The sequence below is a fragment of the Herbaspirillum aquaticum genome, from assembly GCF_002213425.1.
Taxonomy (GTDB): domain Bacteria; phylum Pseudomonadota; class Gammaproteobacteria; order Burkholderiales; family Burkholderiaceae_D; genus Herbaspirillum; species Herbaspirillum aquaticum.
The window spans coordinates 284929-485606 of sequence record NZ_NJGV01000002.1; the positions used below are offsets into that span (position 1 = coordinate 284929).

A 200678-nucleotide genomic window follows, 5' to 3' on the forward strand; every position below is an offset into this window, starting at 1 on the left:
GTCTTCGCGGCGGTCGGTGAGGATGTGCAGGCGGATGCGGATGTCCTTGAAGGCGCGTTCCTTCTGGCGCAACTGGCGCGCCTCGGTGGAGGTCAGCATGCCGTGTTCGGCCAGCTCGCCCCAGGAGTTGCCCAGGCCCGCCGCCTTGGCCACCCACAGGATCACCTGCAGGTCGCGCAGGCCGCCGGGGCTTTCCTTGCAGTTGGGTTCGAGGCTGTAGGGCGTGTCTTCATATTTGATGTGGCGCTGGCGCATTTCCAGGGTCTTGGCCTGGAAGAAGGCCAGCGGGTCCAGCGCCGCATGGTAGCGCTCCTGCAATTTCTTGAAGAGCGCGCGGTTGCCGGTCACCAGGCGGGCTTCCAGGAGGCTGGTCTGCACCGTGATGTCGGCGGCGGATTCATCCAGGCACTCGTCGATGGTGCGGATGCTGTGGCCGATTTCCAGTCCGATGTCCCAGAACAGCTGCACCAGGGATTCCAGCTTTTCCTTCTTGGCCGCATCCGGGGCCTGGTCCAGCAGGATCAGCACGTCCACATCCGAGTGCGGGAACAGCTCGCCGCGGCCATATCCACCCACGGCCACCAGGGCGGCATTGCCGGACATGCCCAGTTCTTCCCAGGCAGTAGTGAGGGCTTCGTCCACGTTGCGGCGCAACTGGGCCAGCAACTGCTCGGTCTTGTGGTTGGACTGGAACACCTCGATGGCTTGCTGGCGCGCGGCCTTGAGCTGTTTCTTGAGCGTGATGGCGAGTGTGGGCATCGTGGTAGGCAATCAGGGCAAGCAGGGCGGCGGGGCGGCGCCTATATGAACAAAGCCGCATCCCCATGCGGCTTTGCGCCCCAAGCAGGTTTCGTGCCGGAAACTGTGTGCAGGCGGGATGGGCACATGGTTCCGGCGGCCAGGATCACGCCGGGGAGGCGACCTGGTTCTGGATGAAGGCCGGCGGTGCCGGCATGCCGGGCGAGACCGTCAGCACTTCGAAGCCGGTCTCGGTCACCAGCACGGTGTGTTCCCATTGGGCCGAGAGGCTGCGGTCCTTGGTCTTGATGGTCCAGCCATCGCCCATTTCGCGGATTTCGCGGCGGCCGGCGTTGATCATCGGTTCCACCGTGAAGATCATGCCGGCTTCCAGCTTCTCCAGCGTGCCGGGGCGGCCGTAGTGCAGGACCTGCGGTTCTTCATGGAAGACCTTGCCGATGCCGTGGCCGCAGAACTCGCGCACCACGCTGTAACCGGCCTTTTCGGCGTGCTGCTGGATGACGTGGCCGATATCGCCCAGGTGTGCGCCCGGCTTGATCTTGGAGATGCCCAGCCACATGCATTCGTAAGTGATCTCGGTCAGGCGGCGCGCCAGGATGGACGGTTCGCCCAGGAAGAACATGCGGCTGGTGTCGCCGTGGTAGCCATTCTTGATGATGGTGACGTCGATGTTGAGGACGTCGCCGTTCTTCATCACCTTGTCGCCGGGGATGCCGTGGCAGATCACGTCGTTGAGGGAGGTGCAGATGGCCTTGGGGTAGGGCGTGTAACCCGGCGGGCAGTAGTTCAGCGGGGCCGGGATGCTGCCTTGTACGTTGGTCATGTACTCGTGGCAGAGGCGGTCGATCTCGCCGGTGCTTACGCCCGGTTTCACGAAGGGGGTGATGTAGTCCAGCACCTCGGCGGCCAGGCGGCCGGCCACGCGCATGCCTTCGATGTCTTCGGCGGTCTTGATGGTGATGTTGCCCATGATGAATCGCAATTCGCTAGAAAATCGTCAAGACGGGATTATAGACGACAGGGGTGGTTTCTGTTTTGCCCGCTCCGGGCGGGATGGCGCGGAGCGGTAATGGCTGTCCAGTCCGGTTTGATGTGCTACTTGAACAAAAGTGTAGGGTCGAGTAGAATGCCGGGCTGATCTGAAAACCACAGATTGGTTGTCGAATGCGGTGTGCGGAATGATTCTTCATGTCTGTTTGGCAATAAGTGTTGTAATTTATTTTTTGAAACGCGAATCCGTTCGCTAAAAGGGTGTCCGGCTGCATGAGCCGGATGACCGAGCGGATTCCAGACCTAACCCTGGAGAAATTCATGTCCGTTACCATGCGCGAAATGCTGGAAGCCGGTGTCCACTTCGGTCACCAAACCCGCTTCTGGAACCCCAAGATGGCCCCCTTCATTTTCGGCCATCGCAACAAGATTCACATCGTCAATCTGGAAAAGACCCTGGGCATGTACCAGGAAGCCGTCAAGTACGTGCGCCAGCTGTCGGCCAACCGCGGCACCATCCTGTTCGTCGGTACCAAGCGTCAAGCCCGCGAAATCCTGGCCACCGAAGCGCAGCGCGCTGGCGTGCCCTACGTTGACCAGCGCTGGCTGGGCGGCATGCTGACCAACTTCAAGACCATCAAGACCTCCATCAAGCGCCTGAAGGACATGGAAGCTGCCCTGGAAGACGGTTCGGTCGAGAAGCTGTCCAAGAAGGAAGCCCTGCTGTTCAGCCGCGAGCAAGAAAAGCTGCAGAAGGCCATCGGCGGCATCAAGGACATGGGCGGCATTCCTGACGCCATCTTCGTCATCGACGTCGGCTACCACAAGGGCGCCATCACCGAAGCTGCCAAGCTGGGCATCCCGGTCATCGGCGTGGTCGATACCAACCACTCGCCCGAAGGCGTCACCTACGTGATCCCGGGTAACGACGACTCCGCCAAGGCGATCGCACTGTACGCTCGCGGCATGGCTGACGCCGTGCTGGAAGGCCGCGCTAACGCCGTCAACGACGTCGTTGAAGCAGTCAAGGGCGATGAATTCGTCGAGGTCGAGCAGGCTTGATTCTGCTCTTCCGGTAGTACGGTAGTCCAAAAAGGGGTGACAGCGGGTAGTGACGCAGTGGCCCCTTTTTTTTGATTCAATTTTCGAGTTTCAGGCATGCCGCATGCGCGGGATGCCTCCAAGTCAGGAGAAAAGTATGGCGGCAATTACCGCAGCAATGGTGGGCGATCTGCGCGCGAAGACCGACGCGCCGATGATGGAATGCAAGAAGGCGCTGACCGAAGCCGATGGCGACATGGCCAAGGCCGAAGAAATCCTGCGCGTCAAGCTGGGCAGCAAGGCTTCCAAGGCCTCTTCCCGCATCACCGCAGAAGGCGTCATCTCGACCTACATCGCTGGCAACGTCGGCGCCCTGGTCGAAGTGAACTGCGAAACCGACTTCGTGACCAAGAACGACGAGTTCATCGGTCTGGTCGAAGCCGCTGCCAAGCTGGTGGTCGAACAGAACCCGGCTGACGTGGCTGCCCTGGGCGCCTGCAAGCTGCCCGACGGCAAGACCCTGGAAGAACTGCGCACCGAACTGATCGGCCGCATCGGCGAGAACATGTCGTTCCGTCGCTTCCAGCGTTTCGAAACCACCGGCAAGCTGGCTTCCTACCTGCACGGCACCCGCATCGGCGTGATCGTCGAGTTCGACGGCGCCGAAGAGCAGGTCGGCAAGGATGTGGCCATGCACATCGCCGCCATGAAGCCGGTCGCCCTGTCGGCCGAGCAAGTGCCGGCCGACCTGATCGAGAAGGAACGCTCGGTCGCGGCCCTGAAGGCTGCCGAATCCGGCAAGCCGGCTGAGATCGTCGCCAAGATGGTCGACGGTTCGGTGCAGAAGTACCTGAAGGAAGTGTCCCTGTTCAACCAGGCTTTCGTGAAGAACGACAAGCAAAGCGTCGAACAGATGCTCAAGGCGGCCAATACCACCGTCAAGTCGTTCGCCATGTACGTGGTTGGCGAAGGCATCGAGAAGAAGCAGGACGACTTCGCAGCTGAAGTGGCAGCGCAAGTGGCTGCAGCGAAACAAGCTCAGTAAGCGTCGCAGGAAAAACGGGCCGAGAGGCCCGTTTTTTTAAGCCGGGCTCCGGAACTTTCGGGGCCGCCTGCATCTACAGTCAGGATCATCCGTCGGATGAATGCTGACATGCAGCGGCAGGCCCGGCAGCAGTAGCCGGCAGGCAGCAAGCAGCAAAGCGTGCAGTAGCAGCAAGACGAAACAGGGCGCAGCAGCACAATCCCCTCATGCGTTCGGACGCCTCCTGATGACGAAACAGCGCCATTTCGTCGGGTGATGGCCAGTGCCGGCGCGTCAATACGTAATTCAACCTCGGACAGAACACGGAGCCCTGCAATGACAACACCAGCGTACAAGCGCGTACTCCTCAAACTCTCCGGCGAAGCACTGATGGGCGACGACGCCTACGGTATCAATCGCGCGACCATCGAACGCATGGTCGCGGATGTAGCAGAAATCAGCAAACTGGGTGTGGAGCTGGCCATCGTGATCGGTGGCGGCAACATTTTCCGCGGCGTGGCGCCGGGTGCCCAGGGCATGGATCGGGCGACCGCCGACTACATGGGCATGCTGGCCACCGTCATGAACTCGCTGGCCCTGGCCGATGCGATGCGCCAGGCTGGCCTGACGGCCCGCGTGATGTCGGCCATCGGCATCGAGCAGGTGGTCGAGCCCTATGTGCGCCCCAAGGCGCTGCAATACCTGGAAGAAGGCAAGATCGTGGTCTTCGCCGCCGGTACCGGCAACCCCTTCTTCACCACCGATACTGCCGCCGCCCTGCGTGGCTCGGAAATCGGTGCGCAGATCGTGTTGAAGGCGACCAAGGTCGACGGCGTCTACACGGCTGACCCGAAGAAGGACCCGGCGGCCACCCGCTACCAGTCGATTTCCTTCGATGAAGCCATCGCCAAGCACCTGCAGGTGATGGATGCAACCGCCTTTGCCCTGTGCCGCGACCAGAAACTGCCGATCAAGGTGTTTTCCATCGTCAAGCCGGGCGCATTGAAGAGCGTGGTCATGGGTGCCGACGAAGGGACCCTGGTCCACGTCTGAAGCACCGCGCAACGATATTGCAGATCAGAAACCGGCCGCAGGCCGGGATTCCCGTTTACAATGCCCGTCTTTCAGGCATTTGCCATCAAGACAAGCCAAGTTATTGCACCAAAGTTAGGAGAGCAGCATGAGTGTCGCTGACGTCAAGAAAAATACCGAACAGAAGATGGCCAAGTCCATCGAAACCCTGAAGGCCAACCTGGCCAAGGTCCGTACCGGCCGTGCCCACACCGGCCTGCTGGACCAGGTCATGGTCGAATACTATGGTTCGCCCACCGGCCTGTCGCAGGTCGCCAACCTGACCCTGATCGACGCCCGCACCATCGGTGTGCAGCCTTTCGAGAAGAAAATGGCGGCCGTCATCGAAAAGGCCATCCGTGAAGCCGACCTGGGCCTGAACCCGGCCACCCACGGCGACCTGATCCGCGTGCCGATGCCCGCGCTGACCGAAGAACGCCGCAAGGAAATGGTCAAGCTGGTCAAGAGCGAAGCCGAAGATGCCAAGATCGCCGTGCGCAACATCCGCCGCGAAGGCAATGAAGGCCTCAAGAAGCTGGTCAAGGACAAGATCGCCTCGGAAGACGAAGAGCGCCGTGGCCAGGACGAGATCCAGAAGCTGACCGACAAGTTCGTGGCCGACATCGACAAGATGGTCACGGAGAAGGAAAAGGAAGTGATGACGGTGTAAGCCGTCCTGCAGGGCCCAAGCGCGGCTGCCATGGCGGCCGCGCTGCACGAACAAGTCCAAGACAGCAAAAGTGCAGGCGGGGAGCGGGAGAGACGATGGAGATGAAGGCGGGCCGGTTTGTCAAAGCGGCTGCGGCCCGTTACCATGTTGCGCTTCGCTGTCCGTGCACGGAAAAGTAATAAATCATTTACATGAAGCACCAAAGCTCAACTCTGGCGGTTCCGGAGACTTCCGCGGTTCCGCGCCATGTTGCCATCATCATGGACGGCAACGGTCGTTGGGCGACCAAACGTTTCCTGCCGCGCGTGGCGGGGCATGCCAAGGGCGTGGATGCGGTGCGCTCCATCGTCGAGGCCAGCGCTGAACGCGGCATCGAATTCCTGACGCTGTTTGCCTTCAGTTCCGAGAACTGGCGCCGCCCGCCCGACGAGGTGTCGGTCCTGATGCGCCTGTTCATGACGGTGCTCGAACGCGAAGTCGGCAAGATGGCCAACAACGGCATCCGCCTGCGCATCGTCGGCGACATGAGCCGCTTCGATCCCAAACTGCAGGAAATGGCCACCAAGGCCGAAGAGCAGACTGCCGGCAACAGTCGCCTGACGCTGACCGTCTGCGCCAACTATGGCGGCCGCTGGGATGTCATGCAGGCCGTCTCCCGGATGGTCAAGGACAAGCCGGGCGCGACCGACTACACCGAAGAAGAGCTGGCCCCGTACCTGGCCATGGCCTATGCCCCCGAGCCCGACCTCTTCATCCGCACCGGCGGCGAGCAACGCATCTCCAATTTCCTGTTGTGGCAGCTGGCTTACAGCGAGCTGTATTTCACCGAGACCTTCTGGCCTGATTTCGACGCCAAGGCGCTGGACCAGGCCATCGGCTCCTACCAACAACGCGAGCGCCGCTTCGGGCGCACCAGCGCCCAGGTGCTGGACCAGAAAAAGGCTTCCTGATGCTCAAGACGCGTGTCATCACGGCGTTGATCCTCCTGGCAATCCTGCTGCCCATCCTGTATTTCGGTTATTTCCCTGCCTTCGCCATGGCGGTGCTGGTGTTCTTTGCAGCTGGTGCGTGGGAATGCTTCCGCCTCTTCAAGAGCCCGCGTCCTACGGTGTGGGCGCTGGTTTGGACGCTGGTGTTCAGTGTGATCCTGTTCTTCTCCGGCCTGCCCAGCGTGCGTGCGCTGTACGTGCTGTGCGTGCTGCTGTGGGCGCTGCGCTTCGTGCCGGCGCTCGGGCTGGGCCTGCCCAGGATCGAGGCCTTTGGCAATCGCCTGCTCAACGGCACCTACATGCTCTCCATCCTCGGTTGCTTCGTGGCCATCGTGGACCTGTTCCAGCATTCGCCGCTGTACCTGCTCTCGGTGATGGCCGTGGTGTGGGTGGCTGATATCGGTGCCTACTTCTCCGGCAAGGGTTTCGGCCGCCACAAGCTGGCGCCGACCATTTCCCCGGGCAAGTCCTGGGAGGGCGCCATTGGCGGCTGGCTGGCCGTGCTGGTGATTTCGGCGGCGGTCGCCATGTCGATGAGCGGCGGCGAGACCTTCCAGTATCACCTGTTCAATCGCTGGGGCTGGGGCGGCTTTGTCGGTATCCTCAGCCTGATGGTGGTAGCCAGCGTCGTCGGCGACCTCTTCGAGTCGCAACTGAAGCGCCGCGCCGGCATGAAGGACAGCAGCAACCTCTTGCCCGGCCATGGCGGCGTGCTCGATCGTATCGATGCGCTCATCCCGGTGCTGCCGCTGGCAGCACTGGTCGACCTCTGGCTGGCGGCTTCCTGAGCCGCCGCTTTCGTCCTGGAAATTCCATGCAGTCCATCAGCATTCTTGGCTCCACCGGCTCCATCGGCGTGTCCACGCTGGATGTGGTGGCCCGCCACCCCGATCGTTATCGCGTTTTCGCGTTGAGCGCCCATGCCCGGGTGGCTGAACTGGCCGAGCAATGCCAGCGTTTCCGCCCGCAAGTGGCGGTGGTGGGCTCGGCCGACGCGGCGGCGCAATTGCAGGCCCTGCTGCGCGCAGCCAAGCTGTCCACCGAAGTGGCCTATGGCCCGCAAGCCTTGTGCGACATCGCCTCGGCCGACGGCTGCGACATGGTCATGGCGGCCATCGTCGGCGCCGCCGGGCTGGCCTCCACCCTGGCCGCAGCGCGTGCCGGCAAGAAGATCCTGCTGGCCAACAAGGAGGCACTGGTCATCTCCGGCCAGTTGCTCATGGATGCGGTGCAGGCGCACGGCGCCAGCCTGCTGCCAATCGACAGCGAACACAACGCCATCTTCCAGTGCCTGCCGGCCGGCTATAGCCGCTCGATGGCGGCCCATGGTGTCGAAAAGATCCTGCTGACGGCTTCGGGTGGCCCGTTCCTCAACCGCGATGTGAATACCCTTGAGGAGGTCACGGTGGAAGAGGCCGTGGCCCATCCCAAGTGGGTGATGGGGCGCAAGATCTCGGTGGATTCGGCCACCATGATGAACAAGGGCCTGGAAGTGATCGAGGCCCACTGGCTCTTCGGTGCGCCGGCCGACAAGATCGAGGTGGTGATCCATCCGCAGAGCGTGATCCACTCCATGGTTTCCTATGCCGATGGCTCGGTGCTGGCGCAGCTGGGCAACCCTGACATGCGTACGCCCATTGCCAATGCACTGGCCTATCCGGAGCGCATCGCCTCGGGCGTGGCGCCGCTGGACCTGGCGCAGATTGCCCAGCTGTCCTTCTTCCCGCCCGATTACCAGCGCTTCCCCTGCCTGAAACTGGCGTATGATGCCCTGCGAGCCGGCGGGACGCTGGCGGCCATCCTCAATGCCGCCAATGAAGTCGCCGTGCAAGCCTTCCTGGATCGCCGCATCGGCTTCGGGAAGATCGCTCCCCTGATCCAAGCGGTCATGTCCGCCATCCCCAACCGGCAAGCCGATGACATCACGGCCCTGCTGGAGCAGGACCGGCAGGCGCGTGATCATGCCGAGGCCCTGATTTCACGATGAACCTGCTGCATACCCTGATCGCTTTCTTCGTCGCCCTGGGCAGCCTGGTGGTTGTCCATGAGCTGGGGCATTACCTGGTGGCGCGCTGGTGCGGCGTGAAGGTATTGCGTTTCTCGGTGGGCATGGGCCGGGTGATCTGGTCGCGCCGTTTCGGCCGGGATCAGACCGAATGGGCGCTTTCGGTCTTGCCGCTGGGCGGCTACGTGAAGATGCTGGACGCCCGCGAACAGCCTCTGGAAGACATCCCGGAAGCGGATCTCAAGCGCGAATTCACCCGTCAATCCGTCTGGCGTCGCATCGCCATCGTGGCCGCCGGCCCGATCGCCAATTTCCTGCTGGCCATCGTGCTGTTTGCCGGTCTCTACATGCACGGCGTGCCCGAGCCGGTGCCCGTACTGCGCGCCGCGGCCGAACAGACGGCCGCCTACCAGGCCGGCCTGCGGGCGGGCGACCGCATCACGGCCATCAATGGCGCGCCGGTGCAGGTCTGGTCGGAAGTGCGCTGGAAGCTGATGCAGCTGGTGCTGGAAAAGGCGGACGCCCGCATCGATGTCGAGCGCCCCAATCCCAATGGCAGCGGCAAGCTGCTCAATACCGTCACCTTGCGCCTGGGCGGCATCGACAGCAATGAACTGGAAGGCGACTTCCTGGCCAAGCTGGGCTTGTCCCTGGCGCGTCCGCCGGCCGTGCTGGGCAAGATCATGGACGGCCCGGCCAAGACCGCGGGCCTGCAGAGCGGCGACCGCATCACCGCCATCGATGGCGTGCCGGTGCAGGATGGCCTGGCCTTTGTCGAGAAGGTGCGGGAGTCGGCTGGCAAGCCCTTGTTGCTGCAAGCCGTACGCGGCAGCACGCCGCTGGAAGTGCGCGTGACGCCCGATACGGTGGAAGAGGGCGAGAGTGGCAAACGCATCGGCCGCATCAAGGTCGAAGTGCCGCTGGCACCCGAGATGGCCACCGTCAGCGACGATCCCCTGACGGCCGTGGCCAAGGGCGCGCAGCGCACCTGGGATACCAGCGTGATGACCATCAAGATGATCGGCAAGATGATCGTCGGGCAGGTCTCGTTGAAGAACATCACCGGTCCCATCACCATCGCCGACTATGCCGGACAGACTGCCCGCGTGGGCTTGGTGAGCTACCTCAGCTTCCTGGCCTTCATCAGTATCAGCTTGGGTGTGATGAATCTGTTGCCAATCCCGGTTTTAGACGGCGGTCATTTGCTGTATTATGCGCTGGAGATTTTGACAGGACGGCCCGTTTCCGAGCGGTTTGGGGAAATCGCGCAGCGTGCCGGCCTGGGTTTACTGATGGCGCTGATGCTCGTTGCTGCATTCAACGATATCGTGCGACTGATGTTCCAAGGATGAATCCGGCCTGATGCCATCCCCGTCTTGCACGCGAGCAGCGGCGAGGATGGCGAGAAAGACCGGATTTTTTACATTTGCCGGCCACCCCCGATGGCAGTTGTTAAGCAATTGGCAATGGATCAGGAATCCGTTTTCAATTGCTTACCAGCATCATGTCAGGCAGTGCCGCAGCGAAAAACTGTTGATGAACGATAGATGAAATTACACCCTGCGCAACATCCCATTCCGACTCTCTCCCGTCGCCTGATTGCCGCTGCCGCCTTTGCCCTGTGCTCCAGCCAGGCCATGGCGATCACGCCGTTCGTGGTCAAGGACATCCGCGTCGAAGGCATCCAGCGTACTGAAGCCGGTACCGTCTTCAGCTACCTGCCGATGCGCGTGGGCGACACCTTCAACGACGAAAAGGCGACCGCCGCGATCAAGGCGCTGTATGCCACCGGTTTCTTCCGTGACGTGCGCATCGAAGCCGAAGGCGACGTGCTGGTGGTGCAGGTGGTCGAGCGCCCGGCCATTGCCAGCGTCGACTTCTCCGGCATCAAGGAGTTCGACAAGGAACAGCTGACCAAGGCCTTGAAGGAAATCGGCGTGGCGGAGTCGCGCATCTTCGACCGTTCGCAGGTCGATCGTGCCGAACAGGAATTGAAGCGCCAATACCTCTCGCGCGGCCTCTATGGCGCCAAGGTGACCACCACCGTCACCCCGGTGGAGCGCAATCGCGTGGCCATTACCTTTGGCGTGGATGAAGGTGAAGTCTCGCGCATCAAGCAGATCAACTTCGTCGGCAACAAGGTCTTCTCCGACAGCACCCTGCGTGACCAGATCAAGCTGACCACCCCTGGCTGGTTCACCTGGTACACCAAGGCCGACCAGTATTCCAAGGAAAAGCTGCAGGGCGACATCGAAACCCTGCGTTCCTACTACCTGGATCGCGGCTACCTGGAAATGCAGGTCGAGTCGACCCAGGTGTCGATCACGCCCGACAAGAAAGACATCTACATCACCGTCAACATCAAGGAAGGTGAGAAGTACACCGTCTCCGACATCAAGCTGGAAGGCGAGATGTTCGGCATGGAGCCGGAACTGGCCAAGCTGGTGCAACTGAAGAAGGGCGACGTCTATTCTGGCGCCAAACTGACCGACAGCACCAAGAAGATCGGCGAACGCCTGGGCAACTTCGGCTACGCCTTCGCCAACGTCAACGCCAACCCCAACGTGGACCGCGAGAAGAAGGAAGTCGCCTTCACCATCATGGTCGACCCGGGCAAGCGCGTCTACGTGCGTCACGTCAACATCGCCGGCAATACCAAGACCCGCGATGAGGTGATCCGCCGCGAATTCCGCCAGTTCGAGGATTCCTGGTACGACGGCGAAAAGATCAAGCTCTCGCGCGACCGCGTGGACCGCCTGGGCTACTTCAAGGAAGTCACGGTTGATACCCCCGAAGTGCCGGGCACCAGCGATCAGGTCGACGTGAACATGAAGGTCGAAGAAAAGCCGACCGGCAACATCATGGTCGGTGCCGGCTTCTCGCAGTCGGACAAGCTCAGCCTGACCGGCTCGATCTCGCAGGAAAACGCCTTCGGCAGCGGTAACACGGTTGGTATCGACATCAACACCAGCTCGCGCTATCGCACGATTTCGGTCTCGACCACCAACCCGTACTTCACCGATGACGGCATCAGCCGCACCTATGAAGTCTACCTGCGCACCGTTCGTCCGTCGGTCTACACGACCGGTGACTACCGCGTCAAGACGCTGGGCGGCAGCATCAAGTTCGGCGTGCCGTTCTCGGAACTGGACCGCGTGTTCTTCGGTATCGGGGTGGAAAATACCGATGTCAGCACCGATAACACCAGCCCCACGCTGTACCGTCAATACGTGCGCGACTTCGGTGGCGCCGGCGGTGCCGGTTGCGATGTGACGGACGTTTCCTCGACCGCGACTTGCGGCATCGGCAGCGCCCGTACCACCAGCATCCCGCTGACCATCGCATGGCAGCGTGACGGTCGTGACTCGGCCCTGGTGCCGACCACCGGCCGCTACCAGCGCGCCAACTTCGAGGTTTCCTACGTGGGTACCCTGAAGTACTACCGTGCCAGCTACCAGCACCAGTATTTCCAGCCCTTCTTCAGCAAGGCCGTGACCCTGGCCCTGAATGGTGAAGTGGATTATGGCCGCGGCATCGGCAGCAAGCCCTATCCGGTGTTCAAGAACTACTATGCCGGCGGTATCGGCACCGTGCGTGGCTATGAAGCCTCCTCGCTGGGCAGCCTGAAGGACCAGTACGGCGACTCCATGGGCGGCGCTTCGCGTCTGTACGGCAATGCCGAACTGCAGTTCCCGTTCCCGGGTTCGGGCCAGGACCGCACGCTGCGCTGGTTCACCTTCTTTGACGGCGGCAACGTCTTCGCCGATGGCCAGAACATCAAGTTGAACGACCTGCGCTATTCAGCCGGTGTGGGTATCAGCTGGGTGTCGCCGATTGGCCCGTTGAAGCTCAGCTTCGGCAAGCCATTGAACCTGAAGACGGGTGACAAGTCTCAAACCTTCCAGTTCCAACTGGGTACCGGCTTCTAAAGCGGTCATCATTGATTCGTAATACGGAGAGTAATCTTGAAGTTCATGACCAAATCGTTCCTGTCCCTGCAGACCGTCGTGATGGCTGCCTGCCTGTTGAGCTTTGCCCCTGCCCATGCGCAGGAAAGCTCGAAAATCGCCTTCGTGAGCACCGAGCGCATCTTCCGCGAAGCGGCGCCTGCCAAGGCTGCCCAAACCAAGCTGGAAGCCGAGTTCGCCAAGCGTGACCGTGACCTGCAAGACATGGCTGCACGTCTGAAGGCCCAGTCCGACAAGCTGGACAAGGATGCCGCCGTGCTGTCGGATTCCGACCGCGCCAAGCGCCAGCGTGACCTGTCCGACCTGGACAAGGAATTCCAGCGCAAGCAGCGCGAATTCCGTGAAGACCTGAACCAGCGCCGCAACGAGGAACTGTCCGTGGTCCTGGAACGCACCAACAAGGTGATCCGCCAGATCGCCGAAGCCGAGAAATACGACATCGTCTTCCAGGAAGCCGTCTACGCTTCCAAGCGCATCGACATCACCGACAAGGTGTTGAAGGAACTGGCCAAGTAATTGCTGCCTCAACCATGCGGGCGCAGGGCGGAAACGTCCCTGCGCCCGCATGTCGCTTCAGAGGCTGCCGTCAGGGCAGCCTTTGTTCTACCGTAAGCCAAGCAACGCCTATCATTCGGAAAAGCCAAGATGAGTATTCGACTGCAGCAACTGGTCGAGCGCCTGGGCGGACAGTTGAAGGGTGATGCGACCATCGCCGTCGAGGGCATCGCCCCGCTGGACGCCGCGGGTGCCAGCCACATCACCTTCCTCTCCAACCCCAAGTTCCGTGCGCAAGCCGACCAGACCCAGGCGGCCGCATTGATCCTGTCCGAGGCGGACGACCCCCAGGTGCAAGGCTATGCCGGAGCCCGTATCGTCACGCGCAACCCCTACGCCTATTTCGCCCGGGCGGCCCAGCTGTTCCAGGCCGAAGCCGAGGTGCGCCCGGCCGCCGGCATCCACGCCAGCGCCGTAGTCGATCCGTCGGCCCAGGTCGCGCCGGACGCCGTGATCGGCCCGCTGGTGGTGATCGAAGCCGGTGCCGTCATCGGCGCGCGTGCGCGTATCGATGCCGGCAGCTTCATCGGCCATCACGCCAAGGTCGGAGCGGACACCCATTTCCATGCCCGCGCCACCTTGCATCACGCCTGCGAGATCGGCGCGCGCGGCATCGTCCATTCGGGCGCCGTGATCGGGGCCGATGGCTTCGGTTTCGCCAATGAAGCCGGACAATGGATCAAGATCCCGCAAGTCGGCCGCGTCATGATCGGTGATGACGTCGAAATCGGCGCCAATACCACCATCGACCGTGGTGCCCTGGCCGATACCGTGATCGAGGAGGGCGTCAAGCTCGACAACCAGATCCAGATCGCCCACAACTGCCACATTGGCGCCCATACTGCCATTGCCGCCTGTGCCGGCATCGCCGGCAGCGCCAAGATCGGCAAATACTGCTCCATCGGCGGCGCGGCCATGATCCACGGCCACATCACCATCGTGGACAAGGTGCACGTCTCGGCCGGTACGCTGGCCCTGCGCTCCATCCTTGAGCCAGGGCAATACACCGGCTTCTATCCCATCACCGAACACCGCGACTGGGAAAAATCCGCTGCATTGGTGCGCAATCTGGGCACGATGCGTGAGAAAATCCGGGCGTTGGAAAAATCGCTTAAAACGTTGACACAAGAACAAGCAGGCCAAGCCCCGCTTTCAGAGAATCAAGAAGAGAATGAATAGCCTCGACATCAATCAAATCAAACAGTACCTGCCGCACCGTTATCCGCTGCTGCTGGTTGATCGCGTGCTGAACTGGGAGAGCGGCAAGACCATCACCGCGATCAAGAACGTGACCGTGAATGAAGAATTCTTCAACGGCCACTTCCCGCACAAGCCGGTGATGCCGGGCGTGCTGATGATCGAGGCGCTGGCCCAGACGGCGGCCCTGCTTTCCTTCCTGACCGAAGGCCGCAAGCCCGATGAAAACACCGTGGTCTACTTCGTCGGCATCGACAATGCCCGCTTCAAGCGTCCGGTGGAGCCGGGCGACCAGCTGAAGATGGAAGTGGAAATCACCCGCCGTGCCCGTGGCATCTGGAAGTACCGTGCCGTGGCCACCGTGGATGGCCAGGTGGCCGTGGAAGGCGACCTGATGTGCACCATGCGCAGCGCCGCCGACGCCAGCCAGAGCGCCTGAGTCCAGGCCTGCCTGCAGGCTTGACGCATCAAGCCAGGCCCGGCGGTGATCGGCAAGATCGCGCCGGGCCTGATTCATTGTGCAGATTGCTTCATTGCAAAATGCGCAACAAGTGAACCCATCGAAGCACAGGACATGTCCAAGATCCATCCCAGCGCAGTGATCGCCTCCGGCGCGCAGATCGACGAATCGGTCGAGATCGGTGCCTACGCCGTCATCGGTCCTGACGTGCGCATCGGCGCGGGCACCCGCATCGGTCCCCACGTGGTGATCGAAGGCCACACCACCATTGGCCGTGACAACGAGATTTTCCAGTTCGCCTCCATCGGCGCGGCGCCGCAGGACAAGAAGTACGCGGGCGAGCCGACCACCATGGAGATCGGCGACCGCAACACCATCCGCGAATTCGTCACCTTCAACCGGGGCACCGTCCAGGACGGCGGCGCGACCCGTATCGGCAACGACAACTGGATCATGGCCTACGTCCACCTGGCGCACGACTGCCAGCTGGGCAGCCACATCATCCTGGCCAACAATGCCACGCTGGCCGGCCACGTGCACCTGGGTGACCACGTGTTCCTGGGCGGTTTCACCACGGTGCACCAGTTCTGCCATATCGGTGCCCATGCCATGACCGCCTTTACGGCGGCCGTGAGCCAGGACGTGCCGCCCTTCGTGACGGCCGCCGGCAACCGTGCGGTGCCGGCCGGCATCAACAGCGAGGGCCTGAAGCGCCGCGGCTTCACCAGCGAGCAGATCATGGAGATCAAGCGCGCCTACAAGGTGATCTACCGCGCCGGGCTGCCGCTGGAAGAAGCCAAGCAGCAACTGGCGGACATGGAAGCCAAGTCGGCCCACAGCCCCGAACATATCCGCCTGCTGCGCGAATTCATCGAGGCTTCGGCCCGTGGCATCATCCGCTGACATCACGCGCCGCCAGTCGATTGCACTGGTGGCCGGCGAAAGCTCGGGCGACCTGCTGGGCAGCCGCCTGCTGGCCGGCGTGCGCGAGCGCCTGCCGGAAGTACGTCTGTACGGCATTGGCGGCGAGCACATGATGGCCCAGGGTTTTGCCAGCGACTGGCCGATGGACAAGCTGACCGTGCGGGGCCTGTTCGAAGTGATTCCGCGTTACCGCGAGATCAAGGGCATCCAGGAGGCGCTGCGCGACAAACTGCTGGCGGACCGGCCGGATGTCTTCGTAGGCGTGGACTATCCCGGCTTCAACCTGGGCCTGGAAGAACAGCTCAAGAAGGCCGGCATCCCGACCATCCACTTCATCGGCCCGCAGATCTGGGCGTGGCGCGGCTGGCGCATCAAGAAGATCCAGCGTGCGGTGTCGCACATGCTGGTGATCTTTCCCTTCGAGGAAAACCTGTATCGCCAGGCGGGCGTCCCCGTGACCTACGTCGGCCATCCGCTGGCGGAGGTGATCCCGCTGCAGCCGGATACCGCAGGCGCACGCCAGCGCCTCGGACTGACCGGGCCGGGCAGGGTGGTGGCCATCCTTCCGGGTAGCCGCATGAGCGAGCTGAAGCAGAATGGCGAAGGCTTCCTGGCGGCGGCGCGTCTGTTGCGGCAGCGTGATGCGCAATTGCAGTTCGTCACGCCCATGGCGGGCGAGCGCCAGATGGCCTTTTTTGAAGAGCAGATTCGCCAGGGCGGATATGAAGATCTTGGCATCAGTGTCATTCGCGGCCAGTCGCACAGTGCGATGGAGGCCTCGGATGCGGTGCTGGTAGCTTCCGGAACGGCCTCGCTGGAAGTGGCGCTGTACAAGAAGCCGATGGTGATCTCCTACAAGGTCAATTGGGCCTCCTACCAGATCATGCGGCACATGGCCTACCAGCCCTGGGTGGGCCTGCCCAATATCCTGGCGCGCGACTTCCTGGTGCCGGAGCTGCTGCAGCACCAGGCCACGCCCCAGGCCCTGGCCGATGCCATGTGGCACCAGCTGGAAGACCATGCGCACCAGCAGCGTCTGGTGCGGCGCTTTGCCGACATGCACCAGTCCCTGCTGCGCGATACCAGCCGGGAGAGCGCCAACGCGGTCTGTGAAGTCATTGGTGCGCGCCGTCGCTGACGGGCCGAAAGAAGGATCGCTGTGGCGATCCGTTTGAGAGTTTGATGAAGGAAATTGCTATGCCCAAGGCGGCCCCCCAGACCCTGGCGTTGTTTGACGACCATTCCGGCGAGATCATCTGCGGCGTCGATGAGGCCGGCCGTGGTCCGCTGGCCGGTCCGGTGTTCGCCGCCGCCGTGATCCTTGATCCGGCGCGTCCGGTCAAGGGCCTGCGCGACTCCAAGAAGCTCTCCGAAGCCGCGCGCGACAGCCTGGCGCTGGAGATCAAGGAATCGGCCCTGGCCTGGGCCATTGCGTCCTGCAACGAGCAGGAGATCGACGAACTCAACATCCTGCACGCCAGCATGCTGGCCATGCGCCGCGCGGTGGAAGCGCTCTCGACGCTGCCCACCCTGGCCTTGATCGATGGCAACCGCTGCCCGGTCATGAGCATCCGCTCCGAAGCCATCGTCAAGGGCGACGACAAGGTGCCGGCCATCTCGGCCGCCTCCATCCTCGCCAAGACCGCGCGCGATGCGGCGCTGCTGGTCTTGCACGACACCTATCCGCACTACGGTTTCGACCGCCACAAGGGCTATCCGACCCCCTTGCACCTGGAAATGCTGCGCCTGCATGGGGTCTCGCCGGTGCATCGGCGCTCCTATGCGCCGGTCAAGGCCTTGCTGTCCGGCCAGACGGTGGTGATGGCATGAGCGAGACAGGCATGAAACTGATCACCTCCAAGGACAACCCGGTCTTCAAGGACCTGAAGCAACTGGCCACCAGCAGCCAGTCCCGCCGCCGCGCCGGCCAGAGCCTGCTGGATGGCGTGCACCTGGCGCAGGCCTGGCTGCAGCATCGCGGCGCGCCGCAGGTGTGCGTGGTGGCGGAAAGTGCCCAGTATCACCCTGAAGTAGCGCCCATCCTGGCGCAATGTGAAGCTTTGCACGCGCAATGCCTGGTGCTGGCCGACAAGCTGTATGACACCATCAGCACCGTGGAAAACGGCGTAGGCCTGCTGTTGCTGGTGAGTACGCCCGCGCCGGTGGCCCCGGCGGCGTTGAAGGAATCGGCCGTGCTGCTCGATGGCCTGCAGGACCCTGGCAATCTCGGTTCCATCCTGCGCAGCGCCGCAGCGGCGGGCTTGAAGCAGGTGTTCTGTTCGCCCGGCACGGCGGCGGCCTGGTCGCCCAAGGTGCTGCGGGCCGGCATGGGCGCGCATTTCGTGCTGGACATCTTCGAGAACGCCGACCTGGTCGCCCTGTGCGCCGCCAGCCGCATCCCCTTGCTGGCCACCAGTTCGCACGCGGCCCAGACCATTTATGATTGCGACCTCTCCGGTCCGGTGGCCTGGCTGCTGGGGCATGAAGGGCAGGGCGTGTCGCCGGCCTTGCAGGATGCGGCCACCCATGAAGTGGTGATTCCGCACCTGGGTGAGATGGAGTCGCTCAACGTGGCGGCCGCAGCGGCAGTCTGCCTGTTCGAACAACTGCGCCAGCGTACCGTCGGGCGCTGAGGACGGCGCGCATCATGGCTGCCTTTGTTCCCGCCGATCTGGCCGCCATGGCCGATTGCTTCCTCGGGGAATGGACCTTCAGCCGCACGATCTGGGAAGGCAGCGCAAGCCCGCAAGCGACGGCCACAGGTGAACTAAGTTTCACTACAGGCCAGATACCGGGTCAGCTGGTCTACCGCGAGCAGGGCCAACTGCGCATGGCCGCCGCGCCTGCGCGCTTGATTCCGTTTTCCCGTGTCTTCGACTATCGCTTTGGCGCGGATCGCCTGTGCGTGCTGTTCGCCGACGGCGAGCGCGTCGGCCAGCCTTATCAGGACTATCTGTTGCGTGGGCATGAACTGATACCGGCCGCCGATCACCTGTGCGGCCCGGACTGCTACAGCGCAGTGTATGAAGTCCATAGTGAAGACTCCTTCACGATGGAAACCACCATCAACGGCCCGAAGAAGCGCACTCGCGTGCGCACTGAATTTTCACGCCGACAGTCGGTCAGCGCGTCTCCAGCTTGATCTCCTGCAGGATGGTGGCGGCGATCTCTTCGATGGACTTGGTGGTCGACGACATCCAGCGGATTCCTTCGCGCCGCATCATCTTCTCGGCCTCATTGATTTCATAGCGGCAATTTTCCAGCGCGGCGTACTTGCTGCCGGGACGGCGTTCGTTGCGCACTTCCGAGAGGCGTTCGGCGGCGATGGTCAGTCCGAAGATCTTCTTCTTGTGCAGCACCAGCCCGCTGGGCAGCTTTTCGCGTTCGAAATCCTCGGGGATCAGCGGATAGTTGGCGCACTTGATGCCGAACTGCATGGCCAGGTACAGGCTGGTCGGGGTCTTGCCCGAGCGCGACACGCCCACCAGGATCACGTCGGCTTCCGACAGGTTCTTGTTGGACTGGCCGTCATCGTGTGCCAGCGAGAAATTGATGGCCTCGATGCGGTTGCGATATTCCTCGGAATCGGTGGTGTTGTGGCTGCGGCCGATGGTGTGGGTGGACTTCATCTCCAGTTCCTGCTCCAGCGGCTCCACGAAGGTCTGGAACAGGTCCATGTGCATGGCCTTGGCGCGGCGGATCACCGAGGACAGTTCCGACTTCACCAGCGTAGAGAAAACGATGGGCAGCTTGCCATCCACCGCATAGGCCTCATTGATCTTGCGGGTGGCATCGTGGGCCTTTTCCAGGGTATCGATGAAGGGCAGGCGGATCTGCTTGAAACGCAGCTCGAACTGGCTCAGCACCGAATGCCCGAAGGTCTCCGCAGTGATGCCGGTACCGTCGGAGACGAAGAACACGGTGCGGTTGGCGGCCACGACGGGGGAAGGGTGCGGGATCGGCATGGGGTCGAGCATTTAGTTGTCTTTTGGAAAATAGAAAAAGTATTAGGTGCTACGAACAAAAATGATTTCACGCGGTACAATGCTTGGCAACAATTTCGAGAAGCCCATCTTGATGACCGTCATGTCGCTGCGCAATTTGCCCGAATTCCTGATGATGTTTGCACTGGCGAACGTCCTCGGTGTGGCTGCGCGCCTGATGCTGTCCCTGGGCTGGTCCTCGAAGCCGCACCTGCTGCCGCAACCGTCGCAGAATAACAAAAATAAACCGACCCATGCCGCGCCCGCGAAGATTTCTTATCATCAAGCTAGGGGTTGTCATGTCCAACGCAGTAAACACCCAGGGGGCAGTATACGTAGCCTCCTTTGAAACTCTTCGCATGACGGACGTCGAGTCCGTCGGTGGCAAAAACGCATCGCTGGGAGAAATGATTTCCCAGTTGGCCGGCGCCGGTGTCCGCGTGCCGGGCGGTTTCGCCACGACTGCGCAAGCTTTCCGTGATTTCCTGGAGCACTCCGCCGATGGCGGCCCGACCCTGGCCGCCCGCATTGCCCAGCGCCTCGAGGGCCTGGACATTGATGACGTGCGTTCGCTGGCGCAAGCCGGTGCGGAGATCCGTCAATGGATCATCGAGACCCCGTTCCAGCCCCGCCTGGACCAGGAGATCCGTGCCTTCTACGACAAGCTGGTGGCCGATTCGACCGCCGAGATGTCCTTCGCCGTGCGTTCGTCCGCCACCGCAGAAGACCTGCCTGACGCGTCCTTCGCCGGCCAGCAGGAAACCTTCCTGAACGTGGTCGGCATCGACAACGTGCTCGAAGCCATGAAGCACGTCTTCGCCTCGCTCTACAACGACCGCGCGATCTCTTATCGCGTCCACAAGGGCTTCACCCACGCGGAAGTGGCCCTGTCGGCCGGCGTGCAGCGCATGGTCCGTTCGGACGTGGGCGCGGCTGGCGTGATGTTCACCATCGACACCGAATCCGGCTTCAAGGATGTGGTCTTCATCACCTCCAGCTATGGCCTGGGTGAAACCGTGGTGCAGGGCGCCGTCAACCCGGACGAATACTACGTCCACAAGCCCATGCTGGAACTGGGCAAGCAGCCGGTGATCCGCCGCAACCTGGGTTCCAAGCTGATCAAGATGGAATTCACCGGCGAAGCCAAGGCCGGCCGCTCGGTCAAGACCGTGGATGTGCCGGTGGAACTGCGCAACCGCTATTCCCTGACCGACGCCGAAGTGGTGGAACTGGCCAAGTACGCCACCATCATCGAGAAGCACTACCAGCGTCCGATGGACATCGAATGGGGCAAGGACGGCCGCGACGGCAAGCTCTACATCCTGCAGGCCCGTCCGGAAACGGTGAAGTCGCAGCAGAAGGCCACCGATGCGCAACAGCGCTTCAAGCTCAAGAGCTCGGGCACCGTGCTGGCCACCGGCCGTGCCATCGGCCAGAAGATCGGCGCCGGTCCGGTGCGCGTCATCAACGATCCGGCTGAAATGGAACGCGTGCAGCCCGGCGACGTGCTGGTGGCCGACATGACCGACCCCAACTGGGAACCGGTCATGAAGCGTGCCTCGGCCATCGTCACCAACCGTGGCGGCCGTACCTGCCACGCCGCCATCATCGCGCGTGAGTTGGGCGTGCCGGCCGTGGTCGGCTGTGGCGACGCCACCGACGTGCTGAAGGATGGCACCCTGGTGACGGTCTCCTGCGCCGAAGGCGACGAAGGCAAGATCTATGACGGCCTGCTGGAAACCGAAGTGACCGAAGTGGCCCGTGGCGAACTGCCCCCGATCCCGCTGAAGGTGATGATGAACGTGGGCAATCCGCAGCTGGCCTTCGACTTCCAGTCGATCCCCAACGGCGGTGTCGGCCTGGCGCGTCTGGAATTCATCATCAACAACAACATCGGTGTGCACCCCAAGGCCATCCTGGAATACCCGAACATCGACGCCGACCTGAAGAAGGCCGTCGAATCGGTAGCCCGCGGCCATGCTTCGCCCAAGGCCTTCTACGTCGACAAGCTGGCTGAAGGCATCGCCACCATCGCTGCGGCCTTCTGGCCCAAGCCGGTGATCGTGCGCCTGTCGGACTTCAAGTCCAACGAGTACAAGAAGCTGATCGGTGGTTCGCGCTACGAGCCGGACGAAGAAAACCCGATGCTGGGCTTCCGTGGCGCCGCGCGTTACCTGGCCGACGACTTTGCCGAAGCCTTCCAGATGGAATGCCAGGCCATGAAGCGCGTGCGCGAAGACATGGGCCTGACCAACGTCGAGGTGATGGTGCCCTTCGTGCGTACCCTGGGCCAGGCCGAGAAGGTCATTGGTCTGTTGGGCAAGTATGGCCTCAAGCGTGGCGAGAACGGCCTGCGCGTCATCATGATGTGCGAAGTCCCGTCCAATGCCATCCTGGCCGAGCAGTTCCTGGAGCACTTCGACGGCTTCTCCATCGGTTCCAACGACCTGACCCAGCTGACCCTGGGCCTGGACCGCGATTCCGGCATGGAACTGCTGGCCGCCGACTTCGACGAGCGCGATCCGGCCGTGCAGGCCTTGCTGACCAAGGTCATCGCGACTTGCCGTGCAAAGGGCAAGTACGTCGGCATCTGCGGCCAGGGCCCCTCGGACCATCCGGACTTCGCCGAATGGCTGATGGACCAGGGCATCGAGTCCATCTCGCTGAACCCGGATACCGTCATCGACACCTGGCAGCAACTGGCCAAGAAGTGATGAAGCTTTAAGCGTCACTCACGACGGACTTCGAAAGAAGTAAAAGGCGCGGGCAGAAATGTCCGCGCCTTTGTTTTATTTTCTCAAGCTGCAGTAGACTGCGGGTGTTTGCAGTTTTCTTCATGGGGATTCGATGATGACGGACTGGTCACTCTGGCTGGTGCTGGCCGGCGCGCTGCTGGGTGCAGAACTCTTCACAGGCACCTTTTACCTGCTCATGATCGCGCTGGGCCTGGTGGCCGGTGCCGTGGCCGCCTGGTGCGGCTTGATGCCGGAGTGGCAGTTGCTGGTGGCCGCCGTGGTCGGCGTGGCGGCGGTGCTCGGTCTGCGCCGCAGTCCTTATGGCCGTCTGCGCCGCAGCAGCGCCAACGATGATCCCAACCTGCTGCTGGATATCGGGCAGAGCGTCGAGGTTGCGGCCTGGCAGGTGCACGGCAACCAGTTCATGGCGCGCGTGCCTTATCGCGGCGCGCAGTGGGATGTGGAGCTGCTGCCCGGCCATCATGCCAGCCCCGGCAGCTTCGTCATCCGCGAAATCCGTGGCAGCCGCTTGCTGGTGGCGCCGCGTTGATCGGCATCTTCATTTCTTCCCCCCTCTCGTTTTCAGGAGAATTCCATGCTGGGTAGCGTTACTCTGGTCATTTTCTTCCTTGCCATCGTCTTCGTCGTGCAGACGGTCAAGGTGGTCCCGCAGCAGCACGCCTGGGTGGTCGAACGTCTTGGCAAATACCACGCCACGCTGGCCCCGGGCCTGAACATCGTGGTCCCCTTCATCGATCGCGTGGCCTACAAGCACATCCTCAAGGAAATCCCGCTGGATGTGCCGCCGCAGGTCTGCATCACCAAGGACAACACCCAATTGCAGGTCGACGGCATCCTGTATTTCCAGATCACCGATCCGATGCGCGCCTCCTATGGTTCCTCCAACTACATCGCCGCCATCACGCAGCTGGCGCAGACCACGCTGCGCTCGGTGATCGGCAAGATGGAACTGGATAAAACCTTCGAGGAACGCGACCACATCAACACCGCCATTGTCAGCGCCATCGATGAATCGGCCGAGAACTGGGGCGTGAAGGTGCTGCGCTATGAGATCAAGGACCTGACCCCGCCCAAGGAAATCCTCCACGCCATGCAGGCCCAGATCACGGCTGAACGCGAGAAGCGCGCCCTGATCGCCGCCTCCGAAGGTCGCAAGCAGGAACAGATCAACATTGCCACCGGTGAGCGCGAAGCCGCGATTGCCCGTTCCGAAGGCGAGAAGCAGGCGTCGATCAATCGCGCCGAAGGCCAGGCCGCCGCCATTCTCGCCATCGCCGAGGCCAGCGCTGAAGCGATCCGCAAGACCGCCGCCGCCATCGAGCAGCCGGGTGGTTCCGATGCGGTCAACCTGAAGGTCGCCGAGCAGTACGTGGATGCCTTCGGCAAGCTGGCCAAGACCAATAACTCCATCATCGTGCCGGCCAACCTGGCGGACATGAGCGGGCTGATCGCCTCGGCCCTGCAAGTCGTCAAGCAGCAGAAGTAAGCCATGCGTCCACGTTTCATTTCGGTGTTGTCTTCCAAGCCGTGGGCGGCGCTGATGGCGGCCGGCTTGCTGTCGGCCTGCATTTCCACGCAGGCCCAGGAAACCGCCGACACCGCCGCTCTGGCCGAACGGGTCGACCAGCAGATGACGCAATTGCTGGGCCGATATCCGGTGCCCGGCGCCAGCATCGCCATCGCCTACCAGGGCAAGCTGGTTTACCAGCGCGGCTACGGCATGGCGGTGACGGAATCCAATACGCCGGTCACGCCGCTGACGCGTTTTCGTATCGGCAGCGTCTCCAAGCCGGTGACGGCGGTGGCGGTGCTCAAGCTCTTCGAGAAGGAGTTGCCGCAGGTGCTGGATCGGCCCGTGTTCGGCCCGGATGGTTTGTTGCCCGATGCTGCCTATCCGGACTTTGCCGGTCCACTGGACCGCCGTGTGCTCAAGATCACCTTGCGTGATCTCCTGCAGCACACCAGCGGCTGGGGAGGCAGTGACTACGATCCGCAATATGACCTGGTCAATATTGCCAAGGCGCGCCAGGTGGCCGCGCCGGCCTCGGCCCGCGACGTGATCGCCTACGTGCTCAAGCAGCGCCTGCTGGATGCGGCGCCCGGTACGGAGTACTTCTACAGCAATTTCGCCTACAACGTTCTCGGACGCCTGGTCGAGCAGAAGTCCGGCATGTCCTATGAAGAGGCCGTGCAAGCGCTGGTCTTCAAGCCTGCTGCCGTGGAGGATGCCGCCATTGCCGGCGACCGCCGCATCGAGCGCGCCGCCAACGAGACCGTCTACTACGATGACCCGCGCTGGCCCGCCGTGGCCGATCGCGATGGCAGTGGGGCCACCGGTCCGGAGTCCTATTCGGCCCTGCATTTCAAGTCCATGGATGCGACCGCCGGCTGGATTGCCACGGCTGCCGACCTGGTGCACTTTGCCGATGCGACCCAGGGACGCGGTGGCCCCGCCTTGCTGCAGCCGCAGGCGCTGGCGCTGATGAAACAACGCAATCCCGCGCAGGCAGAGAACAACTATGGCCTGGGCTGGGTGGTGACCCGCAGCAATGGCGTGGAGATACTCTCCCACAGCGGCGCGCTCACCACCGGTACTTACGCCTACCTGCAATCGCGCGCTGATGGCTGGACCTGGGCCGTGCTGATGAACCGCCTGCCGATTCCTTATCCGCCGGAGCAGGGCGTGGGCGAGTTGCAGGCCTTCCAGGTGGCGGTGCAGCGCGGACTGATGAATGCCATCGTCAATCCGGCGGCTGTGCCTTCTCCTGCACGATGATTCACTGAGCAAACATGCATTGAAAAGCCCCGTCCGGCGCGAAACCGGACGGGGCTTTGTTCTGGTGTATCTCCTTCATATCCTTCATATCGTGCGTATCGCGCACATCTCCATCGCCAGCGAGGCGGCAATCAGATCGCGGCAGTCGCTCCCCGCGCCGGCTCATCGGCCATGAAGGGCAGGGTGATGTCCACGCGCAGTCCGCCATCGGGCCGGTTGGCGGCGCGGATGAAGCCTTGATGCGCCTCCACGATGCGCCTGGCGATCGACAGCCCCAGGCCATGTCCGGCACTGTTGCTCTTGGTGCGGCTGCTGCGGAAGAACAGTTCGAAGATGCTGTCCATCTCCTCCTCCGGCACGCCCGGTCCGCGATCGAGGATGGACAGGTGCAACAGCTTGTTGACCTCGTCGAGTTCGGCCACGAACTGCACCGCCGTGTCGGGCGCGGTGTGCTTGATGGCATTGCGCAGCACGTTTTCGATGGCGCGATACAGCAGCTCAGGATTGCCCTTGACCTGCACCCGGCCTTCGATGCGGCTTTCCACCCGCTTGCCCAGGGCTTCGGCTTCGAAGCTGGCGTCATTGGTCATGTCGGCCAGCATGGCCTCGATGGCAATGGCTTCTTCCATCGAACCGGGGACGTTGGCTTCCAGCCGCGAGAGGGTCAGCAATTCGCCCACCAGCTTGTCCATGCGCACACTTTCGCGTTCGATGCGTTCCAGGGTCAGTTCCAGCTTGTCCTTGTCCTGCACGCGCGCCAGGCCGATAGCCATCTGCAGGCGCGCAATGGGCGAGCGCAGCTCGTGCGAGACGTCGTGCAGCAGGCGGCGCTGGCTTTCCATCAAGGTGCGCAGCTTGGCCGTCATGGCGTCGAAATCGCGGCCCAGGTCGGCCAGCTCATCGTTGCGCGCACTCATGACCGGTTCCAGTTCCTGGTCCAGGTTGCCGTTGGCAGCCTGGTTGAAGGCATTCTTGAGGTGCCGGATCGGGTGCGAGAAATACCAGGCCAGCAGCAGCGCAAACACCAGGCTGGCCACCAGTGCCACGGCAATGGGCATGGTGGGGAAGAACAGCGGCTTGGGTCCGCCGCGATCCTTCATGTAGCGCGGTTCGCGGCCCGGCATGCCGCCCGGGGGCGGGCCGAACTCGTCATTGGGCGTGGGGATGAACATCAGGTAGCTGTGGCCGTTGGCCGCCTTGACCAGTTCCACCACGCGGCGCTCGCGTTCGCTGGCCAGTACGCGGCGCGCTTGCTCCACCAGGTGCGGCGAGACCTCGCGGCCCATCAGGTCCTGGTTGTCTTCGTCCACCGCGTAGAGCTGCAGGCGATGCGGCCGGCCCTCGTTGATCAGGCTGCGCAAGGCTTCCGGGCCACCGAACTGCAGGGTGGCGGCGGCCGCGCGGATCATGAAGGAGGCCGGCGGACTGAGGTCGATCTCCGAATTGCGGTTGCTGCGTTCCAGGTTCTCGATCCAGAACAGCACGCCCACGCCGAAGGTGGCGGTGATCTGGGCGATCGCGATGAAGAAGAAGAACTTCCAGAAAAGCCGGCCCACTTTATTCCTTGATGAACTGGTAGCCCAGGCGGTAGACGGTCTGGATGCAGCTCTTGTCGCTGCCCAGCGCGGCGATCTTCTGGCGGATGCTGGAGAGGTGCACGTCGATGTTGCGGTCGAAGCGCGCCAGCGGACGACCCAGGCCCTGTTCGGACAAGGTTTGCTTGCTGACCGGCTTGCCGGCATTGCGGGCCAGCACTTCGAGCAGGTTGAATTCGCTGCTGGTCAGTTCCAGCGGACGGCCGTTCCAGGTGGCGCGGCGTTGTTCCGGCCACATCGACAGGGCGCCCACGGCCAGCGGCGAATAGGGCGCCTGCTCGCTGCTTTCGGCCGAGGCGCGGCGCAGGATGGCGCGGATGCGCGCGGCAATCTCGCGCGGCGTGCAGGGCTTGGGGACGTAGTCGTCAGCGCCCAGCTCCAGGCCGATGATGCGGTCGGTGTCATCGCCCTTGGCAGTCAGCATCACGACGGGCATGTTGCTCTTGGCGCGGATGCGGCGCAGGGTATCGACGCCGTTCAGGCGCGGCATCATCACGTCCAGCACGGCGATGGCGTATTGGCCGGTGAGCGCCTCGGCGGCGCCGGCTTCACCATCGTGGGCGACGTTGACTTCGAATTTTTCCTGCTCCAGGTATTCCTTGAGCATTTCGACGAGCTCCACGTCATCGTCGATCAAAAGCACTTTAGACATTGCTGCATTCCATTCTCGAATTGCCCTGCCTCCAGGCCGCAGGGCGTCGGCAGCCCGTAATATGCCGTAAAAGGTTTTGCAGAAGTGTTTCCAGCCTTCTTTACAATTGCATCTTTACATTCATTTACCGTGCTTGGCGGTGTGTCCGGACGCCGCTTGAACTCGCATTCCGGGGCCGGGAAGTTCACAAGTGCCTGCCGGCAACCCGCGCCCGGCCTGGCCCGCGCCGCAGCGCTGCCCACGCGGGCTTAACAAGACTTTACCCGGCTTTACGCAGCAGGCGTGAACTTAACACGCCTTGATGACCGATACTTTTGGCATGTACAAGGGAGCGATGCATGGGGCATCGCGCACAATAAGAAGGAGTCCGTCATGGCCATCAGCAGCGTGTCGTCCAGCAATTTCAGTCTTGCCGATCTGTCGGGGTTGTCCGGGACCAGCGGTTTTTCCACCAGCGCCAGCCCGCGTATGGATGCGCCGCCACCGCCGCCGCGCGGTGACAAGGGCGGGGGCCTGATCGGCGCGCTCAAGGATATCCTGTCCGCGCTGGGCGTGGATCTCGACAGTTCCGCCACCAGTGCCACCTCGGTGACGTCGGCGACCTCCACTTCCTCCAGCAGCAGCATCTCCTCAGCCAACGTCGATTCCAAGCTCGATGCCTTCCTGCAGGAATTGATGGCCGCCCTGAAGGGGCAGAACAATCCGCCACCGGGGCCGCCGCCGGCCAGCTCCACGTCTTCCTCGGACAGCAGCTCCAGCAGCGTGTCGGCCACCAGTGATACGAGCAGCACGAGCAGTACGAGCAGTACCGCCAGTTCAACCAGTACCGACACCACCGCACGCGCCTACACGCCGGGCGGTCGTCCGCCGCCACCGGGAGGCGGACTGGAGGCGGATCTCCAGAGTCTCATCTCCAGCCTCTCCGGCGACAGCAATGGCACTGACTCAGGTTCCGGTGACGGTACGGTGTCCTCGCTGCAAAGTGCGTTCAGCAACCTCCTCGGTTCCTTGGGGGCGTCGTCGTCCACGACCTCGCTCTCCAGCTTCCTGCAAAGCCTGCAGAGCAAGCTGGCCGCAGGCAAGACCACGGGCAACCTGATCGACACCACGGCGTGACGGCAAGGGCAGTGCCGGGTCCGCAGGCCATGCTAAGCTGCCGGCCATGAATGTTCCCGACCCTGCCGCCCTGGCTGGCATCATGGGCCTGATGTGCGAGGCCATCGCGCTGCGCGGCGCCGGGCAGCCCGAGGCTGCCATCGATGCGCTGGATCAGGCCTTGATGCTCGATGCCAGTTTCCTCCCGGTGCTCATGCAGCGGGCCAGCCTGTTGCATGAGACTGGCGATCTGGCGGGCGCCGCCGCAGCCTACGAACGCTGCCTCGACCTGGTGCCCGACTATGACGAAGCCCTTGCGGCCCATCGTGCCGTGCTGCAGCAGTGGACCAGTGCACTTGCAGATACTCCTCGGCCCGATGAGCGGGTCTTGCTGGCCCGACTGTATTACCAATTCGATCAACCGCTGCTCGCCCTGGCCGCCATCGAAGCTGCGTGCCCGCTGCCCGCGCTGGAGGGCCAGGCCCTGCATGCCGATATCCTGCTGCGGCTCAATCGCCATGAAGAGGCCTTGGCCTGCTATTGCGACGATGCCACCGACAGTGAAACGTGCGCCCTGATCGCCTTCAATCGTGCCGACATCCAGCGCCGCATGGGCCGCATCGACGCTGCGCAGGCCGGATATGAAGAAGCTTTACGCTGCCATCCTGACTTCCCTCAAGCCCGCGTGGGGCGTGCTCATATGCTGCTCACGCGCGGTGACTATGCCGAGGGCTGGCGCGAACATGAAGCGCGCTTCCAGATTCCGGAATTGGCCCGGCGCGCCATCGCCACGCCCAGCCCGCGCTGGCAGCCTGGCGAATCGCTCACCGGCAAACACGTCCTCATCTGGTCTGAACAAGGGCAGGGGGATTGCCTGCAATTTGCGCGTTACCTGCCGCTGGTGGCAGCGCAGGCGGCGCAGGTCACCCTGTGCGCACCGTCGGGCTTGCTGGCAGTGCTTGCGCCGTCTTTTCCGCAGGTGCGCTGCGTGGCCCATGTCAGCGAGGCTGGCCCGCACGATTGTCACGCTTCTCTGCTCAGTCTTCCGTATTTGCTGGATTTGCCGCATCCGGGCCAGGCGCCCTCCGCGCCTTACCTGACAGTGGATTCGGCGAGGCTGCAACAATGGCAGCAGCATCTCGCCGAGGGTGCGGATGCGGCGCCGCGCCGTCCGCGCATCGGGCTGGCCTGGGCCGGGCGTCAGTACGCCACCCCGCATCCCAGCCGCGATGTGCCGCTGGCCGAGTGGCTGCCCCTGTTTGAATTACCGGTGGAGGTGGTCAGCCTGCAGGTCGAGATCCCGTTAGCCGACCAGCGCGTGCACCAGCAATTGGCCGGGCGGCTCCGCAGCTTCCCGCTGGCGGACTGGGCCGATTCGGCAGCGCTGGCCTGCGCGCTGGAGTTGGTCATCAGCGTCGATACCGCCGTGGTGCACCTGGCCGGCGCACTGGGCTTGCCGTGCTTCCTGCCGCAGCGGCTGGAAGGCGAGTGGCGCTGGGGCGTGCAGGGCGAGCACAGTCCCTGGTATCCCTCGGTGAGGCTGTTCCGCCAGCAGCAGCGAGGGCAGTGGGGCAGCGTGGTCGAAGGGATCGTGGCCGCCTGCCGCGAACGCTTCGCCGGTTGGGACTGAGCGCGCTGCAAGCGGACAGGAAAACGGCTGCACAAGGCAGCCGTGGTCGCAGTCAGGGGATGCAGGAAGGGATCAGCGGCGATGCTGCTTCATCGCCGTCTGGATTTCGCGCTGGGTGTCGCGCTGCTTTTCGGTCTCGCGCTTGTCGTGCTGCTTCTTGCCCTTGGCCAGGCCGATGTCGCATTTGACGCGGCCTTTGCTGTAGTGCAAGTTCAGCGGCACCAGCGTGTAGCCGGAGCGTTCCACCTTGCCGATCAGCTTGCTGATCTCGGCGGCATTCAAGAGCAGCTTGCGGGTCCGGGTGGTTTCCGGATGCACGTGCGTGGAGGTGCTGGTCAGCGCACTGATGTGGCAGCCGAACAGGTAGACCTCGCCATTGCGCACGATCACGTAGGCTTCCTTGAGTTGCACGCGGCCGGCGCGGATCGATTTGACTTCCCAACCTTGCAAGACGAGGCCTGCTTCGAATCGCTCTTCGATGAAGTAATCGAAAAAGGCCTTTTTGTTATCAATAATGCTCATCTAAATAAAAATTCGTCTCGTCGGTTAAAATTGTGCCTTTGCGATTTTATCAAACGGATCACCCTCGATGGCAGTCGTACACAAAACCGTCCTGATCAACTATAGCGCGGAGCAGATGTTCAACCTGGTCGACAAGGTTGAGGATTACCCTGAATTCCTGCCCTGGTGTGGCGGTGTCGAGGTTTCCGAGCGCAGTGACGAGAGCCTCACGGCCAAGATCAAGATCAATTATCACGGCCTCAAGCAATCCTTCAGCACCCAGAATACCAACGTGCGCCCGACCAGCATGACCATGCGCCTGGTGGAAGGCCCGTTCAAGCATTTCGAAGGCCGCTGGACCTTCAAGCCGCTGCGCGAGGATGCCTGCAAGATCGAATTCGACATGGAATATGAATTTTCCAGCCGCATCCTGGAAGGGGTGATCGGGCCGGTCTTCAGCATGATCGCCAACAGCTTCGTCGATTCCTTCTGCAAACGCGCCGAACAGATATATGGCTGACGATGCCTTTTTGCAAGTCCAGCTCTGCTACGCCGCGCCCGGCCTGCAGATCCTGCAGGACCTGCAGGTAGCGCCCGGCAGTACCATCCAGCAGGCCATTTTGGATAGCGGCCTGCTGCGTGAGCAGCCAGCCATCGACCTGTCGGTATGCAAGGTCGGCATCTTCGGCAAGATCAAGACCTTGGACACGGTGCTGCGCGCACGCGACCGCATCGAGATCTACCGGCCGCTGATTGCGGACCCCAAGCAGTCGCGCCGCCGCCGTGCCGCGCACCGGGAGCAAGCGGGCCGCCCTTGAGCGGCGTTGCTGCCCGGCCCAACATCCCAGCCTTCCGGCATTTTTACGACGCCCGGAGGGAGAAACGCAAGTAGAGCAAGACGCGCGTTCAGCTTTTCTGTATAATTCGCTTTTGCGCCTATAGGAAATACTATGCGTCTTCTCCAAAAAGCACTCACGTTCGATGATGTGCTGCTCGTTCCGGCCTTCTCGGACATCCTCCCCAAAGACACTTCCCTGACCACGCGCCTGACGCGCAACATCTCGCTGAACATTCCGCTGGTCTCGGCCGCGATGGACACCGTGACTGAAGCCCGCCTGGCCATTGCCATGGCGCAAGAGGGTGGCATCGGCATCATCCACAAGAACCTGACGCCCAAGGAGCAGGCGCGCGAGGTTTCCAAGGTCAAGCGTTTCGAGTCCGGCGTGGTCCGTGATCCGATCACCATCCCCCCCACCATGAAGATCCGTGACGTCATCGCGCTGTCCAAGCAGCATGGCATCTCCGGCTTCCCGGTCGTGGAAGGCAAGGCACTGGTCGGTATCATCACCAACCGCGACCTGCGTTTTGAAGAAGAACTGGACGCAGAAGTGCGCGCCAAGATGACCCCGCGCGAGAAGCTGGTCTACGTCAAGGAAAACGGCTCCAGCGCCGATCCGGAAGAAGCCAAGCGCCTGATGAACAAGCACCGCCTGGAGCGCGTGATGGTCGTCAACGATGCGTTTGAGCTGCGCGGCCTGATCACCGTCAAGGACATCGAAAAATCCACCGAACACCCCTTCGCCTGCAAGGACGAACACGGCAAGCTGCGCGTAGGTGCGGCCGTCGGCGTCGGCCCGGACAATGACGAGCGCATCGAGCTGCTGGTCGCCGCCGGCGTGGACGTGATCGTGGTCGATACTGCCCACGGCCACTCCGCAGGCGTGCTCAACCGCGTCAAGTGGGTCAAGACCCGTTACCCGCACGTGGAAGTCATCGGCGGCAACATCGCCACCGCCGCTGCCGCCAAGGCACTGGTCGAGCATGGCGCGGATGCCGTCAAGGTTGGTATCGGCCCCGGCTCCATCTGCACCACCCGTATCGTCGCCGGTGTCGGCGTGCCGCAGATCTCGGCCATCGCCAACGTGGCTGAAGCCTTGAAGGGTACCGGTGTTCCGGTCATCGCCGACGGCGGTATCCGTTTCTCGGGCGACGTCGCCAAGGCGCTGGCCGCCGGCGCTTCGGCCGTGATGATGGGCAGCATGTTCGCCGGTACCGAAGAAGCGCCGGGCGAAGTGATCCTGTACCAGGGCCGCAGCTACAAGTCGTACCGCGGCATGGGTTCGCTGGGTGCGATGGCTGACGGTTCGGCCGACCGCTACTTCCAGGATGGCGACAACACCGCCGACAAGTTCGTGCCGGAAGGTATCGAAGGCCGCGTTGCCTACAAGGGTTCCGTCGTTGCGATCCTGTACCAGCTGGTGGGCGGCGTGCGCTCCTCCATGGGTTACTGCGGTTGCGCCTCCATCGACGACTTCCGCGAGCGCGCCGAGTTCGTCGAGATCACGTCGGCCGGCATGCGTGAATCGCATGTCCACGACGTACAGATCACCAAGGAAGCCCCGAACTACCGCGCCGAGTAATTTTCGATGCGGCCACAGCCCGACAGTCCACCGGCCCCGTGCCAGGCTGTCGGGCTGTTGATCTTTTCAGAAGTCCATTTTTAACGTAGCCAGACCTCACTGCCCATGTCCACGCATTCGCATTCGAAAATCCTGATCCTCGACTTCGGTTCCCAGGTGACCCAGCTCATCGCTCGCCGCGTGCGCGAAGCCGGTGTGTTTTCCGAGGTATTCCCGCATGACGTGACCGACGAGTTCGTGCGCAACTACGGCGCGGCCGGCGTCATCCTCTCCGGCGGCCCCAACAGCGTCACCGAAGGCGACACCCCGCGTGCCCCGCAAGCGGTCTTTGAACTGGGCGTGCCGGTACTGGGCATCTGCTACGGCATGCAGACCATGGCCGAGCAACTGGGCGGCAAGGTCGAGAACGGCCACCTGCGCGAATTCGGCTACGCCGAAGTGCGCGCCCATGGCCACACCAAGCTGCTGGAGAGCATCAGCGACTTCACCAATGCGCAAGGCCACGGCATGCTGAAGGTCTGGATGAGCCACGGCGACAAGGTCAACGAAATGCCCGCCGGCTTCAAGCTCATGGCCTCCACCGGCAACTGCCCGATCGCCGGCATGGCTGACGAGGAGCGTCGTTTCTACGGCGTGCAGTTCCACCCGGAAGTGACCCACACGGTGCAAGGCAAGGCCATGCTTGGCCGCTTCGTGCACGAGATCTGCGGCTGCCAGTCGGACTGGAACATGCCGGACTACATCGCCGAAGCCGTCGAGATGATCCGCCAGCAAGTGGGCAGCGATGAAGTCATCCTGGGCCTGTCGGGCGGTGTCGACAGCAGCGTGGCGGCAGCGCTGATCCATCGCGCCATCGGCGACCAGCTGACCTGTGTGTTCGTCGACCACGGCCTGCTGCGCCTGGACGAAGGCAAGATGGTCATGGAAATGTTTGCCAAGAACCTGGGTGTGAAGGTGATCCATGTGGACGCCACTGCGCAGTTCATGGGCCACCTGGCGGGCGTGACCGATCCGGAAGCCAAGCGCAAGATCATCGGCCGCGAGTTCGTGGAAGTGTTCCAGGCCGAATCGGCCAAGCTGACCAGCGCCAAGTGGCTGGCCCAGGGCACCATCTATCCGGACGTGATCGAAAGCGCCGGCAAGGGCAAGAAGACCGCCCACACCATCAAGAGCCACCACAACGTCGGCGGCCTGCCTGAAACGCTGAACCTGAAGCTTCTGGAGCCGCTGCGCGAACTGTTCAAGGATGAAGTGCGCGAACTGGGCGTGGCGCTGGGCCTGCCGCCGGAGATGGTGTATCGCCATCCGTTCCCGGGTCCTGGCCTGGGTGTGCGTATCCTGGGTGAAGTGAAGAAAGAGTACGCGGACCTGCTGCGCCGTGCGGATGCGATCTTCATCGAAGAGCTGCGAAATACGAAGGATCAAGACGGCCAGACCTGGTACGAAAAGACCAGCCAGGCGTTTGCCGTGTTCCTGCCGGTGAAGTCGGTGGGTGTCATGGGCGATGGCCGCACCTACGAATACGTGGTGGCCTTGCGTGCGGTGCAGACGCAGGACTTCATGACGGCGCACTGGGCGCATCTGCCGCATGAGCTGCTGGGGCGAGTGTCCAATCGCATCATCAACGAGGTGCGTGGCTTGAACCGGGTGGTGTATGACATTTCGGGGAAGCCGCCGGCGACGATTGAGTGGGAGTGATTGCAGGGGTGCTCCGCCCCGGCATTACGAAAAGTGTCTGCCTCGAAAAACCCGCTTTTTAGCGGGTTTTTTCACATCAAGATGGGGGCATTACGCCGATATCGTTGGTGGCATACCCGTGAATTGGCATTGTTGGGCAAAGTCACGATCTCAATCCTTCATGCCGCCCTCTAGCGCGGATGTCTTCACGCCAAATCCACTTCCGCTGCGACGCCGCGGTGGCCCGCGAACTGGCAATGTACTTCGATACCATGGAAGGGGCGGAGTGCACCTGCGAAAGCCAGACCATCGCCAATGTGCTGGTCGCACCCAAGGTCTACCGCAAGCCATACCGTCAGCGCAAACAGCCCCTTACTGACGTCCCGGCAGGATGGTCGGCGTAGCACGCGGCAAGGTGCGCGGATAGTCCTGGCTGAAGTGCAGTCCACGGCTTTCCTTGCGCATCAGTGCGCTGGAGACGATCAGCTGCGCCACATCCACCAGGTTGCGCAGCTCCAGCAGATCGCGTGAAATGCGGAAGTTGGCGTAGTACTCGTCAATCTCTTCCTTGAGCAGGCGGATGCGGTGCTGGGCACGTTCCAGCCGCTTGTCAGTGCGCACTATACTGACGTAATTCCACATGAAGCGGCGCAGTTCGTCCCAGTTGTGGGCGATCACCACTTCCTCGTCGGCATCGCTGACACGGCTCTCATCCCATTGCGGTACTTCGGCGATGCGCCAGGTTCCCGCTGACAATTCCCGTTCAATATCCTCGGCAGCCGAGCGGCCCAGCACCAGGCATTCCAGCAGCGAATTGCTGGCCAGGCGATTGGCACCGTGCAGCCCGGTATAGGCCGTCTCGCCGACCGCATACAGGCCCGGCAGGTCGGTGCGGCCGGCCATGTCGGTCACCACGCCGCCGCAGGTGTAGTGCGCGGCCGGCACCACCGGAATAGGCTGGCGCGTAATGTCGATGCCGAACTCCAGGCAGCGCGCCTGGATGGTCGGGAAGTGTTCGGCGATGAAGGCGGGGCTTTGATGGCTGATGTCCAGGTCCACATGGTCCAGCCCGCGCTTCTTCATCTCGAAATCGATGGCGCGCGCCACGATGTCGCGCGGGGCCAGTTCGGCGCGCTCGTCATGCTCCGGCATGAAGCGCTGGCCCGCCAGGGCGCCCGCCGACGCCGGCAACTTGAGCAAGGCTCCTTCACCGCGCAAAGCCTCGCTGATGAGGAAGGATTTGGCATACGGGTGATACAGGCAGGTCGGGTGGAACTGGATGAATTCCATGTTCGCCACCCGGCAGCCTGCACGCCAGGCCATGGCGATGCCGTCGCCGGTGGCCGAATCGGGGTTGGAGGTGTACAGGTAGACCTTGCCGGCCCCACCCGTGGCCAGCACCGTGCGCCCGGCTGCAATGGCCAGCACGCGGCCGCTGGCGGTGTCCTGCACGTGCACGCCCAGGCAGCGCGGCTCGGCCTTGGGGTCGAGCTTGCGGGCGTGGATCAGGTCGATGGCGCAGTGATGTTCCAGCAGGGTGATGTTGGGATGGGCGCGTACGCGCTGTTCCAGCGTCACCTGAACCGCGTGGCCGGTGGCATCGGCGGCGTGGATGATGCGGCGTTGGCTGTGGCCGCCTTCGCGGGTGAGGTGATAGCCCAGCTCGGCGCTGTCGTCACGGGTGAAGGGCACGCCTTGGGAGATCAGCCATTCGATGGCCTCGCGGCCATGTTCGACGATATAGCGCGTGGCGCTCTCATCGCACAGCCCGGCACCGGCGACCAGGGTGTCGCCGATATGCTGGGCGTGGCTGTCGCCGGAATCGAGCACGGCAGCAATGCCGCCTTGCGCCCAGTTGCTGGCCCCGTCCAGCAGCTCGCCCTTGGAAACGACCACCACCTGGTACTTCTCTGCCAGATGGAGGGCCACGGAAAGACCGGCCAGACCGCTGCCGAGGATGGCGACATCACACTTCATGATCGTGAGCAAAGCTGCTGTTGTGGAGGGAGACGGTGATTATAGCGGCATGCCGTGGGCATATTGTTTATATCGTTTCCGGCATCAGGGTCAAGTTTCTGTCCCCTCGAAAAAAAACGGGCCCCGATCTGCATCGGGGCCCGTTCACGTCATGCGAGTGAGTGCAACGATTACTGCGGAATTACCGGTTTGACCTTGGCCGCAGCCTGCTTGGCGCGGATGCGTGCGGTTTCGACGCTGTCACCGGAGGCCAGGGCCACCCCCATGCGGCGGCGGGCGAAGGATTCCGGCTTGCCGAACAGGCGAATGTCGGCACCGGGGATACGCAGCGCCTCAGCCACGCCATCGAAGGCGATGCCACGGGCGTCATGCTGGCCGTAGATCACGGCAGAGGCACCGGGGCTCCTGAGGGCGGTATTGACCGGCAGGCCGAGGATGGCCTTGGCGTGCAGTTCGAATTCGCTCTGCACCTGGCTGACCATGGTGACCATGCCGGTGTCATGCGGACGCGGGCTGACTTCGGAGAACCAGACCATGTCGCCCTTGACGAACAGCTCCACGCCGAACAGGCCCAGGCCGCCGAGGTTCTCCGTGACCTTGCGGGCGATGTCGCGGGCCTTTTCCAGCGCGGCGCTGGGCATGGGGTGCGGCTGCCAGGACTCGACATAGTCACCCTTGACCTGCACGTGGCCGATGGGGTCGCAGAAGCTGGTGATGGTGTCGCCGTTTTCGTTCAAGGAGCGCACCGTCAGCAGGGTGATTTCATAGTCGAAGTCGATGAAGCCTTCGACGATCACGCGGCCGGAATCGACGCGGCCACCTGCTGCGGCGTAGTTCCAGGCGGCTTCGATTTCGTCGGGGCCGTCAATCTTGGATTGGCCCTTGCCGGAAGAAGACATGACCGGCTTGATCACGCAGGGGAAACCGATCTGGTCGATGGCAGCCTTGAGTTCTTCCAGGCTGTCGGCGAAGCGGTAGGGAGAAGTCGCCAGGCCCAGGGTTTCACCGGCCAGGCGGCGGATGCCTTCGCGGTTCATGGTCAGCCAGGCAGCGCGCGCGGTCGGAATCACGCGGGCGCGGCCGGCTTCTTCCAGCTTGACCAGGGTCTCGGTGGCAATGGCCTCGATCTCGGGCACGATCAGGTCGGGCTGCTCCTGCTCGATCAGTGCGGCCAGGGCGGCACCGTCGGTCATGTTGATCACGTGGGCGCGATGGGCGACCTGCTGGCCAGGTGCGTTCTCATAACGGTCAACGGCAATGACTTCCACGCCCAGGCGTTGCAGGGCGATGATGACTTCCTTGCCGAGTTCGCCGGAGCCCAGCAGCATGACTTTGGTGGCGGAAGGAGACAGCGGAGTGCCGAGTCGGATTGGTTTTTTCATATCGGGGGGAGTGTGTCAGCGGGGGGCGCTGATGCAGTGCGAGAATCAATCACGGGCGGACGATACCAAATCTTGCGGGGTTTGGACAGTCGCAATATACCTAGTTCAGGCAAGAAGTATCGGCGAAAAATTGCTTATTTTTCCTTGGGGAAATGAATTTTGGTGGCGGTCCCGAAATGGATCGAATAACGTCGCTCTTTTCCCTCTTTTTTGCATCTAATAAACGCAAATGATGTTTACTCCTGCGAGATGAGAACTTGAGGCTGTACTCGGCTCGAAGGTCAGGTCACAGTCGCTCTTATCGATGGAAAGGAGAGAGCAAATGCCTAAAATGAATGCATTGATGTCACTTCGGGGTAATGCTGTCATGGCCAACCTGACTGTCCGGAATCTTCCTGATGAAATCCACCGCGCATTGCGCGTGCGCGCTGCTCGGCACGGACGCAGTACGGAGGCGGAGATCCGCGAAATATTGACCATGGCCGTCAAGCCCGAGGGACATTTGCGACTTGGCGACGCGCTTGCCCAAATGAATCGCGAGCTTGGCCTCACGAATGAAGATGTGGCAGCGTTGGAGGAGCTTCTTGACCGCAGTCCTGCAGAGCCGATGAGGTTCGAATGATCGTGCTCGACACCAATGTCGTCTCGGAGGCCATGAAGCTTCAGATGAACCCGGCCGTGCAAGCTTGGCTCAATGCACAGGCCCCAGACACGCTCTACCTCACCAGCATCACTATCGCCGAATTGAGATTTGGTATTGCCAGCATGCCTGCCGGACGACGTCAGCCTTCCAGCTCCAAGTCCAGCATCACCCCCGACAACGCCTTCCCATGCGCATCCAGCGCCAGTGAGCGGGTAACCCCGCCGCCCAGCGCCTGCTGCATCACGAAGTTCAGCGCGCCCAGATGCGGCAGCGCGTGGCGCACCACCTCTCCATGGACCACCCCGGCAAAATGCGCGCGCACGCGTTCGGCTGTCAGGGTGCGCTCCAGCAGCGCATAGTCCTCCTGCCGATAGGCGATCACGGAGATATTCGACATGTCGCCCTTGTCCCCGGCACGTGAATGAGCAATCTCTCTGAGCAGCATCTCAGGCCTCCTCGATGAAAACGGATGGATGTACCAGCGTGCGCGGCAGCAGCAGCGACAGCACGGCAATGACTTCGCGGGCCGACTTGGTGGCACCGCCGCCACCGGCCGGGCCGTTGGTATAAAGCGTCTCGACTTCGTTGCCGATGCGAACCGCCTCTTTCATGCTGGCCGTACGTCCGGTTACGCGCAGGCGGACTTCCTGCGGCTCGGGTGCATGCGCCGACATCTGCTCACCGGCGATGGCATTGATGCCGATCAGGTCCACGCGCAGCTCTTCGGTCTGCACGCCGGTGAGCGCCAGCCGCTCGCGCACGATCTCGCCGGCCAGTTGCGCACGTGCTTGCGCGCCAGGCCCGGCATACGAGATCTGGCCTTCGCCGATGAAGCTGTCGCGGTAGCCCAGCGTGGTCTTGAGCGTCTGCGGTCGCGCACGACCACGGCCGCCGGTGACGGCCACGCGGTCCGGCCCGACTTCTTCGATGCGCACTTGCGAGAAATCGGCAATGACGTCCGGCGTGAAGTAAGCGCTCGGATCATGGATTTCATAGAGCAATTGCTCCTTGCAGGTGCATGCCGTGACCTGCCCGCCGGAACCCGCCACCTTGGTGATAACGGCACTGCCATCGGCCTTCACTTCGCCGATGGGGAAGCCCAGCCTTGCCAGGCCGGCCACATCCTTCTTGCCGGGATCGGCAAAGTAGCCGCCGGTCACCTGTCCGGCGCACTCCAGCAGGTGGCCGATGAGGGTGCCCTGGCCGAGCTTGTCCCAATCATCGGCGGCCCAGCCGAATTCGTGCACCAGCGGTGCCAGCACCAGCGCGGGATCGGCCACGCGGCCGGTGATGATGACCTGGGCACCGGCCTGCAGTGCTTCGACGATGGGGGCGATACCCAGATAGGCATTGGCCGAGATGAGGCGGCTACCCAGCGAAGCGACCGGCTGGCCATTGTCCTCGATGCGCCATTGGCCCTGCTGCACGGCTTCCAGCACGTCGTCTCCGGCCACGGCCGCCACCTTCAGCCCGCTCAAGCCCAGTTCGCGCGCGATCTCGCGCACGCGTTGCGCCGCCGCCAGCGGATTGGCCGCGCCCATATTGGTGATGATGCGGATGCCTTGCGCGGCGCAGGTCTTGAGCACCGCATGCATGCGCTCGGCCAGCAACGGGTCATAACCTTTGCTGGGGTCTGCCAGCCGGGCTTGCTGGCCGATGGCGATGGTACGCTCGGCCAGGCATTCAAAGATCAGGTAATCCAGCTGGCCATGTTCGGCCAGTTCGGCGGCCGGCTCGATACGGTCGCCCGAGTAGCCGGCACCGGCGCCGATGCGCACGGTGCGCTGTGGATCTTGGGTCATGCGCTTCTCCAAAACAGGGTGTTGCACTTCCAGTGGTCCGCGCTCAGAACAGCGGGAACAGCCCCAGTACCACGCAGGCGATGGTCATCACCACGGAAGCACCGAAGAGGAAGGGAATGGTGTATTTCTGGTGGTCCGCCAGTTCGATTCCGGCCAGGCCGCACACCAGGAAGGTGGCCGGCGTGAGCGGGCTGACCGGGAAGCCGGTCGTCATCTGGCCCAGCAGCGCGGCCTGGGCCACCTGGATGGTCGGAACGCCCAGCATGTGGCTGACCTCGGCGATCACCGGCAGCACACCGAAGTAGAAGGAATCCGGATCGAACAGCAACGACAGCGGCATCGACAGCAGCCCCAGCACTACCGGGATATGGCCAGCCATCTCGGGCGGAACGACACCGACGGCGGTCTTGGCCATGGCCGAGAGCATGCCCGACTTGGTCATGATGCCGGTGAACACACCTGCTGCAAAGAGGATGCTGGCCATTAGCAGCGCCGCCTTGGCGTGGGCGTCGATGCGCTCGCGCTGCATGGCCACATCACGGTAATTGATCATCAGCGCCAGCACCACGCCGATCATGAACATCACCACCGGATCGACCTTGCCGCTGATCATCACGCCCAGCACAAAGACCGTCAGCACGATGTTGGCCCAGAAATTCTGCGGGCGACGGATCTTCAGTTGCGCTTCGCTCAGCTCATGCTGCTGCACGAAATCGACGGTCGATCCCTTGCCCAGCCCGAGCCGGCGCTCTTCCTTCAGGCCCAGCAGATACGAGGCGATGAACACGAAGGCCAACCCCACCAGTTGCACCGGCACCAGCGGCGTGAAGATGTCCGAGACCGGGATATGCAGCGCTGCCGAGGCACGAATCATCGGCCCGGTCCACGGCAGGAAGTTCACGCCCGCCGCCATCGAGGCCACGCAGGCGAGGATGCGCTTGTCGATACCCAGCCGCGTGTACAGCGGCAGCATGGCCGGGATGGTGATCAGGAAGGTCACCGCGCCCGAGCCATCCAGGTGGATCAGCAGCGCCAGCAGCGCCGTGCCCGGCACGATGCGGGTGGGGCGGCTGCCCACGGTCTTGAGGATGCGGCTGATGATCGGGTCCAGCATGCCGGCGTCAGTCACGATGCCGAAGAACAGGATCGCAAAGACGAACATCCCTGCCACCGGCGCAATGGCGGTCACGCCCTGGACGATGAACTTGGAGGTCTGCAAGCCGAAACCGCCGACCAGCGCGGCAATGATGGGGATGGCGATCAGCGCCACCAGGGGCGACATCCTCTTGGTGAGGATGGCCGTGAACAAGGATACGATCGTGACAAAGCCGAGCAGGGCCAACATGCGTGTCTCCGGTTTTTTTGATGTGATGTTCTTGTCGTGTCAGCACATCCGGCGCCGGTTTGTCCGTTTTTCTGCTTCAGCTTCTGTACATGATTCCGTACAGGGTGCGCGGATGTGAGCAGGGCGAGTGTAGGTGGCGGCCGATTTTGTTGTAAAGTCGCTTTTTTCGATTGATTGACCGGTTTTCCAGCATAATTCAATCCCATCTTCCGCCATGCACGCCAACCTCTCCACGCGCCTGTTGCACGCCTTCCTGGCCCTGGCCGACTGCCGCCATTTCGGCCATGCTGCCGAACGCTGCCATGTGTCGCAGTCCGCTTTCAGTGCCATGATCCAGAAGCTGGAAACCGCCACCGGCGCGCGCCTGTTCGAGCGCGATACCCGCAACGTGAGCCTGACGCCCGAAGGTGAAGTATTTGTCGAAGTGGCGCGCCAGCTGGTCGCGGACATGGAGGCGGCGCTGGCGGACATGAATGATTACGTCGCGCGGCGCAAGGGCAGGGTGGCCATCGCGGCCCTGCCATCGCTGGCGGCGGGCTGGCTGCCACCGGTGCTGGCGGCTTACCGGCAGCGCCATCCGGGGGTGGCGGTGGAGCTGTTCGATGCCATATCGGACCAATGCCTGGACCTGCTGCGCCAGGGCAAGGCCGATATCGCCCTCACCGCACCGGGCCCCAACCTGATGGAGTTCAAGACCCAGCCGCTGTGCGCCGACCCGTTCTACCTGGTCTGCCGCAAGGACCATGCGCTGGCCGGCAAGCGTCGCATCAAGGTGGCCCAGTTGGCCGGGTGCGAAATGATCCACCTGGCGCGTTCGACCAGCGTGCGCCAGCATCTGGATGCCGTGCTGCGGCCGGGCACGGTGATCCACACCGGGCTGGAGGTCGAACACCTGGCCACGCTGGCGGCCTTGATCGAAAGCGGCCTGGGTGTGAGCGTGGTCCCGGAGCTGACGCTGTTCCAGTTCCGCCTGCCCAACCTGGTGTCCATCCCGGTGGATGCGCCCGAGCTGGTGCGTCCACTGCTGATCGTCACGCCCAAGGAGCGCAGCCTGTCCATTGCTGCGCAAGGCCTGCTAGATCTGGTCCAGGCCAAGGCGCGTGCTGAAGGCGGCGCACCTGCGCGACGCAGCCGCAGACCACCGGCGTCCTAGAACAATTCCATGGCCGGCAAGTCGGGTTCGCGCACCAGGTGGCGGTGCTCCTGTTCCACGTAATCGATGACCACCTGCGAGATCACCTCGGCCGCCTCATGGGCCGGCAGGATGATCGAAGTCTCGCCTGCCATCTGCGCCAGCGCGGCATTGCGGCGTACGACGGCATCCTGGATGCGGTCCACGCATTGCCTGACCACGTCCTGGAACTGCAGATGGCCCAGCATGTTGGCCGTGGTCGCCACCAGTTCCTCGCCATGCGCCATCATCTGCGCGTATTGCTGGTCACCGGTGTCGCGCACGTGCTCGAAGCTGGACCGCAGCCTGCCCACGGCCTCGGCGGTGGCGGCGATGCGATCGAGGTCCGAGGCCGATTGCGCGGTATTGCCGCCCAATTCGTCCTGCAGGGTCTTGCGCACTTCCGAGAGCGTGGTACGGATACGCGCCGCCGCCGTATGCGAATTGGCCGCCAGGTTGCGGACTTCCGAGGCGATCACCTTGAAGGCCGCGCCTTGCGGACCGGCACGGCTGGCCTCGATGGCGGTGTTGATCGACAACAGGTGCGACTGCGTGCTGATGCCTTGTACGCTCTGTGCCAGGTCCGAGAGGTTGTCGATCTCCTCGGCGATGCGGCCGATGCTCTCGACGTCGCGGCGCATGCGCTCAGGCAGGCTCTTGAGGAATTCCGTCATGGCGACCAGGGCATCGACCGTTTCCAGCATTTCGTCACGTACGCGTTCGTTTTCCTGGCTGGCACGCTGCATGCGCTCCAGCAGTTGCGCAGAGCGGTCGCACAGGGCCCGCGCTTCGCTCATGATGGCCAGCGATGAGTTTTCCGTCTGTTCGACTGCGCCCTTGAGGCGCACGGCGATTTCTTCATCGAGCTGCATGCTGGCCACCAGCGCGGCTTGGCAGTTCGGTCCCGGTTCTGCCGGCTGCTCCGGCATGGCGCGTCCCCGGGTGCGCCAGGCATGGATGATTCCCACATCAGGCTCCCGGCAAGACCTGCTTGACGATCTTGAGCAGCTCCGCGCCCGGCACCGGCTTGACCATCCAGCCGCTGGCGCCGGCACTGCGGGCTTCATCGCGCTTGGCCTGCTGGCTCTCGGTACTGAGCACCAGGATGGGCGTGAAGCGGAAGCCCGGCAGGGCGCGCGCCTTGCCGATGAATTCGATGCCGCCCATGTTGGGCATGTTGATGTCGGTGATGATGAGGTCCGGCTTGGGCGCCTGGCCCAGTCGGGTGAGGGCGGCCGCGCCGTCGTTGGCGGTGATGACCTTGAAACCGGAAATTTCGAGATTGTTTTTCAGGCTCAGGATCATGGTGCCTGAATCGTCCACTACCAGGATGGTCTTGCTCATGTGGGTACTCCTTGCGGGTTGATGCTGCTTGTCTGGTTCGTCTGGTTCGTCTTGTTCGCTTTCTGTGGACGCGGCGTAGGCGGCACAGGTGGGCTCAATGCTGCGGCAAGGCCGCCCGCAGCCATTCACCGAGTTCCGGCGCGGCCGGCCAGGCGCTGATGCTGGCGGTGCCCGCCATCAAGACCTGCAGGCAGGCCGTATGCATATGCTCGCAGGCCGAAAGGTCTACCGGGGCCGCCGGATGGCCGGCCACCAGGGCCAGCAGGCCCTCGGCATCCTCCACGGCCAGTACGCCCGCACAGTGCAGGGTGTCGTCCTTGAATTCGATCGTCATTTCAGCAGCTCCTTGGGGTTGATGACCATCAGCACCGATCCGTCGCCCAGGAGGGCCGAACCGGCGTAGGCCGTGAGGCCGGCGAGCACCCCCGAGAGGGGCTTGAGGATCACTTCCACGACCTCCCTGAAGTCATCGATCACCAGCCCCAGGTATTGCCCGTGCACGCGCAGGATCAGGGTGGCCCATTCGTCGTGCTCGTTGCAGCACTGCGGTGTGTCCAGCCCGAGCAGGCTGTTCAGTTCCAGTAGCGGCACGATGCGCCCGCGCAGGACGGCCGCATTGTGCTGCTTGATGCGATGCACGTCGGCGGCCGGCACGCGCACCGTTTCCACCACGGCGTCCATCGGCAAGCCGTACTGCACACCGCCGGACTGCACGATCATCACGTTGGTTACCGCCATCGACAGCGGCAGCGACAGTTGCAGGCGAGTGCCCTGGCCGGCCTGACTCTCCAGCTGCACGCTGCCGTGCAGGCGTTCAATGGCGGTGCGGACCGCATCCATGCCCACGCCCCGTCCGGAGAGATCGGTGACGGCCTCGGCCGTGGAGAAGCCCGGCAGGAACACCAGGTTCACGGCCTCGCGGTCGCTCATCCTTTCCAGTGCCGCTTCATCCACCAGGCCGCGTGCATAGGCTTTGCGGCGGATCACGGCGGGGTCGATGCCGCGCCCGTCGTCGGCGATCTCGATGACCACGCAATCGGCTTCCTGGCGTGCGCTCATGACCAGCTTGCCGGTGGCCGGCTTGCCGGCGGCGCGGCGTTCTTCGGGCGTTTCCATGCCGTGGTCCAGCGCATTGCGCACCAGGTGGACCAACGGATCGGCCAGGGCCTCGATGACGTTCTTGTCGGCCTCGGTGGTCTCGCCTTCGAGCAGCAGTTGCACCTCCTTGCCCAGCTTGCGTGCGATGTCGCGGACCAGGCGCGGGAAGCGCTGGAACACGAAGGACACCGGCATCATGCGCACCTGCATGATGGCATCCTGCATCTCCTCGACGATGCGGTTGATGACCGCATGCTGGGCCCGGATATCGCGCCCCAATTCGCGTTCGCCGTACTGGTTCTCGGCACGGGAGGCCAGGTAGGGCAGGCCGTTGCGGGCCACCACCATCTCGCCGATCAGATTCATCAGGCGGTCCACTTTTTCCTGTTCCACTTTCAGGACCCGCGCGCCATTGCTGTCCTCGGCGCGGCGTCCGAAGTTGGCCGGAACATCGGCGTCGACCGCAGCCGGCGGCAATGCTGCGGCCGCCGGGGCAGCGGCCACCGCGACGGGTGCGGCGATCCCTGTTGCAGTGATGTCTTCCTGCAGATCAGCCTTTCCGATCACCTCGTCCACCTCGGCGACCGCCTGCACTTGCGCATGGCGCTCGATCCAGGCCACCAGCGGCGCCACGCTCGATTGCGCCAGGGCTTCCTCGGCGCAGGCCTCCAGTGCCGGCAAGACATCCATGCGTCCGACGGCGCGCATGCAGTTGGCGATGGTCGTCACGGCAGCCTTCAGATGGCCCGGGACCCAGGGCGCTCCTTCGAGCGCCCACAGTGCATCGTTCTGGGTCTGCACGATCATGAGTGCATCGTTGGCCCGGGTCTGGTCCTTGACCTCGATGGCGGCCGCCGGCAGGGCGGTGATCCAGAACTGCCCCGGCACGTAGCGGAAATGTTCATCCAGCAGGCCGCGGTCGGCCGTGGCGACTGCCTGGAACACCAGGTTGGCGCGATAGGCATCCAGCTCGGCCAGGGCCGGCCAGGCGCTGCCGGGCAAAACGCAGCGCCACAGCACGCCCGGCATCTGCGTAGCAAGGCGCAGTGGATCCTCGCCCTTGAAGAAGCATTCAGGTTCCGGCGTGTATTCCACCCACAGCAAGGTCTCGCCGTTGCGGGCGGCGTCGGCCCAGGCCATGCGCAGGCTGGCCGGCACCCGCGCCAGTGACTCGGCCATGCGGCTGCGGGCCGCCTCTTCAGCCGCGCGCCGGGTTGCCTGGTGCGCATCCTGGCCGGCTTGGGCCAGCTGCATCCCGCAGCGCTGACGCAGGCGCGCCACCAGCTCTGCACACGGGGCCGCCTGGGCCGGGTCCGGCTGGCCGGCCAGCTCGATGTCGTCGAACTGGCGCGCCACGAAGTCCATCGCCTCCAGCAGCAGGTCGGCCATCTCGCGGTCATAGGCGGCCTGGCCGTCGCGTACCGCGCTCATCAGGTCTTCGGCCGCGTGCAGCACCCGGAACATCTCGGGAAACTCGAACAGTCCGCAGTTGCCCTTGAGCGTATGCACCACGCGGAACAGGGACTCCATCAATTCAGGGTCGTCCGGTTGCCGCTCCAGGGCCAGCAGGCGGCTGGCGATCTCCTGCAGGCCGTCGCGCGACTCCTGCATGAATTGCAGCAGCAGGGGAGAGAAGGCGGTCGTCATTGCGTTTCTCCCAGCATCAGTTTCACGTTGCGCAGCAGCGGCACGGGACGCGCCGGCTTGACGATGTAGAGGTTGGCACCCGCCTCAAAGGCCTTGCGGCGATCGCATTCCTGAGCTTCGGTGCTGACCATGATGGCCGGCGCCTGGGGAATGTCGTGCTGGCGCAGGGCGCGCAGGAAGGAGTAGCCATCCATTTGCGGCATGTTGACGTCGACCACGTACAGGTCGAAGGGATGCTGGCCTTCTGCGCAGGCGGCCAGCGCCGTTTCCAGCGCCTCCAGCCCGTTGCTGGCTTCGCGCACGGTATAGCCGGCGTCCTCGAAGATGGCCCGTTCATACAGACGGACGGTGGCAGCATCGTCCACGATGAGGATATGTTTCATGCTTGCTCCAATGGCTTCTGGTAGACGATCGCTTGTGCAAATTTGCGGATCGCAAACAGCGATGAGATGCGGCTCATCGACTCCGAGTGGCCCAGGCAGATGAAACCGCCCGGGCGTAATACGTCATAGAAGGCTTCAGCGGCACGGCGGCGCGAGGCGTCGTCGAAATAGATCAGCAGGTTGCGGCAGAACACCAGGTCGTAGTTGCGGTAGGCAGCGACTTCATTGCGTTCGTTCAGGTTGACGCGGGTGAAGGCCACCACTTCGCGCAGGCTGCGGTTGATGCGCCAGTTTTCGCCCTCGCGGGTGAAATACTTCTGCAGCCAGGCTGCCGGCAGCTGGTGCACGGCGCGCGGCGAATACAGGCCGGCCTCGGCCTGGGCCAGGATGCGGGTGTCGATGTCCGAGGAGACGATCTCCACGTCCCAGCGCGCCAGTTCCGGCCAGCGTTCCAGCAGGTACATGGCCACCGTATAGGCTTCCTCGCCGGAAGACGACGGCATGATCCAGATGCGCATCGGTTCGCCGCGCGGCTTGCGCGCCACCAGCTCGGGCAGCATCGACTGCACCATGCAGTCGAACTGGTAGTGCTCGCGCATGAAGTAGGTCTCGTTGACCGTCATCTCGTTGACCAGGCGCTGCCATTCGCGGCCCGAGGTCTCGAAGCGCAGCAGCGAGAAGTACTCGCGGAAATCGGCACAGCCGGCAGCCTGGATGCGGTCGATGAGGCGTTTGTCGACGAAGTAGCGTTTGGTCGATTCGAAGTGGATGCCGCTGCGCCGGTAAAAATATTCACGGAAGCGCTCGAAGTCTTCGGCGCTGATGCTGCTGGCGGGGGTTTCTGCAGAAACGTTCATTACGCGCCCCGTCCAAGCCGATTCAGCAGCAGGCGCCCGGCAAAGGTGATGTAGGGCTCGTCGGCAAAGCGGCGCATGAGCGTGGTCACCGGGCCGATGGCCGCCGACGTGCCGATGGTGGTCAGCACTTCCAGTGCCGCGCCACAGACGTTGACATCGGTCTCGGCATCGATCAGTTGCAGCAGCCAGTCTTCCACCCGCGCATGGCGCAGCGTGTCGAGGATGCCCACGGCCAGGATGCGGATATCGGTCTCGGGATCGATCAGCATGTGGGCGATCACCGGTGCCACCTGTTCGGGCATGCCGCGCAGCAGGTCGATGGCGGCGTTGCGCAGCCAGGCGTCTTCGCTGCGCAGGCAGCCGGCCAGGGCTTGCACGGCCTCGTCGCCGGGCGTGGCCGCCAGCGAATCGAGCAGCGCCGTGCGCACGGCCAGGCTCGATTCGCGTTCCAGGGCATCAAGGATGACCGGCACTGCCTCCGGCTGTCCGGCCAGGGTCTGGGCCGCACTGCGGCGCAGCGCCGGGTCGGCCGCCTGCAGGCTGGCCAGGGCCGTGGCGCGGGCTACCTCCGGGATACTGGCGCTGGACATTCCTGTGGACTTGTTCAAGGGCATGATGGGTTCCGTATCGACGTGATTCGTATCAGGTGAGGGGGCACAGCCACTGGATCAGCTGGCCTGCAATCCGGTCAGCCGGCAGGACGCTGCTGGCGCCGCCACGGCGGATCAGTTCGGCCGGCATGCCGAAGACCACCGCGGATTGTTCGCTTTCGGCGATGGTGCGGCCGCCGGCTTGCCGGATGTCTGCAAAGGCCTCGGCACCATCGCTGCCCATGCCGGTCAGCATGACGCCCACGATGGCCTGGGGCGCATACAGCTGCAGGGCACTGGCGCCCAGCAGCGAGACCGAGGGATGCCACAGCTGGGTTGCGTCAGGCGGGCGGCTGACCAGGGTGGGACGGCCGTTGCGGGTGGTGAAGATGCTGTCGGCGCCGCCCTTGCAGACATAGACCGTGCCCGCTGCCAGCGGCATGGGTTGCGCCGCCTCGACCACGCGCAGGGCGCAAAGCCGCCCCAGGCGCTCGGCGAAGGGCGCTGTAAAACTGGTCGGCATGTGCTGCGCCACCACCACCGGCCAGGGGAAGTGCGCCGGCAGTTGCGGCAAGATGCGCTCCAGCGTACGCGGGCCGCCAGTGGACACACCGATCACCACCACGCCTGGCTGGCGGGCATCCAGCGGCACGGTGGAGGCGCAAGCCGGTTCGGCAGGTTCGGCGGGCCGGGCGACGGTGCGCCCAGCGGTGCGCGTCGAAGTGGCCGTTGGCGCCCCATCGGGTCCCCGCACCTTGGCCTTGGCGGCGCCCCGTACTTTGGCCACCAGTTCGGCACGCAGCGCGTCGATGCCCAGGCTGATGGTGCCGCCCGGCTTGGCCACGTAATCCACCGCCCCCAGGGCCAGGGCCTCGAACGTCGCCAGCGCACCCTGGGCAGTCAGCGAGGAGAGCATGATCACCGGGACCGGACGTTGCAGCATCATCTCCGCCAGCGCCGAGAGACCATCGAGTTCGGGCATGTTGATGTCGAGGGTGACGACATCGGGCGCGAATTCCAGGTTCATGCTGACGGCTTCGCGGCCGTTGCGGGCAAAGGCCACCGCAAAGCCACCGGCCTGCTCGAAGAGCTCGCCCAGCTGCTTGCGCATGAGGGCTGAATCGTCGACGATGAGCAGCTTCATCCTTCTCTCTCCTGTCCTTTCCCGTGCGTAGATTTACGCGTCCTGTCCCATGCCGGCCAGCAGGGCCAGCTCTTCGCCTTCCACCAGGTAGCGGGGTTCCACCAGCTGGATCATGCGTTTCTGTTTCTCGATGTTGGCCATGCGCGAGAGCAGGCGCACCTGCTGGCTCGACAGCGAAGGCGCGGGCCCGATGGCGCGGCGTTCAATTTTGAGGACCTCGGCCACCGAATCGACGATGAAGCCGGTGCACACCTGGTCGATCAGGAACACCATGATGCGCTGGCGATCACTGCGCGCCACCCGCGGCAAGCCCAGCCGCATGCGCAGGTCGATCACCGGCAGCACGGCACCGCGCAGGTTGATGACGCCTTCGACGAACGCCGGGGCGCGCGGCACATGGGTCAGTTGCTCGGGCACGCGCACGATCTCCTGCACGCTGTCGATGGGCACGCCGAATTCCTCGTCGCCGAAGCGGAACACCACCACCTGTTCCTCATCGTCACTGCGGGTCTCGGGCTGCTTGTCCTGGTTCATCTCGTTGTCCTCCAGCAGGGTTTCGATGGCCGGCTGGCGCAGCAGGCTCACGGCATCGATTACCGATACCAGCCGCTTTCCGTTGTCCAGCCGGCAGATGCGGGCGATGTCGGCCATTCCCTTGTCGCGCGCCAGCAGCGTGGGTACCGCTTCCACCGTGCCAAGCGCCACCCGCAGCACTTCGTTGACGGTATCGATGACCACGCCGACGGCACCGGTCGACTCCCCGGCCGCAGGAGCGACCACCGCAATGCGGCTGCTGTGGTCCTGCTGGCGCGGCGGCAAGCCGAACAGGTGGCGCAGCGACACCAGGGGGAGCAGGCGGTTGCGCAGGGTCATGATGCCCAGCACGTGCGGTTCCGCATGCGGCACCTGCACGATGCTCTGCGGCATTTGCACGATCTCCTGCACGTCCTCGATGGCTACCGCATATTCCTGGCCGGCCACCATGAAGCTGACCAGTTGGAGTTCGTCGCCAGCCTGTGCCTGTACGTCTTCGGCGTTGCCGCCGTCGATGGGTGCCTGGCCGTTGCGGCTGCCGGCAGAGGCTTCGGCAAATTCGGCCGCCACCAGCCGGGCAAAATCCAGCACCATGATCATGGGGTGGCCGCCGACGTCCTTGATCAGCCCGGACAGCAACTCGGTGCGCACCGAGGAGGCGATGCAAGCCACGTCTTCGATCTGGCGCAGGTCCACACCGACCACGCTGGCCACGTGATCCACCACGAAGCCCAGCGGCTGGCCCAGGTCGATCACCACGGCACGGCTGGCGTCGTCGGCCGGGCGGTCCGGCAGTCCGAAGATGCGGCTCAGGCTGACGATGGGCAGCACCTTGCCGCGCAGGTTGGCCAGGCCAAGGAGAGCCTGCGGGGCCAGCGGCACGTGCACCACTTCCGGCACGCGGATGATTTCCTGTACCGGCGCCATGTCTACGCCAAAGACCTCGTCGCCGACCGTGAAGGTGACGAACTGGCGCAGTTCGGTGTCGCCGGCGGCGGGCGGGGGCAGGTCGTCGTCGGCTGCACCGCTGCAGGCCTGCGGTATCACCGCGCCGGGCGCGGGCGCGATGGCGGCCGGGGCCGCCTCGGGCTCGATGAGGGATGCGTCATTCATGGTGTGTGTGCCTTTCTCGGGTCCACGGGTTCAATGGGGCAGCGAGTCAGGTGCTTTGCAGCTCATCGGCCAGCGAGGCCACTTCCTCGACGGCGGCAGCCAGTTGCTCGGCACCCTGGGACTGCTGGCGCGCGGCGGCGGCGGCTTCGGTGGCGGCACGGTCGGCTTCCTGGGCGGCGGCGGCAATCTGCTCGGTGCCGGTGCGCACTTGCAGGATGGCTGCGGCCACCTCGGTGGCGGCTGACAGGATTTCCTGGGTACCTTGTTCGACGCTGGCGACATCGCTCTCAATGCTGACCAAAGCGCTGGTGATCGCCTTGGCTTTTTCGGCCTCGCTGATGGCGGCATCGGCAATCTCTTCCAGATCGCGCTCGACCACCGCGATCTGGTCCTGCACTGCCTTGACCAGGTCCTTGATGTTGTCGGCATTGCCGGCCGAGTCGTGGGCCAGGTTGCGGATGTCGGTGGCCACCACCACGAAGCCCTTGCCGAACTCGCCGGCGCGGGCTGCTTCGATGGAGCCGTTCACGGCCAGCATGTTGGTCTGGATGGACACCGTGGTGATGGCATCGACGATCTTGTCGATGCGGCGCGAGACCAGGGCCAGGTCCTTGATCTGGCGGATCGAGGCGCGTGAGGCGTCGACCGAACTGGCGATGCCGGCGATGAGCGAGTCGACCGCCTTCTTGTTTTCCCCCAGCAGCGCCCGGATTGCGGTGGCACGTTCGCCGCTGGTACCGGCGCGCGCCTGCGCCACCTGCAGGCCGCGCGAGATCTGTTCGATGGCCGTGGCCGATTCTTCGGTGGCCACCGACTGTACTTGCGTACCTTTGCGGATCTGCTCGATGGCCGACATGATCTGGGCGCTGGCGCGGCTGATTTCCTGTACGGCCGCCGAGAGTTCTTCGGCACTGGCGGCGACTTCCTCGGCGCTCTTGGCCACATCGGTGGAATTCTTGAGGTCTTCAGACAGTTCCGAGAGCGCTTGCGAAGTGGTCTCAGCCTCCGACAAGGCCTGGCCTTGCTCGGCCACGGTCTTGGCGGATTCGACGGCGGCGGCCGATTGCTCTTCGGCGGCAGCGGCAATTTCCTGGGCGCCGTCGAGCGCCTGTTTGGTCGCGGCCACTGACTGCTGCGCGCCCACGGCAATTTCCTGCACGCCGGTGACGATGACCTGGGCATCCCGGCGGATGTTCTCCAGCTGGGTGCTGATCATCTTGCCGCTCTCGACCTCGCCCAGGACGGTGGTGGCAGCCGCACCGATGCCTTCGACCACGGCCTTGACCTCGCGCTGGATCTGGCCGACCAGCTCCTGGATCTGCTTGGCGCTTTTCTCCGAGGTCTCGGCCAGGGTGCGCACTTCATCGGCGACGACTGCAAAGCCCTTGCCGTGTTGCCCGGCGCGGGCCGCTTCGATGGCCGCGTTCAGGGCCAGCAGGTTGGTCTGGTCGGCGATACGGGCCACCGCCTTGACGATGTCGCCGATGTTGGCGGCCTGCTTTTCCAGTTCGGCCACCATGGTCACCGAGCTGGACTGGCGCTGGGCAGCGATGCCCACATTGGCGACCAGGGTCGCGATATCGCCGCTGGTGCGGGTGACCTGGTTCTGCACGGCCAGCATGCGAGCCTGGCTTTGATCGGCATTCTGCAACTGGCGGCTGATCGCCTGCTCGACCTGGCGGAAGGCGGCCAGCGACTCCTGGGCGGCGCTGGAGGCCTGCTCGGCGCCGCGCGCGATCTGGTCGGAGGCACTCTTCAGTTCTTCGGTGGCAGCCGAGGCCTCCGAGATACCAGCGCTGAGTTCAGCCGTGGCGGCGGCGATGCGCTCGGCAGCCTGCTGCTGCTTGGCCAGGGTGCGGGCCTTCTTGCGCAGGGCATCGGCCTGGCGCGATGTCGAGGCGCCGGCACGGTGGTCGCTTGCGCTCTCATAGTTGGAGTTCTGGATAGTCTTGACGAGCGCCATGTGCGCCTCCTCGAAAAAGTTGTGCTCAAACGGACGGTCTTGCAGGTGAAATGGTAGGGCTGCCTGTTGCTGTGTGGAATCGGTTCTGGTCCTAGGAGATACATAGGAAATGTCCTAGACAAAGCGCGCAGCCCGGTTGCGCTTGCCTAGGACGTGTTGACGCCTTGGCCATGCGTGCAGGACGTCCCTTTGCGCAGGGACGGCGCAAAGGGACGTGCGCCGCCGTCAGCGGGTGCTGTTCTGGACAGGGCAATGGAGTGCAGATTGGCCGGGGTGGCGTGCCGGGGGGCGGGAGCGAGGACGGACAGGACGCGCGAAGTCGCGCACAGGGATCAGGGAGAAAACGAGGGCGGCTGCCGGAGATAGCCTCAGGTCTGCCGTTCCACCAGGTTGTGCTTGACGGCCCACAAGACCAGCCCGACCACGTCGCGCACGCCGATGCGGTCCATGATCTGGGCGCGGTGGGCGGCGATGGTCTTTTCGCTCAGGTCCAGCTCGTAGGCGATTTCCTTGGTGGTCTTGCGATGCGCAATCATGGCCAGGATCTGGTGCTGGCGCGGCGTGAGCGGATCGGGCTGGGCCTGCCGGGCGGCCCCCGTATAGAGGCAGTGGCTGATCATGGACTTGGCCACGGCCGGGGTCAGGTAGCACTCGTTGCGCGCCACCGCCTGCAGGGCGATATCGAGTTCGGCGGGACTGGATTGCTTGAGCAGGTAGGCGGCCACACCCATGCGCATTACCTCGGCCAGCAGTTCGGCATCGGGCTGGTTGCCGATGATGACCACCCGGCTGGCAGGGCATTTGCTGCAGATGTCAGCCAGCAGGGCCAGGCCCTGGCGGGTATCAGAGGAGAGATCAATGATGACCGCGTCGGGCGCTACGCTCTGGATCACATGCAGGGCCACTGGTCCGGCTTCCACTTCGCCGATCACCTGCTGGCCCGCCATTTTTTCGATCAGGCAACGCAGCCCGGCGCGCATCATGATCTGGTCGTCCACCAGGACTATGTTCATGTTCTGGATCCCCGCTTTGGAAGCTATCGTGCGGCATTCCTTGAAGCGGCTTGCAGCGGTGCAGGAGCACGCGCTTGAACCTGGAGATGCCTGTTCTCAGCAGTGAATTTACTGGATTGCGGGCAACATTTCAATCAAATATAACGAATATACGACATTTAATCAAAAATATGATTTTTGATGAAAATGATCTGGTCAATGTAATTACATTTCTCCCGAGACAGGTTCCAGCGGTCGCGTCTGCATGAAAAAAACCGGGCGCAATCAAGATTGCGCCCGGTCCGGAAAGGCTTCGTGCTGCGCCGTCCTGCCTGGGGGCCGGACGGCGGGCACGCCACTGCGGATGTCAGTCGTGGATGTTGTTGTGAACGGTTTCCTTCACGAACAGCAGGCCGATCACCACCGTGATCACCGAGATCACGATCGGATACCACAAGCCGTAGTAGATGTCGCCCTTGAAGGCCACCAGCGCGAAGGAGGTGGTGGGCAGCAGGCCGCCGAACCAGCCGTTGCCGATGTGGTACGGCATGGACATGGAGGTGTAGCGGATGCGGGTCGGGAACATTTCGACCAGGCAGGCAGCGATCGGGCCGTAGACCATGGTCACGTAGATCACCAGGATGAACAGCAGCAGCAGGACCATCGGCTTGTTGATCTGCTCCGGATCGGCCTTGGCCGGGTAGCCGGCGGCCTTGATGTCGTCAGCCAGGGCCTTGGAGAGCTCCTTGTCCTTGGCGGCGGCCTCTTCCTTGGACAGGCCGGCGGCATCATACGAGGTGATGACGCGGTCGCCGATCTTGACGGTAGCCACCGAGCCCGGGGCACCGGCCACGTTCTGGTAGTTCACCGACGCGGCCGACAGCTTGGCCTTGACGATGTCGCAGGACGAGGTGAACTTCTTGGTGCCGGTCGGGTTGAACTGGAACTGGCAGCTGGCCGGGTCGGCGGTGACGATCACCGGGGACTTTTGCAGTGCGGCTTCCAGCGCCGGGTTGGCGAAGTGGGTCAGGCCGTTGAAGATCGGGAAGTAGGTCACCGCGGCAATCAGGCAGCCACCCAGGATGATGGGCTTGCGGCCGATCTTGTCCGACAGCGAACCGAAGAACAGGAAGAAGGGCGTGGCCAGCAGCAGAGCGGCAGCGATGAGCAGGTTGGCGGTCGGGCCATCCACCTTCAGGGTCTGGGTCAGGAAGAACAGGGCGTAGAACTGGCCGGTGTACCACACCACGGCCTGGCCGGCGGTCAGCCCGACCAGCGCCAGGATGACCAGCTTCAGGTTCTTCCACTGGCCGAAGGCTTCGGTCAGCGGTGCCTTGGAGGTCTTGCCCTCAGCCTTCATCTTCAGGAAGGCCGGCGACTCGTTCATGGACATGCGGATCCACACCGAGATGGCCAGCAGCAGGATGGAGACCAGGAAGGGAATGCGCCAGCCCCAGTCGGCGAAGGCAGCTTCACCCACCGCGGTACGCACGCCCAGGATCACCAGCAGCGACAGGAACAAGCCCATCGTGGCCGTGGTCTGGATCCAGGCGGTGAAGGCGCCGCGGCGGCCTTCCGGCGCGTGCTCGGCCACGTAGGTGGCAGCACCGCCGTATTCGCCACCCAGCGCCAGGCCCTGCAGGATGCGCAGGATGATCAGGATGATCGGGGCGGTGATGCCGATGGAGTTGTAGTTGGGCAGCACGCCGACGATGAAGGTCGAGGCACCCATGATCAGGATGGTCACCAGGAAGGTGTACTTGCGGCCAACCAGGTCACCCAGGCGGCCGAACACCAGCGCACCGAAGGGACGCACGATGAAACCGGCAGCAAAGGCCAGCAGGGCGAAGATGAACGCGGTGTTGGGGTCGGTACCGGCAAAGAACTGCTTGGCGATGATCGCCGCCAGCGAGCCGTACAGGTAGAAGTCATACCATTCGAAAACGGTGCCTAGCGAAGAGGCGAAGATGACTTTCTTCTCCTCCGGGGTAATGCCGCGCGCAGTCGTGTTGACTGATGCTGTGGTCATGTTTGTCTCCTTGGTTTTAATGAATGTGCTACTGCATGGACTGCAACCAGGTACTCAGGGCAACAATGCAACAGATGGCCGAATGGGGCGTTATGCAAGAACGCACCGGAGAACAGAGCATGAAGAATCGACTCCCCTCGCTTCCCCGTCTGACACAAACCGCGATATTGGCTTCGCATTGCTTGCGTAAGGACCCACTTGTCCATGCGGCGAGTGTGCGACGCCAAACTTACGCAGGACTTGCTCCAAACTTACACAAGCTTACAGCGCAGCAAGCCCTTTCCTGGTTGCGACGCAGCAGGCAAAGACGCATCTGCCAAGGCTTTGCGGGGCATTCGTGCTTATTGCGCCGCAGCGACCGGACGCGGCAGCTCGCCTCTTGGGGAGGGCAGCCAAAAAGTTTTTTCTGTCAGGAATCAGGAAAGGCAAGTGAAGCATCTTGCCTGGCATGCGCCGCAGCGGCATGCCCATCGGGGCGGGAAGACAGCGGGGACGGCGGTGACAGGGCGGCAGTCCGCCCTGTCACCGGACAAGCTCAGTTCCTCAGCAGATCAGCGCATCAGGCCAGGGCAGTGGCCGGTGCCGGCTGCGCGGTCGGGGTCGGCAGGCTGTCGCCTTCCAGCAGCGCCTTGACGACGCGCTCGCCCAGGCCGAGTCCGACGCTCATGCCGATGCCGGTATGCATCAGCACCACCGAGGTATGGTCGTCGATGGCCAGGGCCGAGAACGGGCCCGGGCCTTTGCTGCCATAGACGCCTTGCCAGCGCTCGATCACCTGCACGCGAGAAGCCAGGGTGTGCTCGACCAGGCCGATCAGCAGCTCATCGACTTCCTCGCTGTTGAAAGGAGGTGAATCGGTACCGTAGTGGTGCGAATCGCCGACGATGAGTTCCTGATACGGGGTCGGGCTGACCAGCAGGTGAATGCCATGCTTGTTGAGCAGCGGGGCCGTGGCCTCGATCTCGGCGTGCACCGCGCGGGCGGTCGGCAGGTCCGAGAAGGCGCCATAGTGGGTGCAGGACAGGCCGGTGAGCACGGCATGGGTCAGCGGTACGGCTTCTTCGGTCTTCAGGCGCAGCATCTGCAGGCGGCACTGCTTCAGGTTCATCGGCTGCAGGCGGTCGGCGAAGAGCGTCAGGTAATCGTGGCCGGAGCACACCACCACGCGCTCGGCGCGGAATTCACCGGCGGTGGTCGAGAGGCGGCCGCCGGCGGTGCCATGCACCAGCGTATTGAAGCGGAAATGCACGCCCTGCGAGTGCAGGTAGGCCACCAAGGCCGGCATGGCTTCGCGCGAATACAGCTGCAGGTCTTCGGTGCCGTGCAGGGCCGAGCGGTGATGGCTGAAACGGCCGTTGTAGAGCGCGTTGAGCTTGTCGCCTTCGAGCAGGGAGGCGCGATAGTCGTACTGGCGCGCACGCACGGTCATGAATTCCAGCAGCACGTCGTGTTCGGCCTCGCTGCGGGCAAACAGGAGGGTACCGGCTTCGCGGGCACTGAAGTGCGCGCGCGCGGCCAGGTGCAGCCAGAGGGCGCGGCTTTCGCGGGCCAGGTCCAGCATGATGCCGGGCGGCTGGCCGGTCACCAGGCCCATGCCGAAGTTGCGCACGGAGGCGCCCAGGGGCGTACCGGTGCGTTCGAAGACGGCCACCTTGAGGCCGCGCTTGACGGCCGCGTAGGCGTGGGCCAGGCCGAGGATGCCCGAGCCGACCACGGCCAGGTCAAAGTGCTGCGGATCGTTTTCTGTGAGGGAATTGCTCATGGGAAGTGCTCCGTCGGAGTCAGTTGCGAGATGTCGTGGGGCGTCTTGTGCGGGGACGCTCTGGCGGCGTCCTGCGGTCCTCTCCGTGCGCCGTCACGCTGCGGCCCGAAGCTATCGGACCCGTGACGGCGCGGTACTGCGGGCAAGTGCTGGAATTACTGCTTCTTCTCCGACTTGCTTTCGTAACGCTTGCTCCACTCGGTCAGGATGCGGTCACGGCTGGTGCTGGCCCAGGTGAAGTCGTTCTTGATCAGGCGCTTTTCATAGTCGGCCGGCAGCAGTTCGTCCGGCTTGGCCACACCAGGAATGGCGACCACGGCGAAGTTCTTTTCATACAGGGCCATGGCTTCCTTGCTGGCGGAGAAATCGGCCAGCTTCTTGGCGGCTTCCAGGTTCTTGCTGCCCTTGACGATGGCGGTGGCTTCGATGTCCCAGCCCAGGCCTTCCGACGGCAGGATCACGTCAATGGGGGCGCCTTCCTTCTTGGTCTTCACGGCACGGTATTCGAAGGCGATACCAATGGGGAATTCACCGGTGGCGGCCTGCTTGCAGGGCTTGGAGCCGGAGTGGGTGTACTGGCCGATGTTCTTGTGCAGGGCGTCCATGTAGGCCCAGCCTTTTTCTTCACCCATCATTTGCAGCCAGGCCGAGACATCCAGGTAGCCGGTGCCGGAAGAAGCCGGATTGGGCATGACGATCTTGCCGGCATAGACCGGCTTGGTCAGGTCGGCCCAGGAGGTCGGCTTGGGCAGCCCCTGCTTTTGCGCTTCCACGGTGTTGAAGCAGATGGCCGAGGCCCACACGTCCATGCCGACCCAGGCCGGCGGATTGGCGGCGCTGCGGTACTTGGCGTCGATGGCCGACAAGCCTTGCGGAGCGTAGGGCGTCAACATGCCTTCCTTGTCCAGCAGCGCCAGGCTGGTGGCGGCCAGGCCCCAGATCACGTCAGCTTGCGGATTGGCCTTTTCGGCCAGCAGCTTGGCGGTGACGATGCCGGTGGAGTCGCGCACCCACTTGATCTCGATGTCCGGGTTGGCCTTCTGGAACGCGGCCTGGTAAGCCTTGATCTGGTCGGCTTCGAGGGCGGTGTAGACGGTCAGCGTGGTAGCGGCGTGGGCCTGGGCCGAGAACAGCATGCCGGCACCGATCACCGATGCGAACAGGGAAAACAGCTTGGTTTTTTTCATGATGGCCTTCGTCTGTGAATGGCTGGGTTGAAAACGCGTCGGGGACGCAAGGTGGAGAAATCGTAGTGCTGCCGGTCAGGCTCAATGCGCGCGTCCACGGCGCCAGGCCTGGGCCCGCGCCAGCCAGCGGCTGCCAGCCAGGTGCATGAGCAGCGAGGCCGCCGCCGACGTCAGCAGGATCAGCGTGGACATCGCTGCGGCAGGGCCGACGTCGCCGGCATCGTCCATATTGAGCACCGCCACCGAGGCCAGCACCGTATCGGGGCGATACAGGAAGATCACCGCCGACACCGTGGTCATCGAGGACACGAACAGGTAGCGGAAAATCTCCAGCATCTGTGGCAGGCACAGCGGCACCGTCACGCGCAGGAAGGTCTGCAGCAGCGGCACCTTCAGCGACAGCGAGGCGGCTTCGAATTCCGGATCGAGCTGCTTGAGCGCGGTGACGGCGGTGAGATGGGCGGTCGTGTAGAAGTGCACGATGGAGCAGAGCACCAGCAGCGTCATGGTCCCGTAGAGGAAATTGAACGGGTTGGACGGATGGTTGAAGAACAGCAGGCTTCCCAGTCCCAGCACCAGGCCGGGCACCGCCATGGGCAGGAAGCTCAGCATGCGCAGCAGGGTCGAGAGCCAGGCCTGGCCACGCGTCTTTTCCATCATCCAGGCACCGGTGAAGATGACCAGGGTGCCGGCCACGCTGGTGCCGCAGGCCAGTTTCAGGCTGTTCCAGTAGGCCAGCCAGCCGCCGCCATCCATGTTGTCGAAGTCGTAGTGCTGCAGCGTCAGTTGCAGGTTGTAGGGCCACAGCTTGACCAGGGATGCCCCCATGGCCACCACGATCATCATCAGGATGGCGGCCGCAATCAGGGCCACCGCCAGCAGGTTGATGCCATCACGGCGCCAGTCGGGGCGGGGAACGTAAGCTTCGGAGCGGCTGCTCATGGTGGCGCGCTGGCGGCGCTGCAGCCAGGCGTCGAGGGCAAAGGTCAGCAGGGCCGGCACCAGCAGCAGCAAGCCGATCAGGGCACCGCGTCCGAACTGCTGCTGGCCGACCACGGCCTTGTAGGCTTCCACGGCCAGCACGCTGTAGGCGCCGCCGGTGATCTTGGGTACGCCGAAGTCGGTGATGGTGAGCGTGAACACCAGGCACAGCGCACCGAAGATGCCGTAGCGCGTGGCCGGCAGGGTGACGGTGGTGAAGATGCGCCAGCGCGAGGCGCCCATGGCATGTGCTGCGTCGTACAGGCGGCCATCGGCCTGCGACAGGGCCGACAGCAGGATCATCATGGCGTGCGGGAAGGTGTAGAACACTTCACCCAGCAGGATGCCCCAGAAGCCGTAGATGCTGCCGTCCATCCACTCCTTGAACAGGCCCTGGTTGCCGAACAGGTAGATCAGCGCGATCCCCGGCAACAGCGACGGCGCCAGCAGCGGCAGCAGGCCGATACCGCGCCACAGGCCCTTGAAGGGAATGCAGGTGCGCTGCAGGGCGTAGGCAAACACATAGGCCAGCGGTACCGTCACCACGGCGGTGACCAGCGATACCCACAGGCTGCGCCCCAGCATGGGCAGGAAATTGATGTTGGCAAAGAGCGTCACGAAAGGCTGGCTGCCCGCCCAGTTGCCCTCGGGCGTCAGCACGGCTTGCGCCAGGATGAACAGCAGCGGTCCACCCAGGCCCAGCAGGAGCAGCGCCAGCAGCAGCCATTTCATCGCGCCGGGCAGCCATAGACTGCGGTCGGTCACGCTGTGTCGCGCCGGTGCGGCGCTGGTTGGGGTGTGGTCGCGAGCCAGGGCGGGCATGGGAGCGGTCGGCGGCAAGGAAGATTGCATCGTCATGAACGGCCCGGCTCAGGCAAAGACCTGCAGGGCCTGGCGCGGCAGGGCTACCCACAGGCCGTCGTGAGCCGGCAGGGCGGCCAGGCGCTCGTGCGACTGGTCGCTGACATCGGCCAGCAGGGTCTGGCCCGGCAGGGCATCGGCCGCCAAGGCCAGGCGATAGCGGTTGCCGAGATAGATGCGATCAACCACACGGGCCTGGAAGCGGTTGGTGCAGCTCTCGGTAGCGAACAGTTCCACCGCTTCCGGGCGGCAGAACAGGCGCCCGGTTTGCAGCTCCGCTTCTTCCGGACGGACTTCCAGACGCAAGGCACCGACCGTGACCTGTGAACCAGAGACGCGGGAAAACGGCAGCCAATTGGCTTGGCCGATGAAATCGGCCACGAAGGGCGTGGCCGGACGGCGGTAGATCTCGGCGGGCGTGCCGAATTGTTCGATGCGGCCGTGCTGCATGACGGCGATGCGGTCGGCCATGACCATGGCCTCTTCCTGATCGTGCGTGACCATCAGGGTGGTGATGCGGAACTGCTTCTGCAGCCGGCGGATTTCCAGTTGCAGGTGTTCGCGCACCTGCGCATCCAGGGCCGAGAGCGGTTCGTCGAGCAAGAGCAGCGAAGGCGAGGGGGCCAGCGCACGCGCCAGGGCCACCCGTTGCTGCTGGCCGCCGGACAGCTGGCCGGGATACTTGGCTTGGCTGCCGGCCAGGCCCACCATGGACAACATCTCGGTCACGCGTTCCTGGCGTGCCTGGCGCTTCATGTTGCGCAGGCCATAGGCGACGTTGTCGGCCACGGTCAGGTTGGGGAAGAGGGCGTAAGACTGGAACAGGATGCCGTAATCGCGCGATTGCGGCGGCAGGTCGGAAATATCGCGGCCGGCGGCGAAGAGTTGCCCGGCATCCTGGCGCTCCAGTCCGGCGATGGTGCGCAGCAAGGTCGTCTTGCCGCAGCCCGAGGGACCCAGCAGGCAGACCATCTCGCCCTGGCGCACTTCCAGCGAAACGCTGTCCAGCGCGGTGAAGGCACCGAAGCGCTTGTCGATGCTGCGCACCGACAGGAAGCGCTCGCCGGCGTCGGCTGCATCAGGCGGGCAAACCGGCATCGCGAGGGCGGCGGCGGAGGAGGATATCTGCATCATTTCGGCGGGTTTCTGGGTGGTTCGCGATGTTGCCCAAAGGCAGTCCCCATGCGGGCTTTCGCCGGATGGGCCGGCCTGTTCAGAGGCAAGCGGATGGTACGGGCCAAATATGACTGCTGGATGACACCCCCAGCTGTGATAGCAGGCCGGAATCCTTGCTATAGATTGAAGCTATGGATCGCCATCGGGGGCTCCCGCTGCAAGGGAATCCGGGCGCCGCAATGCTGTCCAAACTTGCACTTATCCTTCATTGACGCCTTGCGGCCAGTGAAGCAAGATCGCTCAGTAATGAGGAGGAGAAAATGAATAAATACGGTAGGCCCGCCCGCCGGCCGGGTGTCCGCCTGGCGATGTCGGGCGTCGGCATTGCCGCCATGCTGGCGGCCTGCTCGGCACCGGAGAGCACCCAGCAGGAGCGCGATGCCCTGGCGCGCTCCCTGATCGAGCAGAAAAAGACCACCGAGGACGCCACCTCCACCGCGACCACCGTGGACGGCTACAAGGTCGACCTGGCCAAGCGCATTTCCCAGGTCAACTTCACCAGTGTCTACGTGGAGCGCCCGCAGGCCTTGCTGCGCTCGGTCATCGTCATCAAGTACGTGGTCGATGGTGACGGCAACCTGGTCAAGAGCGAGATCCTGCGCAGCAACCGCGACAAGCATGCCGAGGCCAGCGCCCTGGGCAGCCTCAAATCGGCCGCACCCTTTCCCAAGCCGCCACCGGCGCTGCTCAAGCAGGGCCACATCGAACTGTCGGAGAGCTGGCTGTTCAACAATGACGGCCGATTCCAGCTGCGCAGCGTGGCCCTGGCCCAGATGGACCGTTAGCGGCAAGCCCTGCCAAAGATGCCGCCCGGCATTGGCATGTGTATAATGTCGCGCGAGCACGACGGTGTGCGTTGTGTCTCCCGGGCCTGACGGGCCTGCGCCGGATCAGGGCGAACGCGAGTTCGCCTTTTTTCTTATGGGCGCGCACCAGCGGCAGTCTGCGCTGAACCCCGCTGTCCTTCATTGACCAGATCGTTTATTGATTGGCTATACATGTTTGATTTCATTCGTACTCACCAGCGCCTGATGCAGTTCCTGCTGCTGCTGTTCATCTTCCCGTCGTTCGCCTTTTTCGGCCTGGAAGGCTACAGCCGCCTGACCGACGACAACGGCGTGGCCAAGGTGGCCGGCCAGACCATCACCAAGGAAGAGTGGGACGCCGCGCATCGCCAGCAGCTGGAACGCATGCGCCAGGTGTATGGCAATCAGTTCGACAGCAAGATCTTCGATAGCCCGCAGGCGCGCCGCGCCATCCTCGACAACCTGATCGCCCAGCGCGCCCTGGGTGCCGAAGTGGTGGCCAGCAAGCTGGTGGTGCCGGACCAGGCGCTGCAGCAGAGCATCCTGCAAATCCCCGGCCTGACCAAGCCGGACGGCAGCTTCGACAATGAGCAGTACCGCGTGCTGCTGGCCGCCCAGGGCATGACCCAGAAGTCCTACGAAGCCAGCCTGCGCCGCGAGATGGCCCTGCAACAGCTCAACGCCGCCATCCAGACCACCGCCTTCGCCCCCAAGACCGTGGCCGAGAACCTGTCCAGCCTGAACGACCAGGAACGCACGGTCCAGATGCTCAACTTCAAACCGGACAGCTACGCCGGCCAGGCCAAGGTGACCGATGAACTGCTCAAGGCCTACTACGACAAGAACGGTGCCCGTTTCGAGACGCCGGAACAGGCCGACATCGAGTACGTGGTGCTGGATGCTGCCGCCGTGGCCGCCCAGGCCAGCGTCACCGATGACGACATCAAGGCTTACTACGAGCAGAACCAGAAGCAGTACGCTACCGAAGAACAGCGCCGCGCCAGCCACATCCTGATCACCGTCAAGAAGGATGCGTCGGCCGCCGACAAGGCTGCCGCCAAGGCCAAGGCCGAAGGCCTGGTGGCGCAGCTGCGCAAGAATCCGGGCGACTTCGCCAAGCTGGCCAAGGCCAATTCGCAAGACCCGGGTTCGGCCGACAATGGTGGCGACCTCGGTTACTTCAACAAGGGTGCCATGGTCAAACCCTTCGCCGATGCTGCCTTCAGCCTGAAGCAGGGCGAGATCAGCGATCCGGTCGAATCCGATTTCGGTTATCACGTCATCGAAGTGACCGGCATCAAGCCGGCGTCGGTCAAGCCGCTGGAGTCGGTCAAGGCCGAGATCGGTGGCGAGATCAAGAAGCAGATCGCCGCCAAGAAGTATTCCGAGATGGCCGACCAGTTCAACAACCTGGTCTATGAAAACGGCGACAACCTCAAGGCCGTCTCCGACAAGCTCAAGCTGAAGATCCAGACCGCCTCGGGCGTGACCCGCAACCCGAATCCGGCCGCCGGCGCTGCGCCGTACAACAACGGCAAGTTCCTGACCGCCCTGTTCACCGACGACGTGATCAAGGCCAAGCACAATACCGAGGCCGTGCAGACCGCCCCCAACACCCTGGTGGCTGGCCGCATGACCAGCTACAAGCCGGTGGCCAAGCGTCCGTTCGAAGAGGTCAAGGCAGACGTGCAGAAGGCCGTGCTGTTGGCCGAAGAGCAGTCCCTGGCGGTCAAGGCCGGCCAGGAACGCCTGGCCCAGCTGCAAGCCAAGGATGATGCGACCGGCTTCAGCGAGGCCAAGGTGGTCTCGCGCGTGAAGTCCGATGGCTGGACCCAGGAGGCCTTCAACGCCGTCATGAAGGCCGATACCGCCAAGCTGCCGGCCTATGTCGGCGCCGAGACCGCGGGTATGGGCTACCAGATCTACCGCATCACCAAGGTGGAACAGCCCAAGACCGTCGATGCCGCGCGCCGCAAGGCCGAACAGGAACAGATCACGGCTGCCTTGTCGCAGCAGGAAGCCCTGGGCTACCTGGACTACCTGCGCGAGAAGGCCAAGACCAAGCTGTTGAAGGGGGCCGCCGCCGTCAGCGCGGATGACGCCGCCAAGTAAGGGCAGGGCATGGCCCGCCTTTGGGGCGATACGTTCATATGGCGCACCGGGATCGTGAATCGGCGCGCAATGGCGCCCCAAGGCGGGGAATTGTCGGCATGACTGCCACAATTTACTAAAAAATTTACACGGGCCGCTTTTCCAGCGGCCCTTTTTGTTTCATCATGGACACCGGCGCTGCATTCGAGCGGGATGCACAAGGGAGCCGGCACCGGGGAATCCGCTTCATTTCTTCCATCGTCGTTGGCGTTTCGTCAGCTTTCCACCCAGTGGGAACAGGCAGTTTTTGTGCTGCCGAGATGAAATTCCTGTCATCCGCATGTCATGTTGCGCCGTTTCGGAAACAAACGGCTGCCGTACTTGTTGTCGCTTTCTCCAGTCGACATTCGAAAAGCATCGCAGGGGGTATTTCCACGAGGAGTGCTTCCGATGCGAGTCTTGCCCTGAATACGACCACGTTTTTATGCCTGCCCCAGTCCTGATCATACAAACCGGCGATGCCAATCCCGCACTCAAGACCAACTACGGTGGTTACGCCGACCAGATAGGCTGCGCTGCCGGCCTGTGCCACACCGAGATCGAAGTGGTGACCGTCTATGAAGGCCAGCGCCCGTCCTGCCCGCGCAGCTACCGGGCGGTTTTCATCACCGGTTCACCGGCCATGGTGACCGACAAGGAAGACTGGAGCGAGCGCACCGCCGAATGGATCCGCGCCGCCGCCGAGCTCGACACCCCCATGTTCGGCATCTGCTACGGCCACCAGCTGCTCACCCACGCCTTTGGCGGCGAAGTCGGCTACAACCCGGCGGGCCGCGCGGCCGGCACCATGCATGTGAAGACGCTGGACTGCTGCCGCCAGGATGAATTGCTGGGCGTGCTTCCCCCGGAATTCCCGGCCCACATGCTGCACATGCAGTCGGTGCTGCGTCCGGCCAAGGATGCCATCGTCATGGCGCGCTCGCCGATGGACCCGCACCACGTCATCAAGCACAAGCACAACGTCTATTCGACCCAGTTCCATCCCGAGTTTTCGCCGGAGTTCGTGCGCGCGCACCTGCATTACTACACCGATATCTATCGCGGCTGCGGCATCGATGCCCAGGCGCTGTGCGAGAAGGTCTGCGAGACGCCGCAATCGACCGGACTGCTGCGGCGCTTCCTGGAGTTGTACGCGCGGCATTGAAGCGCCTGCGCCCAATGGAAAAGCCCCTGTCGCCAGCGATGGCACAGGGGCTTTGCTTTGCGTTGACGCGGGAAGGGCGCTTACTTCACCCCGACCAGCGGTTTCAGATGCGGCCAGACATTGTCCAGCAGCTTGGGCTGGGCCTGTTCATTGGGGTGGATGCGATCCGCCTGGAACAGCGAAAGATCGGCGGCAATCCCCTCGAAGAAGAATGGTACCAGCGCCACCTTGTTGCCCTTGGCCAGATCCTGGTACATCGCGGCGAAGCGGCGCGTGTAGTCCGGGCCGTAATTGGGCGGAATCTGCATGCCCACCAGGAGCACCTTGGCCTTCTGCTGGCGCGCCAGGTCGATCATGGCTTGCAGGTTGTCCTGACTGGTCTTCAGGGGCAGGCCGCGCAGGGCATCGTTGGCACCCAGTTCGATCACCAGGACCTCCGGCTTGTGCTGGGTCATCAGCGCCGGCAGGCGGTTGCGCCCGCCGATGGTGGTGTCGCCGCTGATGCTGGCGTTGACCACCTGGTAATCCGCCTTGCTCTGTTGCAGCCGCTGCTGCAGCAGGCCGGTCCAGCCGGTGCCGCGCTGCAGGCCGTATTCGGCCGAGAGGCTGTCGCCGAGCACGAGCAGGTTTTTTGGGGCAGAATAAGCGCTCGTCGCCGCTACCACCAGCGCGACGCCCGCCAGCAGGCGCACCGCCGCACCAAGCAGCGTCGTGCGCTTCGCCCCTGTCCCGGACCCTCTTGCCCGATTGCCCTGCATGCCTGCTTCCGCTCCTGCCAGTCCCGCCGTCATTGCCGCCATTGAAGTCCTTCAGTTATCCAAACACGTTGCCGATGTCTCCGCGCCTGCCGGCCGGCTGACCATCGTCAGCGACATCGATTTTACCGTGGCCGCCGGGACCACGGTGGCCATCGTCGGCGCCTCCGGCTCCGGCAAGTCGACCTTGCTGGGCCTGCTGGCTGGACTCGATACGCCCAGCGAAGGTTCCGTGCGGCTCGATGGCGAAGACATCTATGCCCTCGACGAAGACGGTCGGGCCCTGCTGAGAAAGCGCAAGCTGGGTTTCGTGTTCCAGTCCTTCCAGTTGCTCGGGCACCTCAATGCCCTGGAAAACGTGATGCTGCCGCTGGAACTGCGCGGGGACAGCCAGGCGCGGGCCAAGGCCGAACAGATGCTGGGCCGCGTGGGCCTGGGCAGCCGCCTGAAGCACTATCCCAAGTATCTTTCCGGGGGCGAGCAGCAGCGTGTGGCGCTGGCACGCGCCTTTGTGACCGAGCCGCCGCTGCTGTTTGCCGATGAACCGACCGGCAGCCTCGATGCGGCCACCGGTGAATCGGTCATCCAGCTGATGTTCGAACTGAACCGCGAGCGCGGCTCCACGCTGGTCCTGGTGACCCATGACCCCGGCATTGCGGCGCGCTGCGAGCGCACCCTGACCATTGCTGCCGGACGTCTGGTCTAGACCTAGACCGATTCCATCGGATCGGCCGGCGGCAGCGGATGCGCCCGCTTGTGCTCGATATAAGCGATGCCGATGCCGCTGGCGCAGATGATGGCAATGCCCAGCACCGTGACCTGGTCCGGGAACTGCCCGAAGACCAGCCAGCCCATGCCGCAGGCCGAGATGATCTGGGCGTAGAAGAAGGGCGTGAGCACCGAGGCTTCCGCGTGCCGGTAGGCCGAGTTCTGCAGGAAATGGCCGATGGTGCTGGTGATGCCGGTCGACACCAGGATCGCCAGTTCGACCACCGTCGGCGTGTGGCTGGTCCAGAAGAAGGGCACCAGCAGCGTAGAGACGATACTGCCCACCAGGGCGCCATAGAAGAGCGTCACCATCGGATTGTCTGCCTGGCTGGCCTTGCGGTTGAGGATGGACAGCAAGGCCTGGGTGAAGGCTGAGACCAGTCCCAGCGCTACGCCAACCGGCGGGATGTCGCCACTGGGGCGGATCACGATGAGCATGCCCGTAAAGCCGATCAGCACCGCGATCCAGCGCGACAGATAGCTGCGCTCGCCCAGCAGCCAGGGCGAGATGGCCAGCACGATCAGCGGCGCACAAAAGTTCATGGCCGTGCCTTCGGCCAGCGGCACGATCTTCAATACCGAGAAGAAAATCAGCGTCGAGGCCAGCAGCAAGGCGCCTCGGCCCAGCTGCAGCCCCAGCCGGTTCGACTTCAGGATGCTGCGCCCGTGGCGGCGCCGGTACAAGGGCGCCAATGTGGCCGCCATGAAGAACAGGTTGATGGTGTAGCGCATCCACGCAATCATCACCACGTGATACCCGGCCAAGGCCAGCAGCTTGCCGGCGGTATCGAGCAGGGACAGCGTCCACAGCCCCGAGATCAGGAAGATGATGCCCAGCTTATGGTTGTGGGCGATGCGGGTGTAGGGCAGGACGGCGCTGGACATGGTCTCGGAGGATCTGGTTGAACACGGCACGGATGGCCGGGATGAATTCGCTGGCGGTCAGGCCCACCGGCCCCTGGCCGGCTGCCACCAGCTGGTCGGCGGCGGCGCCATGGATCCAGGTGGCGGCCAATGCTGCTGCGCGGGTCGGCCAGCCCTGCGCCAGCAGCGCGCCGCACAAGCCGGAGAGCACGTCGCCCGTGCCGGCGGTGGACAGCGCCGGATTGCCGCTGGTGTTGATGGCGATCTCGCCATCGGGGAAGGCGATGACGGTCCCCGCACCCTTGAGTACGGTGATCGCATTGAACTGGCGCGCCAGCAAACGCGCTGCCTGCGGACGATCCTGCTGGATCTGCTGGGTGGTGCTGTCGAGCAGGCGCGCCGCCTCCAGCGGATGGGGCGTGATGATGCTGCAGGCCTCCTTGCTGCGCTGGCTGCGGCGATGCAGCTTGTGCTGCAGCGTGGGCTCGGCCGAGATCAGGTTCAGGGCATCGGCATCGACCACGATATCGGCTTCGCTGTCGAGCGCGCGCGCCAGGATGTCATGCGCATGGCGCGAGGTGCCCAGGCCGGGACCGACCACCAGGGCGGCGCTGGCGCCGAATTCGACGCGGTCGGCCAGGCGGAACATCAGTTCGGGGTGCTTGTCGTCATAGGCCGGGCCATCGTCGACGAAGGCCACATACACCCGTCCGGCCCCACCGAAGGCGGCGGTACGCGCCGCCAGCACGGGCGCGCCGGCCATGCCGCGCGCACCGCCGACCACGATGACGTCGCCGTAGCTGCCCTTGTGGCTGTTGTTGGCCCGTGGCTTGAGGGCGGTGGCAAAACTCTGCGGGCCATTCAGGAAAGCACGCGCCGGCGGCAGCAGGGTGGGGGCGATCTCCAGCGCATCAACCACGATCAGGCCGCTGTGGTCGCTGCCGTCACAGGTATGCAGTCCGGGCTTGTCGCCGATGAAGCTCAGCGTATGGGTGGCCTGCACCGCCACGCCCTCGCGTCCGCCCACGATGCTGCCGGTGTCGGCGTTGAGCCCACTGGGCACATCGATGGACAGTACCGGGCAACGCAGGCTGTTGACGTATTCGATGATCGCCCGCAAGGCCGGGCCGGGCGGGCGCGTCAGGCCGATGCCGAACAGTCCGTCGATCACCAGCGCCCAGGAGCGGGCCCGCAGCGGGGCGTCGCCCGTCCCCTCGATGAACTCCAGCTCGGCCTCGCGCGCCCGCGCCAGGGCACGGCGCGCATCGGCAGGCTGGCGGTCTTCATCGGCGTGCAGCTGCACGCTCACTTCGATGCCGGCTTCTTCCAGCAGGCAGGCCGCTTCCAGCGCATCACCACCATTGTTGCCGGGGCCGGCCAGGATCAGTACCGAGGGTGACGAGTCGGTGGCCGAGCACAGCAATTGCTGGGCCTGCTCGGCGATGGCGGCACCGGCGCGCTGCATGAGGGTGTAAGGGGGCAGGGCCGATAGCGCCTGTTGTTCGACGTGGCGGATCTCGGCAACGGAATGGAGCGCGCTCATGATCGTGATCGCTGTAGCCTTGGATGAGGGTGGCGGGAAGGCGGCGTGCTGCGGCGCTGGGCGGCCAGGTGCAGGAATGTTCAGCTGCGCAGGCGGCGGCAAAGCGCGTGTGTGATTTTAAGTGAATTGTCCTGCCAGCGCAGGCACATCATTGATGAAAAATCAGCGATGAAAAAAATGCGCGCGGCCAAGGCCGCGCTGCATCCCGGCGCTGCAGCCGCTCAGGCCAGCACGTCGCGCGGCTGCAAGCCGTCGATCGGGATTTCGGTGTCCTCGCCGCTGACCATGTCCGCCAGCAGCCGCGCCGAGCCCACGCTGGCCGCCCAGCCGGTGGCGCCGTGGCCGACGTTGACGAAGACGTTGCCTTGCCGGGTCGGCCCCACCACGGGCAGGCCGTGCGGCAGCAGGGCGAGGGTATTGCTCCAGAAATGCGCCTGGTTGTAATTGGCGGCATTGGGATAGTAGTCGCCGGCAATCTTGAGCAGGTTGCGCAGGGCCTTGGGCGGCAAGGTCTGGCTGGGCGGGACGAAACCCAGCAGTCCGCTGATGCGGATGCGGCTGCCCAGGCGTGTCATGGCCACCTTGTAGCTGTCGTCATAGAGCGCCATGTTGGGCGCATCGTCCGGATTCTTGACCGGCACCAGTGCCGAATAGCTCTGCAGCGCCCGCAGCGGCAGGTCCGTGTCCAGCGGTCGCAGCAGTTCGGCGCTGGCCATGCCGGCGGCGACCACCACGGCGTCCACCCGCATCTGCGGGGCCAGGTGCGGCGAGTCGACCTGCAGGGCAACGCGGCCGCCGAATTCGGCGCTGACGCTCCTGACGTGGCTCTCGAAATGAAAGCTCACCCCCAGCGCCTGGGCGGCATTGCGCATCTGCTTGGCAAAGAGCACGCAGTTGCCGGCCTGGTCATCGGGATAGTAGAGCGCCCCCGAGAGCTTGGCTTCGGAGGAGAAGGCGGGCTCCAGCGTACGGATGGCCGCCGCATCCAGCACCTGGTGCTTGAACTCGCATTGGCGGGCGGCTTCCTGCATGGCCTCCATGCGGGCGGCCTCGGCCGGCTGGCGGAAGAGGTGGAAGACGCCGCTGCCGTTTTCGTTGTCGAGGTTGTAATGCGCCTGCAGTTGCTGGGTCAGGGACTGGCCATAGGCCGACAGGCGCGACAGGCGCAACTTGTTTTCGGCAAAGTGGTGTTGCTGGGCCTGGCGCGTGGCGCCCATCCAGCGCCGGCGGCTGAAATCGGTCCCGGAGGCCAGGAGCACGCGCGGCTCGTCCTCGAAGCGGCAGGCGAAGGTCGCCAGGGCGCCCGGCAAGGTCAGCGGCATGGCCGCCCCCGGCGCCAACAGGCCCGAGTCGCCGAAGGTGGCTTCTTCGGCCACGTGCGCGCGCCGTTCGATGACGGCGACTTCATAGCCCTTGGCGGCCAGGAAGTAGGCGCTGCAAATCCCTGAAAGTCCCCCGCCGATGACGGCGATCTGTCGATGTGTGCTGTTCACTCTATTTGTCTTGGAAGCGGCAGGGCCGCTGTGGTCGTGGGCATCGGCCGTGGCTCGCCGGGCTGGCCCGGTTCCGGTGCGGGCCGAATGATACCGCGAAATTTCCTTGCAGTTTGGATATTGCCGCAGGGCTACCCGCGTCTTGCCCGAAAGGGTGGACATTTTCTGCTTCGGATGACAACGTCCGGCGACGCAGCGCGGATGACAAGGGCCTGGTGGATCAGCGTGCCGCGCGCGCGGACGCGGGCCGGCCTGACCGCTCGCTTTGCGCGGGACTTGGCGCGGTGTCCACTGTATAATGCCGGCTCTGCCAGCAAACGCGCGCACGATCCATCATTCCGCCTTCCCCCGGCCTGCACGATTTTTCACTGTGCAATGCGGCATCCGGGGCCGGCCGGTGCCGGTGGACCGGTCCCTGCCGCGATGCTGCGACGGTTTTCCCGATTCAAGCTAACTGCCTCGACCTCGCCATGCTGATCCTGCCGGGCTCCAATGCCCTTTCCGCTTTTCGTACCCAACGCCTTCTGACCCAATTGCAAGCAGTCGATGCCGCCATCACCGGCGTGTCCGGCCGCTACCTGCACTTCGTCGACGCCGGCCAGTCCCAGGCCCTGACGCGCGAGGACGAGGCACGCCTCAATGGCCTGCTGACCTATGGCGATCCCTTCAATGGCAGCGATGAGGGCGATGCCTTCGTCGTGATCCCGCGTTTCGGCACCATCTCGCCCTGGGCCAGCAAGGCCACCGACATCGTGCGCAACTGCGGCATGGGCCACATCCACCGGGTCGAGCGCGGCATCATCTTCCGTGTGCAGGTCAAGACGGGCTTGCTGGGCGGTGCCAAGAAGCTCAACGAAGCCAGCATCCCGGCCGTGGCCGCACTGTTGCACGACCGCATGACCGAAACCGTGCTGCGCGACCCGCAGGACGCCGCCGGCCTGTTCTCGGAACTGCAGGCCAAGCCGCTGGAGTCGGTAGACGTGATCGGCGGGGGCCGTGCCGCGCTGGAGCGCGCCAATACCGAGCTGGGCCTGGCCCTGTCGGATGACGAGATCGATTACCTGGTGGACGCTTTCACCAAGGCCCAGCGCAATCCGACCGACGTCGAACTGATGATGTTCGCCCAGGCCAACAGCGAACACTGCCGCCACAAGATCTTCAACGCCGACTGGACCATCGACGGCGAAAAGCAGGACAAGTCGCTCTTCGGCATGATCAAGAACACCCATCAACTGGCGCCCAAGGGCACCGTGGTGGCCTATTCGGACAACTCCTCCATCATCGAGGGCGCGACCGTCTCGCGCTTCTACCAGCGCGGTGCCACCAAGGGCAACGTGTATGAAGCCTCGGACGAGCTGACCCACATCCTGATGAAGGTGGAAACCCACAACCACCCGACTGCCATCTCCCCGTTCCCGGGCGCCTCCACCGGTGCCGGCGGCGAGATCCGCGACGAAGGTGCCACCGGCCGGGGCTCCAAGCCCAAGGCTGGCCTGACCGGCTTTACCGTCTCCAACCTGATGGTCACCCACGCCGTGCAACCCTGGGAAAACGCCCGTGACGTGGCCCAGCCGGTGGACCAGCGCGATGAACACGCGCAGGGCGGCATCTACGGCAAGCCCGAACGCATCGCTTCGCCCCTGCAGATCATGATCGACGGCCCGCTCGGTGGCGCGGCCTTCAACAACGAATTCGGCCGTCCCAACCTGGGCGGTTACTTCCGCACCTACGAGCAGAATGTGGGCGGGCAGGTCATGGGCTATCACAAGCCCATCATGATCGCCGGCGGCATGGGCAACATCTCGGCCAAGCACACCAAGAAGAACGACCTGCCGGTCGGCAGCCTGCTGATCCAGCTGGGCGGCCCCGGCATGCGCATCGGCATGGGCGGTGGCGCTGCCTCCTCGATGGCCACCGGCGTCAATACCGCCGACCTGGATTTCGACTCGGTACAGCGTGGCAACCCGGAAATGGAGCGCCGTGCCCAGGAAGTCATCAACGCCTGCTGGGCGCTGGGTGACGACAACCCCATCCAGTCCATCCACGATGTGGGTGCGGGCGGCCTGTCCAACGCCTTCCCGGAAATCACCAACGACGCCAAGCGCGGTGCAATTTTTGACCTGCGCAAGGTGCCGCTGGAAGAAAGCGGCCTGGCCCCGCGCGAGATCTGGAGCAATGAGTCCCAGGAGCGCTACGTGCTGGCCATCCTGCCGGAACACCTGGACCTGTTCAAATACCTGTGCGAGCGCGAGCGCGCACCCTTCGCCGTGGTCGGTACCGCCACCGAAGAACGCCAGCTGAAGGTGATCGACCCCGAGCACAACAACAACCCGGTCGACATGCCCATGGACGTGCTGCTGGGCAAGCCGCCCAAGATGCACCGCGATGTGCAGCACGTGCAAAAGCAGTTGCCGCCGGTCGACCTGACCGGCATGGACCTGGTGGACGTGGCCCAGCGCGTACTGCGCCTGCCGGCCGTGGCCGACAAGTCCTTCCTGATCACCATCGGTGACCGTAGCGTCGGTGCCATGACCGTGCGCGACCAGATGGTCGGTCCCTGGCAGGTGCCGGTGGCTGACGTGGCCGTGACGGCCATGGGCCTGGAAGGCTATCTGGGCGAAGCCATGGCCATGGGCGAGCGTACCCCGCTGGCCGTGATCGACGCACCGGCCTCGGGCCGCATGGCCGTCGGTGAAGCCATCACCAACATTGCTGCCGCCCCCATCGCCGAGATCGGCGACATCAAGCTCTCGGCCAACTGGATGGCCGCTTGCGGCCAGCCCGGCCAGGACGCCGCGCTGTTCGATACCGTCAAGGCCGTGGGCATGGAGCTGTGCCCGGCACTGGGCATCTCGATCCCGGTGGGCAAGGATTCGCTGTCCATGCGCAGCACCTGGAGCGATGAAGAGGGCGCCAAGTCGGTGACCTCGCCGGTCTCGCTGATCGTTTCCGGTTTCGCGCCGGTGACCGACGTGCGCCGCGTGCTGACCCCGCAACTGCGCAAGGACAAGGGCGACACCGTCCTGATCCTGATCGACCTGGGCCGTGGCAAGAACCGCATGGGTGCCTCGGCGCTCACCCAGGTGATGCAGCAGATCGGCAACGAGACCCCGGACGTGGACAGCGCCGAAGACCTCAAGGCCTTCTTCAACGCCATCCAGCAACTCAATACCGAAGACCGCCTGCTGGCCTACCACGACCGTTCCGACGGCGGCCTGTATGCCACCCTGGCCGAAATGGCCTTTGCCGGCCATACCGGCATCTCGGTCAACCTCGACATCCTGACCATGGAAGCCGAGCATGCCGCCGACTGGGGCGATTCCAAGAACTGGACCACGCAAGTGGCCGAGCGCCGCAATGAACTGACCCTGCGCGCGCTGTTCAGTGAAGAACTGGGTGCCGTGATCCAGGTCCCGGCCGAGCAGAAGTCGGAGGTCATGAACGTGCTGCGCAGCTACAACCTGGGCGCGTGCAGCCACATCATCGGCAAGCCCAACGACCGCGACGTGATCGAATTCATGCGCGATGCCAAGAACATCTACGGCCAGCCGCGCGCCGAGCTGCATCGCGTCTGGAGCGAGACCAGCTGGCGCATCGCCCGCCTGCGTGACAACCCGGCCTGCGCCGATGCCGAATACGAACGCCTGCTGGATGCAGCCGATCCCGGCATGACGCCCAAGCTGACCTTCGATCCGCAGGAAGACATCGCCGCACCCTACCTGTCGCTGGGCGCAGCGGCGCGTCCCAAGGTCGCCATCCTGCGCGAGCAGGGCGTGAACTCGCACATCGAGACTGCCTACGCCATGCACAAGGCCGGCTTCACCGCCGTGGACGTGCACATGAGCGATTTGATCGCCAATCGCGCCAAGCTGGATGACTTCAAGGGCTTCATCGCCGTGGGCGGTTTCTCCTACGGTGACGTGCTGGGCGCCGGCGAAGGCTGGGCCAAGACGATTCTCTTCAATGCGCAGCTGGCCGAGCAGTTCTCGCGCTTCTTCCAGCGCCAGGACACCTTCTCGCTGGGCATCTGCAACGGCTGCCAGATGATGAGCAACCTGAAGTCCATGATCCCGGGCGCCGAAGCCTGGCCCAAGTTCACCCGCAACAAGTCCGAGCAGTTCGAGGCGCGTTTCGTGATGGTGGAAGTGGCCGATTCGCCGTCCATCTTCATGCAGGGCATGGCCGGTACCCAGGCACCGATCGCCACCGCCCACGGTGAAGGTTTCGCCGACTTCTCGCAGACCGGCGATATCGACCGTGCCATCATCGCCATGCGCTACGTCGACCATCGCGGCGCTGCTACCGAAGCCTATCCGTTCAACCCCAACGGTTCGCCCCAGGGCATCACCTCGGTGACCACCCCGGACGGCCGCTTCACGGTCCTGATGCCGCACGCCGAACGCGTGTTCCGCACGGTGACCCAGTCCTGGCACCCGGAGTCGTGGGGCGAGGATTCGCCGTGGATGCGCATGTTCCGCAATGCCCGCAAGTGGGTGGGTTGAGCCGGAAATGGCTTGACATGAAGTTTCCTGTCCCGACTGCCCGCCGCACGGGGCATTCGGGCAGGGGATGGAAAAGCCGGATGAAAAAAAACGCAGTTCCGAAAGGAACTGCGTTTTTTGTTTCTGCTGCGCGGTTGGGTGATGACGCTGTCCCGAAGGAAAGCGCCACCCTCAAGCCGGATCAGAAGATGTGACGGATGCCAACGCCGACGGTGGTCAGGTTGTCCTTGCCAGCGGCTTGGCCGGTCAGCTCGTAGCGGGCTGCGTCCTTGGCCTTGTTGTAGTCCACGATGGTGTAGACCTGGGTGCGCTTGGACAGGGCATATTCGGCCCAGCCCACGATGGCGTAGCGCTTGCCGTCGCCAACCGTGCCCACGTTCCTGACGCTGGCGTTCTGGCTCTTGTCATAGTAGAAGGCGCCGGTCAGCGACAGGGCGGCGGTAGCTTGGTAGGACGTACCGAAGAAGTAACCCTTGTCCTTGCGCTGGACACCTTCGACACCGCCAGCCGATGCTGCGCTGTTGGTCATGGCCATGTAGGCAGCAGTGGTACCGGTGGCATCCTTGATGTTGAAGTAGCCGCCGAACAGCTTGGCGTCACCGATCTTGTAGGAAGCCGACAGGTTGTAGCTGGTGTCCTTGTTGTCGCTGTTATTGGGGCTCACAGTCTGCTGCCAGCCGCCACCGACGGAGAAGGGCCGGTGGTGTATTGCAGCGAGCTGCTGATCTGGCTGCCGCGGCGGGCCGAACCGGCTTGTTCGCCAGCCGAGTAGGACAGGCCAACGCTCACGCCGCTGAAGCTGCCGTAGTACTTGATCATGTTGCTGTTGCGCACCAGGGTGCCGGCGGCCGGCAGCCAGGAGTTGCTGTCGTAGTTGCCCACGGTCAGCGGGTCGAAGTGGTCAGCCAGCAGGTCGAACAGGGGGGTGTTCTGGCGGCCGATGGAGACCTTGCCGAAGCTGCCACCCAGGCCAACCCAGGATTGACGGTTGAAGATGGTGTTGGCGCTGCTCATGGAGCCGTTGTCACCGTTGAAGCCGTTTTCCAGCTGGAACATGGCCTTCAGGCCGCCACCCAGGTCTTCGGTACCCTTGAAGCCGATACGGCTGTTGGCGATCGCGCCGTTGTCCACGCGCACGTTGCTGTTGCCCTGGGCATTGTCGCTGCTCAGGTAACGGATGCTGGTGTCGACGATGCCGTAGATGGTCACGGTGGACTGGGCAAAGGCTGCGCCGCCCGTGGTCAGGCCGGCTGCCAGCAGCAGCATGGAACTCTTCTTCATAGGTTTCTCTCCAGAAAGCACGATGTTGTGTTGTTGATGGCGCCGCGGATCAGCCTTGTGTGCCTCTCCCCGAAACACCTCTTTTATCGCCGCGACCGCATTGAACGTGGCCGGCCGCAGCCTGTCCCTATTTGGAACTGGATCGAAGAATATCAGAACGATGGTTCGCAAAATGCGCAAAATGCTGCAGGTTAATTCCTCTTTTTTAATTATTTAGTGAATTTATATGATTATGAAAAATTTATTGGATAAATCTTTTATAAAAATAAATCTTCACTATGAAACTTGGTTTGTGTCTTCTCTGTGACAAGAAGGCCAATTTCAGCGCTTTTTTGGAGGAAATCCGGGGTTTTCGAGCGACTTTTTGATCGCAGGTGCAGAAGTTGTGCGCGCGATCGTAGCTAAAAAGCAACATGCCCGGCGAGGAGACCTGGCCGGGCATGCTGGGGGAACGATGAAGAGGAGGGCGCGCGGCCGTCCCCTTCGACGATCAGGGCGAAAGGCTTATTGCACCTTGGCCTTGGCGCGCAGTTGCTCCTGGTAAGCCTGCAGCTTCTTCTGTTGCAGGGCTTCGGCGATCTGCGGCTTGACTTCTTCCAGGGTCGGGACCTTGGCGGGGCGCACGTCTTCCAGCTTGATCACGTGCCAGCCGAACTGGGTCTGCACCGGGGTCTGGGTGATGTCACCCTTCTTCAGGGCCACCATGGCGTCGGAGAACGGCTTGACGAACGAGGCCGGGGTGGCCCAGTCCAGGTCGCCGCCGTTGGCTGCCGAACCGGTGTCCTTGGATTGCTTGGCCAGGTCTTCGAACTTGGTACCAGCCTTCAGCTTGGCGATGATGGCTTCGGCGTCTTCCTTCTTGTCCACCAGGATGTGGCGGGCGTGGTATTCCTTGTCGCCGGCCTGGGCCTTGAACTTGTCGTATTCGGCCTTGATGTCGGCATCGGAGACCGGGTTCTTCTTCAGGTAGTCGGCGATCAGGGCGCGGATGACGATGGACTGGCGGGCCAGTTCCAGCTGGTTCTTGACGTCGCTGCTGTTGGACAGGCCTTGCTTGTCGGCTTCCTGCATCAGGATTTCACGGTTGATCAGCTCTTCCTTGATGGCGCCGCGCAGTTGCGGGCTGTCAGGCTGGCCTTGCGCAGTCATCTGCTTGACCATCAGTTCGGCGCGGGAGGAGGGAATCGCCTTGCCGTTCACTACGGCCAGGTTTTGTGCGAAGGCCGGGATGGAAGCGATGGCGAACAGCAGCACCAGCAGACGAGCGGGTTTGAATGTCATTGTTGAATCCTAGAAAAGAAAGGAATGAATCAAAACGGAGAAAAAAACAGGAGGGGCTTGATAAGCAGGCGTCGGTCTTTGTTCTTGGTCTCAGTTCGTTGCCTCTGACGGCGAGAGCGCCACTATGGCCAGCGCGTGGATCTCCTGCTGCATCAGGTCGGACAGGCAATCATACACCAGCCGATGGCGGTTCAACCGATTTTTGCCCTCGAACAAGTCGGAAACCAGGCGGACCCTGTAATGTCCTCCGCCAGAGGCGGCGCCGGCATGTCCAGCATGCAGGGCCGACTCATCCTCGACCAGACAGGCCTGCGGCGTGAAAGTTGCAGTCAGGCGTTCGGTAATGCGCTGCACGCGCGTGTCAGCGGCACTCATTCGGCGTCCTTCATGTATTTGGAAAGGAACAGGCTCTGCCCGATGATGAAGGCAAACATCAGGCCCATGCTGCCGAACATCTTGAAGTTGACCCAGGTATCGAGCGAGTAATTGAAGGCGATATACAGGTTCAGCACGCCCATGACGGCGAAGAACGCGATCCAGGCCAGGTTCAGGCGCGGCCAGATCGGTTCGGGCAGGGTGACCTGCTTTTCCATCATCACGCGGATGAGATTTTTCTTCATGAACAGCTGCGACACCAGCAAGGCCAGGCCGAAGGCCCAGTACAGGATGGTCGGTTTCCACTTGATGAAGGTATCGTCACGGAAATAGATGGTGGCACCGCCAAAGACCACGATGATGGCCAGCGACACCCACAGCATGCCGTCCACCTTGCGCCGGCGCAGCAGCAGCCAGGCAATCTGGCCCAGCGAGGCGATGATGGCCACCGCCGTCGAGAGCAGGATCGGTGCCTGGGTGGCCGTGACGGCGCCGGCCGACATGGCCCCGCCCAGGTATTGCATCACGAGGTCCTGCGCGGCCGAGGGATGGCCCTCGGCCCATTTGAAGACGCCGAAAAACAGGATGACGGGGAACAGGTCGAACAGGAACTTCATCGGGTTGGCTTCTTCAGTGAGTCAATGAAACGGTGGAAGAGCGGCTTACGCGGGGTCGAAACGCAGCGAAGCCGAATTGATGCAATAGCGCAGTCCGGTCGGCGGCGGGCCGTCGGGGAAGACGTGGCCCAGGTGGGCGTCGCAGACGTTGCAGATGATCTCGGTGCGAATCATGCCATAACTGCGGTCCAGTTTCTCGCGCACGTTGGCCGGATCGATGGGTTCGAAGTAGCTGGGCCAGCCGCAGCCGGAATCGAACTTGGCATCCGAGGTAAACAGCGGCGTATCACAGCAGACGCAGGTATAGATGCCGGCTTCATGATGATCCCAGTAGCGGCCGGTGAAAGCGCGCTCGGTGGCCGCTTCGCGGGTGACCTGGTATTCCATGGGGTCCAGCTGTTCGCGCCATTGCGCTTCGGTCTTTTCTACACGTTTGTTCATGCTTGGCTCCTTGGGGATGACGGGCGACGGGCAAATGCGGGCCGCCCGGGAAGAAAGTTGCAGAGGCCGCCTCAGGAAGAGCAACTCACCTCGAGATGGCGGGCCCACTCCGGCGGCAGTGCGGCGTAGCGCTCGAATTCGGGTTGCTCGTCAAAGGGGTGTTGCAGGATCTGCTGCAGGCGCGCCACTTCACTGAAATCCTTCTCCAGCGCGCGGTCGATGGCGTCCTGGGCGAGGTAATTGCGTAGCACGTATTTGGGGTTGACCGCATGCATTGCAAGCCGGCGGGCGTCGTCGTCGCTGTCTTCGGCGCGCAGGCGGGCGCGATACTGCACGGCCCAGGCATCGAAGGCAGGACGATCAAGGATCAGGTCGCGCACGGGCTCGTCGTCAGCCACATTGCCGATGCGCAAGTTGCCCAGGCGACGGAAGAACAGGGTGAAGTCCACCCCATTGGCCTGCAGGATGGCAAACAGCGCTTCGATCAGTTGTTCATCCTCGGGCTGCTGCGTGCGCAGTCCCAGCTTGGCGTGCAGCAACTGGGCATGGCGCGCCTGGAAGATGGCTTCATAGTCGGCCAGCGCTGCTTCGGTCTGCTCCACCGAACCGATCAGCGGCAGCATGGCCTGGCCCAGTGCGAAGCAGTTCCACTGGCCGATCCTCGGTTGCATCTGGTAGCTGTAGCGGCCCTGGCTGTCGGTGTGGTTGCAGATGTGGCGGGCGTCGAAGGCTTCCATGAAGCCGAAGGGGCCGTAATCCAGGGTCAGGCCCAGGATGGACATGTTGTCGGTATTCATCACGCCATGCATGAAGCCCACCGCCTGCCATTGCGCCATCAGGGTGGCGGTGCGGCGGGTGACTTCCTTGAGCAGGGCCTGGTACGGGTTCTCTTCAGGCAGCAGTTCCGGATAGAACTGTTCCAGCACGGTATCGGCCAGGATCTTCAAGTCGTCGAAGCGCTGGTTGTAGTACCAGTGCTCGAAGGAGCCGAAGCGGATGAAACTGGGCGCCATGCGGGTGACGACGGCGGCGGTTTCCGGGGCTTCGCGCATGACACGCTGGTCCGAGCCGATCACGGTCAGGGCGCGCGTGGTCGGGATGCCGAGCGCAGCCATGGCTTCCGAGCAGAGGAATTCGCGGATCGAGGAGCGCAGCACGGCGCGGCCGTCGCCCATGCGGGAGTAGGGGGTCATGCCCGCGCCCTTGAGTTGCAGTTCGATGCGGCCCTGGCCGTCGGCGGCCGGCAGGTCGCCCAGGGTAATGGCGCGGCCATCGCCCAGCTGGCCGGCCCAGACCCCGAACTGGTGCCCGGAATAGACCGCCGACAGCGGCGTCGAGCCGGGTGCGACCTGGTTGCCGGCAAAGATGTCCAGGAAGTCGGTGTGCTCATCGGCCGGCCGCGGCAGCCCGACCGTGGCGGCGGCTGCGTCGCTGAAGCCGACCAGGTAGGGGGCGGGCAGGGGGGTGGGCTGCAGGCGGGTATAAAAAGCCGGCGGCAATTCGGCGAAACGGTTCTCGAAGGGGGGCAGCGGATAGGATTGCGTCATGGTCAGCCTGTGGCGCGCAGCCCGGACCGGGCCGCAATCCGCTATTTTGACAGAGAAGCGCGAATCCCATAGGATCGCTCCACTTTTGCGTCCTGCCGCGCCTGGCCGGGCGCGGCAAGCCCCTCAACCCCTTCGATACGGCATCTCCCCGCAAGGCTGGCAATTTGGAATTCGCGCTGATCACCTTCCTCAACGGACTGGGCTACGGCTTTTTGCTGTTCCTGCTGTCCTCGGGCCTCACGCTCATCTACAGCATGATGGGCGTGCCCAACTTCGCCCACGCCAGCTTCTACATGCTGGGCGCCTACGTCGCCTATGCCCTGGCCGGGCTGTTGGGATTCTGGTGGGCGCTGTTGCTGGCGCCCTTGATCGTGGGCGTGGCGGGCGCGCTGGTGGAGCATTACGGCCTGCGCATCGTGCATCGCTACGGGCACGTGCCTGAACTGTTGTTCACGTTCGGCCTGTCCTATCTGGTAGTGGAACTGGTGCAACTGGTCTGGGGGCGCTCGCCCGTGCCTTACCGCATCCCGCCCGAACTGGATGGCACGCTGTTTACGCTGTATTCCACCGCTTTCCCGGTCTATCGCGGCTTCATGCTGCTGGTGGCGGCCTTGATGCTGCTGGCCCTGTGGCTGCTGCTGCGCCATACCCGCATCGGACTGCTGATCCAGGCCGCGCTGACCCATCCGCAGATGGCCGAGGCACTGGGCCACAACGTGCCGCGCGTGTTCATGCTGGTGTTTGGCGGCGGCTGCGCGCTGGCAGCACTGGCCGGTGTCATCGGCGGCAATGCCTTCGTCACCGAGCCGGGGATGGCCGCCGCCGTGGGCAGCATCATCTTCGTGGTGGTGGTGGTAGGTGGCCTGGGCTCGCTGGCCGGGGCCTTCATCACCTCGCTGCTGATCGGCATGATGCAGACCTTTGCGGTGGCGCTGGATGTCTCGCTGGCCAGCCTGGGGCTGCAGGTTCCGTCCGGCAGCGCGCTGGCGCCCCTGGCGCGGCTGACATTGGCGCAGGTGGCACCGGTGTTGCCCTACCTGCTGCTGGTGGTGATGCTGGTCGTGCGTCCCAAGGGCCTCATGGGCCGGCGGGAGGGCTGAGCGATGCGGCGGATGGTCTTTCCCTGGCTGCTCTTTGCCCTGGTGCTGCTGGTCGCGCCGCTGGTATTTGCGCAGAGTGCGGCCTTGTCGCTGCTCTCGCAGATGGGCACGATGGTGCTGCTCTGCCTTTCGTACAACATGCTGCTGGGAGAGGGCGGCATGCTCTCTTTCGGGCATGCGGTGTATTCCGGGTTGGGGGCCTTCGGGGCCATCCATCTCATGAACCGCATGGCCGATGGCGTGCTGGCCTTTCCGATGACGCTGGTGCCGCTGGCGGGCGGCCTGACCGGAGCGCTCTGTGCGGTGGTGCTGGGCTATCTCACCACGCGCCGCGCCGGCACCACCTTTGCCATGATCACGCTGGGGCTGGTGGAACTGGTCTCAGCCTGCGTGCTGATGTTTCCCGAGGTCTTCGGCGGCGAGGGTGGCATTTCCGGCAACCGCGTCATCGGCGAGCCCGTGCTGGGGATCAGCTACGGGCCGCAGATCCAGGTGTATTACCTGATCGCCGGCTGGCTGCTGGTCTGCGCCATGGCCATCTGCGCGCTGCGCCACACGCCCCTGGGCCGCATCCTCAATGCCGTGCGCGACAACCCCGAACGTGCCGCCTTCATCGGCTACGACCCGCAACGGGTGCGCTACCTGGCGCTGATCCTGTCGGCCTTCTTTGCGGGGGTCTCGGGCGGGCTCTCGGCCATCAATTTCGAGATCGTCAGCGCCGAATACGTGGGCGCGCTGCGCTCGGGCGCCATCCTGCTCTTTACCTTCATCGGCGGCACCGCCTATTTCTACGGGCCCATCGTGGGCGGCGTGGTGGGCGTGCTGTTTTCTTCCTGGCTGTCGGCCTATACGCAGGCCTGGCAGTTCTACCTGGGCGCGTTCTTCATCCTCATCGTCATGACCACGCCGGGCGGACTGGCCAGCCTCATCGACCGCGCCTGGCATCTGCGCTATGGCGACATCGATGCCAGCCGCGCGCTGCGCCTGGGGCTGTGGCTGGCAGGGGCCCTGTGTGCGCTGGCCGGGCTCATCCTGGCCACCGAAATGGCCTATCAGGCCAGCCTGGGCAGCCTGGCCGAAACAGGCGCAGGTGCCGCGCCCTTGCTGTTGTGGGGCTGGCGCATCGACGTGCATGCGCCTTTTCCGTGGGTGATCGCGGTGTTGTGCATGGCGGCGGGAACAGCGATGCTCATGGCTTGGCATCGCCACGGGAGGCCGCGATGACTGCGCCGGCTCCCTTGATCCTGCAGGGTGTGTACAAGGCCTTCGACCGCAGCGAGATCCTGCGCGGCGTCGACCTGCAATTGCAGCCCGGCGAGCGCTGTGCGCTGATCGGGCCCAATGGGGCGGGCAAGTCCAGTCTCTTTCACGTCATCTCGGGCCGCTATCGTGCCGATGCCGGCCGGGTGCTGCTGCATGGGCGCGACATCACCCACGCAGCGCCGCAACAGATCAATCGCCTGGGCCTGGCGCGCAGCTTCCAGATCACCAGCCTGTTCCCGCGCCTGAGCGCCTTCGAGAACGTGCGTTGCGCGCTCCTGTGGACGCTGGGCTATCGCTATGCCTTCTGGCGCCGCATCGGCCGGTTGCGCGACGCCAGCGAGCGGGCGCTGTCGGTACTGGAGAAGGTCGGCCTGGCCGCGCGAGCGCAAGTGGTCGCGGGTGAACTGAGCTATGCCGAGCAGCGCGCCCTGGAGCTGGCCGTGACCATTGCGGCCGACGCCTCCGTGATCCTGCTCGATGAACCGACCGCCGGCATGAGCCGCGCCGAGAGTGCGGCCATGGTGGCGCTGATCCGCGAGGTCACCGCCGGCAAGACCCTGCTGATGGTGGAACACGACATGCAGGTGGTCTTCGGCCTGGCCGACCGCATCGCGGTCATGGACAACGGCCGCGTGATCGCCTGCGACAGCGCCGAGCGCATCCGCGCCAATCCGCATGTGCAGGCGCTGTACCTGGACCGGAGGCGCCATGGATAAATCCCCTGCGCTGCTGAGGGTCCATGACTTGCAGGCCTGGTATGGCCAGAGCCATGTGCTGCATGGCGTGTCGCTGGAGGTGGGGCGCGGCGAGATCGTCAGTGTCCTGGGCCGCAACGGCGCGGGACGATCAACCCTGCTCAAGGCCCTGATGGGCCAGGTGCGCAGTACCGGCGACATCGATTTTGAGGGCCGTCCCCTGGCCGGGCTGCCGACCTACACCATCGCTCAGCGTGGTATCGGCTATGTGCCGGAAAGCCGCGATGTCTTTCCCGCACTCACCGTGCAGCAAAACCTGCTGCTGGGCCGCAAGCGCGGGCCGGCGGCGGCCGAAGGCTGGCGTGAAGACGAAGTGCTCGCACTCTTCCCGGCCCTGGAACGGCGCTACAAGGTGGCCGCCGGCGCCTTGTCGGGCGGCGAACAGCAGATGCTGGCGCTGGGACGCTCGCTGATGGGCAATCCGGTCCTGCTGCTTATCGACGAACCGACCGAAGGGCTCTCGCCGCAGATGGTCGAGCAGGTGGCGCATTGCCTGGAACTGCTGCGCCAGCGCCAGGTGGCGGTGCTGCTGATCGAGCAGAAGCAGGCGCTGGCGCTGGAGATGTCGCAGCGGGTCTATGTGATGGGACGCGGCGAGATGGTCTTCGAAGGGGCGCCCGTCCAACTGGCGGCGGCCCCGGCCTTGCAGCAGGAGTGGCTGGCGCTCTGAAGACAGGGCGGATGAAAGGCGGCATTTCTCGCGCAGCCGCGATGGCTGTGCCTGCCGCGTGCGCGCACAATCGCCGCTCTAGCCGAACGCTGACCGGGAGATGTGCATGCTGCTCTGGACCCTGCTGATTTGCCTCGCCATTCTCGCCCTCTACGCCGCCGATCGCGCCTGGCTGCGCCATGTGCAGCGCGAGGACTTGCCCTTGTCCGATCCGCAGGGCTATCTGGAGATGACCGCCCGCATGACCGAACTCTGCCACGGCGACCGTGCGCGGGTAGACCAGCTCATTGCCCGCCAGCGCCAGCGTTTTCCGCAGGCGGCGCATGCCGAACTGGTGCGGCTGGCCATGCGCCAGTTGCTGGAACCGCAATCGGCCAAACACCCCTGACCCTGTCCGCAGATCAAAGATGCAAAAACGGCGGCCCTTTGCAGCGAGCCGCCGGTTGCCGTATCAGTACGAGGATTACTTGTTGACCAGCTTGGCCGGCAAGCTCAGCGTGAGCAGGCCGCCGATCACCAGCGAGGCTGCCAGCACATACATGCCGGCATTGGTGCTCTGGGTGGTGTCCTTGAGCCAGCCGACCAGGAAGGGGCTGACGAAACCGGCCAGGTTGCCCAGCGAATTGATCAGCGCGATGCCGGCCGCAGCGGCGGTGCCCGACAGGAAGGCGGTCGGCAGGCTCCAGAACAGCGGCAGGGTGGTCAGGATGCCGATGCTGGCCAGGGTCAGCGAGGCCATCGCCAGCGCCGTGTTGTTGCCGTACAGGGTCGACAGCAGCAGGCCGATGCAGCCGATGAAGGCGGGAATGGCCACGTGCCAGCGGCGTTCGCGGCGGGCGTCGGCGCTGCGGCCGATCAACACCATGGCGGCTGCGGCGAAGGCGTAGGGGATGGCGGTCAGCAGGCCCACGTTGAGCGGATCGGAGACGCCGGTGGCCTTGATGATGGTGGGCAGCCAGAAGCTCACGCCATACAGGCCCATGACGAAGCAGAAGTAGATCAGCGCACCCAGCCAGACCCGGCCGTTGGTGAACATGGCACCCAGGGACAGGTGCTCCTTCTGGCTTTCTTCGTGGCTGATGTTGGTTTCCAGCAGGCGCTTTTCGTCTTCGGTGAGCCACTCGGCATCACGGATGCGATCCTTCATATACAGGATCACCAGGGCGCCCAGGATCAGCGAAGGAATGGCTTCCAGGATGAACATCCACTGCCAGCCGGTATGACCCCACACGCCCGGCATGGCGTGCATGATCCAGCCCGACAGCGGTCCGCCGATCACGCCCGAGAGAGCGATGCCGGTCATGAACAGCGCAGTGATCTTGCCGCGGCGCGCGGCCGGATACCAGTAGGTCAGATACAGGATCACGCCCGGGAAGAAGCCGGCTTCGGCCACCCCCAGCAGGAAGCGCATGATGTAGAACATTTCCGGGGTGGTGACATAGGCCATCGCGCCCGAGATGATGCCCCAGGTGATCATGATGCGGGCGATCCAGAGCCGCGCACCGACCTTGTGCAGGATCATGTTGCTGGGCACTTCGAAGACGAAGTAACCCAGGAAGAAGATGCCCGCGCCCAGGCCATAGACGGTATCGCTGAACTTCAGGTCCTGCAGCATCTGCAGCTTGGCAAAGCCGACGTTGACCCGGTCCAGGTAGGAAGCCACATAACACAGGAACAGCAGCGGCAGCAGCCGCCAGGTGACCTTGCTGTAGGTCGCGTCTTCAAAGGATGCGCGTGCGCCGCTGGCGGCTGCGCCTGCTTGGTAGGTCATGTCTCGCTCCAGATATTGTTTGACGTGTCGTTGTTGTACGCCGACGGTTCTTTGTGACCGCTTGACGGTGCCACGCATTGTAGGCGCGGTGAGGACATTGTCAAATCAATATCCTCACCGATCGCATGAAGATTTTTGCAGTGCGGTCTTATACGCAGCGTCCGCCATCGACCTCGATGCACACTCCGGTGACGAACTGTGCCTCATCCGAGCCCAGGTACAGGCAGGCATTGGCAATGTCTTCCGGGGTGGAGAAGCGGCCCATGGGGATGGTGGCGACGAATTTCTTGCGGTTTTCCGGGGTGTCGGGCACGCCCATGAACTCCGACAGCAGGCCGGTGGCCGAGATGACCGGATTGACGCAGTTCACGCGGATATTGTCCGGGCCCAGTTCGGCCGCCATCGACTTGCTGGTGGTGATGACCGCGCCCTTGCTGCCGTTGTACCAGGTCAGGCCCGGGCGCGGGCGGATGCCGGCGGTGGAGGCGATGTTGACGAAAGCACCTCCGCCGACCTGGCGGAAGTAGGGCACGAAGGTCTTGGCCGAGAGGAAGATGCTTTTCACGTTGACTGCATAGACGCGGTCGAATTCGTCTTCTTCCACTTCCAGCATGGGACGGTTGCGGTGCGTGGTCCCGGCATTGTTGACGACGATGTCGAGCTTGCCGAAGTGTTCCAGGGCGGTCGCCAGCAGTTGGTCCATGTCGGCGCGCTTGGAGACGTCGGCCTTGGCGAAGACTGCACGGCCGCCCGCCGCCTTGATCTCTTCGACCACCCGCAGGCCGCCCGTTTCGCCGATATCGGCCACCACGACGGAAGCGCCTTCACGGGCATAGGCCTTGGCGATGCCTTCACCGAAACCCGAACCGCCACCGGTGACGATGGCTACCTTGTCTTGCAAACGCATGATGTGTCTCCTTGAAAATTGCGTGTGTTCAATGAAAGAGTTCAGCCGTGGCGGATGGCGATGGTCTTGAGGACCGTGAAGCCATAGAGCGCCTCGAATCCCTTTTCCCGCCCGTGGCCGCTGGCCTTGACGCCACCGAAGGGCAGTTCCACGCCGCCACCGGCGCCATAGTTGTTGATGAAGACCTGGCCGCTGCGAATGGCGCGCGCCAGCCGCAACTGGCGGCCGCCGTCGCGGGTCCAGACGCTGGCCACCAGGCCGTAGTCGGTGCCGTTGGCCAGGGCGATGGCCTCGGCTTCATCCTCGAAGGACATGGCCGCCAGCACCGGACCGAATACTTCTTCCTGCGCCAGCCGGTGCTGCGGCGGTACGTCGCGCAGCAGGGCCGGGGCCTGGTAGAAACCGCCGGCCGGGGCGCCGGGCGCGATCTCACCCTGTGCCACCAGGGCGATGCCGTCGCGCCGCGCATCCGAGAGGAAACCGGCCACGCGCTCCTGCTGGGTCTTGCGGATCAGCGGGCCGCAGTCCAGGTCCATCTGCGAGGACCCCACCTTGAGCTGCGAGAACAGCCCGGCAAGCCGCTCCAGCACCTGCTCGTAAGCGCCACGCTGGACCAGCAGGCGGCTACCGGCCGAGCAGGTCTGGCCGGCGTTCTGCACGATGGCATTGACCACCACCGGCAGCAGGGCGTCCATATCGGCATCCTCGAACACCACCTGCGGCGACTTGCCGCCCAGTTCGAGGGTGACGGGCGTGTGATGCTCGGCGGCCGCGCGCACCACCAGCTTGCCCACGTTGGGCGAGCCGGTGAAGGACACGTGGTCCACGTCAGGATGCTTGACCAGCAGATCGCCAGCCTCGTGCCCATACCCGGTGACGATGTTGAGCGCACCCTCGGGGAAACCCGCCTCTGCGGCCAGTTCAGCCACCCGCAGGATGGACAGGCAGGCATCCTCGGCCGGCTTGACCACGCAGGTATTGCCGGCAGCCAGGGCGCCGCCTACGCAGCGTCCAAAGATCTGCATCGGGTAGTTCCAGGGCACGATGTGGCCGGTCACGCCGTGCGGCTCGCGCAGGGTCAGCACCGTATAGCCGGCCTGGTAGGGAATGGTGTCGCCGTGCAGCTTGTCGGCGGCCCCGGCATAGAACTCGAAGTAGCGCACGATGGCCGCCGCGTCGGCACGTGCCTGCTTCATGGGTTTGCCGCAGTCGCGTCCTTCCAGCTGGGCCAGTTCTTCCTGGTGATCCTGGAGTTTGTGGGCCAGCTTCATCAACAGGCGGCTGCGTTCGGCGGCGGAAAGCTTGCCCCAGGCGCCTTCATAGGCGCGCCGTGCAGCCAGCACGGCTTGGTCGATGTCGGTGGCGTTGCCACGGGCGATGGCCTCGAAGGCCTGGCCATCGGAGGGATCGATGACGGGAATGCTTTCGCCGGAGGCGGGGGCGACCCAGCGGTTGTCGATGAAGTGCTGTTTCATGGCGATGCGGTCCTTGGAGGCGAATCAGGGAGAGGAGCAGGACAGGGAAACAGCAGGAAAGCACGCCATGCATGCGCGGGCCGGCGTCGGACGGGCAGTCCGAACGGGGGCCGGGAAGGGCTTGTCTCCTGGTGTCTTGTCATGTGCTGCTGTTTTTGTTGTGCCTGAATCTAAGCCTGTGCATGCAAGATGTCAAATGAATTTACTACTTTGCTGACTGCTTGCGCCTGATGGCTGGCGGTGAGGCCGACAAATCCGCTACCATGCGGCCCATGCTGTTCTTTTCAGTTGCTGCCCAAGTGGAGTTTGGATGCCTTCATCGAGCAAGTCCCCGCGCCCCGGCGCTTCCGGCGACATCCTGAGCCTGGCTGCTGCCGGCCTGGGTCCGGTGCGGCCGGAACGCTTCGCTGAACGCGTCTATGAAACCTTGTTCCATGCCATCGTGGAAGGGCGCATTGCGGTGGGCAGCAAGCTGCCTTCGGAAAACGACCTGGCCACGCTGTTCGAGGTGTCGCGCCCGGTGGTGCGTCAGGCGCTGGACCGCTTGCGGGAGGATCAACTGGTGGAATCCCTGCGCGGCTCCGGGACCTATGTGAAGGAAAAGGCGGGACTGGCGCCGGCCCGGCCCGATGGCGAACCCGAGACCCGCATCGGCCACATCATGAACGGCCTGGAACTGCGCCTGGTGCTGGAGCCCGAATGCGCCTACATGGCCGCCCTGCGGCGCAACAAGCAGGACCTGGAACAGATGGACGCCTTGCTGCTGGGCTTCGAGGAAGCCAATCGGGTGGGCGCCATCGCCCATCATTACGACTTCGGCTTCCATGAAGCCATCGCCCAGGCCACCGGCAACCAGCGTTTCGTGCAGGTGATGAAGACGCTGGAATACGATGTCAGCCACGCCGTGAACATGCTGCGCCACCTGATGCACATCCCGCCCTGGAAGCGCTCCCAGGATGCCATGGATGAACACCGCCAGATCTTCGAGCTGATCCGGCTGCAGGATGCGGAAGGCGCCCGGCGCGCCATGCGCGGCCATATCGAGAATGCGCGCACGCGCATGTTCAACAGCCGGCCAGGCTTGTAAGCAGCTTGTCATTGAGGCTGTCAATTTATTTAACTACTTATCGTCAAGCAGGAAGCCCACCGCATGGAATTACGCCAACTGCGCTACTTCGTGGCCATCGTCGATCACGGTTCGCTGTCGCGGGCGGCGCGTGTGCTGCACATCGCCCAGCCGGCGCTGACCCAGCAGATACGCCAGCTGGAAGACGAGATGGCGGCGCAATTGCTTCATCGTTCAGCCCAGGGGGTGATTGCCACCGATGCCGGCAAGGTTTTCTATGAGCACGCCCTGGCGATCTTGAAGCAGGTGCAGGATGCCAAGCAGGCCGTGGCGCAATCCACCGACAAACCCTCCGGGACGGTGGCGCTGGGCATTCCGCAGAGCGTCTCCAATGCACTGGCCTTGCCGCTGTTGAACGCGGTGCGCTCGATCTACCCCGAGATCACGTTGCAGCTGACCGAGGAATTGACCGGCAACCTGATCACCCAGTTGAAGTCCGGCCGCATCAACCTGGCCGTGCTGTTTGACGACGGCCAGCTGTCTTCCTTCGCGGCCACGCCCATGATCGAGGAAGAGATGATGTACATCACTCGCGCCAAGTCGCGCTATGGCGTCAAGGGCCGCAAGGGCGTGCCGCTGGCAAAGGCCATCGAGGCTCCGCTGATCCTGCCCGGGCTGGCCCATGGGGTGCGCCCGCGTATCGAGAACCTGGTACGAGCCCAAGGCATGAGCCTGGACAACGTCATCGAGATCAACTCGGTGGCCATCCTCAAATCCGCCATCCTGGCCGATATCGGCGCCACTATCCTGCCGGTGGCGCCGCTGCTGGCCGACATCGAGCGCGGCGAGATGGTCGCCCATCCCATCGCCGGAGAGCAGATCTCGCGCACCCTTGTGCTGTGCGCCTCGCGCAATATTCCGCTGACTACCGCCGCCGCCGCCGTCGAAAGGCTGGTGCTGGATGTGACGGACGAACTGTGCCGTTCAGGGCAGTGGGGGCATACGCGGGCTTTGGAACGTGAATAATTCTGAATGAGTGCCCGGTTTTCCAGCATGGAAATTCAGATTTTTTGATGAATTGCTGAAAATCACTGCTGAGCTTGCGCCATCGGTTACACTTCCGCCGATCCCGGCCGTCCTTTAGCCCACAGCCATTGAGGACGCTGCCAATGTGCTTGTGAGCGCATCTTCCGCATCGCCCGCCGCGGTGCCTTCTACACCCGTCCGCGAGGACAAGCGAACCCGCATGAATCCTTTCACCGCCAGCATTGCGCTGGCCATCGTACAGTTTTGCAGTGGCGTCATCATGACCGGGCTGTTCATCAGCACGCCGTCAGAGCGCTTCACGCGGCTGTGGGCGCTGTCGGGGGTGTTCTCGGCGCTGGGGATCTGCATCACCGTGGCGGTCTACAGTGGTCTGGAGGGCAACCTGCGTTTGCTGGGCTTGTTGCTGGGCAACACGCTGGTGTTTTCTTCCGGCATCGTGGCCTGGTGCGGCCTGCGCAGCTTCTACCAGCGCCAGTCACGGGACTGGCCGTGCATGATCATCATCGGCTATGCCGTCAGCTTTACGGGCCTGTTGGTCGGCGAGGCCGATTTCACTCAACGCGCCTTCCTGGCCGTGGGTGGGCTGCAACTGGTGTTTTGCCTGGTGCTGCTTGAGTTCTTCAAGGGCATGTCCGGGCCACTGGCCAAGCGCTACCCGCGCTGGACCTTTGGCCGCTGTACCGGCATCGGTGCCTTGCTGATCCTCAGTGCCACCCTGGTGAGCCGGTTCGTGATCTCGCTGTCGCATCCCGAACTGTTCATGCCGCCGGAGATGAGCAACCTGGGCGTGGCACTGATCTACCTCATTCCCATCAGCGGCTCCTTGCTGCTGTCGGTATCGCTGATGATGATCTACTTCGAACGCCTGCTGGCCGACAAGCAGCGCCTGGCGACCGAAGATGAACTGACGGGTACCCTCAACCGCCGCGAGCTGGTGCGCTGTGGCGAAGAAGTGCTGGCCCGGGCGGTGCAGGGCGGGCGGGTACTGACGTTGGCTTTCATCGATGTGGATCACTTCAAACACATCAACGATACCCACGGCCACCTGGTGGGCGACCGCGTGCTGGCCGACATCGGTGCCTTGCTGCGCGAGCAGTGCTGCCAGGGCGGCATGGTGGGCCGCTACGGCGGGGAGGAATTCTGCGCAGTTTTCCCGGACTGGTCCGAAGCCCAGGCACGCCAGATCGCCCAGCATCTGCTGGAGACCGTGCGCAATCACGATTTCGGGCATGGGCAGAGGGTCACCATCAGCGTCGGGCTGGCGGTATTGCAGCCGGGCCAGTCCATGAGCTGGGATGCGCTGGTTCACGAGGCCGATCTGGCCTTGTATCGTGCCAAGAGTGAAGGGCGCAATGCCTTCAGGATGGCGCTGGCGGCTTGATTACATCAGCAAAAATCTGAGCAGCGAAGACGGCGAATTGGCACGACTTGCTTGACTTGGCGCTACACATGTTGCTAGTCTCCAACTTCCCATTTTATGGGATCGGGTTTGGCGACTCGAATTTACCCAAAGCGAACATCCGCCCTACGGCGGTTTTAAGTGGCAGGTTTTTTCAAAGCGACCAAGGAGGCAACATGCCTGATACCCGTCATTCCGAAGTGTCCCCGGTACCCTTATTCCAAGCGTTTTCGTGGCACAACCCTGAAGTCCCTCCCTCCCATCACAAGAAGTTTCTTGAGTACGCACACGACGTCAGCAATGGCGTGGCGGTCCTGCTTTCCCTGATCGAGTTTGCCGAAAGTGAGAAACAAGATGAAAGGCCGCTGCTCTGCGAGCCTGACAAAGGCGCGTTGATGCGCTTGGCGATTACTGCAAGTCGGATGCTTGCCAATGTGGCTGAAAAACAGATCGACTCAGCGAATAACGCATATCCGCAGTAGCAGGCCTCTTCCTTGGGAGGTGTTACATCACCTCCCAAGTTCGATTGAGAGGCGATTCAGAAGAAATCCCGGCTGCGCGGCTGCAGCTCGCCAAGCAGATGGGTCCAGTCTTCCAGCCGTCCCGCCACCAGGTGGCGCACTTCACCATGGCACTGCCAGCTGCCATACACCCCCAGCAAGCGCGCATTCAAGACCTCGCTGCGCTGCCTCTCCAGTACCGAAGGCCAGACGATCACATTGGCCGAACCAGTCTCATCCTCCAGCGTCATGAAGATCACCCCCTTGGCCGTGCCCGGCCGCTGGCGCACCGTGACGATGCCGCAGCAGCAGGCGAACTGGCGGTTCTGCAAGGTGTTCAGGTCGGCCACGCTCATGAAGCGCCGCCGCTGCAAGGTCGGGCGCAGGAGCGCCAGCGGATGGCGCCGCAGCGTCAGATTCATGGCGCGATAGTCGTCGACGATCTGGTCGCCTTCGCCGGGCGCCTCCAGTTCTACGGTGTCATCGCCGCGCGGTGCCGTGCGTAGCAGGTCGCGGTCGGGCACTGCGCCCACCGCATGCCAGAGCGCAGCGCGCCGGTGCCCGGCCAGCTCGCGCAAGGCATCGCCCGCTGCCAGCGCCTGCAGGGCGTGGCGGTCCAGCCCGGCGCGCCGGGCCAGGTCATCGACATCGGCAAAGGGACGTTCGGCACCGGCCTGCTCAATACGCTGCGCCGCCTGTTCGGGCATGCCGCGCAGCAGGCTCATGCCCAGCCGCACGGCCGGACGCGCCTGGCCGCTCGGGTCAAGCTCCAGGATGGATTCCCAGCGGCTGCGCAAGACGTTCACCGGCAGGACCTTGACGCCATGCCGGCGCGCATCCTGGATCAATTGCGAGGGCGAATAAAAGCCCATGGGCTGGCTGTTGAGCAGCCCGCACAGGAAAGCTTCCGGCTCGTGGCACTTGAGCCAGCTGCTGAAATAGGTCAGCAGGGCAAAACTGGCGGCATGGCTTTCGGGGAAACCGTATTCGCCGAAACCTTCGATCTGGTTGAAGATGCTTTCGGCGAATTCACGTGAATAGCCATTGTCGGTCATGCCCATCACCAGCCGTTCATGGTGCGGCCCCATGCCGCCCTTGCGCTTCCAGGCGGCCATGGAGCGGCGCAGGTCATCGGCTTCGCTGGGGGAATAACCGGCGGCTTCGATGGCCACATCCATCACCTGCTCCTGGAAGATGGGGATGCCCAAGGTGCGCTCCAGCACCTTCCTGATCTTGCCGCTCTTGCTGGTGTTGTCCGGATACTCGAAGCTGCCACCGCTGCGCACCAATTCCCGCCGCCGCAGGTAGGGATGCACCATGCCGCCCTGGATCGGGCCCGGCCGCACGATGGCCACCTGCACCACCAGGTCGTACTGGGTGCGCGGCTGCATGCGCGGCAGCATGCTCATCTGGGCGCGGCTCTCGATCTGGAACACGCCAATGGTATCGGCCTTGCAGATCATCTCGAAGGTGGCCGGATCTTCACGCGGGATGTCGTACATCTGCATGACTTGGGGCAGGCCGCGCCGCAAACTCACCAGCTCCAGCGAGCGGCGCAGGGCGGTCAGCATGCCCAGCGCCAGCACGTCGACCTTGAGCAGCTTCAGCGACTCCAGGTCATCCTTGTCCCATTCGATGACGGAGCGCTCTTCCATGGCCGCATTCTGGATCGGCACCAGCCGCGACAACTGTCCGCGCGCGATCACGAAGCCCCCGGTGTGCTGCGACAGATGGCGCGGAAAGCGCAGCAGCTTGCCGGTGATGCTGGCCCATAGTCCGATCTGCGGCAGTTCCGGGTCCAGCCCGGCTTCGGCAAAGCGGGCCAGCAATTCTTCCCGGCTGTCGAACCAGTGCTGCGACTTGGCCACCGTATCGACGATGGCCGCATCCACGCCCAGCGCCTTGCCGACTTCGCGCAGGGCGCCACGCGGCCGGTAGCTGTGCACGGCGGCCGCCAGGGCAGCGCGGCGGCGGCCGTACTTGCGGTAGATGTGCTGGATCACTTCTTCGCGGCGCTGGTGCTCGAAGTCCACGTCGATGTCGGGCGGCTCTTCGCGCTTTTCGCTGATGAAGCGGGCAAACAGCAGCCGGGTTGAAGTGGGATCGACTTCGGTCACCCCCAGGCAGTAGCACACCGCCGAGTTGGCAGCCGAGCCGCGTCCCTGGCAGAGGATGCCGCGCGAACGGGCAAACTTGACCAGGTCGTAGACCGTCAGGAAATAAGCTTCATATTCCTTTTGGGCGATCAGGGACAATTCCATCTCGATCTGGGCGCGCACCTCGCCCGGCAGCCCTTGCGGATAGCGTTTGGCGGCCCCGGCCAGGGTCTCCTGGCGCAGGTAGTCGGCCGGACTCATGCCCAGCGGCACCAGTTCGTCAGGATATTCATAGCGCAATTCAGCCAGGCTGAACTGGCAACCGGCCGCCACCGCCAGGGTCTGGGCCAAGGTCGCCGGACTATGTACGAGTGACAGCCGCATGCGTGGCCGCAGGTGCTGTTCGGCATTGGGGGCCAGGGCCAGTCCGCATTCCTGCACCGGCTTGCCAAGGCGGATGGCGGTCACCACATCCTGCAGGTACTTGCGCGAACGCTGGTGCATCTGCACGTCGCCCACCGCCGCCAGCGGCAGGCCGTGCAGTCGCGCGGCAGCATCGATGGCGGCGCGGTGCAGGTCGTCCAGCGGACGGTACAGGCGCGTCATGCCCACCCACGAACGGCCGGGGGCCAGCGGGGCGAACCAGCGCAATTGCGCATCCAGGGTTTCTTCATCGGCCGGGTAGTCCGGCACCAGGATCAGCTGGCAATCGGGCAGGGCGCGCAGGTGTGACAGGGCCGGTGGCGGCTGGCTCAGGTCTTGGGGCGACAGCAGGTAGCTGCCTTTCTCGGCGCGGGTGCGCGCCAGCGTGATGAGTTCGCAGAGGTTGCCATAGCCTTCGCGGTTCCGGGCCAGCGCCACCAGGGTCATCCTGGCCAAGGGATGGGCCGGATCGTCCTTGAAGGATGTAAAACGGAAGCAACTGCCGATGAGCAGCTTGAAATCCTTGGCCTTGCCGCGATTGACCTGTTCCATCCAGGCGGCATGGGCGCGCACCACCCCGGCCATGGTGCATTCATCGGTGATGGCCAGGGCGCGATAGCCCAGTTCGATGGCGCGCTCCACCAGTTCCTGCGCATGCGATGCCCCTTGCAGGAAACTGAAGTTGGTCCGGCAATAAAGTTCGGCATAGTCGGGCAGGCCGCTCTGGGGGACGCCCAAGGGCAGGGAAGCTTGCATGCTGCGCTCCTAGCCGAACAGGCCGTGCAGGAACCACTGCGGCTCTTCATCGGACCACTCGCCGCCGCGCCACTGGCGGAAGATCCAGTAATAGGCATGGCTGGCATCGCGCGCCGTGAAGTAGTCGCGGGTCAATGGCCGGCCTTCCCACCAGCCGGCTTCGATACGTTCTGGCGGCGAGGTGAATTCCAGCACGCTGCGATAGAAGGGCTTGTGCTGCTGCATCCGCAAGGGCAAGGGTTCAGCCAGCAGCCACAGCGGACGCGGCGGCAATCGCGCCGCATCGGTAGTCAGGGCGGCCGGCAGACTGGCGGGGCTCTGCATCACGCTGCACCAGCGGTTGGCGATCTCGGGCCGGTGATCGGCGCGCGGGGCGGCCTGCTGCACCTTGTCCGCGCCCAGGCGCGCCACCAGCAGTTCCAGCAGGCGCTGGTGATCTTCGGCACTGCCGCCGGGTTCGGGGAAGAGCATCTCGCTGGCCGCCTGCTGGCTTTCCAGTTCATCGGCGGCCAGCCCCAGGGCGATGGCCGGGGCGGGCAGGGAGGAACGGGCCAGCTTTTCCTTCACCAGGGTGTGCAGATGATCTTCCTGCCAGGCCGGGACCGACAGCGCCACCTGCAGCTCGGTGGGCGCCACGGCCTGGCGTCCGCGTTCATGTTCCAGCCACAGGCGCAGCTTCTTGATGGCCAGCTGGCGCGCGGTCAGCCAGCCTGCCAGCTGGGCCAGCAAGCCCTGGGCATAGGTGGCCAGGATGTCGGTGTGGTCGATGCGATCCGGCAGCTCCACCCGGGCCTGGAAGGTCGGCGGCGCCACGATCCAGTCATGTACTTCGGGCGCGGCACCATAGGCACGGTCCAGCATGGCCAGCATCTCCTTGCCGCAGCGGCGCTGCAAGCCGGGGCGGGGCAAGCGCTGCATCTGGCCCAGCTGGCGGCAGCCCAGCCCGTGCAGCCATTCCAGATGGGCTCGCGCGGCAGTCAGCAGAACGACTGGCAAGCGGTCCAGGCGGCGCTGCAGGGAACGGTGGCTCAAGGTACGCACGTAGCCGTAGCGTGCCAGCAACCAAGATCCGGTCGCCGTGACGGCAGAGGACAGGGTGGCCGACAGACCCATGCGGGCGATGGTGCCCCGGATCTTGCGGCACAAGGCCCGGATCCCGCCGAACAGGCGCAGGCTGGCACCCACTTCGAGCAGGATGCAGGCCTCTTCGGCCAGCGTGACCTGGGGCGTGTATTGCAGCAGGGCCAGGGCGGCCTGCTGCAAGGTGGCTTGTTCCCGCAGGATGTCCCGCTCGTTCAGGTGCGCTTGCGGGGCCAGCAATTGCACGCCGCCGCGCCGCATGCCTTCGTGAACCCCGAGCGTGCGCGCGGGTGCCGTCAGGGCGGCCACGCGGTCGCGCTCGAAGACCACGGCCGGGGCCTCATCCAGCCAGTTCGGACGGAAGACTTCCAGCGGCAGCAGTGGCAGGTGTACGGCGATCCACAGGGGTGACATGGCGTTGCAAATTCGGTGAAGGCAGCAAAGGGAGAAACAGGCTTTGTTCGCGCAGCGGTCCGCGGCGCTTGAGAAAACCGATCTCCAGCCCGTCCCTCGCTGACTTGAGGGTCAGCCGCAGGGGGGCGGGTGAAGGCTCGCGGGCGCAGGACAGCGGCCGCAGCATGAAGAACAGGGTCTGCCCGGCCTGCGCCGCCACATGCAGGCGTCGCAGCAGGTCATGGTCGCCCTTGCGCAAGCGCGGCTGCCACATCAGCAGGGCCTGGCAGCTATCGGCCCGCAAGACCTGCTCGGCAGCCCAGCAGGCGTCGGCCGCATGATCGGCCTGCAACTGCAGCAGCCGCGCCGCATCCACCCCCATGTGCGCCCAGCCTGGGGCATTGACCTGGTGCGGGGCCTGCAGCAGCGCGATCCGCTCAGCCCGCGCGGGGCGCCGGGCAGTCGCGGGCGCACGCGCCAGTACCGGGCGCAACAGGCGCAGCTCGCCGATGCCGTCCTGGGGCAGCAGCAGCTCGATGAGCACCCCCGGTGGCCAGCCGCGTTCGGGCAGCTCGGCATCGAGTACCTCGAATCCGCTGGAGACACCGCGCGCACCGCCGCGCGCCAGCTGGGAGGCCAGCCAGAGCGAGGGGTGGATGATTTCCGGACGACGGACCGGAGAGCCGGGTGTCAACATGGAAAGTGAATCGAGGAGGTGAGGCAAAAGAAAATGCAGATAAAAGCAAAGACTGTATAAATATACAGTAATTGTTTTGGGGTGTGAAAAAAACTGACTGCCCGCCTGAAAGTGGGTGAAGTTTCCTTCTTGCAATGCCTGGTTGAAGTGAAATCGAGGGAATCCATACCGAAAAGCAAAGCTCATCTTCATGTCTTCCTACATGTCCGTCAGTCATTGCTGACCTTGGCTGGGGAGCTCTTCCGATAGTGAGGATCAGTGAGGCTTTTTACACTGCAAGCGTGGACAAAGGTTGGCTTGCCATCCGCGTGCTCGCGCAGGGCAGTAGGGCTGCGGGCTGGCAAATGTCTGCTCCATTCGATCATCCAAGACAAGGAGTCACACATGGCAAATTCACAGAATCCGGGGAACAGCAATCGCGGCTTTGCCGCCATGGACAGGGAGAAGCAGCGCCAGATCGCCAGCATGGGAGGCAAGGCCGCCCACGCCAAGGGTGCCGCCCATGAGTTCACCTCTGCCGAAGCCCGGGAAGCCGGACGCAAAGGTGGTCTGAACAGCCATGGCCGCAAGAATGCAGCAGCGGCTGCCGCGGCACAGAACGGCAATGGTGGCAACGGCGCCACCGCATCGGCCCAGCCGCAAATGAACCAGAGCACGCCGCAAGAGGGTAATGGCGCCCAGCAGCCGCAGCAGTCGGACAGCAATCCCCAGCAGCAAGGCTGAGCGAAAGTTTCCTCAGCGGCCACCTCAGGCCGGTTCAGCCGCCGTACCAGGACCCTGATGGCATCAGGCCGCAGTTCCAACGAAGGACCCTGCGCTCCACTGGCTTCAGGAACCGGGCGGTGCACCACACTGATAAAAATAAAACGAAAGGCGCGTTGAGCGCCTTTTTTGTTGCCTGCTGTCCGACTCCCCCGGGGGAGACTTCAATTGCGTGCCAGATCATCCATCATCGGCACCAGCGCCAGCAGGAACAGGGCGGCCGCCAGCGGCATGGTCGCCAGGAAGCCCAGCGCCTTGAAGCCGAATGCACCGGCCACGCCGCCCAGGAAGAACATCAGCAACAGCGAGGACAGCAGCATGAACTTGCGCCGCGCGCCCGGCACGGGATCTTCCCCCGCCGCCTCACCGGGCTGGCGCGGTGCCAGCGTCCAGTAGCACATCTTGCCGATCTCGATGCCGATGTCGGTAACCAAGCCCGTGACGTGGGTGGTACGGATCTCGGAACGTGAAATCTTGCTGATCATGGCGTTTTGCAGACCCATCACGAAGCACAGCAAGGCCGCCGTCACCGGCACGAACAGTAGCCGGTGATTCTCCAGGTTGCTGCCGAGGATGCCAAAACACAGCAACAGCATCGCCTCCAGCATCAGCGGCATGGCGTATTCACTGTGCAGGCCGCGCCGCCTGGCCCAGTTGATCATCACCGCCGAACAGGCCGCGCCCAGCAAAAACGACAGCAAGGCACTGGCGCCGGCTACCAGCAGCAGGGTTTCCCCCAGGACCAGGTTGTCGGCCAGCGAAGAGACGATGCCCGACATGTGCGAGGTGTACTGGCCCACGGCCAGGAAGCCCCCGGCATTGACGGCCCCCGCAATGAAGGCCAGCGAACGCCCCAGGTGGCGGTTGGAAAGGTCGGTGCGCGCCGGACTGGTGAGACGGCGCAGGTAATCGATGGGCATGACGGGTCCAGACATAGGGGCTACAACACCAGGCGGCAGCATCCCCGGCCCCCGCGTCCCCGTTGGCTGCAACCGGAACAGGCTCATCTTCGCCCCTTCCTACGCAGATCGGCGGTGGCCTCTTGCTGCCTTTGCCTTCAGTGTTTCTTATGCTGACAAGAATACTTCTTCCTGGCCCGGTGCGGGGAAGGATGCAGCAATGCCTGACATGCGTCAGGGGTGCGGGTCGCACCGGCTTGCCTGAATCGGGCCTTTCACCTTCAACAGAGGAGCACACCATGAGCATCCCCATCGATATTCCAGGCGGCGAAAAGCTGGGCGAACTGAGCGGTCCCCCGGGTGGACCGGAAGGTGGCCCCCTCATGCAGCCCGGCGTGCAACAGTCCGAGGAGGGCGGTTTCCGGGGCATCGTGCTCATTGGCGCCTCGCCCCAGGCGCCCCATGAAGCGGTCTCCACGCATGTCTGCAGCATGTTGCGTGCAACCAGTGAGCTGGCCTATGCGGATGCACTGGCTTATATTGCGGGGCGCGGCAGCTGAAAATGAGGATAAAACGAGGATGAGACGAGGATAAAAAAAAGGCCGCCTGGGGGAGGCGGCCTGAGGGGGAGGGATATAAGACGCCGAGATCGGGGGAATCGTCGGAGAATTTCTGCTTATGAAAACGACTCGTGGGGATAAACCGATGGGGGATGGACCTTATTCATGACACGACGGAGGGGGACGTTCGTATCGGAATGTGGGGTCCTCGGTTTCGAGTTCGTTGAGATGCATAGTAGCGATGCAGCGCAAAAAAGAAGATCGGACATTCTCCAATAAACGCGTAGGAAAACACCTACACCAATGCTTGCTGCATGCCCCGCAAAGCCGCGCCGGCCTTAGCTTCGGCCGATATTGACCTCGTGAATGTCACTGTTGCGCACCTCCGGCAGTTCATAGTCGCCAGAAGGCGACACCCCTTCCGTGCGACGTACCGGTGCTGCCGGCAGAGATATCTCGGCCAGCGCACCGCCGATACCGCTGTTCTGTGTCTTGGCGGCGAGGTCGCCCAGGCTCACCATGCCGACCAGGTTTTTCTCGCGGTCCATCACGGGCAGGCGGCGGATCTGGCGCTGCACCATATCATCGAGCACATCATCAACCGGCTCATCTTCATAGCACCACAACACATCGTGGCTCATCACTTCGGTCAAGGGAAGGCTGTCGGAGAGGCGATTGCGGGCCACGGCGCGCAAGACGATGTCGCGGTCGGTGACCAGCCCGACCAGGTTGTGCCCGGCGTCACAGACGGGCAGGGCACCCACGTCCAATGACTCCATGGCCTGGGCGGCATGGATGACGGAATCGTCAGGGCTCAAGGTATGGGCGCCGCGGGTCATGACGTCGGCAATGGTTCGGGTAGCGTGCATGTTGATCTCCTGGTGGGTGGATGGATTGTTGCAACTCCGGTTCCAGACTAGGCAAGTGGAGGGGATGCCGCAATGCCGCATGCGCGCTTTATCGGGTCGGCCGATTCGCGCATGGCCGTGCGAATGGTCCCACCGCGGTTTCAAGCGCGCCGGCGAAACTTCCTACAACGCCTCGCGGCACCGGCCGACTGTGGGCACCGCCGTCTTGGTCCACCATCGGCTCACCTTACCTTTCCAGGCCCCTGCGGCTCCCGTTGACCATCATGTCCGATCAGATCACCGACCTCATTGGCTGGGGCGCGACCCTCATCCTCCTGCTGACCATCTCCTCCCAGGTCTATGAACAGTGGCGCAGCCGCTCCACGCAGGGCGTCTCGCACTGGCTCTTTGCCGGGCAGCTTGCCGCATCAGCGGGCTTCGTGACCTACAGCGTGCTGCATGGAGACTGGGTATTCGTGGTGTCCAACGTATTCCTGCTCTTTACCGCCCTCCTGGGCCAGGTGCTGTACCTGCGCAACCGGCGCCGCCAGCAGTAACGCTGGAAAGCTGCGCGCAGGGCCGCGCTCATCGATTCTTACATCGGTCATTGGCGCTGTCTGATGTCGGTGGCCCGCCTTCCTCACTACAGTGAAAACATCCCGGCCCTGTGCAAGAGGGCCGCAGATCATCATCCACAAGCCCAAGGAGTTTCCATGCACATCATCCCGACCACCCAAGCTCGCCTGCAATCCACTACCGGCCGCCGCCTGATCGGCGCTGGCGTCCTGATGCTGGCGGGTGCCGCCTTGTCTTTCAATGCGGCCGCTGAATCCGTGAACAGCAAGGACAAGAGCTTCATGACCAACGCCGCCGAAGCCGGCCATGCTGAAATCGAAGCCAGCCAGATCGCGCTCGAAAAGAGCAGCAACCAGGCCGTCAAGGATTACGCCCAGAAGATGATCGACCAGCACACCAAGGTCGACGAACAACTCAAGCAACTGGCTTCCAGCAAGGATGTCACCCTGCCGACCGAACCCAGCATGGCCCAGCGCGCCAAGATCGCCATCCTGGAAAAGCTCAAGGGCAACACCTTCGACAAGCGCTATGCCAGCATGATCGGCGTATCGGCCCATGAAGATGCGGTCAAGCTGTTCCAGAAGTCTTCCAAGGAAGCGCAGGATCCGGATGTGAAGACCTTTGCCAGCAAGACCCTGCCAGGCCTGCAGGAACACCTGCAAATGGGTCGTGACCTGAAGAAAACCGTGGATGCCGCCAAGAAATAATCGTCATCCCTTCAGCCGATCAGCACTGCAAATGAAATAAAACTTCCCTTGCGGCGCTGATCGACTAAGCTGTAGTCAGCTTCACTCCCACCCCCCTGTCATGCCGTCCGCCTCACGCCCGTGTGGCCTGGAGACTTGCCATGAAACACTTCGCCCGCTCCGTTGAACTGCAGCAAGCCAGTCACTTCATGCCCCGCGTCACCAAACTGGACAAGCACAAATACGTGGCCTACATCGATACCCGTATCGATGAACTCTGGCATATGGATTTGCACGACCTGGGTGCCCAACCGGTGCGCATCTGCAAGAAGCGCAAGGCGGCCGAGAAGGCTGCCCTGGCGTTGCTGGCCGAAGCCATGCACAAGCATCAGGGGGAGCCCCGGGGGTAGGCCGCCGATGAAGGCCGGGCCATCGGTCTGGCATCCCCGGTTGTGCCAATGCCGTCCGGCGTGATCCGGACGGCATTCTTGTTTTCAGGGCTGAGGGGCTGAGGGTTTTTGGTCAATTCCTTCATGCTGCCTTCGCGCGCTTGCAAGTCCATGCTTGATCGGCCCATAAAAAATCGAGGGACAAGCCCTCGATCTTTTTCCTTCATATCGGCCTGATGACGCCTTTAGCCGTCGCTTTGCGCCGATTCGCCATGGGCGACTGCAAAGGCTTCGCTTTCATGGTTGGGGGGCGCGGCCGGGGCGCTGCCTTTGGCCGACAGTTGCGGCTTGGAGGCGCCGTCAGCAGAGGCGGGGGCATAGCCTGCAGCGTCAGCCGGTTGCCGGGTCTGTTCACGGCGCTGCTGTTCATCCAGCAGCTTCATGAATTCATTGTTGAAGGCAGGGATATCGGTGGGTTTGCGCGAGGAGACGAAGTTTTCATCACGCACCACTTCCTGGTCCACCCACTGGCTGCCCGCGTTCTTGAAGTCATCCTGAAGGCTGGGCCAGCTAGTGACGGTACGGCCCTTGGCGATGCCGGCCGAGATCAGCAGCCAGCCGCCGTGGCAGATGGAAGCGATGGGCTTTTCGGCATCATTGGCGGCGCGCACGAAATTGCGGGCCTCCGGCAGCAGGCGCATGGCGTCGCCATTGACCACGCCACCCGGCAGCAGCACGGCCGAATAATCGGCCGGATTGGCGCTATCCAGGCTGCCATCGACGCTGACCACTTCACCCTTGTCGACGTGCTTGAAACCCTGCACGCTGTCGCTCTTGTCGGAGAGGATGTGGACGGTGGCACCAGCAGCTTCCAGCGCCTTTTTCGGTTCCAGCAGTTCGGCCTGCTCGAAGCCGTCGGTCACCAGCACGGCGACCTTCAATTGGTTGTAGCGATTGCTCATCATGTTTCTCCCTTCATAAAAGAAAGGCGGCCGGCATGCACCGGCCGCCCAGGAATCGGGCGCAACGGGATCAGTTGGCCTTGGGGGTGTTTTCCTTGACCCGGTGGCTGTTCTGGTGGTCGTCCTTGGCCTTGTCCATCTCGGGCGCCTTTTCGATGCGCGTGATGTTGGAGGTGGACACCGGATCGCTGCCCGGGAAGCTCATCTCATTGGCTTCATCCAGGGCCACTTCGGACGGGGTGTCGTATTGGTTGGGACGATGGTCCTTGCCGGATTTGCTTGCGCTCATGCTGTTCTCCTTCTGGTCTGATGGAATGGGCTGGCAGCGGTGCAGCCTGTGAAATGAAGCTTACTGCGCCTGCTGCTGCAGCCCTATAAGCGGGAGGCGCAACCGCGCGTAAGAATGCGCGAGGAAGCATCTCCCTCGCACCGGCTTCAAGGCCAGGGCGCTGGCGTCACGTCCTCGAACTGCGCCTGCTGCGCGCCGCCGGCAGGTATGCCGTCGGGTTTGCGTCCAGGATGCAGCATGGTGCCGGTCAGCAGTTCCAGTTCCCGTTCGGCCGCAATGAAGGCGCTGTCCTCCAGCGGCTGTTCGGCCACTGGCCAGTGCTGGATGGCCCAGCGCTTGTACTCTTCAAAACGCGCGCGCAGTTGTTTGGCGTAGTCTTCTCGTTGCTGTTCGATGGTGTCCATGTTTCATCCTCCTTGCATGGCAATCAGGCTTTCCTTGACCTTGGCCAGGCCGAACTTCCAGATCTGCTCCATCTTGATGTGCGGCATGACAGGCAGCTCGGCCGGATCGATGAAGACATCCAGCACCGCCGGGCCAGGGGCGGCCAGGAGTTGCTGCAGGCTTTCCTGCAACTGGTCCGGTGTACGCGCCGTGAAGCCCTGGCCGCCACAGGCACGGGCGAAGGCGGCGAAGTCGGCATTGGGGAATTCCGAGCCTTCGAAGGCGGGCATGCCGGCTTCTTCCATTTCCAGATGCACCAGCCCCCATTCACGGTTGTTGAAGACAATGACCTTGACCGGCAGCTTGTGCTCCACGCTGGTCATGAATTCACCCAGCAACATGGTGAAGCCGCCGTCACCCACACCCACGATCACTTGGCGGTTGCGGTCCAGTGCCTGGATGCCATTGGCCTGGCCCAGCGAGGTGCCCACCGCCGCATTGTTGAACGAGGCCAGCAGGCGCTGCTGCCCTCGCTGGCGGATCCAGTTGCCGCACCAGAGCGTGACTACACCGGTATCGATGACGAAGCGGGCATCGTCGTCAGCAAGGTCGCTCAAGGCACGGGCCACGCTTTGTGGCTTGATCTTCTTGTGATGGCGCTTGATCTCGGCGGCGTTGTCCAGCTTGCTGTTCCAGCGTTCACGATCGGCATTGGCTTTTTGCAGGAAACTGCCGTCGGTCTTGCCCTCGACTTTTTCCAGCAGCGCTTGCACGGCCGGTCCCACAGAGCCGGTAACGCCCAGGGTGACCGGGGCGCGGCGACCGAGCACGAAACCGCGTTCGTCAACCTGGATGATCTTGGATGTGGTCGGCAGGAATTCCGAATAGGGATAATCCGAGCCCAGCATCAGCATCACCTCTGCGCCATGCAATGCATCGGTACCCGGCGCGCCGCCAATGAGCCCGACCCCGCCGATCCAGTGCGGATGGTCATAAGCCACCAGATCCTTGCCACGGAAGGTGTGCATGACCGGCGCCTGCAACTTGCTGGCCAGCGCCAGCACCTGGTCAATGGAACCCCGGCAGCCATTGCCGGCGAAGATGGTGACCGAACTGGCCGCGTTGATCAGCTCAGCGGCAGCGGCGATATCGGCGGCCGGTGGCGCCAGTTCACTTCGCTCACGCAGCGTATGAATGCTCGGGACGCTGCCGCTGACCTTGGCACCGATGATGTCCGCAGGAATGTTCAGGTGCGCTACGCCGCGCTGGGCATAGGCCTGGGCGATGGCCTGGTGGAACACGGCCGGTGCCTGTTCCGGGCTGGTGATGACCTGGCTGTAGGCGGCCACATCGCGAAAGAGCATGTCGGGTGAATTTTCCTGCAAGTAGTCGGTGCCGCGCTTGGCAGCCGGCACGCCACCCGAGATGGCCAACACGGGTGCGTGATCCTTGCGGGCTTCGTAGAGTCCGGCCACCAGGTGGTTGGCGCCGGGGCCGGTGGTGCCGCAGCATACGGCCAGGCGGCCGGTCAGCTTGGCCTGGCCGGCGGCGGCCAGGGCAGCACCTTCTTCGTGGCGCACGCCGATCCATTCGATGCGCTTGTCGCGTCGAATGGCGTCGGTCAGCGGGTTCAAGGCATCACCGACCACGCCGAAGATCTGGCGTACGCCGATCTCGTAGAGCGTGTCGATGAGGATGTCTGCAACGGTAGCGGGCATGGCGGCTCCTGGGAGGGGAAGGAAATCGCTCAAGAGTAAGTCCGGCCGTGGCTGGCCAGTATCGGCCTGTGCGGTAAATCCATGTAGGAGAAGACCGGGGAGGCCGCAACACCCGCAATGACGATCTGCCCCGGCGCATTCCTACAGGGGCTTCATCACCAGTCCGACTGCGCCGCCGGCCCGGGAATTTGATAATCGGCCCATCAGCGAACTTGCGGAGAAAGCGATGCGACGCGCACTGTGGAAGGGAGCGATCAGCTTCGGGCTGATCAATATCCCGGTCGAACTCTATACCGCCGAAAAACACGATGAGCTGGACTTCACCCTGCTGGACAAGCGCGACCTCTCCCCGGTGGGCTACAAGCGCTACAACAAGAAATCCGGGCGCGAAGTCCCTTGGGAAAACATCATCAAGGGCTACCAGTACGAGGAGGGCAAATTCGTCCTCATGTCCGATGAAGACCTGCGCCAGGCCAATGTGGAGGCCACCCAGAGCATCGATATCCAGAGTTTCGTGGAGCGCGAACAGGTCCCCATCCTCTACTACGAACAGCCGTATTTCCTGGCTCCCGCCAAGGGCGGCGACAAGGCTTATGCCTTGCTGCGCGAGACCCTGCTGGCCAGCGACAAGATGGCCATTGCCCAGATCGTCATTCGCACCCGCCAGCACCTGGCGGCTTTGATCCCCCAAGGCGACATGCTGCAACTGATCACCTTGCGCTATCCCAGCGAATTGCGCGCGCCGGATGACTTGCCGGTACCCTCGCGCAAGTCGAAGAAGTCGGCGGTGACCAAGCAGGAGGTCGAGATGGCACGGGCTTTGGTGGATCACATGTCTTCCGACTGGGAGCCCGAACAGTTCCATGACACCTATCGCGACGATGTGCTGACCCTGATCCAGAAGAAGATCAAGAGCCGTCAGACCCACGCAGTGGCCGAGCCCGACGAGGCGGCGGCCCCGGACAGCAGCGGGGCCAAGGTAGTGGACCTGATGGCTTTGCTCAAGAGCAGCCTGGAAGGCCGGGGTAAATCCAGGGCCCCCGCCAAGGAAAAGGCAGGAGGGCCCAGGCATGAGCCGCACGCCTTCAGCGCTGGAGCGCTATCACGCCAAGCGCGATTTCAGCATCACCCCAGAACCTTCAGGTCATGAAACGAAGCGGGGACGCAAAGGCGGCGAAAAGGCGACCGAGCCGCTGGAATTCTTCATACAGCGCCACCACGCGCGCCGCTTGCACTACGATTTCCGGCTGGAGCTGGACGGCGTCCTCAAGAGCTGGGCCGTACCGAAAGGACCCAGCCTCGATCCCCATGACAAGCGCCTGGCGGTGCGGGTAGAAGATCATCCCTTCGATTACGGCACCTTTGAAGGCGATATCCCGGCGCATCAATACGGTGCCGGCCATGTGGTGTTGTGGGATCGCGGGCAATGGATGCCGCATGGCGACCCGCATGCCGGCCTCAAGAAAGGACATCTCAGTTTCGCGCTCTCGGGCGAAAAACTGCAAGGTCGCTGGGCGCTGGTGCGCATGGGCAAACCGGCCGAGGATGGCAAGGAAAACTGGCTGCTCATCAAGGAAGACGATGACGCCGCACAAACCGGCCGTGCTGCCGCCATTACCGAGCTCCGTCCGGAGAGCGTCAAGGACCTGGGCGATGCTGCGCCAGCAGGCAAGCTCAACAGTGAGTCTTCCCGCGATGACGATGCAGCCAGCACGGAAAGCGACATGCCCGACAAGGTCGAGGTACAGCTGGCCACACTGGCCGACAGCGCACCGCAAGGCGAAGAATGGTTCAGCGAACTGAAGTTCGACGGCTATCGCGGCCTGTGCCGCATCGATGCTGGCCGTGCGGCCATCTACACCCGCGAGGGGCTGGACTGGAGCCATCGATGGCCTGTCCTGGTCGAGGCGTTGGCCAGGCTGCCGGTTGACCAGGCCTGGATCGATGGGGAGGTAGTGGCCCTCGATGCCGAGGGCCGCATCAGCTTCGAAGCGCTGCAAAACCTGGCCCGTGGCGACCGCCAGCAGGCCAACGGGATCCGGCTGGCGCTGTATGCCTTCGATCTGCTGTACCTCAATGGCCATGATGTGCGCCAATTGCCGCTGCATCAGCGCAAGGAACTGTTGCGCGAAGTGATTCCGGGCAGTGACGAGCAGGGCTTGCTGCTCTACAGCGAACATATCGCCGGGCACGCAGATGAAGTATTTCGCCACGCCTGCCAGCACGGTATGGAGGGCATCGTGGTCAAGCGTGCCGACGCTCCCTATAGCGGACGGCGCGATCGCAACTGGCTCAAGGTCAAATGCGAACAACGGCAGGAGTTCGTCATTGCCGGCTACACGGAACCAGCCGGGCAGCGCAGCGGCTTTGGTGCCATCCTCGTCGGCGTTCATGACGCACAGGGGCGCTTGCAATATGCCGGACGTGTGGGCACAGGCTTTGATGAGCGATTGCTGGCCAGCATGCTCAACCAGTTTCGCCAGCGGGAGCAGGATGAGCCCGCCTTCTTCAATCCGCCCACTGGCCAGCAGCGGCGTGGCGTGCACTGGCTCAAGCCCGAGCTGGTGGCTGAGGTGAAATTCGCGCAGTGGACCCAGTCCGGCATCCTGCGCCATGGCAGTTTCGTCGCCTTGCGAGAGGACAAGAAGCCGGAAGAGATCATGCGCGAAACACCCGCCGTAGCGGGCGACAAGCCTCCGCAAGAAGCCACCGCTGCAGCCACTTCGCACCGTCGCAAGCGCAGCGAACCCGTGCAGGATCTCTCCAAGCCGGTCATGGTCGCGGGCGTCAAGCTGACCCATCCCGGCAAGATTCTCTTCCCCGATACCGGCCTGACCAAGCTGGAGCTGGCGCGCTACTACCAGAGCATCGCTCCCTGGATCCTGCCCGAGCTCAAGCAGCGCCCCTTGTCGCTGGTGCGCTGCCCGGACGGTCATGCGGGCAAGTGCTTCTTCCAGAAACACACCGGCCAGGGCATGCCTGAGGCCATCGAGACCATCGAGGTCCCTGAAGGCGAGGGCAAGGCGCAGTACATGATGGTCAACGACATCGCCGGCCTGGTAGCGACAGTGCAGATGGGCGTGCTGGAGCTGCACGCCTGGGGTGCCACCGGACGGGCCTTGGACAAGCCGGACCGGGTGGTTTTCGACCTCGATCCGGCGCCGGATGTGGCCTGGTCCACGGTGGTGGAGGGGGCGCAGCTGGTACGCGGGCTGCTGCAGGAACTTGGCCTGGATTGTTTCTTGAAGACTTCCGGTGGCAAGGGCCTGCATGTGATGGTGCCGATCCGCCCGGAGCATGACTGGGACGTCGTCAAGGACTGGGCGCATCGGCTTGCCGCGCACCTGGCGCGACTGTTGCCGGACCGCTTCATCGCCCGGATGAGCAAGGCTGCGCGCGCCGGCAAGATCTTCATCGACTATCTGCGCAATGCGCCCGGGGCGACGACGGTGGTGGCCTATTCGGTGCGGGCACGGGATGGGGCACCGGTCTCCGTCCCGATAACATGGGAAGAACTGGAGCAGGGCGTTACTGCGGACCATTTTCGTGTGGCGACCATGCCCGGCAGGCTGGAAAGCCTCACCCAGGGCGACCCCTGGGCCGATTTTGGCAAGGCGCCCCAGCGCCTGACCCGGGCCATGCTGGACGCTTTCGATCCGGCTTGAACCGTTGCGCAAGCTCTGCAAGGCGGCAATGTCCTACACGATCTTCATCTTCCTGCCGACTGTGGCGCAAGAGGGCCAACTTCATAATCCACTTTAACTTGATGGTCCTGTCTTTGCGGGCCGTCTGCAACCTGACAGAGCACGCCTCGCCGTGACATGAACAACAAGAAGGATTTGGCCAGCGCCATGAATACCATCAGCCACCGCACTTCGCTGACCCAGCTGTTTACCCGCCCCCTGCAAGCCGTGATGCCCGCCCTGATGCCCCAGGCATCGGCGGCGCTGCACACGGCCCAGCCGCGCAAGTTGCCCGCGGCGCTGGTGGACCGCTTGCTGGAGCAGGAAGACCAGCGCGGCATGCGCCATGCCCAATTGCGCCGCGCCACCTTCAATGCGCCACAGCCCGCAGCGCATCGCGCCGCCACCTTCAGCTATCCGCTGCACATTGACCGCGCCAGCATCGAAGCCTTGCCGGCCGCCTGCGGCGTCTACATTTTGCGCGGAGTGAACGATCAGGCCCTTTACGTGGGCCGCAGCGTGAACCTGCGCAGCCGTGTGCTGGCCCATTTGCACAATCATGAAGAACAATTCCTGATCGGCCAGACGCGCCGTATCGAATGCCGCCGTACTGCCGGTGAACTGGGCGCGGTGTTGCTGGAGAACTGCCTGCTGCGCGACTTGCGCCCTTCGCACAACAAGAAGCAGCGCACCAAGCGCGGCCTGTTCACCCTGCGCCTGAACGCAGCTGGCCAGCCGCAAGTGGCGCAGGTCGAGGAACGTGAATTCAGCCGTGCCGAGAATCTGTTCGGTATCTACACCAGCGAGCGTGCCGCGCAGGAAGCGCTGCAAAAGATGGTGGAGCGTCACGGCCTGTGCTCCATCGCCACCGGCATGGAGCAGGCCGAGGGCTTCGGCATGGCCTGTTTCGGCCGCCAGATCCGCCGCTGCCGTGGTGCCTGCACCGGCGAGGAATCGCAAGAGCAGCACCAGCAGCGGCTGATGCAGGCCCTGGAAGACCTGCGCATCCTGCCCTGGCCTTACGCTGGCCCGATGGCGCTGGTGGAGCAGGGCGATGGCTGGCAACAGGTCCATGTGATCGATCATTGGCGCTATCTCGGTTCGCTGGACCGGGACAACCGCCAACTGGCCAGCCGCCCGGTGGCCAGCCTCAAGGGTTTCGACCTGGAAAGCTACAAGCTGCTGATCCAGCCCTATCTGCTGGGGCAACTGGAATTGCGTCCCTTGCCGGGCCTGCCGCTGGCGCAGGTCTGAACGCTGCTCTGCGGGCCGGCTTTGCCGGCCTTTGCGCTTTGGGCCTGGCCGCGAGGTCCGACTTCCTCTCCGTATCCTGCTTTTCTCCCCTTCGAACTGATGCAACGACGATTCCCTTTCCCTGTCGCCGCCATCCTGCTGGCCGCTCCCTTGACCCTGACCTTGGCCCACGCGGCCGATAGCGGCGGATTCTGCGCCACTGACCAGACCCTGGACAAGGATCAACTGGCCGCCACTCTGATCCGTACCTACCCCGTGAGCACGGCTTATCTGTCGGTAGGCAAGGAGTCTGCCCCGCTGAACTCGCCGCGTGCATTGGTGACCTGGCTGCTGCAAAAGCGTGCTGCGGAGAAGGCAGCCGGGCAGGCTTGCACAGGAGACAGCTGCAACGTCGACCACATGGCCGCCGATGTGCAATCGCTGCTGGACGGCAAGGATGGCCGCTTCCAGCCCAGTGGCCGCAGCGACGCAGTAGCCTTTTTCCGTGACAACAGCCGCGTGGCGCTGCGCTGTACCACCCCAGGTGCGGCACTAACCTTGGCCCATGCTGACGCCGCCTTGCGCATGGGCGTGGCACCGACCGCGCCCGCTACGCCAGTGGCGGGGCCGGCCACGCCCCCCGCTGCAGCAGCGACGCAGTCACAGCAGGCCAGCTGGATGGATCCGCTGCGCATTCGCGGCAATCCCGACCAGCTTTCCATCGACCATCGCGACAAGGCGGCATTCGCCTCGGTGGATCGTGCGCGTGTTGCGCTGGCCAATGACGATGTGGCACAGTCGCGCACCAATGATGTGGTGGTCTTTGCCGGGTATTCGCTGGACAAGCGGCCCATGGGCGAGCCGGGCAGTACTTATGAGGCGGTGCCTTATGTCGGTTTCAAGCAGAACCGGGTCACCAACTACGAGAGCGGCAATCCGGAGATCACCACCACGCGCACCAGCCAGGTCGGCATGCTGTCGGCCTTCCATTTCGCGCATGCGGACACGGCCAATACCGAAGACCTGACGGCGCGTCCCGATTACCTGATCAACAATACCGATGGCAGCCGGCTGCTGACGGTCAACTTCACGCTCACGCCGGTGCGGCCGGGTGTGCTCAACGATTTCCTGCGCTGGAACAACGGGCTGGCGTTCAAGCCTATCCTGATCGGCCAGAGCCGCAACGGTATCTACATCAACCGGGGCGATCCGGATGTGGTGGACCAGCATCGCGACTTCATCCGTCTGGGGGCGCAGGCGGGTTTCACGCTGTCCTCCACCAATCCGGCCTTGCCGTTTGATTTCACCACGACCTATACGGGATTGAAGGCCTTGCAGGGCAATCGCAGCATTCATTACTGGAAGTCGGTGCTGACCTACAACTTCAACCAGAACGTCGGCTTGAGCCTGGATTATTCGAATGGCTTGCTGCCCGATAGCGGGGATGCGGAGCGCAAGTGGGGGTTGGGAGTGTCCAGCAAGTTCTGACAGCGTCCGATGGTTGGCCGCGCAGGATGTGCTGCGTCGCTTGCGACGGCAAAAAACAAAGCTTCATGCCGCAATATGGCGATATGACGATATGACGGCATGAAGCTTCAACCCTATTTGCTGCTTACTGGAAGGTGCTGGCCATCTTCGCCGGCAGCGGCACATTGAGCCATTTCTGCACGATGGCATTGAGTTCGCCGCTCTTCTTGGCGGCGCTCAGCACCTCGTTGACCTTGCCCAGCAAGGCGGCCTCGCCCTTGTTGAGGCCTACATTGCAGGCCGATTCCTGGATGATGTACTTGAGCACCGGCTTGTTGTTGGGCGCCTTTTCTGCCAGGGCATAGGCCACGAAGTCGCCCGTCCCCACCAGCTGAACCTGGCCCGAGACATAGGCCGAGATCATGGCATTGTTGTCCTCATAGCGCTTGATGGTGGCGCTCTTGGGGGCCGTGTCGGTCAGCTGCAGGTCCTGGAAGGTACCGCGCGCCACGCCCACGGTCTTGCCGGCCAGATCGGCTGGCCCGCTCACTGCCACGCTCGCCACACCAAACACGCTGTTGTTGTAGGGGGCATAGGGCTGGGAAAAATCGATCACCTTTTCGCGCTCGGCATTCTTGCCCAGGGTGGAGATGACCAGGTCGGCCTTGTGGGTCTGCAGGTAAGCGATGCGGTTGGCGCTGGCCACCGGCACCAGTTGCACCTTGAGGCCCATTTTCTGGGCGATCAGCTTGGCCACATCGATATCCAGTCCCTGCAATTGCAGGTCCGTATTGACTGAGCCGAAAGGCGCAAAGTCCTGCGGTACGCCGATGCGGACCACGCCGGCCTTCTGGATGTCGGCCAGCGCATCGGCTTGTGCCGGCGCATTGGCGAGAATGCCCAGGCCGAGTGCAATCGAAAGGGCCAGCAGGCGGTGTTTGCATGTCATTGTCTTTGTCTCCTCGTATGATTATCAGCGCGCCGATGATACCCCGTATTACTTCGCGGTTCAGCCGGGCAGCGGCAAGACACAATCCTCGGCAGCCAGATAGATGCGCTGTCCCGGCAAGGCATCGACACGATAGCCGCCCGTGAACGCGCCAAATGCCGGCAGCATCGCCCAGCGTCCATCCACCACGAAGCAGGGCAGCCGCAAGCTGTCGCCCGCCGAGGACAGGCGATACACCGGATGCACATGGCCCACAATGGCAAAGGCCCCGTCCACCGTCTGCGGATGATGGCAGAACGCCAGCGGGCCGACCCGCCAGGGTTCATCGACCAGCTCCATGCCCAGTGCTTCTGGCGGATCACCCGCATGATGGTCGTGATTGCCGCGCACCAGCGTGAGCGTCAGTCCAGCGTTGCGGCTACGCCATTGCGCCAGTGCCGCGAGCGTTCCTGCAGCACGCCCGGCGCGGGCATGCAGGAAATCCCCGAGGAACACGATATGACGCACTGCATGTTGCTGTACCAGCGCATCAATGGCCTCCAGGTTGGCGCGTGTCGTACCGTGCGGCACCGGAATGCCGCCGGCCCGAAAGGCGGCCGCCTTGCCGAAATGCACATCGGCCAGGATCAGCATGCCGCGCTCGCGCCACAGCAGGGCGCGTTCGGGCAGCATGGTCAGGATGGCGCCATCGGCATCGAAGCTGGGGTATTGCATCATGCGGCAGTCTTGGGCTTGGCCTTGCGCCGGGTGGCGGGCTTGGCTTGTTCACGAGCGGGGGTCTTGTCGGCGGCACCTTCCAGATCGCGCAGCATGCGTGCGACGCGGTCCGCCAGCTTTTCGGTCGAGAGTTTTTCACGGAAGCGCTCCACCATCAGTGGCAGGGCAAACGGGGTAGGGCGCTCCAGTTGCACCAGCGTCATGGTGCGCGCACGCAGCTCGGCCAGGGTGCTGCGCAGGCGTTCCAGCTCCAGCTCCTGTTCCAGCACTTCACGCTGGGCCTGCGTGAGGAGCAGGTTGCTGGCGTCATGCTTGCGGAAGACTTCAAAGAACAGCGCCGAGGAGGCCTGCAACTGGCGCGCGCTCTTGTGCTGCCCCGGGTAGCCCTGGCTCACCAGTCCGGCAATCCTGGCGATCTCGCGGAAGCGCCGCTGCGACAGTTCAGTGGCGTTCAGGCTGGCGAGGACATCTTCCAGCAGTTGGTCTTCGCTGAAGAGCGCCTGGGCCTGTTGCGGTGCCAGTCGATGCATCTCCACTTCCTCCGCCCCCAGCAATTCGAAACCATAGTCGTTGACGGCAATCGAGAAGGTCGCCGCGCGCGTGCTGGCCAGGCGCCAGGCCAGCAGCGAGGCCAGCCCCATGTGCACCAGCCGGCCGGCGAAGGGATAGAAGAACAGGTGATGGCCTTCGCGGCTCTTGAGGGCTTCCACCACCAGGCGCTCCCCGGTCGGCAGCGCCGACCAGGCGTCCTGCAGGGCCAGCAGGGGCTGCACGGCCTGCATTTCGGGACCGTCGAAATGCTGCTGTTCGGCTTGCTGCAGCCGGTCCAGCACGGCGTGCGCCAGGGTCGAGGACAAGGGCATGCGGCCGCCCTGCCAGCGCGGGACGGCCCCGCTGCCGGCGGTGCTGCGGCGTACCCAGGCGGTCATCTCATGCACCCGGACGAACTCCAGCACGCGGCCCCCGAAGAGGAAACGGTCACCCGGACGCAGCCGCGCGATGAAGCCTTCTTCAATGGTGCCGATGCGTCCGCCCTTCATGTACTGCACGTGCAGGCTGGCGTCGGCCACGATGGTGCCGATGTTCATCCGGTGCCGCCGCGCAATGGCCGGGACTTCCACGCGGTAGACGCCGTCTTCGCCCGGGGTGACGCGGTGATATTCGGGATAGGCGGTCAGGCTCTGGCCGCCGCGCACCACGAAGTCCAGCGCCCATTGCCACTGGTCCAGGCGCAAGTCCCGGTAGGACCAGGCCTGCCTGACCTCCGCGAACAAGGCATCGGCCTGGAAGCCGCCGCCCAGTGCGATGGTCACCAGATGCTGGACCAGCACATCCAGCGGTGTTTCCGGTACCGGCCGCTGCTCCACGCGACCGGCCGCTACCGCATCCTGCGCCGCCACGGCTTCGACCAGTTCCAGGCTGTTGGTCGGCACCAGCGTGGCGCGCGAACTGCGGCCGGGCGAGTGGCCCGAGCGTCCGGCGCGTTGCAGCAGGCGGGCCACACCGCGCGGGCTGCCGATCTGCAGTACGCGTTCCACCGGTGTGAAGTCCACGCCCAAGTCCAGGCTGGAGGTACAGACCACGGCCTTCAAGCGCCCATCGCGCAAGCCGTGTTCGACCCAGTCGCGCACTTCACGGTCCAGCGAACCATGGTGTAACGCGATGATGCCGGCCCAGTCCGGCCGGGCATCCAGCAGATTCTGGTACCAAAGTTCAGCCTGCGAGCGCGTGTTGGTGAAGACCAGCGTACTGCCGCTGGCCTCGATCTCCGCGACCACCGCCGGCAGCATCTGCATGCCCAGGTGGCCGGCCCAGGCGAAGCGTGCCGGTTGCGGCGGCAAAAGGGTATCGATGACGATGCGCTTGCGCTGTTCGCCGCGCACCAGCACGCCCTGTTCGGCAGCGGTTGGGCCCAGCAGGGCTTGCAGCGATTGCTCCAGGTTGCCCAGCGTCGCCGACAGCCCCCAGACCACCATCCCCGGCCGCCAGCGCCGCAGCCGTGCCAGCGCCAGTTGCACCTGAACGCCGCGCTTGTTGCCCATCAGTTCGTGCCATTCATCGACGATCACGGCATCGAGCCTGGCAAAACGTTGTTGGGCATCGGCTTGCGAGAGCAGCAGGGAAAGGCTTTCCGGGGTGGTCACCAAGGCCTGGGGCAAGGATTTCATCTGGCGCGCACGTTCACCGGAAGCCGTATCGCCGGTGCGCATGCCGGCCTGCCACTGCGGCAGCAGCTCGGCCAGCGGGGCTTGCAGGGCGCGCAAGGTATCGGCCGCCAGGGCGCGCATCGGGGTGATCCAGAGCACCCGCAGGCCGCTGGTGCTGGCTGGCAGCTCAGGCTGGCCCAGCCGGGGCTCGGCATGGAGCAGGGCACCGAACCAGACCGCATAGGTCTTGCCCGAGCCGGTGCCGGAATGCAGCAAGCCGCTCTTGCCCTGTACGGCCGCCTGCCAGACCGCGCGCTGGAAATCGAAGACCTCCCAGCCGCGCCGGGCGAACCAGCCCTCTGTCTGGGCCAGGGCAATCTCTTGGGTGGATCGGGATTTAGTCGTCTTGCGTGGCACGGTGCAGTTCTTTCAGATGAGGGTCGGCCGGCTGGCTGGCCGAAGGCCCCAGCAGGGCACGCAGGCTGGCCAGGGTATCGGCCTCTTCGACGGTCTTGTCCAGGCGCTGGCGCAGGATGCGCGGGAAACGCACCGCGATGCCCGCCTTGTGACGCGAGGACAGCGCGATGCCCTCGAAACCGATCTCGAAGACCATGCTCGGCTTGACGCTGCGCACCGGCCCGAATTTCTCGATGGTGGTCTTGCGGATGGCCTGGTCGACTACGGCAATCTCGGCATCGGTGAGGCCCGAATAGGCTTTGGCGAAAGGCACCAGCGAGCGCTGGCCGGTCTCGTCGGGGGCATTCCACACCGCGAAGGTGTAATCGGTGTAGAGCGAAGCGCGCCGGCCGTGCCCCGCCTGGGCGTAGATCAGCACGGCGTCGATGGAGTAGGGGTCGACCTTCCACTTCCACCAGGTGCCCACATTGCGGGTGCGGCCGATGCCGTAGTGCGCCTCCCTTTGCTTCAACATCATGCCTTCCACGCCGCGCTCGCGTGAGGTGGCGCGCAATTGCGCCAAGGCATCCCAGTTGGCCGCGGCAATCTGCGGCGCCAGCATCAGCGCCGGTGCCGCACAAGACTGCAGCAGGGCTTCCAGCCGGGCGCGTCGTTCGTGCTGGGGCAGGCTGCGCAGGTCCTGGCCGTCCTGTTCCAGCAGGTCATAGGCGATCAGGCCGGCCGGGAGATCGGCCAGCAGCCGTGCCGTGAGCGTCTTGCGGCCGATGCGTTTCTGCAGGTCGGCGAAGGGGGCTACGCGGTCGGCCTGGGGGCCGGAATCGGGCAGCCGGATCACGATCTCGCCATCGATGACAGTGCCGTCCGGCAGGGCCAGTGTGGCCAATTCGGGGAAGCGGTCCGTGATCAATTCTTCGCCGCGCGACCACAGCCAGTTGCTGCCGTGGCGGCGTACCAGCTGGGCGCGGATGCCGTCGTATTTCCATTCCACCTGCCAGTCCGTGAGCGGGCCCAGTGTCTCGGGCGACTCCAGCAGGGGATGCGCGAGGAAGAAGGGATAGGGCTGGCCACCCTGCAATTGCGCATCCTGGCCCTCGGCCGGGGCAACCAGTTGCGCATAGCGCCCGGCATCGGGCCTGGCACGGCCGTCGGTCCAGCCTACCATGCGCTGCGCCACCAGCTTCGGATCCAGCTGCGCCACGGCGGCCAGGGCGCGCGTGACCAGCAGGCGCGACACGCCCACCCGGAAACCGCCGCCGATGAGCTTGGAGAGCAGGAAGCGCCCCTGCCAGTCCAACTCATCCCAGGCCGCAAACAGCGCGGCGCGGATGACCGCAGGATCGGCGCCGCGCAGGGGCGCGATGCGCTCTTCCATCCAGCGCGAAAGGCCCAAGTCGCTGCTGCCCTTGGGCGGCGGCAGCACGTGCGCGATGGTCTCGGCCAGGTCGCCCACGCTGTGATAGCACTCATCGAAAAGCCATTCGTCGATCTGCGCATAGTCCATGGCGCATTGCTTGAGCAAGCCCGTGGGGACCGCCTGGCGCGGCTTGCCACCCGCCAGGAAGTAGACCGCCCAGGCCGCGTCGGCGGCGTCGGCGCGGCCGAAGTAGTCCTGCAGTGCGGCCAGCTTGCGGGTGGTCGAGGTGGTGGCGTCGAGCTCGGTGTAGAGGCGGGAAAATTCACGCATGGCCGGGTTCCTGCTCCTTCCCGGCCGCGCCCGGGGTGGGGCTGTCGTCTTTTTCTTCATCTCCGTATTCGGTGGCGAAGGCCCCGGCATCCAAGCCGTTCTGCCGCAGCCAGCGCACCATGGTGGCCACCTGTCCGTGGGTAACGATGACACGCTCGGCCCCGGTGGCGCCGATGGCCTCATGCAATGCCGGCCAGTCCGCATGGTCGGAGAGGATGAAGCCACGATCCACGCCGCGCCGACGGCGCGTGCCGCGCAGGCGCATCCAGCCGCTGGCGAAGGCATCGCTGTAGTCGCCGAAACGGCGGATCCAGGTCGAGCCGGCAGCAGAGGGTGGCGCGATCACCAAACTGCCCGCGTAGGCAGCCGCCTTGCCGCGTTTGCCGGCCTCGGCTTCGCCGACGGTGAGGGTGTCGGGCAAGCGGATGCCGGCTTCACGGTACAGCCGATTGAGCGGTTCCACCGCGCCGTGGCAGACGATGGGCCCGATGCTGGCATCGATACCGTGCAGGATGCGCTGCGCCTTGCCGAAGGAATAGCAGAACAGCACGCTGGCCCTTCCTTCTGCGGCGTTGTCGCGCCACCACTGGTTGATCTCTTCGAAGATGTCCCGTTGCGGCTGCCAGCGGTAGATCGGCATGCCGAAGGTGGATTCCGTGATGAAGGCGTGGCAGCGCACCGGCTCGAACGGGGCGCAGGTGCCGTCAGGCTCCAGCTTGTAATCGCCCGAGGCGACCCAGATGCGGCCTTCATGTTCCATGCGCAATTGCGCCGAACCCAGTACGTGGCCGGCCGGATGCAGGGACAGTTGCACACCGTTGTGGCTGATGCGCTCACCATAAGCCAGGGCTTGCAGGTTGATATCGGCACCCAGGCGCGCGCGCAGGATGCCCGCGCCCGGCGCGGCCGCCAGATAGTGGCCATGGCCCACGCGGGCGTGGTCGGCGTGGGCATGCGTGATGACGGCGCGCGCCACCGGGCGCCAGGGATCAATGTAGAAATCACCAGGCACGCAATACAAACCTTCCTTGCGTACCACGACCATGTCTTCCATGCGGGTGGGGTCCTTGCTCTGCGTTGAAAAAACCATGCGGCACCGTTGTGCCGTGTCCGGCCGGCTTTGTCCATGCTTGGCACATTCTTGTCGCGGCTTTGCAGCGGGTTATATGAAGCCATCTGCAAAGGGGCCGACCTTTGCGACCTGCGGTCAGCTTAATGGCAAGCGCATGCGCCGGCTGTCGGACCATGTCTTGCCTTTCTGTCAGCCAGCCAGCCGGACTGCCCTGCAAAACTTGATTTCCGTTTGCATTGCCGCAACGCACAACCCCCATTATTTGGGTATGCTAGTCGTCAACTTAAAGCGGCATCTCGCCAAGCATCAACTCCAAAAGAATCACACGAATCCTCATGTCTCATTACGTCGATCCCAAGGTTTTCCGTGAATTGCAGGACTCCGAAGTCCTGCCTGCTCCATCAGGCGTGCGTCTGAAGATCATGCAGATGTGCCAGCAGGAAGACATTGCGCTGCCGGAGCTGGTGGCGCAGGTGCAGGGCGACCCCATCCTGGCGGGCCGACTGATCCAGATCGCCAACATCCCCAACATCAACAAGGGGCGCATGGTGGCGGCCGTCAATGTCGAACTGCTGCTGATGGTGGGCTTGCATGCGGTACGCCAGATGGCGCTGGCAATCTCGCTGACCGAATCGGCGCGGCGGGGAGACTGCACGGAATTCGACTACGACCTCTTCTGGAGCCGTTCGACCGCCATGGCCTGCGCCGGCCAGGCGCTGGGGGACCTGTTGCAGGTGGCCCCGCCGGCAGAAATGTTCACCATCGGCCTGCTGGCTGATATCGGCCGCCTGGGCCTGGCCTCGGCGCGTCCCAAGCGTTATGGCGAGCTGCTGCGCACGGGCGCGCAAGGCGCGCCACTGCGGCAGGAAGAAAAGGACATCTTCGGTTTCAATCATCTGGAGCTGGCTGCGGCCATGATGCAGGACTGGCACTTCCCCAAGCTCTTCTGTGAAACCGTGCTGTATCACCACGATGCCGACAATACCGGCATGGATGAGGAAGACCGCCAGCAGCGCCTGATCCGCCTGCTGGAACTGGCGGCCTGCGTGGCCGACGTCTGTGTGGCAACCGATGCCGAACGGGCCGCCTTGCTGCCGCGCCTCCTGGCACTGGGTGAGCGCTTCGAACTGCCGCTCTCCAGCCTGGAATACCTGTGTGGCCGCGTTTCCTGGGATTGGAGTGACTGGGGCGCCTTGCTCAAGGTGCCTACCCGCGTGTTGCGCGAAATCGGTGCGGAACTGGCTGAGGCCGCCGAGAAGCCGGAGTGAATGGCTTGCAAGAATCGTCAGATTTAGTCAGCAAAAATCGAAGTTTTTTGTTGCTGTTTTGTCAGGCGCCGATGTTACTATCCCCCTCGCTCTGGAAGTGAAGCACCTCTGTTGACCGTCAGGACCGCTGCAGGCCCCTCTGCGGCCATCGTTGCCCCGTCATCATCAGACCCTGCCCGGACTTCGCTTCCAGCGGCGAGCAAGGCTCGATGAACCCAGCCAGATTGATGTTCCTTCCGTAAAAGCCACGGCATTTACCGCAGCCACCAACGTGGACATATTCATCAAATGGGCCTTGCCTGCACCTCTGCTGTGCGCAATGCAAGGCGCGCACGTTTGCTAATGTGTTCCGGCATGGCAGCGGCGCGATTTCCCTTCGGTTCGCTCTGACCACATCGCTGTATTCGTCGCCTGCGACGTGCCCTGTCACGCCCGTGGCAGGTGGGGGTGTGTCATCGTGGCGGCCGGGCAAATGCCGTACCGATCAAAAAACACGAGAAAGTGGGGTCATTCCATGAATAACAAAATCATCAAGCTGTCCTGCCTGGGGGCACTGTTGCTGGCGGCCAGCCATTCTGCCTTTGCGGCCCACCCGCTGGTGACCGATGATGCGGGCGTGCAGGGAGCCGGCGGTATCCAGCTCGAAATGAATACCGACTGGAGCAAGCAGAACGGCAATGCCGGCCATGTGGGCGCGTCGACGTTCACCTACGGCGTGACCGACAAGCTGGACCTGTTCTTCAACTTGCCGCAGACGTTCCAGTCGCCGACCGGCACCGGCGTGGGAGACGTCTCGGTAGGCGCCAAGTGGCGCTTCTACGGGGCCGAGGGCCTGGCGCTGGCGCTGAAGCCAGAATTCTTCATGCCCAGCGGCGACGAGGAGAAGGGCCTGGGAACGGGCAAGAACGGCATGGGCCTGACCGGCATCGCCTCCTATGAAACCGGCCCTTGGACCTTGCACGGCAACCTGGGCCTGCGTTACAGCCGTTTCAAGCTGGAGAAAGACCAGCAAGGTCAGCGCAAGACCCTGTGGCGGGCCTCGGCGGCGGTCTGGTATGGGATCAATGAACAATGGCGCCTGGTGGCCGATACCGGCGTGGCGCAGAATCCGGATGCCAGCAGCAAGAAGCTGCCGTCGTATGCCCTGGTAGGCGCCATCTGGTCGCCCAACAAGACGGTGGACATCGATGCGGGTGCCAAATTCGGCCTGAACAAGGCTGAGGTGACACGCCAGTTCGGTGTCGGGGTGACCTTGCACTTCTGATGAGGCAGCAAGCAGCGCACAAAGCTTCATCTATGTGCGCTGCAACATGCAATGCGCTGGAAAGCCGCGCCAAATCTGCTATCGTTGACCTTGGCGCTAGGCCACGACTAAGGAGACGACATATGGATCTGGTGGCAAAATTCGATGCCAAGGGCAAGACCGGCGCACCTTACCACGTAGAGGTGTACCAGACGCAGCAGGACGAGGCCGATGAAGCGGCCCAGGCCTTCAGCCGCAGCTACAAGCTGGCCGACGGTCGCGCGCTGGATCCCCTGACCAACGAGAAATTCAGGATCGTCCAGACCGGGGAGAAAATCTACCGCGTCTGAGTCCACCCTGGACCCGCAAGCCGATCAAGCCGGCACCGCAAGGTGGCCGGCTTTTTTCATGTCTGCAGCTACCGGCCGCAGCTTCGGCTCAGAAAGCATCCCCCGGCACCCGCACCCACCCCTCCATCAACACCCGCGCACTGCGGCTCATGATGGCCTTGGTGACGACCCACTGGCCGTCTTCCAGCTTGGCCTCTGCGCCCACACGCAAGGTGCCGGACGGATGGCCGAAGCGCACACTGTTGCGTTCGCCGCCACCGGCAGCCAGGTTGACCAGCGTGCCCGGAATGGCCGCTGCCGTACCGATGGCCACGGCAGCCGTGCCCATCATGGCGTGGTGCAGCTTGCCCATGGACATGGCACGCACCAGGACATCGGTATCCTGCACGGTGACGGTCTTGCCGCTGGAAGACACATATTGCTTGGGCGGTGCGACGAAGGCCACCTTGGGGGTGTGCTGCCGGGTCGCGGCTTCTTCCACCTTGCTGATGAGCCCCATGCGGATCGCCCCATGGGCGCGGATGGTCTCGAAGCGGGCCAGTGCGGCGGGATCGCCGTTGATGGCCTCCTGCAGTTCAGTGCCGGTATAGCCGATCTCGTCGGCATTGAGGAAGATGGTCGGGATCCCGGCATTGATCATGGTGGCCTTGAAGCTGCCCACGCCAGGCACTTCCAGGGTATCGACCACATTGCCGGTGGGGAACATGGCGCCACCCGCGCCTTCTTCTTCAGCGGCCGGATCCATGAATTCCAGCTGGACTTCGGCAGCGGGGAAGGTGACGCCATCCAGTTCGAAGTCACCGGTTTCCTGTACTTGTCCGCCGCGCATGGGGACGTGGGCCACGATGGTCTTGCCGATGTTGGCCTGCCAGATGGTGATGACGGCCACGCCATCCTGCGGCAACCTGGACGGGTCCACCAGACCGGCCGAAATCGCGAAAGGACCGACAGCTGCAGACAGGTTGCCGCAATTGCCGCTCCAGTCGACGAAATCCTTGTCGATGGAGACCTGGCCGAACAGGTAGTCGACATCATGGCCGGGCCGCTCGCTGCGCGAGATGATGACCGTCTTGCTGGTGCTGGACGTTGCGCCGCCCATGCCATCGATCTGCTTGCCGTAGGGATCGGGACTGCCGATCACGCGCTGCAGCAGCTTGTCGCGCGCACGGCCCGGGACGCGGGCGGCTTCGGGCAGGTCGTCGAGCTTGAAGAAAACGCCCTTGCTGGTGCCGCCACGCAGGTAGGTGGCGGGGATGCGGATCTGGGGGACTTGGCTCATGCTTGTTCCTTGGCGTTCTGGCCGGCGTTGGCGGAGGCTTCCAGGAAATCCTGGGCAAAGCGCTGCAGCACGCCGCCGGCTTCGTAGATCGAGACTTCTTCGGCGGTATCGAGGCGGCAGGTCACCGGCACTTCCACGCGTTCGCCATTCTTGCGGTGGATCACCAGCGTCAGGTCGGCGCGCGGACGGCGCTGGCCGATGACGTCATAGGTTTCGGTACCGTCGATGCCGTAGGTATTGCGGTTTTCACCGGTCTTGAATTCCAGCGGCAGCACGCCCATGCCGATCAGGTTGGTCCGGTGGATGCGCTCGAAGCCTTCTGCCACGATCGCTTCCACACCGGCCAGGCGCACGCCCTTGGCCGCCCAGTCGCGCGAAGAACCCTGGCCGTAGTCGGCACCGGCGATGATGATCAGCGGCTGCTTGCGCTTCATGTAGGTTTCGATGGTTTCCCACATGCGCATGACACGGCCTTCCGGCTCCAGGCGCGCCAGTGAGCCTTGCTGCACGCTGCCGTCGGCCTTCCTGACCATTTCGTTGAACAGCTTGGGATTGGCGAACGTAGCGCGCTGGGCGGTCAGGTGGTCGCCGCGGTGGGTCGCGTAGGAATTGAAGTCCTCTTCCGGCAGGCCCATCTTGGCCAGGTATTCGCCGGCCGCGCTGTCGAGCAGGATGGCGTTGGAGGGCGAGAGGTGGTCGGTGGTGATGTTGTCGCCCAGCACGGCCAGGGGACGCATGCCCGAGAGCGTACGCTCACCGGCCAGCGCGCCCTCCCAATAGGGCGGGCGGCGGATGTAGGTGCTCTGGGGACGCCAGTCATAGAGCGGGCTGACCGACTGGCTGCGATCCACACGGGCGGCGAACATCGGGGTGTAGACATTGCGGAACTGCTGCGGCTTGACTGCGCTGGCGACCACGGCATCGATTTCCTCATCGCTGGGCCAGATGTCTTTCAGGCGGATTTCGCGGCCCTCGGCGGTGACGCCCAGCACGTCCTGTTCGATATCGAAGCGGATGGTGCCGGCAATGGCATAGGCCACCACCAGCGGCGGCGAAGCCAGGAAGGCCTGCTTGGCGTAAGGGTGGATGCGGCCGTCGAAGTTGCGGTTGCCGGACAGCACGGCAGTGCTGTAGAGGTCACGGTCGATGATTTCCTGCTGGATCTTCGGGTCAAGCGCGCCGGACATGCCGTTGCACGTGGTGCAGGCAAAGGCGACGATGCCAAAGCCCAGCTTTTCCAGGTCGGCGGTCAGGCCCGCTTCTTCCAGGTAGAGTTCGACCGCCTTGGAGCCAGGCGCCAGCGAACTCTTCACCCAGGGCTTGCGGGCCAGGCCGAGGCGATTGGCATTGCGCGCCAGCAGGGCCGCCGCGATCACGTTGCGGGGGTTGCTGGTATTGGTGCAGCTGGTGATGGCGGCGATGATGACGGCGCCATCGGGTATCTTGCCGGGTTCGTTCTCGACCTTGCCGGCGATGCCTTGGGCGGCCAGTTCGGACACCGGCAGGCGCTTGTGCGGATTGCTCGGGCCAGCCAGGGTACGGACCACGGTGGAGAGGTCGAAGCGCAGCACGCGCTCGTACTCGGCCTTGCTGAGGCTATCGGACCAGAGGCCGGCCTCCTTGGCATAGGTTTCCACCAGCTTGACCTGTTCATCTTCGCGGCCGGTCAGCTTCAGGTAGTCGATGGTCTGCTGGTCGATCGAGAACATGGCCGCCGTCGCACCATATTCCGGGGCCATGTTGGAGATGGTGGCGCGGTCCCCCAGCGTCAGGCTGGCTGCACCCTCGCCATAGAATTCCAGGTAGGCACCCACCACCTTCTGCTTGCGCAGGAATTCGGTCAGCGACAGCACGATATCGGTGGCGGTGATGCCGGGCTGGCGGCGGCCGGTCAGTTCCACGCCGATGATGTCGGGCAGGCGCATCCACGAGGCGCGGCCCAGCATGACGTTTTCCGCCTCCAGGCCGCCCACGCCGATGGCGATCACGCCCAGCGCGTCCACGTGCGGGGTGTGGCTGTCGGTGCCCACCAGGGTGTCCGGGAAGGCCACGCCATCCTTGGCATGGATCACCGGCGACATCTTCTCCAGGTTGATCTGGTGCATGATGCCGTTGCCGGGCGGGATCACGTCCACGTTTTCGAAGGCCAGCTTGGTCCAGTCGATGAAGTGGAAGCGGTCTTCATTGCGGCGGTCTTCGATGGCGCGATTCTTTTCGAAGGCCTGCGGGTCATCGCCGCCACATTCCACCGCCAGCGAGTGGTCCACGATCAGTTGCACCGGGACCACCGGATTGACCTTGGCCGGGTCGCCACCCATGTCGGCAATCGCGTCGCGCAAGCCGGCCAGGTCCACCAGCGCGGTCTGGCCCAGGATGTCGTGGCACACCACGCGCGCCGGGAACCACGGGAAGTCGAGTTCGCGCTTGCGTTCGATGAGCTGGCGCAACGAATCGGTGAGGGTCGCCGGATCACAGCGGCGCACCAGGTTTTCTGCCAGCACGCGAGAAGTGTAGGGCAGGGTGTCCCATGCGCCAGGACGGATCGCTTCCACGGCGGCGCGGGCATCGAAATAATCCAGTCGGGTGCCGGGCAGTTGCTTGCGGTATTGGGTATTCATGGCGGTTGGCTCGTGTCTCGTTGATGGAATGGTTGTTGTGCAGGGGATTACGTTGAGGCTTGCTCGCGCTGGCGGCCGGCGCTGCCGGGTCCGGCCTGGGCGATCTGGTGTTCGATGTTGCGGCGGGAGGCGCCGATGTGGCGCCGCATGAGCAGGTCGGCCAACTCACCGTCACCATCGGCCAGGGCATCGAGGATGCGGTGATGTTCGGCAAAGGCCTGTCGTGGCCGGTTGGGCGCGGCGGAATACTGGATGCGGTACATGCGGGCCAACTGGTACAGCTCGCCGCAGAGGATGCGCGTGAGGATCTGGTTGCCGCTGGCCTGGATGATCTTGTAATGGAAGTCGTAGTCGCCTTCCTGCTGGTAATAGCCGCGTCCGGCCTGGAAGGCCTCGTCCTTTTCGTGCGTCTCCAGCACCCGGCGCAGTTCGTCGAGTTCGGCGCGGCTCATGCGCTGGGCGGCCAGGCGGCAGGCCATGCCTTCCAGCGATTCGCGGATCTGGAACAGTTCCACCAGGCCTTCGAGGGTCAGCGACACCACCCGCGCGCCCACGTGGGGCACGCGCACCAGCAGGTTCTGGCCTTCCAGGCGGTGAATGGCTTCACGCAGGGGGCCACGGCTGATGCCATAAATGCGGGCCAGTTCTGGTTCGGAAATCTTGCTGCCGGGCGCAATCTCGCCCTGCACGATGGCGCTCTGGATCTTGCGAAAAACGTGTTCGGAGAGTGTTTCTCCGTCGCGTTCGGCACCAGGCAGTGCAATCAGCTCGCTCATGGTTTTTTTACCGTGTCGACAATCCAATGGATGTGATGCGTTTCATCATAGCACTTTGCCCAAAAAAGGGAAGAAGTGTCGACACTAGAATATTTTCGGCACTACCCAGTAAAAAAATAGCATGAGGCAATTTTCGTTACAGGTGAGAAAATTCAGCCGCCCGCTGGGAATATATGAAAAAGCGACTCAAAATTTTTCTATTTATTTCCCCATATACGGGAATCGTTCGCCCAAAGTGAGAATTTAACCTTATATTGCCGTCATGGACTCACCACAAACCTCTACCATCGTTGACCGCGTTCTCCACGTACTCGCCGGCGTGGCTCGTGCCGGCAAGCCCGTCAGTGCCAAGCAGATTGCTGCGATGGTGCAACAACCGGTCAGTACTGTTTATCGCCACCTGGCATCCCTGAAGAAGTGGGGATTGTTGCAGGAGCACATGAATTCCGGCACCTTCGAGCCGGGTCCGACCGGTGTGCAGCTGGCGTGGGGGTTCGACCAGAATTCCAACCTGATCAGCCAGAGCCGCGAGGAAATCATTTCACTGGTCCAGCGCAGCGGCGAGAGCGTGGGCCTGCTGGTGCCGATCAATGGGCAGATGGTTTGCATCGCCATGGAAGAAAGCGACCAGCCGCTGCGCTGCTCTTTCACCAAGGGCCGGGCACATCCCTTGCTTAAGGGAGCATCGGCCAAGAGCCTGCTGGCCTTCATGCCACGCAAGCTCCAGCAAAAACTGCTGGCCGACCAGCTGGGCGACAAGCCCGAGGAAGCCGCCGCATTGGAAGCGCAGCTCGATGAGATTCGCCGTCGCGGCTATTCCATCAGCGAGAGCGAAGTGGACCTGGGCGTGTGGGGCGTCTCGGTACCCATCATGACCTCCAACGGCCGCCTCGAAGGCACCATCACCCTGATGGCACCGGCCCTGCGCGTGGGCAACCGCGAACAGGAACTGGTCCGCATGACGGTGGAATCGGCCCAGCGCATTTGTAATCGTTTTTAAGCCAGTCAGGCTGCGCCGTCCGCAGAAGACGGTGCTGGCTGGACGCGGAGGGCAGGGGCCGCTTCGGCCCCGGTCCCAGGGAGTTGCTGTCCGTCGCGCCGGTTGCCCGGCGTCCAGACCATATCGTCGTTTCTACTGAGGAACCCATGATGAAGCTTTCCAAGCTGCTTTGCGCCGTCACGGCCAGCCTGGCCCTGCTGGTGGCCGCTGCACCCGCCGCGCGCGCCGATGGCAACGTGATCCGCGTCGGTACCGATGCCACCTTCCCGCCGATGGAGTTCGTCAAGGATGGCAAGCGCACCGGCTTCGATATCGAACTGATGGAAGCCCTGGCCAAGACCATGGGCAAGAAGATCCAGTGGATCGATATCGATTTCAAGGGCCTGATCCCCGGCCTCATCTCCAACCGCTTCGACATCGCGGCCTCGGCCATCTACATGACCGACGAGCGCCGCAAGGTCGTCAATTTCAGCGATCCTTATTATCGTGGCGGCCTGGCCGTACTGGTGCGTCGTGACGACACCAGCATCAAGGTGCCGGAAGACCTCAATCGCGGCAAGCGCGTCTCGGTGCAGGTCGGTACCAAGTCGGTGAGCTACCTGCGCGACAACTTCCCTGGCGTTGAACGGGTGGAGGTCGAGAAGAACCAGGCCATGTTCGACCTGCTGGCCACCGGACGCGTCAATGCCGTGGTGACCGGCCGTCCGGCTGCGGTGGAGTATGCCCGCACCCAGCCCCTGGTGCGCGTGCTGGACAAGGGCCTGACCACCGAACTGTATGGCTTCGCGCTGCGCAAGAACGATACCGCGCTGGCCGAGCAGCTCAACAAGGCCCTGCAGACCCTGCGCATGAACGGGACCTACGACGCCCTTACCGACAAGTGGTTCACCCGCAAAGACTGAGGTCCTGAGCGCCTGGCCTGGCAGGTCTGGCGGCGCTCTCATTTCCCCGTCCATGGTTGACTCGGTCCGCCCGGCGCTGACCGGGCACGCGACTCCTTTTGCCGGAGCACTTCATGAAACTGGATTTTTCGGGCGTCTGGGACAGTTGGCCCTCGCTCCTCCACGGCACCCTGGTGACCGTGGAAATCACCGCCGCCTCGCTGGTCCTGGGATGCGTGCTGGGCCTGCTGGTCGGCCTGGGGCGCTTGAATCCGCAACGCCGTACGCTCTACGCCGCCTGTACCTTCTATCTCACCTTGGTGCGCGGCACCCCCTTGCTGGTGCAACTGTTCCTGTGGTTCTTCGGATTGCCGCATGTGGGCGTGATCCTGCCGGCCTATGTCTGCGGCATCCTCGGCCTGGGCATCTACAGTGCGGCCTACGTGTCGGAAATCGTGCGCGGCGCGATCCAGTCCATCGAGCGCGGCCAGATGGAAGCGGCGCGCTCGCTGGGCTTGCCCTATCGCATGGCCATGCGCCGCGTGATCCTGCCGCAGGCCTTCGTGCGCATGATCCCGCCGCTGGGCAATGAATTCATCGCGCTGATCAAGAATTCCGCACTGGTGTCGCTGCTGACCATCGCCGACCTGATGCACGAAGGCGAGAAGATCATCAGCATCACCTATCGCTCGCTGGAAACCTACCTGGTCATCGCGCTCATCTACCTGGTGCTCACCAGCGTGACCACGCTGGTACTGCGGCGCATCGAGAAAGTCCTGCGTTCGGAAGGGAGGGTGTGATGCAACAGGCCATCGTCGACGTCAAGGGATTGAACAAGTCCTTCGGCAGCCACCTCGTCCTCAAGGACATCGACCTCACCGTAGCCCCCAGCCAGGTGGTGGTCATCATCGGTCCCAGCGGCAGCGGCAAGAGCACCTTGCTGCGCTGCTTGAACGGGCTGGAAACTGCCGAGGGCGGTACCGCAGTGGTCTGTGGCCATCTGGTGGTGGAGGCCGGGCGCATGATGCCCGAGCCCCTGCTCGACGCCCTGCGCGCCGAGGTGGGCATGGTATTCCAGTCCTTCAACCTGTTCCCGCACCTGAACGTGCTGGACAACATCACCCTGGCGCCCACCTGCCTGCGCGGCGTGCCACGCAAGACGGCGCAGGAGCAAGGCCTGCGGCTGCTCAGGAAGGTCGGGCTGGAGCACAAGGCGCGGGATTATCCCGGCACCTTGTCCGGCGGTCAGAAGCAGCGCGTGGCCATCGCCCGCGCATTGGCCATGGAGCCCAAGGTGATGCTCTTCGATGAGCCCACCTCGGCGCTGGACCCGGAGCTGGTCGGTGAAGTGCTGCAAGTGATGAAAGACCTGGCCGCCGAAGGCATGACCATGCTGATCGTGACCCATGAAATGGGCTTTGCGCGCGAGGTCGCCGATGTGGTGGTGGTGATGGATCATGGCAGCATCGTTGAATCCGGGCCGCCTTCCGGGATATTTACTTCACCCAGGGAAGCCCGTACCCGCAGTTTCTTGCAAACCATGCTGGCCCGGGAGGTGGTGCATGGCGCCTGAGGTCCATTCCGCGCCGGCCGCCGGCATGGTGGCGCGCGCCAGTGCGATCGCCTTCGTTGGCGAGCTGGGGCGCATTGCCGCCGTCCCTTGGAAAAACGAGGGCGGCCAGACCCGTGAACTCTGCGTGGAACCGCCGGAGGCCGATTTCGGCAGTTTCGTGTGGCGCGCCAGCGTGGCCGATGTGGGCGCCGATGGGGCGTTTTCCTGCTTTGCCGGTATCGATCGCACCATCGTCCTGCTCGAAGGCGGCGGCTTCACCATGCATAGCGAGGGGCGGCAGGTGCACGACCTGGCGCGGGCCTTCGTTCCGTATCCCTTCCCGGGTGAACAGGCCATCACGGTACAGCTGCACGGTGCCCCCACGCTGGATTTCAACCTGATGGTACGGCGTGAATACGCCGAGGGCAGGGTGGTGGTGCTGGCCCAGCAGCATGCGCGCAGCCTGCCCAGGCACAGTGTGCTGGTGTACGTGGCGCAAGGTGCGGCCAGCCTGTCGGATGAGTACGGCCTGCAGCAGCCCCTGCGCCGGGGCGAGTTCGCCCGCCTGCGCGAAGACCCTGCAGTGCCCTTGCCCGATCTGGTGTGTACACCGGGCTCGGTGGTACTGGTAGTCTGCATTCTTCGGACCACTGACAAGGATCCCTCATGTAAGCGTTGAAGGCGCCGACGCCACGCTGATTCCACCCGCCCACGGCGGCAGCGCGATGTCCGGCATATACCAGGAATGCATTCGCATCACGCCAACCCGTGCATGGTTTGCCTTCCACAGAACCGCCAAAGAAAAAAGGTGAGCACATGGTTTCGCTGGGCGAACGTACGCCGCAACACCTGCACCAACATCCCGCCACCGAAGCGCCGGGAGATGCGCTGTTCTGCCCCCTGGCCCTGCTGCCGGAAGGCTGGCGCAGCGATGTATTGCTGCGCTGGGATGCGGCCGGCACACTGGTCGAAGTCAAGCCGGCAAGCGCTCCCGGACAGGCCGCAAAGGCTTCCGGTCCGGTCATCGCCGGCATGCCCAACCTGCATTCGCACGCCTTCCAGCGCGCCATGGCCGGGCTGACCGAGGTCATGGGCAGTCCTGCCGATTCATTCTGGAGCTGGCGCAAGCTGATGTACCGCTTTGCCCAGCGACTGCAGCCCGAACACCAGGAAGCCATTGCGCGCCATCTCTATATCGAGATGCTCAAGGCCGGCTATACCTCGGTCTGCGAATTCCATTACCTGCATCACGCCCCCGGTGGTGCGCCCTATGCGGATCGTGCCGAACTGGCCCTGCGCCTGATGCAGGCTGCCGGGGACGCGGGCATCGGCATGACCTTGCTGCCGGTGCTGTACCAATATGCCGGCTTCGGCAGCCAGCCGGCCTCCCCGGAGCAGGCGCGCTTCATCGGTACGCCCGAAAGCCTGCTGACCCTGCGCGAGCACCTGCTGCGCGCCTTGCCGGAAAGCCCCATGCGGCGCTACGGCCTGGCACCGCATTCCCTGCGCGCGGTCTCCCCCGAGGGACTGGCGGAGATGATCAGCGGCCTGCGGCAGCAGCAGGGCGGGCAGGATGCACCGATCCACATCCACATCGCCGAGCAATGGCGCGAGATCCAGGATTGCCTGGCCTGGTGCGGCCAGCGCCCGGTGCAATTGCTGCTCTCGCTGCAGGAAGTGGATGCCCGCTGGTGCCTCATCCACGCCACCCACATGGACCTGGGGGAATACCAGGGCGTGGCGGCCAGCGGCGCGGTGGTGGGCTTGTGCCCGACCACCGAAGCCAATCTCGGCGACGGCATCATCGATGCCGCACAATTGCTGCAATCGGCGACCCCGTGGGGCATCGGTTCGGACAGCAACATCGCCATCAACCTGCGTTCGGAGCTGCGCCTGCTGGAATATGGCCAGCGCCTGCATCATCGCCGCCGCAACGTGCTGGCCTCGGAAGCGGCTCCGGCCACGGCCGACCGCCTGTTCGCGCAAGCCCTCGCGGGGGGAGCCGCTGCCAGCGGGCGCGCCGTTGCCGGACTGGCGGTGGGCCAGCGCGCCGACTTCGTGGTACTCGACGGCCAGGACGTCAACCTGGCGGACCGCAGCCCGGCGCAGTTGCTCTCGGCGCTGGTATTTTGCGAGCACGATGGCCAGCCCATCCAGGATGTCTACGTCGGCGGCCGCCAGGTCGTCAGCGCCGGACGGCATCGGCTGGAGGACAGCGCCCGCCAGGCCTATCGCCATGCCATTGCCGACTTGTTGAAGGATTGAGGAATTGAAGAGCTGAGGACTGAATGATGCATGCCACCCCGCAAGAGATCTACGAACTTCGCCAGGGCAGTTCGCCCCTGCTTATTTCCATGCCGCACGTCGGCACGCGCCTGCCCGACGACCTGATGGGCGCCTTCAGCGAGGTCGGCCTGCAGGTGGACGACACCGACTGGCACATTGCCGAACTGTATGATTTTGCGGCCGACCTGGGCGCTTCGGTGATCCGTCCTTTTCATTCACGTTACGTGATCGATCTCAACCGGCCAGCCGACGGAAAGAGCCTGTATCCGGGGCAGAACACCACCGGGCTCTGTCCGCTGACGACATTCGACAACCTGCCGCTCTACCGCAGCGGCAGTGAACCCGATGCCGATGAGATCGCGCGCCGCCTGCAGGTTTACTGGCACCCTTATCACGCTGCCCTGCAGGCTGAACTGGCCAGGCTGAAGGCCTTGCACGGCTTTGCACTGCTGTGGGACGCGCACTCCATCCGTTCGGTCATTTCCCACTTGTTCGAGGGCGAACTGCCGGTCTTCAATTTCGGCACGGCCGACGGTGCGGCCTGCGCGCCGGGCCTGGGCGAGGACTTGCTGGCGCTGGCCCGGCATCTGGCGCCGCACTATCCGGCTGTATTGAACGGCCGTTTCAAAGGCGGCTACATTACCCGCCATTACGGGCGGCCTGGCCAGCAGATCCATGCGATCCAGCTCGAACTGGCCCAGCGCAGCTACATGCTGGAGCAGGCGCCCTACGCCCTGCAGGCGTCGCTGGCGCAACAGCTCAAGCCGGTGCTGGCGCAACTGGTGGCGCGATTCTCCGCCTTTCGCCCCTGAACCGGGCTTCCGGACCGTTCCATTTGATCCAGCGCAAATGCGCGCCAGCTCTGGCGCTGCAGCCCGTGCGGCTTGATGCATGTCAAGTCTGTTCAGGTGAGCGGGGCTTAGTATGCAGTCATACCAAGTCAACGCAATCAAGTCACCTGCTGAGGTCATCATGTTCAAGAACATCCTGTTGGCAACCGATGGTTCCCGTCTGTGCAACGAATCCGTGAAGGCCGCCATCGCGCTGGCCAAGAGCTGCGGCAGCACGCTGGTCGGCTTGTCGGTGGCGGGTAACCTGCGCGCCTTGTCCATCCCTGAGGTGAGTGTCGGTGTCGATGTGGCGCGGACCGAGGAAGCCGGCCGCGAACGTGCACTGGCCAGCGTTGAAATGATCACCGCGATGGCCCGCGAAGAAGGTGTGCCGTGCACGGTGCAGGTGGCCCAGGGCGGCCGTCCTTACGAAGAAATCATGCGCGTGGCCGAGCGCGAGCACTGCGATGCCATCATCATGGCCTCCAAGGCGCGTTCCACGCTGGGTCGCCTCTTGCTGGGCAGCCAGACGCAGAAGCTGCTCGCGCACAGCAAGGTGCCTGTGCTGGTCTATCGCTGATTGAAGAACAAATGAAGCAATGCGCCCGGCAAGCGGGTGCATCGGGCGGTTGAAAGAGCCGTCATGAAGGTTTGTGGTGTGGAGGGTCGGGCCGTTCCTGTGGAGAGGGACGGCCCTTTTTTTTGCCCGCGTCCCGGGTGCGCCCGGCCGAAAGATTGGTGAAAAGCCACGGCCTTTGTTACAGTCTGCCCTTGTTTTGACGACCACACCAAGGAGCCGGCATTGACCACATCCCCTCACCAGGCCCAGGGCGGCAACGCTTTTACCCGATTCTTCGCGCATGAAGCCGCGGGCGGCATCGTGCTGGCCATCGCTGCGGTGCTGGCGCTGATCATCAGCAACAGCCGCTGGAAAGAAGCCTACGAAGCCTTCACCCGCACTCCGGGCAAGGTCGACATCGGTGGCCTGGTGGTCCTGGCCAAGCCACTGCTGCTGTGGGTCAACGACCTGTGGATGGCGGTGTTCTTCTTCCTGGTCGGGCTGGAAATCAAACGCGAATTCGTCGAAGGCGAACTGGCTTCCCGCAAGCAGGCCATCCTGCCGGCGGCTGCGGCCCTGGGTGGCATGCTGGTGCCGGCCGGCATCTATGCCCTCATCAACCTGGGAGATCCGGTGGCCCTGCGTGGCTGGGCCATTCCGGCAGCCACCGATATTGCCTTTGCCATCGGTATCGTCATGCTGCTGGGTTCGCGCGTGCCCACCTCGCTGAAGGTCTTCCTCACCGCGGTAGCCATCATCGATGACCTGGGCGCCATCGTGGTCATCGCCTTGTTCTATACCGACAATCTTTCGCTGGGCATGCTGGCCGCTGCTGCAATTGGCACGCTGCTGCTGCTGGTGCTCAATCGCAGCGGCGTGCGCCGCGCCGATGTCTACATTGTCGTGGGCCTGGTGATCTGGGTGTGCGTGCTCAAGTCGGGCATCCACGCCACGCTGGCCGGTGTGGTCACGGCCCTGGCCATCCCCATGCGCGATGCGCGGGGTGAGCCGCTGGCCGCCGCCCTGGAGCATGGCTTGCATCCCTGGGTGGCTTTCCTGGTGCTGCCCATGTTTGCCTTCGCCAATGCCGGCGTCTCGCTGCAAGGCATGTCGCTGGGCAGCCTGTTTGAACCGATTCCGCTGGGCATCGCCGCCGGACTGGTGCTGGGCAAGACCATAGGCGTGTTCGGCGCCGCCTGGCTGATGATCCGCAGCGGCCTGGCAGCCGCGCCAGCCGGTGCCAGCACCAGGCAATTCGTGGGTGTGTGCATGCTGTGCGGCATCGGCTTCACCATGAGCCTGTTCATCGGCGGACTGGCTTTCCAGGGGCTCGCCCCGGACTTCGAAGCCAAGCTCAAGCTGGGCGTGCTGGGCGGCTCCATCCTCGCGGGCCTGCTCGGGACGCTGGTGTTGTGGCGTAAAGAGATATAAGCAGCGTGAACATCACGGCCACATATCTTTCTGCGAATTCGAAACGACGTATTGATTAACAAAAACATCACAAATTCGCTTACGAGACGCGCCAAGTCGTCATTTGGCGACGTTTAACCAACTTTCGGTTTTGCATTGCAAAAAATTATATAAAAAATAAGTTATTGCACACCATTAGTGCGATTCCGAGGGGAAACGGGGGTGAAGAGGGCCTTCCGTTTCCACATCGCGAAGTGAATCCATGCGACAACGAAATGCCGGCAGCGAGCTCGGCCATGAATTGCTGCTGCGCAGAACAAGCCATTCTTTACATCACCTTTTGGCAGTAGCAAGATACTTGCACGGGCCTGTAGCGGCGCGGCGTGGAAGGGCGCCGATGCTGACACTACTGACAACAGCGCCCGCAGCAAGCAGGGGATATTGTCGTTTCGACATTTTCACCCCTTGGGACGATAAGCCTGGCGAATAACAGCCCGGCCATCAAAAGCAGAGGAGACAAGCATGAAACTGATGGAATTGCTCATGAGCTACGGTAGCCAGGCACTCGTGTGGTACGCGATGTACGTCATCGTGGGCAGCTGTGCCTTCGGTGCCTACGTCTGGCGCCGCACGCATTTCGGTCACTGATCCTCTCACATTCACCTCGACGCAGCCCGGACTGAAGTTCGACGCTGCGTGCATGACGCAAGGCGAGGGCACAGGACCAGTGCTGGCCTGAAGCATGCCGTTTCCCATCCCGCGCAAGGGCGAGGACATGGGAGCGGTGCCGTGCTGGTAACCCGTGCGCGTCGTCATTGCATGACCCCATCGACCTGCCAGAACGGCGGGAAGCGCTTGACCGGCGCTTCCCGCCGTTTGTCGTTGCGGCTTGCCTGAGCGCGTGCCCCGCACTTCCTTTTGCACACTCCCCGGATCAAAAAAAGCTGCACCGCAGCTTTATTTTCTGTTTTTGCGGTGCTATTCTCCAATCCGCGCAAACGTTTGCGCACTTATAACGGCGTCTATCTTCTAGGAAACGCCGGCAACATCAATACTGGAGACCCAGATGAACAAATTCACCCGCCGCCATTTCGCCATCGCCGCCCTGGCATGTGCAGTCCTCCCCGGTGCCGCCATGGCACAGACTCCGGCCAAGCCCAAGGTGGCCCTGGTCATGAAGTCGCTGGCCAACGAGTTCTTCCTGAACATGGAAAACGGTGCCCGCGAATACCAGAAGGCCAACGCCAGCAAGTTCGACCTGATCGCCAACGGCATCAAGGATGAGCAGGACACCGCCAACCAGATCAAGATCGTCGAGCAGATGATCGTTTCCAAGGTCAATGCCCTGGTGATCGCCCCGGCTGACTCCAAGGCCCTGGTGCCGGTGGTCAAGAAGGCCATCGATGCCGGCATCATCGTGGTCAACATCGACAACAAGCTCGATGACGCCGCCCTGAAGGAAAAGGGCATCACCGTGCCGTTCGTGGGCCCGGACAATCGCAAGGGCGCCAAGCTGGCCGGCGACTACCTGGGCAAGCAGCTGCAAAAGGGTGACAAGGTCGCCATCATCGAAGGCGTGTCCACCACCTTCAACGCACAGCAGCGCACCCTGGGCTTCCAGGATGCGATGAAGGATGTCGGTGCGAATGTCGTGACCGTGCAGTCGGGCCAGTGGGAAATCGACCAGGGCAACAAGGTCGCCGCCTCGATCCTGAACGCCCATCCTGACATCAAGGCCATCCTGGCCGGCAACGACAACATGGCGCTGGGCGCCGTGGCAGCCATCCGCGCCGCTGGCAAGACCGGCAAGGTGCAACTGGTCGGTTACGACAACATCAACGCCATCAAGCCGATGTTGAAGGATGGCCGCGTGCTGGCCACCGTCGACCAGTTCGCCCAGCAGCAAGCCGTCTTCGGCATCGAAACCGCCCTCAAGGCCGTGACCGAGAAGAAGCCGCAAAGCGCTCTGGGTGGCGTGGTCGAGACCAAGGTCTCGCTGGTCACCAAGTAATACCGGCGCCCCTGGCGTCTTCTCCGCAAGGTGCCTGCGCCCGTGACCGGGCGCGGGACTTTGCCTCTCCCTCCTTGTGCGCTACAGAACCATGCAGCCCAACGACTCTCCCTCCCAAGCTTCGCCCTTGCTGACCTTGTCCGGCATCGGCAAGAGCTATGCCGCACCGGTGCTCGATGGCATCGACCTGGACCTGCGTCCGGGCCAGGTGCTCGCCCTGACCGGCGAAAACGGCGCCGGCAAGAGCACGCTCTCCAAGATCATCTGCGGCCTGGTCGATGCCAGCGCCGGCGGCATGACGCTGGATGGCCAACCCTATGCACCGGCATCGCGCACCCAGGCGGAAGGCCTGGGCATCCGCATGGTGATGCAGGAACTGAACCTGATCCCAACGCTGTCGATTGCCGAAAACCTGTTCCTGGAAAAACTGCCGCGCCGCTTCGGCTGGATCGACCGCAAGAAGCTGGCCGAGGCCGCCCGCGCCCAGATGGAAGTGGTCGGTCTCGGTGAGCTGGACCCGTGGACCCCGGTCGGCGACCTGGGCCTGGGTCACCAGCAGATGGTCGAGATCGCCCGCAACCTGATCGGCAGCTGCCGCTGCCTGATCCTGGACGAGCCCACGGCCATGCTGACCAACCGCGAGGTGGAACTGCTGTTCTCGCGCATCGAGCGCCTGCGCGCTGAAGGCGTGGCCATCATCTACATCTCGCACCGGCTGGAAGAACTGAAGCGCATCGCCGACCGCATCGTGGTCCTGCGCGATGGCAAGCTGGTCTGCAATGACGATATCGGCCGCTATTCGACCGAGCAACTGGTGCAATTGATGGCCGGTGAATTGACCAAGGTCGACCTGGATGCCGAACATCGCCGCATCGGCGCGCCGGTGCTGCGCATCCGTGGCCTGGGACGCGCCCCCGTCGTGCAGCCGGCCAGCCTGGCGCTGCATGCCGGTGAAGTGCTGGGCATTGCCGGCCTGATCGGTTCCGGTCGCACGGAACTGCTGCGCCTGATCTTTGGCGCCGATCGCGCCGAACAAGGTGAGATCTTCATTGGCGACAGCCAGCAGCCCGCACGCATCCGTAGTCCCAAGGATGCCGTCAAGGCCGGCATCGCCATGGTCACCGAAGACCGCAAAGGACAGGGCCTGCTGCTGCCGCAAGCCATCAGCGTCAATACTTCGCTGGCCAACCTGGGCAGCGTGAGCCGCGCCGGCATGCTCGATCACGCGGCCGAGAGCAGCGTGGCGCAAGAGTATGTGAAGAAACTGCGCATACGCAGCGGCAGCGTGGCACAAGCCGCCGGCGAATTGTCGGGCGGCAACCAGCAGAAAGTGGTGATTGCCCGCTGGCTGTACCGCGATTGCCCCATCATGTTGTTCGATGAGCCCACACGCGGCATCGACATCGGCGCCAAGTCCGATATCTATCGCCTCTTCGCCGAACTGGCGGCGCAGGGCAAGGGCTTGCTGGTGGTCTCCAGCGACCTGCGCGAGCTGATGCAGATCTGTGACCGCATCGCCGTCATGAGCGCGGGCCGCATTGCTGACACCTTCAGCCGCGATGACTGGTCGCAGGAACGCATCCTGGCGGCCGCCTTCAGCGGTTACGTGGGACGCCAGGAAGCCGTTGCGGCGGCGCATGTGGCGGGCAATACCGCCTGAGCGGCCGGACCCTGCGGCCCCGACTATCAACTGCCAAGATTGAACGAGACAGATGCAAACCTCTTCCTCTACCCCCGCCGCCAGCCGGCAAGCGGCCTACCTGGCCGGTTTCAAGAACTACCTGGGCCTGATGGCCGCCTTGCTGGCGATGTGCGTGATGTTCGCCTTCCTGAGCGAGAACTTCCTCAGCGCCGCCACCTTCATCACCCTCACCAATGACATCCCGCCACTGGTGGTGATGTCGGTAGGCATGACCTTCATCCTCATCATCGGCGGCATCGACCTTTCGGTCGGTTCGGTGATGGCGCTGGCGGCCTCGATGCTGTCCATGGCCATGGTGCGCTGGGGCTGGCCGCTGTACGCTGCAGCCCCCCTGGGCGTGGTGGTGGCGGCACTGTGCGGTACGCTGACCGGCCTGGTCTCGGTGCACTGGCGCATTCCTTCCTTCATCGTCTCGCTGGGCGTGCTGGAAATCGCGCGCGGCCTGGCTTACCAGGTCACCAACTCGCGCACCGAATACATCGGCAGCGCCGTGGACGTGATCAGCTCGCCCGTGCTCTTCGGCATGTCGCCAGCCTTCCTGTCGGCCATCGCCATCGTCATCATTGCGCAACTGGTACTGACCCGCACCGTGCTGGGCCGCTACTGGATCGGCATCGGCACCAATGAAGAAGCGGTGCGCCTGTCCGGCGTGAACCCCAATCCCAGCAAGATCCTGGCCTTCGCCCTGATGGGCGCGCTGGCCGGTATCGCGGCGCTGTTCCAGGTCTCGCGCCTGGAAGCGGCCGATCCCAACGGCGGCGTGGGCATGGAACTGCAGGTCATCGCGGCGGTGGTCATCGGCGGCACCAGCCTGATGGGCGGCCGGGGCTCCATCGTGAGCACCTTCATCGGTGTGCTGATCATTTCGGTACTGGAAGCAGGCCTGGCCCAGGTCGGCGTGAGCGAGCCGATGAAGCGCATCATCACCGGCGCCGTCATCGTGGTGGCCGTGATCCTGGATACCTATCGCCGCCGCGGCCAACGCCACGCGCGCTGAACGAAGACGCCATGGCCACCATCAAGGATGTCGCCAGGCTGGCCGGGGTGTCCTACACCACGGTCTCGCATGTGCTCAACCAGACGCGTCCGGTCAGCAGCGACGCCCGCGAGCGCGTGCTGGCCGCGGTCAAGGAACTGGACTACGTGCCCAGTGCCCTGGCGCGTTCGCTGCGCAGCAAGGTCACGGGCAGTATCGGCCTCATCATTCCCAACAACACCAACCCGTATTTCTCGGAGCTGGCGCGCGGGATCGAAGACCACTGCTATGGCGCCGGGTACAGCGTCATCCTTTGCAATTCGGACGATGATCCTGACAAGCAGCGCGATTACCTGCAGGTCCTGCAGACCAAGCGCTGCGATGGCCTCATCATCGCGACCCTGAACCAGGCCGATCTCAACCCGGCGGGCAGGCTCGATATTCCGACCGTGCTGCTGGACCGAGCGCCCAAGGAACTGGACATCGACCTGGTCAGCACCGACAACGCACTCGGTGGCAGCCTGGCGGCGCGCCACCTGCTGGAGCTGCAGCGCCGCCATGTGGCCTGCATCGCCGGACCGGATGGACTGGAACTGTCGGACGAACGCGTGCAGGGATTCCGCCAGACATTGCAGGCGGGTGGCCTGGCGCTGGCCGAGGGCGACCTGCTGCATGCGGATTTCAGCGGCATCGGCGGCTATCAGGCCGCGATGCAATTGCTGCAGGGGAGGGGCGAAGGAGAACGTCCGGACGCCATCTTCTGCTGCAACGACATGATGGCCATCGGTGTGCTGCGTGCCGCCGGTGAATTGCAGATCGAGGTGCCGGGCGAATTGTCGGTGGTGGGTTTCGACGATATCGAGCTGGCGCAATTCGTTCATCCTCCGCTGACCACGGTGGCACAAAATACCCGCAAGCTGGGCAACCTGACGGCGCAGTTCCTGCTCGAACGCATCGCCGACCCCAGCCTGCCGGCGCGCCGCGAGACGGTGGCGCCGCAACTCCAGCGGCGCGGCTCGACCGCCCCGCGCCCCAAGCAGAACTGAACACGTCACAACGCAACTGAACAAAGAGAACACACATGATCGTCATCATCGGCAGCGTCAACATGGACCTGGTCTTGCGCGTACCGCGCATGCCCTTGCCGGGTGAAACCCTGGCCGGCGACAAATTCATGACCATCCCCGGCGGCAAGGGCGCCAACCAGGCCGTGGCCTGTGCCCGCCTGGCCGCGCCCGGCACCAGCGTGGCGATGGTCGCCTGCGTGGGCGACGACGCCTTCGGCGGCCAGATGCGCGACTCCATTACTGCCTGCGGCATCGATGACCGCTACATCGACGAAGTAGCGGGCGAAGCGACCGGTATCGCCTCCATCATGGTCGACGCCAACGCCCAGAACAGCATCGTCATCGCCGCCGGCGCCAATGGCCGGCTGGATGTGGAGCGAATCGAACGCGCCCGTCCGCTCATCGAGCAGGCCGCCATCGTGCTGCTGCAACTGGAAGTGCCGATGCCTACCGTCATCCACAGCATCGAACTGGCTCACGCCCTGGGCAAGACCGTGGTGCTCAATCCTGCACCGGCACAAGCCTTGCCCCGTGAACTGCTGCAGAAGATCGATTACCTGATCTTGAATGAAATCGAAGCGGCGATGCTGGCCGAGGAACAGTCCGAAGACATTCCACTTCTGGCGCGTAAGCTCCATGCACTGGGCGCTCGCAATGTGGTGGTGACGCTGGGCGAGAAGGGCGTCTATGGATCCTTCGCCGATGGCCAGCAGCGCCACCTTCCGGCACGCAAGGTGCAGGCGGTCGATACCACCGCAGCGGGCGACACTTTCATCGGCGGCTTCATTGGCGCCATTGCCCAAGGCCACGACCAGTTCGACGCCATTGCCTATGCCCAGGCCGCGGCTGCCCTGAGCGTCACGCGTGTCGGTGCCCAAACCTCCATTCCCACGCGCGACGAAGTCGTGCTCTGATTTCTTGTTCCTTCATTGCCATGAAAAAGACTGCCTTGCTCAACGCCGCCATTTCCGAGCTCATTGCCACCATGGGCCATGGCGATACCCTGGTCATCGGTGATGTCGGCTTGCCGGCGCCGGCCGGTGTTCCGGTGATCGATCTTGCCGTCACGCGGGGCGTGCCCGATTTCATGACCGTGCTCAACACGGTGCTCAGCGAATTGCAGGTTGAATTCCACATCGTCGCCGATGAAATGCAGAGCGTCAGTCCTGCATTGGCCGCGCAGGTTGCGGCGCTGGACTTGCCGCAACGCCGCAGCATGTCGCATGAGGATTTCAAGCAGGCCACCGCGCGCGCCAAGGCTTACATCCGCACTGGGGAATGCACGCCTTATGCCAACATCATCCTCGGCTCAGGCGTGGTGTTTTAAGCAAAAAGGTGTACAAAAAATACATTTACACCTCTAGTTGTGTGATGACTTTGCGACACTTCCACAAATAGTCGCTTGCCCTTGTTGTTTGGCATGCGCGGATGTCGCATCATGTTGCCTACGGAAAAGTTCGAGGGAACTGCGTTCGCGCTGTTCAATAAAAAGAAGCTGGATCTTCGAGGAAGCGGAAGAGACAGAACAATAAATGAACAGCATAGGGAACAGCATGTTTGCATATTTCGGAAACCTCAAGGTCGCAGTGCGCCTGGCGGCCGTGTTCGCCGTCGTCGTGGCCTTGCTGGCGGTGGTCAGCGTCACGGCCTTCGTCAAGATCAACAACATCAATCGCGGCATCGACCAGATCGTCAATGACCGCTACCTGAAGGTCCGCTGGGCCTTCGACCTGCGCGATGGCGTCAATGAGCAGATCAAGTACCTGCGCGGCATTGCCATCGATATCAGCAATGTGCAGGCCAACGAAAAGCGATTCGGGCAGCTCGATGTGGCGGTCAAACAGACCAAGGAAGCCCTGGACAAGATCGCCGCGCGTCAGGTCACGGAGGTCGGCAAGAAGAAGATCAAGGTGCTCGATGAAGCGCGCCAGGCCTTCGATGCCAGTGAGCGTGAGTTCCTGGCGCTCATCCGCGCCGGCAAGAGTGAGGCCGCTGACGAATACGTCCTGCGCAAGATCACCGATACCCAGAACAACTACCTGGCCTTGGCGCGTGCCTTCGCCGATTCGCAGGATAGCCAGCTCCAGGCAGAAGGTGCCAAGGCAGTGGCTGATGGCGCCCTGGCCATCCAGGTCACGCTGGCGTGCTCGGTCATGGCCGTGCTGGCGTCCATCATCCTTGGCTACCTGATGGCGCGCTCCATCGTCAAGCCGCTCAACGAGGCCGTCCGCGTGGCCGAGAACGTCGCCGCAGGCGACCTCACCACCCGCATCGAACCCCATTCCAAGGACGAAACCGGCCAGCTCATGGTGGCCTTGCGCAAGATGAACGACAACCTGGTCGACATTGTCTCCGGCGTGCGGCGCAGTACCGACTCCATCGCCACTGCCTCGGGCGAAATTGCCAGCGGCAACCTGGACCTGTCTTCCCGTACCGAGCAGCAGGCCGGATCGCTCGAAGAGACCGCATCGGCCATGGAAGAAATGACCTCTACCGTGCGCCAGAACGCCGACAACGCACGCCAGGCCAACCAGCTGGCCGCCACCGCCTCCGAGGTGGCCAAGCAGGGCGGCGAGATCGTCGGCCGCGTGGTGACCACGATGGAAGAGATCAACCAGTCCTCGCGCAAGATCGTCGACATCATCGGTGTCATCGATGGCATTGCCTTCCAGACCAACATCCTCGCCTTGAACGCGGCCGTGGAAGCGGCACGGGCGGGCGAGCAGGGACGGGGCTTTGCGGTGGTGGCCTCGGAAGTGCGCTCGCTGGCCCAGCGCTCGGCCGCTGCGGCCAAGGAAATCAAGGGCCTCATCAGCGATTCCGTAGCCAAGGTCGAGGGGGGCAGTGCCCTCGTGGCCGAAGCCGGCAACACCATGCAACAGGTAGTCAGCAGCGTGCGCAGCGTGACCGACATCGTCGGCGAGATCTCGGCTGCCAGCGTCGAGCAGAGCACCGGCATCGAGGAAATCAACCGCGCCGTCGGCCAGATGGACGAAAGCACCCAGCAAAACGCCGCCCTGGTGGAACAGGCCGCAGCGGCTGCGGGCGCCTTGCAGGAGCAGGCTGCAAGGCTGGCGACGGCCATCAGCATCTTCAAGCTGGCGCAAGGCGCGAACGCAGCGCCGGCCGCGCAGGCCAAGCCGGCCAAGCCGGCAGCAGCGGTGCGTCCAGCGCCGCTGGTCAAGCCTGCACCGGCTCCCAGCGTCTTGCGGGTGAGCGCGGCACCGACCACGGCGGCACCGGCCAGCAAGGCCGTGGCCCGCGCCGATGAAGACCTCTGGGAAACTTTCTGACCCATCGCGCTTTGCCAACCACCCCGGCGTTGCCGCTCCTCTGACAAGGATGCGGCTCGCCCTCCTATAGCGCTGGTTTGCCCCGAAGCTGATACTGTTGCGTTTGCACGGTTCATATCAGTCAGCGAAAAAGGGGAGACATGCGCGTGGGCGGGCATCCGGGAACGATAATGGCCAAGGCTTCGAAGATCCTGGCCTGGGCTGCACTGACGCTGCTCGGCTTGGTGGCCGTGCTGGCGCTGGCTATCGCGCTCTTCGACTGGAACCTGGCCAAGCCCTGGATCACCCACAAGCTTTCCACCGTGCTGGCCCGCGAGATCCGGGTGGATGGCCCCATCAGCTTGGGCTGGTCGCTGGTGCGCAATGACAAGGGCGGCGCCGAGTGGCTGCCGCAACTGCATTTCACGGCGCGCGACCTGCATATCGGCAATCCCCACTGGGCCCGCAGTACCGACCACCTGTTGCGCGCCCGTTCGCTCGACCTGCATTTTTCTCCTTTGCCGCTGCTGCGCTGGCATTGGCACATCACCGACCTGCGCGTCGACGGCCTGGACCTGGCGATGGAACGGGTCGACGACCAGCACAAGAGCTGGCGCTTTTCTGACCAGCCGCGCTCGCGCTGGAGTTTCGACATCCACCAGATCGTTTTCGAGCGCGCCCTGATCCGTTATGTGGACCAGCCGCTGGAGATGGACCTGCGTTTCGATGCGCGTCCGCTGGCCAGCCCCGCCAATCAGGCGGCGGAGGTTCGCAAGGAAGCAGGCAACGCAAGTACCGACCCCGCCAATCCCGCCGCGCTGGTCTTGCAGGCGACGGTGTCCGGCCACTTCAAGGAGGGCCGGGTGCAGGGCAGCCTGCGCGGCGGTGCCTTGCCCGACCTGCTCAACGAGAACAGCGTTTATCCGCTGCAGGCTGAGGGCGATGTCGGGGAGGTGCATACCGTCTTCTCCGGCAAACTCATCAACCCTCACCAATTGACGCGTGCCGAGATGCAGCTCCGCCTCAGCGGCGAGAGCCTGGATCGGCTCTACGCGGCCAGTGGCGTTCCGTTGCCGGCGACGCGCCCTTTCACCACCCAAGGCCAGCTCACCATCGAGCGCGTCGATCGCGAGACCCGCGCCTGGGACTGGCGCTATGAACACTTCACCGGCAAGGTGGGCGAGAGCGACTTCGCCGGTGATGCCAGCTACTATCGCGGCCCGCCCAAGAATCGCCTGACCGTCAAGGCCCAGGCCGGATTGCTGCGCTTGTCGGATTACCTGCCTTTGTCCGGCAAGAAGCAGGCCAATGATGCAGACAAGGGCAAAACGCGCGTGCTTCCCGGGGATCCGGCCAAGCCCGAACGCTGGGCCAAGCTGGATGCGGAAATTGGCTTGCATGCAAAGCGCGTTGAGTTGCATCCGGACATCGAATTGCAGGACGCTGCAACCACCTTGCGCCTGCAAGACCAGGTGCTGACCGCAGCGCCCCTGCAGTTCGCGCTGGCAGGTGGAAAGGGAGAAGGCGAGATCCGTCTAGATGGACGCCAGTCGGCTATCGGCGCGCGGCTGCAACTGCAATTGCAAGGGGTGCAGGTGCGCCAGCTGTTCCCGAAGCTGGGCCGGTTCGATGCCACCTTCGGCAAGGTTGACGGCCGGGCTACGCTGTCCGGCAGCGGCAATTCGGTGGCGGCCATGCTGGCGCACGCCAACGGCGAGATCAAGGCGGACTTGAGCGAAGGCACCATCAGCCAATTCATCCTGGAGGCGGCCGGCCTGAACCTGGCCAATGCCGTCTTCGCCAAGCTCTATCGCGACCAGCAGGTCAAGCTGCTGTGTGGTGCGGCCGATGTCAGCGTCAAGGACGGTCTGGCGCAGGTGCGCCATGGCATCCTCAACACGGAAGATGCCGCCATCGACATCCGGGGCCAGGTCGACTTGGGCAAAGAAACGCTGGCCCTGGACGTGGTCCCGCGGACCAAGCAGGTGCGCATCCTGTCGCTGCGCACGCCTTTGTATGTACGCGGCACCTTCGCCCATCCGGACATCGGCGCCAGCAAGGAAGGATTGGCCGCGCGGGCCGGTGCCGCAGCGGCCCTGGCACTGGTGGCGCCGGTGGCGGCGGTGATTCCGCTCATTACCCCGGGACAGAAGATTGCCGACGATTGCGCCCCGCATTCGACTGCGGCGCCTTCATGAGCGACGCCGTTCGCGCCCCTGTTGAGCGCCAGGTGGCCGAGCCCGGCAGGAATATTTTGCGCGGGCGGGAGCGTTTTGCAGGCAGCCGGAGTCATAAGGGCCAATCAACAAGAACGAGCAGGCCAATACCTTATACGCAGCCGGCTGCCATTTGACGGGCAGCAATAGCGGGTTGTCCCAGCGGGGGATTTGTCGCGAAACTGGCCGTACGGCCGGGGAATCCATTACCATGCCGACAAGCTCTACCGTGACGACGCAAGCGTGTTGGCGGAAGACTCAATCAGAACAGCGCGACGAGGAAGGGCGTTATCTTGGATCAGCAAGCGGCAATGGAAGGCAATTCACCCTTGAGCAAGGCGTACCGGCACGCTTTGCTGGAGGCCATCGACGATGGTTTTTGCATCATCGAATTCATCGATGGTCCGCATGGGCCGCTCAGCGACTACGTGCACATCGAAGCCAATTCCGGCTACTACCGGCACACCGGTATCGAGGGCATCGTCGGCAAGCGCCTGCGCGAGATCGAGCCGGACAACGCCCAGGTCTGGCTGGATGTCTACGGGCAGGTCCTGCTGACGGGCCAGCCGCTGCGTTTCGAACAGGAATTCCAGGCCGTGGGCCGCCACATCGAAGTGTCGGCCACGCGTGTGGGGCCGGTGGAGATGCGCCAGGTGTCGGTGCTGTTTCGCGACATCACCGCGCGCCGCCGCACCGAAGCCGCGCTGCGTGAAAACGTCCAGCGCGTGCAACTGGCCCTGGAAGCGGGTGCCATCATCGGCACCTGGATCTGGGACATCCCCGCAGATCGCCTCAACGTCGATGAAGGATTTGCGCAGGCCTTCGGTGTGGCCCCGGAGCGCGACCTGTCGCAGCTGTCCATTGCCGACGTGATGGAGGCCGTCCATCCGGATGACCGCGACATGCTCGCTGCCCGCATTCGCGAAACCCTGGCGCGTGGCGGCACTTACGCGCATCAATACCGTACCCGCCGGCGCGACGGCCGTTACTACTGGCTGGAAGCCAACGGCCGCGTGGAACTGACGCCTGATGGCATCCCCAGCACTTTTCCGGGCGTGCTGATCGACATCGAAGGCCGCCGTGCCGTGGAAGCCGAGCGTGATCGCGCGCTGGCGGCATTGCGCACCCTCAACGACACCCTCGAACAACGTGTGCAGGAGCGCACCAATGCCTTGCTGGAAGCAGAAGAGGCCCTGCGCCAGGCGCAGAAGATGGAGGCGGTGGGACAGCTCACGGGCGGGCTGGCGCATGACTTCAACAACATCCTGGCGGGCATCAGCGGCAGCCTGGAACTGATGAAGGTACGCCTGGCCCAGGGGCGCATCTCCGATATCGAACGCCATCTCAATGGCGCGCAATCGGCCGTCAAGCGCGCCGCTGCCCTGACGCAGCGGCTGCTGGCCTTCTCGCGCCGGCAGACGCTGGACCCCAAGGCGGCCGACCTGAACCGCATCGTGGCCGACATGCATGACCTGATCGGCCGTAGCGTGGGCCCGGCGATCACGGTGGAGACCATCGCTGCGGGTGGATTGTGGAACACCTTCGTGGACATCGGCCAGCTGGAGAATGCCCTGCTGAACCTGTGCATCAATGCCCGTGACGCCATGCCGCACGGCGGGCGGCTGACCATCGAGACGGCCAACCGCTGGCTGGACGACATCGCCGCCATGCAGCGCGGCGTGCAACCAGGCCAGTACGTGTCGTTGTGCGTGAGTGATACCGGCACCGGCATGTCGCCCGATGTGGTGGCGCGCGCCTTCGATCCTTTCTTCACCACCAAGCCGACCGGGCAGGGCACGGGGCTGGGACTATCCATGGTGTATGGTTTTGCCGGGCAGTCCGGCGGGGCCGTACGCATTTATTCAGAACTGGGGCAGGGGGCGACGCTCTGCATCTATCTGCCGCGTCACCTGGGTGAAGCCGGAGAAGACGATTTGCCGCAGTCCGACGAGAACATGGTCGCGACTGCGCCGGGCAGCAAGACCATCCTGGTCGTCGATGACGAGCCGCTGGTGCGCATGGTCACGGTGGAAGTATTGAGCGATCTCGGCTACCACGTGCTGGAGGCCGAAGACGGGCCTTCCGCCCTCAAGGTGCTGGCCGCCTGTCCGGAGCTGGACCTACTGGTCACCGACGTGGGCCTGCCCAACGGCATGAACGGCCGCCAGCTGGCCGATGCCATCCGCGCGCCGCGTCCGGAATTGCCGGTGCTGTTTGTCACCGGCTATGCCGAGAATGCGGTGCTCAATCATGGGCATCTTGAGCGCGGGATGCAGGTGCTGACCAAGCCGTTTGCGGCTGATGTACTGGCGCGCAGGGTCAGGGAGCTGGTGGGGGACGATAGTTCGGATCGCATCGGGTGATGGGATAGCGAGCCCGCCTCCGCAAGGCTATGTAGGCTGGCAAAATGATTTTTTCGTCCAGCAAAAAACTCGCTCAACATTTTCGATAAAGGAAGACTTGTTTTCAATCAGTGGAGACAAGCTTCCTTCGGTTGAAGAACAATCTGCGCTTTCCAGTCCTTGGAGTGCAGCATGCAAGTTCACTCGGCAGCAAGCGCGTTCACGGCCGCGCCCGTCTCCGATAACTATCCCGCTCGTTCCACATCGGCTTCTCCTCTTGTCACCTCGGTGATGTTGGGCGCAGTGCCGCTTATCCATACAAACAATTCTGATCATCCAGATTGCATGGAGGAGGGGGCATGGTCCTGATCGTGTTTGGACTGCTGGCGGTGTTGAGCATCGGGTTCGCGTCCGTGTGCTATGTCGTGATCGACAATCCCGAATTGATAGCGCCTCCGCCACCAGTGAGGACGGCCAATTCTCCGCCCGAGTATGTGATCGGGGACCTCGGTGGGATGCCAGTCAAGATTGATCACAGGATTGTCCAGTTCATCGAGTACGACGGCGATCCTGGCTGGGGCGAGAGGCGCAAAGGGCCGCGTCCTGAACGTACCTACAGCTCGCGCCTGAGCAGCTTCGCTTTCGAGGTCCGGTACCCCGATATGAAAACGCGCGCCGACAAGGATGCGCAAGCAGATTACGAAAAATATCACCCGTTGTCTTCTTCACTCAGGGCGGATCTCAGATGGGCCAATCCTTGGATTGGTGGCGGGATTGAGTCCGGTTCTCGTTATCCGGGGCACGGAGCGATGGATCGCTTGTATCAAGCAACGACTTCGCACCCCGAAACCCGGGCAATGGGTGACCAGCTCGTACCCATAGAGTCAGAGATTCCTGGGCTTGAACTGTTTGTTGATCTGGGTGCACATCCGACCACCGGCGAGTCATGGCGGTATTCCTCGATCGGGTCCGGAGATACCTACTTTCACCGTGATTCGAGCGGGAGGCCCACCACATACATCAATTGCAATTTCCGGAGCGGTACCCGGCGATATTCCCTATGTCAGCACGAGTGGAGCTTGGAATCGCTGGACCTGAATATCTGGGTCAGCACACTTTATCCTCCCGGACTTTTGCCGCACTGGCAGGACATCCAGATCAAGGTCAGTCAATTCATCTTGACCTTCCACCATGCCCAAACGACAGGGCCTGTTTCGCCTCCCGCCAATATCCATCGCTAAATCATTTAGTCAGATACCCCCGATCTCCCGCCACAATGACGATCCATTCAAACCAAATTGGGTACCGTCACTCTTGGTCTTCGCGATCAACAGAGTGCCAGAAAATTGTTTACGCGCGGTATAACAACCGAGGTCCGTGCCGGCCACCAATAACATCTGAGTGATTGCAGATTCGTTACGCGCGTCGCATCGCTGGTGCTGTTCGTAATCGTCTATGCCGAGAATTCGTTGCTCAATCTAGGGAAAGGCATCGTCAGAGCGAGATGCAGGTCTTGATCAAGCCGTTTGCGGCGGATGTGCTGGCGTGCGGGGTCAGGGAGCTGGTGGTGGGAGATGATCGTTCGGATCGCATTGCTTGATGCGACATCGGGGTATCTCCGGAGGGGGATGTCGTCTATCAAAAGGCTTTGATCATCAACCAAAAAACTCACTAAAAAATTTCTATAACTGAAGTCTTGTTTCCAATCGATGGTGACAAGCTTCCCACGCTTGAAGAACAATCTGCTCTTTCCAATCCTTGGAGTGCAGCGTGCAAGCTCAATCGGCAGGACGCGCGTCCCCGGTAACGCCAGTGCCTGATACCTATCCAGCCCCATCCCAGTCGGCGTCTCTTTTTGTCACTTCGTTGATGTTGGGCGCAGTGCCCCTCATGCGGAATACCAGCTCTCTTCGCTCCATGATGATGGTCGACTGCCGGCACCGACATCCTTGTGGGTGGCGTGGGCAGCGATTACCTCGATGGTGGCGCAGGGGCGGACACCATGGTCGGCGGCAAGGGTGACGATGTCTACATCGTCAACAGCGTCAACGATACGGTCTACGAACAAGAGGGCGAAGGCTATGACACCGTCATCACCAGCAGCAACTACCTGCTCAACGCCCACATCGAGGAGCTGCGGCTGCTGGAAGGCTACCGCATCCATGCCACCGGCAACGCGCTCGACAACACGCTCATTGGCAACAGCGCCGACAACATCCTGGATGGCGTGACCGGTGCCGACCTCATGCGCGGCGGTGCGGGCAACGATACCTACTATGTCGACAACGCCGGTGATGTGGTCAGTGAGCGTGCCGGGGAAGGCCGGGACATGGTGCAGTCCAGCGTCAGCTATCGCTTGGGCACGCAGGTGGAAGATCTCCTGCTGCTGGATTTTTCCAAGCCTGAGAAGGGCTCCGTGGATGGCAGGAACGTACTGGTCTACGGCTACCTTGACCGGCGGCGCAGGCAATGATCGCCTCGATGGTGGCAGCGGTGACGATACCTATCGCTATGCGGCTGGAGACGGTGCCGATGTGATCCAGGATGCCGACGGCAACGATACCCTGCTGCTGGGGGAGGGGATCAGCGCCGCCTCGGCACGTACCACGGTACAGTCGGAACGGCTCACGCTGCTCCTGGCGGGAGGCAGCGTGGAAATGGAAGCCAAGGCCGGCAAACTGGTCGACCGCATACAGTTCGCCGATGGCACCGTATGGCATGCGCGGGCGGATGGATCCGGCTATGTCCAGATCCTGGGCGGGCCATTGCATATCACAGGTGATCTCAAGCAAGGACAGACCGTCTCCCTTGATACTGCGCTGGCCAAGCAGGAAGGGCCGGGCAAGGTCTCCTATCGCTGGGAACGCTCCGCCAATGGCATCGACTGGACAGTCATTGCCGGTGCAACCGAAGCACTGTTGCTGCTGAGTGCTGACCTGGTCGGGCATCGCTTGCGGGCCACCATGCAGTCGCTGCTGGAAGATGGCAAGCAAGAGAGCCTGGTCAGCGCCGTCAGCGAGACGGTAGGCAGCGCCGGTCATGGGCCTGTCGAGGCCGTGCGCATCAGCGGCGAGCTGATGCCGGGGGAGCCTCTGGCCGTCAGCAATACAGCGGTGGACATGCAACCGCTGTGGTCTGCCGATGCCCTGGGGAGTGTGCTCACACCGGCACAGGCGCCTCTGGGCAAGCTGGGCATCCCATGGGACCACCCCGGGGCGCTGGGGCGCAGCATCGTCAGCAGCTCAGGCCATGATTATCTGGCTGGTACGGCCGGCGCGGATCGGCTCGTCGGATTGCAGGGCCACGATGAATATATCGTCAACCACGTTGGCGACGTGATCGTCGAGGGTCTCTTCGAGGGTATCGACAGGGTGTATGCCAGCGTCAGCCATACCCTGTCCGACAATGTGGAGAGCTTGACCCTGACGGGTACGATGGCCATTGATGGCAGCGGCAACGACGGCCCGAACTCGATCAATGGCAACCAGGGCGACAACCGGCTCAGCGGGGGCGGTGGCAACGATACCCTCCATGGTGGCGCCGGGTCCGACACCCTGGACGGCGGGCCAGATAACGACTGGCTGGACGGCGGCACGGGGAGCGATATCTACCTGTTCGGCCGTGGCAGCGGCGAAGATACGATCAATGAGGCCGACCGCAGTACCGCAGCGAGGGCATCGATGGATGTGGTGCTCCTGGGCCCTGGCATTGCCCAGGATGACCTGCACGTGTCCCGCAACCGCTGGGATGACCTGATCCTCAACGTGGTGGGCAGTCCCGACAAACTGATGCTTTCAGGCTGGTTTGCCGAGGCCGGGAGTGCCATTGACCAAATCAGGTTCCGCGACGGGTCGGTGTGGGATGCGGCGAAGCTGACCGAACGATCCGCAATGGCTACCCGGCATGACGATTATCTCGTCGGAACCGCCGGTCCCGACCGGCTCGAAGGGCTGGCTGGCGATGACACCTATGTCGTCAATCATGCCGGCGACGTCATCGTGGAGAAACGCGGCGAGGGCGTGGACAAGGTCATGAGCACCGTGAGTTTCACCCTGACGCCCGAGCTGGAACACCTTGAACTGACCGGTAACGGCAACATTAATGGCCGGGGCAATGCCGGGGCCAATCGCCTCCTTGGCAACTGGGGCCGGAACGTTCTTGATGGGGGAGCCGGCGACGATTACCTTGCCGGCGGCGGTGGTGGCGATACCTATCTCTTCGGACCAGGTTCTGGTACGGATATCATCGACATCAATGATGGAGACGGTACGGATGATGATCGCATCAGGATCGGGACGGGCGTCATCGAGCAACAGATCTGGCTGCGCCGGGTGGATGAGGATCTCGAACTGAGCCTGTTCGCATCGGGGGACAAACTCAGCTTCAAGGAATGGTTTGCCGACGATTCCAAACGCTGGGACCGCATGGAGTTGAGCAACGGCAGATGGCTGGGGGCGGCTGATGTGGATGCGCTGGTCTCTGCCATGGCCGCCTTTGCGCCGCCACTGGTCGGCCAAGCGGCCTTGACGTCCAGCTATCAGACGGCCCTGGGTGCCGTCATCGCCGCAAGCTGGCACTGAGGCTGCATTCTGCGGCACTCCATCTGCATTTCGTCGCATCCCGCTATCGACATGATTCGGGCCCCAGCACAATCGCTCCATCGATTTGCTGAAAGCCTGCCATGTCCCTCACCCCCGTCATTGCCCTGCACCTGAGCGCCGCACTTGCCGCTGTCCTTATCGGTCCCTTCGCCTTCTGGGCCCGCCTGGGCCGCACGGTACGGCCACGGTGGCACCGTGTCCTGGGCTATGGCTGGTTGACTTGCATGGTCATCACCGTCCTCTCGGCGCTCTTCATCCGTTCGTATGACCTGCCCAACATGGCGGGCTACACGCCGCTGCACCTGCTGGTGCCAGTGACGACCTTCCTGCTCTGGCGTGGCCTCTCTGCAGTGATGCGGGGCGACATCGCGCTGCACCGGCGCTTCATGCAACGGGTCTACATCGGTGCTTGCCTGGTGGCCGGTGCATTCACCTTGCTGCCTTCGCGCTATCTTGGCCAGCTGGTCTGGGGGCAATGGCTGGGTTGGCTCTGAGGCCCTAGAGCGCCGCGCCGAAGAAGGAACCGATCGCCGCCGTGCAGCCCATCGCCAGCGAGCTCCAAAGACTCACGCGCAGGGCTCCCTTCCACAAATTGGCGCCGCCCGTCTTGGCAGCGACCGCGCCCAGTACCGCCAGCGAGAGCAGGGCGGCGATCACGATGGCCGGCAACAGCGTAGCCACAGGCGCCAGCACGACCACCGCCAGCGGCAAGGCCGCACCGACCGCAAAGCTCAGGGCCGAGACCACGGCCGCCTGTACCGGCCGCGCGGCCGTGGTTTCCGAAATGCCCAGTTCATCGCGCGCATGCGCATCGAGAGCATCGTGGGCCATCAGTTGCGTGGCGACCTGGTGCGCGGTGTCCTGGTTCAGGCCGCGGCGCATGTAGATGCCCATCAGTTCGCGGTGTTCGCCTTCCGGATCCATGGCCAGCTCCTCGCGCTCCTGGCTCAGGGCAGCGTGTTCACTGTCGGCCTGTGAATGCACGGAGACGTATTCGCCGGTGGCCATCGACATGGCCCCCGCGACCAGTCCGGCCACGCCGGTCAGCAACACGTTCTCATGCGTGGCGTTGGCCGCTACCACGCCCACCAGCAGGCTGGCAGTGGAGACGATGCCGTCGTTGGCACCCAGGACGGCGGCGCGCAGCCAGGAGATGGCGTCAACCTTGTGATGTTCGAGATGGAATTTGGCCATGGCACTTCTGTTCATATGCGGGTAGCGGAATGGCGCAGATTCTAGGGCGGCGCCGGCGCAAAGGCCACGACAATTAGCGAAAATGAGGGTAATTCGCATTTGTCCGGATCCATGCGGGCGCTACCCGAGCTTGCGGCGCGACGGTACTTCATGCATTCCCACGCGGATGACAGCGGTATGGAGGGCTTGGTGCAGGCGCCGGCCTATCCCTGCACCCGGGCCCGTTTGCTAATCTCGGCAGCAGGCCGGGCCGCCATCACCGATGTGCCCCGGCCGTGTCAAGGAGACCAGTCATGTCAGATCGCAAGCCCAAGACCGCCATCGCCATCGTTGGCGGCATCGTCGTATTGGCCCTTATCGGGGGCATGCTCCTATTGGGCGTGTTTCAGGCATCAGGCCATAGCTGAATCGCAGTGGCACCGTTGCGATGTTCTGATGGCGCCACCTCGTCACCTCATACGACGTTGAGCGGAATCTTCAGATAGCGCACGCCATTGGCTTCGGCCGGCGGCATCTGGCCGGCGCGCATGTTGACCTGGACCGAGGGCAGCAGCAGGGTCGGCATGTCCAGCGTGGCATCGCGTGCGCTCCGCATGGCGACGAAGGCGTCTTCACTGATGCCTTCATGCACGTGAATGTTGTGCTGGCGCTCTTCGGCCACGGTGGTCTCGAAGCGCAGTTCACGGCCGCCCGGCTGGTAGTCGTGGCACATGTAGAGCCGGGTCTGCGCCGGCAGCGACAACACGGCGTGGATGGAGCGGAACAGCCGGCGCGCGTCGCCGCCCGGAAAGTCGCAACGTGCCGTGCCGTAGTCCGGCATGAACAGGGTGTCGCCGACGAAAGCGGCAACCTGGTCCGCCTCCTCCACGACATAGGTGACACAGGCCGGGGTATGTCCGGGCGTGTGCATCACGCGCGCCTGCAACTGGCCGATCTGGAAGCGTTCTCCCTCGGTGAAGAGGTGATCGAACTGGCTGCCGTCATGTTCAAACTCCGTGCCCGCGTTGAAGAGCTTGCCAAAGACCTGCTGCACCTGCCGGATATGTTCGCCGATGGCGATGCGGCCGCCCAGCTTCTGTTTCAGGTAGGGCGCGGCGGACAGGTGGTCGGCGTGTGCATGGGTTTCCAGGATCCATTGCACGGTAGCGCCCAGCGCCGCTACCCGCGCGATCAGATGATCGGCGCTGCCGGTGGAGGTGCGCCCGGACTTGGGATCGTAATCGAGTACGCTGTCCACCAGCGCGCAGTGCAAGGTGGCGCGGTCCAGCACGATGTAGCTGACGGTGCTGGTGGCGGGATCGAAGTGGCCTTCGATATGCAGTTTGTCCATGGGTAATCCTGGTGTTGTTTCTTCACATTCAACTGTACGGATGACGGCGCGGGCTCGCGAGGACGGGCCACGAGCTGTCTTTTCGTTCATTTCGCCTGGAAGCGCTCGATCCAGGCGAACAGCAGCATACCAGCCAGCATTGCCATCACGAACGCCAAACCCTTCAGCGACCCCATGCCCAGCAACACCAGCGCCGGTCCCGGACAGATGCCCGCCAGGCCCCAGCCGACACCAAACAGCACGCTGCCCAGCACCAGCCGCCGGTCGATACCGCGGGCGGTGGGCAATTGCATGGGCGCGCCCAGCAGCGAGCGGGACCTGCGCCGCGCCAGGGTGAAAGCAGGCATGCCGATGGCGATGGCGCCGGCCATGACCAAGGCCAGGGAGGGATCCCAATGACCGGCCAGATCGAGAAAGCCCAACACCTTGGCCGGATCGGCCATCCCCGAAACGATCAGGCCCAGGCCGAACAGCAGTCCAGCAGCCAGGGCGGCGAGCTTGCGCAGGCGGTTCATGGAAGGGCTCCTTGCAGCCCAAGCACGTGGCGCAACAGGTAGACGCTGGCGAATCCGGCCGCCATGAAGCAGGCCGTCGCCACCGCCGAGCGCAGCGACAGGCGCGACAATCCGCACACCCCATGCCCGCTGGTGCAGCCAGCGCCGTAACGCGTGCCGACGCCTACCAGCAATCCGGCCAGGACAATGAGCGGGATGCCGGTATCGATGCGAACGGCGGGCAAGGCCGCCACCAGCGCATACAGGGCAGGTGCCAGCAGCAAGCCCAGCACGAACAGCCAGCGCCAGCTGTTGTCCTCCGCGCGCAAGGAAAGCAGTCCGGCCACCATGCCGCTGATGCCGGCGATGCGGCCATTGCAGAGCACCAGCACCGACGCCGCCAATCCGATCAGCAGGCCGCCGGCCAGCGATGCGCCAGGGGTAAAGGCATTCCATGCAAACTCCATGCTCACTCCTTGGGACAATAAAGTTGATACATCAGCGCCAGCATCTCCAGCAAGCGAGGATCGCTGACCCGGTAATAGACGCGCTTGCCCTCGCGCCGGGTACTGACCACCCCCTCATTGCGCAACACGCCAAGTTGTTGCGACAGCGTGGGCTGGCGGATGTCTAGCGTCTCTTCCAGCTCACTGACGCACATCTCCGCCTGCGAGAGCTGGCACATCAGCAGCAGCCGGTCTTCATTGGCGAGCACCTTGAGCGCTGCCACCGCTTGACCGGCAGCGTGGCGCATCGGATCGGCTTGCAAAAGGGCAGGGCTGCTCATCGGGAAATATTATTCATAAATATATTATATGAAAATGTATATTAATTCCGTCGCGTGCTTGGTGCAAGCTGAATTGGCGATAAAAGGGGTACGGGGGAGAAAAACGGCGAGGAAGAGAGTGATAAGCGGCTGTGTTTCCGGCGCAAGGGCCATACCGACCTGCCGGACAGATCAGGAAGAAGCGTGCAGCAGGTCGATCATGTGGCGGCTGGCCTGTTGGGCAGCCGCCATGGCTTCCTCGGCGAAGGAAAATGGGGCATCCTCGCCGCAGAATTGCAGTTCGCCATTGATGTAGAGATCCCAGGTCCAGCCACTGCCGGTATTCCCCGGGCATTTGAGCTCTATCCTGACCAGCTCGTCGCGATACCTGAACAGTGCCTTCCTCATTGTGTCCGCCGGGTTTCTTTTGGTGTGCAGCAAGTCAGACAATGCTTGCCCCTGAGTTGCCAAAGTGTACGCTATTACCACCTTGGCAATATTGGCATTAGCTTGCATATTGTTGCGCAAACTGTCTAGTCTACCGATGAGTAGTAAAAAATGCTGATGGGTAACCGACGGGGATCATCAGGAAGGATGCGGGCCGCCCGCCAGCAGGCGATCGAGCAATTCATCGTAGTGATGCTGCGGGGTGGTGATGGCGTAGAAGCTTTCCACCAGCTCGCTGGTCTGCCCGGCCACCACCAGGGTGCCGTTGCGCAACTCATCCTGCACCACCACTTCCGGCAGGACGGTGAGCCAGCCGCTGTCGCGCGCGATCAGGCGCAGCATGGCCATGTCATCCACCTCGGCGCGCATGCGCGGGCGGACGTCGCTGGAGATGCAAAGGGCATCGAACTGCATGCGCAGTGCATGGCGCGGACCGGGCAGGGCCATGTCGATCCCTTCCAGGTCTTGCGGAATGCGCAGGCTGCGCGCTTCCCAGCGGTGCGCCGGTCCCACCACCGAGACTGCCTGGCTACCCAGGAATCGGCAGTGCAGGGGGCGATCCGGGTCGGAAGGAACGGTTTCATTGGCCAGTACGACGTCGAGCTGGTGCTGCATGAGCCGCTCCAGCAAGCCTTCCAGCAAGCCCGACTCCAGTGTCAGCGAGACCGAGGGGTCGGAGAGCATGGGGCGAATCCAGTTCTCCTGGTAATTACGCGACAGCGTGGCCACGCTGCCCACCCGCAAGCGCGTCACGCCGGCCGAACGGCCTTCCAGCCGGCCCAGCATTTCCTGGCTCAGGCCGAAGATGTTGTCGGCGTAGTTGAATACCAGCTGGCCGGTATCGGTCAAGCTCAGCCGGCGTCCCTCGCGCAGGAAGAGATCTTCATCCAGCTGCTTTTCCAGCTGACGAATCTGTGCCGATACTGCCGATTGGGAAGTATGCAACTCCTCGGCCGCCCGGGTCAGGTGGCCCAGCTTGGCGACCCGCCAGAAGTAGCGTAGATGATGAAAGTTAAGCTGTTCTAGACGCATCGTTCGTATTTATCAATGAATTCGTTCTGATAAATGTAATTTACAGAACGATCAATGGCAAGCATCATGGCCTTATTCACTATGCATGAGGTTTCTTGTCATGACGACCAATTCCCTCCTGGCTTTCAGTGCCTGGGCCACGCCGGCGCTGATGCTGGCCGCGGCCCTGGTGCTGGGCTTCTCGCGGATGACCCCGCCGCGCGTCTGGACGCTGTTCCAGTCGCTGTCCCTGCTGTCGCTGCTGATGGCCTTGCTCACGCTCGTCGCCGGACGTGATGGCGCGCCTTGGCCGGGCGTGCTGCATCTGTCCACCCTGGGCCTGGTGCTGGCGCTGCTGGTGCAAGCGCTGGGCACCGTGATCGGCAGTTTTTCCGCACGCTACCTGCAGGGCGAGCATGGCCAGCGCCAGTATGCCGCTGCGCTGGCCGTCGTGCTGACGGCCGTACACCTGCTGCTGCTGGCCGACCACTGGGTGGTGCTCATCGCCGCCTGGGCCATCGTCGGCCTGGCCCTGCAGCGGCTGCTGTGCTTCTACCCCGAGCGGCCTTTTGCACGTCTGGCTTCCTACAAGAAAAGCATCGCCGACCGCCTGGCCGATGTATTGCTGATCGTGGCTGCGGCGTTGGCCTGGCGGGAAGTGGGCAACGGTTCCTTCTCGGCGTTGTGGGCGCATGTAGCGCAGCAGGGCATGTCCACCAGCCTGCAGGTCAGCGCGCTGTGCCTGACGCTGGCGGTGATCCTGCGCACCGCGCTGCTGCCGGTGCATGGGTGGCTGATCCAGGTGATGGAGGCACCCACGCCGGTGTCGGCCCTGCTGCATGCGGGTGTGGTCAACCTGGGTGGCTTCGTGCTGGTGCGCTTTGCACCCTTGCTGGAGCAGGCTATCGCGGCGCGCGCCGTGCTGCTCATCGTCAGTGCCGGTACCGTGCTGCTGGCGGGGCTGGTGATGCTGACCCGCATCAGCATCAAGGTCAAGCTGGCCTGGTCGACCGTGGCGCAGATGGGTTTCATGCTGCTGGAATGCGCCGCGGGCCTGTACTTCTTTGCCGCCCTGCACCTGATCGGGCACTCGCTCTACAAGGCGCACGCTTTCCTGTCCGCTTCCTCGGTGGTGCGCGAGACCCGCTTGGCGGCCTTGCATAGCCCGTCCGTGCCGACGACGGCCAGCGTCATCCTGGCACCGCTGGCCAGCGTGGCGATGGTGCTGGGCCTGCACAGCCTGAGCCCGCATCCGGCCTGGCCATGGTGGTGGAGCGGCATCCTCGGCCTGGCCTGGGCACCGCTGCTGTGGCGCGCGCAGGCCGGCGGCACCGGCCGCCTGCGCAGCGGGCTGCTGGGATTGCTGGGGGCGGCCGGGCTGACGGTGGCCGCGCTGCTGGCCCACCTGCTGCCGCTGCACATTGCCGACATGCCGCGCAGCGTCTTCGGGGTCACGGCACTGCTGGCGATGCTGGCGCTGTACGTCTGCATGGGCCTGCTGCAACTGGCACCGCACGCCATGGCGGCCTGGCGCCGCCGCAGCTACGCCGGCTTCTACCTCGATGAAGCCTATACCCGCCTGGCGCTGCAGTGGTGGCCCTCGAACTGGGCGCCCAGCGCCCGGCGGGCTGCTGCAGCACAACATGTGAACAATCCCGCCAGCGATGGCCGTGGACAGGGCTGAGCCCGCCTCACCGGAGAAGAGCATGAACAATCCATTCGACCAAGACACCCAGGCGCTCGCTACCGCGCCCGCCGCCTGGAGCGCCGAGCTGGAACAGCGCTTGCAGCAAGCCTGCCAGGATGCCTGCGCTGCCATCGCCCCGGCCTGGCCACTGGACCGCGCCATCGCCGTCAATCCGCACTGGTCGCGGGTCGGCATGCCGCTGCGCCAGGTGGCGGCGCGCATGGCCTTGCTGGGCGGAATCCAGGTATTCCCGCCCAAGGAACAACTGCAACAGGCCTGGGACCAGGGCCGGGTGACCCAAGCCGACCTGGAGTACGCACTGGCCCAATCCATCGAGGCCCAGGAGCGCGGTTTCGACGTTGACCACTGCCTCGGGGTGCTGGCCGCGGCCAATACGCCGCCGCGCCTGCCGCTGCTCATCGACGTGCTGGACAACGACCCGCAGCGTCATACCCGGCTCTCCTGGCGCCAGGCCATCACGCACCAGGTCAGCCAGACCTGTGCCGCCTATTTCGACCAGCACCAGGCCGACTGGCAGCCCGAGCGTGGCCTGGGCCTGTATGCCTTCTGGCGCGAGACGCTGGAGCACGACCACGGCATCGGCCTGCTGATGGGGCTGCCGCACATCGCCGATGGCATCCGCGCGCTGCCGGCCTGCGCGCGCGAGGCCGAACGCTGGGTGATGCGGCGCATGGACTTGCCGCCGGATGTGTGGGCCGACTACCTGGAATCGGTCCTGCTGACCGTCAACGGCTGGGCCTCCTGGTGTGCCTACCTGGGCTGGGAGGCGAAACTGGCCGGCCGCAGTGATGAACACCTGCGCGAACTGCTGGCCATCCGCATGGCCTGGGGCGCCTTGCTGCTGGAGTGCAAGGACGACGAAGCCGCCAGCCACGCCTTCCATACCGTGCAGCAGGCCTGGTCCCGTTCGCAGGAGCGCCTGGAACAGGCGCGCCAGGACCTGCTGGTCGATGAACTGTGGCAGCTCGCGCTGGAGGCGGGATACCAGCGCAAGCTCGCTGCGGCCTTGCTGCAGCAGTCTGCGAAGGTGGACACCAAGGCCGAGGTGCAGGCCGCGTTCTGCATCGATGTGCGCAGTGAACCGCTGCGGCGGGCGCTGGAGGCTGTCCATCCCGGCATCCAGACCCTGGGTTTTGCCGGCTTCTTCGGGCTCCCGGTGGCCTACACGCCGTTGGCCACCGAGGCCAGCCGTCCGCAGCTGCCGGGCCTGCTGGCGCCCGCTTACCAGGTGCATGATGTGGTGGCGCCTGCCGCGGGGGCGGCCGATGGCGGCGTGCTGGCCAGTGCCGTAGCACGGGCGCGGCGCAAGACGCTGGCGTTCAAGGAGCAATGGCAGGGCAATACGCGCTGGCCGGGCTCGGCGTTTTCCTTCGTCGAGGTGGCCGGTGTCACGGCGCTGGGCGGCTTGTGGCAATGGTTGCGGCCCGGCCAGGCCGAGCGTGCGCGCGACGATCTGGCGGGATTGCCGGCGCGCTACCGCGACGTGTGCCGGCCGCAGCTGGTGGGCGTGACCCTGGCCGACAAGGTCGCCTTGGCGGCGCGGGTCCTGCACGCCATGGGGCTGGACCGGGAGGTGGCCCCGCTGGTGCTGCTGGCCGGCCATGGCAGCCAGTCCGCCAACAATGCACATGCAGCGGCACTGGATTGCGGCGCCTGCTGCGGCCAGACCGGCGAGGTCAACGCCCGGACGCTGGCACACCTGCTCAACGAAAACGAGGTGCGGCGCGGCCTGCTGGAACAGCAGATCTTCATCCCGGAAGACAGCCACTTCCTGGCCGTGCTGCACAACACGACCACCGACGAGATCGAAGCCTTCGATCTCGACCTGCTGCCAGCGGCCGCCCGTTCGCGCTGGCAAGCGCTGCAACCGGTGCTGGCCGAAGCGGGTGACCGCGTGCGGCGCGAGCGGGCGCTGCGGCTGGGCATGCAAGCAGCCCAGGCGGCCCCGGCGCTGCTCAAGCAACTGCGCCGCCGCGCCAATGATGGCGCCGAGACCCGCCCCGAATGGGGCCTGACCGGCAACGCCGCCTTCCTGATCGCGCCGCGTGCGCGCAGCCGTGGGCTGGACCTGGGCGGACGCTGCTTCCTGCACGATTACGACGCCAGCCAGGACCAGGACGGCAGCGTGCTGGAACTGCTGATGACCGCTCCCATGCTGGTGACCCACTGGATCAACTGGCAGTACCACGCCTCCACCAGCGACCCGCAGCGCCTGGGCAGCGGCAACAAGCTGCTGCACAACGTGGTGGGCGGCACCATTGGCGTGTTCGAAGGCAATGGCGGCGACCTGCGCATCGGCCTGTCGCGCCAGTCGCTGCACGACGGCCAGCAATGGGTCCATGAGCCATTGCGCCTGACGGTGGTCATCGATGCGCCGGCCGAGGCCATCGATGCCATCGTGTCGCGCCATGCCATCGTGCGCCAGTTGCTGGAACACGGCTGGCTGCACCTGTGGCGCTTTGGTCAAGCGGGGCTGGAACAGTGGCGGCGCGAGGGCTGGAAGTCAATTACGCTGTGAAACTTCTGGTGTCGTGGGCAAGATGCTGTAGCATAGCTGCCGTTTTGCAACCATGATTTACCGGAGAGAGCATGATTCCGATCATCCCAGCCTCCATTGCCAGCCCGGGAGACGCCGCCGCGAGCCGCTCCTGCGAGGGCTGCTCGGAGGAGGGCGCGCTGGATATTGAATTCGAGTATGCCTACCAGCCCATCGTGCGGCTGTCCACGCGCTCGGTGTATGCCTACGAGGCGCTGGTGCGCGGCCCGCAGGGCGAGCCCGCGTACACGGTACTGGCCCAGGTCAATGACACCAACCGCTATCGTTTTGACCAAGCCTGCCGCACCAAGGCGGTAGAGGGCGCGGCGCGCCTGGGCATGACGGAGTTCTTGTCGATCAATTTCCTGCCCAATGCGGTGTATCGGCCGGAGGTCTGCATCCAGAGTACCTTCAAGGCGGCGCGCAAGTATGACTTCCCGATCGAACGCATCATCTTCGAGGTGACCGAAGGGGAGCGCGTCGACGACCGGCCGCACCTGGTGAACATTTTCCGGGAATACAGCCGTTTCGGTTTTCGTACCGCCATTGACGATTTCGGGGCCGGCTACGCGGGCCTGAACCTGCTGGCCGAATATCAACCCGATCTGGTCAAGATCGACATGGACCTGGTCCGCAACATCGACACCGACAAGCCGCGCCAGGCCATCGTGGCCGGCATCGCCGCCATCTGCAAGGAACTGGATATCGAGATCCTGGCCGAGGGCGTCGAGACCCGTGCCGAGCGCGATCACCTGGCCACACTGGGGATCGACCTGATGCAAGGTTACTGGTTTGCCAAGCCCGCTTTCCAGGCCTTGGCCATCGTGCCTGACCAAGCCTGGGATTGAGTGGGCCGGAAATAAGCGGTGAACCAGAAAGAAAAGCGGCATCCGTGGACGCCGCTTTTTTTTCGTTCTGCTAGACCTTACTCGGGGAAGCGCGCCAGTCGCTTGAAATCCTTGGGCGCCTGGTACTGCGCGGCATTCATCTGCATGGCCAGCAGCGTGTAATAGGCATTGATGCCGGTCAGGTCGACCACGCCCTTCTTGCCGAAGCGCTTTTCGGCACGTGCAAAGGTGGGGTCGGAGACGCGTTTGTTGCGATGTAGTTCGACCGAGAAGTCATAGACGATCTGTTCATCTTCGCTGAGTCCCTCCGGACGGCGGCCATCGGCGATGGCAGCAGCCACTTCCGGCTTGATGCCAGCCTTGATGGCGATCGGGTAATGCACGTACCACTCGTAGTCCTGGGTCCATTCGCGGGCCGTGATCAGGATCACCAGTTCGCTCAGGGTGTTGCCGATGGCCGAGTTGTAACGCAGGTAGTCGCCCATGGAGCGGGCCTGGGTCATCACTTGCGGGCTGTGCATCAAGGGTTCGAAGGGGCCGAATACCGGTACTTTGCGGGCCGCCAGGAATTCTTCGGCCGCCTTTTTCTGTTCCGGCGTGTACTGATCGGGCGGAATCACCGGCAGGCGGTCCGCAGCCTGGGCTGCGGCGGCCGTGAGCAAGGTGGAGGCAAGGGCGATGCGCAGGAATCGTTTCATGAAGGTCTCTGTCTCTGGATGTTGGTCTGGTTATGGGTGCCGGCACTGGCCCGCATGCAGCAGGTAGCAGGACGGCGGCTCAAGGATAGGGGAGCCGGGAAGGATTGTCTGCCCATCTCTTCACTTGGATGCTGCTGGATGTGAATGTCATACAACATCGGCACGTCCTTGCCGATTTCACTCCCATGCGCGCACATGGTGATTGGAGGCGAGCGCGGCTACAATCTGTGCCCAGTCCACCTGCAACGAGATCTTCCTGATGAATTTTCCTGCCGCTCTCCCGTGGCTGGCGATGACGCTGGCCCTGGCCGGCTGCGCCACCGAAGCCTATCGCGCAACAGAAAGCCAGTGCGCCCCGGCGGCCTATGCCCAATACCCCATCATCCAGCAGACCCGCATGGAAATGCGTACCCGCGCCATCCAGGTCCCCACCGGGCAGACGCGCTGCAGCTCGGTGGTCAACGGCAACCGGACCGATACGGTCTGCCAGGACATTTTCCGCACCGAATACCAGCAATATCCCGTCTACGTGACGGTCGACATCAACGAATATGGCCGCAACCAGGTCATCACCGCCTGTGCGCGCAGCCAGTGCCTGCGTACGCACGGCAATCCTGACTGCGAATGAATCATCATGGCGCCAATGCGGCCGGCTTCTTCGGCAGCAGGCGCTCCAGCATGGCGCGGTGATAGGGATCCTGGGATTCCACATAGCGCGCTGCCGAATGAATGTTCTTCCATCCCACGTATTCCATCAGGGCGCGCATCTCCCAGCCATTGGCGCTGGCCCAGCTGGCAAAGCCGCGGCGCAGCGAGTGCGAGCTGTAGAGATGGGTGTCGGCGATGCCGGCCGATTGCAGGATGCGCCGCAATAGCGGAATGATGCTGGCGGCATTGACCGCCTCCTCGCTGATGCGTCCCCAGCGATCGATGCCCCTGATCACCGGGCCGCTGCTCAGGCCGCTCACCGCCAGCCAATCCAGGTAGGGGTCGCCTCAGAAAACGGAAAATAAAGCACGCTAAGGCATAGCCAGGCTTGCGCCACCTTGTAGCGACGCAATCAACGGGCAAGAAACATTTCCCTGCCGCAGGTGGCAGGCACACACGAGTTCGGACAGCACCGACTCCATACGCGCCAGGTCGGCCATCTTCTCGCGCACGTCCTTGAGCTTGTGTTCCGCCAGGCTGCTTGCTTCTTCACAGTGCGTGCCATCGTCCAGCCGCAGCAGTTCTGCGATCTCATCCAGACTGAAGCCCAGCCGCTGGGCCGATTTCACGAACCGAACCCGCGTTACATCCGCCTCGCCATACCGGCGAATGCTGCCATAGGGCTTGTCCGGCTCAGGCAGCAATCCTTTGCGCTGATAGAACCGGATGGTCTCCACATTGACCCCGGCCGCCTTGGCAAAAACGCCAATGGTCAGATTCTCAAAAATAGTTTGCATATCGCTTGACTCCGTACATGACTACGGAAGTAAGGTTACGCTATCTAATTCAGATTCGAAAAGACAAGCGCATGTCTGAACCACAAAACGGGCGCGGCGCGCTCTTCGCCGGCGGGCTGGCCGCCATCCTCGCTTCAACGTGTTGCCTTGGGCCGCTGGTCCTGGTCGCCTTGGGATTCAGCGGGGCATGGATCGGCAACCTGACGGTGTTGGAGCCGTATCGACCAATCTTTATCGGTGCTGCGCTGGTGGCGCTGTTCTTCGCCTGGCGGCGCATCTTCCGACCGGCCGCAGCCTGCAAGCCGGGCGAGGTCTGCGCAATCCCACAGGTGCGAACCACCTACCAACTCATTTTTTGGATCGTGGCCGTGCTGGTTCTGGTCGCGCTCGGATTTCCCTACGTCATGCCATTTTTCTATTAATCACAGGAGTTCACCATGAAAAAGCTATTTGCCTCCCTCGCTCTCGTCGCCGTCGTTGCCCCCGTATGGGCCGCCACCCAAACCGTCAAGCTGTCGGTGCCTGGCATGACCTGCGCCGCCTGTCCGATCACGGTCAAGAAGGCGATTTCCAAGGTCGAAGGCGTCAGCAAAGTTGACGTGACCTTCGAGACACGCGAAGCGGTTGTCACCTTCGATGATGCCAAGACCAGCGTGCAGAAGCTGACCAAGGCCACCGAAGACGCGGGCTATCCATCCAGCGTCAAGCAGTGAGCCGCTGAACCGGGAGCGACATCATGGGCTTGATGACACGCATTGCCGATAAAACCGGCGCACTCGGCAGCGTCGTTTCCGCGATGGGCTGCGCGGCCTGTTTCCCGGCCCTCGCCAGTTTCGGCGCGGCCATCGGACTAGGCTTCCTGAGCCAGTACGAGGGCCTGTTCATCAGCCGGCTGCTGCCGCTGTTCGCCGTGATCGCGTTCGTGGCGAACGCGCTTGGCTGGCTCAGTCATCGGCAATGGCACCGCAGCCTGCTCGGCATGATCGGCCCGGCCATCGTGTTCGCGGCAACGGTCTGGCTTCTCGGCAACTGGTGGACAGCGAACTTGATGTACGTCGGTCTGGCCTTGATGGTCGGGGTGTCGATCTGGGATTTTGTCTCGCCGGCACATCGCCGCTGCGGGCCGGATGGCTGCGAACTGCCAGCGCAACGTGGCTGACGGCAACGGCCGTCGCCGACCACAGAAAAGGAAAAATGCATGACCACCCTCAAAATCACCGGCATGACCTGCGACTCGTGCGCGGTGCACGTCAAGGAAGCCCTGGAGAAAGTGCCCGGCGTACAGTCGGCCGTCGTGTCTTACGCCAAGGGCGCAGCCCAGCTCGACCTTGACCCCGGCACCGCATCCGACGCGCTGACGGCCGCCGTAGCCAGACTCGGCTACCAGGCGACGCTTGCCGATGCCACGCCGACGGACAACCGCACCGGGCTGCTCGATAAGGTGCGCGGCTGGATGGGAGCCGCCGACAAGCGCAGCGACGGCGAACGCCCGTTGCATGTTGCCGTGATCGGCAGCGGCGGGTCCGCGATGGCGGCAGCACTGAAGGCCGTCGAGCAAGGTGCGCACGTCACGCTGATCGAGCGCGGCACCATCGGCGGCACCTGCGTCAACGTCGGTTGCGTGCCGTCCAAGATCATGATTCGCGCCGCTCACATCGCCCATTTACGCCGGGAAAGCCCATTCGACGGCGGTATCACCGCGACTGTGCCTGCGATTAATCGCAGCAAACTACTGGCCCAGCAGCAGGCCCGTGTCGAAGAACTCCGCCATGCCAAGTACGAAGGCATCCTGGACGGCAACCCGGCCATCACCGTTCTGCACGGTGATGCGCGTTTCAAGGATAACCAGAGTATTGCCGTCCATTTGAACGATGGCGGCGAGCGCGTGGTGGCTTTCGACCGCTGCCTGGTCGCCACGGGCGCAAGCCCGTCCGTGCCGCCGATTCCGGGCTTGAAAGAGTCCCCTTACTGGACTTCGACCGAAGCGCTGGTCAGCGACACCATTCCCGAACGTCTGGCCGTGATCGGATCGTCGGTGGTGGCGCTGGAACTGGCGCAAGCCTTCGCCCGGCTGGGTAGCCAGGTGACGATCCTGGCGCGCAGTACGCTGTTCTTCCGCGAAGACCCGGCCATCGGCGAGGCCATCACCGCGGCCTTCCGTGCCGAAGGGATCAAGGTGCTGGAACACACGCAAGCCAGCCAGGTCGCCCATGTGGACGGTGAATTCGTACTGACTACGGGGCTCGGTGAACTGCGCGCCGACAAGCTGCTGGTCGCTACCGGGCGGACACCGAACACGCGCAGCCTGGCGCTGGACGCGGCGGGGGTCGCCATCAATGCGCAGGGGGCCATCGTCATCGACAAGGGCATGCGCACCAGTACGCCACACATTTATGCGGCTGGCGACTGCACCGACCAGCCGCAGTTTGTCTATGTCGCGGCAGCGGCCGGCACCCGTGCGGCGATCAACATGACGGGCGGAGACGCGGCCATCGACCTGACCGCGATGCCGGCCGTGGTGTTCACCGATCCGCAAGTGGCGACCGTGGGCTACAGCGAAGCGGAAGCGCATCACGACGGAATCGAGACCGATAGCCGCACTTTGACCTTGGACAACGTGCCTCGTGCGCTTGCCAACTTCGACACACGCGGCTTTATCAAGCTGGTCGTCGAGGAAGGTAGCGGACGGCTTATTGGCGTGCAGGCGGTGGCCCCGGAAGCGGGCGAACTGATCCAGACGGCGGTGCTCGCCATCCGTAACCGAATGACGGTGCAGGAACTGGCCGACCAGTTGTTCCCCTACCTGACGATGGTCGAGGGATTGAAGCTCGCGGCGCAGACCTTCAGCAAGGACGTGAAGCAGCTTTCGTGCTGCGCCGGATGAGGAAAAGGAGGTGTTCAATGAACGCCTACACGGTGTCCCGGCTGGCCCTTGATGCCGGGGTGAGCGTGCATATCGTGCGCGACTATCTGCTGCGCGGATTGCTGCGCCCGGTGGCGTGCACCCCAGGCGGCTACGGCCTGTTCGACGATGCCGCCTTGCAACGGCTGTGCTTCGTGCGGGCTGCCTTCGAAGCGGGCATCGGCCTGGATGCGCTGGCGCGGCTGTGCCGGGCGCTGGATGCTGCGGACGCCGACGAAGCGGCCACGCAGCTTGCCGTGCTGCGCCAGTTCGTCGAACGTCGGCGCGAAGTGCTGGCCGATCTGGAAGTGCAGTTGGCCGCCCTGCCGAGCGCGCCGGCACAGCACGTAGCGAGTCTGCCATGAACAGCCCCGAGCGCTTGCCGACCGAGGCACACAAACCGTTCGCCGGCTACCTGTGGGGCGCGCTGGCCGTGCTTACCTGTCCCTGCCATTTGCCGATTCTCGCGGCTGTACTCGCCGGCACGACAGCCGGGGCATTCATCGGGGAGCACTGGGGCATCGCGGCCCTCGCGCTGACTGGCTTGTTTGTCCTGTCTGTGGCTCGGCTGTTGCGGGCCTTCAGAGGTCGATCATGAGCGCCTCCCAACCCAGTGAATGGACAGCGGCGCAACTGGCGCAGGCGGTCAAGCGCGGGCAGCTCGAATTGCGTTACCAGCCGATTGTCGATTTGCGCAGTGGCCAGATTGTCGGCGCGGAAGCCCTGTTGCGCTGGCGTCACCCGGCGCTCGGACTGTTGCCGCCGGGCCAGTTCCTGCCCGTAGTCGAATCGTCTGGCCTGATGCCGAAAATCGGCGCTTGGGTGCTGGGCGCAGCCTGCCGCCAGATGCGTGACTGGCTGCCGCTGCAATGGCGGCCTTTCCGCCTGGCCGTCAATGTTTCGGCGAGCCAGGTGGGGCCGGATTTCGACAAGTGGGTTAAGGGCGTGCTGGCCAATGCGCAGTTGTCCGCCGAGTATCTGGAGATTGAGCTGACCGAATCGGTCGCCTTCGGCGATCCGGCCTTGTTCGCCACCTTCGATATCTTGCGCGACATCGGCGTGCGTTTCGCCGCCGACGACTTCGGGATAGGCTATTCCTGTCTGCAACATTTGAAATGCTGCCCGATTACCACGCTCAAGATCGACCAGTCGTTCGTCGCGGGAATCGCCGATGACGCCCGTGACCGGACTATCGTGCGGACGGTGATCCAGCTCGCGCACGGGCTGGACATGGAGGTTGTGGCCGAGGGCGTGGAAACGGCGGCGAGCCTTGATCTGTTGCGGCAAGCCGGCTGCGAGGCGGTGCAGGGCTTCCTGTTTGCCAAGCCTATGCCGGCGGCGGCATTCGCCGCCTTCGTTAAGCGATGGAGGGGTGTCACCATGAACGTCAACGAACCGACTGCCACCTGCTGCGTGTGCTGCAAGGAAATTCCGCTCGATGCTGCCTTCACCCCGGAAGGCGCGGAATACGTCGAGCACTTTTGTGGACTCGATTGTTATGAACGCTTTCAGGCCCCGAGCTAAAACCGTAGCCGAACCAGTTACTACATCAGCCGCCGGCGGCCCAATTCCGTCAGGCTGAAGCATACCCTATCCTGATGTCAGGACAGGTCATATCGAAACGTCAGAATAGAGCTAATTTTTGCATTTCTTGACACCTGCGGCGAAAGGTCATAGATTTCTTCCTGACACTTTCGTGTTTGGAGGCATCATGCAGGGTCAACGCATCGGCTATGTCCGGGTCAGCAGCTTCGACCAGAACCCGGAACGGCAACTGGAGCATGTCGAAGTCGGCAGGATATTCACCGACAAGGCGTCGGGCAAGGACACCCAGCGGCCTGAACTCGATTCGTTGCTGGCCTTCGTGCGCGAAGGCGACACCGTGGTGGTTCACAGCATGGATCGGCTGGCGCGCAACCTCGATGATTTGCGCCGCCTTGTGCAAAAGCTGACCAAACGCGGCGTGCGCATCGAGTTCGTCAAGGAGAGTCTGATCTTCACCGGCGAGGATTCGCCGATGGCGAACCTGATGCTGTCGGTGATGGGGGCGTTCGCCGAATTCGAGCGGGCCTTGATCCGCGAGCGGCAGCGAGAAGGCATCGCGCTCGCTAAACAGCGCGGAGCCTATCGGGGCCGCAAAAAGGCATTGTCGCCCGAACAGGTCGCCGAGCTGCGGCAGCGGGCCGCTGCCGGCGAGCAGAAGGCGAAGCTGGCACGTGAATTTGGTGTCAGCCGGGAGACCCTGTATCAATACTTGAGATTGGATCAATAGCTATGCCTCGTCGCTCTATCCTGTCCGCCACCGAGCGGGAAAGCCTGCTTGCGTTGCCGGACACCAAGGACGACCTGATTCGACATTACACATTCAACGAAGCCGACCTCTCCATCATCCGGCAGCGGCGCGGGCCAGCCAACCGGCTGGGCTTCGCCGTGCAACTTTGCTACCTGCGCTTTCCCGGCATCATTCTTGGCGTCGATCAGCCGCCGTTCCAGCCGTTGTTGAAACTGGTCGCTGACCAACTCAAGGTCGGCGTCGAAAGCTGGGACGACTACGGGCAGCGGGAGCAGACCCGACGCGAGCACCTGATGGAGCTGCAAACGGTGTTCGGCTTCCAGCCCTTCACCATGAGCCACTACCGGCAGGCCGTACACACGCTGACCGAGTTGGCGATGCAGACCGACAAGGGCATCGTGCTGGCTAATGCCTTGATCGAACATCTGCGGCGGCAATCCATCATTCTGCCCGCGCTCAATGCCATCGAGCGCGCCAGCTCCGAGGCGATCACCCGCGCCAACCGGCGTATCTACGAAGCCCTGTCCGAACCGTTGTCGAACAGGCACCGGCATTGCCTCGACGGCCTGCTTAAACGCCGCGACAACGGCAAGACGACCTGGCTGGCCTGGTTGCGCCAGTCGCCCGCCAAACCGAACTCCCGGCACATGCTCGAACACATTGAGCGCCTCAAGGCCTGGCAGGCACTCGACCTGCCGACCGGCATCGAGCGGCTGGTGCACCAAAACCGTCTGCTCAAGATCGCCCGCGAGGGTGGTCAAATGACGCCCGCCGACCTGGCCAAGTTCGAGCCGCAGCGGCGCTACGCCACCCTTGTCGCGTTGGCCATCGAGGGCATGGCCACCGTCACCGATGAAATCATCGACCTGCACGACCGTATCCTAGGCAAGCTGTTCAACGCCGCCAAGAACAAGCATCAGCAGCAGTTCCAGGCATCCGGCAAGGCCATCAACGCCAAGGTGCGCCTGTTCGGGCGCATCGGCCAGGCGCTGATCGATGCCAAGCAGTCGGGTCGCGACCCGTTCGCGGCCATCGAGGCCGTCATGTCCTGGGACGCCTTCGCCGAGAGCGTCACGGAGGCGCAGAAGCTCGCACAGCCCGATGACTTCGACTTCCTGCACCGTATTGGCGAGAGCTACGCCACTTTGCGCCGCTACGCGCCCGAATTCCTCGACGTGCTCAAGCTGCGGGCCGCGCCGGCCGCCAAGGACGTGCTGGACGCCATTGACATACTCCGCAGCATGAATACCGATAACGCCCGCAAAGTGCCCGCCGACGCGCCGACCGATTTCATCAAGCCGCGCTGGCAGAAGCTGGTGATGACTGACACCGGCATTGACCGGCGCTACTATGAGCTGTGCGCGCTATCGGAGCTGAAGAACTCGCTGCGCTCGGGCGACATCTGGGTGCAGGGGTCGCGCCAGTTCAAGGACTTCGAGGACTACTTGGTGCCGCCCGCGAAATTTGCCAGTCTCAAGCAGTCCAGCGAATTGCCGCTGGCCGTGGCCACCGACTGCGACCAGTACCTGCACGACCGGCTGACGCTGCTGGAAGCGCAGCTTGCCACGGTCAACCGCATGGCAGCGGCGAACGACCTGCCGGATGCGATCATCACCCAGTCGGGCCTGAAGATCACGCCGCTGGATGCGGCGGTGCCCGACACCGCGCAGGCGTTGATCGACCAGACAGCCATGATCCTGCCACACGTCAAGATCACCGAACTTCTGCTCGAAGTCGATGAGTGGACGGACTTCACCCGCCATTTCACGCACCTGAAATCGGGCGACCTGTCCAAGGACAAAAACCTGCTGTTGACCACCATCCTGGCCGACGCAATCAACCTGGGCCTGACCAAGATGGCCGAGTCCTGCCCCGGCACGACCTACGCCAAGCTCGCCTGGCTGCAAGCCTGGCATACCCGCGACGAAACCTATTCGACGGCGCTGGCCGAGCTGGTGAACGCCCAGTTCCGGCATCCGTTCGCCGAGCATTGGGGCGACGGCACCACGTCATCGTCGGACGGCCAGAACTTCCGAACCGGCAGCAAGGCCGAGAGTACCGGGCACATCAACCCGAAATACGGCAGCAGCCCAGGACGGACGTTCTACACCCACATCTCCGACCAATACGCGCCGTTCCACACCAAGGTGGTCAATGTTGGCGTGCGCGACTCGACCTATGTACTCGACGGCCTGCTGTACCACGAGTCCGACCTGCGTATCGAGGAGCACTACACCGACACGGCGGGCTTCACCGATCACGTCTTTGCCCTCATGCACCTGCTGGGCTTCCGCTTTGCGCCGCGCATCCGCGACTTGGGCGACACCAAGCTATTCATTCCCAAGGGTGAAACCAGTTACGACGCACTCAAGCCGATGATTAGCAGCGACAAGTTGAATATCAAGGCTATCCGTGCCCATTGGGACGAAATCCTGCGCCTAGCCACCTCAATCAAGCAGGGCACGGTGACGGCCTCGCTGATGCTCAGGAAGCTCGGCAGTTACCCACGTCAGAACGGTCTGGCCGTGGCGCTGCGCGAGCTGGGGCGCATCGAGCGCACGCTGTTTATCCTCGACTGGCTGCAAAGCGTGGAACTGCGCCGACGTGTCCATGCCGGACTCAACAAGGGCGAGGCGCGCAACGCGCTGGCCCGCGCCGTATTCTTCAACCGGCTGGGCGAAATCCGCGACCGTAGCTTCGAGCAGCAGCGCTACCGTGCCAGTGGTCTCAACCTGGTGACGGCGGCTGTCGTGCTGTGGAACACGGTCTACCTGGAGCGCGCAGCGCATGCTTTGCGTGGCAACGGTCATGCCGTCGATGAGGCGCTGTTGCAGTACCTGTCGCCACTCGGATGGGAACACATCAACCTGACCGGCGATTACCTCTGGCGCAGCAGCGCCAAGATCGGCGCGGGCAAGTTCAGGCCGCTACGACCGTTGCAACCGGCTTAGCGTGCTTTATTTTCCGTTTTCTGAGGCGACCCCAGGTAAGCCGCCACCGGGCACAGCCGCGACAGCGCGGGCGTTTTGTAGGTGCTGCCCTTGAGGCTGCGGTCGGTCTTGGTGCGTGGCAGGTGGATGCGCATGCCTTCACCGGGCACTGCCTCGATCCGCCCGATCTCCAGCCGCGCCAGTTCATCGCTGCGAAAGCCTCGCCAAAATCCGATCAGCAGCAAGGCCTTGTCCCGTGTATGGCGCAGCAGGTCGCCAAAACGCGCCTGCTGGCGGGCCAGTTCGCGCTGCTGGTCCAGGTAAGCGACGGTTTGCTCCAGGGCTTCCAGTTGCAGCGGTTTGGCGCGCTTTTCCGCGGCGGGATGCAATTCCTGGATGCCACGCAGCATCTTGCGCACCACGGGCGCCTTGGTCGGATCGGGGAAGCCCTGGTCCACATGCCATTGGCCCAAGGCCGAAATGCGCTGCTTGAGTGTGTTGTGTGCCAGCTTGCCCGCGTGATCGGCGAGATAGCGCACCAGGCTGTCGGCCGTGGCCGGCAGGAAGCCACCCCATTCCACTTCGAAATGCCGGACCGCCGATCGATAGCTGCGGCGCGTGTTGTCACGCGTGGCGGCGTGCAGGTAGTCGTCAATTTCAAGGCGGGGCTGGTCGGGAGGCATGGGGCTATTACAGGTAGGGGAGCGGAGATTGGGGGGTGTTTGGCTGATCAGATTGGATAATCATCCAATATCCTATCTTAAAATATCGCAATCAGCTAAAAATAAATCTGTATTTATATTACGTAATTACGTATTATGTAATACATCATCAAATATCAGGTTGGAGCCATGGCACGCACCGGACTTTACAAATCGGAAGTGAAAAAAGCGCGTGATTCCCTGCTGGCAGTGGGCCGCCATCCTTCGGTGGACGCTGTTCGCGTGGAATTGGGCAATACCGGCTCCAAGACCACGATCCACAAATACCTGAAGGAACTGGAAGAAGAGGAGGGGGCTGCAGGCCAGCCGCGCAGCATCAGCGATGCCTTGCAGGACCTGGTGGCCCGTCTTGCTGCGCAGTTGCAGGAAGAGGCCGACGCCCGGGTCAGTGCCGTACGCGCCGACGCCGAGGCCGCGATCAGCCGCATGACCCAGGAGCTGGAGAACCTGAAAACCGCCCACGGCGAACAGGGCCTGCGCCTGGATCACACGCAAAAAGCCCTGATCGCAGAGCGTGCCGCGCATGAGCGGACCCGGGACGAGCGCCAGGAACAAAGCGCCATGTCACGCACGTTGGAAGTGAAGCTCAATTCCCTGCAGGAACGTCTCGACGAAAACGAACGACACCGCCAGTCCCTGGAAGAAAAACACCAGCACGCCCGCGACGCGCTGGAACACTATCGCAGTGCCGCCAAGGACCAGCGCGACCAGGACCAGCGGCGCCACGAACAGCAGCTCCAAGGGCTGCAGGCCGAGCTGCGCCAGTTGCGGCAGGAGGCTGTGATTCGCCAGGAGGACATCACCCGCCTGAACCAGGAAGGCGTACGCCTGATCGCCGAGTTGTCGCATGCGCGCCAGGCGATGGCCGAGCATCAAACGCTGGCAGCCCGTCGCGAACAGCAGATGGAAGCCTTGCAGCAGGTGGCGTCAGCCAAGCTCGTGCTGGAAGCCCAGCTGGCCGCAAGAGATGAGGCATTGGCCGCGTTGCAGTGCCAGCTCGGCAAGGCCGAAGAAGACGCCGCCACCGCGCGCCAGCAATGGCAGCAGGGTGAACGGGAACTGGCAGCGGTGCGCGCCAGGCTGGAAACGCATGAGGCGCTGCTGCAGGAGTGGCGCAGCCGGAACGAAGAGAAGCAAGAAAAAACGAATGGCGAAGGCGAGCCGGAAGCACCGGACCCTGCCCAATCCTGAGACAGGGCAGGGGAGACGCTCACCTGCCCATGACTGCGGGGCTCATGCAGCCCGCCATGCCAGCGATGAAGCTTCATGCAAAAAGCTGATAGCCTGGGCGCCGATTACTGGCTGTCCAAGCGCACCGACTTGTATGCCTTTGTTGCCAATATCCGCGCCAGCGATATGGCCAACACCGGTGGTCTGGGTGATGTGACCGGCAACGCCGTTACCGGAAATGCCGATGCAAGCCAGAACCTGGTGGCACTGGGTATCCGTCACAAGTTCTAAGCGGCGCAGACCTGCCTCTTCCGGTACATCCGGTATGAAGGCGTAGCACCACAAGGCTCGCATGCAATCCATGCGGGCCTTTTGTTCTATTGCTTCGCTCACCCCGGCACAGAGGCGACGCCATGGGCTCTCGCTGCGTCAAATACGGGCATTCTGACTTCATCATCAGACTGGCATCCTGTACACTCCAACGACCGCTGAAATCAACCAGTAGCCCCGCCCCGCAATGTCCGGCAAGCCAGAGGTCAAGATATCGCACAACGCTCAGCAATAAGGATGGACGATGAATTTTCTAATCGTCGAAGATAACAAGCGCGTCGCGCATTTCGTGAAAAAGGGGCTTAAGGAGGCAGGCCATACCTTCGAGCATGCCGACAATGGCCGCGATGGCATGCTGCTAGCTTCCAGCGGGAATTACGATGCCATCATCATGGACAGAATGTTGCCAGGCGGAATAGACGGTGTCGGCATCATCGATGCCTTACGCAAAACAGGGAACAGCGTTCCCATCCTGATCTTGAGCGCCATGGCCTCGGTTGATGATCGGATCCATGGGTTGCAAGCAGGTGGTGACGATTATCTGGTGAAACCTTTTGCACTGGGTGAATTGCTTGCACGTCTGGATGCACTAGTTCGCCGCTCGCGAGAGCGCGAGGTGCAGACCTATCTCGTCGTCGGTGATTTACAGCTCGATATTCTGGCCCGTCAGGTTTCCCGTTCAGGTCAATCTTTGTCATTGCTGCCCACCGAATTCCGGCTCCTGGAATATCTGATGCGCCATGTGAACCAGGTCGTCACGCGCGCCATGCTGCTTCAACACGTCTGGAACTACGATTTCGATCCCCAGACCAACGTAATTGATGTGCATATCAGTAAGCTGCGTCAGAAGATCGGGGACGATACCAAGCCCTCAATGCTCAAAACCATCCGGAACTCGGGCTATATGCTGACCGACGCGACCCGATGAAGAAATACCTCACGCTCTCCGCACGCACGATCGCGATCAGCTATGCAACCTTCAGCCTCCTGGTACTAGCCTGTTTTTCCTTTGCTCTGTGGTTCGCATGGCAGCAGTTCGTTGAGGAGGACTGGCACCATATTCTGCATGCAGACAGCCAGCGGCTGCAGCGCGTCTACGAAAAGCAAGGTATTGATGCCTTGGTGCGCGACATCAACATTCGTATCGGTACGAAAGCTGGCGGCGAGGAAGACCTCGTGTTGCTCACCGATTCCTCCGAGAACAAGCTGGCCGGAAATCTTCCCGACTGGCCATCCGAGATCGGTCATGCCGAGGGAAGCGGGCGCTTCGTCGTCGACGTCGATGGGCAAGAAATCCGTATTCTTGCCAATCATGTCATCCTAGATTCGCGCTACCACCTGATCGTGGCCCACAACATCGACAAATATCGGCTGCTGGAAAATATGTTTCTTTACGGCCTGTGCGGATCGGCCATATTCATTACCGCCTTGGGTATAGCCGGAGGCTTGCTGGTGCGGCGTAGCCTCCTAAACAGAGTGAATGACATCAACCGCGCCGCTGCCGCCATCATGCAGGGAGATTTTTCCCATCGCTTGCCGCACCATGGCGGCGACGATGAAATCGCCACCCTCATTGCGACGGAGAATCGGATGCTAGCTCAGATTGAGCAATTGATGGATGGCGTCAAGAACGTCTCAAATTCGATCGCACATGATCTCCGCACCCCGTTGGCTGAGCTACGCTCGCGCCTGGAGGATGTGCTGCATCACCGTCCAAGTCCGGAACAGGTATTCATCGAAGTCGATGGTGCGATTTCGGATGTGGATCGCGTTATCAATATCTTCAATGCACTGCTACGACTGGCGGAAATAGATAGCGGGGCGCGCCGCTCCGGATTCTTCATGATGGACATAACGGCAGTCGCCAATGACGTCGTTGGGTTCTATCTTCCCCTGGCACAGGCACAGGACAAGACCCTGACCATGATTTCATCTACGCCAGCCGTCATTTTGGGAGACCCGGTGCTGGTCGCGCAGGCAGTCGGAAACCTCGTCGACAATGCACTGAAATACAGTCCAACTGGAACGTCGATAGAGTTATCGTCAAGCATCCGGGATGACGGTTCGGTGATCCTCAAAGTGAAGGATAACGGTCCCGGAATGCCGGTTGGCGAAATCCCCAATGCCGCCCGACGCTTCTACCGCGGCGATGCCAGCCGTGGCACGCCAGGCGCCGGGCTCGGTCTGAGCCTGGTTGCCGCTATCGCTAAGCTGCATGACGGTAGCCTGGAGTTAGCCCCGGCTCATCCCGGACTACGCGCTACGTTGCGATTCAAGACCTCCGTCAACAATGACGCCTGATAGCCATCGGGTGACGATGCCAGCCTGTCGATTGAGCAATAGCCGCCAAACCAGACCAATGCCCGGGCGTATCCCGGGCATTTGGTAGCGACACTCGGAAAGCTATTCAGTTCACCAAAGTTGCGCGGCACCGTCTTGCTATCAAACCTGCCAGTGAACAAGGCGGCCCCGACAATCCCGATCAATGCTCCTGCGATCACCGCCGAGATGGTATGTGCGTCCAGCGCCACCCGAGCGAACATCGTCAACAAAACAATCGGCCCCAGGTAGAACAAGTGTTTCCACCCGTAACGGCGGCCTACGAAATAGGCAGCGCATGCTGCCATTGACGAGTGTCCGGATGGCATGTTGTGGCGGCCGCCGTTGGGACGTTCACCCAGTCGAGTCTCATCGACGACGACTGAATCCAATGCGCGTTTCAGTCCATGCGTCAGCGCGGTCGAGCCAAAGGCGATATAGATGTTTTGCATGACGCCGACTGGATCACGCAGGATGATCGGCAAGCCGATCTGCGCAGCGGTATTGATGAACCGCCCATACTCCTCAACGCCGATCACGATTGGATGCTCGCTGGGCGCGTCGTCCCGGTACGATTCCAGATCGGAGGGAAATGGTGCCACTAGGGCGATGCCCAACATACAGACCAGAATCAGCTTCCACGGCCGTTCAATTTGTCGCCAGGCTTTTTCTGCGATGAATTTGATGTTCACTGCTTATCTCCTTCTTGCGCGAAGACATTCAAATCCGGCTTGAACACGGGGCTGCGCATTCCGAGTGCCCCCATCACGCTGTGAAATACATTGGCTTGCGAGAAGTCCCCGCTGATATGCCGGGCGCCGCCGCTCACAGACGTTTCGGAGTTCCAGACGATGAGAGGAATCGCCTTCTGCTCTTCGGGCGCAATGGTCCAAGGGGTTCCGTGTAGATACAGCTTGTATTCGCCCAGCGACTCGCCGTGATCCGACACGTAAATCAACGACGAGGAATAACTCTTCAAACGCTTCAACATGTCGATGCTCTGAGCCACCACAAAGTCTGAATAAAGAATGCTGTTGTCATAGGCATTCACAAGCTCTTCCCGCGAGCATTGGTGCAATTGGACCGACTTGCAGACCGGCTTGAAGACCTCGAAACGTGCTGGATAGCGCGTGTTATATGCAGGTCCGTGACTACCAGCCAGGTGCAGAACAACCAGCACCTGCTTCTGCTTTGTATCAGCGATGCGCTGCTCAAGATCACGTAGCAGGCCTTCATCGAAGCCGCATTCGTCGCCGGAGCAATTCCCGGGAATCTGTTCAAGCCGCTGCAGGCTGCGGACCTGCATGGGAGGTTCGCCGCCATTGTGGGATCGCCAAATCACGTCCACACCATTTCGTTGGAGATAGCTGGTCATGGGCTCCGTTGCGTTATAAGACTTGTCCGGCGACAAGATGCATTCGATTGCAGCAGTCGTATAAGTGGCGCATGCGTAAGTCGGCTGCAGCACCGTCACTCCGGCCTGTTCCAGCTCTGGATTGGTCTTGCGGGCATATCCATAGAGCGAGAAATTTTGCGCACGTGCAGACTCACCTATCACCAGGACGACCAGCTTCGGCTTACCTCCGCTCCCACTCGCTTCTGCCGGCGGCAACAAGCGGCGTTCAGGCGGTGCCATGCCAGCCGCGAGATAGCGGCCGCCGTTGATCAGATAGGACCAGGGCATCACCAAGGCTCCCAACTGTTTGGCGTGCCTGTCGATCCATAACCAAGTCGGCGAAACAGCGTAGAGCCAGCCGACCGCACACAGGCAGACGAACAACGGAACCGCCACACGTCCGAACGCACAGACCGGGCGGATCCTGGTTCGGTGCAGTAGCCAGCATGGAAAGATGCCCAAAATCGCCACGTAGATCAGTACCATTGGGTGAAACAGTGCCAGTGCTTCGGCGGCATCGGTGTTGAAGACGTTGCCCATCATGGTCTTGTCCAGCACGATGCCGTAGGTCACCGAAAAATACAGGGCGATCGCGTTGGAAATGGCCATGGCCATGAACAATGGCTTGATCGTGCGCACAGAAATAGCGGCTAACGCACCGGCAATGGCGGCGGTCAAGCAGAACACAAACACAAACAGCGTTAATAAGGTCCACAGTGCATTGGCCGACGGCATGTCTAAGTTGTCGATGCCAAACAGGTAGAGTGGTACGTGGTAGACAAGTGCATTGACCAATGAACACGTCATGATCATGGCCGTGCTGCCAAGGCGCCAAGGCTTACGCCTCGACAGCGGCATCAGCGCGCGACTTTTTTTACGAAACATGGTGACCACGAAGTTCCCAGGAAAAGAAGCATGGCGCACCGGCAATTTGCTACGGGCTGGGCCATACAGATAATTACTCTGCTGGGACAGAACAAAGCCTGTCCCAGCAAGTCGCTTACAACACCTTCTTGAGCGATTGATACTCGCCGTTGGTCTTGATGGTCACGGTCACGTCGCTGGTCCCACGATTGCGCCAGAACCAACCATGGTTGCCGTCGAACGCTGCGACCAGTTCACCCGCGTCGCTGCCTACCTGACGCCCCTTGCCGTAGCCGTGGTAGCCGCCAGGTGCTCCGGCAACCGGGTCGCCGTGCGTATCGTGATTGACCAGGCCGCCGTTGACTTTCCAGCTATAGGTGACCTTGGCCCCCTTGTTCATTGCCATCTTCACCTCGCTGCCTTGACCGGGCTTCAGGGTTACGGTCATCTCGTCGGAGCGCATGCCTGCTGCAGACTTGGCAGTGGAAGCTACGGGGGTTTCTACGGGCGCGGGTGCCTGGACGACAGCTGGTACAGGCACAACCGGCGCCGGGACCGGCGCAGTCTGCTTTTGTGCGTCGGCAAGCTTGTCTGCCGCTGCCTCCGCTGCGAGGGAGGTCTTGATCTTGCCCATTTCCGTCAAACCGAGGCGTGCTCCTACGCCAGTGGGGTCAATGCCATATTCGGCAGGAAGGACAACGGCGACCAGCAGGGCCGCAGCCACGGCAACGGCGATGGTGGTCGAACGCAAGAGTTGCTGGGAGCTGGGGAGCTCGGCACGTTTTGGAAGATCAGAGTTGTACATTTTGGTATCCTTTAGTTGGCGAAATAACCAGTCAGTTGATAGCCGATCAACATGAAGCCGGCGGTCATCATGGCGACATTGGCGGTGTAAGCGTGGCGGAAGAAACTGGACGTACGACGCCAGTAGGTCATAACGATCAGGATGGACGCGAGTGCCAACAGTTGGCCGACTTCCACACCGATGTTGAAAGCAAGAAGATTGGGAATGAGTCCATCTCGCGAGATCTCGTATTCCTGGACCTTGGTGGCCAGACCGAATCCGTGGAACAGACCAAATATCAGGGTCGCCACTTTGGTGTTTGGCTGGAAGCCAAACCAACGCTGGAAGGCACCTACGTTGTCCAGCGCCTTATAGACCACCGACAAGCCGATGATGGCGTCAATCAGATAGCCGTCAATGCTGGTTCCGAAATACACACCCGCCAGCATCGTGGTCGAGTGGCCGACGGCAAACAGGCTGACGTACAGACCGATATCCTTGGCTTTGTAAAGGAAGAAGATGACGCCAAACAAGAATAGGATGTGGTCATAACCGGTAAACATGTGCTTCGCTCCCAAGTAGAGGAAGGACATGAAATGCACGCCGGTAATTTCCTGGATATAGCCCTTGTCGCCTTCGGCGATGCCGTGCGCGAGCGCCACACCGGTAGCCAACGCATATAGCGCACATAAGAGGAAAGCAGCAAGGACAATCCGGACGAAACGATGGCTTCTTCCGGATATTGATCGACGAGGCGAGACTACGCCTGCCGAGTGAGGCGATAAGAACACGAATTTCTCCTTTTCAGACAGTGAGCGGCCACCGTCCGGTGGCCGGACAAATCAAACTGCCAAAGGAGCTTTGGGAGGGCGTTCTAGTGGGAGTGGAGCCCGTGATCCCTGCGGAACCAAGGGCGCCATCTCCCAGAAAGGAGAGAAGGAAAAAGCTGCTACCCTCGCGGACGGCGGCAACGGGACATCGTGGCTGTGATCGGCTGGATCGTGCTGATGCGAATGTTCAGCGCCAACCTCATGCCCGGTCTCCAGCATTCCATAGTCATCGCCTGCCTCAACGTGCATGGCCGCGTCGACGACACTCGAGCCTCCTGGCAGCGTGAGCTCATGGGAGCTCGACGCAGCACCGACCAGCTGCAATCCCAGCATGCAGCACAGCACCAGTACAGCTACCAGGCGGTCAACAAAGGAGAAAAGCGCTTTGATCAATGGTTTGTATAGCTCGGTTGAACGGGAATTTCAGGTCTGCGCAAGTCTGGGCCTGCTCCGCAGCAGATCGGTCTGTATTTCAGAGCGGCGCGACCATCTCCAGACGGTGAATCTTCATTTTCATCTCGCTGCGTTCCAGGAACTTTGTTTCCGGGGATACGGAAAAAAAGCTTTCCGTCAGCTGGTATTGAATATGAGTGTCCTGACTGCCACGTACGCTGATCTGACGATCCTGAACATTCTCGGTCGCTATTGTGACCACGTGCTCCCCTCCGCCGATCTTCACTCGGGCAAAGGTCATCGGGCCCAATTCGGCGACCTGCTTGCCATCCACAAACACGCGTGATGCCACGCTGCGTTGTTGGGCATACGGCCGCGCAACATAGAGATAGGAATACCCCGCCTCAGCAGGGCTCATCATCTTGGCATCACTGCTAACGACAGCATCCGCACGGGAAACGGCAACACATTGTGCCGACTGCTGCAATATGACGCAGGGCTGTCGATTGCTTGCAGTCGAAGAACAGGCTACGCTCGCGAGACAAGCTCCCCTAATCAACAGATAATTCCTCAATCGGATCAAGACCCGACAATCAACATTCATTGTGAGCATTTTCACATCTCCTTCCTGCTAAATAGATAAACCGCAGAACCCAATTCAGGCGGAATCAGCATACCGGCCAACTCCGGAGCTTCCGTCATCTCGAAGTTCTCTTGCTCAGCATAGGCAGCCCAGTTGCCGCTGGCCACTTGATATTTGCTTCCGATCATGACGTAGAGTTGCACGCTGGAGGCCCGAAATATTTGGCGCTCGAAAGGATTTCCCGCCGGCGGCCACGAACACACCACCACCTCCGGCGCATACCTCGCAACGGCAGATGCGGCATCACACTTCAGTACGTCGGCCGGATACCTTATCCGGTGACTCCAGCTGTAGTCATCTGTGGCCGTCACCATCACTCCACATTGCGTGAGGAAACGAGCCAGAGTGCCATCTCCTGCTCCTACTTCGAGCGCCTTTCTCTGGCCGATCAGCGTTGCAAGAGCGCCAACGAATTCGCGACTGTAAAAACAGTAAATTCCTCGGGACGATACCAGCGGCATCAGGAGCTCTCTCTGGCCCAGCAAGGGCCAAACCAACCTGAACAGCCGCAGACTTACCATCTTGCGTTGCAGCCCACCGGAGAACAGTAGCCGCTGGGCAAGCCAGCCATTCCACCATCTGAAGCGCGCCTTTCCTCCTGTACTTCCACTGGCCAGCGACAAACTGTAGCCTTTCACGGCCAAGCAAATCATCTGGTATCGAACTTGCCCATATGCCGCTTGCTGCATGGCTTTTTCCATCGTCTCTTGCCGAAAGCCCTTGCGCTGCCGCGGCCACTCCGGCGGCTTTTCCGTCAACCGCTTCAAATCTTCGGGACTACCTGTCTTGATCACATCATCCAACTGGCGCTGGGCAATTTCCCATTGCTCCGGAAACTCCTCGCAGAGCTCCGTCAGTTTGGGCCTGGTCGCCAACCAACGGGCGATATCCTGTGGCGTCCTCATCATCTATAGACGTGAACATCCCTGCCTGGCCGCCTGCCAAGCATTCCGCCGATCAACAGGCGGCGTTCAGGTCAGTTCTGTTCTAGCCCCCAGATAAGATGGGAGTCGATCAATAGCTGGTAGTAGCTTTTGATCGCCGACGTCTTAGCTGCCAAAGCGCCTTGCTGGGCTGCAGCGGCTTGGCGCTGGGTAAGCAGCAAGCCTTGCAGATCACCTTCACCCAACGAATAGGCCCGTTGCATCAAGCGCGCGTTTTCACGCATGGAGTTCGCGCTCTCCTCGGCCAGTTGCATGCCGTCATAGCTGCTTTGCACGGTGACGATCGATGAATCGATTTCGGCGCCGATCTGCCTCCGGATCGCCTCCAGCTCCTGGCGCTTGGCTTCGGCCATGTGTGTCGCCTGAATGGCGCGCTCGCTTCGCGATCCGCTCGGGATGGGGATGCTGATCGATACGCCAATGAGTCGCTCCCTGCCACGCGCCTCGGATCCGCTAAAGACTCCAAAGGTCGGATCTGGCGTTCGTTCGGCCCTGCTGCGCTGGGCCTGCGCATCGGCACTGCGCCATGCGGCCTCGGCTGCCTTGAGCCGATCGCTTTGTTCACGGATGCGAACTTGCAGGTAGCCGGAATCCTGAGTCAGCGCGGAGATATTGGGGAAGCTGGCAAGCTGGCCATCAAAACCCGGGAAGCGGCTATGCAGCTGCGTCCATGCCAATGAAGCACCGAGCTTGGCCTCGTTGGCCTGCCGACGCTGCTCAGCCAGATCGGATTGCGCCAGGCTCACATCGAGCTTGGCGGCGTCGCCTGCCTTTGCACGCTTTTGCACGGCAGCCAGATTGTCGACTGCAAATTGCTGCATGCTCTTGCTGAGCTCATAGTTGGCATTTGCCTGCAACCATGCCAGCCATAGGCCGAGCAGGTCGCGCGCAGCCTCGTGCATGGCTTCGCCGTACCGCGCCTCCGCTTCGTCTACTGTCGCCTGGCCGAGCTTGCGGTCTGCCGCTGCCTTGGCGGGCAGGCGGATGGTGCGCTCCAGTGCGACGTTCCACTCGTTTGAGTTGGCCTCGTTCTCAATACGACGACGCTGACCGGTGGCACGCGCCGTCCATTCGTACGGTGAGGCATCGAGAATGTTGGATTCCCGACGCGCTGCATCCAGCGTGGCTCGGGCCCCGGCCACTGAAGGATCCTGCTCCAGCAAGGGACGAGCGATCGGCGCCGGGATAGGACCGTCCAGCATGCCTGGGGCACTCTGGGCTTGCGCCCACAACGGTAGCAGGAGCGCCGCCAATAAGGTGAGATGAAGTTTCATGCAAATTCCCCTTGCTCAGACACGGCAGTCACCCAATAGCGCAACCCCGAGCGAGAAAATGTATTTTTTAAATTGGAGAGCAAATTGTCTTTGGCTTGCTCGCTACACAAGATCTGAACTTGGGTCATGACTGCACGACCCAGTACCTGTTCGGATGCAGATAAGCGTTCCCGCGCGACACCGTGGGCTGCCACGGTCGCGCTGGTGAATACTGCGACGTCAGGTGTGACGAGCAGAGAATCCAGCAATTGCTCTTCGATATTGCGCGGGCACAGAATGGTGATAATGGAATCAGACATGCTTGATCTCCTGGCCGGATTCCTTGTCGGCGCCGGCGAACTTCAGATAGAGAATGGGTAACAGCATCAGGGTCAATGCAGTTGCGGTGATTAAGCCGCCAATGACCACGATGGCGAGTGGACGCTGGATCTCGGATCCGGGGCCGGTTGCGAACAGCAGTGGAATCAGACCGAATGCCGTGATGGACGCGGTCATCATCACCGGCCGCAGACGCCGCTTGGCGCCTGTGACCACAACTTCGCGCAGCGGCATTCCCTCATGTCGCAACTGATTGAAATAGCCCACCAGGACGACGCCGTTGAGCACCGTAATGCCGAGCAAAGCGATGAAGCCCACCGACGCAGGGACGGACAGATACTCACCGGTCAGCCACAAGGCCACGATACCGCCCACCAGTGCGAACGGAATGATGCTGAGAATCAGCAGTGCCTGTCTGATCGATCCAAAGGTGGCAAACAGCAGCACGAAGATCAATCCCAGCGCAATCGGCACCACTACGCCCAGACGGGCTGCAGCACGCTGCTGGTTTTCGAACTGGCCACCCCAGCTCATGCGATATCCGGTCGGCAATTTTAGCTGCTCCGCCACTTTGGTTTGCGCTTCCTGCACGAAGCCCACCAGGTCACGACCACTAACGTTGGCGATCACGACGCTGTACCGGCTACCCATTTCGCGGTCGATTTTGACCGGCCCTGCCGCGCGTTCCAAATTCGCGATACTGGAGAGGGGCACTGTCGTACCGTCTTTTCCTGTAATACGAACTGCGGAGAACTCTGCAGGGGACAAGCGCACCGATTCGGCAGCGCGAACCAAGATGGGAGTGCGACGATTGCCTTCGATCACGGTTCCTGCCTGCTGGCCCTCTATCTGTACCCGCAGCGCATCTTGAACATCTTCCACCGAGAGACCCAGACGACCAGCCTGCATGCGGTCGACCACTACCCGCATGTATTGCACGCCATCGTTCTGGACGGTATAGACGTCTTGATTGCCTGCGACGGTCTTGAGCACCTGCTCAACCTGGGTCGCGTATGAATTGAGCTGATCGAGGTCAGGCCCGAAGATCTTGACTGCGATGTCGCCACGTACGCCGATAATCATCTCGGACACGCGCATTCCGATAGGCTGAGTGAAACTGTAAGAGATGCCCGGCAAGGTATCTAATACCTTACGAACTTCTGCCAGCAACTCGTCCTTTGTCTTCATACGCCACTCGCTCTGCGGCTTGAGCAACAGATAAGTGTCCGTCTGATTTAAACCCATTGGATCCAGACCAATCTCGTCGGAGCCGGCGCGTGCAACCACGCCCTTTACCTCAGGGATCTCCTTCATCAGTGCCTGATGAATCTTCAGGTCAATCGCAGCGCTCTCTTCCAGGCTGACGGAAGGAAGCTTTTCGATACCTACGATCAGGCTACCTTCGTCCATGGTCGGCATGAATGTCTTGCCAACCTGCGTATAAAGCACACCTGCCAGAGCCAGCATCAGCACGGCACCGATCGACACCACACGTTGTCGCCTGAGCACCCAATCAAGCAAAGGGGAATATGCCTGCAGTAACTTGCGCGGCAGCCATGGTTCTTCATGGCTGACATTCTTGATGAGATATGAAGCGATGACGGGAATGACAGTGAAAGAAAGTAGGAGGGATCCAGCCAGCGCGAAAACGATCGCCATTGCCACCGGCGCGAAGAACTTGCCTTCCAGATCCTGCAAAGTCAGCAAGGGCAGGAACACAGTGATGATGATCAGAATCCCCGATGTCACCGGCACCGCAACTTCCTTTACCGCGCGATAAACGATGTGCAGTCTTGGAAGCTTTCCGTCACTCTTATCGTCCGCCAGCCGTTGAACGATATTTTCAGTCACGACCACGGCAGCATCCACCAACATACCGATCGCAATCGTCAAGCCTCCCAGGCTCATGAGGTTGGCCGACATGTCGAAGCTGCGCATGAGAATGAAGGTACTCAGGGCGGCGAGCGGCAATACCAATGCAACGGTCACTGCTGCCCGAATATTGCCGAGGAACAGCCCAAGCAGCACCAGAACCAGAATGGTCGCTTCCAGCAGTGCGCGCGATACCGCACCCACAGCCTTCTCAACCAACGAGGCTCGGTCATAGAAGACGTCTAGCGTCACGCCTTTTGGCAATGTCGGTTGAATCTCTTCGAGCTTCTTTTTGACCCCTTCGACCACCTTTTGCGCATTGGCGCCGGCCAGCCCCAGCACCAGGCCCTGTACGGCTTCGCCTTGCCCGCTCTTGGTCACCACACCATTACGTGTCAGCGTACCGATGCGAACTTCGGCCAACGAGCCGACGCGCACCGGAGAACGATCCTTGACAGTGACGACAACCGAGCGCAGATCGTCCAGATTCTGAATACTGCCTTCAGTTCTCACCAGCAAAACCTCGCCGCCTTCGGACAGGCGCCCGGCACCGTCATTCATGTTATTGCTGCGCAGTGCGTCTTTCAATTGCGCCATGGTGACGCCCGCGCTTGCGAGTTTGAGTGGATCGGGAATGATCTCGAACGAACGAACCATGCCTCCCAGCGAATTCACATCCGCCACACCTGGGACCGTACGCAATGCAGGACGGATTACCCAATCGAGCAGGCTGCGCTTATCTGCCAAGCTCATCCCATCTGCCTCAATGGTGAACATGAACATTTCACCCAATGGCGTCGTCACCGGTGCCATACCGCCGCTGATCCCCTGCGGGAGCAGCTCAGTGATCCCTGCGAGACGTTCATTGACTTGTTGGCGTGCCCAGTAGCGGTCGGTTCCATCTTCGAAATCGATAGTGACGTCGACCAAGCCGTACTTTGTCACCGAACGCAAGATTTTGGTCTTGGGAATGCCGAGCATTTCCACTTCAATCGGCACGGCAATACGGCTCTCGACCTCTTCGGGGGTCATGCCAGGTGCTTTCATGATCACCTTCACCTGGGTACTCGACACATCCGGGAATGCATCGATTGGCAGCTGGGTGAACGCAAACCATCCGGCTCCGGCAAGCATCAGGGCTCCGAGCAGCACAAACAGCCGCTGGGACAAGGAGAACTGGATAAGTCGGGCGAGCATTATTTCCCTCCCTTGTCATCCAGCCACGCACCCTTCAGGGCGACGATACCGCTGGTGGCAATCTGCTCATTGGCTTGCAGTTCACCCTGGATGCGCAGACGCTGTGCAGCGCTAGCCTGCACCTTGACCGGACGAGCGTCGAAGCCCTTTGCGGTACGCACGAAGACAACTGCATAGTCTCCGTCATGCGCAACGGCGGACAGCGGGACGTCCCAGCTGCCGGCGGCCTTCTCAGGCATCAGTTCCATGGTCACGAACTGGCCAGGCAACAATGCGCCTTTGCCGCCTTCGAGAGAGGCGCGCAAAGTTACGCTCTGGCTACCTGCGGCTACACCTGCGCCGACACTAAGAAGTTTGCCCTTGGCATCGATACCTTTGACCTTGACCGGTGTCCCTGCACGCCAATTGGCGGCATCCGAGACAGGAATCTGGATATCGGCGGTCAAGACATCAGCCTGCGTCAGACGCATCAGTGGGGTGCTGGCATCAACACGCTGTCCGAGTTTGGCTTCGATATCGGTCACAATGCCGCCCTTGGCAGCACGCAGGACGAAGCCATCCTCTACCTTGCCGGCTGTACCCAGCCCCTTTTGCCCCCCATCCGTAACACCGGCCATGCGCAGAGCAGCCTTGGCTTGGAACAGCGCTGCTTCACTCTCGCGCAATGCGGCTTGCGATTCTTGAACTCGACGCTGGGCAATGATTCCTTCGTCAAAAAGCGCCTTCTCGCGCTGAGCGTTTTGCGCAGCCAGGCTGTACTTCGAATTCGCCGTCATCAGCTGCATCTGCAGCTGGCTGAAGTCCGGACTCATGACGCGTAACAACGGAGCGCCTTGCTTTACCGTTTCGTTGTGACGTACGAGGATCTGCGAGACCATGCCGGCCAATGGAGAACTGATGATTTGTTCGCGATCCGGTGGAACAGTGATCTGTGCGGGATACTGCACGGCGACCGCTTCGGATTGCTGATCGAGCGACACGAGCTGAATGCCAAGCGCCTTGATCTGTTGATCAGAGACAGGGAAAGATTTTGGCCTGTCGGCAGCGTGGGCCGCCAATGCCTGGGAGATGAGAATAGCCAGAGCAAGTCGCCCGACGAAAGCACGTGTTTTCATATTGATGTCCTGAGCACCGCCCGTCCGGGCGGCACAAGGCAGCCCAGAGGCGGACGGATTAATTCACAGCGAGAAATGTTGAGACGCGATGCGGCGATGGCCTGGTCAACAAAGAGCGATCTCGCCAGACGAGTCAGTCCATGTCGCCAGGATCACTGACGCAAAAAATAGCGAAGGAATCAGATCGACGAGCGTCGAGGAGGCTTAAATGGCGCGGGGAATACCGACTCCGGAACCCGGAAAGCCAGTAGTGAAAAAATCAGGATGGTGGCCAACGCCAATACCTGCGGCGCCGCCGTCACGGAGGCGGGCAGCGGTTGGACGTGATCCGAGGCATGCAGCAACTGATGTTCAGCGCCTGTAGGCATGTCGTGGTCATCGTCGTCGGCATGATGATCCGTCGCGGAAACCAGTTCTCCATGCAGGGCATGATCCAGCTCATGATGAATCCATTGCGTGCGCATCTGAGCAATACCGATGTTCGCGATGAAAATCGCGAGCATCAGTAAGGCGACACGTTGGCAAATGGTTCTTGTCATGAAATCAGGTAACGCACATATTAGGTACTAGGTTTTTCAAATTATCCGTTAGCGGCAAACAGCTTTCAATCACCATAACGGCCAGAAAATACCCTCAATTCAGTCCATCAGGACATATTGCAGCGAAAAATATATGCCGAAGCATAGCACCAGCACAGTGGCAATATAAGCCAGGGTTTTCCTGAACCATTTCATGGACGTGGCCAGTGACGATGATAGTCATCAATAACGTAATGATGGCGATGACGCTTTCCGCCACCGGCCAGATGCTCATGCCCGTCATCCAAGTCGGCATGCACATGCTCCACCTGCTCTGGATCATCTTTGGGCCACAGTTTCGCGGCAGCAATAACAGCCACCAAAGCAATCACACCGAGCACGGCGAACGTCGCCGGCAGGCCGATACGGGCGCCGAGCCAACCCGCGACCGGATAGGTAATTAGCCAGCAAGCATGCGACAGTGCGAACTGCGCGGCGAACAAGGACGGACGGTCTTCAGCGGACGAGGACCGACGTAATAGCCTCCCTGATGGAGTTTGAGTCAGAGAGTACCCAATCCCCAGCAGCACCCAAAGCACCAGCAACCAAGCATACGAACCCACTGCACTGCCCGCGAAGAGGCCGATGACCAACGCCGACGCGCCGGACAGCATTGCTGTGCGATCAGGAATGCTCTTGAGCAGGCCAGGCAAGATGAAGGCAGCAGCCATCGAACCACCGCCGAAAGCGGCAAGCGCCCAAGCAGTTTGCGTTTGTGTCAGCCCGAATTTGGCCTGAACGTACACCACAGTATTGACAATCACCATGGCGCTTGCCGCAGCGACGGCAAGATTGAGCGCCAGAAGGCCGCGCAGGCGGGGAGTGGCCAAATATGCTTGGATCCCCTTGGTCGTGCGGTAATAGATACCGCGCGGCGGTGACAGTTTTGCCTTTGGCAACACGACGGAGACCACCAGCAAAGCCGATCCGATGAAGCCGATCGACGTCCCGGCGAACAACATGTGAAAACTGATTACGCTCACCAATGCAGCCGCCAGCATCGGGCTGACCACGCTTTCCAGGTCATAGGCGAGGCGCGATAGCGACAATGCCTTGGTGTACTCCTCTTCCTCTGGCAGCACATCCGGAATGGTTGCCTGGAAGGTCGGCGTGAAAGCCGCCGACGCCGATTGCAGCACAAAGATCAGGATGTAGATCTGCCAGATTTGCGTGACGAACGGCAGTGAAATTGCCACTGCGGCGCGGACTAAATCAAGAGAGACCAGGGTGGCGCGTCGCGGTAGGCGCTCTGCAAAGGCGGAGGCAATTGGCGCCACACCGATGTAGGCGATCATCTTAATTGCCAATGCCGTGCCGAGCACCGTTCCGGCTTTGTCTCCCGCGAGGTCGAAGGCGAGCAGGCCCAATGCGACGGTGGCAAGCCCCGTGCCCACCAGCGCAATCACTTGCGCTAGGAACAGGTGTCGGTAGCTGCGGTTGCGAAATACCGAAAACATGATGCTCCCTTGTTTAAGCCGGCAGCGCGGCCCAGCCGCTGTACAACACGTATATACCGACCAGGATGATCAGCGCACTAGAGAAATACGGTGCCTTGCGCGTGAATTCGCCAAATCCTGACCAACGTTTGGAAACATGGCGGACACTGAACGCGGCTACCACACCGGACGCAACCATGGTCAAGGCCAATCCGACGCTAAAGCACAGCACCAGCCCGGCGCCCAAAGAGAATTTCTTCAGCTGCAAGCACAGCAACAGCACGGTGATCGCTGCAGGACAAGGAATCAGGCCGCCGGTCAAGCCAAACATCACGATTTGACCAGTGCTGATGTCCCGGTTCGCAAAGCGATTGCGGATGTCATTAGCATGTGCCCGCTCATGGGCGTCTTGATAGCCGCCATCGGAGACATCAAGCCCCCCATGGTCGTGACCATGTTCGTGGGCGTCACCATGAGCATGCTCTTCGTAGGTCAGATCGTAAATGTGATAATGCGCGCCATGGGCCAAGAAGACCTGAGCTTTGAACTCATGAGGCTCAGGAATCTCATCAATGGACTCCAGAAATTGGCCCTTGTCGGCAAACTTGAATGTCTGTTCGGTGCCGTCCGGACGAACAGTGCGGATTTCCACACCTGCTGCCGGCCAGGGGCGATTGCTTTTGTCGGCGAAGATGCGGAAGCGCGGCGGCACATTCTCTTCGAAGATATCGATGCGGATCTGGCCATGGCCCGTATTGACCCACTTGGTTTCATCGTGAGCGTGATGGTGATGCGCGGCATCAGCTTGTCGGCTCTGTTCCTGCGACTGTTGCCAAGTTCTGAATGCCATCCAAAGCGCGACGCCTAGAATCAGCACGCCCGATGCCATTTGAAAATAGGGCTCGGATGATTCAGCGCTCCATTGGCTGCCGAAGTACATACCAGCCAACGCCACCAACCAGACGACGGCCGTATGCGATACCGTCGCCGACAGCCCGAGCAGCACGGCTTGCGAAACAGTACCGCGAATGGCGACGATAAACGCCGCCATCATGGTCTTGGAATGGCCCGGCTCCAGCCCATGCAAGGCGCCGAGCAGAATTGCACTGGGTATGAATATCCAGAAATTGCCCGCCCCTTGCTGGAGCAGACTTGCAATGTCTGTCATATCTGCTCCTTAGAGATATTTGGTGATTTCCTTGAATTCCCGCATGGCATCGGCGGCTTCCTTACCGTCCGACTGCATCACGTGATCCAGGCAATGATCTATGTGATCGTGTATCAGGGCGCGTTTCGCGTTGGCAACAGCACTTTCGACGGCCTGTAGCTGCTGGGAGACTTCCAGGCAGGCTCGTCCGGCCTCCATCATGGAAATAATGGTCTTCAAATGCCCTTCGGCCCGTTTCAGGCGCTTGATGATGTCTGGGTGGGAGGTGTGAATGCTCATGATCTCAGTTATCCTATCCGGGGGGATAGGATAACACGAAATAAAAAAGACGCTCCCACCACATCGCTAGCGCGCCTCAAGGGCTTAGGCGCCGTGGTAAAGCGATTGCCGGAAATCGTTGCTGGTAGCGCTTTCCAGCTCCTTCTTTACTTCCGCGCGGGACTTCGGCGTGCTGGCTTGGCGGATGATCGGGTAGTTGTTGCCGTTCGTGATGACACCATCGCTTTGAGCTTGTTTGAGCTCGGCGAGGACGTCAGCGCGGGTCATCTTGCTCTGGAACGGCACGATGGGATAGTTATTGCGGGCAGTCACGTTGGCGTTATCGCGTTGCTCAGGCGTCATCGACTGGGCGTTGACTATGGAAGCGGTGAGCAGCGTGGCGAGCAGGGCAAAAATAGCGGTAGATTTCATTAGATTCTCCAGGTCAGGGTTAAGAAGTCCGCCACAATCCAGAAAGAGGAGTTGCGCCGACATGGAGAATTCTAGAAAGGCGCCCCACACAGATGTATTGCTGAGGTATTACAAATTTGTAATGAATGACGAAGATCGAATGATTGAAAATGTAGGCACCTTTGCATGAACCTTAGGAGATAGCGATGCGCCTTCTGTTGATTGAAGATGAACCCAAGGCGGGGGACTACCTCCAACGCGGCCTGAGCGAGTCAGGCTTTGTCGTCGACTGGACGCGCAATGGCGTAGATGGCCTGCATCTGGCGACGGAAAGCCACTATCACCTGATCGTTCTGGATATCATGTTGCCGGGCATGTCAGGATGGGACGTCCTACGCACGCTGCGTCGTACTCACGACACTCCTGTGCTATTCCTGACCGCGCGTGACGAAGTCGAAGACCGCGTCAAAGGGCTGGAGCTCGGTGCCGATGATTACCTCGTCAAACCATTCGCCTATACCGAGCTTCTCGCGCGCGTGCGAACCCTGCTGCGCCGCGGTGTCTCGCGCGAGAGCGAAACGATTGTGATTGGAGATCTTCATATCGACGTCGTCCGACGCAAAGTGGTGCGCAACGGCAACCGGCTTGAACTGACGGCCAAGGAATTTGCTCTGCTCTATATGCTCGCCAAGCGCACTGGCGAAGTTCTTTCCCGGTCAGAAATCGCTTCGCAGGTATGGGATATGAATTTCGACAGCGATACCAATGTCGTCGACGTTGCAGTCCGGAGGTTGCGCGCCAAGCTTGACGATCCCGCCGAGAGAAAACTTATCCACACGGTGTGGGGCATGGGATATGTCCTGGAGGAGCGCAATTGAAACTGAACGCTCCCTTGTCCATCGTCGCCCGGTTGGTGTTGTTGTTCGCCGCCGCCTCTGTGTTCACATTGACGGCAGTCGGTGCCTATCTGTATCACTCGTTGGCCCATCAACTGGAAACGCGCGACGACGAGGAGTTGCTTGGAAAAATCCGCTCGATCGCCCACCTGGTAAAGGAAGCGGGCTCGGTCGATGCCATGCGACGGGCCCCTCATATTTTTCTAGATGCCACCCTTGGGCATGACAAGTTGCTAGTGGAGATCAAGACCACGGATAACGGGCTGTCACTGACTAATCCCGGCACCAGCCCTCTGGTCTTCCCCAAAGTCCTGACTTTGCAGGAAGAGCTCGACAAGTCCGCTATTTTCACCCTGGACATGGGCGAAGGAGAATCAGCGCGGGCGGTCGCCTGCGAACTACAAGTCGCGAAAACGGGTGAAATCGTGCAAGTCATGGTGGCCCGGTTAAGCTCGGATCGCATGGCGTTACTCGGCCAATACCGGATGGAGATATGGATTTGCGTTTGCGCGGCCATCATCCTGGCCACGGTATTGAGCTACTTCCTGGTCAAGCGCGGATTGTCACCCTTGCGGCAACTGGCGATGAGAACCCGGGAAATCACCGTACACAAGCTCGACACGCAAATCGAGCTGAGTTCCGCGCCCCCCGATTTGCAAATCATCGTCCGCGCGTTCAATGAGATGCTCAACAGATTACATTCGAGCTTTGAGAACCTCACGCAGTTTTCCGCCGATCTCGCTCATGACTTGCGTACTCCGCTCAACAATCTGATGATCCAGACTCAGGTGGCGTTAGGCCAGGTCCGCTCTGTCGATGAGTACCAGGCCTTGTTGGGGTCCAACCTGGAAGAATTCCAACGCCTGACGCGTATGACAGAGAGCATGCTTTTCATCGCGAGGGCAGAGAATGCCTCCATCGTTCTCCAGCGAGAACAATTGGATCTTCCCCGCGAATTGCAGAAGATTGCGGACTACTTTGAAGGATTGGCGGAAGAAAACAACGTCTCTATTGAAGTAACCGCCACCAGCACCTTGGCGGCAGACCCCATCTTATTGCGTCGAGCCGTCGGCAACCTCGTTGCCAATGCACTGCGCTATACCCCCAGTGGGGAGCGGATACGCATCACCGTGACACCTGATGGCGATGCCCTATCAATCTCCGTAGCCAATCCCGGCGCGGGAATCGATCCGGAACAACTCTCTCGCATCTTTGACCGTTTCTATCGAGCCGATCCGTCTCGCGTCGATTCAGCCAATTCGGCTGGACTCGGGCTGGCCATTGTCAAATCGATCATGAGCCTGCATGGCGGCACCGTTTCTGCGACATGTACCTCGGCCGGAATCACTATCTTCACGCTTAGCTTCCCTCTCTCTTCGCCGGCGTGATACGCCGGCACCTTCTCGTCCAACCTTGCTCCCGCCTGACACGACCATTCTTGCCAATTGACATGGCAAATCCGCTTTTTTCCATCACAAGGAAAAAAGAAGCGAGGGTTAAATTGACGATCCGGTTTGGAAGGATCACTCCAGACGTCATTACGAGAAACATCATTATCTTGACAGCAACATCTCCGACAGAGAGGCCTCAGAGCCGAGGTCTGCTGCTTGCCATACTTTTGCTGGCTTCTACGCCCGCAAGCGGAGAAACTCATGCGGCGGAAAAGTCGGGGGCTAGCTCCGATACGGTTACCGCACGCGGTAACGACACTGATACAGCGGAAAACAACGGAGCTGCCGGCGATTTCGACAACCTGCTGTTTGGAGATATGGGAGGGCTACGCCCCGCCCTCAAATCCCGAGGCATCACCCTGACGCTTCAGGAAACCAGCGAATATCTCGGCAACCTGAGCGGAGGCGTTCATCGTGGTTTCCAGTACAACGGACTTACTACGCTTGGGGTGCAGATCGATACGGAGAAAGCCTTCGGACTGACAGGTGGCCAGATCTACCTCAGTGGGCTGCAAATCCATGGCACAAATCTCAGCGAAGACAACTTGAAAACCCTGCAGACCGCCAGCGGGATTCACGCTGATCGCGCGACCCGCTTGTGGGAAGCCTGGTTCGAACAGCAACTGATGGATGGCGCCCTCGGCGTCAAGCTTGGCCAGCAAAGCCTGGATCAGGAATTCATGCTCAACACGAATGCGGGCTATTTCATCAACACCATGTTTGGCTGGCCAATGCTGCCAACCGCCGACCTGCCAGCTGGCGGTGCTGCCTATCCACTTGCGGCCCTGGGCCTGAGGCTGTCCGTCAAACCTATTGATGGCCTGACTTGACTCGGCGGCGTATTCAGTGCTACCCCAGTCTCCAACCCTGAGGGGGATCCACAAAAGCGCAATCGCAATGGAACGGATTTCCCGTTAGGCCGAGGCACGATGTCAATCGTGGAGATGCAGTTGTCGGCGCCCGCCGGAAAGGCGGAGAAGGCAACTCCTGATTGGACCTATCGCTTGGGTGCCTGGTACAACACGCATTCATTCGATGACCAGCGCTTTGACGAAACGGGCCGCTCCTTGTCGGATCCTTCGAGTAATGGCATTCCCCGCGAGCATAAAGGGAATTTTTCCTTCTACATTGCCGCTGATCAGGTGATCTGGCGCGATCGCTCAGCTCCAGAGCGCAGCATCTCGGTTCTAGCGAGATTCATGAAGACGCCCTTCAAGGATCGCAATCTAATCGATGCCAGTCTGAACATGGGTGTCGTTTTTCGCGGCCCAAATCGGCATCGCCCGAACGATACGCTTGCACTCGGCGCGGGCTACGCGCATGTGACCGGCCTGAAACAACTGGTCCAGACTTAATGTTAGTCTAAGCGGCAAGCCGCAGTGGTGCTGGGATTGTTGCCGGCAGTGTAGCCTGCGGTGCCGGTGGTCGGTATTTCAGTGAGCTGTGCGGCCGAACGGTATTGTACTGGTGACGCCATCGTTCGATGATGACCTGAGCCTCTCGCAGGGTGTAGAAGATTTCTCCGTTGAGCAGCTCATCCCGGAATTTGCCGTTGAAGGATTCGCAGTATCCGTTCTCCCATGGACTTCCTGGCTCGATATACAGCGTCTTTGAACCGACCGATGCAAGCCAGCGCCGAAGATTCTTGGCGACCATTTCCGGCCCATTGTCAGAGCGTAGATATGCCGGAACACCGTAGGTCACCATGGCCTCAGCCAGGATATCGATGACGTCATTACTGCGAATTTGCCTGGCCACGTGCAGCGCGAGACAGCGGCGAGTGAATTCATCGATGAGAACCAGGATTTTTAGAACACGTCCATCATGCGTTCTCTCCATGACGAAGTCCCAGCTCCAGACATGATTGGCATATTCCGGCCGCATTCGGATGCAGCTACCGTCGGCCAGCCACAGCCTTCCTCTCTTTGGCTGTTTCACTGGCACCTTCAATCCTTCTAGTTTCCAGATACGCTCTACCCGAGAGCGACTCAGCTCCCAGCCTTGAGCTTCTAGCATGGCGTGGATGCGCCGATAGCCGTAACGCCCATACTGGCTGGCCAGTTCGATGATGGCTCCAGTCAGTGGCGCCTCATCGGCGCGTGGCTGGGCAGCATAACGAACCGAGGAACGGGAGAGATGGAGCGCCCGGCAGATACGCCGTTCAGCGTGACCCAAGCTCATTCTGACATGGGCTACGGCTTGACGGCGACGCGCCGGGCTCAGAAGTTTCCCCGGCTGACCTCGCGCAGTAAAGTGGACCCATCCGTCAAGACAGCGTTTGCCAGAATTTAAGCTGCATCCATGACTTCACTTGCAGCAGAACAGCGCTGCCCTGATCCTG

The 200678-nt window shown here is 62.8% G+C and carries 180 protein-coding genes and 7 pseudogenes (1 of these 187 running past the window's edge); 103 read left to right on the forward strand and 84 right to left on the reverse strand.

Features of this window, described 5'->3' with window-relative positions; genetic code table 11:
* Together CEJ45_RS03650 and map are read right to left on the reverse strand one after the other, a co-directional pair.
* Positions 1 to 759: the 5' portion of a [protein-PII] uridylyltransferase gene (locus CEJ45_RS03650; protein WP_088753852.1), read on the reverse strand. Its footprint begins 1794 nt before the window's first position; only the first 759 of its 2553 coding nucleotides appear in the window; its start codon is at positions 757 to 759; its stop codon lies off the left edge, out of view.
* Between the two features lie 145 nt (positions 760 to 904).
* A complete protein-coding gene (map, locus tag CEJ45_RS03655; RefSeq protein ID WP_088753853.1) occupies positions 905 to 1729 on the reverse strand; it encodes a type I methionyl aminopeptidase in 825 nt (274 codons plus the stop codon).
* Between the two features lie 341 nt (positions 1730 to 2070).
* Between map and rpsB the strand changes: the two genes are divergently transcribed.
* The 17 genes from rpsB to CEJ45_RS03740 all read left to right on the forward strand — a co-directional run bounded on the left by rpsB (position 2071) and on the right by CEJ45_RS03740 (position 18795).
* Positions 2071 to 2811: a 30S ribosomal protein S2 gene (gene rpsB / locus CEJ45_RS03660; protein WP_088753854.1), complete on the forward strand. Its 741-nt coding sequence runs from the start codon at positions 2071 to 2073 to the stop codon at positions 2809 to 2811.
* A gap of 136 nt (positions 2812 to 2947) precedes the next feature.
* Positions 2948 to 3835, forward strand: a complete 888-nt coding sequence (gene tsf / locus CEJ45_RS03665; protein ID WP_088753855.1) for a translation elongation factor Ts — start codon at positions 2948 to 2950, stop codon at positions 3833 to 3835.
* 315 nt (positions 3836 to 4150) lie between these two features.
* Positions 4151 to 4867 carry a UMP kinase gene (gene pyrH, locus CEJ45_RS03670; RefSeq protein ID WP_088753856.1) on the forward strand — a complete coding sequence of 239 codons (717 nt, stop codon included), beginning with the start codon at positions 4151 to 4153 and terminating at the stop codon, positions 4865 to 4867.
* 127 nt (positions 4868 to 4994) lie between these two features.
* Positions 4995 to 5555 (forward strand): ribosome recycling factor, encoded by a 561-nt coding sequence (gene frr / locus CEJ45_RS03675; RefSeq protein WP_088753857.1) that lies wholly within the window; start codon positions 4995 to 4997, stop codon positions 5553 to 5555.
* 191 nt (positions 5556 to 5746) lie between these two features.
* Entirely contained in the window at positions 5747 to 6505 is a 759-nt protein-coding gene (gene uppS / locus CEJ45_RS03680) for a polyprenyl diphosphate synthase (protein WP_088753858.1), read from the forward strand.
* Positions 6505 to 7332 (forward strand): phosphatidate cytidylyltransferase, encoded by an 828-nt coding sequence (locus tag CEJ45_RS03685; protein WP_088753859.1) that lies wholly within the window; start codon positions 6505 to 6507, stop codon positions 7330 to 7332. The genes uppS and CEJ45_RS03685 overlap by 1 nt, the downstream gene beginning before the upstream one ends.
* A gap of 26 nt (positions 7333 to 7358) precedes the next feature.
* Positions 7359 to 8531, forward strand: coding sequence for a 1-deoxy-D-xylulose-5-phosphate reductoisomerase (ispC, locus tag CEJ45_RS03690; protein WP_088753860.1), 1173 nt, complete (start codon positions 7359 to 7361; stop codon positions 8529 to 8531).
* Complete coding sequence (rseP, locus tag CEJ45_RS03695) at positions 8528 to 9901, forward strand: RIP metalloprotease RseP (RefSeq protein WP_088753861.1); 1374 nt, start codon at positions 8528 to 8530, stop codon at positions 9899 to 9901. The genes ispC and rseP overlap by 4 nt, the downstream gene beginning before the upstream one ends.
* 195 nt (positions 9902 to 10096) lie before the next feature.
* A complete protein-coding gene (gene bamA / locus CEJ45_RS03700) occupies positions 10097 to 12478 on the forward strand; it encodes an outer membrane protein assembly factor BamA (protein ID WP_088753862.1) in 2382 nt (793 codons plus the stop codon).
* Positions 12479 to 12523: 45 nt separating this feature from the next.
* A complete protein-coding gene (locus tag CEJ45_RS03705; RefSeq protein WP_229296936.1) occupies positions 12524 to 13033 on the forward strand; it encodes an OmpH/Skp family outer membrane protein in 510 nt (169 codons plus the stop codon).
* A gap of 129 nt (positions 13034 to 13162) precedes the next feature.
* Positions 13163 to 14251 carry a UDP-3-O-(3-hydroxymyristoyl)glucosamine N-acyltransferase gene (gene lpxD, locus CEJ45_RS03710; protein WP_088753864.1) on the forward strand — a complete coding sequence of 363 codons (1089 nt, stop codon included), beginning with the start codon at positions 13163 to 13165 and terminating at the stop codon, positions 14249 to 14251.
* Positions 14244 to 14708: a 3-hydroxyacyl-ACP dehydratase FabZ gene (gene fabZ / locus CEJ45_RS03715; RefSeq protein WP_006462531.1), complete on the forward strand. Its 465-nt coding sequence runs from the start codon at positions 14244 to 14246 to the stop codon at positions 14706 to 14708. The genes lpxD and fabZ overlap by 8 nt, the downstream gene beginning before the upstream one ends.
* A 135-nt stretch (positions 14709 to 14843) precedes the next feature.
* Entirely contained in the window at positions 14844 to 15632 is a 789-nt protein-coding gene (lpxA, locus tag CEJ45_RS03720; RefSeq protein ID WP_088753865.1) for an acyl-ACP--UDP-N-acetylglucosamine O-acyltransferase, read from the forward strand.
* Entirely contained in the window at positions 15616 to 16791 is a 1176-nt protein-coding gene (gene lpxB, locus CEJ45_RS03725; protein WP_088753866.1) for a lipid-A-disaccharide synthase, read from the forward strand. Before lpxA ends, lpxB begins: the two co-directional genes overlap by 17 nt.
* Before the next feature lie 59 nt (positions 16792 to 16850).
* Complete coding sequence (rnhB, locus tag CEJ45_RS03730; protein WP_088753867.1) at positions 16851 to 17483, forward strand: ribonuclease HII; 633 nt, start codon at positions 16851 to 16853, stop codon at positions 17481 to 17483.
* A gap of 11 nt (positions 17484 to 17494) precedes the next feature.
* Entirely contained in the window at positions 17495 to 18286 is a 792-nt protein-coding gene (locus CEJ45_RS03735) for a TrmH family RNA methyltransferase (RefSeq protein ID WP_088753868.1), read from the forward strand.
* Between the two features lie 14 nt (positions 18287 to 18300).
* The gene (locus tag CEJ45_RS03740; RefSeq protein WP_088753869.1) at positions 18301 to 18795 is read left to right on the forward strand and encodes a DUF6314 family protein; all 495 of its coding nucleotides are present in this window, start codon (positions 18301 to 18303) and stop codon (positions 18793 to 18795) included.
* On the opposite strand, the gene ppsR is transcribed toward CEJ45_RS03740, so the two are convergent.
* Positions 18776 to 19630 (reverse strand): posphoenolpyruvate synthetase regulatory kinase/phosphorylase PpsR, encoded by an 855-nt coding sequence (gene ppsR, locus CEJ45_RS03745; protein ID WP_039788257.1) that lies wholly within the window; start codon positions 19628 to 19630, stop codon positions 18776 to 18778. The genes CEJ45_RS03740 and ppsR overlap by 20 nt on opposite strands.
* 49 nt (positions 19631 to 19679) lie before the next feature.
* Here ppsR and CEJ45_RS03750 point away from each other — a divergent pair, with 49 nt between their 5' ends.
* The 5 genes from CEJ45_RS03750 to CEJ45_RS03770 all read left to right on the forward strand — a co-directional run bounded on the left by CEJ45_RS03750 (position 19680) and on the right by CEJ45_RS03770 (position 25168).
* Positions 19680 to 19985, forward strand: a complete 306-nt coding sequence (locus tag CEJ45_RS03750) for a hypothetical protein (protein ID WP_088753870.1) — start codon at positions 19680 to 19682, stop codon at positions 19983 to 19985.
* Between the two features lie 10 nt (positions 19986 to 19995).
* The gene (ppsA, locus tag CEJ45_RS03755; RefSeq protein ID WP_229296935.1) at positions 19996 to 22350 is read left to right on the forward strand and encodes a phosphoenolpyruvate synthase; all 2355 of its coding nucleotides are present in this window, start codon (positions 19996 to 19998) and stop codon (positions 22348 to 22350) included.
* A gap of 136 nt (positions 22351 to 22486) precedes the next feature.
* Positions 22487 to 22921, forward strand: a complete 435-nt coding sequence (locus CEJ45_RS03760) for an NfeD family protein (protein ID WP_088754031.1) — start codon at positions 22487 to 22489, stop codon at positions 22919 to 22921.
* A 45-nt stretch (positions 22922 to 22966) separates the two neighbouring features.
* The gene (locus CEJ45_RS03765) at positions 22967 to 23878 is read left to right on the forward strand and encodes an SPFH domain-containing protein (protein WP_034336986.1); all 912 of its coding nucleotides are present in this window, start codon (positions 22967 to 22969) and stop codon (positions 23876 to 23878) included.
* A gap of 3 nt (positions 23879 to 23881) precedes the next feature.
* The gene (locus CEJ45_RS03770; protein WP_088753872.1) at positions 23882 to 25168 is read left to right on the forward strand and encodes a serine hydrolase domain-containing protein; all 1287 of its coding nucleotides are present in this window, start codon (positions 23882 to 23884) and stop codon (positions 25166 to 25168) included.
* A gap of 131 nt (positions 25169 to 25299) precedes the next feature.
* On the opposite strand, the gene CEJ45_RS03775 is transcribed toward CEJ45_RS03770, so the two are convergent.
* Both CEJ45_RS03775 and CEJ45_RS03780 read right to left on the reverse strand, forming a co-directional pair.
* Positions 25300 to 26724 (reverse strand): ATP-binding protein, encoded by a 1425-nt coding sequence (locus CEJ45_RS03775; protein ID WP_088753873.1) that lies wholly within the window; start codon positions 26722 to 26724, stop codon positions 25300 to 25302.
* A 1-nt stretch (position 26725) separates the two neighbouring features.
* Positions 26726 to 27415: a response regulator transcription factor gene (locus CEJ45_RS03780; RefSeq protein WP_039788247.1), complete on the reverse strand. Its 690-nt coding sequence runs from the start codon at positions 27413 to 27415 to the stop codon at positions 26726 to 26728.
* A 372-nt stretch (positions 27416 to 27787) separates the two neighbouring features.
* Between CEJ45_RS03780 and CEJ45_RS03785 the strand changes: the two genes are divergently transcribed.
* Together CEJ45_RS03785 and CEJ45_RS03790 are read left to right on the forward strand one after the other, a co-directional pair.
* Entirely contained in the window at positions 27788 to 28531 is a 744-nt protein-coding gene (locus CEJ45_RS03785) for a hypothetical protein (protein WP_088753874.1), read from the forward strand.
* Positions 28532 to 28577: 46 nt separating this feature from the next.
* Positions 28578 to 30140 (forward strand): tetratricopeptide repeat protein, encoded by a 1563-nt coding sequence (locus tag CEJ45_RS03790; protein WP_088753875.1) that lies wholly within the window; start codon positions 28578 to 28580, stop codon positions 30138 to 30140.
* A 72-nt stretch (positions 30141 to 30212) separates the two neighbouring features.
* Here the strand turns inward: CEJ45_RS03790 and smpB are convergent, their stop codons facing one another.
* Positions 30213 to 30662, reverse strand: coding sequence for an SsrA-binding protein SmpB (smpB, locus tag CEJ45_RS03795; RefSeq protein WP_088753876.1), 450 nt, complete (start codon positions 30660 to 30662; stop codon positions 30213 to 30215).
* Between the two features lie 67 nt (positions 30663 to 30729).
* Between smpB and CEJ45_RS03800 the strand changes: the two genes are divergently transcribed.
* The 4 genes from CEJ45_RS03800 (at position 30730) to guaA (ending at position 34759) form a co-directional block, all read left to right on the forward strand.
* On the forward strand, positions 30730 to 31161 hold the full coding sequence (locus CEJ45_RS03800) for a type II toxin-antitoxin system RatA family toxin (protein WP_013234181.1): 432 nt from the start codon (positions 30730 to 30732) through the stop codon (positions 31159 to 31161).
* On the forward strand, positions 31154 to 31459 hold the full coding sequence (locus tag CEJ45_RS03805) for an RnfH family protein (RefSeq protein WP_088753877.1): 306 nt from the start codon (positions 31154 to 31156) through the stop codon (positions 31457 to 31459). Before CEJ45_RS03800 ends, CEJ45_RS03805 begins: the two co-directional genes overlap by 8 nt.
* 132 nt (positions 31460 to 31591) lie before the next feature.
* A complete protein-coding gene (gene guaB, locus CEJ45_RS03810) occupies positions 31592 to 33061 on the forward strand; it encodes an IMP dehydrogenase (RefSeq protein ID WP_088753878.1) in 1470 nt (489 codons plus the stop codon).
* Between the two features lie 105 nt (positions 33062 to 33166).
* The gene (gene guaA / locus CEJ45_RS03815; protein ID WP_088753879.1) at positions 33167 to 34759 is read left to right on the forward strand and encodes a glutamine-hydrolyzing GMP synthase; all 1593 of its coding nucleotides are present in this window, start codon (positions 33167 to 33169) and stop codon (positions 34757 to 34759) included.
* Between the two features lie 351 nt (positions 34760 to 35110).
* Here guaA and nadB read toward each other — a convergent pair whose 3' ends face one another.
* Together nadB and purT are read right to left on the reverse strand one after the other, a co-directional pair.
* Positions 35111 to 36715 (reverse strand): L-aspartate oxidase, encoded by a 1605-nt coding sequence (nadB, locus tag CEJ45_RS03825; protein ID WP_088753881.1) that lies wholly within the window; start codon positions 36713 to 36715, stop codon positions 35111 to 35113.
* Positions 36716 to 36885: 170 nt separating this feature from the next.
* Positions 36886 to 38097, reverse strand: coding sequence for a formate-dependent phosphoribosylglycinamide formyltransferase (gene purT, locus CEJ45_RS03830; protein WP_088753882.1), 1212 nt, complete (start codon positions 38095 to 38097; stop codon positions 36886 to 36888).
* Between the two features lie 367 nt (positions 38098 to 38464).
* Between purT and CEJ45_RS03835 the strand changes: the two genes are divergently transcribed.
* Together CEJ45_RS03835 and CEJ45_RS03840 are read left to right on the forward strand one after the other, a co-directional pair.
* Entirely contained in the window at positions 38465 to 38719 is a 255-nt protein-coding gene (locus CEJ45_RS03835; protein WP_088754032.1) for a FitA-like ribbon-helix-helix domain-containing protein, read from the forward strand.
* Positions 38716 to 38883, forward strand: a pseudogene (locus tag CEJ45_RS03840) (PIN domain-containing protein); the annotation flags it as partial. The gene CEJ45_RS03835 and the pseudogene CEJ45_RS03840, both read left to right, overlap by 4 nt.
* Here the strand turns inward: CEJ45_RS03840 and CEJ45_RS03845 are convergent.
* The 3 genes from CEJ45_RS03845 to CEJ45_RS03855 are packed head-to-tail and all read right to left on the reverse strand — an operon-like array spanning position 38880 to position 41887.
* Complete coding sequence (locus CEJ45_RS03845; RefSeq protein ID WP_088753883.1) at positions 38880 to 39185, reverse strand: AtuA-related protein; 306 nt, start codon at positions 39183 to 39185, stop codon at positions 38880 to 38882. The pseudogene CEJ45_RS03840 and the gene CEJ45_RS03845 overlap by 4 nt on opposite strands.
* Position 39186: 1 nt before the next feature.
* Complete coding sequence (locus CEJ45_RS03850) at positions 39187 to 40542, reverse strand: acyclic terpene utilization AtuA family protein (RefSeq protein WP_088754033.1); 1356 nt, start codon at positions 40540 to 40542, stop codon at positions 39187 to 39189.
* A 43-nt stretch (positions 40543 to 40585) separates the two neighbouring features.
* Positions 40586 to 41887: a CitMHS family transporter gene (locus CEJ45_RS03855; RefSeq protein ID WP_088753884.1), complete on the reverse strand. Its 1302-nt coding sequence runs from the start codon at positions 41885 to 41887 to the stop codon at positions 40586 to 40588.
* A 214-nt stretch (positions 41888 to 42101) separates the two neighbouring features.
* Between CEJ45_RS03855 and CEJ45_RS03860 the strand changes: the two genes are divergently transcribed.
* Positions 42102 to 43040 (forward strand): LysR family transcriptional regulator, encoded by a 939-nt coding sequence (locus CEJ45_RS03860; RefSeq protein ID WP_088753885.1) that lies wholly within the window; start codon positions 42102 to 42104, stop codon positions 43038 to 43040.
* On the opposite strand, the gene CEJ45_RS03865 is transcribed toward CEJ45_RS03860, so the two are convergent.
* The 16 genes from CEJ45_RS03865 to CEJ45_RS03940 form a co-directional block, all read right to left on the reverse strand.
* Positions 43037 to 44026, reverse strand: a complete 990-nt coding sequence (locus CEJ45_RS03865) for a methyl-accepting chemotaxis protein (RefSeq protein WP_158214890.1) — start codon at positions 44024 to 44026, stop codon at positions 43037 to 43039. The two genes, CEJ45_RS03860 and CEJ45_RS03865, sit on opposite strands and share 4 nt — an antisense overlap.
* 1 nt (position 44027) lies before the next feature.
* Entirely contained in the window at positions 44028 to 44402 is a 375-nt protein-coding gene (locus CEJ45_RS03870; RefSeq protein ID WP_088753887.1) for a response regulator, read from the reverse strand.
* Between the two features lie 94 nt (positions 44403 to 44496).
* Positions 44497 to 44736, reverse strand: a complete 240-nt coding sequence (locus CEJ45_RS03875; RefSeq protein WP_088753888.1) for a hypothetical protein — start codon at positions 44734 to 44736, stop codon at positions 44497 to 44499.
* Positions 44733 to 47147 (reverse strand): chemotaxis protein CheA, encoded by a 2415-nt coding sequence (locus tag CEJ45_RS03880; protein WP_088753889.1) that lies wholly within the window; start codon positions 47145 to 47147, stop codon positions 44733 to 44735. Before CEJ45_RS03880 ends, CEJ45_RS03875 begins: the two co-directional genes overlap by 4 nt.
* Positions 47144 to 47530, reverse strand: coding sequence for a response regulator (locus CEJ45_RS03885; protein WP_088753890.1), 387 nt, complete (start codon positions 47528 to 47530; stop codon positions 47144 to 47146). Before CEJ45_RS03885 ends, CEJ45_RS03880 begins: the two co-directional genes overlap by 4 nt.
* The gene (locus CEJ45_RS03890) at positions 47527 to 48387 is read right to left on the reverse strand and encodes a CheR family methyltransferase (protein ID WP_088753891.1); all 861 of its coding nucleotides are present in this window, start codon (positions 48385 to 48387) and stop codon (positions 47527 to 47529) included. The genes CEJ45_RS03885 and CEJ45_RS03890 overlap by 4 nt, the downstream gene beginning before the upstream one ends.
* Positions 48387 to 49001, reverse strand: a complete 615-nt coding sequence (locus CEJ45_RS03895) for a HEAT repeat domain-containing protein (RefSeq protein WP_088753892.1) — start codon at positions 48999 to 49001, stop codon at positions 48387 to 48389. The genes CEJ45_RS03890 and CEJ45_RS03895 overlap by 1 nt, the downstream gene beginning before the upstream one ends.
* Before the next feature lie 28 nt (positions 49002 to 49029).
* Positions 49030 to 50121, reverse strand: coding sequence for a chemotaxis-specific protein-glutamate methyltransferase CheB (gene cheB, locus CEJ45_RS03900; RefSeq protein ID WP_088753893.1), 1092 nt, complete (start codon positions 50119 to 50121; stop codon positions 49030 to 49032).
* Between the two features lie 33 nt (positions 50122 to 50154).
* Positions 50155 to 51768 (reverse strand): chemotaxis protein CheW, encoded by a 1614-nt coding sequence (locus CEJ45_RS03905; protein ID WP_088753894.1) that lies wholly within the window; start codon positions 51766 to 51768, stop codon positions 50155 to 50157.
* A 46-nt stretch (positions 51769 to 51814) separates the two neighbouring features.
* A complete protein-coding gene (locus CEJ45_RS03910) occupies positions 51815 to 53731 on the reverse strand; it encodes a methyl-accepting chemotaxis protein (protein WP_088753895.1) in 1917 nt (638 codons plus the stop codon).
* A 368-nt stretch (positions 53732 to 54099) separates the two neighbouring features.
* Positions 54100 to 54744, reverse strand: a complete 645-nt coding sequence (locus CEJ45_RS03915; RefSeq protein ID WP_088753896.1) for a LuxR C-terminal-related transcriptional regulator — start codon at positions 54742 to 54744, stop codon at positions 54100 to 54102.
* Positions 54745 to 55090: 346 nt separating this feature from the next.
* The gene (locus CEJ45_RS03920) at positions 55091 to 56752 is read right to left on the reverse strand and encodes an MFS transporter (RefSeq protein ID WP_088753897.1); all 1662 of its coding nucleotides are present in this window, start codon (positions 56750 to 56752) and stop codon (positions 55091 to 55093) included.
* A gap of 559 nt (positions 56753 to 57311) precedes the next feature.
* Positions 57312 to 58514 (reverse strand): TIGR03364 family FAD-dependent oxidoreductase, encoded by a 1203-nt coding sequence (locus CEJ45_RS03925; protein ID WP_088753898.1) that lies wholly within the window; start codon positions 58512 to 58514, stop codon positions 57312 to 57314.
* A gap of 155 nt (positions 58515 to 58669) precedes the next feature.
* On the reverse strand, positions 58670 to 59650 hold the full coding sequence (locus tag CEJ45_RS03930) for a putative 2-aminoethylphosphonate ABC transporter substrate-binding protein (RefSeq protein ID WP_088754034.1): 981 nt from the start codon (positions 59648 to 59650) through the stop codon (positions 58670 to 58672).
* A 132-nt stretch (positions 59651 to 59782) separates the two neighbouring features.
* The gene (locus CEJ45_RS03935; protein WP_088753899.1) at positions 59783 to 61540 is read right to left on the reverse strand and encodes a putative 2-aminoethylphosphonate ABC transporter permease subunit; all 1758 of its coding nucleotides are present in this window, start codon (positions 61538 to 61540) and stop codon (positions 59783 to 59785) included.
* A 12-nt stretch (positions 61541 to 61552) separates the two neighbouring features.
* Positions 61553 to 62641 (reverse strand): putative 2-aminoethylphosphonate ABC transporter ATP-binding protein, encoded by a 1089-nt coding sequence (locus tag CEJ45_RS03940; protein ID WP_088753900.1) that lies wholly within the window; start codon positions 62639 to 62641, stop codon positions 61553 to 61555.
* A 338-nt stretch (positions 62642 to 62979) separates the two neighbouring features.
* On the opposite strand from CEJ45_RS03940, the gene CEJ45_RS03945 reads away from it, so the two are divergent.
* The 3 genes from CEJ45_RS03945 (at position 62980) to CEJ45_RS03955 (ending at position 66820) form a co-directional block, all read left to right on the forward strand.
* Positions 62980 to 63504, forward strand: coding sequence for a TonB C-terminal domain-containing protein (locus tag CEJ45_RS03945; protein ID WP_088753901.1), 525 nt, complete (start codon positions 62980 to 62982; stop codon positions 63502 to 63504).
* A 213-nt stretch (positions 63505 to 63717) separates the two neighbouring features.
* The gene (locus tag CEJ45_RS03950) at positions 63718 to 65637 is read left to right on the forward strand and encodes a SurA N-terminal domain-containing protein (protein WP_088753902.1); all 1920 of its coding nucleotides are present in this window, start codon (positions 63718 to 63720) and stop codon (positions 65635 to 65637) included.
* A gap of 463 nt (positions 65638 to 66100) precedes the next feature.
* Positions 66101 to 66820: a glutamine amidotransferase gene (locus CEJ45_RS03955; protein WP_088753903.1), complete on the forward strand. Its 720-nt coding sequence runs from the start codon at positions 66101 to 66103 to the stop codon at positions 66818 to 66820.
* Positions 66821 to 66900: 80 nt separating this feature from the next.
* Here CEJ45_RS03955 and CEJ45_RS03960 read toward each other — a convergent pair whose 3' ends face one another.
* Entirely contained in the window at positions 66901 to 67578 is a 678-nt protein-coding gene (locus CEJ45_RS03960; protein ID WP_420913280.1) for an arylesterase, read from the reverse strand.
* Between CEJ45_RS03960 and CEJ45_RS03965 the strand changes: the two genes are divergently transcribed.
* Positions 67577 to 68281: an ABC transporter ATP-binding protein gene (locus CEJ45_RS03965; protein WP_088753905.1), complete on the forward strand. Its 705-nt coding sequence runs from the start codon at positions 67577 to 67579 to the stop codon at positions 68279 to 68281. The genes CEJ45_RS03960 and CEJ45_RS03965 overlap by 2 nt on opposite strands.
* Positions 68282 to 68283: 2 nt before the next feature.
* Here CEJ45_RS03965 and CEJ45_RS03970 read toward each other — a convergent pair whose 3' ends face one another.
* The 3 genes from CEJ45_RS03970 to CEJ45_RS03980 all read right to left on the reverse strand — a co-directional run bounded on the left by CEJ45_RS03970 (position 68284) and on the right by CEJ45_RS03980 (position 72243).
* A complete protein-coding gene (locus CEJ45_RS03970) occupies positions 68284 to 69228 on the reverse strand; it encodes a DMT family transporter (RefSeq protein ID WP_088753906.1) in 945 nt (314 codons plus the stop codon).
* A complete protein-coding gene (locus tag CEJ45_RS03975; protein WP_088753907.1) occupies positions 69182 to 70750 on the reverse strand; it encodes an NAD(P)H-hydrate dehydratase in 1569 nt (522 codons plus the stop codon). The genes CEJ45_RS03970 and CEJ45_RS03975 overlap by 47 nt, the downstream gene beginning before the upstream one ends.
* 221 nt (positions 70751 to 70971) lie before the next feature.
* Complete coding sequence (locus CEJ45_RS03980) at positions 70972 to 72243, reverse strand: FAD-dependent oxidoreductase (RefSeq protein ID WP_088753908.1); 1272 nt, start codon at positions 72241 to 72243, stop codon at positions 70972 to 70974.
* A gap of 470 nt (positions 72244 to 72713) precedes the next feature.
* Here CEJ45_RS03980 and purL point away from each other — a divergent pair, with 470 nt between their 5' ends.
* Together purL and CEJ45_RS24785 are read left to right on the forward strand one after the other, a co-directional pair.
* Entirely contained in the window at positions 72714 to 76745 is a 4032-nt protein-coding gene (gene purL / locus CEJ45_RS03985) for a phosphoribosylformylglycinamidine synthase (RefSeq protein WP_088753909.1), read from the forward strand.
* 17 nt (positions 76746 to 76762) lie between these two features.
* On the forward strand, positions 76763 to 76939 hold the full coding sequence (locus CEJ45_RS24785) for a hypothetical protein (protein ID WP_158214891.1): 177 nt from the start codon (positions 76763 to 76765) through the stop codon (positions 76937 to 76939).
* Here the strand turns inward: CEJ45_RS24785 and CEJ45_RS03990 are convergent.
* From CEJ45_RS03990 to CEJ45_RS04015, 6 genes and pseudogenes are all read right to left on the reverse strand, one after another.
* Positions 76927 to 78026, reverse strand: a pseudogene (locus CEJ45_RS03990) (porin). The gene CEJ45_RS24785 and the pseudogene CEJ45_RS03990 overlap by 13 nt on opposite strands.
* A gap of 504 nt (positions 78027 to 78530) precedes the next feature.
* A complete protein-coding gene (locus tag CEJ45_RS03995) occupies positions 78531 to 79307 on the reverse strand; it encodes a peptidylprolyl isomerase (RefSeq protein ID WP_088753910.1) in 777 nt (258 codons plus the stop codon).
* Between the two features lie 90 nt (positions 79308 to 79397).
* Positions 79398 to 79682 (reverse strand): BolA family protein, encoded by a 285-nt coding sequence (locus tag CEJ45_RS04000; RefSeq protein WP_088753911.1) that lies wholly within the window; start codon positions 79680 to 79682, stop codon positions 79398 to 79400.
* Entirely contained in the window at positions 79679 to 80299 is a 621-nt protein-coding gene (locus CEJ45_RS04005; RefSeq protein ID WP_088753912.1) for a septation protein A, read from the reverse strand. Before CEJ45_RS04005 ends, CEJ45_RS04000 begins: the two co-directional genes overlap by 4 nt.
* A gap of 45 nt (positions 80300 to 80344) precedes the next feature.
* Complete coding sequence (gene msrB / locus CEJ45_RS04010) at positions 80345 to 80740, reverse strand: peptide-methionine (R)-S-oxide reductase MsrB (protein ID WP_088753913.1); 396 nt, start codon at positions 80738 to 80740, stop codon at positions 80345 to 80347.
* Between the two features lie 71 nt (positions 80741 to 80811).
* Complete coding sequence (locus tag CEJ45_RS04015) at positions 80812 to 82287, reverse strand: protein adenylyltransferase SelO (protein ID WP_088753914.1); 1476 nt, start codon at positions 82285 to 82287, stop codon at positions 80812 to 80814.
* A gap of 164 nt (positions 82288 to 82451) precedes the next feature.
* On the opposite strand from CEJ45_RS04015, the gene CEJ45_RS04020 reads away from it, so the two are divergent.
* From CEJ45_RS04020 to CEJ45_RS04040, 5 genes are all read left to right on the forward strand, one after another.
* Positions 82452 to 83387, forward strand: coding sequence for a branched-chain amino acid ABC transporter permease (locus CEJ45_RS04020; protein ID WP_088753915.1), 936 nt, complete (start codon positions 82452 to 82454; stop codon positions 83385 to 83387).
* 3 nt (positions 83388 to 83390) lie between these two features.
* The gene (locus CEJ45_RS04025; RefSeq protein WP_088753916.1) at positions 83391 to 84611 is read left to right on the forward strand and encodes a branched-chain amino acid ABC transporter permease; all 1221 of its coding nucleotides are present in this window, start codon (positions 83391 to 83393) and stop codon (positions 84609 to 84611) included.
* Positions 84608 to 85366, forward strand: coding sequence for an ABC transporter ATP-binding protein (locus tag CEJ45_RS04030; protein ID WP_088753917.1), 759 nt, complete (start codon positions 84608 to 84610; stop codon positions 85364 to 85366). Before CEJ45_RS04025 ends, CEJ45_RS04030 begins: the two co-directional genes overlap by 4 nt.
* Positions 85359 to 86075: an ABC transporter ATP-binding protein gene (locus CEJ45_RS04035; protein ID WP_088753918.1), complete on the forward strand. Its 717-nt coding sequence runs from the start codon at positions 85359 to 85361 to the stop codon at positions 86073 to 86075. The genes CEJ45_RS04030 and CEJ45_RS04035 overlap by 8 nt, the downstream gene beginning before the upstream one ends.
* A gap of 106 nt (positions 86076 to 86181) precedes the next feature.
* The gene (locus CEJ45_RS04040) at positions 86182 to 86463 is read left to right on the forward strand and encodes a hypothetical protein (protein ID WP_088753919.1); all 282 of its coding nucleotides are present in this window, start codon (positions 86182 to 86184) and stop codon (positions 86461 to 86463) included.
* Between the two features lie 75 nt (positions 86464 to 86538).
* Here CEJ45_RS04040 and CEJ45_RS04045 read toward each other — a convergent pair whose 3' ends face one another.
* From CEJ45_RS04045 to CEJ45_RS04055, 3 genes are all read right to left on the reverse strand, one after another.
* Entirely contained in the window at positions 86539 to 87846 is a 1308-nt protein-coding gene (locus tag CEJ45_RS04045) for an MFS transporter (protein ID WP_088753920.1), read from the reverse strand.
* A 148-nt stretch (positions 87847 to 87994) separates the two neighbouring features.
* Positions 87995 to 88753, reverse strand: coding sequence for an SDR family oxidoreductase (locus CEJ45_RS04050; RefSeq protein WP_088753921.1), 759 nt, complete (start codon positions 88751 to 88753; stop codon positions 87995 to 87997).
* 41 nt (positions 88754 to 88794) lie between these two features.
* Positions 88795 to 90228 (reverse strand): aldehyde dehydrogenase family protein, encoded by a 1434-nt coding sequence (locus tag CEJ45_RS04055; protein WP_088753922.1) that lies wholly within the window; start codon positions 90226 to 90228, stop codon positions 88795 to 88797.
* A 310-nt stretch (positions 90229 to 90538) separates the two neighbouring features.
* On the opposite strand from CEJ45_RS04055, the gene CEJ45_RS04060 reads away from it, so the two are divergent.
* From CEJ45_RS04060 to CEJ45_RS04075, 4 genes are all read left to right on the forward strand, one after another.
* On the forward strand, positions 90539 to 91315 hold the full coding sequence (locus CEJ45_RS04060; protein ID WP_088753923.1) for a FadR/GntR family transcriptional regulator: 777 nt from the start codon (positions 90539 to 90541) through the stop codon (positions 91313 to 91315).
* A gap of 63 nt (positions 91316 to 91378) precedes the next feature.
* On the forward strand, positions 91379 to 92320 hold the full coding sequence (locus CEJ45_RS04065) for a LysR substrate-binding domain-containing protein (protein WP_088753924.1): 942 nt from the start codon (positions 91379 to 91381) through the stop codon (positions 92318 to 92320).
* Between the two features lie 220 nt (positions 92321 to 92540).
* On the forward strand, positions 92541 to 93722 hold the full coding sequence (locus tag CEJ45_RS04070; protein WP_088753925.1) for a GGDEF domain-containing protein: 1182 nt from the start codon (positions 92541 to 92543) through the stop codon (positions 93720 to 93722).
* 194 nt (positions 93723 to 93916) lie between these two features.
* Positions 93917 to 94222, forward strand: coding sequence for a hypothetical protein (locus tag CEJ45_RS04075; RefSeq protein WP_088753926.1), 306 nt, complete (start codon positions 93917 to 93919; stop codon positions 94220 to 94222).
* Positions 94223 to 94278: 56 nt separating this feature from the next.
* Here the strand turns inward: CEJ45_RS04075 and CEJ45_RS04080 are convergent, their stop codons facing one another.
* The 3 genes from CEJ45_RS04080 to imuA are packed head-to-tail and all read right to left on the reverse strand — an operon-like array spanning position 94279 to position 99685.
* Complete coding sequence (locus tag CEJ45_RS04080) at positions 94279 to 97515, reverse strand: error-prone DNA polymerase (protein ID WP_088753927.1); 3237 nt, start codon at positions 97513 to 97515, stop codon at positions 94279 to 94281.
* Between the two features lie 9 nt (positions 97516 to 97524).
* Positions 97525 to 99009 carry a Y-family DNA polymerase gene (locus CEJ45_RS04085; protein WP_088753928.1) on the reverse strand — a complete coding sequence of 495 codons (1485 nt, stop codon included), beginning with the start codon at positions 99007 to 99009 and terminating at the stop codon, positions 97525 to 97527.
* Entirely contained in the window at positions 98936 to 99685 is a 750-nt protein-coding gene (gene imuA / locus CEJ45_RS04090; protein ID WP_088753929.1) for a translesion DNA synthesis-associated protein ImuA, read from the reverse strand. The genes CEJ45_RS04085 and imuA overlap by 74 nt, the downstream gene beginning before the upstream one ends.
* 384 nt (positions 99686 to 100069) lie before the next feature.
* Between imuA and CEJ45_RS04095 the strand changes: the two genes are divergently transcribed.
* Positions 100070 to 100408: a KGG domain-containing protein gene (locus CEJ45_RS04095; RefSeq protein WP_088753930.1), complete on the forward strand. Its 339-nt coding sequence runs from the start codon at positions 100070 to 100072 to the stop codon at positions 100406 to 100408.
* A gap of 203 nt (positions 100409 to 100611) precedes the next feature.
* Here CEJ45_RS04095 and CEJ45_RS04100 read toward each other — a convergent pair whose 3' ends face one another.
* The gene (locus tag CEJ45_RS04100; RefSeq protein WP_088753931.1) at positions 100612 to 101367 is read right to left on the reverse strand and encodes a YoaK family protein; all 756 of its coding nucleotides are present in this window, start codon (positions 101365 to 101367) and stop codon (positions 100612 to 100614) included.
* 278 nt (positions 101368 to 101645) lie between these two features.
* On the opposite strand from CEJ45_RS04100, the gene CEJ45_RS04105 reads away from it, so the two are divergent.
* The gene (locus tag CEJ45_RS04105; protein WP_088753932.1) at positions 101646 to 101906 is read left to right on the forward strand and encodes a hypothetical protein; all 261 of its coding nucleotides are present in this window, start codon (positions 101646 to 101648) and stop codon (positions 101904 to 101906) included.
* A gap of 338 nt (positions 101907 to 102244) precedes the next feature.
* On the opposite strand, the gene CEJ45_RS04110 is transcribed toward CEJ45_RS04105, so the two are convergent.
* Positions 102245 to 102775 carry a CBS domain-containing protein gene (locus CEJ45_RS04110; protein ID WP_088753933.1) on the reverse strand — a complete coding sequence of 177 codons (531 nt, stop codon included), beginning with the start codon at positions 102773 to 102775 and terminating at the stop codon, positions 102245 to 102247.
* Between the two features lie 263 nt (positions 102776 to 103038).
* Here CEJ45_RS04110 and CEJ45_RS04115 point away from each other — a divergent pair, with 263 nt between their 5' ends.
* The 3 genes from CEJ45_RS04115 to CEJ45_RS04125 all read left to right on the forward strand — a co-directional run bounded on the left by CEJ45_RS04115 (position 103039) and on the right by CEJ45_RS04125 (position 104426).
* Positions 103039 to 103311, forward strand: a complete 273-nt coding sequence (locus tag CEJ45_RS04115; RefSeq protein WP_088754035.1) for a SemiSWEET family transporter — start codon at positions 103039 to 103041, stop codon at positions 103309 to 103311.
* A 156-nt stretch (positions 103312 to 103467) separates the two neighbouring features.
* Positions 103468 to 104037 carry a DUF4142 domain-containing protein gene (locus CEJ45_RS04120; protein WP_088753934.1) on the forward strand — a complete coding sequence of 190 codons (570 nt, stop codon included), beginning with the start codon at positions 103468 to 103470 and terminating at the stop codon, positions 104035 to 104037.
* Between the two features lie 140 nt (positions 104038 to 104177).
* On the forward strand, positions 104178 to 104426 hold the full coding sequence (locus CEJ45_RS04125) for a hypothetical protein (protein WP_088753935.1): 249 nt from the start codon (positions 104178 to 104180) through the stop codon (positions 104424 to 104426).
* A 392-nt stretch (positions 104427 to 104818) separates the two neighbouring features.
* On the opposite strand, the pseudogene CEJ45_RS04130 reads toward CEJ45_RS04125, so the two are convergent.
* From CEJ45_RS04130 to CEJ45_RS04145, 4 genes and pseudogenes are all read right to left on the reverse strand, one after another.
* Positions 104819 to 105367 (reverse strand): annotated as a pseudogene (locus tag CEJ45_RS04130) (type 1 glutamine amidotransferase domain-containing protein); the annotation flags it as partial.
* A 70-nt stretch (positions 105368 to 105437) separates the two neighbouring features.
* Positions 105438 to 105656: a hypothetical protein gene (locus CEJ45_RS04135; protein WP_088753936.1), complete on the reverse strand. Its 219-nt coding sequence runs from the start codon at positions 105654 to 105656 to the stop codon at positions 105438 to 105440.
* A 146-nt stretch (positions 105657 to 105802) separates the two neighbouring features.
* Positions 105803 to 106060, reverse strand: coding sequence for a hypothetical protein (locus CEJ45_RS04140; RefSeq protein ID WP_088753937.1), 258 nt, complete (start codon positions 106058 to 106060; stop codon positions 105803 to 105805).
* A gap of 3 nt (positions 106061 to 106063) precedes the next feature.
* Positions 106064 to 107758 (reverse strand): thiamine pyrophosphate-binding protein, encoded by a 1695-nt coding sequence (locus CEJ45_RS04145; RefSeq protein ID WP_088753938.1) that lies wholly within the window; start codon positions 107756 to 107758, stop codon positions 106064 to 106066.
* A 226-nt stretch (positions 107759 to 107984) separates the two neighbouring features.
* Between CEJ45_RS04145 and ku the strand changes: the two genes are divergently transcribed.
* The 4 genes from ku (at position 107985) to CEJ45_RS04165 (ending at position 114162) form a co-directional block, all read left to right on the forward strand.
* Complete coding sequence (ku, locus tag CEJ45_RS04150) at positions 107985 to 108908, forward strand: non-homologous end joining protein Ku (protein WP_241517269.1); 924 nt, start codon at positions 107985 to 107987, stop codon at positions 108906 to 108908.
* The gene (gene ligD / locus CEJ45_RS04155; RefSeq protein WP_088753939.1) at positions 108829 to 111423 is read left to right on the forward strand and encodes a DNA ligase D; all 2595 of its coding nucleotides are present in this window, start codon (positions 108829 to 108831) and stop codon (positions 111421 to 111423) included. Before ku ends, ligD begins: the two co-directional genes overlap by 80 nt.
* A gap of 186 nt (positions 111424 to 111609) precedes the next feature.
* Positions 111610 to 112695, forward strand: a complete 1086-nt coding sequence (locus CEJ45_RS04160) for a nucleotide excision repair endonuclease (RefSeq protein WP_241517270.1) — start codon at positions 111610 to 111612, stop codon at positions 112693 to 112695.
* A gap of 99 nt (positions 112696 to 112794) precedes the next feature.
* Positions 112795 to 114162 (forward strand): hypothetical protein, encoded by a 1368-nt coding sequence (locus tag CEJ45_RS04165; RefSeq protein WP_241517271.1) that lies wholly within the window; start codon positions 112795 to 112797, stop codon positions 114160 to 114162.
* 124 nt (positions 114163 to 114286) lie between these two features.
* Here the strand turns inward: CEJ45_RS04165 and CEJ45_RS04170 are convergent, their stop codons facing one another.
* The 5 genes from CEJ45_RS04170 to CEJ45_RS04190 are packed head-to-tail and all read right to left on the reverse strand — an operon-like array spanning position 114287 to position 121109.
* Positions 114287 to 115090, reverse strand: coding sequence for a transporter substrate-binding domain-containing protein (locus CEJ45_RS04170; protein ID WP_088753941.1), 804 nt, complete (start codon positions 115088 to 115090; stop codon positions 114287 to 114289).
* A gap of 60 nt (positions 115091 to 115150) precedes the next feature.
* Complete coding sequence (gene pdeM, locus CEJ45_RS04175; protein WP_088753942.1) at positions 115151 to 115807, reverse strand: ligase-associated DNA damage response endonuclease PdeM; 657 nt, start codon at positions 115805 to 115807, stop codon at positions 115151 to 115153.
* The gene (locus CEJ45_RS04180) at positions 115804 to 118371 is read right to left on the reverse strand and encodes a ligase-associated DNA damage response DEXH box helicase (RefSeq protein WP_088753943.1); all 2568 of its coding nucleotides are present in this window, start codon (positions 118369 to 118371) and stop codon (positions 115804 to 115806) included. The genes pdeM and CEJ45_RS04180 overlap by 4 nt, the downstream gene beginning before the upstream one ends.
* Positions 118352 to 120055: an ATP-dependent DNA ligase gene (locus tag CEJ45_RS04185; protein WP_088753944.1), complete on the reverse strand. Its 1704-nt coding sequence runs from the start codon at positions 120053 to 120055 to the stop codon at positions 118352 to 118354. Before CEJ45_RS04185 ends, CEJ45_RS04180 begins: the two co-directional genes overlap by 20 nt.
* A complete protein-coding gene (locus CEJ45_RS04190; RefSeq protein WP_088753945.1) occupies positions 120048 to 121109 on the reverse strand; it encodes a ligase-associated DNA damage response exonuclease in 1062 nt (353 codons plus the stop codon). Before CEJ45_RS04190 ends, CEJ45_RS04185 begins: the two co-directional genes overlap by 8 nt.
* Before the next feature lie 353 nt (positions 121110 to 121462).
* Between CEJ45_RS04190 and CEJ45_RS04195 the strand changes: the two genes are divergently transcribed.
* The 3 genes from CEJ45_RS04195 (at position 121463) to CEJ45_RS04205 (ending at position 123988) form a co-directional block, all read left to right on the forward strand.
* The gene (locus tag CEJ45_RS04195; RefSeq protein ID WP_088753946.1) at positions 121463 to 122395 is read left to right on the forward strand and encodes an HDOD domain-containing protein; all 933 of its coding nucleotides are present in this window, start codon (positions 121463 to 121465) and stop codon (positions 122393 to 122395) included.
* 514 nt (positions 122396 to 122909) lie between these two features.
* Positions 122910 to 123659 (forward strand): transporter, encoded by a 750-nt coding sequence (locus CEJ45_RS04200; protein ID WP_088753947.1) that lies wholly within the window; start codon positions 122910 to 122912, stop codon positions 123657 to 123659.
* Between the two features lie 122 nt (positions 123660 to 123781).
* The gene (locus CEJ45_RS04205) at positions 123782 to 123988 is read left to right on the forward strand and encodes a hypothetical protein (protein WP_088753948.1); all 207 of its coding nucleotides are present in this window, start codon (positions 123782 to 123784) and stop codon (positions 123986 to 123988) included.
* Between the two features lie 88 nt (positions 123989 to 124076).
* Here the strand turns inward: CEJ45_RS04205 and prpF are convergent, their stop codons facing one another.
* Genes prpF through CEJ45_RS04220 form a run of 3 tightly spaced genes read right to left on the reverse strand, consistent with a single transcriptional unit; the run spans position 124077 to position 128661 of the window.
* The gene (prpF, locus tag CEJ45_RS04210; RefSeq protein WP_088753949.1) at positions 124077 to 125267 is read right to left on the reverse strand and encodes a 2-methylaconitate cis-trans isomerase PrpF; all 1191 of its coding nucleotides are present in this window, start codon (positions 125265 to 125267) and stop codon (positions 124077 to 124079) included.
* Complete coding sequence (gene acnD / locus CEJ45_RS04215) at positions 125264 to 127885, reverse strand: Fe/S-dependent 2-methylisocitrate dehydratase AcnD (RefSeq protein WP_088753950.1); 2622 nt, start codon at positions 127883 to 127885, stop codon at positions 125264 to 125266. The genes prpF and acnD overlap by 4 nt, the downstream gene beginning before the upstream one ends.
* A gap of 47 nt (positions 127886 to 127932) precedes the next feature.
* Complete coding sequence (locus CEJ45_RS04220) at positions 127933 to 128661, reverse strand: GntR family transcriptional regulator (protein ID WP_088753951.1); 729 nt, start codon at positions 128659 to 128661, stop codon at positions 127933 to 127935.
* Between the two features lie 262 nt (positions 128662 to 128923).
* Here CEJ45_RS04220 and CEJ45_RS04225 point away from each other — a divergent pair, with 262 nt between their 5' ends.
* The 24 genes and pseudogenes from CEJ45_RS04225 (at position 128924) to CEJ45_RS04335 (ending at position 155860) form a co-directional block, all read left to right on the forward strand.
* A complete protein-coding gene (locus CEJ45_RS04225; RefSeq protein ID WP_088753952.1) occupies positions 128924 to 129661 on the forward strand; it encodes an IclR family transcriptional regulator in 738 nt (245 codons plus the stop codon).
* Positions 129662 to 129810: 149 nt separating this feature from the next.
* Positions 129811 to 130563: a glutamine ABC transporter substrate-binding protein gene (locus CEJ45_RS04230; protein WP_088753953.1), complete on the forward strand. Its 753-nt coding sequence runs from the start codon at positions 129811 to 129813 to the stop codon at positions 130561 to 130563.
* A gap of 113 nt (positions 130564 to 130676) precedes the next feature.
* Entirely contained in the window at positions 130677 to 131342 is a 666-nt protein-coding gene (locus tag CEJ45_RS04235; protein ID WP_088753954.1) for an amino acid ABC transporter permease, read from the forward strand.
* Positions 131342 to 132115 (forward strand): amino acid ABC transporter ATP-binding protein, encoded by a 774-nt coding sequence (locus CEJ45_RS04240; protein WP_088753955.1) that lies wholly within the window; start codon positions 131342 to 131344, stop codon positions 132113 to 132115. Before CEJ45_RS04235 ends, CEJ45_RS04240 begins: the two co-directional genes overlap by 1 nt.
* Positions 132105 to 132773 (forward strand): HutD/Ves family protein, encoded by a 669-nt coding sequence (locus CEJ45_RS04245; RefSeq protein ID WP_088753956.1) that lies wholly within the window; start codon positions 132105 to 132107, stop codon positions 132771 to 132773. The genes CEJ45_RS04240 and CEJ45_RS04245 overlap by 11 nt, the downstream gene beginning before the upstream one ends.
* 137 nt (positions 132774 to 132910) lie before the next feature.
* Positions 132911 to 134359 (forward strand): formimidoylglutamate deiminase, encoded by a 1449-nt coding sequence (locus CEJ45_RS04250; RefSeq protein WP_088753957.1) that lies wholly within the window; start codon positions 132911 to 132913, stop codon positions 134357 to 134359.
* Positions 134360 to 134382: 23 nt separating this feature from the next.
* Positions 134383 to 135192 carry an N-formylglutamate deformylase gene (hutG, locus tag CEJ45_RS04255; protein ID WP_088753958.1) on the forward strand — a complete coding sequence of 270 codons (810 nt, stop codon included), beginning with the start codon at positions 134383 to 134385 and terminating at the stop codon, positions 135190 to 135192.
* 160 nt (positions 135193 to 135352) lie between these two features.
* On the forward strand, positions 135353 to 135790 hold the full coding sequence (locus CEJ45_RS04260; protein ID WP_088753959.1) for a universal stress protein: 438 nt from the start codon (positions 135353 to 135355) through the stop codon (positions 135788 to 135790).
* Between the two features lie 222 nt (positions 135791 to 136012).
* The gene (nhaA, locus tag CEJ45_RS04265; RefSeq protein ID WP_088753960.1) at positions 136013 to 137200 is read left to right on the forward strand and encodes a Na+/H+ antiporter NhaA; all 1188 of its coding nucleotides are present in this window, start codon (positions 136013 to 136015) and stop codon (positions 137198 to 137200) included.
* A 501-nt stretch (positions 137201 to 137701) separates the two neighbouring features.
* Positions 137702 to 137827 (forward strand): hypothetical protein, encoded by a 126-nt coding sequence (locus tag CEJ45_RS25270; protein ID WP_255475291.1) that lies wholly within the window; start codon positions 137702 to 137704, stop codon positions 137825 to 137827.
* Positions 137828 to 138245: 418 nt separating this feature from the next.
* Positions 138246 to 139190 (forward strand): sugar ABC transporter substrate-binding protein, encoded by a 945-nt coding sequence (locus tag CEJ45_RS04270; protein ID WP_039788120.1) that lies wholly within the window; start codon positions 138246 to 138248, stop codon positions 139188 to 139190.
* A gap of 91 nt (positions 139191 to 139281) precedes the next feature.
* Positions 139282 to 140850: a sugar ABC transporter ATP-binding protein gene (locus CEJ45_RS04275; RefSeq protein ID WP_088753961.1), complete on the forward strand. Its 1569-nt coding sequence runs from the start codon at positions 139282 to 139284 to the stop codon at positions 140848 to 140850.
* A 52-nt stretch (positions 140851 to 140902) separates the two neighbouring features.
* Positions 140903 to 141889, forward strand: coding sequence for an ABC transporter permease (locus CEJ45_RS04280; protein WP_088753962.1), 987 nt, complete (start codon positions 140903 to 140905; stop codon positions 141887 to 141889).
* A gap of 11 nt (positions 141890 to 141900) precedes the next feature.
* Positions 141901 to 142914 (forward strand): LacI family DNA-binding transcriptional regulator, encoded by a 1014-nt coding sequence (locus CEJ45_RS04285; protein WP_088753963.1) that lies wholly within the window; start codon positions 141901 to 141903, stop codon positions 142912 to 142914.
* Between the two features lie 35 nt (positions 142915 to 142949).
* On the forward strand, positions 142950 to 143849 hold the full coding sequence (rbsK, locus tag CEJ45_RS04290; protein WP_088753964.1) for a ribokinase: 900 nt from the start codon (positions 142950 to 142952) through the stop codon (positions 143847 to 143849).
* Positions 143850 to 143869: 20 nt separating this feature from the next.
* The gene (gene rbsD / locus CEJ45_RS04295; protein ID WP_088753965.1) at positions 143870 to 144262 is read left to right on the forward strand and encodes a D-ribose pyranase; all 393 of its coding nucleotides are present in this window, start codon (positions 143870 to 143872) and stop codon (positions 144260 to 144262) included.
* A 226-nt stretch (positions 144263 to 144488) separates the two neighbouring features.
* Positions 144489 to 146228, forward strand: coding sequence for a methyl-accepting chemotaxis protein (locus tag CEJ45_RS04300; RefSeq protein WP_088753966.1), 1740 nt, complete (start codon positions 144489 to 144491; stop codon positions 146226 to 146228).
* Positions 146229 to 146398: 170 nt separating this feature from the next.
* A complete protein-coding gene (locus tag CEJ45_RS04305) occupies positions 146399 to 148405 on the forward strand; it encodes an AsmA family protein (protein WP_088753967.1) in 2007 nt (668 codons plus the stop codon).
* Positions 148406 to 148734: 329 nt separating this feature from the next.
* The gene (locus CEJ45_RS04310; RefSeq protein WP_088753968.1) at positions 148735 to 150786 is read left to right on the forward strand and encodes a response regulator; all 2052 of its coding nucleotides are present in this window, start codon (positions 148735 to 148737) and stop codon (positions 150784 to 150786) included.
* Between the two features lie 338 nt (positions 150787 to 151124).
* Positions 151125 to 152006 (forward strand): hypothetical protein, encoded by an 882-nt coding sequence (locus tag CEJ45_RS04315; protein WP_088753969.1) that lies wholly within the window; start codon positions 151125 to 151127, stop codon positions 152004 to 152006.
* A gap of 701 nt (positions 152007 to 152707) precedes the next feature.
* A pseudogene (locus CEJ45_RS25275) lies at positions 152708 to 152782 on the forward strand (hypothetical protein); the annotation flags it as partial.
* The gene (locus tag CEJ45_RS04325) at positions 152768 to 153238 is read left to right on the forward strand and encodes a calcium-binding protein (protein WP_088754038.1); all 471 of its coding nucleotides are present in this window, start codon (positions 152768 to 152770) and stop codon (positions 153236 to 153238) included. The pseudogene CEJ45_RS25275 and the gene CEJ45_RS04325, both read left to right, overlap by 15 nt.
* Positions 153216 to 155345 (forward strand): calcium-binding protein, encoded by a 2130-nt coding sequence (locus CEJ45_RS04330; RefSeq protein WP_158214892.1) that lies wholly within the window; start codon positions 153216 to 153218, stop codon positions 155343 to 155345. Before CEJ45_RS04325 ends, CEJ45_RS04330 begins: the two co-directional genes overlap by 23 nt.
* Before the next feature lie 101 nt (positions 155346 to 155446).
* The gene (locus CEJ45_RS04335) at positions 155447 to 155860 is read left to right on the forward strand and encodes a DUF2306 domain-containing protein (RefSeq protein WP_088753972.1); all 414 of its coding nucleotides are present in this window, start codon (positions 155447 to 155449) and stop codon (positions 155858 to 155860) included.
* Positions 155861 to 155864: 4 nt separating this feature from the next.
* Here CEJ45_RS04335 and CEJ45_RS04340 read toward each other — a convergent pair whose 3' ends face one another.
* The 7 genes from CEJ45_RS04340 to CEJ45_RS04370 all read right to left on the reverse strand — a co-directional run bounded on the left by CEJ45_RS04340 (position 155865) and on the right by CEJ45_RS04370 (position 160629).
* Complete coding sequence (locus CEJ45_RS04340; protein ID WP_088753973.1) at positions 155865 to 156560, reverse strand: VIT1/CCC1 transporter family protein; 696 nt, start codon at positions 156558 to 156560, stop codon at positions 155865 to 155867.
* Positions 156561 to 157014: 454 nt separating this feature from the next.
* Positions 157015 to 157890 (reverse strand): MBL fold metallo-hydrolase, encoded by an 876-nt coding sequence (locus tag CEJ45_RS04345; RefSeq protein ID WP_088753974.1) that lies wholly within the window; start codon positions 157888 to 157890, stop codon positions 157015 to 157017.
* A gap of 86 nt (positions 157891 to 157976) precedes the next feature.
* The gene (locus CEJ45_RS04350; RefSeq protein WP_088753975.1) at positions 157977 to 158405 is read right to left on the reverse strand and encodes a YeeE/YedE family protein; all 429 of its coding nucleotides are present in this window, start codon (positions 158403 to 158405) and stop codon (positions 157977 to 157979) included.
* Positions 158402 to 158851 carry a YeeE/YedE family protein gene (locus CEJ45_RS04355; RefSeq protein ID WP_088753976.1) on the reverse strand — a complete coding sequence of 150 codons (450 nt, stop codon included), beginning with the start codon at positions 158849 to 158851 and terminating at the stop codon, positions 158402 to 158404. The genes CEJ45_RS04350 and CEJ45_RS04355 overlap by 4 nt, the downstream gene beginning before the upstream one ends.
* Positions 158852 to 158853: 2 nt before the next feature.
* Positions 158854 to 159171, reverse strand: coding sequence for an ArsR/SmtB family transcription factor (locus CEJ45_RS04360; RefSeq protein WP_088753977.1), 318 nt, complete (start codon positions 159169 to 159171; stop codon positions 158854 to 158856).
* A 171-nt stretch (positions 159172 to 159342) separates the two neighbouring features.
* Positions 159343 to 159558 (reverse strand): hypothetical protein, encoded by a 216-nt coding sequence (locus CEJ45_RS04365; RefSeq protein ID WP_088754039.1) that lies wholly within the window; start codon positions 159556 to 159558, stop codon positions 159343 to 159345.
* 177 nt (positions 159559 to 159735) lie between these two features.
* On the reverse strand, positions 159736 to 160629 hold the full coding sequence (locus CEJ45_RS04370) for a LysR family transcriptional regulator (protein WP_088753978.1): 894 nt from the start codon (positions 160627 to 160629) through the stop codon (positions 159736 to 159738).
* A gap of 100 nt (positions 160630 to 160729) precedes the next feature.
* On the opposite strand from CEJ45_RS04370, the gene CEJ45_RS04375 reads away from it, so the two are divergent.
* The 3 genes from CEJ45_RS04375 to CEJ45_RS04385 all read left to right on the forward strand — a co-directional run bounded on the left by CEJ45_RS04375 (position 160730) and on the right by CEJ45_RS04385 (position 165700).
* Entirely contained in the window at positions 160730 to 162292 is a 1563-nt protein-coding gene (locus CEJ45_RS04375; protein WP_088753979.1) for an NADH-quinone oxidoreductase subunit L, read from the forward strand.
* 22 nt (positions 162293 to 162314) lie between these two features.
* Positions 162315 to 164834 carry a YbcC family protein gene (locus CEJ45_RS04380; protein WP_088753980.1) on the forward strand — a complete coding sequence of 840 codons (2520 nt, stop codon included), beginning with the start codon at positions 162315 to 162317 and terminating at the stop codon, positions 164832 to 164834.
* Positions 164835 to 164905: 71 nt separating this feature from the next.
* Positions 164906 to 165700, forward strand: coding sequence for an EAL domain-containing protein (locus CEJ45_RS04385; RefSeq protein ID WP_088753981.1), 795 nt, complete (start codon positions 164906 to 164908; stop codon positions 165698 to 165700).
* Positions 165701 to 165777: 77 nt separating this feature from the next.
* Here CEJ45_RS04385 and CEJ45_RS04390 read toward each other — a convergent pair whose 3' ends face one another.
* Positions 165778 to 166398, reverse strand: a complete 621-nt coding sequence (locus CEJ45_RS04390) for a carboxymuconolactone decarboxylase family protein (protein ID WP_088753982.1) — start codon at positions 166396 to 166398, stop codon at positions 165778 to 165780.
* A 259-nt stretch (positions 166399 to 166657) separates the two neighbouring features.
* Between CEJ45_RS04390 and CEJ45_RS04395 the strand changes: the two genes are divergently transcribed.
* A complete protein-coding gene (locus CEJ45_RS04395; protein WP_088753983.1) occupies positions 166658 to 167026 on the forward strand; it encodes a hypothetical protein in 369 nt (122 codons plus the stop codon).
* A 4-nt stretch (positions 167027 to 167030) separates the two neighbouring features.
* Here the strand turns inward: CEJ45_RS04395 and CEJ45_RS04400 are convergent, their stop codons facing one another.
* Together CEJ45_RS04400 and merR are read right to left on the reverse strand one after the other, a co-directional pair.
* The gene (locus tag CEJ45_RS04400; protein ID WP_158214893.1) at positions 167031 to 167366 is read right to left on the reverse strand and encodes a tyrosine-type recombinase/integrase; all 336 of its coding nucleotides are present in this window, start codon (positions 167364 to 167366) and stop codon (positions 167031 to 167033) included.
* A 51-nt stretch (positions 167367 to 167417) separates the two neighbouring features.
* Positions 167418 to 167843, reverse strand: a complete 426-nt coding sequence (gene merR, locus CEJ45_RS04405; RefSeq protein ID WP_088753985.1) for an Hg(II)-responsive transcriptional regulator — start codon at positions 167841 to 167843, stop codon at positions 167418 to 167420.
* A gap of 71 nt (positions 167844 to 167914) precedes the next feature.
* On the opposite strand from merR, the gene merT reads away from it, so the two are divergent.
* The 9 genes from merT (at position 167915) to CEJ45_RS04450 (ending at position 175989) form a co-directional block, all read left to right on the forward strand.
* A complete protein-coding gene (gene merT, locus CEJ45_RS04410; protein WP_088753986.1) occupies positions 167915 to 168265 on the forward strand; it encodes a mercuric ion transporter MerT in 351 nt (116 codons plus the stop codon).
* A gap of 15 nt (positions 168266 to 168280) precedes the next feature.
* Complete coding sequence (gene merP / locus CEJ45_RS04415) at positions 168281 to 168556, forward strand: mercury resistance system periplasmic binding protein MerP (RefSeq protein ID WP_088753987.1); 276 nt, start codon at positions 168281 to 168283, stop codon at positions 168554 to 168556.
* 23 nt (positions 168557 to 168579) lie between these two features.
* Complete coding sequence (merC, locus tag CEJ45_RS04420; RefSeq protein ID WP_088753988.1) at positions 168580 to 169002, forward strand: organomercurial transporter MerC; 423 nt, start codon at positions 168580 to 168582, stop codon at positions 169000 to 169002.
* A gap of 39 nt (positions 169003 to 169041) precedes the next feature.
* Positions 169042 to 170727 carry a mercury(II) reductase gene (merA, locus tag CEJ45_RS04425; protein ID WP_088753989.1) on the forward strand — a complete coding sequence of 562 codons (1686 nt, stop codon included), beginning with the start codon at positions 169042 to 169044 and terminating at the stop codon, positions 170725 to 170727.
* Between the two features lie 17 nt (positions 170728 to 170744).
* Positions 170745 to 171110 carry a mercury resistance co-regulator MerD gene (merD, locus tag CEJ45_RS04430; RefSeq protein WP_088753990.1) on the forward strand — a complete coding sequence of 122 codons (366 nt, stop codon included), beginning with the start codon at positions 170745 to 170747 and terminating at the stop codon, positions 171108 to 171110.
* Positions 171107 to 171343, forward strand: a complete 237-nt coding sequence (merE, locus tag CEJ45_RS04435; RefSeq protein WP_088753991.1) for a broad-spectrum mercury transporter MerE — start codon at positions 171107 to 171109, stop codon at positions 171341 to 171343. The genes merD and merE overlap by 4 nt, the downstream gene beginning before the upstream one ends.
* Positions 171340 to 172269: a DUF3330 domain-containing protein gene (locus tag CEJ45_RS04440; protein ID WP_088753992.1), complete on the forward strand. Its 930-nt coding sequence runs from the start codon at positions 171340 to 171342 to the stop codon at positions 172267 to 172269. Before merE ends, CEJ45_RS04440 begins: the two co-directional genes overlap by 4 nt.
* A gap of 187 nt (positions 172270 to 172456) precedes the next feature.
* A complete protein-coding gene (locus CEJ45_RS04445) occupies positions 172457 to 173017 on the forward strand; it encodes a recombinase family protein (protein ID WP_088753993.1) in 561 nt (186 codons plus the stop codon).
* A 2-nt stretch (positions 173018 to 173019) separates the two neighbouring features.
* Positions 173020 to 175989: a Tn3 family transposase gene (locus CEJ45_RS04450; protein ID WP_088753994.1), complete on the forward strand. Its 2970-nt coding sequence runs from the start codon at positions 173020 to 173022 to the stop codon at positions 175987 to 175989.
* On the opposite strand, the gene CEJ45_RS04455 is transcribed toward CEJ45_RS04450, so the two are convergent.
* The gene (locus tag CEJ45_RS04455) at positions 175986 to 176651 is read right to left on the reverse strand and encodes a site-specific integrase (RefSeq protein ID WP_088753995.1); all 666 of its coding nucleotides are present in this window, start codon (positions 176649 to 176651) and stop codon (positions 175986 to 175988) included. The genes CEJ45_RS04450 and CEJ45_RS04455 overlap by 4 nt on opposite strands.
* 168 nt (positions 176652 to 176819) lie before the next feature.
* Here CEJ45_RS04455 and CEJ45_RS04460 point away from each other — a divergent pair, with 168 nt between their 5' ends.
* From CEJ45_RS04460 to CEJ45_RS04475, 4 genes and pseudogenes are all read left to right on the forward strand, one after another.
* Positions 176820 to 177881, forward strand: a complete 1062-nt coding sequence (locus tag CEJ45_RS04460; RefSeq protein ID WP_088753996.1) for a DNA-binding protein — start codon at positions 176820 to 176822, stop codon at positions 177879 to 177881.
* 90 nt (positions 177882 to 177971) lie between these two features.
* Positions 177972 to 178151: pseudogene (locus CEJ45_RS04465) on the forward strand (porin); the annotation flags it as partial.
* 283 nt (positions 178152 to 178434) lie between these two features.
* Positions 178435 to 179118, forward strand: coding sequence for a response regulator transcription factor (locus CEJ45_RS04470; protein WP_088753997.1), 684 nt, complete (start codon positions 178435 to 178437; stop codon positions 179116 to 179118).
* Positions 179115 to 180491 carry a HAMP domain-containing sensor histidine kinase gene (locus CEJ45_RS04475; RefSeq protein WP_088753998.1) on the forward strand — a complete coding sequence of 459 codons (1377 nt, stop codon included), beginning with the start codon at positions 179115 to 179117 and terminating at the stop codon, positions 180489 to 180491. The genes CEJ45_RS04470 and CEJ45_RS04475 overlap by 4 nt, the downstream gene beginning before the upstream one ends.
* On the opposite strand, the gene lpxE is transcribed toward CEJ45_RS04475, so the two are convergent.
* The 4 genes from lpxE to CEJ45_RS04495 all read right to left on the reverse strand — a co-directional run bounded on the left by lpxE (position 180434) and on the right by CEJ45_RS04495 (position 184266).
* Entirely contained in the window at positions 180434 to 181201 is a 768-nt protein-coding gene (gene lpxE, locus CEJ45_RS04480; protein ID WP_088753999.1) for a lipid A 1-phosphatase LpxE, read from the reverse strand. The two genes, CEJ45_RS04475 and lpxE, sit on opposite strands and share 58 nt — an antisense overlap.
* Complete coding sequence (locus tag CEJ45_RS04485) at positions 181198 to 182790, reverse strand: sulfatase-like hydrolase/transferase (protein ID WP_088754000.1); 1593 nt, start codon at positions 182788 to 182790, stop codon at positions 181198 to 181200. The genes lpxE and CEJ45_RS04485 overlap by 4 nt, the downstream gene beginning before the upstream one ends.
* A gap of 115 nt (positions 182791 to 182905) precedes the next feature.
* Positions 182906 to 183574, reverse strand: coding sequence for a transmembrane anchor protein (locus CEJ45_RS04490; protein ID WP_088754001.1), 669 nt, complete (start codon positions 183572 to 183574; stop codon positions 182906 to 182908).
* An 11-nt stretch (positions 183575 to 183585) separates the two neighbouring features.
* Positions 183586 to 184266, reverse strand: a complete 681-nt coding sequence (locus CEJ45_RS04495; RefSeq protein ID WP_240733929.1) for a HupE/UreJ family protein — start codon at positions 184264 to 184266, stop codon at positions 183586 to 183588.
* 267 nt (positions 184267 to 184533) lie between these two features.
* Between CEJ45_RS04495 and CEJ45_RS04500 the strand changes: the two genes are divergently transcribed.
* Positions 184534 to 184788, forward strand: a complete 255-nt coding sequence (locus CEJ45_RS04500; RefSeq protein ID WP_134223375.1) for a hypothetical protein — start codon at positions 184534 to 184536, stop codon at positions 184786 to 184788.
* Positions 184789 to 184855: 67 nt separating this feature from the next.
* On the opposite strand, the gene CEJ45_RS04505 is transcribed toward CEJ45_RS04500, so the two are convergent.
* From CEJ45_RS04505 to CEJ45_RS04550, 11 genes are all read right to left on the reverse strand, one after another.
* Positions 184856 to 185395: a hypothetical protein gene (locus CEJ45_RS04505; RefSeq protein ID WP_141106955.1), complete on the reverse strand. Its 540-nt coding sequence runs from the start codon at positions 185393 to 185395 to the stop codon at positions 184856 to 184858.
* Positions 185392 to 186327: a hypothetical protein gene (locus CEJ45_RS04510; protein ID WP_088754004.1), complete on the reverse strand. Its 936-nt coding sequence runs from the start codon at positions 186325 to 186327 to the stop codon at positions 185392 to 185394. The genes CEJ45_RS04505 and CEJ45_RS04510 overlap by 4 nt, the downstream gene beginning before the upstream one ends.
* Before the next feature lie 68 nt (positions 186328 to 186395).
* Entirely contained in the window at positions 186396 to 187637 is a 1242-nt protein-coding gene (locus CEJ45_RS04515) for a TolC family protein (RefSeq protein WP_088754005.1), read from the reverse strand.
* Positions 187634 to 187936, reverse strand: coding sequence for a DUF3240 family protein (locus tag CEJ45_RS04520; RefSeq protein ID WP_088754006.1), 303 nt, complete (start codon positions 187934 to 187936; stop codon positions 187634 to 187636). Before CEJ45_RS04520 ends, CEJ45_RS04515 begins: the two co-directional genes overlap by 4 nt.
* The gene (locus CEJ45_RS04525) at positions 187929 to 191024 is read right to left on the reverse strand and encodes an efflux RND transporter permease subunit (RefSeq protein ID WP_088754007.1); all 3096 of its coding nucleotides are present in this window, start codon (positions 191022 to 191024) and stop codon (positions 187929 to 187931) included. The genes CEJ45_RS04520 and CEJ45_RS04525 overlap by 8 nt, the downstream gene beginning before the upstream one ends.
* Positions 191024 to 192139: an efflux RND transporter periplasmic adaptor subunit gene (locus CEJ45_RS04530; protein ID WP_088754008.1), complete on the reverse strand. Its 1116-nt coding sequence runs from the start codon at positions 192137 to 192139 to the stop codon at positions 191024 to 191026. The genes CEJ45_RS04525 and CEJ45_RS04530 overlap by 1 nt, the downstream gene beginning before the upstream one ends.
* 179 nt (positions 192140 to 192318) lie before the next feature.
* On the reverse strand, positions 192319 to 192678 hold the full coding sequence (locus CEJ45_RS24450; protein WP_134223378.1) for a hypothetical protein: 360 nt from the start codon (positions 192676 to 192678) through the stop codon (positions 192319 to 192321).
* Positions 192679 to 192869: 191 nt separating this feature from the next.
* Positions 192870 to 194174, reverse strand: a complete 1305-nt coding sequence (locus CEJ45_RS04535) for an MFS transporter (protein ID WP_088754009.1) — start codon at positions 194172 to 194174, stop codon at positions 192870 to 192872.
* 13 nt (positions 194175 to 194187) lie between these two features.
* A complete protein-coding gene (locus CEJ45_RS04540; RefSeq protein ID WP_088754010.1) occupies positions 194188 to 195321 on the reverse strand; it encodes a nickel/cobalt efflux protein RcnA in 1134 nt (377 codons plus the stop codon).
* A gap of 9 nt (positions 195322 to 195330) precedes the next feature.
* Positions 195331 to 195600: a metal-sensing transcriptional repressor gene (locus tag CEJ45_RS04545; RefSeq protein WP_088754011.1), complete on the reverse strand. Its 270-nt coding sequence runs from the start codon at positions 195598 to 195600 to the stop codon at positions 195331 to 195333.
* A gap of 84 nt (positions 195601 to 195684) precedes the next feature.
* Complete coding sequence (locus tag CEJ45_RS04550) at positions 195685 to 196074, reverse strand: DUF4148 domain-containing protein (RefSeq protein WP_187697625.1); 390 nt, start codon at positions 196072 to 196074, stop codon at positions 195685 to 195687.
* A 122-nt stretch (positions 196075 to 196196) separates the two neighbouring features.
* Between CEJ45_RS04550 and CEJ45_RS04555 the strand changes: the two genes are divergently transcribed.
* The 3 genes and pseudogenes from CEJ45_RS04555 to CEJ45_RS25085 all read left to right on the forward strand — a co-directional run bounded on the left by CEJ45_RS04555 (position 196197) and on the right by CEJ45_RS25085 (position 199692).
* Positions 196197 to 196868, forward strand: coding sequence for a heavy metal response regulator transcription factor (locus tag CEJ45_RS04555; protein ID WP_088754012.1), 672 nt, complete (start codon positions 196197 to 196199; stop codon positions 196866 to 196868).
* Complete coding sequence (locus CEJ45_RS04560; RefSeq protein WP_088754013.1) at positions 196865 to 198274, forward strand: heavy metal sensor histidine kinase; 1410 nt, start codon at positions 196865 to 196867, stop codon at positions 198272 to 198274. The genes CEJ45_RS04555 and CEJ45_RS04560 overlap by 4 nt, the downstream gene beginning before the upstream one ends.
* Positions 198275 to 198654: 380 nt before the next feature.
* Positions 198655 to 199692 (forward strand): annotated as a pseudogene (locus tag CEJ45_RS25085) (carbohydrate porin).
* Between the two features lie 7 nt (positions 199693 to 199699).
* Here the strand turns inward: CEJ45_RS25085 and CEJ45_RS04575 are convergent.
* Positions 199700 to 200569, reverse strand: a pseudogene (locus tag CEJ45_RS04575) (IS3 family transposase); the annotation flags it as partial.
* Positions 200570 to 200678 lie beyond the last annotated feature (109 nt).

What these genes read in the sequence shown, in the direction of transcription:
- map (WP_088753853.1), bottom strand. Translation starts at nt 1,729, where the DNA reads ATGGGCAACATCACCATCAAGACCGCCGAAGACATCGAAGGCATGCGC.
- rpsB (WP_088753854.1), top strand. Translation starts at nt 2,071, where the DNA reads ATGTCCGTTACCATGCGCGAAATGCTGGAAGCCGGTGTCCACTTCGGT.
- tsf (WP_088753855.1), top strand. Translation starts at nt 2,948, where the DNA reads ATGGCGGCAATTACCGCAGCAATGGTGGGCGATCTGCGCGCGAAGACC.
- pyrH (WP_088753856.1), top strand. Translation starts at nt 4,151, where the DNA reads ATGACAACACCAGCGTACAAGCGCGTACTCCTCAAACTCTCCGGCGAA.
- frr (WP_088753857.1), top strand. Translation starts at nt 4,995, where the DNA reads ATGAGTGTCGCTGACGTCAAGAAAAATACCGAACAGAAGATGGCCAAG.
- uppS (WP_088753858.1), top strand. Translation starts at nt 5,747, where the DNA reads ATGAAGCACCAAAGCTCAACTCTGGCGGTTCCGGAGACTTCCGCGGTT.
- CEJ45_RS03685 (WP_088753859.1), top strand. Translation starts at nt 6,505, where the DNA reads ATGCTCAAGACGCGTGTCATCACGGCGTTGATCCTCCTGGCAATCCTG.
- ispC (WP_088753860.1), top strand. Translation starts at nt 7,359, where the DNA reads ATGCAGTCCATCAGCATTCTTGGCTCCACCGGCTCCATCGGCGTGTCC.
- rseP (WP_088753861.1), top strand. Translation starts at nt 8,528, where the DNA reads ATGAACCTGCTGCATACCCTGATCGCTTTCTTCGTCGCCCTGGGCAGC.
- bamA (WP_088753862.1), top strand. Translation starts at nt 10,097, where the DNA reads ATGAAATTACACCCTGCGCAACATCCCATTCCGACTCTCTCCCGTCGC.
- CEJ45_RS03705 (WP_229296936.1), top strand. Translation starts at nt 12,524, where the DNA reads ATGACCAAATCGTTCCTGTCCCTGCAGACCGTCGTGATGGCTGCCTGC.
- lpxD (WP_088753864.1), top strand. Translation starts at nt 13,163, where the DNA reads ATGAGTATTCGACTGCAGCAACTGGTCGAGCGCCTGGGCGGACAGTTG.
- fabZ (WP_006462531.1), top strand. Translation starts at nt 14,244, where the DNA reads ATGAATAGCCTCGACATCAATCAAATCAAACAGTACCTGCCGCACCGT.
- lpxA (WP_088753865.1), top strand. Translation starts at nt 14,844, where the DNA reads ATGTCCAAGATCCATCCCAGCGCAGTGATCGCCTCCGGCGCGCAGATC.
- rnhB (WP_088753867.1), top strand. Translation starts at nt 16,851, where the DNA reads ATGCCCAAGGCGGCCCCCCAGACCCTGGCGTTGTTTGACGACCATTCC.
- CEJ45_RS03735 (WP_088753868.1), top strand. Translation starts at nt 17,495, where the DNA reads ATGAAACTGATCACCTCCAAGGACAACCCGGTCTTCAAGGACCTGAAG.
- CEJ45_RS03740 (WP_088753869.1), top strand. Translation starts at nt 18,301, where the DNA reads ATGGCTGCCTTTGTTCCCGCCGATCTGGCCGCCATGGCCGATTGCTTC.
- ppsR (WP_039788257.1), bottom strand. Translation starts at nt 19,630, where the DNA reads ATGCTCGACCCCATGCCGATCCCGCACCCTTCCCCCGTCGTGGCCGCC.
- CEJ45_RS03750 (WP_088753870.1), top strand. Translation starts at nt 19,680, where the DNA reads ATGATTTCACGCGGTACAATGCTTGGCAACAATTTCGAGAAGCCCATC.
- ppsA (WP_229296935.1), top strand. Translation starts at nt 19,996, where the DNA reads ATGACGGACGTCGAGTCCGTCGGTGGCAAAAACGCATCGCTGGGAGAA.
- CEJ45_RS03760 (WP_088754031.1), top strand. Translation starts at nt 22,487, where the DNA reads ATGACGGACTGGTCACTCTGGCTGGTGCTGGCCGGCGCGCTGCTGGGT.
- CEJ45_RS03765 (WP_034336986.1), top strand. Translation starts at nt 22,967, where the DNA reads ATGCTGGGTAGCGTTACTCTGGTCATTTTCTTCCTTGCCATCGTCTTC.
- CEJ45_RS03770 (WP_088753872.1), top strand. Translation starts at nt 23,882, where the DNA reads ATGCGTCCACGTTTCATTTCGGTGTTGTCTTCCAAGCCGTGGGCGGCG.
- CEJ45_RS03780 (WP_039788247.1), bottom strand. Translation starts at nt 27,415, where the DNA reads ATGTCTAAAGTGCTTTTGATCGACGATGACGTGGAGCTCGTCGAAATG.
- CEJ45_RS03785 (WP_088753874.1), top strand. Translation starts at nt 27,788, where the DNA reads ATGGCCATCAGCAGCGTGTCGTCCAGCAATTTCAGTCTTGCCGATCTG.
- CEJ45_RS03790 (WP_088753875.1), top strand. Translation starts at nt 28,578, where the DNA reads ATGAATGTTCCCGACCCTGCCGCCCTGGCTGGCATCATGGGCCTGATG.
- smpB (WP_088753876.1), bottom strand. Translation starts at nt 30,662, where the DNA reads ATGAGCATTATTGATAACAAAAAGGCCTTTTTCGATTACTTCATCGAA.
- CEJ45_RS03800 (WP_013234181.1), top strand. Translation starts at nt 30,730, where the DNA reads ATGGCAGTCGTACACAAAACCGTCCTGATCAACTATAGCGCGGAGCAG.
- CEJ45_RS03805 (WP_088753877.1), top strand. Translation starts at nt 31,154, where the DNA reads ATGGCTGACGATGCCTTTTTGCAAGTCCAGCTCTGCTACGCCGCGCCC.
- guaB (WP_088753878.1), top strand. Translation starts at nt 31,592, where the DNA reads ATGCGTCTTCTCCAAAAAGCACTCACGTTCGATGATGTGCTGCTCGTT.
- guaA (WP_088753879.1), top strand. Translation starts at nt 33,167, where the DNA reads ATGTCCACGCATTCGCATTCGAAAATCCTGATCCTCGACTTCGGTTCC.
- nadB (WP_088753881.1), bottom strand. Translation starts at nt 36,715, where the DNA reads ATGAAGTGTGATGTCGCCATCCTCGGCAGCGGTCTGGCCGGTCTTTCC.
- purT (WP_088753882.1), bottom strand. Translation starts at nt 38,097, where the DNA reads ATGAAAAAACCAATCCGACTCGGCACTCCGCTGTCTCCTTCCGCCACC.
- CEJ45_RS03835 (WP_088754032.1), top strand. Translation starts at nt 38,465, where the DNA reads ATGGCCAACCTGACTGTCCGGAATCTTCCTGATGAAATCCACCGCGCA.
- CEJ45_RS03845 (WP_088753883.1), bottom strand. Translation starts at nt 39,185, where the DNA reads ATGCTGCTCAGAGAGATTGCTCATTCACGTGCCGGGGACAAGGGCGAC.
- CEJ45_RS03850 (WP_088754033.1), bottom strand. Translation starts at nt 40,542, where the DNA reads ATGACCCAAGATCCACAGCGCACCGTGCGCATCGGCGCCGGTGCCGGC.
- CEJ45_RS03855 (WP_088753884.1), bottom strand. Translation starts at nt 41,887, where the DNA reads ATGTTGGCCCTGCTCGGCTTTGTCACGATCGTATCCTTGTTCACGGCC.
- CEJ45_RS03860 (WP_088753885.1), top strand. Translation starts at nt 42,102, where the DNA reads ATGCACGCCAACCTCTCCACGCGCCTGTTGCACGCCTTCCTGGCCCTG.
- CEJ45_RS03870 (WP_088753887.1), bottom strand. Translation starts at nt 44,402, where the DNA reads ATGAGCAAGACCATCCTGGTAGTGGACGATTCAGGCACCATGATCCTG.
- CEJ45_RS03875 (WP_088753888.1), bottom strand. Translation starts at nt 44,736, where the DNA reads ATGACGATCGAATTCAAGGACGACACCCTGCACTGTGCGGGCGTACTG.
- CEJ45_RS03880 (WP_088753889.1), bottom strand. Translation starts at nt 47,147, where the DNA reads ATGACGACCGCCTTCTCTCCCCTGCTGCTGCAATTCATGCAGGAGTCG.
- CEJ45_RS03885 (WP_088753890.1), bottom strand. Translation starts at nt 47,530, where the DNA reads ATGAAACATATCCTCATCGTGGACGATGCTGCCACCGTCCGTCTGTAT.
- CEJ45_RS03890 (WP_088753891.1), bottom strand. Translation starts at nt 48,387, where the DNA reads ATGAACGTTTCTGCAGAAACCCCCGCCAGCAGCATCAGCGCCGAAGAC.
- CEJ45_RS03895 (WP_088753892.1), bottom strand. Translation starts at nt 49,001, where the DNA reads ATGCCCTTGAACAAGTCCACAGGAATGTCCAGCGCCAGTATCCCGGAG.
- cheB (WP_088753893.1), bottom strand. Translation starts at nt 50,121, where the DNA reads ATGAAGCTGCTCATCGTCGACGATTCAGCCCTCATGCGCAAGCAGCTG.
- CEJ45_RS03905 (WP_088753894.1), bottom strand. Translation starts at nt 51,768, where the DNA reads ATGAATGACGCATCCCTCATCGAGCCCGAGGCGGCCCCGGCCGCCATC.
- CEJ45_RS03910 (WP_088753895.1), bottom strand. Translation starts at nt 53,731, where the DNA reads ATGGCGCTCGTCAAGACTATCCAGAACTCCAACTATGAGAGCGCAAGC.
- CEJ45_RS03915 (WP_088753896.1), bottom strand. Translation starts at nt 54,744, where the DNA reads ATGAACATAGTCCTGGTGGACGACCAGATCATGATGCGCGCCGGGCTG.
- CEJ45_RS03920 (WP_088753897.1), bottom strand. Translation starts at nt 56,752, where the DNA reads ATGACCACAGCATCAGTCAACACGACTGCGCGCGGCATTACCCCGGAG.
- CEJ45_RS03925 (WP_088753898.1), bottom strand. Translation starts at nt 58,514, where the DNA reads ATGAGCAATTCCCTCACAGAAAACGATCCGCAGCACTTTGACCTGGCC.
- CEJ45_RS03930 (WP_088754034.1), bottom strand. Translation starts at nt 59,650, where the DNA reads ATGCTGTTCTCGGCCCAGGCCCACGCCGCTACCACGCTGACCGTCTAC.
- CEJ45_RS03935 (WP_088753899.1), bottom strand. Translation starts at nt 61,540, where the DNA reads ATGACGATGCAATCTTCCTTGCCGCCGACCGCTCCCATGCCCGCCCTG.
- CEJ45_RS03940 (WP_088753900.1), bottom strand. Translation starts at nt 62,641, where the DNA reads ATGCCGGTTTGCCCGCCTGATGCAGCCGACGCCGGCGAGCGCTTCCTG.
- CEJ45_RS03945 (WP_088753901.1), top strand. Translation starts at nt 62,980, where the DNA reads ATGAATAAATACGGTAGGCCCGCCCGCCGGCCGGGTGTCCGCCTGGCG.
- CEJ45_RS03950 (WP_088753902.1), top strand. Translation starts at nt 63,718, where the DNA reads ATGTTTGATTTCATTCGTACTCACCAGCGCCTGATGCAGTTCCTGCTG.
- CEJ45_RS03955 (WP_088753903.1), top strand. Translation starts at nt 66,101, where the DNA reads ATGCCTGCCCCAGTCCTGATCATACAAACCGGCGATGCCAATCCCGCA.
- CEJ45_RS03965 (WP_088753905.1), top strand. Translation starts at nt 67,577, where the DNA reads ATGCCTGCTTCCGCTCCTGCCAGTCCCGCCGTCATTGCCGCCATTGAA.
- CEJ45_RS03960 (WP_420913280.1), bottom strand. Translation starts at nt 67,578, where the DNA reads ATGCAGGGCAATCGGGCAAGAGGGTCCGGGACAGGGGCGAAGCGCACG.
- CEJ45_RS03970 (WP_088753906.1), bottom strand. Translation starts at nt 69,228, where the DNA reads ATGTCCAGCGCCGTCCTGCCCTACACCCGCATCGCCCACAACCATAAG.
- CEJ45_RS03975 (WP_088753907.1), bottom strand. Translation starts at nt 70,750, where the DNA reads ATGAGCGCGCTCCATTCCGTTGCCGAGATCCGCCACGTCGAACAACAG.
- purL (WP_088753909.1), top strand. Translation starts at nt 72,714, where the DNA reads ATGCTGATCCTGCCGGGCTCCAATGCCCTTTCCGCTTTTCGTACCCAA.
- CEJ45_RS24785 (WP_158214891.1), top strand. Translation starts at nt 76,763, where the DNA reads ATGAAGTTTCCTGTCCCGACTGCCCGCCGCACGGGGCATTCGGGCAGG.
- CEJ45_RS03995 (WP_088753910.1), bottom strand. Translation starts at nt 79,307, where the DNA reads ATGACATTCAAACCCGCTCGTCTGCTGGTGCTGCTGTTCGCCATCGCT.
- CEJ45_RS04000 (WP_088753911.1), bottom strand. Translation starts at nt 79,682, where the DNA reads ATGAGTGCCGCTGACACGCGCGTGCAGCGCATTACCGAACGCCTGACT.
- CEJ45_RS04005 (WP_088753912.1), bottom strand. Translation starts at nt 80,299, where the DNA reads ATGAAGTTCCTGTTCGACCTGTTCCCCGTCATCCTGTTTTTCGGCGTC.
- msrB (WP_088753913.1), bottom strand. Translation starts at nt 80,740, where the DNA reads ATGAACAAACGTGTAGAAAAGACCGAAGCGCAATGGCGCGAACAGCTG.
- CEJ45_RS04015 (WP_088753914.1), bottom strand. Translation starts at nt 82,287, where the DNA reads ATGACGCAATCCTATCCGCTGCCCCCCTTCGAGAACCGTTTCGCCGAA.
- CEJ45_RS04025 (WP_088753916.1), top strand. Translation starts at nt 83,391, where the DNA reads ATGCGGCGGATGGTCTTTCCCTGGCTGCTCTTTGCCCTGGTGCTGCTG.
- CEJ45_RS04030 (WP_088753917.1), top strand. Translation starts at nt 84,608, where the DNA reads ATGACTGCGCCGGCTCCCTTGATCCTGCAGGGTGTGTACAAGGCCTTC.
- CEJ45_RS04035 (WP_088753918.1), top strand. Translation starts at nt 85,359, where the DNA reads ATGGATAAATCCCCTGCGCTGCTGAGGGTCCATGACTTGCAGGCCTGG.
- CEJ45_RS04040 (WP_088753919.1), top strand. Translation starts at nt 86,182, where the DNA reads ATGCTGCTCTGGACCCTGCTGATTTGCCTCGCCATTCTCGCCCTCTAC.
- CEJ45_RS04045 (WP_088753920.1), bottom strand. Translation starts at nt 87,846, where the DNA reads ATGACCTACCAAGCAGGCGCAGCCGCCAGCGGCGCACGCGCATCCTTT.
- CEJ45_RS04050 (WP_088753921.1), bottom strand. Translation starts at nt 88,753, where the DNA reads ATGCGTTTGCAAGACAAGGTAGCCATCGTCACCGGTGGCGGTTCGGGT.
- CEJ45_RS04055 (WP_088753922.1), bottom strand. Translation starts at nt 90,228, where the DNA reads ATGAAACAGCACTTCATCGACAACCGCTGGGTCGCCCCCGCCTCCGGC.
- CEJ45_RS04060 (WP_088753923.1), top strand. Translation starts at nt 90,539, where the DNA reads ATGCCTTCATCGAGCAAGTCCCCGCGCCCCGGCGCTTCCGGCGACATC.
- CEJ45_RS04065 (WP_088753924.1), top strand. Translation starts at nt 91,379, where the DNA reads ATGGAATTACGCCAACTGCGCTACTTCGTGGCCATCGTCGATCACGGT.
- CEJ45_RS04070 (WP_088753925.1), top strand. Translation starts at nt 92,541, where the DNA reads ATGAATCCTTTCACCGCCAGCATTGCGCTGGCCATCGTACAGTTTTGC.
- CEJ45_RS04075 (WP_088753926.1), top strand. Translation starts at nt 93,917, where the DNA reads ATGCCTGATACCCGTCATTCCGAAGTGTCCCCGGTACCCTTATTCCAA.
- CEJ45_RS04080 (WP_088753927.1), bottom strand. Translation starts at nt 97,515, where the DNA reads ATGCAAGCTTCCCTGCCCTTGGGCGTCCCCCAGAGCGGCCTGCCCGAC.
- CEJ45_RS04085 (WP_088753928.1), bottom strand. Translation starts at nt 99,009, where the DNA reads ATGTCACCCCTGTGGATCGCCGTACACCTGCCACTGCTGCCGCTGGAA.
- imuA (WP_088753929.1), bottom strand. Translation starts at nt 99,685, where the DNA reads ATGTTGACACCCGGCTCTCCGGTCCGTCGTCCGGAAATCATCCACCCC.
- CEJ45_RS04095 (WP_088753930.1), top strand. Translation starts at nt 100,070, where the DNA reads ATGGCAAATTCACAGAATCCGGGGAACAGCAATCGCGGCTTTGCCGCC.
- CEJ45_RS04100 (WP_088753931.1), bottom strand. Translation starts at nt 101,367, where the DNA reads ATGCCCATCGATTACCTGCGCCGTCTCACCAGTCCGGCGCGCACCGAC.
- CEJ45_RS04105 (WP_088753932.1), top strand. Translation starts at nt 101,646, where the DNA reads ATGAGCATCCCCATCGATATTCCAGGCGGCGAAAAGCTGGGCGAACTG.
- CEJ45_RS04110 (WP_088753933.1), bottom strand. Translation starts at nt 102,775, where the DNA reads ATGCACGCTACCCGAACCATTGCCGACGTCATGACCCGCGGCGCCCAT.
- CEJ45_RS04115 (WP_088754035.1), top strand. Translation starts at nt 103,039, where the DNA reads ATGTCCGATCAGATCACCGACCTCATTGGCTGGGGCGCGACCCTCATC.
- CEJ45_RS04120 (WP_088753934.1), top strand. Translation starts at nt 103,468, where the DNA reads ATGCACATCATCCCGACCACCCAAGCTCGCCTGCAATCCACTACCGGC.
- CEJ45_RS04125 (WP_088753935.1), top strand. Translation starts at nt 104,178, where the DNA reads ATGAAACACTTCGCCCGCTCCGTTGAACTGCAGCAAGCCAGTCACTTC.
- CEJ45_RS04135 (WP_088753936.1), bottom strand. Translation starts at nt 105,656, where the DNA reads ATGAGCGCAAGCAAATCCGGCAAGGACCATCGTCCCAACCAATACGAC.
- CEJ45_RS04140 (WP_088753937.1), bottom strand. Translation starts at nt 106,060, where the DNA reads ATGGACACCATCGAACAGCAACGAGAAGACTACGCCAAACAACTGCGC.
- CEJ45_RS04145 (WP_088753938.1), bottom strand. Translation starts at nt 107,758, where the DNA reads ATGCCCGCTACCGTTGCAGACATCCTCATCGACACGCTCTACGAGATC.
- ku (WP_241517269.1), top strand. Translation starts at nt 107,985, where the DNA reads ATGCGACGCGCACTGTGGAAGGGAGCGATCAGCTTCGGGCTGATCAAT.
- ligD (WP_088753939.1), top strand. Translation starts at nt 108,829, where the DNA reads ATGAGCCGCACGCCTTCAGCGCTGGAGCGCTATCACGCCAAGCGCGAT.
- CEJ45_RS04160 (WP_241517270.1), top strand. Translation starts at nt 111,610, where the DNA reads ATGAATACCATCAGCCACCGCACTTCGCTGACCCAGCTGTTTACCCGC.
- CEJ45_RS04165 (WP_241517271.1), top strand. Translation starts at nt 112,795, where the DNA reads ATGCAACGACGATTCCCTTTCCCTGTCGCCGCCATCCTGCTGGCCGCT.
- CEJ45_RS04170 (WP_088753941.1), bottom strand. Translation starts at nt 115,090, where the DNA reads ATGACATGCAAACACCGCCTGCTGGCCCTTTCGATTGCACTCGGCCTG.
- pdeM (WP_088753942.1), bottom strand. Translation starts at nt 115,807, where the DNA reads ATGATGCAATACCCCAGCTTCGATGCCGATGGCGCCATCCTGACCATG.
- CEJ45_RS04185 (WP_088753944.1), bottom strand. Translation starts at nt 120,055, where the DNA reads ATGCGTGAATTTTCCCGCCTCTACACCGAGCTCGACGCCACCACCTCG.
- CEJ45_RS04190 (WP_088753945.1), bottom strand. Translation starts at nt 121,109, where the DNA reads ATGGAAGACATGGTCGTGGTACGCAAGGAAGGTTTGTATTGCGTGCCT.
- CEJ45_RS04195 (WP_088753946.1), top strand. Translation starts at nt 121,463, where the DNA reads ATGTCTCATTACGTCGATCCCAAGGTTTTCCGTGAATTGCAGGACTCC.
- CEJ45_RS04200 (WP_088753947.1), top strand. Translation starts at nt 122,910, where the DNA reads ATGAATAACAAAATCATCAAGCTGTCCTGCCTGGGGGCACTGTTGCTG.
- CEJ45_RS04205 (WP_088753948.1), top strand. Translation starts at nt 123,782, where the DNA reads ATGGATCTGGTGGCAAAATTCGATGCCAAGGGCAAGACCGGCGCACCT.
- prpF (WP_088753949.1), bottom strand. Translation starts at nt 125,267, where the DNA reads ATGAGCCAAGTCCCCCAGATCCGCATCCCCGCCACCTACCTGCGTGGC.
- acnD (WP_088753950.1), bottom strand. Translation starts at nt 127,885, where the DNA reads ATGAATACCCAATACCGCAAGCAACTGCCCGGCACCCGACTGGATTAT.
- CEJ45_RS04220 (WP_088753951.1), bottom strand. Translation starts at nt 128,661, where the DNA reads ATGAGCGAGCTGATTGCACTGCCTGGTGCCGAACGCGACGGAGAAACA.
- CEJ45_RS04225 (WP_088753952.1), top strand. Translation starts at nt 128,924, where the DNA reads ATGGACTCACCACAAACCTCTACCATCGTTGACCGCGTTCTCCACGTA.
- CEJ45_RS04230 (WP_088753953.1), top strand. Translation starts at nt 129,811, where the DNA reads ATGAAGCTTTCCAAGCTGCTTTGCGCCGTCACGGCCAGCCTGGCCCTG.
- CEJ45_RS04235 (WP_088753954.1), top strand. Translation starts at nt 130,677, where the DNA reads ATGAAACTGGATTTTTCGGGCGTCTGGGACAGTTGGCCCTCGCTCCTC.
- CEJ45_RS04240 (WP_088753955.1), top strand. Translation starts at nt 131,342, where the DNA reads ATGCAACAGGCCATCGTCGACGTCAAGGGATTGAACAAGTCCTTCGGC.
- CEJ45_RS04245 (WP_088753956.1), top strand. Translation starts at nt 132,105, where the DNA reads ATGGCGCCTGAGGTCCATTCCGCGCCGGCCGCCGGCATGGTGGCGCGC.
- CEJ45_RS04250 (WP_088753957.1), top strand. Translation starts at nt 132,911, where the DNA reads ATGGTTTCGCTGGGCGAACGTACGCCGCAACACCTGCACCAACATCCC.
- hutG (WP_088753958.1), top strand. Translation starts at nt 134,383, where the DNA reads ATGATGCATGCCACCCCGCAAGAGATCTACGAACTTCGCCAGGGCAGT.
- CEJ45_RS04260 (WP_088753959.1), top strand. Translation starts at nt 135,353, where the DNA reads ATGTTCAAGAACATCCTGTTGGCAACCGATGGTTCCCGTCTGTGCAAC.
- CEJ45_RS25270 (WP_255475291.1), top strand. Translation starts at nt 137,702, where the DNA reads ATGAAACTGATGGAATTGCTCATGAGCTACGGTAGCCAGGCACTCGTG.
- CEJ45_RS04270 (WP_039788120.1), top strand. Translation starts at nt 138,246, where the DNA reads ATGAACAAATTCACCCGCCGCCATTTCGCCATCGCCGCCCTGGCATGT.
- CEJ45_RS04275 (WP_088753961.1), top strand. Translation starts at nt 139,282, where the DNA reads ATGCAGCCCAACGACTCTCCCTCCCAAGCTTCGCCCTTGCTGACCTTG.
- CEJ45_RS04280 (WP_088753962.1), top strand. Translation starts at nt 140,903, where the DNA reads ATGCAAACCTCTTCCTCTACCCCCGCCGCCAGCCGGCAAGCGGCCTAC.
- CEJ45_RS04285 (WP_088753963.1), top strand. Translation starts at nt 141,901, where the DNA reads ATGGCCACCATCAAGGATGTCGCCAGGCTGGCCGGGGTGTCCTACACC.
- rbsK (WP_088753964.1), top strand. Translation starts at nt 142,950, where the DNA reads ATGATCGTCATCATCGGCAGCGTCAACATGGACCTGGTCTTGCGCGTA.
- rbsD (WP_088753965.1), top strand. Translation starts at nt 143,870, where the DNA reads ATGAAAAAGACTGCCTTGCTCAACGCCGCCATTTCCGAGCTCATTGCC.
- CEJ45_RS04300 (WP_088753966.1), top strand. Translation starts at nt 144,489, where the DNA reads ATGTTTGCATATTTCGGAAACCTCAAGGTCGCAGTGCGCCTGGCGGCC.
- CEJ45_RS04305 (WP_088753967.1), top strand. Translation starts at nt 146,399, where the DNA reads ATGGCCAAGGCTTCGAAGATCCTGGCCTGGGCTGCACTGACGCTGCTC.
- CEJ45_RS04310 (WP_088753968.1), top strand. Translation starts at nt 148,735, where the DNA reads ATGGAAGGCAATTCACCCTTGAGCAAGGCGTACCGGCACGCTTTGCTG.
- CEJ45_RS04315 (WP_088753969.1), top strand. Translation starts at nt 151,125, where the DNA reads ATGGTCCTGATCGTGTTTGGACTGCTGGCGGTGTTGAGCATCGGGTTC.
- CEJ45_RS04325 (WP_088754038.1), top strand. Translation starts at nt 152,768, where the DNA reads ATGGTCGGCGGCAAGGGTGACGATGTCTACATCGTCAACAGCGTCAAC.
- CEJ45_RS04335 (WP_088753972.1), top strand. Translation starts at nt 155,447, where the DNA reads ATGTCCCTCACCCCCGTCATTGCCCTGCACCTGAGCGCCGCACTTGCC.
- CEJ45_RS04340 (WP_088753973.1), bottom strand. Translation starts at nt 156,560, where the DNA reads ATGGCCAAATTCCATCTCGAACATCACAAGGTTGACGCCATCTCCTGG.
- CEJ45_RS04345 (WP_088753974.1), bottom strand. Translation starts at nt 157,890, where the DNA reads ATGGACAAACTGCATATCGAAGGCCACTTCGATCCCGCCACCAGCACC.
- CEJ45_RS04350 (WP_088753975.1), bottom strand. Translation starts at nt 158,405, where the DNA reads ATGAACCGCCTGCGCAAGCTCGCCGCCCTGGCTGCTGGACTGCTGTTC.
- CEJ45_RS04355 (WP_088753976.1), bottom strand. Translation starts at nt 158,851, where the DNA reads ATGGAGTTTGCATGGAATGCCTTTACCCCTGGCGCATCGCTGGCCGGC.
- CEJ45_RS04360 (WP_088753977.1), bottom strand. Translation starts at nt 159,171, where the DNA reads ATGAGCAGCCCTGCCCTTTTGCAAGCCGATCCGATGCGCCACGCTGCC.
- CEJ45_RS04365 (WP_088754039.1), bottom strand. Translation starts at nt 159,558, where the DNA reads ATGAGGAAGGCACTGTTCAGGTATCGCGACGAGCTGGTCAGGATAGAG.
- CEJ45_RS04370 (WP_088753978.1), bottom strand. Translation starts at nt 160,629, where the DNA reads ATGCGTCTAGAACAGCTTAACTTTCATCATCTACGCTACTTCTGGCGG.
- CEJ45_RS04375 (WP_088753979.1), top strand. Translation starts at nt 160,730, where the DNA reads ATGACGACCAATTCCCTCCTGGCTTTCAGTGCCTGGGCCACGCCGGCG.
- CEJ45_RS04380 (WP_088753980.1), top strand. Translation starts at nt 162,315, where the DNA reads ATGAACAATCCATTCGACCAAGACACCCAGGCGCTCGCTACCGCGCCC.
- CEJ45_RS04385 (WP_088753981.1), top strand. Translation starts at nt 164,906, where the DNA reads ATGATTCCGATCATCCCAGCCTCCATTGCCAGCCCGGGAGACGCCGCC.
- CEJ45_RS04390 (WP_088753982.1), bottom strand. Translation starts at nt 166,398, where the DNA reads ATGAAACGATTCCTGCGCATCGCCCTTGCCTCCACCTTGCTCACGGCC.
- CEJ45_RS04395 (WP_088753983.1), top strand. Translation starts at nt 166,658, where the DNA reads ATGAATTTTCCTGCCGCTCTCCCGTGGCTGGCGATGACGCTGGCCCTG.
- merR (WP_088753985.1), bottom strand. Translation starts at nt 167,843, where the DNA reads ATGCAAACTATTTTTGAGAATCTGACCATTGGCGTTTTTGCCAAGGCG.
- merT (WP_088753986.1), top strand. Translation starts at nt 167,915, where the DNA reads ATGTCTGAACCACAAAACGGGCGCGGCGCGCTCTTCGCCGGCGGGCTG.
- merP (WP_088753987.1), top strand. Translation starts at nt 168,281, where the DNA reads ATGAAAAAGCTATTTGCCTCCCTCGCTCTCGTCGCCGTCGTTGCCCCC.
- merC (WP_088753988.1), top strand. Translation starts at nt 168,580, where the DNA reads ATGGGCTTGATGACACGCATTGCCGATAAAACCGGCGCACTCGGCAGC.
- merA (WP_088753989.1), top strand. Translation starts at nt 169,042, where the DNA reads ATGACCACCCTCAAAATCACCGGCATGACCTGCGACTCGTGCGCGGTG.
- merD (WP_088753990.1), top strand. Translation starts at nt 170,745, where the DNA reads ATGAACGCCTACACGGTGTCCCGGCTGGCCCTTGATGCCGGGGTGAGC.
- merE (WP_088753991.1), top strand. Translation starts at nt 171,107, where the DNA reads ATGAACAGCCCCGAGCGCTTGCCGACCGAGGCACACAAACCGTTCGCC.
- CEJ45_RS04440 (WP_088753992.1), top strand. Translation starts at nt 171,340, where the DNA reads ATGAGCGCCTCCCAACCCAGTGAATGGACAGCGGCGCAACTGGCGCAG.
- CEJ45_RS04445 (WP_088753993.1), top strand. Translation starts at nt 172,457, where the DNA reads ATGCAGGGTCAACGCATCGGCTATGTCCGGGTCAGCAGCTTCGACCAG.
- CEJ45_RS04450 (WP_088753994.1), top strand. Translation starts at nt 173,020, where the DNA reads ATGCCTCGTCGCTCTATCCTGTCCGCCACCGAGCGGGAAAGCCTGCTT.
- CEJ45_RS04455 (WP_088753995.1), bottom strand. Translation starts at nt 176,651, where the DNA reads ATGCCTCCCGACCAGCCCCGCCTTGAAATTGACGACTACCTGCACGCC.
- CEJ45_RS04460 (WP_088753996.1), top strand. Translation starts at nt 176,820, where the DNA reads ATGGCACGCACCGGACTTTACAAATCGGAAGTGAAAAAAGCGCGTGAT.
- CEJ45_RS04470 (WP_088753997.1), top strand. Translation starts at nt 178,435, where the DNA reads ATGAATTTTCTAATCGTCGAAGATAACAAGCGCGTCGCGCATTTCGTG.
- CEJ45_RS04475 (WP_088753998.1), top strand. Translation starts at nt 179,115, where the DNA reads ATGAAGAAATACCTCACGCTCTCCGCACGCACGATCGCGATCAGCTAT.
- CEJ45_RS04485 (WP_088754000.1), bottom strand. Translation starts at nt 182,790, where the DNA reads ATGTTTCGTAAAAAAAGTCGCGCGCTGATGCCGCTGTCGAGGCGTAAG.
- CEJ45_RS04490 (WP_088754001.1), bottom strand. Translation starts at nt 183,574, where the DNA reads ATGTACAACTCTGATCTTCCAAAACGTGCCGAGCTCCCCAGCTCCCAG.
- CEJ45_RS04510 (WP_088754004.1), bottom strand. Translation starts at nt 186,327, where the DNA reads ATGATGAGGACGCCACAGGATATCGCCCGTTGGTTGGCGACCAGGCCC.
- CEJ45_RS04515 (WP_088754005.1), bottom strand. Translation starts at nt 187,637, where the DNA reads ATGAAACTTCATCTCACCTTATTGGCGGCGCTCCTGCTACCGTTGTGG.
- CEJ45_RS04520 (WP_088754006.1), bottom strand. Translation starts at nt 187,936, where the DNA reads ATGTCTGATTCCATTATCACCATTCTGTGCCCGCGCAATATCGAAGAG.
- CEJ45_RS04525 (WP_088754007.1), bottom strand. Translation starts at nt 191,024, where the DNA reads ATGCTCGCCCGACTTATCCAGTTCTCCTTGTCCCAGCGGCTGTTTGTG.
- CEJ45_RS04530 (WP_088754008.1), bottom strand. Translation starts at nt 192,139, where the DNA reads ATGAAAACACGTGCTTTCGTCGGGCGACTTGCTCTGGCTATTCTCATC.
- CEJ45_RS24450 (WP_134223378.1), bottom strand. Translation starts at nt 192,678, where the DNA reads ATGACAAGAACCATTTGCCAACGTGTCGCCTTACTGATGCTCGCGATT.
- CEJ45_RS04535 (WP_088754009.1), bottom strand. Translation starts at nt 194,174, where the DNA reads ATGTTTTCGGTATTTCGCAACCGCAGCTACCGACACCTGTTCCTAGCG.
- CEJ45_RS04540 (WP_088754010.1), bottom strand. Translation starts at nt 195,321, where the DNA reads ATGACAGACATTGCAAGTCTGCTCCAGCAAGGGGCGGGCAATTTCTGG.
- CEJ45_RS04545 (WP_088754011.1), bottom strand. Translation starts at nt 195,600, where the DNA reads ATGAGCATTCACACCTCCCACCCAGACATCATCAAGCGCCTGAAACGG.
- CEJ45_RS04550 (WP_187697625.1), bottom strand. Translation starts at nt 196,074, where the DNA reads ATGTCGGCGCAACTCCTCTTTCTGGATTGTGGCGGACTTCTTAACCCT.
- CEJ45_RS04555 (WP_088754012.1), top strand. Translation starts at nt 196,197, where the DNA reads ATGCGCCTTCTGTTGATTGAAGATGAACCCAAGGCGGGGGACTACCTC.